Annotated in this window: 212 protein-coding genes and 2 tRNA genes; 105 read left to right on the top strand and 109 right to left on the bottom strand. The window is 59.9% G+C overall.

Features of this window, described 5'->3' with window-relative positions; all coding sequences use genetic code 11:
• Nucleotides 1-106: 106 nt before the first annotated feature.
• A complete protein-coding gene (fabA, locus tag AN476_RS02585) occupies nucleotides 107-616 on the top strand; it encodes a bifunctional 3-hydroxydecanoyl-ACP dehydratase/trans-2-decenoyl-ACP isomerase (RefSeq protein ID WP_054459294.1) in 510 nt (169 codons plus the stop codon).
• A gap of 83 nt (nucleotides 617-699) precedes the next feature.
• On the opposite strand, the gene AN476_RS02580 is transcribed toward fabA, so the two are convergent.
• On the bottom strand, nucleotides 700-1308 hold the full coding sequence (locus tag AN476_RS02580; protein WP_054459291.1) for a dimethylsulfonioproprionate lyase family protein: 609 nt from the start codon (nucleotides 1306-1308) through the stop codon (nucleotides 700-702).
• Nucleotides 1309-1542: 234 nt separating this feature from the next.
• On the opposite strand from AN476_RS02580, the gene fabB reads away from it, so the two are divergent.
• Nucleotides 1543-2772 carry a beta-ketoacyl-ACP synthase I gene (gene fabB, locus AN476_RS02575; RefSeq protein WP_054459289.1) on the top strand — a complete coding sequence of 410 codons (1230 nt, stop codon included), beginning with the start codon at nucleotides 1543-1545 and terminating at the stop codon, nucleotides 2770-2772.
• A gap of 7 nt (nucleotides 2773-2779) precedes the next feature.
• Nucleotides 2780-3571, top strand: a complete 792-nt coding sequence (locus tag AN476_RS02570; RefSeq protein WP_054459286.1) for an enoyl-ACP reductase — start codon at nucleotides 2780-2782, stop codon at nucleotides 3569-3571.
• Between the two features lie 74 nt (nucleotides 3572-3645).
• On the opposite strand, the gene AN476_RS02565 is transcribed toward AN476_RS02570, so the two are convergent.
• Together AN476_RS02565 and AN476_RS02560 are read right to left on the bottom strand one after the other, a co-directional pair.
• The gene (locus AN476_RS02565) at nucleotides 3646-4713 is read right to left on the bottom strand and encodes a nitronate monooxygenase family protein (protein WP_054459285.1); all 1068 of its coding nucleotides are present in this window, start codon (nucleotides 4711-4713) and stop codon (nucleotides 3646-3648) included.
• A gap of 116 nt (nucleotides 4714-4829) precedes the next feature.
• Nucleotides 4830-5258 carry a peptidylprolyl isomerase gene (locus tag AN476_RS02560; RefSeq protein WP_054459282.1) on the bottom strand — a complete coding sequence of 143 codons (429 nt, stop codon included), beginning with the start codon at nucleotides 5256-5258 and terminating at the stop codon, nucleotides 4830-4832.
• 216 nt (nucleotides 5259-5474) lie between these two features.
• On the opposite strand from AN476_RS02560, the gene AN476_RS02555 reads away from it, so the two are divergent.
• The 12 genes from AN476_RS02555 to AN476_RS02500 all read left to right on the top strand — a co-directional run bounded on the left by AN476_RS02555 (nucleotide 5475) and on the right by AN476_RS02500 (nucleotide 16678).
• The gene (locus AN476_RS02555) at nucleotides 5475-6161 is read left to right on the top strand and encodes a haloacid dehalogenase type II (RefSeq protein WP_054459280.1); all 687 of its coding nucleotides are present in this window, start codon (nucleotides 5475-5477) and stop codon (nucleotides 6159-6161) included.
• Nucleotides 6162-6173: 12 nt separating this feature from the next.
• Complete coding sequence (locus tag AN476_RS02550; RefSeq protein WP_054459278.1) at nucleotides 6174-7007, top strand: alpha/beta fold hydrolase; 834 nt, start codon at nucleotides 6174-6176, stop codon at nucleotides 7005-7007.
• Nucleotides 7007-7984, top strand: a complete 978-nt coding sequence (locus AN476_RS02545) for a threonine/serine dehydratase (RefSeq protein ID WP_009811050.1) — start codon at nucleotides 7007-7009, stop codon at nucleotides 7982-7984. The genes AN476_RS02550 and AN476_RS02545 overlap by 1 nt, the downstream gene beginning before the upstream one ends.
• 36 nt (nucleotides 7985-8020) lie before the next feature.
• On the top strand, nucleotides 8021-9232 hold the full coding sequence (locus AN476_RS02540; RefSeq protein ID WP_054459276.1) for an endonuclease/exonuclease/phosphatase family protein: 1212 nt from the start codon (nucleotides 8021-8023) through the stop codon (nucleotides 9230-9232).
• Between the two features lie 79 nt (nucleotides 9233-9311).
• Nucleotides 9312-10103, top strand: coding sequence for a 3-oxoadipate enol-lactonase (gene pcaD, locus AN476_RS02535; RefSeq protein ID WP_054459274.1), 792 nt, complete (start codon nucleotides 9312-9314; stop codon nucleotides 10101-10103).
• On the top strand, nucleotides 10096-10806 hold the full coding sequence (locus AN476_RS02530) for an alpha/beta fold hydrolase (RefSeq protein WP_054459272.1): 711 nt from the start codon (nucleotides 10096-10098) through the stop codon (nucleotides 10804-10806). The genes pcaD and AN476_RS02530 overlap by 8 nt, the downstream gene beginning before the upstream one ends.
• Nucleotides 10807-12144: a lyase family protein gene (locus tag AN476_RS02525; RefSeq protein ID WP_054459271.1), complete on the top strand. Its 1338-nt coding sequence runs from the start codon at nucleotides 10807-10809 to the stop codon at nucleotides 12142-12144.
• Between the two features lie 76 nt (nucleotides 12145-12220).
• The gene (locus AN476_RS02520) at nucleotides 12221-13420 is read left to right on the top strand and encodes a TCR/Tet family MFS transporter (protein WP_054459268.1); all 1200 of its coding nucleotides are present in this window, start codon (nucleotides 12221-12223) and stop codon (nucleotides 13418-13420) included.
• Between the two features lie 81 nt (nucleotides 13421-13501).
• Nucleotides 13502-14602, top strand: coding sequence for a Zn-dependent alcohol dehydrogenase (locus AN476_RS02515; protein ID WP_054459265.1), 1101 nt, complete (start codon nucleotides 13502-13504; stop codon nucleotides 14600-14602).
• A 16-nt stretch (nucleotides 14603-14618) separates the two neighbouring features.
• On the top strand, nucleotides 14619-14975 hold the full coding sequence (locus AN476_RS02510) for a hypothetical protein (protein WP_054459263.1): 357 nt from the start codon (nucleotides 14619-14621) through the stop codon (nucleotides 14973-14975).
• Between the two features lie 16 nt (nucleotides 14976-14991).
• Nucleotides 14992-16224 carry a mandelate racemase/muconate lactonizing enzyme family protein gene (locus AN476_RS02505; protein ID WP_054459261.1) on the top strand — a complete coding sequence of 411 codons (1233 nt, stop codon included), beginning with the start codon at nucleotides 14992-14994 and terminating at the stop codon, nucleotides 16222-16224.
• 88 nt (nucleotides 16225-16312) lie between these two features.
• Complete coding sequence (locus tag AN476_RS02500; RefSeq protein WP_371257275.1) at nucleotides 16313-16678, top strand: ArsR/SmtB family transcription factor; 366 nt, start codon at nucleotides 16313-16315, stop codon at nucleotides 16676-16678.
• 136 nt (nucleotides 16679-16814) lie between these two features.
• On the opposite strand, the gene AN476_RS02495 is transcribed toward AN476_RS02500, so the two are convergent.
• Complete coding sequence (locus AN476_RS02495; RefSeq protein WP_253279824.1) at nucleotides 16815-19766, bottom strand: ABC transporter transmembrane domain-containing protein; 2952 nt, start codon at nucleotides 19764-19766, stop codon at nucleotides 16815-16817.
• A 245-nt stretch (nucleotides 19767-20011) separates the two neighbouring features.
• Between AN476_RS02495 and AN476_RS02490 the strand changes: the two genes are divergently transcribed.
• Nucleotides 20012-20410, top strand: a complete 399-nt coding sequence (locus tag AN476_RS02490; protein WP_054459257.1) for a DUF3307 domain-containing protein — start codon at nucleotides 20012-20014, stop codon at nucleotides 20408-20410.
• A 52-nt stretch (nucleotides 20411-20462) separates the two neighbouring features.
• Here the strand turns inward: AN476_RS02490 and AN476_RS02485 are convergent, their stop codons facing one another.
• Nucleotides 20463-20930 (bottom strand): Lrp/AsnC family transcriptional regulator, encoded by a 468-nt coding sequence (locus tag AN476_RS02485; RefSeq protein ID WP_054459255.1) that lies wholly within the window; start codon nucleotides 20928-20930, stop codon nucleotides 20463-20465.
• Nucleotides 20931-21095: 165 nt separating this feature from the next.
• On the opposite strand from AN476_RS02485, the gene AN476_RS02480 reads away from it, so the two are divergent.
• A complete protein-coding gene (locus tag AN476_RS02480) occupies nucleotides 21096-24518 on the top strand; it encodes an indolepyruvate ferredoxin oxidoreductase family protein (RefSeq protein ID WP_054459253.1) in 3423 nt (1140 codons plus the stop codon).
• Between the two features lie 52 nt (nucleotides 24519-24570).
• On the opposite strand, the gene AN476_RS02475 is transcribed toward AN476_RS02480, so the two are convergent.
• The 3 genes from AN476_RS02475 to AN476_RS02465 all read right to left on the bottom strand — a co-directional run bounded on the left by AN476_RS02475 (nucleotide 24571) and on the right by AN476_RS02465 (nucleotide 26551).
• Entirely contained in the window at nucleotides 24571-25236 is a 666-nt protein-coding gene (locus tag AN476_RS02475; RefSeq protein WP_054459251.1) for a TetR/AcrR family transcriptional regulator, read from the bottom strand.
• Nucleotides 25237-25328: 92 nt separating this feature from the next.
• Nucleotides 25329-25958 (bottom strand): glutathione S-transferase family protein, encoded by a 630-nt coding sequence (locus AN476_RS02470; RefSeq protein ID WP_054459249.1) that lies wholly within the window; start codon nucleotides 25956-25958, stop codon nucleotides 25329-25331.
• 98 nt (nucleotides 25959-26056) lie between these two features.
• Complete coding sequence (locus AN476_RS02465) at nucleotides 26057-26551, bottom strand: class I SAM-dependent methyltransferase (protein ID WP_083464200.1); 495 nt, start codon at nucleotides 26549-26551, stop codon at nucleotides 26057-26059.
• 301 nt (nucleotides 26552-26852) lie between these two features.
• Here AN476_RS02465 and AN476_RS02460 point away from each other — a divergent pair, with 301 nt between their 5' ends.
• From AN476_RS02460 to AN476_RS02440, 5 genes are read left to right on the top strand one after another with little or no spacing between them, the layout of a single operon-like run.
• A complete protein-coding gene (locus AN476_RS02460) occupies nucleotides 26853-28625 on the top strand; it encodes an ABC transporter ATP-binding protein (RefSeq protein WP_054459247.1) in 1773 nt (590 codons plus the stop codon).
• Nucleotides 28618-30552: an ABC transporter substrate-binding protein gene (locus AN476_RS02455; RefSeq protein WP_054459245.1), complete on the top strand. Its 1935-nt coding sequence runs from the start codon at nucleotides 28618-28620 to the stop codon at nucleotides 30550-30552. The genes AN476_RS02460 and AN476_RS02455 overlap by 8 nt, the downstream gene beginning before the upstream one ends.
• Nucleotides 30552-31580 (top strand): ABC transporter permease, encoded by a 1029-nt coding sequence (locus AN476_RS02450; protein WP_054459244.1) that lies wholly within the window; start codon nucleotides 30552-30554, stop codon nucleotides 31578-31580. Before AN476_RS02455 ends, AN476_RS02450 begins: the two co-directional genes overlap by 1 nt.
• Nucleotides 31577-32731: an ABC transporter permease gene (locus AN476_RS02445; protein ID WP_054459242.1), complete on the top strand. Its 1155-nt coding sequence runs from the start codon at nucleotides 31577-31579 to the stop codon at nucleotides 32729-32731. Before AN476_RS02450 ends, AN476_RS02445 begins: the two co-directional genes overlap by 4 nt.
• Nucleotides 32728-34077, top strand: a complete 1350-nt coding sequence (locus tag AN476_RS02440; RefSeq protein ID WP_054459240.1) for a CoA transferase — start codon at nucleotides 32728-32730, stop codon at nucleotides 34075-34077. Before AN476_RS02445 ends, AN476_RS02440 begins: the two co-directional genes overlap by 4 nt.
• Before the next feature lie 184 nt (nucleotides 34078-34261).
• On the opposite strand, the gene AN476_RS02435 is transcribed toward AN476_RS02440, so the two are convergent.
• The gene (locus AN476_RS02435; protein WP_054459238.1) at nucleotides 34262-36616 is read right to left on the bottom strand and encodes a mechanosensitive ion channel family protein; all 2355 of its coding nucleotides are present in this window, start codon (nucleotides 36614-36616) and stop codon (nucleotides 34262-34264) included.
• Between the two features lie 365 nt (nucleotides 36617-36981).
• Here AN476_RS02435 and AN476_RS02430 point away from each other — a divergent pair, with 365 nt between their 5' ends.
• The 7 genes from AN476_RS02430 to AN476_RS02400 are packed head-to-tail and all read left to right on the top strand — an operon-like array spanning nucleotide 36982 to nucleotide 43494.
• Nucleotides 36982-38208, top strand: a complete 1227-nt coding sequence (locus tag AN476_RS02430) for a glycosyltransferase family protein (protein ID WP_371257274.1) — start codon at nucleotides 36982-36984, stop codon at nucleotides 38206-38208.
• Nucleotides 38205-39446 carry a glycosyltransferase family 4 protein gene (locus AN476_RS02425; protein WP_054459235.1) on the top strand — a complete coding sequence of 414 codons (1242 nt, stop codon included), beginning with the start codon at nucleotides 38205-38207 and terminating at the stop codon, nucleotides 39444-39446. The genes AN476_RS02430 and AN476_RS02425 overlap by 4 nt, the downstream gene beginning before the upstream one ends.
• Nucleotides 39443-40531 carry a glycosyltransferase family 4 protein gene (locus AN476_RS02420; protein ID WP_054459233.1) on the top strand — a complete coding sequence of 363 codons (1089 nt, stop codon included), beginning with the start codon at nucleotides 39443-39445 and terminating at the stop codon, nucleotides 40529-40531. Before AN476_RS02425 ends, AN476_RS02420 begins: the two co-directional genes overlap by 4 nt.
• A complete protein-coding gene (locus tag AN476_RS02415; RefSeq protein ID WP_054459231.1) occupies nucleotides 40528-41115 on the top strand; it encodes a histidine phosphatase family protein in 588 nt (195 codons plus the stop codon). The genes AN476_RS02420 and AN476_RS02415 overlap by 4 nt, the downstream gene beginning before the upstream one ends.
• A complete protein-coding gene (locus AN476_RS02410; protein WP_054459229.1) occupies nucleotides 41112-42242 on the top strand; it encodes a glycosyltransferase family protein in 1131 nt (376 codons plus the stop codon). The genes AN476_RS02415 and AN476_RS02410 overlap by 4 nt, the downstream gene beginning before the upstream one ends.
• Before the next feature lie 14 nt (nucleotides 42243-42256).
• Nucleotides 42257-43021, top strand: coding sequence for a polysaccharide deacetylase family protein (locus AN476_RS02405; RefSeq protein WP_054459455.1), 765 nt, complete (start codon nucleotides 42257-42259; stop codon nucleotides 43019-43021).
• Complete coding sequence (locus tag AN476_RS02400) at nucleotides 43018-43494, top strand: class I SAM-dependent methyltransferase (RefSeq protein WP_054459226.1); 477 nt, start codon at nucleotides 43018-43020, stop codon at nucleotides 43492-43494. The genes AN476_RS02405 and AN476_RS02400 overlap by 4 nt, the downstream gene beginning before the upstream one ends.
• 140 nt (nucleotides 43495-43634) lie before the next feature.
• Here the strand turns inward: AN476_RS02400 and AN476_RS02395 are convergent, their stop codons facing one another.
• The gene (locus tag AN476_RS02395) at nucleotides 43635-44777 is read right to left on the bottom strand and encodes an alpha-D-ribose 1-methylphosphonate 5-triphosphate diphosphatase (protein ID WP_054459224.1); all 1143 of its coding nucleotides are present in this window, start codon (nucleotides 44775-44777) and stop codon (nucleotides 43635-43637) included.
• Between the two features lie 52 nt (nucleotides 44778-44829).
• Here AN476_RS02395 and AN476_RS02390 point away from each other — a divergent pair, with 52 nt between their 5' ends.
• Complete coding sequence (locus tag AN476_RS02390; RefSeq protein ID WP_054459222.1) at nucleotides 44830-45525, top strand: DUF1045 domain-containing protein; 696 nt, start codon at nucleotides 44830-44832, stop codon at nucleotides 45523-45525.
• Here the strand turns inward: AN476_RS02390 and phnN are convergent.
• Genes phnN through AN476_RS02370 form a run of 4 tightly spaced genes read right to left on the bottom strand, consistent with a single transcriptional unit; the run spans nucleotide 45495 to nucleotide 48435 of the window.
• The gene (phnN, locus tag AN476_RS02385) at nucleotides 45495-46079 is read right to left on the bottom strand and encodes a phosphonate metabolism protein/1,5-bisphosphokinase (PRPP-forming) PhnN (protein ID WP_054459219.1); all 585 of its coding nucleotides are present in this window, start codon (nucleotides 46077-46079) and stop codon (nucleotides 45495-45497) included. The genes AN476_RS02390 and phnN overlap by 31 nt on opposite strands.
• The gene (gene phnL / locus AN476_RS02380) at nucleotides 46076-46759 is read right to left on the bottom strand and encodes a phosphonate C-P lyase system protein PhnL (protein WP_054459215.1); all 684 of its coding nucleotides are present in this window, start codon (nucleotides 46757-46759) and stop codon (nucleotides 46076-46078) included. The genes phnN and phnL overlap by 4 nt, the downstream gene beginning before the upstream one ends.
• A gap of 12 nt (nucleotides 46760-46771) precedes the next feature.
• Nucleotides 46772-47542 (bottom strand): phosphonate C-P lyase system protein PhnK, encoded by a 771-nt coding sequence (gene phnK, locus AN476_RS02375; RefSeq protein WP_054459453.1) that lies wholly within the window; start codon nucleotides 47540-47542, stop codon nucleotides 46772-46774.
• A gap of 26 nt (nucleotides 47543-47568) precedes the next feature.
• Entirely contained in the window at nucleotides 47569-48435 is an 867-nt protein-coding gene (locus AN476_RS02370; RefSeq protein WP_054459213.1) for an alpha-D-ribose 1-methylphosphonate 5-phosphate C-P-lyase PhnJ, read from the bottom strand.
• Between the two features lie 46 nt (nucleotides 48436-48481).
• Here AN476_RS02370 and AN476_RS02365 point away from each other — a divergent pair, with 46 nt between their 5' ends.
• Nucleotides 48482-48661 carry a hypothetical protein gene (locus tag AN476_RS02365; RefSeq protein ID WP_054459210.1) on the top strand — a complete coding sequence of 60 codons (180 nt, stop codon included), beginning with the start codon at nucleotides 48482-48484 and terminating at the stop codon, nucleotides 48659-48661.
• 2 nt (nucleotides 48662-48663) lie between these two features.
• Here AN476_RS02365 and AN476_RS02360 read toward each other — a convergent pair whose 3' ends face one another.
• From AN476_RS02360 to phnG, 3 genes are read right to left on the bottom strand one after another with little or no spacing between them, the layout of a single operon-like run.
• A complete protein-coding gene (locus AN476_RS02360) occupies nucleotides 48664-49764 on the bottom strand; it encodes a carbon-phosphorus lyase complex subunit PhnI (protein ID WP_054459209.1) in 1101 nt (366 codons plus the stop codon).
• A 4-nt stretch (nucleotides 49765-49768) separates the two neighbouring features.
• Nucleotides 49769-50353, bottom strand: a complete 585-nt coding sequence (gene phnH, locus AN476_RS02355) for a phosphonate C-P lyase system protein PhnH (protein WP_054459207.1) — start codon at nucleotides 50351-50353, stop codon at nucleotides 49769-49771.
• Nucleotides 50353-50805 carry a phosphonate C-P lyase system protein PhnG gene (phnG, locus tag AN476_RS02350; RefSeq protein ID WP_054459205.1) on the bottom strand — a complete coding sequence of 151 codons (453 nt, stop codon included), beginning with the start codon at nucleotides 50803-50805 and terminating at the stop codon, nucleotides 50353-50355. Before phnG ends, phnH begins: the two co-directional genes overlap by 1 nt.
• A gap of 107 nt (nucleotides 50806-50912) precedes the next feature.
• Here phnG and phnF point away from each other — a divergent pair, with 107 nt between their 5' ends.
• Complete coding sequence (phnF, locus tag AN476_RS02345; RefSeq protein ID WP_054459203.1) at nucleotides 50913-51662, top strand: phosphonate metabolism transcriptional regulator PhnF; 750 nt, start codon at nucleotides 50913-50915, stop codon at nucleotides 51660-51662.
• 75 nt (nucleotides 51663-51737) lie between these two features.
• On the opposite strand, the gene AN476_RS02340 is transcribed toward phnF, so the two are convergent.
• The 4 genes from AN476_RS02340 to AN476_RS02325 all read right to left on the bottom strand — a co-directional run bounded on the left by AN476_RS02340 (nucleotide 51738) and on the right by AN476_RS02325 (nucleotide 54368).
• Nucleotides 51738-52538, bottom strand: a complete 801-nt coding sequence (locus AN476_RS02340) for a substrate-binding domain-containing protein (protein WP_054459200.1) — start codon at nucleotides 52536-52538, stop codon at nucleotides 51738-51740.
• Nucleotides 52535-53251 (bottom strand): ATP-binding cassette domain-containing protein, encoded by a 717-nt coding sequence (locus tag AN476_RS02335; protein WP_054459198.1) that lies wholly within the window; start codon nucleotides 53249-53251, stop codon nucleotides 52535-52537. Before AN476_RS02335 ends, AN476_RS02340 begins: the two co-directional genes overlap by 4 nt.
• Nucleotides 53251-53955, bottom strand: a complete 705-nt coding sequence (locus tag AN476_RS02330; protein WP_054459196.1) for an ABC transporter permease — start codon at nucleotides 53953-53955, stop codon at nucleotides 53251-53253. Before AN476_RS02330 ends, AN476_RS02335 begins: the two co-directional genes overlap by 1 nt.
• Nucleotides 53956-54029: 74 nt before the next feature.
• Nucleotides 54030-54368 carry a hypothetical protein gene (locus AN476_RS02325; protein WP_054459194.1) on the bottom strand — a complete coding sequence of 113 codons (339 nt, stop codon included), beginning with the start codon at nucleotides 54366-54368 and terminating at the stop codon, nucleotides 54030-54032.
• A gap of 26 nt (nucleotides 54369-54394) precedes the next feature.
• On the opposite strand from AN476_RS02325, the gene nadA reads away from it, so the two are divergent.
• The 3 genes from nadA (at nucleotide 54395) to nadC (ending at nucleotide 57949) form a co-directional block, all read left to right on the top strand.
• A complete protein-coding gene (gene nadA, locus AN476_RS02320; RefSeq protein WP_054459192.1) occupies nucleotides 54395-55447 on the top strand; it encodes a quinolinate synthase NadA in 1053 nt (350 codons plus the stop codon).
• A gap of 70 nt (nucleotides 55448-55517) precedes the next feature.
• Nucleotides 55518-57086: an L-aspartate oxidase gene (locus AN476_RS02315; protein WP_054459189.1), complete on the top strand. Its 1569-nt coding sequence runs from the start codon at nucleotides 55518-55520 to the stop codon at nucleotides 57084-57086.
• Between the two features lie 11 nt (nucleotides 57087-57097).
• On the top strand, nucleotides 57098-57949 hold the full coding sequence (gene nadC / locus AN476_RS02310) for a carboxylating nicotinate-nucleotide diphosphorylase (RefSeq protein ID WP_054459187.1): 852 nt from the start codon (nucleotides 57098-57100) through the stop codon (nucleotides 57947-57949).
• Nucleotides 57950-58010: 61 nt separating this feature from the next.
• Here the strand turns inward: nadC and AN476_RS02305 are convergent, their stop codons facing one another.
• Entirely contained in the window at nucleotides 58011-59996 is a 1986-nt protein-coding gene (locus AN476_RS02305; protein ID WP_054459185.1) for a CocE/NonD family hydrolase, read from the bottom strand.
• Nucleotides 59997-60128: 132 nt separating this feature from the next.
• On the opposite strand from AN476_RS02305, the gene AN476_RS02300 reads away from it, so the two are divergent.
• Nucleotides 60129-60920: a helix-turn-helix transcriptional regulator gene (locus AN476_RS02300; protein WP_054459183.1), complete on the top strand. Its 792-nt coding sequence runs from the start codon at nucleotides 60129-60131 to the stop codon at nucleotides 60918-60920.
• Nucleotides 60921-60933: 13 nt separating this feature from the next.
• Here the strand turns inward: AN476_RS02300 and AN476_RS02295 are convergent, their stop codons facing one another.
• From AN476_RS02295 to AN476_RS02265, 7 genes are all read right to left on the bottom strand, one after another.
• Nucleotides 60934-62037: a CaiB/BaiF CoA-transferase family protein gene (locus AN476_RS02295; RefSeq protein ID WP_054459182.1), complete on the bottom strand. Its 1104-nt coding sequence runs from the start codon at nucleotides 62035-62037 to the stop codon at nucleotides 60934-60936.
• Nucleotides 62038-62156: 119 nt separating this feature from the next.
• Nucleotides 62157-63245, bottom strand: coding sequence for an energy transducer TonB (locus AN476_RS02290; protein WP_083464199.1), 1089 nt, complete (start codon nucleotides 63243-63245; stop codon nucleotides 62157-62159).
• A 2-nt stretch (nucleotides 63246-63247) separates the two neighbouring features.
• Nucleotides 63248-63634 carry a biopolymer transporter ExbD gene (locus AN476_RS02285; RefSeq protein ID WP_054459178.1) on the bottom strand — a complete coding sequence of 129 codons (387 nt, stop codon included), beginning with the start codon at nucleotides 63632-63634 and terminating at the stop codon, nucleotides 63248-63250.
• Nucleotides 63634-64017, bottom strand: coding sequence for a biopolymer transporter ExbD (locus AN476_RS02280; RefSeq protein WP_253279819.1), 384 nt, complete (start codon nucleotides 64015-64017; stop codon nucleotides 63634-63636). The genes AN476_RS02285 and AN476_RS02280 overlap by 1 nt, the downstream gene beginning before the upstream one ends.
• Nucleotides 64007-64672, bottom strand: a complete 666-nt coding sequence (locus tag AN476_RS02275; protein ID WP_054459174.1) for a MotA/TolQ/ExbB proton channel family protein — start codon at nucleotides 64670-64672, stop codon at nucleotides 64007-64009. Before AN476_RS02275 ends, AN476_RS02280 begins: the two co-directional genes overlap by 11 nt.
• Nucleotides 64669-65139, bottom strand: coding sequence for a hypothetical protein (locus AN476_RS02270; RefSeq protein WP_083464197.1), 471 nt, complete (start codon nucleotides 65137-65139; stop codon nucleotides 64669-64671). Before AN476_RS02270 ends, AN476_RS02275 begins: the two co-directional genes overlap by 4 nt.
• 26 nt (nucleotides 65140-65165) lie before the next feature.
• Nucleotides 65166-67091: a TonB-dependent receptor domain-containing protein gene (locus AN476_RS02265; protein ID WP_253279818.1), complete on the bottom strand. Its 1926-nt coding sequence runs from the start codon at nucleotides 67089-67091 to the stop codon at nucleotides 65166-65168.
• 327 nt (nucleotides 67092-67418) lie between these two features.
• Here AN476_RS02265 and AN476_RS02260 point away from each other — a divergent pair, with 327 nt between their 5' ends.
• The 4 genes from AN476_RS02260 to AN476_RS02245 are packed head-to-tail and all read left to right on the top strand — an operon-like array spanning nucleotide 67419 to nucleotide 71279.
• Complete coding sequence (locus tag AN476_RS02260) at nucleotides 67419-68507, top strand: hemin-degrading factor (protein WP_054459172.1); 1089 nt, start codon at nucleotides 67419-67421, stop codon at nucleotides 68505-68507.
• Nucleotides 68504-69385: a hemin ABC transporter substrate-binding protein gene (locus AN476_RS02255; protein WP_054459170.1), complete on the top strand. Its 882-nt coding sequence runs from the start codon at nucleotides 68504-68506 to the stop codon at nucleotides 69383-69385. Before AN476_RS02260 ends, AN476_RS02255 begins: the two co-directional genes overlap by 4 nt.
• The gene (locus AN476_RS02250; protein ID WP_083464196.1) at nucleotides 69382-70476 is read left to right on the top strand and encodes an iron ABC transporter permease; all 1095 of its coding nucleotides are present in this window, start codon (nucleotides 69382-69384) and stop codon (nucleotides 70474-70476) included. The genes AN476_RS02255 and AN476_RS02250 overlap by 4 nt, the downstream gene beginning before the upstream one ends.
• Before the next feature lie 2 nt (nucleotides 70477-70478).
• Nucleotides 70479-71279 (top strand): heme ABC transporter ATP-binding protein, encoded by an 801-nt coding sequence (locus AN476_RS02245; protein ID WP_054459445.1) that lies wholly within the window; start codon nucleotides 70479-70481, stop codon nucleotides 71277-71279.
• A gap of 65 nt (nucleotides 71280-71344) precedes the next feature.
• On the opposite strand, the gene AN476_RS02240 is transcribed toward AN476_RS02245, so the two are convergent.
• The 5 genes from AN476_RS02240 to AN476_RS02220 are packed head-to-tail and all read right to left on the bottom strand — an operon-like array spanning nucleotide 71345 to nucleotide 75259.
• The gene (locus AN476_RS02240) at nucleotides 71345-72934 is read right to left on the bottom strand and encodes a polyamine aminopropyltransferase (RefSeq protein ID WP_054459443.1); all 1590 of its coding nucleotides are present in this window, start codon (nucleotides 72932-72934) and stop codon (nucleotides 71345-71347) included.
• A 10-nt stretch (nucleotides 72935-72944) separates the two neighbouring features.
• On the bottom strand, nucleotides 72945-73169 hold the full coding sequence (locus tag AN476_RS02235; protein ID WP_054459168.1) for a DUF350 domain-containing protein: 225 nt from the start codon (nucleotides 73167-73169) through the stop codon (nucleotides 72945-72947).
• Between the two features lie 11 nt (nucleotides 73170-73180).
• Nucleotides 73181-73339: a hypothetical protein gene (locus tag AN476_RS23025; RefSeq protein WP_054459166.1), complete on the bottom strand. Its 159-nt coding sequence runs from the start codon at nucleotides 73337-73339 to the stop codon at nucleotides 73181-73183.
• A 1-nt stretch (nucleotide 73340) separates the two neighbouring features.
• The gene (locus AN476_RS02225) at nucleotides 73341-74651 is read right to left on the bottom strand and encodes a DUF4178 domain-containing protein (RefSeq protein ID WP_054459165.1); all 1311 of its coding nucleotides are present in this window, start codon (nucleotides 74649-74651) and stop codon (nucleotides 73341-73343) included.
• The gene (locus tag AN476_RS02220) at nucleotides 74648-75259 is read right to left on the bottom strand and encodes a DUF4178 domain-containing protein (RefSeq protein WP_054459164.1); all 612 of its coding nucleotides are present in this window, start codon (nucleotides 75257-75259) and stop codon (nucleotides 74648-74650) included. The genes AN476_RS02225 and AN476_RS02220 overlap by 4 nt, the downstream gene beginning before the upstream one ends.
• A 274-nt stretch (nucleotides 75260-75533) precedes the next feature.
• Between AN476_RS02220 and AN476_RS02215 the strand changes: the two genes are divergently transcribed.
• Nucleotides 75534-75935: a lysozyme inhibitor LprI family protein gene (locus AN476_RS02215; RefSeq protein WP_054459163.1), complete on the top strand. Its 402-nt coding sequence runs from the start codon at nucleotides 75534-75536 to the stop codon at nucleotides 75933-75935.
• A gap of 181 nt (nucleotides 75936-76116) precedes the next feature.
• Nucleotides 76117-76344 (top strand): hypothetical protein, encoded by a 228-nt coding sequence (locus AN476_RS02210; RefSeq protein WP_054459159.1) that lies wholly within the window; start codon nucleotides 76117-76119, stop codon nucleotides 76342-76344.
• A gap of 167 nt (nucleotides 76345-76511) precedes the next feature.
• On the opposite strand, the gene AN476_RS02205 is transcribed toward AN476_RS02210, so the two are convergent.
• The 8 genes from AN476_RS02205 to AN476_RS02170 form a co-directional block, all read right to left on the bottom strand.
• Nucleotides 76512-78401, bottom strand: a complete 1890-nt coding sequence (locus tag AN476_RS02205) for a methyl-accepting chemotaxis protein (RefSeq protein ID WP_253279817.1) — start codon at nucleotides 78399-78401, stop codon at nucleotides 76512-76514.
• 292 nt (nucleotides 78402-78693) lie between these two features.
• A complete protein-coding gene (locus AN476_RS02200; protein ID WP_054459158.1) occupies nucleotides 78694-79374 on the bottom strand; it encodes a FadR/GntR family transcriptional regulator in 681 nt (226 codons plus the stop codon).
• A 6-nt stretch (nucleotides 79375-79380) separates the two neighbouring features.
• Nucleotides 79381-80205, bottom strand: a complete 825-nt coding sequence (locus AN476_RS02195; protein WP_054459157.1) for a sulfite exporter TauE/SafE family protein — start codon at nucleotides 80203-80205, stop codon at nucleotides 79381-79383.
• Nucleotides 80206-80262: 57 nt separating this feature from the next.
• A complete protein-coding gene (locus tag AN476_RS02190; protein WP_054459152.1) occupies nucleotides 80263-82053 on the bottom strand; it encodes a gamma-glutamyltransferase family protein in 1791 nt (596 codons plus the stop codon).
• Between the two features lie 190 nt (nucleotides 82054-82243).
• Nucleotides 82244-84082: a phosphogluconate dehydratase gene (gene edd, locus AN476_RS02185; RefSeq protein WP_054459150.1), complete on the bottom strand. Its 1839-nt coding sequence runs from the start codon at nucleotides 84080-84082 to the stop codon at nucleotides 82244-82246.
• A 68-nt stretch (nucleotides 84083-84150) separates the two neighbouring features.
• Nucleotides 84151-85611 (bottom strand): glucose-6-phosphate dehydrogenase, encoded by a 1461-nt coding sequence (gene zwf, locus AN476_RS02180; RefSeq protein ID WP_054459149.1) that lies wholly within the window; start codon nucleotides 85609-85611, stop codon nucleotides 84151-84153.
• Nucleotides 85612-85655: 44 nt separating this feature from the next.
• Complete coding sequence (gene pgi / locus AN476_RS02175; RefSeq protein WP_054459148.1) at nucleotides 85656-87281, bottom strand: glucose-6-phosphate isomerase; 1626 nt, start codon at nucleotides 87279-87281, stop codon at nucleotides 85656-85658.
• Between the two features lie 278 nt (nucleotides 87282-87559).
• The gene (locus tag AN476_RS02170; protein WP_054459147.1) at nucleotides 87560-88597 is read right to left on the bottom strand and encodes an AraC family transcriptional regulator; all 1038 of its coding nucleotides are present in this window, start codon (nucleotides 88595-88597) and stop codon (nucleotides 87560-87562) included.
• Between the two features lie 253 nt (nucleotides 88598-88850).
• On the opposite strand from AN476_RS02170, the gene AN476_RS22780 reads away from it, so the two are divergent.
• The gene (locus tag AN476_RS22780) at nucleotides 88851-89027 is read left to right on the top strand and encodes a hypothetical protein (protein WP_157063662.1); all 177 of its coding nucleotides are present in this window, start codon (nucleotides 88851-88853) and stop codon (nucleotides 89025-89027) included.
• Between the two features lie 45 nt (nucleotides 89028-89072).
• On the opposite strand, the gene AN476_RS02165 is transcribed toward AN476_RS22780, so the two are convergent.
• The 5 genes from AN476_RS02165 to AN476_RS02145 all read right to left on the bottom strand — a co-directional run bounded on the left by AN476_RS02165 (nucleotide 89073) and on the right by AN476_RS02145 (nucleotide 95415).
• The gene (locus tag AN476_RS02165) at nucleotides 89073-89720 is read right to left on the bottom strand and encodes a class I SAM-dependent methyltransferase (protein ID WP_054459438.1); all 648 of its coding nucleotides are present in this window, start codon (nucleotides 89718-89720) and stop codon (nucleotides 89073-89075) included.
• A 4-nt stretch (nucleotides 89721-89724) separates the two neighbouring features.
• Nucleotides 89725-90942 (bottom strand): DUF3419 family protein, encoded by a 1218-nt coding sequence (locus tag AN476_RS02160; RefSeq protein ID WP_054459146.1) that lies wholly within the window; start codon nucleotides 90940-90942, stop codon nucleotides 89725-89727.
• Between the two features lie 11 nt (nucleotides 90943-90953).
• Nucleotides 90954-91751, bottom strand: coding sequence for a UDP-2,3-diacylglucosamine diphosphatase (locus AN476_RS02155; protein ID WP_054459144.1), 798 nt, complete (start codon nucleotides 91749-91751; stop codon nucleotides 90954-90956).
• 234 nt (nucleotides 91752-91985) lie between these two features.
• Complete coding sequence (locus AN476_RS02150; RefSeq protein ID WP_054459142.1) at nucleotides 91986-94079, bottom strand: ATP-binding protein; 2094 nt, start codon at nucleotides 94077-94079, stop codon at nucleotides 91986-91988.
• 73 nt (nucleotides 94080-94152) lie between these two features.
• On the bottom strand, nucleotides 94153-95415 hold the full coding sequence (locus AN476_RS02145; RefSeq protein WP_054459141.1) for an ABC transporter substrate-binding protein: 1263 nt from the start codon (nucleotides 95413-95415) through the stop codon (nucleotides 94153-94155).
• A gap of 288 nt (nucleotides 95416-95703) precedes the next feature.
• On the opposite strand from AN476_RS02145, the gene AN476_RS02140 reads away from it, so the two are divergent.
• The gene (locus tag AN476_RS02140; protein ID WP_054459140.1) at nucleotides 95704-96318 is read left to right on the top strand and encodes a TetR/AcrR family transcriptional regulator; all 615 of its coding nucleotides are present in this window, start codon (nucleotides 95704-95706) and stop codon (nucleotides 96316-96318) included.
• A gap of 11 nt (nucleotides 96319-96329) precedes the next feature.
• Complete coding sequence (locus AN476_RS02135; RefSeq protein ID WP_054459138.1) at nucleotides 96330-97985, top strand: acyl-CoA dehydrogenase family protein; 1656 nt, start codon at nucleotides 96330-96332, stop codon at nucleotides 97983-97985.
• 78 nt (nucleotides 97986-98063) lie between these two features.
• Here AN476_RS02135 and AN476_RS02130 read toward each other — a convergent pair whose 3' ends face one another.
• The 4 genes from AN476_RS02130 to AN476_RS22775 all read right to left on the bottom strand — a co-directional run bounded on the left by AN476_RS02130 (nucleotide 98064) and on the right by AN476_RS22775 (nucleotide 100646).
• Nucleotides 98064-98429 (bottom strand): DUF5368 domain-containing protein, encoded by a 366-nt coding sequence (locus AN476_RS02130; RefSeq protein WP_054459135.1) that lies wholly within the window; start codon nucleotides 98427-98429, stop codon nucleotides 98064-98066.
• A 12-nt stretch (nucleotides 98430-98441) separates the two neighbouring features.
• Nucleotides 98442-99746, bottom strand: a complete 1305-nt coding sequence (locus AN476_RS02125; RefSeq protein ID WP_054459132.1) for an FAD/NAD(P)-binding oxidoreductase — start codon at nucleotides 99744-99746, stop codon at nucleotides 98442-98444.
• 94 nt (nucleotides 99747-99840) lie between these two features.
• Nucleotides 99841-100278 carry a hypothetical protein gene (locus tag AN476_RS02120; protein WP_157063661.1) on the bottom strand — a complete coding sequence of 146 codons (438 nt, stop codon included), beginning with the start codon at nucleotides 100276-100278 and terminating at the stop codon, nucleotides 99841-99843.
• A gap of 221 nt (nucleotides 100279-100499) precedes the next feature.
• On the bottom strand, nucleotides 100500-100646 hold the full coding sequence (locus AN476_RS22775; protein WP_157063660.1) for a hypothetical protein: 147 nt from the start codon (nucleotides 100644-100646) through the stop codon (nucleotides 100500-100502).
• Nucleotides 100647-100714: 68 nt separating this feature from the next.
• On the opposite strand from AN476_RS22775, the gene AN476_RS02115 reads away from it, so the two are divergent.
• The gene (locus tag AN476_RS02115) at nucleotides 100715-101197 is read left to right on the top strand and encodes an Rrf2 family transcriptional regulator (RefSeq protein WP_054459128.1); all 483 of its coding nucleotides are present in this window, start codon (nucleotides 100715-100717) and stop codon (nucleotides 101195-101197) included.
• Here the strand turns inward: AN476_RS02115 and AN476_RS02110 are convergent, their stop codons facing one another.
• Nucleotides 101198-102235: a zinc-dependent alcohol dehydrogenase family protein gene (locus tag AN476_RS02110; protein WP_054459125.1), complete on the bottom strand. Its 1038-nt coding sequence runs from the start codon at nucleotides 102233-102235 to the stop codon at nucleotides 101198-101200.
• 174 nt (nucleotides 102236-102409) lie between these two features.
• Between AN476_RS02110 and AN476_RS02105 the strand changes: the two genes are divergently transcribed.
• Together AN476_RS02105 and AN476_RS02100 are read left to right on the top strand one after the other, a co-directional pair.
• On the top strand, nucleotides 102410-102952 hold the full coding sequence (locus tag AN476_RS02105) for a rhomboid family intramembrane serine protease (protein ID WP_054459122.1): 543 nt from the start codon (nucleotides 102410-102412) through the stop codon (nucleotides 102950-102952).
• 278 nt (nucleotides 102953-103230) lie between these two features.
• Complete coding sequence (locus AN476_RS02100; RefSeq protein WP_054459121.1) at nucleotides 103231-103836, top strand: hypothetical protein; 606 nt, start codon at nucleotides 103231-103233, stop codon at nucleotides 103834-103836.
• A gap of 91 nt (nucleotides 103837-103927) precedes the next feature.
• Here the strand turns inward: AN476_RS02100 and AN476_RS02095 are convergent, their stop codons facing one another.
• Nucleotides 103928-104338: a universal stress protein gene (locus tag AN476_RS02095; protein ID WP_054459117.1), complete on the bottom strand. Its 411-nt coding sequence runs from the start codon at nucleotides 104336-104338 to the stop codon at nucleotides 103928-103930.
• Between the two features lie 107 nt (nucleotides 104339-104445).
• Complete coding sequence (locus tag AN476_RS02090; RefSeq protein ID WP_054459114.1) at nucleotides 104446-104772, bottom strand: antibiotic biosynthesis monooxygenase; 327 nt, start codon at nucleotides 104770-104772, stop codon at nucleotides 104446-104448.
• Nucleotides 104773-104889: 117 nt separating this feature from the next.
• Between AN476_RS02090 and AN476_RS02085 the strand changes: the two genes are divergently transcribed.
• Together AN476_RS02085 and AN476_RS02080 are read left to right on the top strand one after the other, a co-directional pair.
• Nucleotides 104890-105621 carry a hypothetical protein gene (locus AN476_RS02085; RefSeq protein WP_054459110.1) on the top strand — a complete coding sequence of 244 codons (732 nt, stop codon included), beginning with the start codon at nucleotides 104890-104892 and terminating at the stop codon, nucleotides 105619-105621.
• A gap of 67 nt (nucleotides 105622-105688) precedes the next feature.
• On the top strand, nucleotides 105689-106204 hold the full coding sequence (locus AN476_RS02080) for a HugZ family protein (RefSeq protein ID WP_054459109.1): 516 nt from the start codon (nucleotides 105689-105691) through the stop codon (nucleotides 106202-106204).
• A gap of 10 nt (nucleotides 106205-106214) precedes the next feature.
• On the opposite strand, the gene AN476_RS02075 is transcribed toward AN476_RS02080, so the two are convergent.
• From AN476_RS02075 to AN476_RS02065, 3 genes are all read right to left on the bottom strand, one after another.
• Complete coding sequence (locus AN476_RS02075) at nucleotides 106215-108500, bottom strand: glycosyl hydrolase family 28-related protein (protein WP_054459103.1); 2286 nt, start codon at nucleotides 108498-108500, stop codon at nucleotides 106215-106217.
• A gap of 385 nt (nucleotides 108501-108885) precedes the next feature.
• Nucleotides 108886-110520 carry a lysine--tRNA ligase gene (locus tag AN476_RS02070; RefSeq protein ID WP_054459101.1) on the bottom strand — a complete coding sequence of 545 codons (1635 nt, stop codon included), beginning with the start codon at nucleotides 110518-110520 and terminating at the stop codon, nucleotides 108886-108888.
• A gap of 127 nt (nucleotides 110521-110647) precedes the next feature.
• Complete coding sequence (locus AN476_RS02065; RefSeq protein ID WP_054459100.1) at nucleotides 110648-111541, bottom strand: LysR family transcriptional regulator; 894 nt, start codon at nucleotides 111539-111541, stop codon at nucleotides 110648-110650.
• 127 nt (nucleotides 111542-111668) lie between these two features.
• Here AN476_RS02065 and AN476_RS02060 point away from each other — a divergent pair, with 127 nt between their 5' ends.
• Both AN476_RS02060 and AN476_RS02055 read left to right on the top strand, forming a co-directional pair.
• Complete coding sequence (locus AN476_RS02060) at nucleotides 111669-112175, top strand: cupin domain-containing protein (RefSeq protein ID WP_054459098.1); 507 nt, start codon at nucleotides 111669-111671, stop codon at nucleotides 112173-112175.
• 140 nt (nucleotides 112176-112315) lie between these two features.
• Nucleotides 112316-112738, top strand: a complete 423-nt coding sequence (locus AN476_RS02055) for a tellurite resistance TerB family protein (RefSeq protein WP_009809459.1) — start codon at nucleotides 112316-112318, stop codon at nucleotides 112736-112738.
• Between the two features lie 23 nt (nucleotides 112739-112761).
• On the opposite strand, the gene AN476_RS02050 is transcribed toward AN476_RS02055, so the two are convergent.
• Complete coding sequence (locus tag AN476_RS02050) at nucleotides 112762-113241, bottom strand: GFA family protein (protein WP_054459097.1); 480 nt, start codon at nucleotides 113239-113241, stop codon at nucleotides 112762-112764.
• A 163-nt stretch (nucleotides 113242-113404) separates the two neighbouring features.
• On the opposite strand from AN476_RS02050, the gene AN476_RS02045 reads away from it, so the two are divergent.
• Nucleotides 113405-115456 carry a molybdopterin-dependent oxidoreductase gene (locus AN476_RS02045; protein ID WP_054459093.1) on the top strand — a complete coding sequence of 684 codons (2052 nt, stop codon included), beginning with the start codon at nucleotides 113405-113407 and terminating at the stop codon, nucleotides 115454-115456.
• Between the two features lie 44 nt (nucleotides 115457-115500).
• Here AN476_RS02045 and dacB read toward each other — a convergent pair whose 3' ends face one another.
• Both dacB and AN476_RS02035 read right to left on the bottom strand, forming a co-directional pair.
• Entirely contained in the window at nucleotides 115501-117003 is a 1503-nt protein-coding gene (gene dacB / locus AN476_RS02040; protein ID WP_054459092.1) for a D-alanyl-D-alanine carboxypeptidase/D-alanyl-D-alanine-endopeptidase, read from the bottom strand.
• Between the two features lie 224 nt (nucleotides 117004-117227).
• Nucleotides 117228-117863 (bottom strand): nicotinate-nucleotide adenylyltransferase, encoded by a 636-nt coding sequence (locus tag AN476_RS02035; RefSeq protein ID WP_054459091.1) that lies wholly within the window; start codon nucleotides 117861-117863, stop codon nucleotides 117228-117230.
• 482 nt (nucleotides 117864-118345) lie between these two features.
• On the opposite strand from AN476_RS02035, the gene ettA reads away from it, so the two are divergent.
• The 3 genes from ettA to AN476_RS02020 all read left to right on the top strand — a co-directional run bounded on the left by ettA (nucleotide 118346) and on the right by AN476_RS02020 (nucleotide 121177).
• The gene (ettA, locus tag AN476_RS02030) at nucleotides 118346-120013 is read left to right on the top strand and encodes an energy-dependent translational throttle protein EttA (RefSeq protein ID WP_054459090.1); all 1668 of its coding nucleotides are present in this window, start codon (nucleotides 118346-118348) and stop codon (nucleotides 120011-120013) included.
• Nucleotides 120014-120431: 418 nt separating this feature from the next.
• Nucleotides 120432-120803 (top strand): DUF4157 domain-containing protein, encoded by a 372-nt coding sequence (locus AN476_RS02025; protein ID WP_054459089.1) that lies wholly within the window; start codon nucleotides 120432-120434, stop codon nucleotides 120801-120803.
• A 158-nt stretch (nucleotides 120804-120961) separates the two neighbouring features.
• The gene (locus AN476_RS02020; RefSeq protein WP_157063659.1) at nucleotides 120962-121177 is read left to right on the top strand and encodes a hypothetical protein; all 216 of its coding nucleotides are present in this window, start codon (nucleotides 120962-120964) and stop codon (nucleotides 121175-121177) included.
• Between the two features lie 105 nt (nucleotides 121178-121282).
• Here the strand turns inward: AN476_RS02020 and trxA are convergent, their stop codons facing one another.
• Nucleotides 121283-121723, bottom strand: coding sequence for a thioredoxin (gene trxA, locus AN476_RS02015; protein ID WP_054459087.1), 441 nt, complete (start codon nucleotides 121721-121723; stop codon nucleotides 121283-121285).
• Between the two features lie 153 nt (nucleotides 121724-121876).
• Between trxA and AN476_RS02010 the strand changes: the two genes are divergently transcribed.
• The gene (locus AN476_RS02010) at nucleotides 121877-122458 is read left to right on the top strand and encodes a L,D-transpeptidase (protein WP_054459086.1); all 582 of its coding nucleotides are present in this window, start codon (nucleotides 121877-121879) and stop codon (nucleotides 122456-122458) included.
• Between the two features lie 287 nt (nucleotides 122459-122745).
• A complete protein-coding gene (locus AN476_RS02005; protein ID WP_054459085.1) occupies nucleotides 122746-122952 on the top strand; it encodes a cold-shock protein in 207 nt (68 codons plus the stop codon).
• A gap of 60 nt (nucleotides 122953-123012) precedes the next feature.
• On the opposite strand, the gene AN476_RS02000 is transcribed toward AN476_RS02005, so the two are convergent.
• On the bottom strand, nucleotides 123013-123678 hold the full coding sequence (locus AN476_RS02000; RefSeq protein WP_054459436.1) for an arylesterase: 666 nt from the start codon (nucleotides 123676-123678) through the stop codon (nucleotides 123013-123015).
• 50 nt (nucleotides 123679-123728) lie between these two features.
• On the opposite strand from AN476_RS02000, the gene AN476_RS01995 reads away from it, so the two are divergent.
• Together AN476_RS01995 and AN476_RS01990 are read left to right on the top strand one after the other, a co-directional pair.
• Nucleotides 123729-124448, top strand: coding sequence for an ABC transporter ATP-binding protein (locus AN476_RS01995; protein ID WP_054459083.1), 720 nt, complete (start codon nucleotides 123729-123731; stop codon nucleotides 124446-124448).
• Entirely contained in the window at nucleotides 124445-126991 is a 2547-nt protein-coding gene (locus AN476_RS01990; RefSeq protein ID WP_371257270.1) for an ABC transporter permease, read from the top strand. The genes AN476_RS01995 and AN476_RS01990 overlap by 4 nt, the downstream gene beginning before the upstream one ends.
• 136 nt (nucleotides 126992-127127) lie before the next feature.
• On the opposite strand, the gene AN476_RS01985 is transcribed toward AN476_RS01990, so the two are convergent.
• Nucleotides 127128-127595, bottom strand: a complete 468-nt coding sequence (locus tag AN476_RS01985; protein WP_054459081.1) for an Rrf2 family transcriptional regulator — start codon at nucleotides 127593-127595, stop codon at nucleotides 127128-127130.
• 107 nt (nucleotides 127596-127702) lie between these two features.
• Here AN476_RS01985 and AN476_RS01980 point away from each other — a divergent pair, with 107 nt between their 5' ends.
• Complete coding sequence (locus AN476_RS01980) at nucleotides 127703-128272, top strand: gamma-glutamylcyclotransferase family protein (RefSeq protein WP_054459080.1); 570 nt, start codon at nucleotides 127703-127705, stop codon at nucleotides 128270-128272.
• 207 nt (nucleotides 128273-128479) lie between these two features.
• Here AN476_RS01980 and gltX read toward each other — a convergent pair whose 3' ends face one another.
• Nucleotides 128480-129805 (bottom strand): glutamate--tRNA ligase, encoded by a 1326-nt coding sequence (gltX, locus tag AN476_RS01975; protein WP_054459079.1) that lies wholly within the window; start codon nucleotides 129803-129805, stop codon nucleotides 128480-128482.
• Between the two features lie 227 nt (nucleotides 129806-130032).
• Here gltX and AN476_RS01970 point away from each other — a divergent pair, with 227 nt between their 5' ends.
• Complete coding sequence (locus AN476_RS01970) at nucleotides 130033-130974, top strand: MBL fold metallo-hydrolase (protein ID WP_054459078.1); 942 nt, start codon at nucleotides 130033-130035, stop codon at nucleotides 130972-130974.
• Nucleotides 130975-131091: 117 nt separating this feature from the next.
• Here the strand turns inward: AN476_RS01970 and AN476_RS01965 are convergent, their stop codons facing one another.
• Both AN476_RS01965 and AN476_RS01960 read right to left on the bottom strand, forming a co-directional pair.
• Entirely contained in the window at nucleotides 131092-132402 is a 1311-nt protein-coding gene (locus tag AN476_RS01965) for an FAD-binding oxidoreductase (RefSeq protein WP_054459074.1), read from the bottom strand.
• Nucleotides 132403-132597: 195 nt separating this feature from the next.
• Nucleotides 132598-134259: an NAD+ synthase gene (locus AN476_RS01960; RefSeq protein WP_054459072.1), complete on the bottom strand. Its 1662-nt coding sequence runs from the start codon at nucleotides 134257-134259 to the stop codon at nucleotides 132598-132600.
• 193 nt (nucleotides 134260-134452) lie between these two features.
• Between AN476_RS01960 and AN476_RS01955 the strand changes: the two genes are divergently transcribed.
• From AN476_RS01955 to AN476_RS01945, 4 genes are all read left to right on the top strand, one after another.
• Nucleotides 134453-135928, top strand: coding sequence for a 2-isopropylmalate synthase (locus AN476_RS01955; RefSeq protein WP_054459432.1), 1476 nt, complete (start codon nucleotides 134453-134455; stop codon nucleotides 135926-135928).
• 129 nt (nucleotides 135929-136057) lie between these two features.
• Nucleotides 136058-136225 (top strand): cupin domain-containing protein, encoded by a 168-nt coding sequence (locus AN476_RS22770; RefSeq protein WP_371257268.1) that lies wholly within the window; start codon nucleotides 136058-136060, stop codon nucleotides 136223-136225.
• Between the two features lie 244 nt (nucleotides 136226-136469).
• Entirely contained in the window at nucleotides 136470-138044 is a 1575-nt protein-coding gene (locus AN476_RS01950) for a 2-isopropylmalate synthase (RefSeq protein ID WP_054459070.1), read from the top strand.
• 170 nt (nucleotides 138045-138214) lie between these two features.
• Nucleotides 138215-139675: a sulfotransferase gene (locus AN476_RS01945; RefSeq protein ID WP_054459068.1), complete on the top strand. Its 1461-nt coding sequence runs from the start codon at nucleotides 138215-138217 to the stop codon at nucleotides 139673-139675.
• Nucleotides 139676-139713: 38 nt separating this feature from the next.
• Here AN476_RS01945 and AN476_RS01940 read toward each other — a convergent pair whose 3' ends face one another.
• On the bottom strand, nucleotides 139714-140502 hold the full coding sequence (locus AN476_RS01940; RefSeq protein ID WP_054459067.1) for a 23S rRNA (adenine(2030)-N(6))-methyltransferase RlmJ: 789 nt from the start codon (nucleotides 140500-140502) through the stop codon (nucleotides 139714-139716).
• A 281-nt stretch (nucleotides 140503-140783) separates the two neighbouring features.
• On the opposite strand from AN476_RS01940, the gene AN476_RS01930 reads away from it, so the two are divergent.
• From AN476_RS01930 to rodA, 5 genes are read left to right on the top strand one after another with little or no spacing between them, the layout of a single operon-like run.
• Complete coding sequence (locus tag AN476_RS01930; protein ID WP_054459064.1) at nucleotides 140784-141833, top strand: rod shape-determining protein; 1050 nt, start codon at nucleotides 140784-140786, stop codon at nucleotides 141831-141833.
• A gap of 60 nt (nucleotides 141834-141893) precedes the next feature.
• The gene (gene mreC / locus AN476_RS01925) at nucleotides 141894-142838 is read left to right on the top strand and encodes a rod shape-determining protein MreC (protein ID WP_054459063.1); all 945 of its coding nucleotides are present in this window, start codon (nucleotides 141894-141896) and stop codon (nucleotides 142836-142838) included.
• On the top strand, nucleotides 142831-143370 hold the full coding sequence (locus AN476_RS01920) for a hypothetical protein (protein ID WP_054459061.1): 540 nt from the start codon (nucleotides 142831-142833) through the stop codon (nucleotides 143368-143370). Before mreC ends, AN476_RS01920 begins: the two co-directional genes overlap by 8 nt.
• Nucleotides 143367-145313, top strand: coding sequence for a penicillin-binding protein 2 (gene mrdA / locus AN476_RS01915; protein WP_054459059.1), 1947 nt, complete (start codon nucleotides 143367-143369; stop codon nucleotides 145311-145313). Before AN476_RS01920 ends, mrdA begins: the two co-directional genes overlap by 4 nt.
• Nucleotides 145310-146449, top strand: coding sequence for a rod shape-determining protein RodA (gene rodA, locus AN476_RS01910; protein WP_054459057.1), 1140 nt, complete (start codon nucleotides 145310-145312; stop codon nucleotides 146447-146449). Before mrdA ends, rodA begins: the two co-directional genes overlap by 4 nt.
• On the opposite strand, the gene AN476_RS01905 is transcribed toward rodA, so the two are convergent.
• Nucleotides 146434-147318 (bottom strand): LysR family transcriptional regulator, encoded by an 885-nt coding sequence (locus tag AN476_RS01905; RefSeq protein ID WP_054459056.1) that lies wholly within the window; start codon nucleotides 147316-147318, stop codon nucleotides 146434-146436. The two genes, rodA and AN476_RS01905, sit on opposite strands and share 16 nt — an antisense overlap.
• A 91-nt stretch (nucleotides 147319-147409) precedes the next feature.
• Between AN476_RS01905 and AN476_RS01900 the strand changes: the two genes are divergently transcribed.
• Together AN476_RS01900 and AN476_RS01895 are read left to right on the top strand one after the other, a co-directional pair.
• Complete coding sequence (locus AN476_RS01900; RefSeq protein ID WP_054459054.1) at nucleotides 147410-147820, top strand: VOC family protein; 411 nt, start codon at nucleotides 147410-147412, stop codon at nucleotides 147818-147820.
• Entirely contained in the window at nucleotides 147817-148743 is a 927-nt protein-coding gene (locus AN476_RS01895; RefSeq protein WP_054459053.1) for a glyoxylate/hydroxypyruvate reductase A, read from the top strand. Before AN476_RS01900 ends, AN476_RS01895 begins: the two co-directional genes overlap by 4 nt.
• Before the next feature lie 99 nt (nucleotides 148744-148842).
• Here the strand turns inward: AN476_RS01895 and AN476_RS01890 are convergent, their stop codons facing one another.
• The 6 genes from AN476_RS01890 to AN476_RS01865 form a co-directional block, all read right to left on the bottom strand.
• Nucleotides 148843-150858 (bottom strand): M3 family metallopeptidase, encoded by a 2016-nt coding sequence (locus AN476_RS01890; protein ID WP_054459052.1) that lies wholly within the window; start codon nucleotides 150856-150858, stop codon nucleotides 148843-148845.
• A 279-nt stretch (nucleotides 150859-151137) separates the two neighbouring features.
• A complete protein-coding gene (locus tag AN476_RS01885; RefSeq protein ID WP_054459050.1) occupies nucleotides 151138-152178 on the bottom strand; it encodes a HesA/MoeB/ThiF family protein in 1041 nt (346 codons plus the stop codon).
• The gene (gene dut / locus AN476_RS01880; protein WP_054459049.1) at nucleotides 152178-152633 is read right to left on the bottom strand and encodes a dUTP diphosphatase; all 456 of its coding nucleotides are present in this window, start codon (nucleotides 152631-152633) and stop codon (nucleotides 152178-152180) included. The genes AN476_RS01885 and dut overlap by 1 nt, the downstream gene beginning before the upstream one ends.
• Nucleotides 152634-152706: 73 nt before the next feature.
• Entirely contained in the window at nucleotides 152707-153936 is a 1230-nt protein-coding gene (gene coaBC / locus AN476_RS01875) for a bifunctional phosphopantothenoylcysteine decarboxylase/phosphopantothenate--cysteine ligase CoaBC (protein ID WP_054459048.1), read from the bottom strand.
• 121 nt (nucleotides 153937-154057) lie between these two features.
• Nucleotides 154058-154894, bottom strand: a complete 837-nt coding sequence (locus AN476_RS01870; RefSeq protein WP_253279816.1) for a ChaN family lipoprotein — start codon at nucleotides 154892-154894, stop codon at nucleotides 154058-154060.
• 62 nt (nucleotides 154895-154956) lie between these two features.
• Nucleotides 154957-155835 (bottom strand): RNA polymerase factor sigma-32, encoded by an 879-nt coding sequence (locus tag AN476_RS01865; RefSeq protein WP_054459044.1) that lies wholly within the window; start codon nucleotides 155833-155835, stop codon nucleotides 154957-154959.
• 268 nt (nucleotides 155836-156103) lie between these two features.
• On the opposite strand from AN476_RS01865, the gene cobU reads away from it, so the two are divergent.
• From cobU to AN476_RS01845, 4 genes are all read left to right on the top strand, one after another.
• A complete protein-coding gene (gene cobU, locus AN476_RS01860) occupies nucleotides 156104-156622 on the top strand; it encodes a bifunctional adenosylcobinamide kinase/adenosylcobinamide-phosphate guanylyltransferase (RefSeq protein WP_054459042.1) in 519 nt (172 codons plus the stop codon).
• Nucleotides 156619-157200, top strand: coding sequence for a histidine phosphatase family protein (locus AN476_RS01855; RefSeq protein WP_054459040.1), 582 nt, complete (start codon nucleotides 156619-156621; stop codon nucleotides 157198-157200). The genes cobU and AN476_RS01855 overlap by 4 nt, the downstream gene beginning before the upstream one ends.
• Before the next feature lie 82 nt (nucleotides 157201-157282).
• Complete coding sequence (locus AN476_RS01850) at nucleotides 157283-157966, top strand: glutathione S-transferase (RefSeq protein ID WP_054459039.1); 684 nt, start codon at nucleotides 157283-157285, stop codon at nucleotides 157964-157966.
• Nucleotides 157967-158137: 171 nt separating this feature from the next.
• Nucleotides 158138-159652 (top strand): YifB family Mg chelatase-like AAA ATPase, encoded by a 1515-nt coding sequence (locus AN476_RS01845; RefSeq protein WP_054459430.1) that lies wholly within the window; start codon nucleotides 158138-158140, stop codon nucleotides 159650-159652.
• On the opposite strand, the gene AN476_RS01840 is transcribed toward AN476_RS01845, so the two are convergent.
• From AN476_RS01840 to rsmI, 4 genes are all read right to left on the bottom strand, one after another.
• Nucleotides 159622-160533: an alpha/beta hydrolase gene (locus AN476_RS01840; RefSeq protein WP_054459038.1), complete on the bottom strand. Its 912-nt coding sequence runs from the start codon at nucleotides 160531-160533 to the stop codon at nucleotides 159622-159624. The two genes, AN476_RS01845 and AN476_RS01840, sit on opposite strands and share 31 nt — an antisense overlap.
• On the bottom strand, nucleotides 160530-161465 hold the full coding sequence (gene gshB / locus AN476_RS01835; protein ID WP_054459036.1) for a glutathione synthase: 936 nt from the start codon (nucleotides 161463-161465) through the stop codon (nucleotides 160530-160532). The genes AN476_RS01840 and gshB overlap by 4 nt, the downstream gene beginning before the upstream one ends.
• Nucleotides 161466-161549: 84 nt before the next feature.
• Nucleotides 161550-161924: a YraN family protein gene (locus tag AN476_RS01830; RefSeq protein ID WP_054459032.1), complete on the bottom strand. Its 375-nt coding sequence runs from the start codon at nucleotides 161922-161924 to the stop codon at nucleotides 161550-161552.
• A gap of 1 nt (nucleotide 161925) precedes the next feature.
• The gene (gene rsmI, locus AN476_RS01825) at nucleotides 161926-162783 is read right to left on the bottom strand and encodes a 16S rRNA (cytidine(1402)-2'-O)-methyltransferase (protein ID WP_054459031.1); all 858 of its coding nucleotides are present in this window, start codon (nucleotides 162781-162783) and stop codon (nucleotides 161926-161928) included.
• An 86-nt stretch (nucleotides 162784-162869) separates the two neighbouring features.
• Here rsmI and AN476_RS01820 point away from each other — a divergent pair, with 86 nt between their 5' ends.
• Genes AN476_RS01820 through murJ form a run of 3 tightly spaced genes read left to right on the top strand, consistent with a single transcriptional unit; the run spans nucleotide 162870 to nucleotide 168419 of the window.
• The gene (locus AN476_RS01820) at nucleotides 162870-164039 is read left to right on the top strand and encodes a penicillin-binding protein activator (protein ID WP_054459029.1); all 1170 of its coding nucleotides are present in this window, start codon (nucleotides 162870-162872) and stop codon (nucleotides 164037-164039) included.
• Nucleotides 163999-166833: a [protein-PII] uridylyltransferase gene (locus tag AN476_RS01815; RefSeq protein ID WP_054459026.1), complete on the top strand. Its 2835-nt coding sequence runs from the start codon at nucleotides 163999-164001 to the stop codon at nucleotides 166831-166833. Before AN476_RS01820 ends, AN476_RS01815 begins: the two co-directional genes overlap by 41 nt.
• Nucleotides 166830-168419 carry a murein biosynthesis integral membrane protein MurJ gene (murJ, locus tag AN476_RS01810; RefSeq protein ID WP_054459025.1) on the top strand — a complete coding sequence of 530 codons (1590 nt, stop codon included), beginning with the start codon at nucleotides 166830-166832 and terminating at the stop codon, nucleotides 168417-168419. Before AN476_RS01815 ends, murJ begins: the two co-directional genes overlap by 4 nt.
• A 126-nt stretch (nucleotides 168420-168545) precedes the next feature.
• Here the strand turns inward: murJ and AN476_RS01805 are convergent, their stop codons facing one another.
• Nucleotides 168546-169232, bottom strand: a complete 687-nt coding sequence (locus tag AN476_RS01805; protein WP_054459024.1) for a rhomboid family intramembrane serine protease — start codon at nucleotides 169230-169232, stop codon at nucleotides 168546-168548.
• A gap of 137 nt (nucleotides 169233-169369) precedes the next feature.
• Between AN476_RS01805 and trpS the strand changes: the two genes are divergently transcribed.
• On the top strand, nucleotides 169370-170398 hold the full coding sequence (gene trpS / locus AN476_RS01800) for a tryptophan--tRNA ligase (RefSeq protein WP_054459023.1): 1029 nt from the start codon (nucleotides 169370-169372) through the stop codon (nucleotides 170396-170398).
• A 185-nt stretch (nucleotides 170399-170583) separates the two neighbouring features.
• On the opposite strand, the gene AN476_RS01795 is transcribed toward trpS, so the two are convergent.
• The gene (locus AN476_RS01795; protein ID WP_054459019.1) at nucleotides 170584-171186 is read right to left on the bottom strand and encodes an HD domain-containing protein; all 603 of its coding nucleotides are present in this window, start codon (nucleotides 171184-171186) and stop codon (nucleotides 170584-170586) included.
• Between the two features lie 12 nt (nucleotides 171187-171198).
• On the bottom strand, nucleotides 171199-172323 hold the full coding sequence (locus AN476_RS01790) for a TauD/TfdA family dioxygenase (RefSeq protein WP_054459018.1): 1125 nt from the start codon (nucleotides 172321-172323) through the stop codon (nucleotides 171199-171201).
• Between the two features lie 101 nt (nucleotides 172324-172424).
• Here AN476_RS01790 and AN476_RS01785 point away from each other — a divergent pair, with 101 nt between their 5' ends.
• Nucleotides 172425-173282 carry a LysR family transcriptional regulator gene (locus tag AN476_RS01785; RefSeq protein ID WP_054459017.1) on the top strand — a complete coding sequence of 286 codons (858 nt, stop codon included), beginning with the start codon at nucleotides 172425-172427 and terminating at the stop codon, nucleotides 173280-173282.
• Between the two features lie 300 nt (nucleotides 173283-173582).
• Here AN476_RS01785 and AN476_RS01780 read toward each other — a convergent pair whose 3' ends face one another.
• From AN476_RS01780 to paaG, 5 genes are all read right to left on the bottom strand, one after another.
• Entirely contained in the window at nucleotides 173583-173816 is a 234-nt protein-coding gene (locus tag AN476_RS01780) for a hypothetical protein (protein ID WP_054459016.1), read from the bottom strand.
• 139 nt (nucleotides 173817-173955) lie between these two features.
• The gene (locus AN476_RS01775) at nucleotides 173956-174552 is read right to left on the bottom strand and encodes a TetR/AcrR family transcriptional regulator (protein ID WP_054459012.1); all 597 of its coding nucleotides are present in this window, start codon (nucleotides 174550-174552) and stop codon (nucleotides 173956-173958) included.
• Nucleotides 174553-174572: 20 nt separating this feature from the next.
• Nucleotides 174573-175883, bottom strand: a complete 1311-nt coding sequence (paaK, locus tag AN476_RS01770; RefSeq protein ID WP_054459009.1) for a phenylacetate--CoA ligase PaaK — start codon at nucleotides 175881-175883, stop codon at nucleotides 174573-174575.
• Between the two features lie 14 nt (nucleotides 175884-175897).
• Nucleotides 175898-176341, bottom strand: coding sequence for a hydroxyphenylacetyl-CoA thioesterase PaaI (gene paaI / locus AN476_RS01765; protein ID WP_083464190.1), 444 nt, complete (start codon nucleotides 176339-176341; stop codon nucleotides 175898-175900).
• Complete coding sequence (gene paaG, locus AN476_RS01760) at nucleotides 176338-177123, bottom strand: 2-(1,2-epoxy-1,2-dihydrophenyl)acetyl-CoA isomerase PaaG (protein ID WP_054459005.1); 786 nt, start codon at nucleotides 177121-177123, stop codon at nucleotides 176338-176340. The genes paaI and paaG overlap by 4 nt, the downstream gene beginning before the upstream one ends.
• 200 nt (nucleotides 177124-177323) lie before the next feature.
• Between paaG and paaZ the strand changes: the two genes are divergently transcribed.
• The 6 genes from paaZ (at nucleotide 177324) to nagA (ending at nucleotide 183636) form a co-directional block, all read left to right on the top strand.
• Entirely contained in the window at nucleotides 177324-179354 is a 2031-nt protein-coding gene (gene paaZ / locus AN476_RS01755) for a phenylacetic acid degradation bifunctional protein PaaZ (protein ID WP_054459003.1), read from the top strand.
• A 70-nt stretch (nucleotides 179355-179424) separates the two neighbouring features.
• Nucleotides 179425-180228 carry a PaaX family transcriptional regulator C-terminal domain-containing protein gene (locus AN476_RS01750; protein WP_054459001.1) on the top strand — a complete coding sequence of 268 codons (804 nt, stop codon included), beginning with the start codon at nucleotides 179425-179427 and terminating at the stop codon, nucleotides 180226-180228.
• A gap of 33 nt (nucleotides 180229-180261) precedes the next feature.
• Nucleotides 180262-181257: an alpha/beta fold hydrolase gene (locus AN476_RS01745; protein WP_054458999.1), complete on the top strand. Its 996-nt coding sequence runs from the start codon at nucleotides 180262-180264 to the stop codon at nucleotides 181255-181257.
• A 94-nt stretch (nucleotides 181258-181351) separates the two neighbouring features.
• Nucleotides 181352-181428, top strand: a tRNA-Met gene (locus tag AN476_RS01740).
• Nucleotides 181429-181565: 137 nt separating this feature from the next.
• A complete protein-coding gene (locus AN476_RS01735) occupies nucleotides 181566-182477 on the top strand; it encodes a BadF/BadG/BcrA/BcrD ATPase family protein (RefSeq protein ID WP_054458997.1) in 912 nt (303 codons plus the stop codon).
• Complete coding sequence (nagA, locus tag AN476_RS01730) at nucleotides 182470-183636, top strand: N-acetylglucosamine-6-phosphate deacetylase (protein ID WP_054458995.1); 1167 nt, start codon at nucleotides 182470-182472, stop codon at nucleotides 183634-183636. Before AN476_RS01735 ends, nagA begins: the two co-directional genes overlap by 8 nt.
• Before the next feature lie 9 nt (nucleotides 183637-183645).
• Here nagA and AN476_RS01725 read toward each other — a convergent pair whose 3' ends face one another.
• Nucleotides 183646-184554 carry a LysR family transcriptional regulator gene (locus tag AN476_RS01725; RefSeq protein WP_054458993.1) on the bottom strand — a complete coding sequence of 303 codons (909 nt, stop codon included), beginning with the start codon at nucleotides 184552-184554 and terminating at the stop codon, nucleotides 183646-183648.
• A gap of 191 nt (nucleotides 184555-184745) precedes the next feature.
• On the opposite strand from AN476_RS01725, the gene AN476_RS01720 reads away from it, so the two are divergent.
• The 3 genes from AN476_RS01720 to AN476_RS01710 all read left to right on the top strand — a co-directional run bounded on the left by AN476_RS01720 (nucleotide 184746) and on the right by AN476_RS01710 (nucleotide 188105).
• Entirely contained in the window at nucleotides 184746-185372 is a 627-nt protein-coding gene (locus AN476_RS01720; RefSeq protein ID WP_054458991.1) for a glutathione S-transferase family protein, read from the top strand.
• 106 nt (nucleotides 185373-185478) lie between these two features.
• Nucleotides 185479-187599 carry a pyridoxamine 5'-phosphate oxidase family protein gene (locus tag AN476_RS01715; protein ID WP_054458989.1) on the top strand — a complete coding sequence of 707 codons (2121 nt, stop codon included), beginning with the start codon at nucleotides 185479-185481 and terminating at the stop codon, nucleotides 187597-187599.
• 38 nt (nucleotides 187600-187637) lie between these two features.
• The gene (locus AN476_RS01710; protein WP_054458987.1) at nucleotides 187638-188105 is read left to right on the top strand and encodes a nuclear transport factor 2 family protein; all 468 of its coding nucleotides are present in this window, start codon (nucleotides 187638-187640) and stop codon (nucleotides 188103-188105) included.
• A gap of 72 nt (nucleotides 188106-188177) precedes the next feature.
• Here AN476_RS01710 and AN476_RS01705 read toward each other — a convergent pair whose 3' ends face one another.
• Nucleotides 188178-191282, bottom strand: coding sequence for an efflux RND transporter permease subunit (locus AN476_RS01705; protein WP_054458985.1), 3105 nt, complete (start codon nucleotides 191280-191282; stop codon nucleotides 188178-188180).
• 1 nt (nucleotide 191283) lies between these two features.
• Nucleotides 191284-192570: an efflux RND transporter periplasmic adaptor subunit gene (locus AN476_RS01700; protein WP_054458984.1), complete on the bottom strand. Its 1287-nt coding sequence runs from the start codon at nucleotides 192568-192570 to the stop codon at nucleotides 191284-191286.
• Nucleotides 192571-193004: 434 nt separating this feature from the next.
• Here AN476_RS01700 and AN476_RS01695 point away from each other — a divergent pair, with 434 nt between their 5' ends.
• A complete protein-coding gene (locus AN476_RS01695) occupies nucleotides 193005-193577 on the top strand; it encodes an FAD:protein FMN transferase (RefSeq protein WP_054458982.1) in 573 nt (190 codons plus the stop codon).
• A 231-nt stretch (nucleotides 193578-193808) separates the two neighbouring features.
• Here AN476_RS01695 and AN476_RS01690 read toward each other — a convergent pair whose 3' ends face one another.
• From AN476_RS01690 to AN476_RS01665, 6 genes are all read right to left on the bottom strand, one after another.
• A complete protein-coding gene (locus AN476_RS01690) occupies nucleotides 193809-194816 on the bottom strand; it encodes an Ldh family oxidoreductase (protein WP_054458980.1) in 1008 nt (335 codons plus the stop codon).
• Between the two features lie 60 nt (nucleotides 194817-194876).
• Nucleotides 194877-195524: a DUF3726 domain-containing protein gene (locus AN476_RS01685; protein ID WP_054458978.1), complete on the bottom strand. Its 648-nt coding sequence runs from the start codon at nucleotides 195522-195524 to the stop codon at nucleotides 194877-194879.
• Nucleotides 195525-195528: 4 nt separating this feature from the next.
• Nucleotides 195529-197226: a hypothetical protein gene (locus AN476_RS01680; protein WP_054458976.1), complete on the bottom strand. Its 1698-nt coding sequence runs from the start codon at nucleotides 197224-197226 to the stop codon at nucleotides 195529-195531.
• A gap of 106 nt (nucleotides 197227-197332) precedes the next feature.
• Nucleotides 197333-198877: a BCCT family transporter gene (locus tag AN476_RS01675; protein ID WP_054458975.1), complete on the bottom strand. Its 1545-nt coding sequence runs from the start codon at nucleotides 198875-198877 to the stop codon at nucleotides 197333-197335.
• Nucleotides 198878-198930: 53 nt separating this feature from the next.
• Nucleotides 198931-199911, bottom strand: a complete 981-nt coding sequence (locus AN476_RS01670) for a membrane dipeptidase (RefSeq protein WP_054458973.1) — start codon at nucleotides 199909-199911, stop codon at nucleotides 198931-198933.
• The gene (locus tag AN476_RS01665) at nucleotides 199911-201362 is read right to left on the bottom strand and encodes an aldehyde dehydrogenase family protein (protein ID WP_054459428.1); all 1452 of its coding nucleotides are present in this window, start codon (nucleotides 201360-201362) and stop codon (nucleotides 199911-199913) included. Before AN476_RS01665 ends, AN476_RS01670 begins: the two co-directional genes overlap by 1 nt.
• Nucleotides 201363-201471: 109 nt before the next feature.
• Between AN476_RS01665 and AN476_RS01660 the strand changes: the two genes are divergently transcribed.
• Both AN476_RS01660 and AN476_RS01655 read left to right on the top strand, forming a co-directional pair.
• A complete protein-coding gene (locus tag AN476_RS01660) occupies nucleotides 201472-202398 on the top strand; it encodes a LysR family transcriptional regulator (RefSeq protein WP_083464185.1) in 927 nt (308 codons plus the stop codon).
• Entirely contained in the window at nucleotides 202395-203423 is a 1029-nt protein-coding gene (locus tag AN476_RS01655) for a GlxA family transcriptional regulator (RefSeq protein WP_054458971.1), read from the top strand. The genes AN476_RS01660 and AN476_RS01655 overlap by 4 nt, the downstream gene beginning before the upstream one ends.
• Before the next feature lie 15 nt (nucleotides 203424-203438).
• On the opposite strand, the gene AN476_RS01650 is transcribed toward AN476_RS01655, so the two are convergent.
• The 4 genes from AN476_RS01650 to AN476_RS01635 are packed head-to-tail and all read right to left on the bottom strand — an operon-like array spanning nucleotide 203439 to nucleotide 208513.
• Nucleotides 203439-204005, bottom strand: a complete 567-nt coding sequence (locus AN476_RS01650) for a sarcosine oxidase subunit gamma (protein ID WP_054458969.1) — start codon at nucleotides 204003-204005, stop codon at nucleotides 203439-203441.
• Entirely contained in the window at nucleotides 203998-206955 is a 2958-nt protein-coding gene (locus tag AN476_RS01645; RefSeq protein ID WP_054458967.1) for a sarcosine oxidase subunit alpha family protein, read from the bottom strand. Before AN476_RS01645 ends, AN476_RS01650 begins: the two co-directional genes overlap by 8 nt.
• Nucleotides 206952-207239, bottom strand: coding sequence for a sarcosine oxidase subunit delta (locus AN476_RS01640; RefSeq protein WP_054458965.1), 288 nt, complete (start codon nucleotides 207237-207239; stop codon nucleotides 206952-206954). The genes AN476_RS01645 and AN476_RS01640 overlap by 4 nt, the downstream gene beginning before the upstream one ends.
• A gap of 23 nt (nucleotides 207240-207262) precedes the next feature.
• Nucleotides 207263-208513 carry a sarcosine oxidase subunit beta family protein gene (locus AN476_RS01635; RefSeq protein WP_054459423.1) on the bottom strand — a complete coding sequence of 417 codons (1251 nt, stop codon included), beginning with the start codon at nucleotides 208511-208513 and terminating at the stop codon, nucleotides 207263-207265.
• Between the two features lie 298 nt (nucleotides 208514-208811).
• On the opposite strand from AN476_RS01635, the gene AN476_RS01630 reads away from it, so the two are divergent.
• Genes AN476_RS01630 through AN476_RS01610 form a run of 5 tightly spaced genes read left to right on the top strand, consistent with a single transcriptional unit; the run spans nucleotide 208812 to nucleotide 214656 of the window.
• On the top strand, nucleotides 208812-209837 hold the full coding sequence (locus tag AN476_RS01630; protein ID WP_054458963.1) for a BMP family protein: 1026 nt from the start codon (nucleotides 208812-208814) through the stop codon (nucleotides 209835-209837).
• A 15-nt stretch (nucleotides 209838-209852) separates the two neighbouring features.
• Complete coding sequence (locus AN476_RS01625) at nucleotides 209853-211397, top strand: ABC transporter ATP-binding protein (RefSeq protein ID WP_054458961.1); 1545 nt, start codon at nucleotides 209853-209855, stop codon at nucleotides 211395-211397.
• Nucleotides 211387-212436, top strand: coding sequence for an ABC transporter permease (locus AN476_RS01620; RefSeq protein WP_054458960.1), 1050 nt, complete (start codon nucleotides 211387-211389; stop codon nucleotides 212434-212436). The genes AN476_RS01625 and AN476_RS01620 overlap by 11 nt, the downstream gene beginning before the upstream one ends.
• Nucleotide 212437: 1 nt before the next feature.
• On the top strand, nucleotides 212438-213382 hold the full coding sequence (locus tag AN476_RS01615) for an ABC transporter permease (RefSeq protein WP_054458958.1): 945 nt from the start codon (nucleotides 212438-212440) through the stop codon (nucleotides 213380-213382).
• Nucleotides 213382-214656, top strand: coding sequence for an amidohydrolase family protein (locus AN476_RS01610; protein ID WP_054458956.1), 1275 nt, complete (start codon nucleotides 213382-213384; stop codon nucleotides 214654-214656). The genes AN476_RS01615 and AN476_RS01610 overlap by 1 nt, the downstream gene beginning before the upstream one ends.
• Nucleotides 214657-214740: 84 nt before the next feature.
• On the opposite strand, the gene AN476_RS01605 is transcribed toward AN476_RS01610, so the two are convergent.
• The 7 genes from AN476_RS01605 to AN476_RS01575 form a co-directional block, all read right to left on the bottom strand.
• Complete coding sequence (locus AN476_RS01605; RefSeq protein ID WP_054458954.1) at nucleotides 214741-215388, bottom strand: glutathione S-transferase family protein; 648 nt, start codon at nucleotides 215386-215388, stop codon at nucleotides 214741-214743.
• Nucleotides 215389-215651: 263 nt separating this feature from the next.
• Entirely contained in the window at nucleotides 215652-216341 is a 690-nt protein-coding gene (locus AN476_RS01600; RefSeq protein ID WP_054458952.1) for an ABC transporter ATP-binding protein, read from the bottom strand.
• Nucleotides 216338-217093 carry an ABC transporter ATP-binding protein gene (locus AN476_RS01595; RefSeq protein WP_054458950.1) on the bottom strand — a complete coding sequence of 252 codons (756 nt, stop codon included), beginning with the start codon at nucleotides 217091-217093 and terminating at the stop codon, nucleotides 216338-216340. Before AN476_RS01595 ends, AN476_RS01600 begins: the two co-directional genes overlap by 4 nt.
• Nucleotides 217086-218069 (bottom strand): branched-chain amino acid ABC transporter permease, encoded by a 984-nt coding sequence (locus AN476_RS01590; RefSeq protein ID WP_054458948.1) that lies wholly within the window; start codon nucleotides 218067-218069, stop codon nucleotides 217086-217088. The genes AN476_RS01595 and AN476_RS01590 overlap by 8 nt, the downstream gene beginning before the upstream one ends.
• A gap of 1 nt (nucleotide 218070) precedes the next feature.
• Nucleotides 218071-218991: a branched-chain amino acid ABC transporter permease gene (locus AN476_RS01585; RefSeq protein WP_054459421.1), complete on the bottom strand. Its 921-nt coding sequence runs from the start codon at nucleotides 218989-218991 to the stop codon at nucleotides 218071-218073.
• A gap of 61 nt (nucleotides 218992-219052) precedes the next feature.
• The gene (locus AN476_RS01580; RefSeq protein ID WP_054458945.1) at nucleotides 219053-220189 is read right to left on the bottom strand and encodes an ABC transporter substrate-binding protein; all 1137 of its coding nucleotides are present in this window, start codon (nucleotides 220187-220189) and stop codon (nucleotides 219053-219055) included.
• Nucleotides 220190-220573: 384 nt separating this feature from the next.
• On the bottom strand, nucleotides 220574-221791 hold the full coding sequence (locus tag AN476_RS01575) for an NnrS family protein (RefSeq protein ID WP_054458943.1): 1218 nt from the start codon (nucleotides 221789-221791) through the stop codon (nucleotides 220574-220576).
• Between the two features lie 204 nt (nucleotides 221792-221995).
• Between AN476_RS01575 and AN476_RS01570 the strand changes: the two genes are divergently transcribed.
• A complete protein-coding gene (locus tag AN476_RS01570) occupies nucleotides 221996-222691 on the top strand; it encodes a Crp/Fnr family transcriptional regulator (protein WP_054458940.1) in 696 nt (231 codons plus the stop codon).
• Between the two features lie 28 nt (nucleotides 222692-222719).
• Nucleotides 222720-223409, top strand: a complete 690-nt coding sequence (locus AN476_RS01565) for an NnrU family protein (protein WP_054458938.1) — start codon at nucleotides 222720-222722, stop codon at nucleotides 223407-223409.
• On the opposite strand, the gene AN476_RS01560 is transcribed toward AN476_RS01565, so the two are convergent.
• From AN476_RS01560 to AN476_RS01550, 3 genes are read right to left on the bottom strand one after another with little or no spacing between them, the layout of a single operon-like run.
• Nucleotides 223406-224104, bottom strand: a complete 699-nt coding sequence (locus AN476_RS01560; protein WP_054458936.1) for a GntR family transcriptional regulator — start codon at nucleotides 224102-224104, stop codon at nucleotides 223406-223408. The genes AN476_RS01565 and AN476_RS01560 overlap by 4 nt on opposite strands.
• Nucleotides 224105-225259: an acetylornithine deacetylase gene (gene argE / locus AN476_RS01555; RefSeq protein ID WP_054458934.1), complete on the bottom strand. Its 1155-nt coding sequence runs from the start codon at nucleotides 225257-225259 to the stop codon at nucleotides 224105-224107.
• Nucleotides 225260-225263: 4 nt separating this feature from the next.
• The gene (locus tag AN476_RS01550; protein ID WP_054458932.1) at nucleotides 225264-226448 is read right to left on the bottom strand and encodes a M24 family metallopeptidase; all 1185 of its coding nucleotides are present in this window, start codon (nucleotides 226446-226448) and stop codon (nucleotides 225264-225266) included.
• Between the two features lie 163 nt (nucleotides 226449-226611).
• Here AN476_RS01550 and AN476_RS01545 point away from each other — a divergent pair, with 163 nt between their 5' ends.
• From AN476_RS01545 to AN476_RS23205, 4 genes are all read left to right on the top strand, one after another.
• Entirely contained in the window at nucleotides 226612-227988 is a 1377-nt protein-coding gene (locus AN476_RS01545; protein ID WP_054458929.1) for an aspartate aminotransferase family protein, read from the top strand.
• 190 nt (nucleotides 227989-228178) lie between these two features.
• A tRNA-Ser gene (locus tag AN476_RS01540) sits at nucleotides 228179-228268 on the top strand.
• 174 nt (nucleotides 228269-228442) lie between these two features.
• A complete protein-coding gene (locus AN476_RS22765; RefSeq protein ID WP_157063656.1) occupies nucleotides 228443-228634 on the top strand; it encodes a hypothetical protein in 192 nt (63 codons plus the stop codon).
• Nucleotides 228635-228976: hypothetical protein (locus tag AN476_RS23205; RefSeq protein ID WP_216598368.1), on the top strand; the 342-nt coding region annotated here is incomplete at its 3' end.

Raw genomic sequence — 228976 nt, 5'->3', positions numbered from 1 at the left:
TCACCCTCGCCCAGTGCAACAAGGCTCACTGCTCTTGCAGGACCCTTGAGCCGGGTGCTACAGGAAGGAAAAGACATGACACACAATAGGCAGGAGACGCGCCAGCATGGCCGATTACCCCAGCAGCTTTGACAAAGACGATCTGTTGAAATGTGCCCGCGGAGAGCTGTTTGGCCCCGGCAATGCCCAGCTCCCTGCGCCACCCATGTTGATGATGGACCGCATCACCGAGGTCAGCGCCGATGGTGGTGCCCACGGCAAGGGCCATATCCTGGCAGAGTTCGACATCAACCCGGAGCTGTGGTTCTTTGAGTGTCATTTCCCCGGCAACCCCATCATGCCCGGCTGCCTGGGCCTGGATGGTCTGTGGCAGCTGACTGGGTTCAACCTCGGTTGGCGTGGCTGGAAAGGCCGCGGCATGGCCGTTGGCGTTGGTGAGGTCAAACTCACCGGCATGGTCCGCCCTGAGCGCAAGATGCTGACCTATAAGATCGACTTCAAAAAGGCGATCCAGACTCGCCGCCTGACCATGGGCGTGGCAGACGGCATCGTCGAGGCCGATGGCGAGATGATTTATGACGTCAAGGACATGAAGGTCGTTCTCTCCGAGGCGTGATCGCTATTGGATAAGAAAACGCAACAGAGGCCCTTGGGGCCTCTTTTTTATTGCCACAAGCCGATGTCAGCCCAGGCCCAGATCTATGCACTCGCAAGGCTGGGCTCGCGGGTCAGCTCTGGCGGCGCGTGGAAACTGTCACGCCAGGCGACGAGACATAGAATCGGGTCGTCCCTCGTCTCCATTGCATGAGATTGATTGCTTGTATGAAAAGACGTCTGCCCTTCTGACAGGATCTCATCTGGACAGCCTTTGCGTTTGAAAACGGCACTCCCGGACACCACCATGTACATCTCTTCCGCCGGATGATGGTGCCAAGGGTAGTAAAGGCCCGCTGGCATATAGACCATCCAAAGCCGTAACGAATGGGAGAAAAAGGGAGCCTCCTCACCAATGATACAATAGCAGCCGAATCGATCCATGAAGTCGTCACTGATTTCGGTGCCCTTATAGGTTTCGCGCCAATGCGCTACGTCACCCGCCGCAAGAATGGCATCTTGCAGATCGGCATATCTATTCGAATTCAGCTTGCTGTCGCCTTGGAACACGTCTCTGCAATTGCAGTGATGTGGCATTACGCGTTGCTGCGCGACGTCGCTCGGAAAGCCTGCAAAGGCTTGCATCTGGAGGTTTGCACGATAGGCATTTTGCGTGGCCTGCAGCAAATTCTGGAAGATATCATCTTTTGTCATGGCCCGAGATTGAGCAGCTGCAGCGCATTTTCTCTTTCGGAAACGACGCCGAGGTCGGTTTTCAAAGATCTCTGCGACAAATTGCGATGCTCCCAAGCCGCACTATCGCGGTGCCGTCCACAGGACTGCAGGGCGTGGCAGAACCATCGACCCGCCCTGGCCTTGGCGCCATGCCATCTTGCACCTCTGCTTCGCAATGCATACTAAGACATAAGCAATTAAGGGAGTGCACGTATGCGTCGTGTCGTCGTCACCGGTCTGGGGATCGTCTCCTCCATCGGAAACAACACCGAAGAAGTCATCGCCGCGTTGAAGGCGGGGAAATCCGGCATCGTTGCCAGCCCGGAAATGACCGAGCATGGCTTTCGCAGCCAGGTCGCCGGCACGCTGAAGATCGACATCAAGGAACATGTCGACAAACGCGCACTGCGCTTCATGGGGCCAGGTGCCGCCTATGCCCATATCGCCATGAGCCAGGCGATTGCTGATGCGGGCCTCTCTGAGGATCAACTCGTCAATGAGCGCACGGGTCTGGTGGCAGGTTCCGGTGGCCCCTCCACCTCCGCCATGCTGACCGCGCATCAGGTCGTTGCCAAAACTGGCGCCACCAAGCGTATTGGCCCCTTTGCGGTGCCAAAATGCATGTCCTCGACGATTTCGGCCAACCTCGCAACCGCCTTCAAGATCAAGGGCATCAACTATTCCATCACCTCGGCCTGCTCCACCTCGCTGCATTGTATCGGCAATGCCGCCGAGCAGATCATGATGGGCAAGCAGGACGTGATGTTTGCCGGTGGTGGCGAAGAGCTGGACTGGACCCTGTCCTGCCTGTTTGACGCCATGGGTGCGATGTCTTCCAAGAAAAACGACGACCCAGCGGCGGCCAGCCGTGCCTTTGATCAGGACCGCGATGGTTTTGTCATCTCGGGTGGTGGCGGTATTGTGGTGCTGGAAGACCTAGATCACGCGCTGGCGCGCGGTGCCAAGATCTATGCCGAAGTGGTCGGCTATGCCGCCACATCTGATGGTCACGATATGGTTGCCCCATCCGGCGAAGGTGGTGAGCGCGCCATGCGTCTGGCGCTGTCGACCCTGCCCGAGGGCCGGAAAGTCAGCTATATCAACGCCCACGGCACCTCGACCCCGGTTGGCGATGTCGGTGAGGTAGAGGCTGTGCGCCGGGTCTTTGGCGAAGGCCAGACCCCGCCGATCTCTTCGACAAAATCCATGACCGGTCATGCCCAGGGCGCAGCCGGGGCGCTGGAGGCAATCTTTTGCCTGCTGATGCTGGACAATGATTTCATCACCCCTTCGATCAATGTGGACACCCTGGCTGAGGGTATTTTGCCCGGCGAGATTGCCACAGACCTCGTGGAAAACGCAGACCTCGACTGTGTCATGACCAACAGCTTTGGCTTTGGCGGCACCAATGGATCGATGGTTTTGAGCAAATACAAAGGATAACCCGACAATGTCAGGAATTTTGACGGGCAAACGCGGATTGATCATGGGCGTTGCCAATGATCGCTCCATCGCCTGGGGCATTGCTAAGGCCATGGCCGAGGCCGGCGCCGAACTGGCCTTCACCTATCAAGGTGACGCCTTTGGCAAACGCCTGGAACCCCTAGCGCAGAGCGTCGGCAGCGATTTCATGGTGGATGTGGATGTCACCGATGATGCCTCGCTTGATGCGGCCTTTGCGCAATTGAGCGAACGCTGGGACAGCATTGACTTTGTTGTCCACGCCATCGCCTATTCGGACAAATCCGAGCTGACCGGGCGTTTCCTGGACACCAGCCGCGCCAACTTCAAGAACTCGATGGATATCTCGGCCTATTCCTTTATCGAGGTGGCTCGACGGGCCCATCCGATGATGGTCGAAAACGGTGGCACCCTGCTGACCCTGACCTATCAGGGCTCCAACCGCGTGGTGCCCAACTACAATGTCATGGGCGTGGCCAAGGCCGCGCTGGAGAGCGCCACTCGCTACCTGGCCAATGATCTCGGCCCCGAAGGGATCCGCGTCAATGCGATCTCCCCCGGCCCAATGAAGACACTGGCTGGCGCTGCCATTGGCGGCGCGCGCAAGACCTTCAAGCACACGGCACAAAACGCGCCGATGCGCGACAATGCAACGCTTGAGGCCGTTGGCGGCACCGCCGTCTATCTGGCCTCGGATGCAGGCGCCTGCACCAGTGGCGAGATCATTCGCGTCGATGGCGGCTTTCATGTGCTGGGCATGCCCCAGCCGGATCACCTGTAAAACCGCTGCCGCAAGATATCTAAAAAAGGCGCTCCTTCGGGGCGCCTTTTTTGCTCTCCAGGGCTCGCTTAGCCTTACGCCTGTGCCGCCTGCATCTCCTGCACCAGGAGCCGCAGCATATCTCCGCTGGCCATCGGTCGGGAGCGCGCCGCGCCCGTGCCAGCCCATTGCGCACCAAACCCGGCTTCGCCCGCCGATTTGGCAGCCGCGTTCAAGGCTTTGCCCGCATCATAAGCAATAGGATAGTCCGGAATCTGTGCCACGCCCTGCTGCTCGGCCCAGGAGGTAAAATCATTTTTCAGACACCGCGCCGCCCGCCCCGAAATCGCTGCGGTCATGCGGGTTCCCTCCTCTGCAGCTGCAGCCAAGGCCCGCCGATACCCCTGGTCCGCTGCGGTTTCATCACATCCAACAAAAGCGGTGCCCAATTGCGCGGCACTGGCCCCCAATTGCAGCGCTCGCGCGACATCCGCCCCCGTCATCAGCCCACCCGCGGCCACCACCGGGGTTTTTAGACCACAAACCAGGGCAGCGAGCAGTTCAAAAGTTCCGAGCTGCTCATCCGGTGCCGCGGGGTCGAACACGCCGCGATGTCCACCTGCCTCCCAGCCCTGAGCCACCACCGCGTCAACGCCTGCCGCCTCTAGCACCAAACCTTCGGCCAAAGAGGTCGCGGTAGCCATCAAAACTACCCCCTTGGCCTGTAACGCCTGGATCAGATCCAGATCAGGCAGGCCAAAATGGAAACTCACCACGGGCGGCGCTTCCTCCAGCAGCATCTCTTGGGCCGCAGGATCCACACAGAAACTCGTGTAGATCTCCGTCAGAGCCTGAGGCGGTGCCGTATCAAAGCGCGCAAATAGGGGCGCAAGCCGAGCAAGCCATGCCTGCTCTACCGCCGGATCCGCCTGTGCGGGCCGGTGGCAAAACAGATTTACGTTGAAAGGTCTGTCAGTCAGCGCGCGGGTCGCCCGGATCATCTCGCGGGCCTGCGCGGGCGCGGCGGCACCGAGGCCCAGCGCCCCCAGACCTCCGGCCTCGCTGACAGCCGCAGCCATCGCAGGCGTGCTAACCCCAGCCATAGGGGCCTGAAAAATTGGCCAGTCCAGACCAATGCGCCCTGTGATACCCTGCCCCTGCATGATCTGCCCTCCTGCTGTCACTGCCCCCAACAGATCCGCAAGCCAGCCTCAAAGGCAAGACAAAGAAAAAGGGCCAGTGTTTCTACTGACCCTTTCCCAATTCACCAGGTCTCTGATCAGTTGATCAAGACCAGCTCAATATCAAAATTCAGATCCTTGCCCGCCAGTGGATGGTTGGCGTCCAGGGTCACAGTGGCGTCGGTCACTTCGACCACGGTCACCGGCAACACATGGCCTTCGGGGCTTTGCATTTGCAGCTGTGTGCCCAGCTCCAGTGGGATATCATCAGGGATGCCCTCCCGCGGGATCGCCTGACGAGCCTCAGGGTTCAGCGGTCCATAGGCATCCGCTGATGGGATTTCGAGCCGTTTCTTGTCTCCAACAACCATGCCCGGCAGACCAGCGTCCATGCCTGCAATGACCTGACCAGAGCCCACGGTGAACTCCAGCGGATCCCGCCCTTCGGAGCTGTCAAAGACAGACCCATCTGTCAGAGTACCCGTGTAGTGAATGCGGACGGTATCGCCGTTTTTTACCTCGGTCATGTGACCTCCAGTCTATGTATAGGTTACAGTGGCCGGCACCCTACAGATCCAAGGCGCGAAGTAAAGGCACAGGTGCCTTTTGGCCCCGCCTGACCCCGGCAAATAAGGGTCCCGCCCTGTGGGTCTCTGAGATCTGAGCCAGAATTGTACCAATCACAAGTTCGCGCTTTGCGCCCGCCCCAAGCCCGTGACAGGATGCCCCAAAGGGAGACTGCAATGCCGATCACCACCTGTGTTTTTGACGCCTATGGCACGTTGTTTGATGTTGCCGCCGCCGCCCGTCAGGCCGCTGCCGAGCCCGAGTTTCCGCATCTGCAGGACAATTGGGCGGTCTTGGCCAACCATTGGCGCTTAAAGCAGCTGCAATATACATGGCTGCGCGCCATCACCGATGCGCACTGCGGTTTCTGGCAGGTCACCCAGGACGGGCTGGACTGGGCGCTGGAGGCCACGGGACTTGCCGGAGACCCCAAGCTGCGCCAAAGACTGTTGGATTTATACTGGGAGCTTCAGGCCTATCCAGAAGTCCCCGCTATGCTGAGCGCTCTAAAAGACGCCGGGATGAACTTGGCGATCCTGTCCAATGGCTCTCCCGACATGCTGGATGGAGCGGTACAATCCGCCGGGATTGGATCGCTTTTGAACGATGTTTTGTCAGTCGAAAGCGTTGGCATCTTCAAGCCCGACCACAGGGTCTATGACCTGGTGGGTCAACGGTTCAACTGCCAAAAGGACGAGGTGCTCTTTGTCTCCTCCAACGGCTGGGATGCGGCAGGGGCGGCGGGCTATGGGTTCACCACCGCCTGGGTCAATCGCGCTGCCGAGCCCGTTGATCGCCTGCCCTGGGTTCCGGACCATATTCTGTCGGACCTCACCTCCATCCCTGACCTTGCCAAAGCCTGAGACACCATAGACATGAGCCATTTCACCACTTCGGACGGGCTGTCGCTGTTTTACCACGAAAGCGGCAACCCAACAGGCAGGCCGCTGATTTGCCTGGCAGGCCTCACGCGGGAAAGCCGGGATTTTCGCTATTTCCTCCCCCATGCCCGGCAGTATCGCGTGATTGCGCTGGACGCACGCGGGCGCGGAGAATCCGACCGCGACCCAGAGTTCAGCAACTACAACGTGCCGCGCGAGGCCCAGGACGTGCTGGAGCTGATGGATCATCTCTCCCTTCCCAAGGCCGCGTTCCTTGGCACCTCGCGCGGGGGGATGGTGGCCATGATGCTGGCCGCCAGCGCCAAGTCGCGCCTTTTGGCGGTGATCCTCAACGATGTCGGCCCGGTCATTCCAACCGATGGCATCGACCGCATTATGCAATATGTCGGCCGCCGCCCCGCCGCCAAAACCCATGCACAGGCCGCCGAAACCTTGATGGCGCTGATGGGACCTGCCTTTGGCGATGTGCCCGCCCAACGCTGGCGTGAAGAGGTCGAAACCTTCTATGACGCCAGTGATGACGGCCTGCAGCTGCGCTATGATCCCCAGCTTCGCGATGCATTGCTGGCGCAGGCAGATGCGGGACCAGTGCCGGATCTCTGGCCCTTGTTCATGGCATTGGAGGGTCTGCCCTGCGGTGTCATCCGGGGCGTCAATTCGGATGTGCTGAGCCAAGAGACCTATCAGGAAATGCAAGAGCGCCTACCAACGATCCAGGCCATGGAGCTCGCCAATCGCGGCCATGTTCCCTTCCTCGATGAACCCCAATCCCTTTCCCTTATTCATTCCGTTTTGGAGTCTCTTTGATGTCATCCTTTGAAATGATCCAGGCCGCTGCTAAGCGGTTGCAGGGCCATGCCCGCCTCACACCGATGCTTTCCTCTCCCTTTCTGGATGAGATCGCCGGACGTCGCCTTTTGGTCAAGGCTGAGTGCCTGCAACACACAGGTTCCTTTAAGTTTCGCGGCGGTTGGGCGGCAATCTCGGCCCTTTCCGACGCCGAGAAATCACGCGGTGTTCTGGCCTATTCCAGTGGCAACCACGCCCAGGGCGTTGCCGCTGCGGCCAAGGCCCACGAGGTCACGGCAGTGATCCTGATGCCCGCCGATGCGCCGAGCCTCAAGATCGAAAACACCCGCGCACTAGGCGCCGAAGTCGTGCTCTATGATCGCGTCGGAGGAGAGGACCGCAGCGCCATCGGTCGAGACCTGGCACAGAAACGTGGCCTCACCCTGATCAAACCCTATGACGAGCCGCAGGTGATCGCCGGTCAGGGCAGCGTTGGCCTGGAAATCGCCGAACAAGCCAGAGCCGAAGGCGTTTGCGAAGCCGACGTGCTGATCTGTTGTGGCGGCGGCGGCCTCACCAGTGGTGTGGCACTGGCACTGGAGGGCACAGCCCCCGGATTGCGCGTGCGCCCAGCTGAGCCAGAACGATTTGATGATGTCACCCGTTCCTTGGCCAGTGGGCAGATCGAAAGCAATGCAGAAATCTCTGGATCAATCTGCGACGCGATCCTCACCCCCTCCCCTGGGGAAGTCACTTTTCCTGTGCTCAAACGCCTTTGTGGTCCCGGGGTGGTCGTCACCGAAGAAGATGCCCTACGCGCCATGGCCTTGGCCTTTCTACGGCTCAAGATCGTGCTGGAACCTGGCGGTGCAGTTGCTCTCGCCGCTGCTCTGTTCCACTCGGATAACATCAAAGGCGATGCGGTGATTGCCGTGGCAACCGGCGGAAATGTTGATGCCGCTCTGTTCCAACAGGCTCTCAGCCGCTATGCTTGACCCCAGAAGGCCTCTATTCATCTGACGGAGTTCGTCATGAGCCGCTTTACTATCGCCTCCTTCAACGTCAAAAACTTGATCGGGCCGGATCAGGAGTACTACCGCTTCCAAAGCTACACCCCAGAGGAATATGCTTGGAAGTCAGACTGGATGGCCGACCAGATCCTGACCCTGGACGCAGACATTGTCGGCTTTCAGGAGATTTTTGAGGAAGAGCCCTTGCGGGAAGTGATCGCGGAGGCTGATGCCCGTGGCATTCAGGCCAACGCAGCCACGGTGCCGGACCGCTCCAAACGTTACCACCGCAAGGCCATTTTTCGAAAACTTGCCTATGGTCCTTATGGCGATGCGGGTCTCGCCTTTGCCCCGAATGTAAATGACAGCGGAAAACCGGGTCAGCGCCGCCCCGGCCTGGCCATCCTGTCACGCTTTGGCTTTGTCGGCACGCCCGAGGTGATCCAGGAGCTGGACCCGCCGTTGGACATCCCCATGTCCCACCTGGGCGGCGAGGACGAAGCAGGCCACTACACCCTGCGCTGCCTGTCGCGCCCGATCCTCAAGGCGCGCATTCCCATCAACGGTCAGATTGTCACCGTCTTCAACTGCCATCTGAAATCAAAACTGGGCGAATTCATCACACCGCCTGGCGCAGCCCAGCCCCCCGAAACCGTGCTGACCGCCTATGATCCGGCAGGGCGCGCGCTCGGGGCGCTGCGCGCGGCCCTGCGGCGCATGGGTGAGGCCTGGGTTCTGCGCCGCGCTATTTTGGACGAACTGGAACAGGACCGCCCCGTGCTGGTGCTGGGAGATTTCAACGACGGCGAACATGCAGTCAGCAGCGAAATCATCTCGGGCGAGGTGCCTTTTCGGAATTACTCCTGGATGCTGCGCCACGACGCGAAACATGGCAGCGACCGCTATAGCCGCCAAGAAAACGCAGCAATCCAAGAGGCCGTCGACAAAGTCCGCCTGCGTTCGGCGGAGAAGATCTTCCTCAAACGCTCCCTGCGGGATGTGGTCTATACAACCGCCTTTGGTGGCGTGCATGAAAGCATCGACCAGATCTACATGTCGCGCCACTTTGACCCCGCCTGGAAAGAGGCCACCGGAAAAATGCACTACTTCAGTGTGTTCAACGATCATCTAACCGATGGCAGCCACCCCGAGGCGCCCTATAACAAGCTTGCATCGGATCACGGCCAGATCATGGCCCATATGGAGCTTGCAACCGAGCGATCTCCGGAGTGAGCAAGGGCTGGCTCTGAGCGGGCTTTACCCTGCCGAGGCAGCCCCTTAGATTGCGCCAAAGATCTACCGGAGAGACCACATGCAGATCGCAGATCTGGGCGATGCCCAGCTTCACTACCGTATTGACGGTGACCCCGAGGGCGCGCCTATTGTCTTTGCCAACTCTTTGGGCACCGATTTGCGTGTCTGGGACGCGGTGGTGGAGCGTCTGCCTGCGGGACTGAAAATAATCCGCTATGACAAACGCGGCCATGGGCTGTCCTCTTGCCCGCCTGCGCCCTATTCTATGGGCGCACTGGTGCGAGACGCCGAACGCCTGCTGGATCATCTGGAGGTGCGGGATTGCGTCTTTGTCGGACTGTCGATTGGCGGCATGATTGCACAGGGGCTCGCCGTCAAACGGCTGGATATGGTGCGGGCGCTGGTCTTGTCCAACACCGCCGCCAAGATGGGCACCGCCGAGATGTGGCAGGCACGGGTCAAGACCGTCACTAAAGAGGGTATTGAACCTTTGGCGGATAGTGTGATGGAACGCTGGTTTGGCCGCGATTTCCGCGCTACACCCGAGCTGCAGCTCTGGCGCAATATGCTGGTACAACAATCCCGCATCGGCTACGCCGGGTGCTGCGCAGCCATTGCAGGCACGGATTTCTACACCCCGACCAGCGGGCTGCGGCTGCCCTGCCTTGGCATCGCCGGTTCCGAGGATGGCGCCTCGCCGCCGGATCTGGTGCGCGAAACTGTTGATCTGATCCCCGGCAACCAGTTCCACCTGATCCGCCGCGCCGGTCATATTCCCTGTGTTGAGAAACCGGACGAATATGCCGAGCGCCTGACCCAATTCCTGCAAGAGACCGGACATATTGGCTGATTTCCTCCTGATCCACGGATCCTGCCACGGGGCCTGGTGCTGGCGTGACGTGATCCCCGCCCTTGAAGCCCTAGGCCATAGCGCCCGCGCCATTGATCTGCCCGGTCATGGCGATCACCGCGCCCCCGCCACCGTCACTTTGCAGCAAACCGCGGAGGCCATTGCTGCAGCCTCCACCCCTGAAACCATCGTGCTTGGGCACTCCTGGGCGGGTTTTCCCATTTCCGCCGCCGCAGAGATTGCTCCTGGCACCATGCGGGGGCTGATCTACCTCTGTGCCTATGTTCCCCTCTCTGGTCAGTCGCTGATCGAGATGCGCAAGGCGGGTCCACGGCAGACCATCGGCACGGCGGCCATCAAGGCTCAGGATGGCCACAGCTACAGAATTGACCCGGCCGAGGCCCCACGCCTGTTCTATCAGGACTGCCCTCCCGAAGCCGTAGAATATGCCCTGCCGCGGCTCTGCGCCCAACCCATCCTGCCGCAGGACACGCCCCTGCAGCTGGGCCAGACTTGGCAGGACACTCCCAAAGCCTATATCCGCTGCACCAAGGACCAGACCATCCCGCCCGAGTATCAGGCGCAGATGGTGGCGGATTGGCCGCGCAACACTGTACACGAGATGCACTGCTCTCATTCGCCCTTTTTCGCCGACCCAAAGGGTCTGGCGGATCTCATTGGGCAAATCGCAAAGGACTTCTGAATGGCGGGATCCGTCTTTGACAGCCAGATCTATGGCGACCTCTTCACTTCGGGCGACGTCGGTCGCCTGTTCACGGATACCGCAGAGGCCCGCGCCATGTTGCTGGTCGAAGGGGCCCTGGCCCGCGCCCAGGGGGCGGCCGGTGTGATCCCGCAAGACAGCGCCGCCGCCATCGGCCGCGCGGTGATGGAAGTGGCTCTGGACCCCGGCAGCCTGCGCAAGCCCACAGGGCAAAACGGCGTGCCAGTGCCAGGGCTGATCGCCGCTTTTCGCGCCGAGATGAACGCGCCGGAACATGCGCAATATGTACATTGGGGAGCCACATCGCAGGACATCATGGACAGCGCCCTGATGCTGCGTCTGCGTCAGGCCCTGGCCCTGATCGAAGACGACCTGAAGCTGGTGCTCGCCGCCCTGGCAAAACTGGCGGAGAGCCACGCCAGCCTGCCCATGCCCGCGCGCACCTATGGCCAACACGCGACCCCCACCAGCTTTGGCGCTATTGCCGCCTCTTGGGGAATGCCGCTTTTGGCTCTGGTCGGTGAATTGGAAGAGCTGCGCAGCGCTTGCCTTTTGATGTCTCTCTCCGGCGCGGCTGGCACTTCGGGTGCTTTGGGCCCCAAAGGCGGGACAGTGCGCGCCGAGATGGCCAAGGCACTGGGGCTGAGCGACCCTGAGCGCAGCTGGCATACGGACCGCTCCCCCGTCCTGCGCCTGATGGACTGGATGGTACGGGTCAACCTGGCACTGGGCAAATTGGGCGAAGACTGTATCGCTCTGGTGCAAACCGGCATTGGAGAGATCTCGCTGGGCGGAGCTGGGGCCTCTTCGACCATGCCGCAGAAACAAAACCCTGTGGCCCCCTCTGCCCTGGTAGCGCTGGCGCGCCAGGGCTCCGGGTTGCTGGCGATCCTGCATGGCAGCGCCCTGCATCAACATCAGCGCGATGGCGCCGCCTGGTTCAGCGAATGGCTTTGCCTGCCGCAGATTGTGCTGGGCGCTGCCAGTGCCGCCCGCACCGCCCGCGATCTTTGTGCCGGGATCAGCCCCAATGCCCCGGCAATAGCGGCGGCACTGGCCTCTGGGCTCGATATGATCCATGCCGAAGCGTTGAGCTTTGCCCTGGCGGGCGAAATGCCCCGCCCCGAAGCTCAGGCCGCTGTCAAGCTGCTGTGCCGCGAAGCCGGGGACAGCAATACACCCCTCGGTCAATTGGTGGCGCGGGACTATCCGCAGCTCGATGTCGCCGCCCTGTTTGATCCGCTGTCTCAGATGGGGAATGCCCCAGCGGAAGCCTTGCGTTTCAGCAAGAAAGTGGCGGAACTGGCGGCCAGTTAACCAAGCCCTCCTGATGGCGCAGCGCAGCACCATGCCTGCGCCATCAGGGGATACCGCCCCAAGGAAAACGACACCCATGCGCCTGCCATTGTTCTTTGTTCTGGCCACAGTGATGATTGATGCCATGGGGATCGGTCTGATCATGCCGATCATGCCCAACCTTCTGCTCGAAGTGCAGGGGGGCAGCCTGGCGGATGCGGCGATCTGGGGGGGCATTCTCAGCACCGCCTTTGCCGTGATGCAGTTCCTGTTTAGCCCGGTTCTTGGCTCGCTCTCGGATGCGCTGGGTCGGCGGCCAGTCTTGCTGATTTCGCTCCTGGTGATGACGCTGGACTATCTGGTCATGGCGCTGGCAGGCTCGCTTTGGCTGTTGCTGGTGGGGCGCATTGTCGGCGGCATCACCGCCGCCACCCATGCCACTGCTGGTGCCTATATTGCCGATATCTCCAAACCGGCAGAGAAAGCCGCCAATTTTGGCCTGCTGGGCGCCGCCTTTGGCGCAGGCTTTGTGCTCGGACCACTACTGGGCGGCGTTCTTGGAGAGCTGGGCACCCGCGCGCCGTTCTATGCCGCAGCGATTTTGGCAGGGCTGAACTTCACCCTCGGCTGGTTCGTCATGCGCGAGACTGTCACCGATGAAACCCGCCGTGCCTTTGACTGGCGGCGTGCCAACCCGTTGGGGGCCTTTCGCGCCATGGCCCGCATTCCAGGCATTACCGGTTTGCTTTGGGTCTATTTCCTCTATTCGGTTGCGATCTATGTCTATCCCGCGATCTGGGCCTATTTCACCGCTGAGCAGTTTGGCTGGCAACCCCGGATGATCGGGATATCGCTCGCCGTATATGGCATCTGTATGGCTGTGGTTCAGGGCGGATTGCTGCGGTACTTGGTCCGCTGGATTGGGGAGCGTCGCACGGTGCTCTGGGGACAGATTTTCGACTTTGGCGCCTTTGGAATCCTGGCAGTGATCAGCAGCGGCTCATTGGCCCTTTTGCTGATCCCGATTTCGGCTTTGGGCGCGGTCGTGCAACCTGCTTTGCAGGGGCTGATGTCACGCGCCGTCGCGGATAACCAACAGGGGGAGCTGCAGGGGGTGATGACAGCCGTACATGCCCTGGCCATGGTAATTTCACCGCTGATGATGACAACCACCTTTGCATTGTTTTCCGATCCGGAGACCGCCTATTTCCTGCCCGGCGCGCCCTTTGTTCTGGCGCTGATTTTGATGGGAATCGGGGCTTTGGTGTTCTTACGCAGCCGCTCTTCCGTGACGTAAAACAACTGCTCTCTAGCTGTTTCCGCCTTGCGACGGAGGGCCTCGCGGGCCACCGTGAAGTCAAACAGCCGGGAGAACACCATGCAAACCATCAAAGCCGCCGTCTGCCATGCCTATGGCGAACCCCTTGTCATTGAAGAGGTGCAATTGGCTGATCCCCGCATGGGAGAAGTCGAAGTCTCGCTGGATGCCGTTGCCATTTGCCACAGCGACATTTCCTTTGCTGAAGGCGCCTGGGGCGGCCATCTGCCTGCCGTCTATGGCCATGAGGCCGCCGGGGTCATCAGTAAGCTTGGCGCAGGGGTCAGCGACTTTGCGATTGGCGACAGCGTTGTGGTCACCCTCATCCGCTCCTGTGGCAGCTGTCCCAGCTGCGCCGGGGGCAAGCCCACCATCTGCGAAACCCCCTATGACACGGTCAAAGCCGGGCCGCTCAAAACCGCCGAAGGCGCCCCTTTGATGCAGGCCATGGCCTGTGGGGCCTTTGCGGAAAAGGTGGTGGTGGACCAGCGCCAAATCGTGAAAATTCCCGACAGCCTCAGCAAGGAAGCGGCGGCGCTGATCTCTTGTGGGGTCATTACCGGCGTCGGCGCGGCGGTGAATGCCGCCGGGCTGCGTGCGGGCCAGGACGTTGTGGTGATTGGCGCAGGCGGTGTTGGCCTGAACGCCATCCAGGGCGCGCGCATTGCCGGTGCCCGCCGTATCGTTGCCGTCGACATGACCGAAGAAAAGCTGGAGATCGCCAAGGAATTTGGCGCCACGGATGGGGTGCTGGGGAATTTGAAAGCCCCCTGGAAAGCCGCCTTCAAAGCGCTGGGGGGAAAGGGCGCCGATGTGGTGCTGGTCACTGTTGGCGCCATACCCGCCTATGAACAGGCGCTGCGCTACCTGGGCTATGGCGGCAAGGCGGTTATGATCGGCATGCCACATTCCGGCCAAAAGGCCAGCTATGAGCCGGTGATCATGGCGGCTGTGGGCCAGGGCATGATCGGGTCCAAGATGGGCGATGTGGTCATTCAACGCGACATCCCCTGGATGGTGGATCTCTATGAGCAGGGCCGCCTGAAACTGGATGAGCTGATCTCGGGGCGCTGGAGTCTGGAGCAGATCAACGAGGCGATTGCCGATACAAAGACTGGTAGTGCCAAGCGGAATGTGATTCTGTTCAACCGAACCGAATAATCACGGAGCGTTCCTGGTGCTGCACTTTCTGATCAGCCTGTTCAAACCCAAACCCGCCGAGGCCCCGCCGATCAGCTCAGAAACCTCGATGAATTTTGACGGCGCCGAGGTCGCGCCCTTTCTGAACAGGCTGGCAGAGAATCCGCGTTTTACCCTGCCACGGGGTTTTGCTGCAGCCATCACCCAGGCGCTACCGGATCTGGCAATAGATGAAACCCGGCGTTGGCGCATTGACGGCGACTTTGATGGCGGAGCCATGCGGCTGGAGATCCAGATCTTCATGGATGACATTGACGCCCCCGACATCAGCTTCTTCAGCTCTGCCGAAGTGGTGGCTGAAATCGACATGGCTCTGAGACAACTCGACGGTTGAGACAAGGACGGATCACATGAAACTGCAGGACCTCGAGATCATCGTAACTGCCCCGCCTGCGCCCGGCTGGGGTGGGCGCTACTGGATCCTGGTCAAAGTGACCACGGACAGCGGCATTACGGGCTGGGGCGAATGCTATGCTTCCTCCATTGGGCCCGAAGCCATGAAAGTGGTGATCGAGGATGTTTTTCAGCGCCACATGGCAGGCGAAAACCCCGAAAACATCGAATTGATGTTTCGTCGGGTCTATTCCTCTGGCTTTACCCAGCGCCCCGATCTGACAGTCATGGGGGCCTTTTCAGGGCTCGAGATCGCCTGCTGGGATATTCTGGGCAAGGACCGCGATCGACCAGTCCATGCGCTCATCGGCGGGCGCATGAATGACCGCATTCGCGCCTATACCTACCTCTACCCCCTGCCCCATCACGACATGGTTGAATTCTGGATCTCGCCAGAGCTGGCCGCTGAATCTGCCGCTGAAATGGTCCGCCAGGGCTATACCGCCATCAAATTCGACCCGGCAGGCCCCTATACAATGCGCGGCGGCCATATGCCTGCCATGCGTGACATCACCCTGTCAGTGGCGTTTTGCAAGGCCATCCGTGGGGCTGTGGGGGACAGGGCGGATCTGCTGTTTGGCACCCATGGGCAGTTCAACACCGCAGGCGCAATCCGTCTGGGCCAGGCGCTGGAACCCTATGCACCGCTCTGGTTCGAAGAGCCGACCCCGCCAGACAACATCGAAGACATGGCTCGCGTTGCCCGAAACGTGCGCATCCCTGTCGCCATGGGGGAACGCATGACCACAAAGTCGGAATTTGCCGCCGTGCTGCGCGCCGGGGCGGCCGAAATTTTGCAACCTGCCCTGGGCCGTGCCGGTGGCATCTGGGAGATGAAAAAGGTCGCCGCTCTGGCTGAGGTGTTTAACGCGCAACTGGCACCGCATCTTTATGCGGGACCAGTGGAATGGGCGGCCAACATCCAGCTGGCGGCCTCAATTCCCAATATCCTGATGGCAGAATGTATCGAGACCCCCTTTCACGACGCGTTGATCCGGAGCAGCCTGCGTGTAGAAGAGGGCTTTATCACCGTGCCCGACACAGCGGGACTAGGTATTGAAGTCGATGAAGCCCTTGCCCGCGCGCATCCCTTTACTGGCGCCGATCTGCACTTGAACATGCGCGAGGAAGCCTGCGATTACCAACAAGGCAACCATTTTGCCGGTGGTGCACCACCGCTTGAAGCCTGACCCTGTAAGGAACCGCGCACAGGGGGGTGACTTTCCTGCGGGAAATGAGGCAATATGGTCCGATGACCCACCGCAGGATGTTGGATACGTGACCCTTCAGACCCCAGAGACCACTGCTACGGCAACAGAGGCAACAGAGACTGGCTTCCACCCGGAAACACCTCTCGACATGGCCGAACGCGCCGCCGAAGCTGCCGCTTTTCTCAAAACGTTGGCCCATGAGGGTCGGCTGATGATTCTGTGCCATCTGGGGGCCGGGGAGAAATCGGTGGGCGCGCTGGAAGCTCTGCTGGATATGCGTCAGGCCGCTGTCAGTCAGATGCTGGCGCGACTGCGGGACGAGGGGCTGGTGCAGACGCGCCGCGAGGGGAAGACCATTTATTACTCGCTGAAGGACCGCAACACGCAAGAGCTCATCGCTCTGCTTTATCGTCAGTTCTGCGACCCAAGCTAGACCACCAACCTCTTCCAGTCAGGCTCCTCCGGCGTCAGACCCGCGAGCGCATCTGGCGATGATGCGCGTCGTTAAACTTATGGCTCTGCGGCAGGCACTGCCAAGGCATGCCTTGATCTGTGGCCGCGGGCGCGGATCAGTTCCCGACGTAGCCGGACACCACCTGCAGCAGCTTAAAGGCCGTATTTGCATCATTTTCGACCACGGCCAGGAACTCCTCCTCACCAATCCGCAGGCAGGTCAATTCGCTCTCAGCGATCATGCTCAACGCCCGTGGCTCCTTGCGGATGAGCCCCAGCTCACCCACCAGCTTGCCCGGTCCAACCGAAGTGATTCTGCGATCCTCCCGACCGTCTTGCGGCAAGAACAGCCCGGCCTCGCCCTCGAGGATCATATAGACACCATCGCTGGCAACATCATCCTTGAGAAACACCGCATCCCCGGCCTGGGCCGAATACCAGCGCGCCCCAAAGGCCAGCAGCCGCAGCTGCCGTCGGTTCAAGCCGGAAAACAGTTCGGTCTGCTCCAAGGCCCGCAGCTTACGGGCCAGATCCTGGCTTGCGGCGCTGTCTTCGGCCACTGTTTCATGGGGATCATCACTGACCAGCCTGCCCTGGCGCAGCTCGTAAAAGGCGTCAAAAACATCTGCCCGCTCGAAAGTCGCCTCCAGATAGACCAGCGTGGTCTCGGGCAAGAGGCGGCGCAGGTTCTTGTGCACTGCGATCCGTGTCTCCAGATCATAGCTGGAGAAAGCCGAATCCAAGAGCAGGATATCGGGGCGCTTGATCGTCGCACGGGCAAAAGCCAGTGGCTCGGCATAGCTGGCAGGCAAGCCCTGCCCCCCCAAAGCAATCGGCAGATCAAAGATCAGCTCGACCACCATGTCCCGGGCGCCATTGTCGATCAAAACCTGCGACACCAAGCGCCGCAGTTCATCCCCACGCGCGCCGGAGCTGTCCGAAATCTTGCCGAACAACGCGTTTTCCAACACGGTCAACCCGGGGGCGAATTCTGCTTCATCCAGCCTGACAAAAACATCCGACAGGGTGCCCAATAGCTCATCTGCATGGCTCTTGCGGAAGGCGAGAATACGCGCTTTCATCTCATCCGTGAAAGCCGGGCCAATCTGTTCGGCCGAGATGCTGAAGGGCACTACCATCAATTGCGCCAGCTCATCGTGCTCCAGAACCTCAGCCCCCTTGCTCCGCGTCTTGTCGACCAGCGCGGAGGCGCGCTCATAGGCTTTGGGGTCAAGGCCCAGCTTGCGAAAAAGCGGATGATCCGTGCCATCCATGCCAAAAATCTGCCGCAGGATATCCACCACGTCCTGCGTCAAGGTCACCAAATCGTCAACCAGTTTCAGCTCGCGCAAGCGGTCCAGAAAATCCACATGTTCGCGCAGCATATCCTCGGAGACCGGGGCGCGAAGCGTTGCATAGAGCAGGTTTTCCGCCACAGGCAGGGCCGGGTTATATTCATCCCGAGCCAAGCCGTGGACCTGGCTGCCCAGATCCGCATCAATCACAGCGGCGCGCACTTTGGGACGTAGATCTACCAGGCTTTGCGCCAGGCGCGGATGCTGCATGCTGTCAAAGCTCTGCTCCATGCCCCGCCGGAACAAGGCACTGTCGGTGCCGATCCCGGCCAGCAACTGCACCCACCAATCGCGCAGATCGTGCTCGCTGGCAAACCCCGCAAGCGCCGGGTCCAGCCAGGGCGCATCATAGGGGTCCGAGCTGTTGCCGGCCTGCTGCGCCGCCAGAAAGCGCGCCGCGTCTTGGGCGCTGCCCTTGGGGCGATGACGCATCGGCATCATCACGTTGTCGCCAAAAGATCCCTGAAACAGCACCGGGCGCGAGGTCACATGGCCAATCCGCAGCGCCAGAACCGCCTGATGCAGATCGCGCAGATCCTGACCGGAGATCGTTACCTGCCCGGCCGAGGGCAGAACCTCACGTGTCAGTAGCTCCGCCATCGCACGCCTGTCTTCTTCAGAGGGCGCAGCAATGCCAATGACCTGCCCCGCAGGCAGGTTTGCATTCAGATCTTCCAGCACCAGATTACCATCTGCATCCCGCACATTGACCGATTTGAGCGTCACATCGCCCTTTAGATGCACCAGCTCTTCTGGTTCGCCAGACATCAGCTCTTCACGGACCATGCCTGTGGGGGCAAAGCGCTCGAGGATCACATCCCAGCGCAGGGCCATATCCTGGGTTTGATTGTAGTAGGCCAGCAGTTCTTTCCAGGGTGAGGCAAGATCTTTGTAGGCGGCCAGTGCCGCCACCAGCGCCCCAAGCGAGACTTCTCCCTGAAGCACCAGATAGCCGCCAACGGCATAAAAGAAAAAGGGCGTTAGATTGGTGATGAAGTTGTTGAGGAACTTCATGAAGAACTTTTTCTGGTAGATCTGAAACCGGATATCGTAAAGCCGCCCCAGCCTGTCCGTGATCACCGCCATCCGGTAGCGCCAGCCGCCATTGATGCGCAGGGTCGCAGCGCCCGCAGCGCTTTCACCGATCTCTGAAGCAAGCGCCCGCACTTGATGAATGCGGGTCTTGTTCAACAGGTTTATCTGGCGCTGCAACATCGGGATCAACCAGCCCTGCAAAGGGATCAACGCCACCGCAGCCAACCCAAACCAGGGGCTTTGGGTAAAGAGGAAAAACAGGATAGTCAGCATCTGTCCGGCTTGCAGCACCGGCTGGCTGACCGCATCCCCCATCAAGCCTCCCATCGGCTCGCTCTCAGAGGTGATCATCGAGACCAGCTCCCCCTGGCTGACCCGCTCGAAATAGGGCTGCGGAAAGCGCAAAACCCGCGCGATCATCTGATAGCGAAAGCGCCGCAACATGCGCTCGGCCAGCACCCCCTTCATGGTATTGATACGCATCTTCAGCAGGCCATGCGCCAGAACTGCAACCAGAAAACCAGCACAAAGAATCCACAGGTAATCAAGCTTTTCGACTGAGTAGCCAAATAGTTCAATACGATCACTCTGCGCCCCAATGGCGTCATTGATGATCCGTTTGGGCAATTCCAACGTCAGATACAGCAGTGGGAACAGACAGGCAGTGACCAACAGCAGAACAACTTGGTCGCGTTTGGAATATTTCCAGATAAAACGAAACAGAGAAGGTTCTATGGGAGAGCTCCAACTTTGGCTGCAGCAAAACAGATGCCCTATGCCTAGCGCGGTTTGCACCTGACAGGCAATGGCTGAACACCTGCCCGCATGTGATGAAGTTCACTGTCCCGTTACGGCATCCCTGCTACACAGTATTTGCCAGCCAGAGAAAAACCCGTATGGTTTCGGGTATTGATATCAGGGGAATGCCTTTGCCAGGACTTGTCGGATCCGTGTTGATTTTGCTCTGCCTTTTGCAGATCAAACATCTTTTTGCCGACTTCTTTTTGCAGACCCCCAAAATGCTGTCAGGCCGGGACGAATACCTGCACGCCGGGCGCGCGCAACACGCCGGTGTTCACGCGCTGTTTTCCGTTGTGGTCTTCGTCCTGATGGGGGCCTCGGTCGGCTTTATTCTGCTGATCTGCTTCCTGGAGTGGGTGGTGCATTTCCATATTGATTACGGCAAGGCGCATTACTCCGAAAAGAAAGATCTCAACCCGCAGCAAGCCTCCTTTTGGCGCGCCATGGGAACCGATCAATGCCTGCATCAGCTCAGCTATATCGCCATGACTGCCGCCTGGGTTAAGTGCTTCGCCTGCTAACCCCGCTCTCAAGACCTCCCCTGACAGGGGCCTGCCTATGCGGCCCGTCAGGTCAGCCTGACAGTACCACGGGTTGATCACGTTTGATCGTGCGCAGAACAACATTGGTTTGCGCGCTGGCAACCGCAGGCAGGCGAAACAGGAATTCTTCCAGAAACCGGTTATAGGCTTCCAGATCCGGGGCAAGCACGCGCAATTGATAGTCAGACTGCCCGGTCGTGGCATAACACTCCTGCACCAACGGACTCAGTTCAACTGCCCGGATGAACTCGGTCAGTTTTTCCGGGTCATGGCGGGTGAGCTGCACATGCACGATGGCCTGAAACCCCAGCCCCATGGCCGGTGCATTGACCACTGCGCCATAGCGCTCGATCACCCCGGTCTCCTCCAATGCGCGCACCCGGCGCCACAGCGCCGAAGGCGACATGCCCACCCTGTCGGAAAGCTCGGCATTCGAGATGCGAGAATCTTCCTGCAATAGTCGCAAAATATTGCGGTCGCGGTCGTCCAGAGGCTGCATTTCTGTAAATTTATCCTAAACCAGCATTGATGATGGTCAATATATCCAAATCAGATCTCAAAACCAGCAATTCAGACAGATCTTTTCACCTCAAGCGAAATATTATGCCTGAACCCTGCGCCCTCCCCGCGCGTCCCAGCATTCCCACCCGCAAGGACCACCAGAATGACCGAGCTGAGCCATGACTTTCGCAGCTACAAACTAGACGACCGCTACGAGCAGACCAAAGGCCGCGTGTTTCTCACCGGCACCCAGGCGCTGGCTCGGGTGATGCTGGATCAGGCCCGGCGGGATCGGTTGGCTGGGATGAACACGGCCGGTTTTGTTTCCGGCTATCGCGGCTCGCCGCTGGGGGCCGTCGATCTGGAGTTCTGGCGCTCGCGGCAACGGATGGAAGACAACCGGGTCACCTTCATGCCTGCAGTGAACGAAGATCTCGGCGCCACCGCAGTGCTGGGGGCGCAGCAGGCCATTCTGGACCCCCATTGCGAGGTCGAAGGCGTCTTTTCCATGTGGTACGGCAAAGGCCCCGGCGTGGACCGGTCTGGCGATGCACTGAAACACGGCAACGCCTATGGCTCCTCTGCTAAGGGCGGCGTCCTGGTGGTTGCCGGTGATGACCACGGCTGTGTCAGCTCTTCGATGCCACACCAGTCTGACGTCGCCTTTATGTCCTGGTTCATGCCGGTACTGAACCCCGCGGATGTCTCGGAGTTTCTGACCTACGGCGAGTATGGCTTTGCCCTGTCGCGCTACTCCGGCACCTGGGTTGGCTTCAAGGCGGTTTCCGAGACCGTTGAAAGCGCGCGTTCGGTGGAACTGCAGACGGATCGTGATTTCATCTACCCTGAGCTACCCGATTACCCCGGCGGGCTGCATATCCGCCGCGCCGATCTGCCCTCGCCGGAGATCGAGACCCGTATCCGCGCCAAGATCAAGGCGGTGCGCGCCTTTGCCGAGGCCAATCCAATCGACCGCCGCATCTACGATATTGACGCGGCCAGTTTTGGCTTTGTCACCACCGGCAAAGGCCATCTGGACCTGATGGAGGCGCTGCGCCTTCTGGGCCTGGACGAGGAAGCCTGCCGCCGTCTTGGCATCGACATCTACAAGGTTGGCATGGTCTGGCCCCTGGCCCGCCCAGAAGCGCTGCGCTTTGTGCGCGGCAAAGAAGAAGTACTGGTTGTCGAGGAAAAACGCGGTATTATCGAGAGCCAGTTCAAGGAGTATTTCTACGACTGGCCCGGTGACAAGCCCAATAAGATGGTGGGCAAATACGACAGCCAGGGCGAACCACTGGTGCCCTGGACCGGTGAGCTGAGTCCGCTGATGCTGGCTCCCATCGTGGCCGCACGTCTGGACACATTCTTCCCCGGCGAAGGCCTCCCCGCCAAGGCCGCCGCGCTGTTGGCCGAGCCGCCCAAACTGGTCAATGTGCCCGGCGCAAATCGCACCCCCTATTTCTGCTCGGGCTGCCCGCACAACACCTCAACCAAACTGCCCGAGGGCAGCGAGGCCAAATCCGGCATTGGCTGCCACGTCATGGCCAGCTGGATGGACCGCGACACCTCGGGCTATGCGCAGATGGGCGGCGAAGGCGTCACTTGGACTGCGGCCTCGCAGTACAATGGCGGCAAACATATCTTCCAGAACCTTGGCGAAGGCACCTGGTATCATTCGGGCTCGCTCGCCATCCGCCAGGCGGTCGCGGCGCGCACCAATATCACCTATAAGATCCTGTATAACGATGCGGTTGCGATGACCGGAGGCCAGCCGGTGGACGGCCCAGTCAGCGTTTTGGGCATCGCCCAGACCTGCCGCGCCGAAGGGGTGCAGCGCATCGCGTTGGTCTCGGACAATATCGACAAATTCAACCGGGGTGACTTTCCGGCAGGGACCACATTCCATGACCGGGCCGATATGGACCTTGTCCAGCGCGAGCTGCGCGAGGTCAAAGGTGTGTCTTGCCTGATCTACGAGCAGACCTGCGCAACCGAAAAGCGCCGCCGCCGCAAGCGTGGCACCATGGAAGACCCCAAGAAGTTTGCCTTCATCAACGATCTGGTCTGCGAAGGCTGCGGGGATTGCTCGATCGAGAGCAACTGCCTGAGCGTCGAACCCAAAGAGACCGCCTTTGGCCGCAAACGCAAGATCAACCTCTCTAGCTGCAACAAAGACTTCTCTTGCCTGAACGGCTTCTGCCCCAGCTTTGTCACCGTTAAAGGCGGTCAGCGGCGCAAGAAACTGCCTGCGGGTCTGGACCGCGACGCTCTGGCGGCAAAGCTACCTGCGCCTGAACTGCCCGCGCTGGACAAACCCTTTGACCTGTTGGTCACAGGCGTAGGCGGCACTGGCGTTGTCACCGTTGGCGCATTGATCACCATGGCGGCACATCTTGAGGGCAAAGGCTCCAGCGTGTTGGACTTTACCGGCTTTGCGCAGAAATTTGGCACCGTGCTCAGCTATATCCGCCTCTCTGCCAGCCCCGACAGCCTGAACCAGGTACGCATTGACCAGGCCGCCGCTGATGCGGTGATTGGCTGTGATCTGGTGGTCAGTTCAGCGCCTAAAGCCTCGGCGCATTACCGCGCAGGTACCCGAATCGTGCTGAACCGCGCCGAGATGCCCACCGGGGATCTGGTGCTGCGCCGTGACGCGGATCTGATGGCCGGGGTGCGCGAGAAGCAAATCGAAGCTGCTGTTGGTCCCGAAAACCTTGATGGTTTCAACGCCAATGAGGCCGCCGAAGCCCTTTTGGGGGATGCGGTTTTGGCCAATGTGATGATGCTTGGCTTTGCTTGGCAGCGAGGGCTGGTTCCGGTCAGCCAGGCGGCGCTCGAACAAGCGATCGAGCTGAATGGCGTGGCCATCGACAAGAACCACCTCGCCTTTACCATTGGTCGCGCCATGGCGGTGAACCCGGAATTGGTGTCGCAGTTCTATTCAGAACAGGCCCAGGAAGAAGACGGCCTGCAAGAGATCATCGACCGTCGCGCGAAGTTCCTTGTAGACTACCAGGACCCCGCCTATGCCCAGCGTTACACGGACATTCTGGAGGGCTTTCGCAGCCTGCTGCCCGATCATGCCAAGGATGAGCTCACCGAGGCCGCGGCACGCTCCCTGTTCAAACTGATGGCCTATAAGGATGAATTCGAAGTTGCCCGCCTGATGACCGGCGCAGGGTTCAAAGAGCAGATCGCGCAAGAATTTGAAGGCGAGTACAGCGTCAACTATCACATGGCGCCGCCCCTGCTGAGCCGAAAGAAGGATGCGCGCGGCCGCCCGGTCAAAAAGCGCTTTGGTCCATGGATGCGTCCTGCGCTGTCGCTGCTGACCCGCGCCAAAGCCCTGCGTGGCAGCCGGTTCAACCCCTTTGGCTATCACGAAGAAGCCCGCCTGCATCGCAGTCTTCTGGCCTGGTATGAGGCCGCGATGCGCTCTGTCACTTCGCAATACAACAGCGAAAAGCATCGCGACTGCCTCAGCATTCTGGAGGCGCCGATGGAAATACGGGGATACGGTCCAGTACGCCTGGAAGCAGCGCACAAGCATCGTGCCAGCGCTGAACGACTGCTGAAAACTCTATAAGATCCTGAAATTGGCCCCTTTGCGGGGCCAATTTTCTGAGATCCGCACCGGGCTAGAGATCCCAATGCTTTTTGGTAAAGACGGCAAATTCGTCCAGTTCCGCAGCACTGGGTTCCTGCCCGGTGAACACTTTCAGATAGTGCGGCGTCATCTCCAACCGGTGGGCATAGCTCTCGTTTGGCTCCGCCATGTCATAGCCCAGCTGCATATAATACAGCACCTTGGCGCGGGTCATGGCTTCTGGCGCGCTGTAGTCATAGCGGATGAACATCTGGGTCAGGGCCTCAACCCGGCGGGCATCAGACCGATCCAGAAGGCTACGCACCTTGCCCGAGCGGCGCGCCCAGTCGCGCACCGCGAAATCCAGAGCTGTGTTGAACAGCGATGGATTGGCGATGCAGTGGAAGATGTTCAAAACCGCGCCTGTGATCGCCTCAGCCGGGGCTTCGGCCCGTTCCACCATGGCGGCGGTATTGGTCTGTTCCCAGGTCTTCAGCAGGGCGTCCAGCAAGTCCTGTCGCGATTTAAAGTACCAATAGAAGGACGAGCGGGACACATTCATCCGCTCGGCCAGGGCCAGTACCTTGACCTGTTCAACCCCATCCGTGATCAGCACGTCCATCGCGACATTGAGCCAGTCTTCCCGCGTGACTTTGACATTGCCGACCAGTGGTTCGGCGCTGGGGTTGTCACGATGTAAGAGCGGCTTAGGGGGCATGGCGGGTTTCTTGCGTTCTGACAGAGTTGCTGCATCCTGCGTACCATAAGGCGGCTTGTCCAGCCTGCAGGTCGATCGGCGGCATGTGTCTCCTAGAGTTGGGCGCTGGGGCGGGATTTGATCGCCTTATACCAGGCCAGGCTCGCGACATTGTCTTCGGGGATGCGCTGCTTGATCACTCGGGCGAACTCAACAAACACAAAGGCCGAGATATCCGCCAGGGTGAAGTCTTCTCCGGCCAGATAGGGGCTCTCGCTCAGGCGTTCCTCGAGCAGTTCAAAGAAACGCTGGGTGCGGGCCAGCCCCCGTACCGCCAACTGCGGCAACTGCGCATAGTTATCGGGGCCGGGAATGGCGCGGTTTTCAAAGGCCGGGTGAGTGTTGCGCAGCGCCTCGGCGATGGGCATGCCGCCCTGTTGCTCAACAATCGAATTCCACATCAGGACCAGGCCCTTTTCATCCGCCGAGCGCCCCATCAGCGCCGGTTCAGGCGTATGGGCCTCCAGATAGGCTGCAATGCCGAGGTTCTCGGTCAGAACGCTGCCTTCGTCGGTGACCAATACCGGAATGGTCGCCCGCGGATTGACCGCCAAAAACGCCGGGTTCAGCTGCTCGCCCTTGGCAATCGAAACATCATGGCTTTCGGGGGTCAGACCCTTTTCTGCCAGAAACATCCGCGCCCGGCGTGGATTGGGTGCGGTGGAACAATCATAAAAAATCATCGGCTGGCCTCCCTGCTCATCGTTTGGTCGCTATCCAGCCTAGGGGCCATCAGCCAGGCTCGGCCAGCGTGACCTGACGTCCCACCCGGTTTGCAGGCTTAACCCTCGCGGCGATAGATAAAGCAGCGTCCCTCAACGGCCTCTGGAGGCAAGGGCATTTCGGTAAGCCCCTCAAAATACATCCGGTCAGAGGAAACCATCAGCCCGCCAACTGCCAGCAGTGGCTCGACCAGAGGTGAAATCAGCCGGGCAAAGGCATCGTTCTTGGCCCGGTTGTGGCCGCCAAGATCCGCATGGATCAGGCTCGCAGTGGCACCAAAGCGCCCCAGCGCGGCTGGCAAGGTCTCGCGCACATCACCCAGAATGGTCAACTCCTCGGGCGGAGTGCTGTCTGGATGCGAGGCCACGGCCCGTTCAAATACATAGAGATCGCGTCCGATGACATTGTGTTTCATGTGGTGATAGGTGCGGCCATTGCCCAGCCCCAGCTCGAACACTGGCCCCGACATCCCTGCGGTCTGGGCGATGCCAAAATCCAGGCAAGCGCGCTGCGACACCATACGGTCGATAAATAGGTCCAATCGCGTGATCATGTCAGCTCTCCTTTGGCATGCCTGCAAAATGGCTGGCGATGCTACAAAGCCAAGGCGCCGGCCTCTTGCTCTGCTTTGTCAGATCCTGCAACAAATGTGTAGTCTTTGCCGTCTATCAGCGGATTGCGGGGGTAAATTGTGGCGCAGCAGTGCCGTTTTATCATTTTTCCTGCAGCTGGACCCCACCGGGACAAATGGGGTTTGACTAGAGCACAGGCCCCGCGCGAAGGTGTGGGCAAAAAAGATCAGGGAAAGACGGGACATTATGACCGGATCACGACATCAACCGGAGCAGCGCTGAATGGCGCCTCTGCTCTCGGTAAAAGACCTCAGCATCGGCTTTGGCAAGGATGACTCCGTCGTGCGCGATGTCAGTTTTGATGTGGCCGCCGGAGAGACATTGGCCTTGGTTGGCGAAAGTGGATCCGGAAAAACCATTTCCTGCCGCGCGGTCCTGCGTATTCTGCCCAAAGCGGCACAGATTCGCACCGGCTCGATCCAGTTTCAGGATGGGGCAAGCTGCAAAGAACTGGTGCATCTCCCAGAGGGTGAGATGCGTGATCTGCGCGGCAACCAAATTGCCATGATCTTCCAAGAGCCGATGCGCTCGTTGTCGCCTCTGCACCGGATTGGCAATCAGGTGTCAGAAGTGCTCTGGTTGCATGGGCGCAAGAGCGAGGCGGAAGCCAAGAAAGAGGTTCTGGCCTGTTTTGAACGCGTTGGATTTCCAGACCCCGAGCGCACCTACAGCTCGTACCCGTTTGAACTGTCAGGTGGCATGCGCCAGCGCGCCATGATCGCCATGGCCATGGTGGCCAAGCCCAAGCTGCTGATCGCAGATGAACCAACCACGGCTCTGGACGTAACCACCCAGGCCCAGGTGCTGGGGCTGATGAAGGAGCTGCAGCGCGATACCGGCATGGCAATGATCCTGGTCACTCATGACCTGGGCGTGGTTGCCAATATGGCCGAACAGGTGGTGGTGATGCATAAGGGCCGCGTGATGGAGGCCGGAGCTGCCGAGCCTCTGCTGTCGGCCCCCGCGCATCCCTATACCCAGGCCCTGATTCAGGCCGCCCCAAAAATTCCCGCTGCCGCGGCCCCCAAAGCGTTGCCCGCAAAAAAGGATCTGATCCTCGAGCTCAAGTCGGTGTCCAAGACCTATAGCATGCGCGCAGGCAAGGGCTGGAAAGCCCCCAGCTTGATCTACGCCTGTCGCGGCATTGATCTGGAACTGCCCCGGGGCAAAACCCTGGCCATCGTCGGCGAAAGCGGTTCGGGCAAGACCACTGCCGCCCGCATCGCCCTAGGAGCAGAACCCCCGGATGAGGGCGGCGAGGTACTGTTTCGCCCCCAACCCGACATGCCCCCTATCGAGGTCCACAGGATGGATCGTGCCGCCCGCACCGCCTTTCAGCGCGAGGCACAAATGGTGTTCCAGGATCCCTATTCCTCGCTCAGCCCGCGGATGCGCATTCTCGATACCATGGTTGAGCCGCTGGAGATCCACCGGATCGGCAACCGCTCAGAACAACGGATCAAAGCAGCGGAAATGTTGCAAATGGTGGGATTGGGGCGCGATATGCTGCAGCGCTACCCCCATGCCTTTTCCGGCGGCCAGCGCCAAAGGCTGTCGATTGCCCGGGCCCTGATGCTCGACCCATCTCTGATCGTCTGCGACGAGCCCACCTCGGCGTTGGATGTTTCGGTACAGGAGCAGATCCTGAACCTTTTGGAAGAGATCCGGGATCAAAGACAACTCTCTTATCTATTCATCAGTCACGACCTGGCCGTGGTGGCCCGGATTGCCGACGAGGTCGCGGTGATGCGGCGCGGGTTAGTGGTCGAACAGGCCAGCCCCGAGACCCTGTTTCACAATCCCCAGCACCCCTACACCAAAGCCCTGATCGCGGCCCAGCCAGAGCCGGACATCCACCGCCCGATCAATCTGGAACTGGTGGCCCAGGGCGCCGGTCGTCCCGAAAATTGGCCTGAACAATTCAGGTTCTCCGGATATGAAGCGCCGCCTCTCACGCCGCTTGCGCCCGGACACAAGGTACGCTGCCATGTTTAAAGCCACCAAAACCGCCCTGGCCCGCTTCTCTCCCCTGCTGCTGGCCTCGGCCCTGATACTGCCCCTACCCGCAGGGGCGGGGCCCAGTTTTGTCGAAAGCAGCTTTTGGCAATCAGAAGTCGACGCCGGCAATCTCCCTGCGATATCTGAGCGTCTGCCAGAGTTGCCGCTGGTGGTGGATCTGGCGGCCAAGGGGCGTGACTTTGGCCTGCAGGGCGGCACGCTCAACACCATGGTCACCCGCTCCAAGGACATCCGGCAGATGGTGGTCTATGGATATGCCCGACTTGTGGGCTATGACGAAGACTACCAACTACAGCCCGATATCCTGCTGGGCTATGAAAACGAAGACAACCGGCGCTACACTCTGAACCTGCGCACCGGCCATCACTGGTCCAATGGTGATCCCTTCACCTCCGCCGATTTTGAATACTGGTGGAAGGACATCGCCAACAATCCAATGCTGAGCCCCGCCGGGCCGCCGGATTTCCTCTATTCCGAAGGGGAGTTACCGAAAGTCAGCTTTCCGGATGCGACCACCGTTGTCTTTGAATGGCAAACCCCGCATCCGCAGTTCCTGCAGAACCTGGCCCAGGCCCGCCCCCCTTTCATCTACCGACCCTCGGCCTATCTCAAACAGTTTCATGCGGATTATGCCGAGGCCGAAACCCTGGCCGAAGAGGTGGATTACGCCCGCGTCAAAAGCTGGGCGGCGCTGCACAATAAATACGACAATATGTACAAATTCGACAATCACGAGCTGCCCACGCTGCAGCCCTGGATCAATGCCACCGCAGGCAAGCGGATCCGGCATCAATTTGTACGCAACCCCTATTACCATCGCGTCGACAGCCGCGGCGTGCAGCTGCCCTATATCGACACGGTCGAGATGGAGATCGTGGCCGGTGGACTGGTCGCCGCCAAATCCAATGCCGGGCAGGCGGATCTTCAGGCCCGTGGTCTTGGCTTTCGCGACATCCCGATCCTGCGCAAAGGCGAAAACGATGGCGGCAATTACCAGACCTACCTTTGGGGCACCGGCGCGGCCTCGCAGATCGCGATTTACCCCAACCTGAATGTCTCGGACCCGGTCTGGCGGAAAGTGCTGCGCGATGTCCGGGTGCGCCGGGCCCTGTCCCTGGCCATCAACCGGGCCGCCATCAACCGGGCACTCTACTTCAAGCTGGCAAAGGCCGGTGCCATGTCGGTGCTGGAGCAAAGCCCCTTCTTTGAGCCTGAATTCCGCGCCGCCTGGGCCTCTTTTGATCCAGAGCTGGCCAATCGCTTGCTGGATCAGGCCGGGCTCACCGAAAAGGATGGCTATGGCATTCGCTATCTGCCTGATGGCCGCCGGATGGAGCTGGTGGTGGAAACCGCTGGTGAACGCCAAGAGGTGGAAAATGCCCTGCAAATCATTACCGATGACTGGAATGACGTCGGCGTCAAACTGATCATGCGCCCGCTGGACCGTGATATTCTGCGCAACCGGGTGTTTTCCGGCACCACCATGGCCTCGGTCTGGTTTGGCTGGGACAATGGACTGCCGCAAGAACACACCTCTCCCGCCTATCTGGCGCCAACGGACCAGGTGTTTCTGGCCTGGCCCAAATGGGGGCAGTATTACCAGACCGGAGGCGCTGCAGGCGAAGCGCCGGATCTGGAGCCCGCCCAGCGCCTGATGGAGCTGTTTCACGCCTGGGAGACCGCCTCAGAGGATGAGACGCGCGCCGCGATCTGGCACGAGATGCTGTCGATCCATGCCGAGCAGGTCTATGGCATCGGCATTGTAGCTGGCGCGCCGCAGCCCGTGGTGGTGTCAAACCGGTTGCGCAATGTGCCAGAGCAGGCCATCTGGGCTTGGGATCCTGGCGCCCATTTTGGCATCTATCGCCCGGATGAATTCTTCTTTCAGGATGGGGATGGCTAATGGAGATTCTACGCTACGCCCTCTACCGCTTTGGCACCATGCTACTGACCCTCTGGGTGGTCTCTATCCTGGTCTTTGTGATCATCAACCTACCACCCGGCGACTACCTGTCGAACCAGATTGCAGAACTGCGCGCCAGTGGCCAGTCCGCCGGGGTGGCCAAGGCCGAATTCCTGCGCAGTGAGTATGCCCTAGATAAACCCCTGTGGCAGCAGTATTTTATCTGGGTTGGTTTCATGCCCGGCCCACATGGTTTTTCCGGTCTGGTGCAGGGCAACTTTGGCTGGTCGTTTGAGTTTGACCGCCCCGTCGCGGAAATCGTCGGCGACAGCCTGTGGCTGACCGTTCTTGTCAATCTGGCAGCCGTTCTGTTTGTCTATGTGGTGGCCTTGCCGCTGGGGGTTCTGGCGGCCGCACGGGCACGCAGCTGGGTGGATTATACCTCTGCATTTGTGGGTTATCTTGGCCTCGCCACGCCAAACTTCTTGCTCGCGCTGATCCTGTTCTACTATGGGCATCGTTGGTTCAACCTGCCCATTGGCGGCCTAATGGACCCCGCCTTTGAGGGCGAGCCTATGGGCTGGGAAAAGGTCAAATCTATTCTCATCCACCTCATCGTGCCGACCTTTGTCATTGGCACCTCCGGGGCTTCGGCCATGATGCAAAGATTGCGCGCCAATATGCTGGATGAGCTGGGCAAACCCTATGTGGAAACTGCGGTGGCCAAGGGCATGTCGCCCTCGCGGATGCTAGCAAAATACCCACTCCGGGTGGCCTTTAACCCCTTTGTCGCCGATATTGGCAACCTACTGCCGGCGATGATTTCCGGCTCAGTTCTGGTTTCGGTCGTGCTGGGGCTGCAGACCATCGGCCCCACTCTGCTCACCGCGCTCAAGACCCAAGACATGTTTCTCTCCGGCTTTGTGCTGATGTTTGTCGCACTGCTGACGCTGATTGGAACGATGATTTCCGATGTGCTGCTGGTCCTGCTGGATCCCCGCATTCGCTATGAGGGGCGTGACGCATGACCCAACTACCCGACGGTCGCTTTGTCGATGATGCGCCCTATGATCCGCAGGCCTCGGTGCTGGAGCTGGAGCGCAAGGATCTGGATGCCCCCAACTGGGTGCTGATCTGGCGCAAGTTCAAAACCCATAAGCTGGGGTTGGTCTCCGGAGCTTTCCTGCTGATCTGCTACCTTCTGCTGCCAGTGGTAGGCTTCATCGCGCCTTATGGCCCCAACCAGCGGATGAGCGAACATCTCTATTCGCCACCACAATCCATCAACCTGTTCCACGAGGGGGAGTTCCTCGGCCCCTTCATCTATCCGATGACCTCCGAGGCGGATCTCGAGACCTTTCAGTGGGTTTTTGAACCCGACTATAACAACCCGATGAAGCTCGATTTCTTCTGCGAGGGCAAGGGCTACAATATCGCCGGGCTGATCCCCTCTGACACCCATCTGTTCTGCGCCCCAGAAGGTGCAACCGTATTTCTATGGGGATCTGACAGATTGGGCCGCGATATCTTCAGCCGCATTCTTTTTGGGGCTCAGCTGTCACTCACGGTTGGCCTGATTGGCATTTCGGTTTCCTTTGTGCTTGGCATCTTCTTTGGTTCGGTTGCGGGGTATTTCGGCGGCAAGATCGACTGGGTCATCAACCGGGTGATCGAAGTCCTGCGCTCCCTGCCGGAGCTGCCGCTCTGGCTGGCGCTGTCGGCGGCGGTGCCCTCCAACTGGTCGCCGGTGGCGGTGTTCTTCATCATCTCGGTGATCCTTGGCATCCTAGACTGGCCCGGACTGGCGCGATCGGTACGGGCCAAGTTCCTGTCCCTGCGTGAAGAAGAATACGTGCGCGCAGCTGAAATGATGGGAGCCTCCTCTGGCCGGGTCATACGCAAACACCTGATCCCCAATTTCATGTCGCATCTGATTGCCTCGGCTACCCTGTCGATCCCGGCAATGATCCTGGGGGAAACGGCACTGTCCTTCCTCGGGCTAGGCCTGCGTGCGCCGGCGGTGAGTTGGGGGGTGATGCTCAATGATGCGCAGAACCTCGCCTCGATCGAGATCTACCCCTGGACCGCGATCCCCATGTTGCCGATTGTGGTGATCGTCTTGGCCTTCAACTTCTTTGGCGATGGGCTCCGGGACAGTCTGGACCCCTATCAGCAATGACCCTTTTGCAAGAATTCCCCAGCCCTGAGAGCTATGAGGTCACGGGCCAAGGGCGCTATGACAGTGCTTTTGCGGTAAGTGAGCTGGCCAATGACAGTTTCGCGGCCGTAGGCCAGCAGCTGGCGCGGTTTATGCAGGCGATGAGACTGAGTGACGAGCGGCCCCCTGTTAGCGTAGACCAGCGCCTTGCTTCGCTTTGGTTTGGCTACAGCTTTGCAGCGCAGGGCTGGAAACTGCCCAGCCTTTGGGATCCGATTGCCGGGAACTACCGATGCAAAGACGGCTGGATACGGCTGCACACCAACCTGCCCCACCATCGCGCAGCCGCGCTGTCAGTTCTGGGCTGCGCCGAAGATCGTGATGCGGTGACTTTGGCGGTCGCATCCTGGGAAGGCGAAGCGCTAGAAACGGATGTAGTAGCCGAGGGTGGAGTTGCCGCCTTTATGCGCAGCCGCGCGCAATGGCTGGCCCACCCACAGGGGCAGGCAGTGGCCGCAGAGCCTCTGGTGCACTGGGGCAGCCTGCGCCCCGTGTCGCTTCGGGATCGCCCCCAGGCCACAGGCACCCGCCCCCTCGCAGGGTTGCGGGTACTGGATCTGACCCGCGTGTTGGCAGGCCCTATCGCGACGCGGACCCTCGCCGGTTTTGGGGCCGAGGTGCTACGGATTGATCCGCCCGGCTGGGATGAGCCCGGCGTCATCCAGGACATTTCCTTGGGCAAATCCATGGCCTGTCTCGATCTGCGCGACGATGCTGGGCTGGCGCGTTTCAAGGACCTTCTGGCCGAGGCCGATGTTCTGGTGCATGGCTACCGCCCCGGTGCTCTGGAGGGGCTTGGGTTGGGTTTGGCCACGCGGGATCTGATTGCCCCCAACCGTATCGAGGTCTGCCTCAATGCCTATGGCTGGACTGGCCCATGGGCCAAGCGACGCGGCTTTGACAGTCTGGTACAGATGAGCGCCGGGATCGCAGATACAGGCGCCAAATGGGCCGGGGCTGATACACCAACTCCGCTCCCCGTTCAGGCGCTGGATCATGCGACGGGCTACATGATGGCTGCCGCTGTCCTAAACGCTCTGACCGCCGCAGCTACAAGTCAACGCGCCGCCAGCGCCCGGCTGTCCCTCGCGCGCATGGCAGAGCAACTGGCTCAGATGCCACAGCGGTTCACCGGCCCAAAGATTGAGGGCAGCAGGCCAGAAGACTTTGGATCTCATATCGAGACCAGCAGTTGGGGCCCCGCTTTGCGGCTGCGCCCTGCTCTGGAAGTCGGCACCACCCAGATGCACTGGGATAGCCCCGCGCAGGCCTGCGGCAGCGCGCCCGCCCGCTGGTCAGACGCCTAGGGACAGTTGCGCAAAGCTCACCGCTCTTCAACGAAGCCTACACTTCTCTCCCCGCGCTCGCCGGGCCGCAGGCCCGGCGCCCGGCCCAACGCCAATCGATGCGCGTTAGCGGATCGCCTTGGGGGCGGGAGCTCTCCCTTTGCCTGAACACACCAGCTACACGACAGCATAAAGCCCCTTTGAGTTACCGGTCGTCACCGCCCCCCTCATTGACGTCCAGCATATCCTCGTCGATCGCAGCCTGCACCGCACCCGTAAGAGCTTCTCTCTGTTTAGGCGGCAAATCATCCGCCTGATCTTCAGCAAGACGCACAGTAACTTCGCGATGGGCGAACTTGATCCCTTCGCGGGCAAAGAGTTCGCGGATTTCATGGTAGACCTTCTTGCGCACCAGCCATTGATCGCCAGGCTTGGTCATGAATTTGACCCGGATGATCATCGCAGAATCCTGCATCTCGATCACACCCTGCGACTTCAAAGGCTGCATAAAGCTCTCGCCTATCACTGGATCGCTCAGCAGGCTCTGGCCCAGTTTCTTGATCAGCTTGCGGACCTTTTCGACATCGGTATCATAGGTCACCCGCAGTGGCAGTTTCATCATCACCCAATCACGCGAATAATTGGTCAGCACCTTGATTTCACCAAAGGGAATGGTGTGCAGCGCGCCCAGATGATGGCGCAGCTGAAAGGAACGCACCGAGATCTTTTCAACTGTGCCTTTGACGTCGCCAATGTCGATGTATTCCCCTTTGCGAAAGGCATCATCCAACAGAAAAAACGCACCAGAAAAGATATCGCGCACCAGGGTTTGCGATCCAAATCCTACCGCCAGGCCAACAACACCAGCACCGGCAAACAGCGGGCTGACATTCACCCCCAGTTCCAGCAGCACAATGAGCACAATCGACACCAACACCACGGCCAGAATGACACCGCGAAACAGTGGCAACAGGGTGGCAAGTCGGCTCGCCCCGCCATGGCCCCCTTCATCCCCCAGTTCGGCCTCCGGCAGATCCCCGACTTCCTCGTCTATCTTGCTGTCGATCCAAATTCGCGAAGTGTGATAGACGATGTAGCCCAGGAACAGGATGACAACCACATCAATGCCGCGCTCGGCAGCTGTGGTCTCCATCCAGTTGGCCTCGGGCGTCCAGACAATGACCAGAGCGTAGGCGCCAACCAGAAAGGCGAGAATCCCGGCAACCCGACGCGCCAGATCCTCAAAAGTGGCGATCCTGTATCCCTGGTTCTGGGACATGGTCTTGATCTCATCCTCCGAGATCTCTGCCATGGCCCCATCCTCGCCGGGCTCCCCCGCGCCTACGCTCGGAACCGGATCCAGGATTTCTGGTCGGCGGCGACGATAGCTAAAGGCCTCAATGCCGTAGTTAATAACTCCGTAGACCACCAGGATCGAGGTCAGCACCATATAGGTTCCCGCCATCAGCGGCACCGACATGTCGCGTTCTAAAACCAGATCAAAGGCCAGCTCCAGCCAGCCAAAGACGATATAGACCGCCACCGTCGGCGCCCAGACCATGGAGAGGACTTTGAGCAGCCAGGAGCAGTCTTCCTTGGGGCGTCCCGCCCGAATGGCATGGGTGATGGCCCGCGCATTGAGCGCCAGCAAAACCAGGCTACCCAACGCCCCAACCAAGGCCAGCAGCCCATAGACCAGCGCATAGACATTGTAGTTCAGCCCAAAATCACCCACCCAGGTGGCGAAGATCAGAGAGAAGATATCATAGGTCGCCAACAAAGAGGCCGAGTAGTAAAGCCGCTTGGCGTCACGGTCCGAAAATACCGGCATACGATACTGGCTGAGATAGGGAGACAAAACCATCCGCCACAGGTCTGAGACCACGCTTGCCACAAAGAAGGCCGTGTAGATCGCAGTCACGGTAAACTCGATGGAGCTATCGTTTGATGCACCAAAAATTAGATAGGAAATCAGCAGCGCAAAGACCATCGCAAAGATGGTTCCCAAGACCCCCATAAAGAAGCGGTAAACCAGGAAAGGCATCTTCTCATAGTAACCTTCCGGGTCCGCCTTGATCCGGGCCACCACATAGCGTTTGGCGATCCGTTTGCCATAGATCTCAACCGAGAGCCAACGCCCGATCAATAGGAACAACAGACTCCAACCCAGGACTTCGACATAGGTCATGATCCGCCCGTCCGGGCTGGTTTGCCGCAGGACATAATTCATTTCGAAAATCGAATAAGGCAATGCTTCCAGACGGCTTCTCAACTCCTGGCGAAAGGACTGGAACTCCGACTGCGCCTTCATCAGCGAGGAATGCCCATCCATCGGCGATGAGTCAGCGCGCGGCGGCGTGGCGGCTGCCCCCGTGACAGAGCCGCTGCCATCGACAATGATCACCCCCAACCCGCTTTCGGCTGCCAATTCCACTGCGCGGGCTACCGGGTCACTCGCAGCTTCCTCAGTCTCCTGGGCACTCCCGGTCTCTGGGATCACCATGCTGGTGAAAAGCAATACAAGACCCAAACAGAGTGTCTGAAGAAAACGATGAATCATAACTGAAAGGCTCCGAACAAAGATTGCTTCACGGTAACGATAAGCCCCCGTATTCGCAATTAAACAGATAATTAAACAGATAAGGTGAAACCCAGCGGGGGTTTGTTGCCAGAAACTGGGGCCCCCGAACGCCACATCAGGCGCCCGTTTTGTCATCAATGCTGTGCCCATCCTTGCCAAAAGGCGGCTTCAGTGTGCTCGAGTTTCAAGTCAGGCCAGAGCGGCGAGAAAGCGCCATCCATAGGGGCAGATCCGCCTCAGACCTGCCATTTCCCTCAAATTCGGGTGTTTGAAAGGTTAACCCTCTTGATTTCAGCACTTTCCTATTGCACCACCCAATCTGTAGTACAGCTGCAGGCTAGCCCATGACATCGACCACAGATCTCTCTCGCGAGCGGAACCAAAATCAACGCGGCCCCAGGGTAATGCTGTACAGTCATGACACATTCGGGCTGGGTCACCTGCGTCGCTCTCGTGCTCTGGCAGGTGCGATCACCGCCGCGGACCCTTCGGCTTCAGCCTTGATTCTGACCGGCTCGCCTGTGGCGGGGCGTTTTGCCTTTCCCACCCGGGTTGACCATATGCGCCTGCCCGGCGTGATCAAGCGTTCCGACGGCAGCTATGCCTCGCGCACCATGGGCATGAGCATTGAGGAAACCACCGAATTGCGCAGTGGCCTGATCCGCTCAATGGCCGAGCAATATGACCCCGATGTACTGATCGTCGACAAAGAGCCAACCGGGTTTCGCGGGGAGCTGCTACCAACGCTGAAACTGCTGACAGAAGAAGGGCGCACCAAACTGGTTCTGGGGCTACGCGATGTGCTGGACGAGCCCGAGGTGCTTGCGGCGGAATGGAACCGCAAAGAAGCGATCCAGGCCACCGAGAATTACTATGACGAGATCTGGGTCTATGGGCTGGCATCAATCTATGATCCGACCCAGGGGCTCAACCTCAGCAAGGCCACCCAGAACCGCATGTATTGGACTGGCTATCTGCGGCGCGATCTTGGCGCCTGGGATGATCCGCCCGAGCAGCCCTATGTGCTGATCACCCCCGGCGGAGGCGGCGATGGCGCCATGATGGTGGATCTGGTGCTCTCGGCCTATGAGCAGGATCCAAACCTGTCGCCCCGCGCCGTTCTGGTCTATGGCCCTTTCCTATCGGGCGAAACCCGTGAAGCTTTTGAAACCCGCGTCGCGGCGTTGAATGGGCGTGTCACCGCCGTCGGCTTTGAATCCCGTATCGAGACCCTGTTTTCAGGGGCACAGGGCGTTGTCTGCATGGGCGGCTACAATACCTTCTGCGAGGTGCTCTCCTTTGACAAACCCGCCGTCATCGTGCCCCGCACCACGCCGCGCCTGGAACAATGGATCCGCGCCAGCCGCGCCGAAGAGCTGGGTCTGGTTTCCATGCTGGACGAGCAACGCGATGGTTGGACCCCCCAGGCCATGACCAAAGCGATCCGCGCTCTGGCCGAACAAAAGCCCCCCTCAGCGGCCTTCTCCGAAGGCCTGCTCGACGGGCTCGACTGCGTCACGCGCCGCGTTGCCTCCCTGTTGCAGGACCTGCCAAGAAAGGCCGCCGAATGAGCCAAGACCATCCTAACCTTGCGGTATTGGTCAAAGGCTGGCCCCGGCTCTCCGAGACCTTTATCGCGCAGGAGCTGGTCGCCCTAGAAGAGGCCGGTCAGAGTTTCGAGATCTGGTCGCTGCGCCATCCCACCGATGTGAAACGCCATCCGCTGCATGACAGGTTGCAGGCCAAGGTGCGCTACCTGCCGGAATATCTGTATCAGGAACCTGACCGTGTCTGGGCAGCGCGCGCTGCGGCGCAGGCCCTGCCTGGCTACGCTGAGGCCTATCGTATCTGGCGCGCCGATCTGGCGCGTGATCCCAGCCGCAACCGCATTCGCCGCTTTGGCCAGGCCTGCGTGCTGGCCGCCGAAGCCCCCGCCGAAGTGCTGGGGTTTTATGCGCATTTCCTGCACACACCCTCGTCCGTGGCCCGCTATGCGGCAATCATGCGCGGGCTGCCCTGGAGCTTTTCCGCTCATGCCAAGGACATCTGGACGTCCCCAGAATGGGAGCTGCGCGAAAAACTCTCGGCGGCGCATTTTGGCGCAAATTTTGGCGCAACCTGCACAGGTTTTGGTGCCAAACACCTGCAGGATCTTGCCAAAGGCACCCCGGTTGACCTGATCTATCACGGCTTGGATCTGGCCCGTTTCCCCGAACCACCCTCTCGAAGCTGGCGGCAGGCAAAGGATCCTCTCAAACTGATGTCCGTTGGCCGCTTGGTTGAGAAAAAAGGTTTTGACCGGCTGATCGCCGCCTTGGCCCTGTTGCCGCAGGATCTTGACTGGCACTGGACCCATATTGGCGGCGGCGGATTAAATGATCTACTGCAGGACATGGCTGAGGACGCAGGCGTCGCCCAACGCATCACTTGGCGCGGTGCCTGTGATCAGCCTGAGGTCATTGAAGCCATGCGCGCCTCTGATCTCTTTGTCCTGCCCAGCCGGATCGCAAAGGATGGCGATCGTGACGGCCTGCCCAATGTGCTGATGGAGGCGGCTTCGCAATTGCTGCCGATCCTGTCGACGCCGGTCTCTGCCATCCCTGAGTTCATCGACAGTGGCACCCATGGGTTGCTCAGTAAAGATGACCCGCAGGCGCTGGCGAATGCGATCCTGTCCCTGGCGCGCAACCCCAACATGGCGCAGGAGATGGCCGAGGCCGCTCTGGAGCGTCTGCGGCGCGATTTCGGCATGGATCCCGGCATTGCGCAGCTGGTGATCCGACTGGATGCCATGCTGCAGGGCTCATGAGCAGCAAGGCCCCCAAAAGGATCGCCTTTTATGCGCCGATGAAATCGCCGCGCCATCCGGTGCCCTCGGGCGATCGGGAAATGGCCCGCAACCTGATCGCGCTGCTTGCAACAGGTGGCGCCGAGGTCGATCTGGTGACCGAGCTGAAGATATTCGACAAGACAGGCGATGCCGCGCTCCAGTCACGGCTGCGGGACAAGGCCGACCAGGAAGTGCGTCGACTGACCGCAGACATGCCGCCCGTGGATCTCTGGGTGACCTATCACAATTACTACAAAGCACCGGATCTGATCGGCCCCCAGGTGGCACGCGCCCGTGGTATCCCTTATGTGCAGATCGAAAGCACTCGGGCTTCGCGTCGTCTGATTGGCCCCTGGGCTGGCTTTGCTCAATCCGCCCATGACGCAGCTGATACGGCCTCGGTGATTTTCTATCTTACGGCCAATGATCTCATCACGCTGGAACGCGACAAGCACACAGACCAAACCCTGGTCAGCCTGCCTCCCTTTCTGCCGCTGGACACCATGCCGCGGGCCAGCACTCTGGATGGCCCCATGTTAAGCGTCGGTATGATGCGCCAAGGGGATAAACTGGCCTCCTATCAGATCATCGCCGATAGCCTGCAAGGGCTGCAAGGCGACTGGCACTTGCAGATCGCCGGGGACGGCCCGGCCCGAGCGGAGGTCGAGGCCTTGATGATCCCCTATGGCCAGCACGTCACCTTTCTGGGGCAATTGTCGCGCGCGGAACTAACCAAAGCCTATGAAAGCGCTAGTCTGTTCTTCTGGCCCGGCGTCAACGAAGCTTTTGGCATGGTCTATCTGGAAGCCCAAAGCCACGGGCTGCCCGTGGTGGCCCAGGACCGCCCCGGCATGCGAGATGTTCTGGCACCAGGGCAATACCCCGCAGTGACCCAGGGCGCAGAGGCTCTCTCAGAGCGGCTGAACCGGCTGCTTTCAGCCCCTGATCTGCGACAAAAACTAGGCACCGAAGCCCGTGACCGGGTTGCCAGTCGTCACCTCGCCCCAGCCGCCAGCGCGCGTTTTTGGTCCGCTGTCACCCCCTTGCTCGAGGACAGCCGATGATCCGCCTTGCTCTTTTGCGCCACGGCCATACCGCCTGGAACCGCGCCGGTCAGATCCAGGGCCGCAGCGATATCCCACTCGATGACGCCGCCCGTGCAGAGCTGGCACAGTTTGCCCTGCCCAGGCCCTGGGATCAGGCCGCGCTCTGGTCCAGCCCGCTGTCACGCGCTGTAGAGACCGCTGAACTGGTTGCAGGCCAGCCTCCTAAAACCGCGCCAAACCTCACAGAGATGTTCTGGGGCGATTGGGAGGGCAAAAAGGGCCTGGAGCTGAAAGGCACCCCCAACAGCGGCTTTCGCGATATCGAACAGTGGGGCTGGGACTACCGCCCGCCTGGGGGTGAAACCCCGGCAGAGGTCTGGGCGCGGATCAAACCCTGGATCGCCAGTCTGGAGCATGACACCATTGCGGTCTGCCATATCGGCATCATGCGAATGATCCTGGCTCGGGCCTATCACTGGAATTTTGACGGACCCGCGCCGTTCCGCATCAAACGCAACCGTCTGTTTGTCGTCGAAATCGACGGCGATAGCCTTACTCCCTGGACCGAGCCCCTGCGCCTGTTGAAAAGAGACATGCCATGAAGGTCATGATTGTCGTCACGCATCTGCTGGGCACCGGGCATCTGTCGCGGGCACTGACCCTAGGGCGCGCTTTTCAACAGGCTGGTGACCAGGTGCAGATTCTGTCCGGCGGCTTCCCGGCCCCACAGCTCGACACCACCGGACTTGACCTGCTGCAGCTGCCGCCGCTGCGCTCGGATGGGGTGAATTTCACCCAGCTTTTGGATGAAAAGGGCGCATTGACCACTGACAGCTATCTCCAGCAACGCCAGGCCATGCTGTGCCAGGCCCTAGAGCAGCTGGTCCCCGATGTGCTGATCACCGAGCTCTACCCCTTTGGCCGCCGCATGCTGCGCCATGAGTTTCTCGCCCTTTTGCGCGCGGCCAAGGCGCAGCCCAAACCGCCCAAGATATTGGCCTCTATCCGCGACATTCTGGCGCCGCCCTCCAAGCCGGAAAAGGTGGAAAAAGCGGATCGGGTGATCGCGGAATTCTATGACGGCGTGCTGGTTCATTCCGACCCACAGGCCACCCGGCTTGAGCTCAGTTGGCCCGTCTCTGAGATGCTCGCGGCAAAGCTGCATTACACCGGCTTTGTTGCCCCCGCGGCGGCCGGACCACACCCCCTTTCCGAAGGGCACGGTGAGATCCTTGTCAGCGCCGGGGGCGGCAGTGTCGGGGATGAAATCTACCTCTGTGCGCTGGCCGCCGCCCGGCAGATGCCTGGTCGCAACTGGCGCCTGTTGGTGGGCGGCAGCGATGCCAGGGCTCGAATTGCGCAGCTGTCCCAAGTCGACTCTCCTGCCCGGCTCGAAGCCACACGTCCCGATTTTCGCCAGATGCTCACCCATGTTGCCGCCTCGGTCAGCATGTGCGGCTATAACACCGCGCTGGACCTGCTGCAGGCGGAAACCCCGGCGGTGCTGATCCCCTTTGATGCCGGCAAAGAGGTCGAGCAAGGCCTGCGCGCCAAAAGCCTGGCGCCGCTGGCAGGCTTTGAAACCCTCCGCACCGCTGAGCTCACCCCGGAAGGGATGATTGACGCAGTCGAAAAAGTGCTCGCCGCTCCGCGCCGCAGCGCCGACCGCTTTCAGTTTGACGGCGCGCGGCGGGCGGTTGAAATTGCCCATGATCTGGCAGGAGCATAGAGATGAGCACAGGCATGGCCCCCGATTGGGCACCGCTTGAGGCGGAACTGGCAAAATGGCAGTCAGCAGATCTGCGCCTGCCGCTGTGGTGGCGCGATGACGATGCCGTTGAACCCACGCCGCAGCTGGAACGTCTTTGCTCGCTGGCACGCGACTTGGGAGTGCCGGTGCATTTGGCCGTGATCCCTGCCGCAGTTCAGACGGAGCTGGCGAGCTATGTGGCACAACATGCTGAGCTGATCCCAGTGGTGCACGGCTGGGCACACCTCAATCACGCCTCCAAGGGCGAGAAAAAATGCGAGTTCCCCGCTCAGCGCCCCAGGCAGGTCTCCTTGGAGGACATGCAGCGAGGGCTTAGCCGCCTTCAGCAAGTCTTCGGAACGCGACTGGGGGCGATGTTTGTTCCCCCCTGGAACCGCATTGCGTCAGACCTGGTGCCCGCGCTTGCCGATCTCGGCTTTGCCGCCCTGTCCACCTTTACACCACGCCAGGCCGCCTTTGCCGCGCCGGGTCTGGCACAGATCAACACACATCTCGACCCCATCGACTGGAAAGGCAGCCGCTCGCTGGTGGCACCAGAGCACTTGATTGCGCAGGTCTGCGGTCAGCTGCGCGACCGCCGCAAGGGCACCGCAGACAATACCGAGCCCTATGGTATTCTCACCCATCACCTGGTGCATGATGACGCCATCTGGGGCTTTACCGAAGCCCTGATCAGCCGGCTGATGCAGGGGCCGGGGCGGGTTTGGAACTTTGACACAAAGGACGATTTGACATGAGCCGATTGGATTCGATGCTGCGCCGCTTTACCGCCCAACGCGATGGGTTGAACTGGGCCGCAGCCGAAATCGCCGGGGTGTCCGGCGATGTGCTGGACATGGGGCTGGGCAATGGCCGCACCTATGATCACCTGCGTGAGATCCTGCCAGAGCGCCGCGTTTGGGTCATTGACCGGGTGTTGCAATGTCACCCCTCCTGCGTCCCACCCGAGGAGGATTTCCTGCAGGGGGAGGCGGAACCTATGCTGAATCGCCTGGCAGCGGAGGGGCACAAAATTGTGCTGGCCCACTATGATTTTGGCTTTGGCGTCAAAGAACAGGATGTGGCCGAGGCCGCAGCCATGTCGCCGGTGATCGCATCCGTTATGGCCAAAGGCGGAATCGTTGTTTCGGGGCAGCCTCTGGTAGGGTTTGAAGAACTCAAAGGTCCGGAAGGCATCCCAGAGGGTCGCTATCTTTTCTATCGAGCCTGATCCTTTTGGTTTCAAAGTCGAGAAAGCCCCCCGGACCAGGGTCCAGGGGGCTACCAGGATCCAGAGGGCTTTCGTTTCAGAAACAACTGAAGGCGGCCCCGCTTTCAAGCAGTAGAAATCAGGCTGGGATCAATCCAGGATCAGGCCACACGCTGCCCGCGCGCCCAGGTGCTGCGCAGCGCAGGCGTACCCTCGATCAGTTTGAAGCGGATCAGATCAGCGCGTTTCCCGACCTGCAGGCGGCCGCGATCTGACAGTTCAACAGCATCTGCCGGCGCCAGAGTAACCGTGGACAAGCCGCGGGCCAAATCCCCCCAGATCTCGCCCAGTTTGACCGCAGACATCAGCAGCGCTGCCGGCACGTAGTCGGAGGAGACAATGTCCAACAGTTCCAGCTCTGCGAGCTCTTGTGCTGCAACATTGCCAGAATGCGACCCCCCCCGGATCAGGTTCGGCGCCCCCATCATCACCTTGATATTATGGGCATGGCAGGCGCGTGCCGCCTCGACTGTGGTGGGGAATTCCGCCAGGTGAATCCCATGATTGGCAGAGGTCGCGACTTGTTCGGCCGTGGTATCATCATGGCTCGCCAAGACAGCACCAAAGCGTTTTGCCGCTTTGACCGCCTCGACCTCATGCAGATCGCCATGGGCTTCGCGCAGGGATTTCAAATGTGCAACATGGTCCTGAAACTCCGCGTCATTAAAGCCATGCTTGCCTTTGACATAGGCTTCCAGCTTGGAAATGTCGCGGAACTGGCGCTGTCCTGGCGTGTGGTCCATCAAAGACACGAGCCCTACGCGGTCCTCTTCCCCAAAGGCGTTCAGCTCCTCAACCAGCGTATCCGAGCAGACTTCAGCCCGCAGATGCAGGAAGTGCGAAATCTTCAGCGCATCCGAGGCCCGCAGCTCCAACAGTTCGCTTGCCAGCCCGCGCGCATAAGAGCCATAGCGGCTTTCCTTACGGCTGACAGAGCCAACCCGCATGGCATCAAAAACGGTTGTAATGCCGGTGCCAGCCAGTTCGGCGTCATGCGCCATGATGGCCGCCGCATGGGGCCAGTCCACCGAGGGGCGTGGCTGAATATGACGTTCGAGATTATCGGTGTGCAACTCGACCAGACCTGGGCTCAGATAGTCCCCCTCCAGATCCAGCGCCCCGGTGGGCACCGAAGATCCGCTGGCAATTTCGGCAATCTCGCCATCAACAAGTTTCACGCTGCCACGCAGGGTTTCGCCGGGCAGAACCAGGGTGGCATTGGCAAGGATCAATTCATCTGTCATCTGAGCTTCACAACTTTCGAGCTATAGGAACGGCCACGTATAGGAGGCCAATGTGACATTCACGCGATACGCGATTTATTTTGCCCCCCCGGCAGATGCCGAGTGGAGCCAGTTTGCGACCCAATGGCTGGGCTGGGATATGGAGCGTGGTCGCCCCGTCACCCAGCCGGAAATGCCGGATCTGGACATGGCAGCGATCACCCAGGTGCCGCGCAAATACGGGCTGCATGCGACGATAAAGCCGCCGATGCGTCTGGCGCCGGGCACAGATCTGGAGGCCCTGCAGGAGGCCTGTGCCGCTTTGGCAAAGCGCCAGGCTCCCGTGAGCCTGGAGGGCCTGCATCTGGCCCGGCTGGGCCGGTTTCTGGCGCTGCGTGTCACCGGAGACGAGAGTGCGCTCAACGCCCTGGCCAGTACCTGCGTGCGGGATCTCGACCCCTTTCGCGCTCCTGCCAGCCAGGCCGAGCTCGAGAGGCGCCGGGCCGCGCGTCTGACCGAGGGGCAAGAGGCCAACCTGACACTTTGGGGATACCCCTATGTGATGGCGGATTTCCGGTTTCACATCACCTTGAGCGGCAAGTTGCCAAAACAGGATCTGCCCGCCGTGGAAGCCGCACTGGAAACGCATCTGGTTCCGCGGTTGCCGCATCCCTTCGAGATCCGTGATCTGGCTCTGGTCGGCGAGGACAGCGACGGGCGTTTCCACATGATCCACCGCTATGCCCTCACCGGATCAGCCAGCGCATAAATTGCTGCTCTGGCCGCTGTGACCGCATCCGCCAGGTCTCGCGAGTTATCGATCTGGTACAGGCGACGGAGCCCCGCAGGCAGGGGCTTTGAGGCGCGGGCAAGGCGACGCTGCACCTCAGCAGCGTCCTCGCGCCCGCGCCCGGTCAACCGCTCTGCCAGAACCTGCGGGCTGGCAGTGACCGACAGTACGATGAAATCCCCAAAGATCTCCTGTGCCTGCAACAAAACCGCACGGGAGAGATTAACCAGAACCCCCTGCCCTGCGGCCCGTAGATCCTCGATGCTGCGGGGGATACCGTACTGCAGCCCATGGGCCGGCCAGTGCAGCGCAAACTGTCCGGCCGCCGCTCTTTGGGCAAAATCCTCCTCGCTGACGGCATCATAGTCCTCTCCGCCGGCCTCGGGCGGGCGGGTCACCACCCGGCGCATCAGACAAAGCTTGGGATCCATCGCTGCCAGGGCCTCCATCAGACTGTCCTTGCCGACGCCCGAGGGGCCGACCACGGCAATGACTGGCCCTTTGTCTGACTTTATGTTTGCGCTGGCGCTCATGCTGCCACCTGAGGCGAAAAGGCCGAGACATCCACAAAACTGTCGCAGACCTGATCGCGCGCTGCCTCGTCGTGGAAAATGCCGATAATGGCAGCCCCGCGCGCCTTGGCGCCCTCGATGAGGCGCAGCACCGTGGCGCGGTTCTGCGCATCCAGACTGGCGGTTGGCTCATCCAGCAAAAGCGCCGGATAATCATATGCAAAGCCACGGGCGATATTCACCCGCTGCTGCTCGCCGCCAGAAAAGGTCGTCGGGCTCAGGCTCCAGAGCCGCTCTGGGATATTCAGCTCGGCCAGAAGGCTGGCGGCCTTGTCCCGCGCCTGGTCCTGTGGTGTTCCAACCGCCAGAAGCGGCTCGGCAACCACATCCAGCGCAGGCACCCGGGGCACTACCCGCAGGAATTGGCTGACATAGCCAAGGGTCTCGCGGCGCAGCGCAATAATCTGGCGCGGCTCAGCCTGGGCCACATCCAGATCGCCCACCATGACCCGACCAGAGGCGGCCAGGTAGTTGCCATAGATCAGCCGCATCAAGGTGGATTTCCCCGCGCCCGAAGCACCAACCAAGCCGACGCATTCCCCGGCATTGACCCGCAGATTAACCCGCTCCATCACCGGGATCACCGCACTGCCTTGGTTGTGCAGGGTGAAACTCTTGCTCACGTTTTCAAGTTCAATCATCTTCTTTGTCCTTCAGACCTGCAGCACCGAGGAAACCAAGAGCTGGGTATAGGCATGTTGCGGATCATCCAGCACCTGATCGGTGAGGCCGCTTTCGACCACATGGCCGTCCTTCATCACCATCAACCGGTCCGCCAACAGGCGCACAACGGCCAGGTCATGGGTCACAATGATGGCACTGAGACCCATTTCACGCACCAGACTGCGCAGCAGATCCAGCAGACGCGCCTGCACCGAGACATCCAGCCCGCCGGTAGGTTCATCCATAAAGACCAGACGCGGGCCGGTAACCAGATTGCGGGCGATCTGCAGACGCTGCTGCATGCCGCCGGAAAAGGCCGAGGGGCGGTCATCAATGCGGGTGTCAGAGATCTCCACCCGGCCCAGCCAATCGGCCGCCTGTTCGCGGATCTCGCCATAATGGCGCCCGCCCACGGCCATCAGCCGCTCGCCGATATTGCCCCCTGCGGACACGGACATACGCAGCCCATCGCGCGCATGCTGATGCACAAAGGCCCAATCCGTGCGCCCCAGCATCCGCCGTTCTGGCTCTGACATTTTCAACGTGTCCACCGGCCCATCGGCGCGGGTGTCAAAGACCACCTCGCCGCGATCCGGCGCATGGTGTCCGGCCATGGCATTCAGCAGCGTCGATTTACCGGATCCGCTTTCGCCAACGATGCCCATGACCTCACCAGGGTAGAGATCAAAACTCACATCCTTGCAGCCAATGCGGGGGCCGTACATTTTCGTCAGAGCATTCACCTGCAACAGCGGTGCCATATCCTGTTCTTTCACTTGAGCCCCCATCACGCGGCCTCCCCTTCGCTGTCGCCTAGTCGACCCACATGGCCCTCGGCCCGCCGCGTGCGGCAATAATCAGTGTCAGAGCAGACAAACATCCGGTTGCCTGCATCATCCAGGATCACCTCATCCAGATAGCTGTGCTCAGAGCCGCAGAGATCGCAGGGATGATCGGCCTTGGTGGCCTCAAACGGGTAGTCTTCAAAATCGAGGCTGACGACTTTAGTGTAAGGCGGCACTGCATAGATGCGCTGTTCACGCCCAGCGCCAAACAGCTGAATCGCTGCCATCTCCAGCTTTGGGTTATCGAATTTCGGGATCGGCGAGGGATCCATCACATAGCGATCCTCCACCTTGACCGGATAGGCATAGGAGGTGGCGATATCGCCGTGTTGGCTGATGTCCTCATAGAGCTTCACATGCATGAGGCCATATTCCTCAAGGCTGTGCATCTTGCGGGTTTCGGTCTCGCGTGGCTCGAGAAAGCGCAGGGGCTCCGGGATTGGCACCTGATAGACCAGGATCTGATCCTCCGTCAGCTCTGCCTCGGGAATCCGGTGACGGGTCTGAATGACGCTGGCCTTTGTGGTTTCCTCGGTGGTGGCAACCCCTGCAGTGCGTTCAAAGAACTTACGAATGGACACCGCATTGGTGGTGTCATCCGCGCCCTGGTCAATCACCTTCAGCGTATCATCCGGCGTTAGCGTCGCCGCCGAGACCTGCACGCCGCCGGTACCCCAGCCATAGGGCATCGGCATCTCGCGGCTGGCAAAGGGCACCTGATAGCCCGGCACCGCCAGACCTTTCAGGATCGCGCGGCGGATCATCCGCTTGGTTTGTTCGTCCAAATAGGCAAAGTTATAGTCAGACATAATATGCCCTTTCCCCAGCTGATTTTTCCCAAAGGAGATTTGAGAGATGAATTCCGACGAATTGCTTGGCACCGTTTTGGGAATCGCCATTGTTGTGGTGGTTATTGGTGTGATCCTGGGGGCCATGTTCTACCGCCCGAAACCCCATAAGAAACTGCGGAGCAGATCCACCTTTACCCATGGCATTGATGATGCTTCCGTCGATGGTGACGGAGGAGGAGACTAAGCTCATTCTGCAGCCTCCCGTGCGGCCATTTCCTCAGCCAACTCCTGTGCTTCGCGGCGCAGTTTGCGCACCAGTTCCAGCTCTGACTGGAAATCCACGTAATGGGGCAGTTTGATATGCTCTAGGAACCCCGTCGCCTGAATATTGTCGGAATGGCTGAGCACGAATTCCTCATCCTGAGCGGCAGCGCCAAGGTTATCCTCTCCCAGTTCCTCCCAACGCAGGGCGCGGTCGACCAATGCCATAGCGATGGACTTGCGCTCTGACTGGCCAAAGACCAGGCCATAACCACGGGTGAACTGCGGTGGCACGGTTTTTGAGCCCTTGAACTGGTTCACCGTTTCACATTCGGTGAGCTCCACCTCGCCAATCTCGATGGCAAAGCCCAGCTCAGGGATTTCCATCTCCACCGGCACCTTGCCGATACGCAGCTCGCCGACAAAGGCATGGTTGCGCGCATAACCACGCTGAGTGGAATAGGCCATGCCGAGGATAAAGCCCTCATCGCCGCGCGCCAGCGATTGCAACCGCACCGCACGTCCGGCCGGAAAGCTCATCGGCTCACGGGTCAGATCGCCGGGCACCGCTTCTGAGCTGGGCTCGCGCTCGATGATGTCCTCCCCCTGCAGAAATTCGGTGATATGCGGCGTTACCTCCAGGCGGGGATCGGCAACCGGAGCCTCTGGCGCCTCGCCATCTGCCGCCAGTTTGAAATCCAGTAGACGATGGGTGTAGTCAAAGGTCGGTCCAAGCACCTGCCCGCCGGGGGCATCCTTGAAGGTGGCAGAGATCCGCCGGTCACAGGCCATATCGCCGGTATTGACGGCTTCACTATAGCCAAAGCGTGGCAGGGTGGTGCGATAGGCGCGGATCAGAAAGATCGCCTCGATCAGATCGCCCCGCGACTGCTTGATCGCCAGCGCGGCCAGGTCAGGATCATAGAGCGAGCCCTCGGCCATAACGCGGTTTACGGCCAGGCTCATCTGTTCGCGGATCTGCGCCAGGCTGAGTTCCGCCACGCCAGTATCACCGCGCCGTTCTTCGGCGAGCCAGGCATGGGCATTGTCGATGGCGCGTTCGCCACCCTTTACGGCTACATACATGCGATCAGTCCTTTGCCAGAATGGTGGTTGAACGTGGCAGGGCCGCCAACTGCCCCCCAGAGGTAAAGAAGAAATCCACCCCCAGCGGGAACTGCGCTGCATTGCCCTGACAGGCGCCCAGATCCGGCAGTGCAAAGGAAGTCCTGTCTTTGATGCCCGGCCCCGTAAGGCTTGCATTGGCAGCGGCAAATTCTGTCAGCTCGACAATCAAAGTGGTTGAGCGATCTGGGTACTCCGATGTGCCAGTCCTGTACTGGCCAAGCGGCATCAGCGCCTGCCAGCTGCCCAGGGCAAAATCGGCCTTGTCGGCTGCAACAAAAGGCGCGCCAGTGTGAAAGGCCAACCAGGAGCGCAGCGCAGGGCTGTCCACATCCGGCGCCAGATAGACACCGGTTTCAGGGTCACAGAGCGTCAGCAACAGGCAGCCGGCTGCGGCGGAAATGCCAGCAGGTGGCTCAGCCCCGGTGATGTCATGAACACTGCCGGGACGGGCCATCGCGTTCATCGCCGCACGAAAGGCATTGGCGGCATCCACAGGTGGCGTGGCAAAGCCACCACCATAGCTGTTGGTTTCCATATCTAGGGACATCAATCCTCTCCCCGAACCATTGTGAAGAATTCAACCTTGGTCGCAGCCGCCCTGGCGGCGCGTGCTTCCTTGCGGGCCTGCTGTACTTGCTGCAGCGGCTCCAGCACCGCCTGGCGCAGGTTCTGCGCGGCCTCGGTCTGCATCAAAGCATCCACCTTGGCGGCAATCTCGGCCTTGGGTTTTGAGCGCCCCTGCACATAGGCATGACCCACGGTGCCATCCGCCAGTGTCAGCGCACAGCGCGTCACGGTCATTTCGCCCAGATTAAAGGGCGCGCCACTGCCGCCCATGCGGCCGCGCACCATGACACCACCTGCCTCTGGCGGGCGCAACCAATCGAAGTCGGGACTATGATTAAAAGCGTGCCACAACCGGCTGAGCTCTGCCTCGTCTGCCTGCGCCAAAAGGCTCATCCAGGCCTTGCGTGCAGGAGCGGAAATTTCTGTTTTCATCTGTAAGAGCCTCTTGGCCAGCTTGTCTACATGTTCTATACAACTAGACAAATCATAGCGATTCCTGAAACCAAAACGCAATCGAAACCTTGTGAAAGTTTAGTGACATGACCCAGAGCGGCGCCACTCCCGCAAAGCCAGGAACCCGTACAGCTGTTTGGAAATCCATCACAATTTCGCTCACGGATGACATCGCGCAGGGGCGGTATAACAGCGGAGACAAACTTCCCTCCGAGGCACAATTGGCCGCTCGCTTTGGAGTGAATCGACATACGGTCCGGCGCGCCCTGGCCGCGATGGCGGAACAGGGGCTGGTGCATGCCCGGCGTGGATCAGGCGTCTTTGTCGCGGCGGCGCCGACGGATTATCCGATCGGCAAACGGGTGCGGTTTCACCAGAATATCACCCGTGGCGGCCAGATCCCCGCCAAGCGCATTCTAGCGCTGGAAACCCGCGCTGCCGACAGCACCGAAGCCGCCGCTCTGCAGTTGGAGGCCGGAGAAATGGTCCATGTCTATGACGGGCTCTCCCTGGCAGATGATCAACCCATCGCACTGTTTCAAAGCGTCTTTCCTGCCCTTGTTTTGCCCGAAATGCTCACCTCGCTAGAAGAGATGCAATCGGTGACGGCAGCGCTCAAAGCTTGCGGCATTGCCGATTACACCCGACAGGAAACCCGCATTACCGCCAAGCTGGCCACCGCCACCCAGGCCCTGCATCTGAGAATAACAGAAGGGTCACCGATTCTGCGCACCACCGGAGTCAACATCGATCCGGATGGTCGCCCGGTTGAATTTGGCCGCACCTGGTTCGCCGGCGATCGGGTCACCCTGACCATTGACGGGCAAGAACCCTAGCCCCAAAACAGTGGCGATCATAGAAAAGGCCCCCACCGAATGTCAGGGGCCCTTCAATCTGGCATCAGCACGTTACTATTTGGCGTTAAAGACAAACAGGGTCTCGCCGTTGATTTTATAGGCGTTGATCAGCTCTTTGGCCCGGTCCGAGGTCAGCCAGGCCTCCAGCTTCATTGCCAGATCATTTTTGACATGCGCATGCTTTTCCGGGTTCACCGGCAGATAGGCATATTGGTTGAACAACACCGGATCGCCTGCAAACAGCAGTTCCAATGCGCCCTTGTTGCCAAAGTTCAGCCAACTGGCGCGATCCGCCATGATATAGGCCTCCATGCCCGAGGCCGTGTTCAGGGCCGCCCCCATGCCGGCCCCAACCGCGCGGTACCAGCCGTCAAACCCGGCTGGATCCAGATCCGCTGCACTCCAGAGGCTCAGCTCCTTTTTGTGGGTGCCACTGTCATCGCCCCGGCTGACAAAGGGCGCCTGAGCCTCAGCAATCAATTGCAGAGCCTTGGCCGCATTATCAGCGGCCTGGAGCCCTGCGACATCTGTGTTGGGACCAATAAAGACAAAATCATTGTACATGATCTCGCGGCGATGAGTGCCATTGCCTCCGGCCAGAAACTTCTCTTCGGCCTTTTGCGAATGCACCAGGATGGCATCCACATCTCCGGCCTCGCCCAGACGAATGGCCTGACCGGTGCCAACCACCAGAAGCTGGACATCCAGATCCAAGTCAGCCTTAATCTGCGGCAGCAGAATTTCCGCCAGTCCTGAATTATGAAACGATGTGGTGACCGCCAGCTTCATCTCGTCGGCCAGGGCCGCAGTGGTCAACAAAAGGCTGGTTACAGCGCCGAAAAATACATTTTTCATTCTACAATATCTCCTCTGAGAAACGCACCTGCTTGGGGGGTTTGGGGCCCTTCAAAAAACGTCTTGGCCAATGAAAACTCGTGAATACGTCCATGCAAAACAAACAAGACCTCATCGGCCAGGCGCTGCGCCTGCCCCATGTTATGGGTCGACATGATCAGCCGCGTGCCCGTCGCCGCAGCCCGCTGCAGGATCTCTTCGATCTCGCGGGTGGCCCGTCCATCCAAAGAGGCGCAGGGCTCATCCAGAAACAACACATCAGGTTCGCGGATCAAAGCGCGGGCCAGGGCCAGTTTCTGCCGCTCGCCGCCGGACAACAACAGGGCCGAGCGTTCCAGAGCGTCGCCCAGGTTGATCTGCTCAGCCCAATGCGCCGCCCGGGCCCGCGCTTCACGGCGCGCGACACCGGTCAATTGCAATGGGTAGGCGAGGTTATCCACCACGGATCGGCGCATCATGATCGGGGTCTGAAACACAAAGGCCTGTCGGCGCTGCGCCTCATCTGTGGCGCAGGCCCAGTCTAAAGTACCGCCGTTCATCCGCTCGATACCGTGCAGCATCTTCAACAGGGTTGTCTTCCCGGCACCATTGGGCCCGACCACGATGGTGGTTCCCTGGCCTTCCAGTGTCAGATCAACGGGGCCGACCAGCACCTTGCCGCGACGCCGCACCAGAGCCTGTTTGGCAACCAGTGGGAACAAAGAGTTTTGCATCACCACCGCCCCTCTGTTTCCGTGTGGCCTAGCCAGTGGATCGCTAGGTTTACCAGGATCGCCATGGCGATCAGCACAAAGCCAAGCCCCAGCGCCATGGCAAAATCTCCCTTGCCGGTCTCTAGCGCGATTGCAGTGGTTAAGACCCGCGTTGCGTGGTCGATATTGCCACCCACTACCATGATGGCGCCAACCTCGCCAATGGCCCGACCAAATCCGGCCAGCGCCGCCGTCAGCAAGGCCCGCCGCCCATCCCAAAGCAGCGCCTGAACACGCTGCCGCTGGCTGGCATTCATCGAAATCAGCAGATCGTGGTAATCGCTCCACAATTCACGCAGCGACTGATGCGCGATCGAAGCGATAAGCGGCACAATGATGATGACCTGGGCAATGATCATCGCAGTCGGCGTGAACAATAGGCCCAACACCCCCAGCGGCCCAGACCGCGACAGGAAAACATAGACAATCAGGCCAACCACCACAGGCGGCAGCCCCATTAGCGCGTTCAGGACTGCGATGGTCAGACGCCGCATCCGAAAGCGCCGCACCACCAGCAGCGCTGCCATCGGCAGGGCAATCGCGGAGGCAATGACCAGAGCGGACAAAGTGACCCGCAGGGACCGCAGGGTAATCTCTACCAGATCAGAATCCAGGGTCACCACCAGCAAAAAGGCCTGTAGTATTCCATCCAACAGATCAGCCATTGCGTCTGGTTTTCTCCTCTTTGGGTGGGAGGATAGCTGCCTCCTGCCTGATCATCGCCTGAACTTCATCTGGTTCAAAACCACAGCTCATGCGTCAAAAACAGGGATAATTTACCAAGGGCAGAAAATCGGACAATTTGTCTACCCACGGCAACCACCCTCTGAACAAACGGGTCAAATTCGCCTGCCTTTCCTATCGAAACTTTAGCCCAATCGACGACCAGATCAGACTGGAAGACGCAGTAATGCGACACCAAGCGGGCAAATCTGGTTTCCTTTTGCGGCCACAATGCTTCAATAGACCCCAAGATCGGGTTTTCTTCGCGCCATATTAGCGCACAAACCTCGGTATTCCCGGCGCATCCCTTGCGCGTGGATTTTGAACGTGAAACAAGCCTGACCCAAAGTTTCATCCTGAACACCACTTTAAGGATTAGCCATGTTTGATCTGCAAACTATGCGCGATCAGCTCGCCGCTCACTACGATCTGGCGCCAAACCCCGCTTTGGCACAGGAAATGTCCGAAGAATATGCGCGCATGAAACGCGTAGTTTCGCCAATGGACTGGGCGCTCCATGCGCCCTATGTGGCGGCGATCAACGCTTTGAAGAAAGAGCGCAACGCGGTGATCCTGGCGCATAACTACATGACGCCCGAAATCTATCACGGAGTTGCGGATGTGGTGGGCGACAGCCTGCAGTTGGCCATTGAGGCCACCCGCGTCGAGGCCGATGTCATCGTGCAATGCGGCGTGCATTTCATGGCCGAAACTTCCAAGATCCTGAGCCCCGACAAGATCGTCTTGATGCCTGACATGGAGGCGGGCTGTTCCCTGGCGGAATCCATCACCGCCGAGGGTGTCGAAGAGATGCGCCGCCGTTACCCCGGTGCGCCGGTTGTCACCTATGTGAACACCACCGCCGAGGTCAAAGCGGCTTCGGATATCTGCTGTACCTCTTCCAATGCCGCACAGATCGTGGGCGCCATGGAAAGCGACACGGTGATCATGACCCCCGACCAGTATCTAGCGCAGAACGTGGCCCAGGATGTGCCGCATAAAAACGTCGTTTGGTGGGAAGGCTCCTGCATCGTACACGAGCAATATAGCGCCAAGGATCTGCGTGAGTTCCGCGAATGGAACCCCGGCACCCGGCTGATAGCCCACCCCGAATGCCCCCCGGATGTGGTTGCCGAGGCGGATTTTTCCGGCTCTACCAGTGGCATCATCAAATATGTCACTGATGAGAAGCCTGAAAAGGCGCTGCTGATCACCGAATGTTCGATGGCCTCCAACATCTCTGACAGCCTGCCCGAGGTGGATTTTGTCGGCCCCTGCAACATGTGCCCCTATATGAAGATGATCACGCTGGAGAAAATCCTCTGGTCGCTGCATACTATGTCAGAGCCAATCGAGGTTGACGCCTCAGTGGCAGAAGGCGCGCGACAGGCGGTGCAGAAGATGATCGATCTGTCCCAGAAACTCGGAATATAACGACAGGATAGCCAAGGCCCGGTGCGGTCTGAGCCCAAACCACTTTGGCTGACCGCCGGGAGCCCCTCGCATGTCCCCAGTCCTGAATACTGATCGTGTCGTCATTGTTGGCGCGGGTCTTGCGGCGCTTTATGCGGCGCTTGAATTGGCACCACATCCCGTTCTGATGATCTCGCCCGAGCCGCTGGGGTTGGGCGCCAGTTCCGCCTGGGCCCAGGGCGGGGTGGCGGCGGCCATGGCCAAAAGCGACAGCGCCGAGGCCCATGCCAGCGACACGCTAAAGGCCGGCGATGGTACCGTCGACGCTGAAGTGGCCGCCATGGTCACCCGTCTAGCCCGCGACCATATCCTGGACCTGACTGAGCTGGGCGCCCCCTTTGATCGCGATGCGGAGGGCAACTATGTGATGAGCCGCGAGGCCGCCCATTCTGCAGCACGGGTGGTGCGGGTCAAGGGCGATCAGGCGGGCCGACAAATCATGGAAACCCTGATCGAAGAGGTCCGCGCCACCACCTCGATCCAGGTGATCGAGGGCACCGAAGCCCTGCGGCTGGAGACCCGTGATGATGCCGTGACAGGTGTCTGGATCCGACGTTCTGACCAGCTTTCACAGCCGATCCTGATCGCCTGCCCTGGCGTCCTGCTGGCAGGTGGCGGCTCTGGTGGACTGTTTGCGCATACGACCAACCCGCCGCGCATTCGCGGCCAGGTGATTGGCCTCGCCGCCCGCGCCGGAGCACAGATCTCGGATGCCGAGTTTGTCCAGTTCCACCCGACGGCGGTCGATTGCGGCGAAGACCCGGCTCCCCTGGCTACCGAAGCCCTGCGCGGCGAAGGCGCCACCCTGATCAATGCTGACGGCCACCGGTTCATGCTGGATCAACACCCAGACGCCGAACTGGCGCCGCGCGATGTTGTGGCTCGTGGCATCTTTGCGGAAACCCAGGCCGGGCGCCACCCGATGCTGGACACCCGCGTCGCGCTAGGGCCCGAGGTTCTGACCCGCTTTCCCGCCTTAGCGGAAACCTGTGCCCGCGCCGGGATTGACCCGGTGGCAGATCCGATCCCGGTCGCCGTGGCCGCCCATTACCACATGGGGGGAATTGAAACCGACATGCGGGGCCGCGCCTCTTTGGGGCGGCTCTGGGTCAGTGGCGAAGCCGCCGCCACCGGGTTGCATGGGGCCAACCGACTGGCCTCGAACGGCCTGCTCGAAGCCCTGGTCTACGCCCGCCGCGCTGCCGGAGATATTGCCAAGACCTTTGCAATGCCAAAGGGCGCGGTTGCCGAACTGCATCCCGCGTTTGAACCCAGCGCACAGGGAATGAATGGCGCGGCCGTCCAAGAACTGCGCCAGACCATGACCACCCATGTTGGAATGCGCCGCAACGCCAAAGGGCTGCGCCAGGCGCTGGCCACCCTGGCCGAGCTGGAGGCCGCCCAGCCCCAGGATGAGGGTTTTCTCAACATGTGCGCTACTGCCACCCTGATTGCCACCTGCGCGCTGGAACGCCGCGAAAGCCGGGGCGGTCATTTCCGCACCGATTTCCCACAGGCAGATCCTGCCTTCGCCCAACGCAGCCAGACCACCCTCGCCGCCGCCCATGCGCTGCGCGATGAGGTATTGAACAGCCTTTGAAAGGACATGCCATGATCCGCCAAGCTCCCCTCCCCGACCTGTTGCTGGAACCAATGGTGCGCGCTGCCCTTTTTGAGGATCTGGGCCAGAACGGTGACATCACCACCCGCACCGTGATCCCGGCCGAGGCCCGCTACACGGCGCGGCTGAATGCCCGCGATACCGGTGTTGTCTCCGGCATGCAGATTGCCCGCATCGCCTTCCATCTGGTGGATCCCACGCTTCAGGTTGAAACCCTGATCGCGGATAGCACCCCCTGCCGCGCCGGTGACACCTTGATGACCATTGAAGGCTCTGCGGCTGCAATACTGTCGGGGGAGCGCGTGGCGCTGAACTTTGCCGGACGTATGACCGGCATTGCCAGTCTGACCTCCGGGTTTGTTGCCGAAACCAAGGGCACCCAGACCCGTATCACCTGCACCCGCAAGACCACGCCGGGTCTGCGCATGGTGGAAAAACAGGCCGTGATCCACGGCGGCGGCTCCAACCACCGCTTTGGCCTGTCGGATGCCATCCTGATCAAGGACAACCACATTGCAGCTGCCGGCGGGATCGAAGCAGTGCTCAGCGCGGCAAAGGCCGGCGTCAGCCATATGATGAAGGTGGAGATCGAAGTCGACACCCTGGATCAGCTGGCCCAGGTGCTGGAGACCGGTGGCGCAGATGTGGTGCTTCTCGACAATATGAGCACCCCCGATCTGATCCGCGCAGTTGCAATGGCCAAGGGTCGTGTCACGACCGAGGCCTCGGGCAATATGAAGCTGGAGCGCATCGCTGAGGTCGCAGCGACGGGCGTCGATTACATCTCCTCAGGGGCGCTCACCCATTCAGCCAGCACATTGGATCTGGGCCTGGATTTTTAGAGCAAGACAGCAGCTGTGGTCAGGCGAAAAACGCCTGACCTAGGATTTTTCTCTCTGCATTTTACTGAAAGCCACGTGGGATGGTTTCTTGCCATTCCTTGACCAGCACCTCTGCGCTCTCTGCTCCCTCGCGGGCCGTCACCCGGCGCCATAGGTAAAAGTTCTCCACATCACAAGTCATCTTATTTTCAGTGTCGATGGAGACCTGCCAGCCGTCCTGTTCAAAGGTGAAGTTCCAATCGCTTGCAAAAACGGCTGAGGCTGGGTCGTCGGGGTGGATCGCATAGTGCATGGAGACATGACTGCCCACAGTCAGCCCATGATAGGGATCCACGGCCTTGCCGTAGTCGTCAAAGGTATCGAGCGTCAGGGTGCCGTCGGCCTGTGTCTTGGTCTCTGAGGTGCCGCTGGCCTCTCGCAGCACCTGCGCCTGCAGGCTGGGGTAGTCCCGCGGAGCACCGGGGTTCTGCGGGGCGATTTCCTCAGCCACGCGTCGCTCCGGCAGAGTGAGAGAACAGCCCGCAAGGTGTAGTGTCACCTCTGCCGCCTCGGGTGCGGGCCAGACGATGGGCCAGTAGGAGGTCGACAGCGCCAGTCGCAGCTGGTGCCCGGCCCGCAGATGATGGGCACATTCATTCAGGGCAATCTCAGCCTCATAGACCTGCCCCGGCACCAGATGCTCTGGGCTCTCATGGCTGTTATGATGCGTCATATTCAGGGGTCGAAAAGTGATGCGCTGTGACACCCCTTCAGGCGAGACATCACAGAGCCGCGCCACCAGCTGCGCCACAGGCCGATCAACGCTGAAGGAGACCCGCAGGCGCGCGCGGCCCATGATTTCCAGAGGTTCCGCCAGCGCCGCTGTATCAAAGCAGGTCGCCATAGCGTCATCTGCCGCCTGATCCCCCGGCAGTTCGTTTTCAAACCGCATGCCAGCGCAGAAATAGCCGCCTGCCTGTCCCAGGGTTGCCGGATTGCGGACAACCCGCTGCCCGGAGCCCGCCGCATCCGCCAGGCCCTCCGTTCCCAGATACATCACCCGCTCGCGTATATTTGGCGAGGGCCATTGCGCTTCGGCCACCCAGCGCCCTTGGCGGGGTTTGTTCTGCATGGTCGGGTTGAAATGTTCCTGCATATAGGTGCGATAGTCCGGCAGGAACGCCACACCGCGGTCCTTCCCGCGCAGATATTGGTCAAACCAAGCCAGCACTTCACCATGGAAATCCGCCGGGTCCAGTTTGGCGATATGGGCGTAGCGATGCTCCCAGGGACCAACAAGCGCTTTTGCTGGTGCGGTAAGATTGGCCGCCAGGGCGGATGGCGTGTTCACATAGGCGTCTGCCCAACCTGTAATCGCCAGCACTGGGGCGGTGATCGCCGACCAATCCTCGCAGACGGAGCCATGTTTCCATTGCTCGTCCCGGGTGGGATGGCGCAGCCAATCAGCGGCCATAAAGGGCATCTCTTCGATCCGCTTGATCCAATCCGCGCGCCAATCGGATCGGTTTTTTGGATTCGCCGGGCGCGACTGATAGGCAAACATCTGACTGCCCCAATTGGCATTATCACTGAGCAGACAGCCGCCCATGAAATGGATGTCATCGGCATAACGATCGGCTGTTGAGGCGACTGAAACCACTGCCTTAAGCGCCTCTGGACGGCGATAGGCCAGCTGCAAGCCGTTGAAACCGCCCCAGGAAATACCGATCATGCCGATATTTCCATCGCACCAGTCCTGCGCCGCGATCCAGGCCAGAACCGCCTCGCCGTCGCTTAACTCCTGTTCGGAGTATTCGTCATCAAAGACGCCTTCGCTGTCCCCGGTCCCGGCAATATCAACGCGGATACAGGCATAGCCCTCGCTGGCAAAAACGGTATGCGTGGTCTCATCCCGTGGCGCGGTGCCATCGCCCTGGCGGTAAGGCAGATATTCCAGAATCGCCGGCACTGGCTCTTGCAGCCGAGGCAACCACATGCGGGCGGCCAGGCGACGCCCATCAGGCAGGTCAATCCAGGTGGTGTCGATCAGATCATAGGCATTTGGCATCCGGCGGTCTCTTTTTGGCTGACTGTTTTGCCAGACTTTCACCCAAGTGGCCGCTTTTCCATATTGCGCAATTGTGAGCAAAGTGACGCTAATGTAAGCAGCTTAAAGATCACAGATCAGTAGGAAGCCAAGATGCCCTCTCCCTTTTCACAAAACCTGCGCTGGCTTTGCGCCGAGGCCGGCCCCATTGCCCAGACCTGTCGCGGCATCGGCATCAATCGCCAGCAGTTCAACCGCTATCTGAATGGCGGCGGGATACCCTCGGCCCACAATCTGCGACGTATTGAGAAGTATTTTGCCCTGACAGAGGATGCGCTCTTTGCCCCCCATGCGGAGTTCCGCTCTGGCCAGGCGGCACAGCCGACGCAAAGCGCAAGAGCGCCACTGCAACCGTTCAGCCAGCTGTTTCAAAACCAAGCCCGCCCGTTGCGGCGTTTTCTGGGCGTCTACCACGCCTATTATCGCACCCCGACCTGGCCCGGACAAATCATACGTAGTCTGATCCAGTTGAGGGCCGAAGACGGGCTGGTTGTTACACATACCTATGAACGCGCCAGTTCCGAGGATGGCAGCATTCACCAACGCGGGCGCTACCACGGATTGGCCAGTTTTCAGGGCAATCGGCTCTGCATGTATGAGACGCCCCGGCGCAGCGGGGGGTTTTTGTCGGAAACGGTCCTGATGCCCGAGCACCCACAACAGACCAGCTACCTCCAGGGGTTGACGCTCGGAGTCGCCGCCCGCCCCGATCAACAGCCCTTTTCCACCCGCACTGTCTGGGTGCGCATTGCCGAGCGCACTTCAGCGCGCGAGGCTCTGGCCCTGACCGGGGCCTATCCCAGCACCAGTGCCCGGCTGGACCCAAAGGTACGGCGCCTGCTGGGGGATCAGCCCCCCATCAGCATCAACAGTCAAACCCGTTAAAGCAGCGGCCCGCCTATTTAGGCAGTTTCGGCGCAGATTTCTCCAGCGCCAGTTCAGCGTCAGAAAACCGCCACGGGCCACGCACGCCGGGGATGCCTTCGGGTGCGATCTGCATGCCGCGATGCTGGATCTGCGGGTCTTCAAAGGCCTGGCCAATGGTGTTGATCGGCCCAGCCGGGACTGTCGCCCCCTCCAGCGCCGCCAACAATTCAGCCTGGCGCCAGCCGGCCACCACGGTTTCAAGCAGGGTGGTCAAGACCACTCGGTTGGCCACTCGCAACTGATTGGTGCTGAAACGCGTATCCGTTTTGACTCCGGCAAGGCCCAGCACATCACAGAGCCGCTGGAATTGGCCGTCATTGCCAACCGCCAGAATGATATGCCCATCCTGCACTGCCATGACCTGATAGGGCGCGATATTGGGATGCGCATTTCCCAACCGTGTCGGGCTATCCCCCGTCACCAGATAGTTCATTGCCTGATTGGCCAGGACAGCCGTGGCACAGTCCAGCAAAGACATATCAATGTGCTGGCCGCGACCGGTGCTGTGGCGTTGCTCGACAGCTGCCAGAATGCCAATGGTGCCATAGAGCCCGGTCACCACATCGGTGATCGCCACGCCCACCTTCTGCGGCTGACCTTCGGGATCACCGGTGATCGACATCAGCCCGGACATCCCCTGTAGCAAAAAGTCATAGCCCGCGCGTTTGGCATAGGGGCCATCCTGACCAAAACCGGTGACCGAGCAATAGATCAGCCGCGGATTCACCTTGGCCAGGCTGTCATAATCGAGCCCATATTTGGCCAGCCCGCCGACCTTGAAGTTCTCGATCAGGATATCGGCTTCCTGGATCAGCTCCAGCACCTGCGCGCGGCCCGCCTCGGTGCGAAAATCGGCAACCACACAGTCCTTGCCACGATTGGCTGCATAATAGTAAGCAGCAGTCTTGTCGCCTTCGCGCTCCACAAACGGAGGGCCCCAGGTGCGGGTATCGTCCCCGTCCGGGCTTTCCACCTTGATCACCTCAGCGCCCAAATCCGCCAGCGACTGACCAATCCAGGGGCCTGCGAGAATACGCGCCAATTCGACAACCTTGAGGCCAGAAAGAGGGGTCATGAGGCATATCCTATCCGGGGTCGAACCCCTTACGTTCCAAATCCTGAAGGCTACCTACCCTATCGCGCCTTTCCCGCGCAAGAATTTGATCAAAAATTTAAGCGCGCCGTGCTGCCGCCTCAGTTGCCCTTGATGCGAACCGTAAAGCTGGTACGGGCTCCGGCGGGGGGCGGCGGAAAGGGCGCCGCACGGCGGACCTGCGCCAAAGCAATCCCGTCCAGCTTAGCCGAGCCCGAGCTGCGCGCGATGCTGAGCCCCGTCAAACCACCGCCTGCTGTCACCCTGAAACGCACCACAGCCACGCCCCGCACATTGGCCCGACGTTTGGCGCGCTGGATGCGACGCATCACTTGTCCGGGATAATTGCTCACGGCTGCATTGCCCTGCACCGTAGCTGTGCCCCCGGATCTGGTCGCCTGGCCTCCGGGCGCATTGCGGGTGGACTGCACCTCTCCACGGGTTGCACTGGCCTGCCCATTCCCGCGCGGCTGTGCAGTTGGCACTGGTTGCGCGGCTGGTTTTTCAATCCGGCGTTGGGACGGCTCAGATTCTGGCCGCACCACAGGGTCAACAGGGCGTTCCGGCGGCCTTAGGGACAGTGTGACAGCAGGACTTTGCGGCTCTGGGGGCTGGACCTCATCCGGCTCAACCCGCTCTACAAGATCTTGCAGGGGGCTGGGATGGATTGGATTTGCTTCTTTTGGCGCAACCGGTACGGCTGGGCGCATTTGCTCGACCGGCGGATCAGGAGACTCAGCCTGTTTGACCGGCTGCGAGACCTCCACCAAGGCGACGGGAGTTGCGGGTACAGGCAGGGGCTCAGGCTCGGGCGCGGGGGCAATCACAGGCACCCCGCCTTGAACGGTTTCAATCTGCGGCGAGGGCTGCATCACATCTGGCTCGGGCTGCGCGGCAGGCGGTGCCACAGGCGGAGAGGTCTCGGGCGGCACCAGGGGGGGGACGGGTTCAGTCTGCACCTGGGTTTCGGGAGCGTCTGCCGCAACCGGGGTCTCGACTCCGGCAGCCATATTGACAAAACTGTTGCCCTGCGCCGCCAGAGCCGTCTGCCCTCCGGCCTGCTCCACCAGGGAGGCTTGGTCTTGTAGGACAAAAATGGCATGCAGCCCCAGAGCCAGCCCCAGAGCAGACAAGGCAACCAGCATTGACTGCGGCACCGGGTCGAGCGCGTCCTTCCTATGCGCAGCCATGGCTACAGCGCCCTTTCAGAGATCAAAACCACCCGCTGTGCTCCGGCTGCACGCAGCGCATTGCCAAGGCGCACCAGATCCTTGGCTGGCAAGGCTTGGTCCGGCACGATTTTCACCAGCTTGCGGGCCTCTGGCGACAGGCTGGACAAATAGCTGATGGCATCAACCACCGGCTGCCCCCGCAGCGACAGCCGCCCATCCGCATGGGCCACCAGCGTATCCGGAGGCTCACGCCCTTCCAGATCCGCCGTCTTGACCAAGGATAGATCCTTGTCGATCGGTGGGGCGAGAGTGCCCGCGATCATAAAGAAGATCAGCATCAGAAACACGATGTTGATCAGCGCGATGGTCGGCTCTTTTGGGGCCTGTGCCGGAGATTTCAACTGCATCAGCCCAGCACCACCGTTTGCAGGTTTTCCACTTTGCGCAGCGCGGCCAGCAGATCGACCAGCCGCTGCGAAGAAGCCGCCTCGTCGGGGCTGATAAGCACCAGATGCCCCTGCCCGTCCTGCGGCTGACTGCGCACCAGATCTGCAATCCGCTCCAGATCAACAGGCTGACCATTCAGCGTCACCTGTTCCTGCCCCAAGGTGACAAACAACCTTTGACGCTCCTGCGAGGCAGTCGCGCGGCCTGCTGCCATCAGCTCCACCTCGCCATATTTGGAAAAGGTCGAAGTGAGCATGAAAAACAGCAGCAACAGGAAAATCACGTCGATCAGCGAGGTCATCGACATACGTCCGCGTTTGGGAGGGGTGAGCTTAACCGGCATGTGCCAAGGACCCCAAGGGCTGGAGCGCCTCGGCCTGGAGCGCGGTCTGAGGCGCAAAGACCACCCGCAGCGCCTGATTGGCAAAGACCCGTTCGCGCTGCATGCGCGCGGTCAGCCAGCTCAGCACCAGTGAGGTTGGCATTGCCACTGCCAGGCCTGCGGCCGTGGTCAGCAGCGCCACCCAGATGCCGCCAGCCAGCAACGAGGGATCCACCGAAGAGCCCGCCGATTGCAGTTTCTGAAAGGCTTCGATCATGCCGATCACTGTGCCAAACAGCCCCATCAAAGGGGCCAGCTGCGCCACCATATCCAGCGCACCAAGCCCGCGTTCGAGCTGGGCAAAGCGGCTTTCGGCCTCGGCATCGACACGCGCCGACAATTCAGACGTTGGCGTGGAACTGATCGCCATGCGCAGCACCGGGCTCAGGTAGGACCGGCTTTGCCCCAGCGCCTGCAAGGCCGCCGCCGGGTCCCCCAGATCCCAGGCGGCGACAGCTGTTGCCAGCTGCCGGTGGCGCCCCACCCGCGCCGCCTGGTATTGCCACAGCTTGTACAGCACCAGCGCCGCCGTCAGCACTGAAACACACAAGAGCAGCAAGACAACGGGACCACCCAGATCCAGAATATGCAGAATGGCATCTTGAATCAGGGTCATCCCAGTAGCTCCATATTCGTACGACTAGAGAGCATGAGCCCCCGGGTGCAGCCTCCCGCATCCAGCCCCGTAGCTGAGCAGGTCTGTGCACCGTTGATCAGCACCCGGCTGATATCGGCACAGGCCTGGGGGAATTGAAACTGCCGCACGCGCAGGCGCCCGGCAGGAAGGTCTTGGAAATCCAGTAGTGTCAGCCTGGACACCTGGCCCGCCCCGTCAAACAGCACGGTCTCAAAAACGGCCTGCGCGATGTCTTTGTGGTGACCATTGGTCACCACAAAGGACAGTTTACAAGCCTCCCCGATATCTTCAGCCACGCTCAGCTCGATAGAAATACCTGCAGCCGAGGTGGGAAGCGGAGCCGAGGTCTGCGCCAGATTTTCTGCCCAGGCCAGGCCTGCTGCACCTGCCCATCCTGACAGCGTGAGCGCTGCCAGGGTAAGTGTTCTTTGAGCCAGATATCCCATGGTTTTCCTCTCGATTTGCGATTGGATCAGAAGGTTTTTGAAACGCTCAGCTTGATGTTGCGACCTGCGGCAAGCTGAGTTGCAAGGTTCGGCTGATAGGCGCGATCAAAGGCGTTTTCGATCCCGAGACGCAACTCAGCCCCAGCCAGCATGCCATTCTGCAGACGATAGGTGGCCCGCAGGTTGCTAATGCCATAGCCGCCATAGTTGTTGTTGCCGTTCTCGGCCACGACTTGTTCCCAGCTCAGATCCCAAGCCTCGTTGATCCGCTTACCGACGGTCAAACGTGCCGAATTTGCAGGCGCATTGCTCCAAGGGTTTGAGCCGTTGGCCTCATAGTCCCCATAGGCCGCGTTCAGATCGACATAGAGCCCATTGTCCATGGCATAGGTCAGCTCCAGCTCGGCACCTTGGCTATCAACCGTGTTGATGCCCGAGTAGGAAGTGATATCCCAAAGATCTGTTGCAAAGAGGTTGGCCTTGACCTGCAGGCTGTCGCCATCGGCAAAGACATCCCCCGCCACATAAGAGGCTCCCAGCTCAAAAGTCTGGGACTTCTCAGGCTGGGTCATACGGCTGGCGACGCTCAGGTCATCCAGAATTGGTAGGTTTTCAGTATAGGCGGCGCTGGCAAACAGAGCCAGACCGGAGTCGAACTCATAGCGTGCCGAGATGCCGCCCATCAGAGCCGAATTGTCGTAGCGATCCCCCGCATAGGTATCCGAGCCCGTGATCTTCTGATCTTCCCACCGCAGTGCTGGGGTGATCGTCCAATTGCTACCCAACCCGATTTCATCAATAAGGAACAAAGCGACCCGCTCATCCTTGCCGCCGGGGACGGACACGCTGCCAGAGGTTGGGCTGACCTGGCTTTCAAGCCGGTCCTTGCTGATCAATTCAACCCCAAAGCGCAGATCGTGCGAGACGGCCCCGGTCTGGAAGTACATGGCGTTTTTGACGGTCAGCTTGTCGATGGAATAATCGTGATCGCCATCCAGCAGGTAGTCAGCAAAACCACCGGGATTGGTCGGTTCACTTTCGATGTAGATATCCGAATAGGAATACTGGACGGTCAGGTCGACCAGGTCATTGCCAACTGGGTTATATTCATACTTCAGGGTCGCGACCTTGGACTCGGTACTGCGGTTCACATTGCCAAAGTTGACTTGGTTAAACTGGTCATAGGGCGAGTCGAATTCGTCCGAATAGGTTTTCTGATAGGCAAAGGTCAGGCCATGCTCGTTTGCATCCCCAAAGGTGTATCGGATCTTTGCCAGACCAGAATAGGGCTCAGTCGAGGTATTGCTGACCAGATTGCCATCGCCATCCTTGTAGGAATCGGTGTCGCGCTTGGTATAGTTCAGAAGAACCTCGAGGTTCTCCATCGGCTGCCAGGCAATGATGGAAGAGCTATGATAGCCCTCGCCATTGGACGTATAGCCAAGCAGCTGATGCAAGCGCAGACCAATTTCGCCGCCAGTGAAGTCAGAAGCATCCTTGGTATCCAGTTTCACAACTCCGCCGACGATACCAGACCCCCACTCATAACTGCCAACCGTGCCACGGATCACCGAAACGCTTTTGTACAGGGCTGGGTCAGTAAACAGCTGTGTGCCGATGCGATAGATCTCTTCTGATCCAGTGGTGGCGCCATCAATGACAATGGCAACCTTCTGGTCGGTCCCATAGGTGCCGTTGGCGCCAAAGCCCCGAATGTTAATCCCCGAGCCTTCAGGACGCGAACCATTCACCAGGGAAACACCCGGAACCGAATCGATCAGCTCGGCAATCGTGCCAGCCTGACGGTCATCGATTTCTTCCTGGTTGATCACCGTAATGGGAACCGCAGTGCCAACCTGCACTTCCCGCTTGCCCTGCGCCAGTTCCACCGTGCCCAGGAACTCTTCCCCCTGAACCTCCGGCGGCAGCTCCTCTAACAGATCCTGCGCCATAGCGCCCGATCCGAGCGTTAAGCCCAATACTGAAACGGTCCCCAGCAAATGCTGCGTCAGCCGAAATTTCCCCATCACATGTCCCTTTGCGTCTTGGTCTTTGAACCGAAGCTTGCAGTAGGGGCTGGCGCGGTAGTTTGTTGTGTTTCTTATGGAATCGTTGATTTCCACTTGAGGCTGATAGTAAAGCTGATAAAAACAGTCAACATAAATAAATGCCTGCCACTCGGCAACCGCCAGCCCCAAGGCTTGCCCCGTCACATCGGGGTCACAGCGCCGGAGCCAGCCCTTTCCCGCAAAAACTTGCTACTATGAAAGGGCCCAAACATGAGCCTTCCCCAGTCGCTGGACCCGCTGGCCATTCGCCAGTTGCGCCAAGAAAACCCTAAGATGCGCGATCGTGATTTCGCCGCGCAGCACAAGATCAGTGAAGCTCAGTTGGTGGCGGCCTATCAGGGCGAAGGCGTCACGCGGATCAGCGCCGAGATCGCAGAGGTCTTTCCCCGGCTTGCCGCTCTGGGAGAAGTCATGGCGCTGACCCGCAACGATTCTTGCGTGATTGAAAAGGTCGGCACCTACAGCGATTTCCGCCCTGGCAAACATGCCTCCATGGTGCTCACCGCCGAAATCGATCTGCGCCTGTTCCCGCGCCATTTTGCAATCGCCTTTGCGGTAGAGCGCAGTTCGGACACAGGCACCCGCCGCTCGCTTCAGTTCTTTGATTCCGCTGGCGACGCGGTGCACAAGGTTCACCTACGAGACGCCTCAAACCTTCAGGCTTGGGAAGACCTGGTGCGCGATCTGGACTTGCCGGATCAGGAGGCAGTCCTGGAAGTCAGCCCCCGACAAGCGCCAGAAGCCGCCAAATCCGCTCCTAGCAAGGTCGACGCTCTGCGCACGGAATGGGCCAAGATGACGGATACCCATCAGTTCCGGCAACTGACTTCGAAATTAAAAATGAACCGGCTGGGGGCCTATCGCATCGCGGGGGAGCCTCTGGCGCGTGAGCTTGACCCGGGGGCTGTAGACACCATGCTGCACGCGGTCCGCGATGCGGGCATCGAGGTGATGATTTTTGTCGGCAACCCCGGCTGCATTCAGATCCATTCCGGCCCAGTGAAGACCCTGCGCAGCATGGGGCCCTGGCAAAACATTCTGGACCCTGGCTTTGACCTGCACCTGCGTTTGGATCACCTGACCGAAGTCTGGGCAGTGAACAAACCCACCCAACGTGGCCCAGCCATTTCGGTCGAAGCCTTTGATTCCGAAGGTCAGATCATCCTTCAAGTCTTTGGCCGCCGGGACGGCGATCTGGATCACAGGCCAGAATGGGGCAAGATCGTTGCCGCCCTGCCCACGCGGTCAGCTGCCGCGATCCCCCAACACGCCAACCAGACAATCGAGGCCGCAGAATGACCCTGTTTTCCACTTTGATCTCGCCCCTCAGAACCGGGCTGCACCTGGGGCTTCTTGCCCTCCTTCCAGCACATGCCGTCCAGGCAGCCCCCCCCGAGCGCATTGTGTCAATCGGCGGGGCGGTGACTGAAATCGTCTATGCGCTGGAGCAGGAAAGCCGCCTAGTGGCGCGCGATACCACCTCAAGTTTCCCCATCACTGCCGCGGACCTGCCCAATGTGGGCTATGCACGGGCCCTGTCGCCCGAAGGCGTATTATCCGTGGACCCCGATCTGATCCTTGCCATCGAAGGCGCAGGCCCGCCCGAGACACTGGAGGTCTTGAAACAGGCCAATGTTGGCTATGTCGAAGTGCCGGAAGTGTTTTCGGCTGACGGGGTGATCAGCAAGATCAAAATCGTCGGCGAAACCCTGGGGCAGGAAGAGGCCGCAGCCAGATTGATCGAATCGGTCAGCGCCGATCTGGAAGAGGCCCAAAGGTTGGCCAGCGAGAGTGCAGGAGATAGCCCAAAACGCGTCCTGTTTGTCCTGTCAACAGCCGGAGGGCGCATCACAGCTGCGGGTCAGAACACCGGCGCGGATGGCATCATCACCATGGCAGGTGCGGTAAATGCCATTACCGAGTTTTCCGGCTACAAACAATTGAGTGACGAAGCCATCGCAGCTGCTGCCCCCGACGTGATTCTGGCCATGGACCGTGGCGACGATCATGGGCTGACCACGGAAACCTTGCAAATCCTCCCGGCCTTGAAACTGACCCCGGCCGCGCAGGATGGCGCATTGATCCGCATGGATGGCGCCCTGTTGTTGCAGTTTGGCCCCCGTGCAGCCAGCGCTGTAAAAGACCTGTCTCTGGCCCTCTATGGAGCCGCCAAGTGAGCGCCCTGTCGACAAATATCGCTGATGTGGACCCCGCATCAGCAGCCGCCCCGGTGATAGACCGTAGACTTCGCGCGCGGCGGCTCACTCTTGTGCTATTTGCCCTGCTGCTGATTGTTTCGGTCCTATCGCTGACCACTGGGGCCTCTGGGGCATCGCTCTGGAATGCCCTATCGGATCTGACTGCGGGGCGCACGCTCTCCACCATGGATCGTGTGGTGCTTTTGGACATCCGCCTGCCGCGTCTTTGCATGGGTGTTCTCGTTGGCGCCTCGCTTGCCGTGTCCGGCGCTGTGATGCAGGGGTTGTTCCGCAACCCGCTGGCGGACCCCGGTATCGTCGGCGTCAGCGCCGGGGCCGGGCTGGCCGCCATCACCGCCATTGTTCTGGGCGGCCTGTTGCCTCTTGCGATACAGCAATTCCTGGGTTCCTGGATCGTACCGGTTGCCGCATTCTTTGGCGGCTGGGGCTCGACCCTGCTGCTCTACCGTGTTTCGACACATGGCGGTCACACCTCGGTTGCCACCATGCTCCTGGCCGGTATTGCCCTGGGCGCACTGGCCGGAGCAGCCTCGGGGGTGCTGGTCTATTACAGCGATGACAACCAGCTGCGTGCCCTCACCTTCTGGGGCATGGGTTCGCTGGCCGGAGCCACCTGGACCAAGGTTCTGGCCGCCCTGCCTATCATCGGGCTCGCCCTGGCCGCTGCGCCCTTTCTGGCGCGAGGTCTCAACGGCATGGCGCTGGGAGAGGCCGCAGCGGGGCATATTGGCATCGCCGTTCAGCGAGTAAAAAACATCGCTATCCTATCGGTTGCTGGTGCCACAGGCGCTGCGGTCGCGGTCTCGGGTGGCATCGGCTTCATTGGCATTGTCGTGCCACATCTGTTGCGGCTTGCGACCGGACCAGATCACCACAGCCTGCTGCCCAATGCCGCGTTGCTGGGCGCCGCGCTCTTGCTGGCGGCTGACATGATCGCACGGGTGGTCGTGGCGCCGGCGGAACTGCCAATCGGCATCATCACTGCCATCCTGGGCGCGCCGGTTTTCCTGTGGATTCTGTTGAAACGACGCGGAGATTTGGGAATATGACCATGACCCTGGAAGCCCGCAACATTGGCGTCAAACTCGGGTCCAACGAGGTGCTGCACGGGGTTGATTTCACCGCTCGCTCGGGCAGGGTCACAGCAATTGTTGGCCCAAATGGATCGGGTAAAACAACCCTGCTGCGTGCCATGACCGGAGAGGTAGCCCATGACGGACAGGTGCGCATCAACGGTGCGGACGTGGCCAGCCTGCATCCCTGGCAGCTGGCGGCAATTCGGGCCGTTCAGCCGCAAAGCAGCTCCATCGCCTTTCCTTTTACGGTCCTGGAAATCGTCCGGCTTGGCCTGAGCGCAGGTCTGTCGGCCGCCGAGAGTTCCGTGCCACTCAAGGCGTTGGCCTCCGTGGGGCTGGCGGGCTTTGCCGGACGTATGTATCAGGATCTGTCCGGTGGCGAGCAGCAGCGTGTGCAGCTGGCGCGGGTGATTACTCAGGTCTGGGAGCCCCTTGTGGACGGCACACCGCGCTGGCTGATCCTGGATGAACCCGTTGCCAGTCTCGACATCGGGCACCAGTTCACCGTGATGGATCTGGCCCGGGACTATGCCGCGCGCGGCGGCGGTGTTGTTGCTGTGATGCATGATCTGAACCTGACCGCCATGTTTGCCGATCAGGTGATTCTGATGGAAGGCGGACAGGTGGCCGCAACCGGATCACCGGCCGAGGTTCTGACAGACGAGACCCTGGCACGCACCTATGGTTGCCCAATTCCGGTCAACACCACGCCGCCTGCCGAGGTCCCCTTCTTGCTGCCACAGGCCCGCGTGACCCTGTCGGTTCAGGCCGGGTAGCACCAGCCCCCCTCTCGAGCCCGCCGCCACAGGCGGGCTCGCATGACCTGGGAGCCCCCAGAAGACTATTCGAACCAGCGCGCCCAACCGTCCAGATAGTATCCCACCAGAACATGAGATTGCAGCCGATTGACCTCGACGGGTAACGGGCCGTTTTGGGGATCAAACACCTGTGCCGCCTGCCAGACCTCGGGTGTCAGGAACTTTAGCTCAGCGGCCAGATCCTGCGGCAGATCAAACCGCGTTTCTGCAGGCCGACGCAGGCTGGCCAGCACGAACCCCCAATCGCCAAAGCTGGGCAGATAGGCGTGATAGGGCTGCGTCGCCAGCCCCGCGCCCGGTCGCTGCGGGTTACGGCTGGACTGCAGGGTGGCATTGATTGACCAGAAGGCCTCGCGGGCAAAGAGCGGCGACCCCGCCTGGGTCACTATCAGCCCTTGCGCATTCAGCCGCTCAACCAAAGCGCCGTAGAACTGACGGCTGTACAGCTTGGACAGGGCCAGGTTCTTGGGATCTGGAAGGTCGATGATAATCACGTCATAGCGGGCACTGGTCTCTTCGACAAAGCGCCAAGCATCCTCATTCCTGATCTCCACACGCGCGTCCGACAAAGCACCATCATTGAGCACTGACAGATCCGGATGATCACGAAACAGCTCGGTGACCCGCGGGTCCAGATCGACCAGAGTGACCCCTTCGACCTCTGGCCAGCGCAGCACTTCACGCACCGCCATGCCATCGCCGCCGCCTAGGATCAGCACAGTGTTGCGCCTCGGAGCCTGGGCCATGGCTGGATGCACCAGACTTTCATGATAGCGGTGCTCATCCAGACTGTCGAACTGGATGGAGTAGTCCAGAAACAGCCGGGTACGCTCGCGGTAGCGGGTCACGGTGATCTGCTGGTAGGGCGTGGCTTCGCTGAGGATGATATCATCCTCGAACAGGCTGGTTTCGGTGACCGAGACAAGCCGCTCTGCCTGCCAGAGTCCAACCAGCGTCAGGGTCAGCGCAATGGCCCAAACCCCTCCCTGCACTCGGCTGCTGTCACGGCGAAAAATCCACAATGACAGCCCGGCCACGCCCAGGTTCAGCGCCCCAAAAGCCAGGCTCGCCGCCATCAGCCCCAGATGAGGGATAATCAGCAAGGGAAAGGCCAATGAGGCCACAAGCGCGCCGATGTAATCGACGCTCAAAACATTTTCAAAGCGAAACTCCGGCGCGCCGATCTCCTTGAGCACCCGGGCGATCAGCGGGATTTCCATCCCCGACAGGACACCGACGGTGATCAGCAGCCCAAACAGCGGCAGGGTGACGCTCTCCATCCAGGCAAAGGCAAAAAACACCGCAGGCGCCATAAAGCCGCCGGCGATGCCCAGCAGGATCTGCACCCAGACAAAGCCAGACATGGCGCGCGCAACATAGCGCGACAGCCAGGCCCCCAGCCCCATGGAGGACAGGAACACCCCGATAACATAGGAAAACTGGCGTACGGAATCGCCCAGCAGATAGCTCGACAAAGTGGCGGCTATGAGCTCGTAGATGAGCCCCGCCACAGCCACCAGCAAGGTTGCCACCAAGAGCCAGATCTCGCGCAGGCGCAGCGCAAGCTCCGCCGCAGCCGGATCAGCTGATGCGCCTGCCTGCTTTGCCTGCATCAGGTCGGGATCAGGAGACAATGACAGCGGCAATGATGATCGAAATCGACACAAACAACATGCCAATCAGAACCGCCAGGGCCATGTTCTGGTCCTGCTCAATCTCTTTTAGGATCGGAAAAGGCGTCAGCCAGTCAATCACTTTCCAGACCGCCCCCATGAGTGCAACCCCCAAGAAGGTATAGACAATGGTGCTGATCATTTCAGCCAGCTGAACTGCGGCAAAATACTCCATGAGAGTCCTCTCTATTTAATACTTCCATTCAATCCCCGCCCAGCGCTGACGGCGCGGATAGAGCGATCCAAATCCCGGCTTTCGCCGCCATGGCCCAGATAGGCGACATAGGTGGTTCCGGCAATTGCCGCAGCCGAGAGGAGGACAAAGATCAGGCGAAACAAAATCATCTTAGTCGTCGTCCTCATCAACCCAGTCGCTGTCGCGCCACCGGGCCTTGTTGTGCAGATAGCGGCGCAGCAAGGGGAGCCCCCCGATGCAGCCAAACCCAAGTCCCAGCAGAACCAGCCAGAAGCCGCTGGAAACGCCATTGCGAATTTGCAGCCCCACCTGCGTCATCTGACGTTGCTGCGAGGCGCTGCGATTCACATTTGGCGCCCAAAACCCGCTCTCTTCCAGATCCAGCGTTACCGAATAGCGGCCTGCTATGGGTGGGAAAAAGGCCAGGCTGGCGCTGTTACTGCCCTCGCTCCAAGTGCCATCCTTGTCACGTCCGCTGTAGTATTCCACCGTGCGGCCAGATTCAAACAACACCTCCCCTTCCGGGTCTTCCAGCTCTACCGCCAGATAGTTCCAGCTGTTGCGACCATTGCCTTGCAGGTCTATGCGCGTCAAACGCCCCGGATCGGTCACCTCAAAGGCAATGTTCACCGGCAATTCCGCCACAGAAAACTGCAGCCGCGTCTCCGCCAGCTTGCCGTTTTGCAAGCCCATTGCCATCCCCAGAAACAGGCAAAGCACCATGCTCGCCAGCCCTGTCTTCATCACGAAACCCGCGTTGGCACCCGTCTTCATCCTCTTGAGCGCATGCACGCCGCCTGGCCTGCGTCCAGCGGGCAAGCCAAAACCGGTGATCTGCCCGGGCTCCAGATAGACCGTATGATAGATCTCGCGTTCGCGGTTGGTGGTGGAAAAGCTCAACATCGCCGTGTCGGACATCGCCGTGACCGTGGTTGTCTTGGCCCCCTTGCGCGGTGCCCAGGTGAATTCACCCTCGGCATAGATCACCGAGCTGGTCGTTGTATCGTAATACTTGAACCACTCAGAGCCAGCCCGCACCCTGGGGCGGCTCTCGGCCTTGTTGACCATAGCCTCCGACAGCCAGCCTACCGGCTTGCGGTAGCGGCGCGAAAAGGTCAGATGCCCGTCCTCAAACGTCACCCAGGTATAGCCATGGGTCGGTGAAAAAACCTGGTGATCCACCCATTTCCAACTGCGTCCGCGCCAGACCTCTTCGTGCTCCAAAAGGCCAATAACAGTGAAATCAATCCCAAAGATCTGCCCAGCCGCACCGATCCTGAGCGGTGTCTCAGGGCGGTCCAACAGATTGAACTTCACCAGAACCTTATAGCTGTCCAAAGCATCCAGCGCGGTGCCGCAGTAGCTACAGATATGGGTGGTCACCCGGCCACCGCCCAGGATGTCCAGCCCAGCCCCACAGGCGGTGCAATTGATCGACTTCAGCTCGGGATTAAGGCTCATGTGGGTTTCACCTCGACCTCAAAAGGATCAACCCAGCTGCCAATGAACCATTCATGATCTGTTCCGACGATCTCAGCCGAAAGCACCGTGCCATTCTCGCCCTGCAGATTGAGAAAACGATAGGTTTCTCCCACAGTCAGCGGATGACCAAAGCTGCCTTTCAGCCCGACGCAGGTTCCGGTGCCATCCTCATCCACCCGAAAGCCCTCGGCCTGGTAACGCAGAGTGCGGCCCAGGCGCAGCGCACCGCGATATTGGGGCCAGGCGGCCTGCGGCACCTCCCGTTGCAGGATCAGATCGCCCTCATCAACTGAGATCCAGACCGGATCTCCGGATTCATCGACCGCCCAGAATTCATCCCAGGTGCCGCGCCCATAGGAAAAGCGGGCATGACCAAGTATGTGATACCGCCCCGCGCCGATCCTCAGCTCATCGCCCAGTTTGCAGATCAGAGGTACATCATGCAGCACCCCTTGTTCGCCTGCCAGACGTAGCCCCGCATCATCAAGCAACAGGGTCGTCGTACAGGCATCACAGGTCACCATCTTGGCACTCTTGATCGCCGGGGCAACCAGATTGCCACAATTGGGACAGTTCAAATCACTCATGTCAAATCACTCATGGGCCAAGTGTTACCAGCGTTGCAAGCTGCGAAAACGGGAAAAACAGCCAAAATCCGTCATGCTTGTGATTACAGCAGACTACCGCTCCTTGCGAAACCCCAGAAGAGGGTCCAGGCCTGCCAGATCTCACCACAGCGCGGCCCCGCGCCTGACGGCCTGCTCCTGCTGGCTTGACCCGTTTCGGGCCACATGCCCTATTGTTTCAGAGGGTTTCTACCCCGCAAGGTTTTGCGCGAGTCAGTATTGAAGGGACATTTCCATGCCTGGGTTTTCTTTGCGGGTTATCGCTGTTTTGCCAGCTCTGTATTTGCTGCCCCAAACTGCTCTGGCCGCCTGCAGCGATCCGCAGACCACACATGAAATGCGCCACTGTGCGGCGCAGGAATATGACCAAGCGGATGCAGATCTCAATGCTGCCTATAAGGCTGCACAGCGCAGCATGCGCGCCTTGGATCAGCACCTGCCTGAAGATCTAAAGGGGGCCAGCGCCGCCCTGGTGCAGGCGCAACGGGCCTGGATCCCCTTTCGCGATGCGGCTTGTAGGGCTGAGGGGTTTCAATTTCGCGGTGGCACCCTTGAACCACTGATGGTTTTAACCTGTAAGACGCATCTGACACGGCAACGCAGCGATCAATTGTTGCAACTTGTTGAGCCCAACTAACCGGGCTTCCCTACAGACAGCGCAAAAAACACTCAAAACCAGGCCGCTCGCCTGATGTTTAAGCGCTTTCCCTTCCCGATACCAAACGCATAGCGGCTATGATGTCTCCAGAGCTAGCGGCACCTCCCTGCGCGGCCTATGTAACTGCCATGGGAGATGTTTTTAATAGGAGTGACCTGAAATGGCACATACCGCACTCAACACTGTCCCAACCGTCTTTGGGGTCCTAAATCTCTTGGCAAAACCCTTCAGCGCTCTGGGCAAAGGCCTGGTCGCACTCGCTGAGGCCGACACCCGCTACAAGAAGCTAAATAGCCTGATGGCAATGAGCGATGCAGAACTGGCCGAACGTGGATTGAAACGTGACGAACTGGTGCATCACACCTTTTCTGACAGTTACTACATCTAGTTCGACGAAACAGGCGGCCCGCAGATGCGGTCGGTTTGATCCTGCCTTTGCCGTCTCCGGAAAACCGGATTGGCTCCTGACAGGTCAATCACCGGAGGCTTTTGAGGTCTGCGCGCCGCCTATTTTCTTTGCCCGATGCAATCTGCCGAGCAGCGGTTTCCGGGCGCTCAGGCCGAGCGAGACAGAGGCTCCTCGTCAAAGCTGAAGTCTTCGGCAGCGGGCTCTTCTTCAAAGTCGACCTTTGCGTCTTCACGAACCTCTTCGGGGGCAAACGCTGCATCAGCCACATCGTCCGACCACAGGGGGTCTTCTGCCACTAGGGATGTCCCTGCTGAAAGTGGCGCGCTCTGATCAGTTGCGTCTCGCAAGACAAATTGACCAACAAGCTGGTTGAGCCCCAGCATTTCGCTGTTCAAGGACTGGATGGCAGAATTCGATTCATCCACCATAGAGGCGTTCTTCTGGGTCACCTCGTCCAACTGCGCCATGCCGATATTGACCTCATTAATGCCGGTTGCCTGATTGCTGGACACTGCCGAGATACCGGTCACCAGCTCGGATATCTGCGCCACTTGCTGAACCACAGATTCCAGCGCTTTGCCGGCCCCATCAACCTGCTGCACCCCATCCTGCACATGCGCAGTGCTGGTGCCGATCAGGATCTTGATTTCCTTGGCCGCTTCAGAAGAGCGCTGCGCCAATCCGCGGACCTCGGAGGCAACAACCGCAAAACCACGTCCCACTTCACCCGCACGTGCGGCCTCGACACCGGCATTCAGTGCCAACAAATTGGTCTGAAAGGCGATGTCATCAATAACGCCGATGATCTGCGAAATCCGGCTGGAAGAGCTTTCGATTTCTGTCATTGCCGCAATAGCCCCCTCTACAACGCGTCCACTGTGTTCAACATCGGCACGGGCTGTCACCACGGCCTGCTCAACCTCATGAGTATTCTTGGCAGCGGTATTGACGCTCATCGCCATCTGCTCCAGCGCAGCGGCTGTTTCCTCCAGCGTGGCGGCCTGGCTGGCGGTACGCGTCGACAGCTCCTCTGAGGCGTCCTGAATTTCGCCGGAGCGCCCCTGAATGCCCTTGCTGGCCAAAACCACCTTGGAAATCAAGTCATTGAGGTTATCAACCGTCTCATTGTAATCGACCCGCAGGGGTTCGTATTCTTCATCAAAGGTTTCCGAAATACGGCTACTGAAGTTCCCTGTGGACAGCGCCCGCAGACCATTCCCAAGCCGCGAAATTACCCGCTCACCTTCGGTGCGTCTCGCCTCCTGCTCGGCCAGGGTTTTTACAACGCGTTCAGAAATCATATCAATGTCCTGGGCGATTTCACCAAAATCATCCGCGCGCATGCGAGTCGAAATTCTGAGCTCAAAATCCCCCTTGGCGACATCTTTGAGCGCAAGGCGCAGGCGTTCAATTGGTCGGGTAATCGTCAATGTAGTTTTGCGGGCATTGTAGAGCACCACCAGAATGGTCAGTCCAGAAATGGCCAGCAACCAATAGAGCATATTCATATCATGGGCGCGCGCCGCCACCGCCGTTTCCCGGGCCAGCTTCTCGATACCCCGTCCTAGGGGATAAAGCGCCTGTTCTAGAGGTGTGAATTCTTTCAGGAAAGACGGCAACTGTGCAATGGCGTTGGCATTATCGCTGAACCCCTGCGCCTGCAGCGCCTGGCTGGAATCCACAAAGGCCTGTGCCAGAGGCAAGGCGGTTTGAATGAGAGCGGAAATTTCGGGATCAGTTTGAGTTTTTTCCAGCTCTTTCAGAGAATTAAGGAAAATCCCGGCCTGCTCTTTCAGGCGTGACTTTGCCTCTGTCTGTTCTGATTGGGAAAGCGCAGTGCCCTGAAGCAGGCTATAAATGACAAGCCCTTCTACGGCTTCATGCTTCAAATCCGCAGTCAACTCCTGACGCACGGCCTCTGTTGCTGCGATTTGCCGCTCCAGTTCCAGTTCACTTTGCCATAGGCTGTAAACGGCAGAAACCGCCAAAACCAATATGGAGGCCACCGCCGTAATGCCGGAAATGAGCAATCTCAAGTTAATTGAAATACTTCTAAACACCACTTTACTCCATACAGCTGAATCCTCAAACAACTCTCACGAAAAACATTTAAAAAATCATATCTCAATCGAAAAACTACAGTAAAATCTAGAAATGAACTTGAATTGAAAGTATATATGCCCAAGGTTGTTTAAGGGTAATGACTCCAAGGTTGAAAAAGAAGGTTTCCAGTTCCTTTGTGATGCAAGCCGAAAACCTCTGAACTCAGGTGACGAAGCGAATTGCCGCCCCTGCAAATCTCGTCACTTTGGCCCGCCGACCTGGCGGCTAGGGGAGCCCGCCCTGTGAAAGCGTTTCTGCCACGCAGCGCAAATGCGCCTGCATGGCCTGCGTGGCCGCAGCACTGTCGCGCCTGAGGATGGCCGCCGCCAGGATTTGATGCTGCTGCCCCAAAACCTCTGTTACCTCGGGAGAATAGGTTTCAGCCCGCCGGTTGGCCCAACCAGCCTGAGCCCGCACCGATCTGATCGATTCATAGACGGTTAGAAACAGCGGGTTTTGCGCCATCTGCGCGATCTTATAGTGAAAGACATCATCCGCAGCATCATAGCTCTGCTGATCCCTCGCCTCCAGCGTCGCCTGTGTCGCCTGGGCAAAGAGCTCGCGCATTGCTGCGTCAGCGTTTTGCGCGGCCAATCCAGCCAGGGCGGGCTCCACCACCAGACGGACCTCCATCACCTCCTGCGGGCTGACCCGCTGTGCCAGGCTTTTGAACCGGGCCGCATCCCGCGCCGGCGGGGGCTGTACAAAGGTGCCCTGGCCACGACGCCGAAACAGCGCCCCTTCGGTCTCGAGCTGATCCAGGGCCTGGCGCAGCCTGCCTCGGCTCACCCCCAATCGCTGCGCCATCTCACGCTCAGGCAGCAGGCGGTCGCCGCGCAGGACCTCTCCTGTTGCAACCCGGTTTCGCAACTCAGCCACAAGCGCATCCTGCGGATGATCCGTCATCTGCGGCTACAGTCCTGCAAGATCGCTAAACATGCGGAGCGAGGTCAGCATGAGAAACAGGCCAAAGGCCAGGCGTAGGGCTCGGCGCGGGATGCTATGGGCCAGCTTCACCCCAACCCGCGCAAAACTGGTGCTCAACGGAATGATCACCGCCGCCAGGAACAGGTTCACATAGCCAAAGGAAAACGGCGGCAGCCCCTCGGCTCCAAAACCGGTTGCCATATAGACCAGCGCTCCGGGCACGCCGATAACAAACCCGATGGCCGCCGAAGTGCCAACGGCCTTTCGAATGTCATAGCCAAGGAAATTCAAGAGCGGCACACAGACGGTTCCACCACCGATCCCCATCATCGCTGAAATCGCTCCGGCCACCACGCCCAGTGCGGCCCAGACGGGCTTGGCAAAGCTGCGCGGCTCGGATCCGGTGCCGCCATCGCGCAACACCATATCCAGGGCGACCAGGGCCGCGACGGTGGCAAAGACTGCTATCAATACCTTGCCGGACACCAGCCCACCCAGGATACCACCGATAACCACTCCCACCAGGATCGAAGGCGCCCAGAGCCGGAGCAACCCCATGTCGATGGCGCCTTTGCGATAGTGGCCATAGCCCGACGACAAAGAGGTGAACACGATTGTCGCCAGGGATGTGCCAACAGCCACCTGCATGGTCAGGGCGCTGTCCATCCCCGTAAGCGAAAGCGCCAGGTAAAGCGCGGGGACAATAACAATGCCACCACCAACCCCCAAAAGGCCGGCCAGCACACCGCCGACAACGCCGGCTCCGGCGGCCACAGCGGCCAAGGTCAAAAGGGTTTCGAATTCAAACATGGTCTTGTGTCCTGTTCCTGCCTAAGTCCTGCACTGATAGGGGCTGTCGCTGGCCCATCAGCGGCCCACCGCATAGGCCTGCATCAATCGGGGCGTGGCTGCCGCCTGCAGGCTGCCATCTTCATGGCGCAGGGCTGCGGTCAAACGACCCACAGTCCATTCCTCGGCCACTGTCACGATATGGCCGCGGTGGCGCAGATCCGCGATCACCGCCGCGCCGACACTGGCCTCGATCATCATTTCCCCGGGCAGCGCCTGGCGCGGGTAAAAGCTGCCCTGAAAATGCAGCGAATGAAACAGCGGCGCATCCATGCCCGCTTGTAGATCCAGCCCGTGATGCACAAAACGCAGGAACCAGATCAATTGCCACTGATCCTGTTGATCCCCTCCGGGTGTGCCAAAGACCAATCGCGTGCCGTCTTTTTCCGCCAGGCTGGGCGTCAGAGTGGTGCGGGGCCGCCGTCCTGGTGCGAGGGAGGTCGGCAGCCCCTCCTCGAGCCAAAACATCTGAGCGCGGCTGTTCAGCGGGAACCCCAGCCCTGGGATCACCGGGCTCGACTGCAGCCACCCACCCGAGGGCGTTGCAGAGACCATATTGCCCCAGCGATCAATCACGTCCAGATGTACGGTATCGCCGCGCTTTTCCGTCAGATGCGCCATGGTTGGTTCCTGCGGCGCGGCCTCCGCAACGCCAAAATCCTGCGCAGCTCGGGCAATATAGGAATCGGCCTGATGTTCAAACCCCGGCACCCTCCCGGGGCGCTGCTGCAGAGAGGCCTGATCACTGATCAGCGCGGCACGCGCCGCATTGTAGTCCTCCGATAACAGCACCTCCATCGGCACAGCGCTGTGATCCGGATCGCCATAGTAAGCCTCCCGGTCGGCATAGGCGAGTTTCATCGCCTCGATCACCACATGGGTAAACTCCGCACCCAAAGGATCCATGGAAGCAAGGTCAACGTGTTTGAGGATCGCCAGGCTTTGCAGCAGCACAGGGCCCTGCGACCAGGCCTGGGTCTTGTGCACCGTCCAGCCATGGTAATCATAGCTCAGCGTCTCTTCATAGCCCGCCCGCCAGTCAGCCAGATCCGCAGCGCTCAGCACGGCGCTGTTCTTTTGTTCGGAAACGTCATGCACCTTTGCAGTTTTTAGATAGTCGGTGATCGCCTCCGCCACAAAGCCTTCAGCCCAGGCATTGCGCGCCGTGTCGATCTGCTGCGCGCGATCTCCTCCATTGACCTCGGCCAGGTCCACCAGGCGCTGGTAGGTCCGGGCAAGGTCTGGATTCTTGAAATTGCTATTGGGCGCGGGAGCCGCGCCTTTGGGGCACCAAACCGCATAGGACGAGGGCCATTCACTGGCAAAATACTCGGCCAAACCTGCAATAGTATGGGCGACCCTTGGCAAGACCGGATGGCCGTCGCGCGCATAGGAAATGGCCGGTTCCATCACTTGCGCCAGAGACAGGCTCCCATGATCGCGCAGCATCAGCATCCAGCCGTCAAAGGCCCCGGGAACAACCGTCGCCAGCAACCCCGAGCCAGGGATGAGTTCCAGCCCCTGCGCGCGGTAGTGCGCGATGGTCGCCGCCGCCGGGGCTGATCCCTGAGCCGCCAGGACTTCCGTTTTGCCGCTTATCGCCGAATGAAAAATGGCCGGCAGGTCACCGGCCGGGCCGTTCAGATGAGGCTCGACCACCTGCAAAACCAACCCCGACGCAACCGCCGCATCAAAGGCATTGCCGCCGCGCTCCAAAATTCCAAAGCCCACCGCCGAGGCAATCCAATGGGTTGAGGTTGCTACGCCAAAGGTGCCGCGAATTTCCGGCCTGGTGGTGAATCCCTGCATCTGTCCTGCGCCCCTGTTTCCCGGCCCTGTTTTGCCATGCTGCTCGATCAATCGAACCAATTCCGCATTGGTTCAACACCAAGCCCCAAGGGCCACAGAGTGTCAACCCTACCCACAGGGCAAATCCCACAGGCCGCAAGAGACCGAACCGCGGGCGGAGCGACAGAAACTCAAATTTTCGGATCGCGGATCACCCCTGAGGCGATGGGTCCGCAGTTGGCAGATCAAAGACGCTGGCTCCGCTGTCGGCCGAGGTCACCGTGCGGCGGAACATGCCAAACATCTCGCGCCCTGTGCCATGCTGATAGCTGCTGAGGTCCGCCTCAGCGCAGGGGCGTTGCAACACGCCGGGGGTCAGGATCTCGAGCTTGCCGTTGGTGGCGTCAAGGCGGACCACATCCCCATCGCAGAGCTTGGCAATGGGGCCACCGTCCAGCGCCTCGGGCACAACGTGAATGGCGGCGGGCACCTTTCCCGATGCCCCCGACATACGCCCATCCGTGACCAGAGCCACCCGATGCCCCTGCCCCTGCAGGATTGCCAACATCGGAGTGAGGCTATGCAGTTCCGGCATGCCATTGGCCTTTGGCCCCTGGAAGCGGACCACGACAATGGTATCGCCGGAGAACTCCCCCGCCTTAAAAGCCGCCTTGGCCTCTTCCTGGTCCTGAAAAACCCGCACCGGCGCTTCGATGACATGATGCTTTGCATCCACGGCAGAGACCTTGATCACCGCAGTGCCCAGCGATCCGGTCAACCGTTTGAGTCCCCCTGTGACCTGAAAGGGATCGGACGCCGGGCGCACAATCGCCTCATTGAGGCTGATCTTGGGACCGGGGCGGAAGGTCAGCCCCTCTTCCTCGGACAAAAACGGCTCCTGCGTATATTGCGCCAGCCCCTGGCCTGCTACGGTCTTGGTATCCCCATGCAGGAACCCGGCCTCCAGCAGCTCGCCGATCATATAGCCCAGACCACCTGCCGCATGAAAATGGTTCACATCGGCCAACCCATTGGGATAGACCCGCGCCAAGAGCGGCACGACTTCCGACAGATCCGAAAAATCCTGCCAGTCCAGAATGATTCCCCCAGCCCGCGCCATGGCGATGAGATGGATCAGCAGGTTGGTTGACCCGCCTGTGGCCATGAGACCCACAATACCGTTGGCATAGGTCTTTTCATCCAGGATCTGACAGACCGGCGTATAGCTGTTGCCCAGCGCTGAAAGCGACAGGGCCCGCTTGGCGCCTTCAACCGTCAAGGCCTCGCGCAGGGTAGTGCCGGGATTGACAAAGCTGGAGCCAGGCAGGTGCAGCCCCATGAACTCCATCAGCATCTGATTGGTATTGGCCGTGCCGTAAAAGGTGCAGGTGCCAGGGCCGTGATAGGCCGCCATCTCGGCCTTCAGAAGCTCTTCCCTGCTCACCTCTCCGGCGGCGAATTTTTGCCGGATTTGGGCCTTTTCATCATTGGCCAGCCCACTGGTCATGGGGCCTGCAGGCAGAAACACCGCCGGGATATGGCCAAAGGCCTGGGCACCAATCACCAAGCCTGGCACGATCTTGTCGCAGACCCCCAGATAGACCGCCGCATCAAAAACATTGTGGCTCAGCGCGATGCCTGTCGCCATGGCAATGGTATCGCGGGAAAACAGGCTCAGCTCCATGCCCGCCTCCCCCTGGGTGACGCCATCACACATGGCTGGTACTCCGCCCGCCACCTGGGCCGTGCCGCCAACGCCACGCAGCGCATCGCGGATCAAGGCTGGGTAGGTCTCAAAGGGCTGATGCGCCGACAACATGTCATTGTAGGCGGTGACGATGCCCAGATGCCCGGCACTTGCCTTCGCCAGGGCCGCCTGATCCGCACCCGCTGCCGCATAGGCATGGGCCTGCCCCGAACAGCTGAGATGCGCCCGTGCCGGCCCCTTGCCTGCGGCCGCTTCCATCCGCTCCAGATAGGCTGTGCGGCTGTCGGCACTACGAGCAATGATCCGGTCTGTTACCTCGGCGAGAGTTTTATTGAGTCGCATGTTTGAGGCCTTTCGGGTGTCTGACTGGGGCTGGCGGAAAACTGGCAAGGAAAGGGTAGAGCGTCAGGTCAGGACCCAATCGTTCGCCACCGGCGATTGTCGCGATGCATCAGCAACAACGAATCCTCGGGGCAGGAACTGCCGCGATCATAGGGTTGCGGGGCAGCGCCGGACTGGCTCCAGCCCGCAATGATGGGATCTGCCCAGGCCCAAGCGGCCTCCACCTCATCGCCGCGCATAAACAGGGTCTGGTTGCCGCGAATGACATCCATGATCAGCCGCTCATAGGCATCTTGAGGGCGCCCGGCTTCGGGCAGGGAGTCGGCAAAGGTCATATCAAGATTGGCGCCAGTGAGCCGCATGCCACCCGGCCCCGGATCCTTGATCGTGGTGCGCAAAATGATGCCCTCGTCGGGCTGCAATCGGACCACGAGCACATTGCCATGCACGCCCTCAGCGCCTTCAAAGATATTATGCGGCGGATCACGAAAATAGACGGCGATTTCGCTTTCTCGGGCGCGCAGGCATTTGCCGGTCCGCAGATAGAAAGGTGTCCCCGCCCAGCGCCAGTTCGCAACCTGCACCTTCATCGCAATAAAGCTCTCGGTGCGGCTGTTTGGATTGCCAGCATGATCGAGATAGCTGTCCGGATCAGAGCTGGCCGGGTTGGCGCGATACTGCCCCCGTGCCAAGTTTTCCTGTGACACAGGCTCAAGCGCTTCGATCACCTTGACCTTCTCATCGCGCACCGCATTGGGGGTGAACCGCGAAGGGGGCTCCATCGCAATGAGGCACAACAGCTGCATCAGGTGGTTTTGCACCATATCGCGCATCGCGCCAGAGCGGTCGTAGTATTCACCCCGCCCCGAAACACCGATGCTTTCGGCGACAGTGATCTGCACATGGTCGATATGGGTAGAGTTCCACAGCGGCTCGAACAGGGAATTGGCAAAGCGCAGGGCCATCAGGTTTTGCACGGTTTCCTTGCCCAGATAGTGATCAATCCGGTAAATCTGGCTTTCGTCAAAGTGATCGCGCAACGCGGCATTCAGTGCCTGCGCCGAAGCCAGATCATGGCCAAAGGGTTTTTCCAAAACAATCCGGCTTGCCGGTGTAGCAATACCGCAGGCGCTGAGCCGGCTGGCGATCTCCGGAAACAGGCTGGGCCCCACCGAGAGATAAAACACCCGGGTGACATCCGCCCGCAATTGCTGCTTCAGTTCCTGCCAGCCCATGTCACCGGTGGCATCCACCGGTACATAGTCGAGCAGTTCGACAAAGGCCTGGATATCCTCTTCGCCGGTCTCGCCCTCCTGGCCAAATTCGCGGATCGCTGCGGCGACCATCTCCTGAAACCCCGCGCGATCCAACGCACTGCGCGACGAACCGATGATACGGCTTTGCGGGCAAAACTGGGAGATCTGAAAACGGTGAAACAGGCTAGGCAGAATTTTCCGTCGCGCCAGGTCGCCTGTGGCTCCAAAGAGCACCAGATCAAAGGGATCAACGGGAATGACGCGAGAAACCATGGTGTATCAGTTCCAGATTTGTGTGGTGCCGCCCTGGCGGCCTCTCAGGTTTCGGGATTGGGGGCTGTGAGTTTGGCCACCAGCCCCAGGGTAGAGCCATCCTTGCTGCTGTCCGTGCCTCCCTGGATCAGCGGCAGCAGATCAACAGCCAGCTCTTTGCCCAGCTCTACACCCCATTGATCAAAGGAATTGATGCCCCAGATGGTTCCTTCGGTGAAGACACGATGCTCATAGAGCGCAATGATCTGGCCCAACACAAAGGGCGTAAGACGTGGGTAAGCAAGCGTAACCGACGGACGGTTACCGGGAAAGGTAAGATGCGCAGTCATCCGGTCAAGGTCTGCATCGGCAATGCCCCGGCTCACCGCCAATTCCCGGGCCTGCTCTGCGGAACGGCCGCGCATCAGGGCCTCGGACTGGGCCAGGCAATTGGCCTTGAGCAGGTCATGCTGATGCGACAGTTCGGGCTCATGCCCCTCAGCGCCAATGAGGAATTCGGCAGGCACCACCTGCGTGCCCTGATGTAGCAATTGATAAAAGGCATGTTGGCCATTGGTGCCGGGCTCTCCCCAGACAATGGGGCCAGAGGTGCGGCTGACCCGGTGCCCCTCCAGGGTCACCCCCTTGCCGTTGCTTTCCATATCGAGCTGCTGCAGATAGGCCGGCAGGCGTGCCAACCGTTGCTCATAGGGGAGAATTGCGCGGGTGGCATAGCCACAGATATTGCTGTGCCAAATGCCGACCAGTGCCAGCAGAATCGGCAGGTTATGACGCAGGTCCGCAGTTTTGAAATGCTGATCCATGGCTGCAGCACCGCCAAGCATGGCACGAAAGTTGTCTCGGCCAACCGCAATCAGGATCGGCAGTCCCACCGGCCCCCACAGCGAATAGCGCCCGCCAACCCAATCGGCAAAACCAAAGACCCGCTCTTGCGGGATGCCCATTTCGGCGGTTTTGTCCAAGGCGGTGGATACGGCCACCAGATGCTGGTTTGCCCCCTCGCCAAGGGCCGTGTGCAGCCAGGAGAGCGCCGTGGCCGCATTGGTCATGGTTTCGGTGGTGGTAAAGGATTTTGAGGCAATGATGATCAGCGTGGTCTCAGGGTTCAAACCCGCCAGGCTTGCGGTGATATCCGCCCCATCCACATTGGAGACAAAATGGCAGCGCGGCCCATCGCAATAGGGAGCAAGCGCCAAGGTTGCCATCACCGGACCAAGATCAGAGCCCCCGATGCCGATATTCACCACATCCGTAAACTGCGCGCCTGTGCTGCCTGAGACTTCGCCACGACGCAGGGCTTGAGCGAATTGCTCCATGCGTTGCAGGGTCTCATGGATCTGCGGCATGATGTCTTCATCATCCACCCGGACCTCCGCCTCTTCAGGCGCACGCAGGGCTGTATGCAGCACGGCCCGTCCCTCGGTTACATTGATCGCCTCGCCCCGGAACATCTCCTGAATGCGCGCGCCAAGACCTGCCTGTTCAGCCAGTTCAACCAGCGCATTTAGCCCGGTCTCATCCAGAGCGGTTTTGGAGAAATCCAGCAGCAGGCCATCAGCCTCGCAGGAAAAGGTCTGAAACCGGCTAGGGTCCGTCTGGAACAAATCCGCAATTGTCGTCGCCAAGCTGCGCCTGCGATGTTCAACCAGCCCTGACCAAATTTTGTCCATTTTTCAAAAACCCTTAAAAGCCATTCAGCCGAATCATACCTCCTGCTCTTATGCAACACAGTTAGCGCTAACGGTTAGAGAGGTGAAGCCTTCATTCGCATTTGTTTCCCCCCTGTACAGCTTCGTGGCAAATGGCACATACTCCAGCCCCCGCTCTGACCTCCTAGACAGTTCAAATTCGATCAAAGCCCAATGGGCGATTTCCGCCGCATCAAAAGTCCCAAGATCGGTGAACCCTTGCAGATCCGTTTCCAGATCAACAGCAGCCTCCGGGTGCCTTATTCGGCAGGACTGGCCTCGATGCCGTGCCCCTCCCGCAAGGACCCGCGATAGGCCTTGGGGGTTTGGCCGGACCACCGTTTAAAGGCCCGAGAAAAGGCGCTTTGCTCTGAAAACCCCGTCAGAAAGGCAATCTCCGAGAAGGAATAGCTCGAACTGCCTATGAGCTGCTGGGCCAGCTTTCGCCGCGCCTCATCGGTAAGAGACTGAAAACTATGACCCCTTTCGCTAAGACGGCGCTGAAAGGTGCGCGCGCCCAATCCTAGGTTCTTAGAGACCTCAGACAGCTGTGGCACCCCGCCACTCAGCAGCTTTGCAATCTCTTCGACCACCCGCTCTTCAAAGCTGCTTTCCGGATCCGGTTCATCCTCAATGGATTGATCCAGGTGAGTGATCAAAAATTCCCAAACACCCGCGTCCCCAATGGTCGAAGGCCGGTCAAAATCAGCGATATCAAAATGCAAAGCATCAGATTGCGCGCCAAATTCGGGCACACAGCCAAAATGCGCAACCAGCGCATCAATAGACCCCGGTCTTTCATGCATGAACTGGACATGACAGGGACGCAGATCCTGCGTGGTTGTTTCGCGGCACAGTGTCAGCGTCGTGCCCATGGCGGCTTCGCTGGACAGAAAGCTCCCCATCCGGTTGATATTGGGACCTTTCATTGACCAGCGGAACTGATCTCCAACCTCTTCGGCCGCAAATGTGGCGACGCGGTTGTGCAGACGCACATAGCGCCAGATCCGCTGAAAGCCATGGCGCAAAGTGGGCGCAGATTTAACCGCCAAACCAAAAGCACCAAACTCGTCACAGCGCATGCTCTGACAGGTTTTCATGTGAAAGGTCAGATCGGGAAACTCGCTGTCCGCAATGGCTTCCATCAGATCAAAGTAGGCGGCTACCGGCACCATAACGGTGGGATCAGCGAGCTGTTCCGCGCTCATTCCAATCAGATCATAGAGCGGTGCTTTGTCAGCGATCTTCTCAGCATGTTCGATCTGTTTTCTGGCGTAGATTGTCGAAACGGAGGTCAATTCTCTACTCCAGATAAAGGCACTCAGCAGGGATTAGAACGGCCTGTGATGTGATAAAACCGCAATAACAAAGACGTTACCAAGGGTTCAGCCTTTGGCATTTGCTGTCAAGTCTTTGGCACGTCCAGTCAATATTTCGGCACCCAATGTCAGCTACTCCTTGTGCCATCCAAGGGGGAACGGAACCGTCAATTCCCCGACCCGCCCCAGCAATGCCTCATGGCACAGCCATTTTGACACAAGGAATAGATCCATGCACAACGCCCTCTTACCCCTGCTGAAATTTATCGCTCTTGCCCTGCTTGGCGGCAGCGCCACGCTGACGGCGGCGACACTTGTTCTGGGCCTTGGCGCGCCATTGGCGCGAGCCGATACCCCGCCCGGACAGGCGCCAACTGTGCTGGCTGGGTTTCAGCGTCCTCATTCTTGAAAGCAGCGCTCTCGGGGCACCTGACCGTCGGGATGCATCGGGGCATCACCCGTTTTTATGCAAAACACCGTATTGCGCGTAGCCTCTATAGAGCTGCCGAAACTTTGCCCGCCCCCCCATATCCGCAGCGACCTGGCCCAGCATCTCTTGCAGCTGCAACCGTGGCGTCACATGGAATTTATGCAACCAGCGATGCAGCATGGTACGGCTCCAGCGGGGCCATCCCGCGAGCCCAGAGAAATCCACCACATGCAGACTGCCCCCTGGCGCAAGATGTCCAAAAGCCTGACGCAGCGCCTGTTCCCAATCCGGGATCATGGAAATCCCATAGGATATAAAGATGCGATCAAACTCTGCGCGATCAAAGAGCTGGCCGCCATCAAAGCTGCAGGCATCCGCCTGGGCCAACCGCACAGTGCTGCCCAGCTTCTTTTGCGCAGAGACTAACATCTCTGACGAAATATCCAGACCGTAGAAATGGCATTCAGGGTACCGCCCGCCTGCCAGCTGTAGGTTCCGGCCGGTCCCGCAGGCGACCTCCAGCACATGAGCATGGCGGCCGGGACGCAGATCAACAAGCAGCTCGTCGCGACCAAAGAGATAGTATTTCCGGGTCAGATCATAGATCAAACGCTGATGCCGATAGGTCTGATCCATCAAGGAAGCATGGGTGTTCTGGCTTGCATTCTCCATCAGATCACCCCTGGAACCGGTACAGATGAAAGGCACCATAGATGGCAGAGCGATCCTGCCTGGTGCCGCGTTCCGAGGCCTCCGCGTCATAGGACCAACGTTGCAGGATATCCGCAGCCACCCGTCCGGGCAGGATATCCTTACTCCCGCCTGTGCGAAAAATGACCCTTGCCCCCGGTGTCGCCGTACGGGTGATTTCCTGCCACAGCTCATTCAACTGGCTGTCGTTCATCCAGTCCTGCGCATCCAACAAGACATAGCCCTGCTTGGAGCCCTGCGGCTCCTGCTGCAATTGATCCGTGAAGGACCGGTTCACGATCCGCCCCCGTTCGGCATAGTCCTGCAGAGCCTGAAAATTGCCCTGTTGCAAATAGGGCGGAAGCGCTCCGTCCGGGGCCGGGTCATAGCCACGCGCAAAGGCCTGCCAGGCAAAATAGTTCTCCCGTATCGGGAAGTCACACATCAGCTTGCGCACCCGTTCCCGTAGCACCGGCAAGACCGCGCCATTCCCATCAGCTGCCAGTTTGTCATACTGCGCCGGGGGAATGCCCAGGCCAAACAATACAGCCCGAAACCCTGCCAGTTTTTTTACCAGCCACATGTCGAACAGGGGCGCGATGTACTGGTCAAAGAACGCCTCTTGCTCCTGCAGGCTGCGCGCCGCCAGCAGGGGGGCAAAACTGACCCGCCCCAGCCGGGCGACCATATGCACGGCCCCCAGAAACCGCCCCAGCAGCCCGTAGCGATAGAACCCTTTTTGGAACAACGAAATCCGGCGGCTGATCGGCTGCCGTGCCTCCCAGTACTCCCGCGCGTGCGGCGGTAATTTTGCCCGGATATAGCGATCATAAAGGGCGGCATTGCTGGCCATGTCGGCCCGGCCAAAGAACTGATAGAAAGCGGCATAGTCCGGCAGGTTCCGGGCCCCTGTCAGCTTTAGCTCCCCCAGGGCCACATGGGCTGGGGATAGATCAACCGCGGTGACCGAGGCAGGCCCCGCCGTCAGGTAGGACAACAGATTGCAGCTGCCTGAGGCAATACAAACCAGATTGTCTGTCGAAGTGATCTGCAGCGCCGCCATATCGACCTCCGGGTCTTCCCAGATCTGCGGATAGACCAGCCCCAGAAACAGGCGCGAGAACAGGCGTTCCAACCTGCCGGTGGCGGCATCGCCGTCCTGCAGAACGGCAGCATCCAATTGGGCCTGGGCGGAAGAATTCATCGGGGTATCCCCTATACATTTTCTAGAGTTTTTTCTTTGCGCTGCGCCCGGCGCGCGCGATGACGGGAGCGCCGCGCAGAGCGTTCCCAATCGATCAGGGCGAGGCTGCCATCAGCGCGTTCAACAACGGCTGTGCAGCTTTCAACCCAGTCGCCGGTGTTCACATAAGCCACCCCATCCATGTCCCGAATGGCCGCGCTGTGGATATGGCCGCAGATCACCCCGTCATACCCGCCCCGGCGCGCCTCGGCGGTCAGCACGTTTTCATATTCACTGATGAAATTGACCGCCTGCTTGACCTGATGCTTGGCCCATTTTGATAGCGACCAGTATTGCCCCCCCCAAAGGTGACGCAGCCGGTTGAGCCGGGTGTTCAGCCAGAGCATGAACTCATAGGCCTGGTCGCCCAGATGAGCCAGCCATTTGGCATTTGTCACAACTGCATCAAACTGATCGCCGTGGGTCACCAAATATCGCTTGCCATCTCCTGCCGTAAACGTCGCAGAGGCAACCACCTCGATGCCACCAAAATGGGTGCCATAGTAAGAGCGCAGGAATTCATCATGGTTGCCGGGAATAAAGTAGATCCGCGCGCCCCCATGCGCCTTGGCCAAAAGGGTTTGCACCACATCATTATGGGCCTGAGGCCAAAGAAAGCCTTTTCGCCGGATCCGCCAGGCATCCACAATATCGCCAACCAGATAATAGGTTTCGGCCTCATGGCTTTTAAGGAAATCCAACAAAAGGTCGGCCTGACATCCCGGAGTTCCGAGATGGATATCGGACAAAAAGATGGTTCGGTACTTCATGCGCGCCGCCCGCTGCCACTTAGATTGCGCAAGGAGGTACTGCATCGATTTAACAAACGCGTGACAGTGAATATCCTTACCCCACACAGGCACAAAGAAAAATCAACAGGGAATTACATTTTAATTCAATATATTATGAGGTTTCGCAGCCAGAAGACGCCAGGCCTGATTGCCCTGTCCGCTCCGACGGGGACAGACCTGACAGGGCCTGGTGCCAATGATCAAGCGCAGCCTTCAGCTGTCCAGAAGGCTGCGAATCTTTGAGATCAGGCGCGGGCCGGAAACCGGCTTGCTCAAGAGAAGGCAGTTTGGCAATTCGGCCAGACTGCCAAGCGCATCAGGTCCATAGCCCGTCAACACAACGGTAGGACGGGCACCTGTTTTCTCTCGGAGGCGCTGCACCAGCTCCACCCCCTGCAAGGCTCCAGGCATCGTCAGGTCGGTCACCACCAGGTCGAAATCATCGGGTGCCTTGATCTTCTCCAGTGCCGCCGCACCGTCGCAGGCCTGCGTCACCAAAAATCCAGAAGCAGACAACCTCTGGCTCAATACAGTGCGAACATCCTCATCGTCTTCGACCAACAGGATCCTTTCATCCCCCAACAGGCCTGTAGATACTTTGCTGTCGCCGATCTGCTCTGGCACCCCTTGTGTCACCGGGAAGCTCAGCTCTACCGTTGTGCCCTGCCCCCAGACACTGCGAATGCTGATCTTGCCGCCAGACTGGGTCACAAAGCCATGGACCATGGCCAGCCCCATGCCCGACCCCTTGTCGACCTCCTTGGTTGTGTAGAAGGGTTCAAACACCTTCGTCAGCGCGTCTTCCTTGATACCCAAACCGGTGTCGATCACGGTCACAATAACACGATCCGGCGAAGCGCTACCGCCTGTTTCCCTGCCGTGGTCGGCAACCGTGATTGTCAGCCGCCCGCCCTCTGGCATGGCGTCGCGCGCGTTGACCACCAGGTTCAAGACTGCATTTTCCAGCTGCCCCTGATCCAAAAGCACGGCTTTCAAATGCGGGGAATAGGAGAACTCCAACGCGATGTTCTCTGGCAGCGTTCGGCGCAGCATCTCTTCAATTCCGCGCAGGACGAGATCTATTCGCAGCACCTGCGGGACCAATTGGGCACGGCGACCAAAAGACAAGAGATCATAGGTCAGTTTGGCTCCGCGTTTGGTTGCCATCAACGCCTGATCCGCGAATTTCTGCGAACTCGCATCAAGCTCCTTTTGCTCTTTCAAGAGCTCCAAATTCCCCATGATCACGGACAGCAGGTTGTTGAAGTCATGGGCAACGCCCCCAACCAACCGCCCGATAGCGTCGAACTTTTGGGTCTCCAGGGCAAATTTCTCTGCCTTTTTGCGCAGATCGATCTCGCTGCTCAGTGCTTCGACCGTTCTGGCAAGATCTGCTGTGCGAGCCCGCACAACACGGCGCAGGATAAAAATCAGCGCCGAGGCAACGAAGAGCACAGCCCCTGCAAACAGACAGGCCGTCACCAGCCAGGGCGGCAGCGGTGCCTGGTGAAAGGAAATCCATTCATACTCAGCGGAATGAAACGCCGAACCAAAGGTCATCTGCTGACGGTAGCTTTCCAGGTTCAGCGCCTGAACAAAGTTGCGCGGGGCGTCGGGTGGGACAATAAAATGATAGGAGTTCACCTGGAAGGGCAACTCGGGGATATAGAGCCCCTCTTGTTCTGCCATGCGCACCGCAAAAAACGTGTTGGTGATTGCCAGATCCGCATCGCCAACCATGACCGCATCAACCGCGCCCTGCACCGAAGAGGTCCAGATCAGTTTGCTCTTGAGCCCTTCCTCCCGCAAGAACCGGCTGAGGTCGCGTTCCTGAATGCTGTTGGCAAGGACGGCAATGCGCTTGCCCTCAAAATCGGCCAGTGTTTTGATCTCGACCCCTTCAGCGGCGACGATGGTCGACCAAGAGTAGATGAGCGCCTCATTGATGTATTGGAACTGCTTTTCCCGCTCCTCGGAGAAGGCAACATCAGGCATCAGATCCAGCTGTCCCTGCCTCACCATCTGTAGGCAGGCTTCCCATTCACATTCGATATATTCAAATTCATATCCCAGGTTGGACAATATGGCCTCTGTCACCTGCGGCCAAAAACCTGTGGGCTGCCCCTCCGCATCTCGAAAGATCTTAGGCGGGTTTTCATAGAAACCCACACGCAGGGGTTCAGCTGTCAATCGTGTGGGCAAGACGACAAGAAGGGCCAGCCCCAACAGGGCGCAGAGCCCCCTCGTGGCGCAGTGAAACCTTGGCGGGATCTGCTTTAACACAAAAAATTCCTTTTTATACAGCATGTTAAATCCAGACTCCGACCCTGGGTCAGGGTCAGGGTCAGATCAGAAGATGCCAAATTTCCAAGAAAAATAGTTACTCGTTAGCATAGCCAGCATTGCGCAGAATATCGCGATCAATGTCCCAGACCGCCTCGTCCAGCACCTGTTTCACGTCTGCTCCCTCTGCAATCTCAACCAGAGCTCTTTCAAACACTTTTGCAATGACAACATAGCTGGGAGAGACGGGTCGCACCAAGGCCTGTTTGCGCGACAAATCGACAAAGCCCGACAAAGCCCCGTCCGGGCCATAGTTCACTGACCGCCGGGCCGCAGAAAGCGTCGGCGGGATCAATCCCAGTTCATTTGCAACTGCGGTCAGATAGCGGTCCTGTATGGCAAAGGCGACAAAAGCACTGGCCCCTGCCACATGTTTGGAGGTGGCCGAAACGCCAAACTGCCAGCTGCCGGCGCCAATCACGCTGCCCTTGCCAAAATCAGGGGCTGGCAGGAACAGGGCGTCCTCACCATGGGCCGCAATAAAATCCAATACGGTCCAATTGCCATTCCAGGCCATGGCATATGTGCCATCAATCAACCCCATGGTCCGGTCCGGTTGCGGCGCGTCCATGCCAGGGACCAACCCGCGGTCAAATAGGGATTGCCACCACTGGCCAAAATCCAACGCCTCTGCGCCATTCAGCACGCCCTTGGCCGACAGATAGGTAGAGCGGTCCACCAGATCACCACCAAAGCTTTGCAAGAATGGACTCAAGGCATAGGGGAACCATTCGCCCGCTCGCGCAGTGCCTAGATCAAGAGGATAGTCGAACTCTCCTCCGGCCTTGATCTTGACCAGCGCCTCTTCGAATTCTGCGGCACTCCAGGGCTGCGCCAAATCGGGCAAACGAATACCATGTCTTGCCAAAGTCGATCTGCGTGTCAGGATCGCAACGGCAGCCTCCCATAGGCCGACAGAATAGATCTCGCCCTTCCAGCGTCCAACGGTAGAGGGCAAAAAATCCGCCACCAGGCTTTGGTCAATGTTCAGCGGTTGCAAATATCCCTGCCAGGCCCAATTCGCCACGACAGGGGCATCGACATCAATGATATCCGGCAGGTTCCCGGTCTGAGCAGCCCGCACAACGGCGTCATTGTAGCTGCCTTCCGGAAAGCTCTTCAGGGTGACTTTCCAATCCTGCTGGCTGGCATTGAAATCCTCAACGATGCCCAAAATCAGAGCGCGCTCAGTTTCATTCTGCGACCCATGATACCACATGCTCAGCTCTGTCTGTGCCCGCGCCCAAGTTCCAAACATCATGGTCACAACAACAAGTGTGAGAAGTCCAAACCGTGTCATCGCTACTGATCTTCTTTCCCAATGCTGGCCCAGCCTGCCCCCTCACGGGAACTCCAGGCGCATCCATACAATCCTTGGGCTAACCTAGTCGCAGTTTCGCCCCTCAGGCCAGCCCCATTTGTGTCACCGCACAGCCCTGAGCAAGAGCGCCGCCGTGCCGCCCGGCCCGCTCCTGGCAAGTGCCCCCTTTTTAACTGACGTTGCGTTTGCCTGCCTAAATGGTGGTCAAGCTTGACACAATAAAGTGAATCACGGTTCAGTATTTCAAAATGAATCCGGATTCACATCATGGCCTATCGCGCAACCGAAAAGACCCGAAAGCACAAGGAAGAGGTGCAGCATAAGATTCTTAGCGTAGCGCGCCAAACCGTCGCCGAGGGTGGCTTTGCCGCCGTTCACATGTCGTCGATTGCGGCGGCTGCGGGACTGGCAACCGGCACGCTCTACCGCCACTTTCCCTCCAAGGCCGATCTGATGGCCGAGGTGTTTCGGCGGGTCACCCAGCGCGAAGTCCTGGTCATGTCCGAGATTGCAGCCTCTGGCGGTGCTGCCGCTCCGCGCCTAACCGACGCGTTAGAGGTTTTTGCCCGCCGTGCGCTCCAATCCCCAGTGCTGGCCTATGCCCTGATTTTTGAGCCGGTAGACACCTTGGTCGACAGGGAACGCCTGGTGTTTCGCAGATCCTATGCCGAGGTTCTGGGCCTGATTGTCGAGGACGGAATCGCCAGCGGCGAATTCCCGGCGCAAAACACAGCAGTGGTCGCCAATTGCATGGTTGGCGCCCTGGCCGAGTCTCTGATCGGACCACTTGCCGATGAGCCAACGACCACCACCGGCGATAGAAGCGCCGACATCCAGGCCATCGTCAGCTTTTGCCTGAACGCCGTCACCGGACACCCATAGGGAGCAATCACATGAGCTATCGCAATCCAACTGCCGTTCTTCCGACCCATGAAGTCACCAATATGCCACCGCATATGGGGGATCAGGATCTCTGGAGCTCGGATCTGGCGCTGCGCGAAGGAATCGCGCGGGAGGGCGCCGCCTGGGCGGAGCCGCAGCTGGCAGATTTTGGTCAGGTTGCGGGCCGCGAAGAGGTGCTGGAGCTGGCCAATCAAGCCAACCGCTTTGACCCCGAGCTGAAACCTTTTGACCGCTACGGGATGCGGATCAATCAGGTCAGTTTTCATCCGGCCTATCACGCGCTGCAAGATCTGGCCGTGGCGCATGGGCTACCGAATTTCGCCTGGAACAACGGCGGTGCGGGCGCGCATGTGGCCCATGCGGCCTTGAACTATATGCTCAACCAAATCGAGGGTGGTGTTCTCTGCCCCATGGCCATGACCTATGCGGCCATTCCGACCCTCAAGGCCAGCCCAGAGATTGCCAAGGAGTGGCTGCCAAAACTGCTCTCGACCACCTATGACAAACGCGACATCCCTGTTGGGGAAAAGACCAGCGCCCAGATGGGCATGTTCATGACCGAAAAACAGGGGGGATCGGATGTACGGGCCAATAGCACGCGCGCGGTCCGTGACGGCGAAGGCTATCGTCTGACCGGGCACAAATTCTTTTGCTCAGCGCCGATGTCGGATGCCTTTCTGACCCTCGCCTATGCCGAAGAAGGACTCTCCTGCTTTCTGGTCCCGCGCTTTCAGCCAGATGGCCAGCGCAATGGGCTGTTCCTGCAAAGGCTCAAGGACAAGCTCGGCAACAAATCAAATGCCTCCAGCGAGATGGAGCTCCAGAACACCTGGGGGCTGCTGGTTGGCCCCGAAGGTAAGGGGATCAAGACCATCATCGAGATGGTGCAGGGCACCCGCTTCTACTGCGCCTTTGGTTCGTCGGCGCTGATGCGGCAGGGGCTGGTGCAGGCGCTGCATCACACCGCGCACCGCTCGGCCTTTCAGAAGCTGCTGATCGATCAACCCCTGATGCAGAATGTGCTGGCGGATCTTGCCCTGGAATCTGAGGCCGCAACCACGCTGAGCCTGCGTCTGGGCCGTGCCATTGATGAAGGCGAAGCTGGCAACCAAGAGGCCGCAGCTCTGGCCCGGATCGGCACAGCGATTGGCAAATATTGGATCTGCAAACGCGCCCCAAACCACACCTATGAGGCCATGGAATGCCATGGCGGGCCAGGGTATGTCGAAGAAAGCATCTTGCCGCGTCTGTATCGCGAGGCGCCAGTGAACTCGATCTGGGAGGGTTCGGGCAATGTGATCTGCCTGGATGTACTGCGTGCGCTGCAGCGCGACGCAGAGGCAGGCCCCGCCTTCCTGCGCGAGGTGGAAAGCGCCAGAGGCGGCAATGGGCATCTGGACAAGGCCCTCGACGATCTAAAAGAGGCCCTGGCGGATCACAGCGACATCGAGCTGCGCGCCCGGCGCCTGACCGAACAGATGGCGCTTGTCTGGCAGGCGGCGCTGCTGGTGAAATCCGCGCCGGCTGCTGTATCGGACGCCTTTTGTGCCTCGCGCCTGGGCGCAGCCTGGTCCGGCAGCTATGGCACCCTGCCCAGGGGCGCAGATTGCAACGCCATTGTGCAACGCGCCAGGGGCCTTGGCTAAAGGGAAAGCCGCAAGCAAAAAAGTGGCCAGTCCCCGGCTGGCCATTGTCGTTCTGCGCAAGATCGACCCACAACAGGTTCAGCTCTTGTCGCCCAGGCGTCGGGGGTCTGAAAACAGCGATTGCACAGTATAGACCAGAATCGCCATCCCGATGGCCCCGCCAAGTGCCACGCCTAGAAAGACGATCAGATCAATCGGCCCGCCCAGATTGGCCAATCTGGAATTGGTCACCACCATGACGAACCAGACCGCTGCAATCGCGCCAATCGGCATCGACAATTGCGCCAGCAGGAACTTTTGCCAGCTGATGGCCCGATCGCGGATCAGCACATAAAAATAGGTCAGGGTCACCAGCAGGGCGACAAACACCATCGCCCAGAACACCCCCCGCCCAAAGATCTCTTCGAATACGGCGATCAGGGTTCCAAATGTCATATCTTTCATCTTTTGCCCTCCTCAGGCCCGGCCACGCAGCATGGCGTTATAGGTGGCCTTCAGCGCCACTTCCTTCATCAACCAGCTGATCCAAAGCTCCTCGAGCGGGGCAATGATCCCGGGAAAAGAGGGCACCAGATTGTTCTGATAATCAAACTCGACCAGCATGGCGCGCCCCACCCGGGTGATCATCGGGCAAGAGGTATAGCCATTGTAGGTCTCGCGTGGCTCAGTCCCGGCAATGGCCGAAACCAACCCGTCTTCGACCACCGGCACCTGCCATTTCACGCTGGCTGCGGTCTTGCCCTTGGGCACCCCTGCCACATCGCCCAGCGCCCAGATCTCGGGGTAGCGCAGATGGCGCAGCGTGGCCTTGTCACATTCGACCCAGCCCTGATCCGTCCATTTGTCGGCCCAGCTGAGACCCGATTGCCGGATCACATCGGGCGCGCGCTGTGGCGGGACCACATGCAGATAGTCATATCCCATTTCCACCTCACCCTCGGGCGTGGCAAAGCGCGCACGTTTGGCCCCGGCATCAATGGATTTAAGGGTGTGCCTCAAATGGCTGTCGATGCCGCGATCTCCAAACAGCATCCGGACTTTCTCGGCCACGATAGGCACCCCAAACAGCGCGCCCTGCGGCGCGGCATACTGCACGTCGATCTTGCCGCCATTGCCTGCGCGCTTGGCGATGTCATCAATCAGAAAGGTATGTTTGAGCGGCGCACCGGCGCATTTCATCTCGGTCTCGGGGCGGGTAAACAGGCCAACACCGCCCTCTTCGGTAAGTTTGGAGGCCGCTTGCCAGGTCTTGGCGGCATAATCCGGCCCGGCGTAGAGCGCACCAATGCCGTTCTGCCCCACCATATCCAGCGAAAAGCCTTCAATAGCATCGTGATCCAGCACCAGCCCTGGCGCCACCACCAAAAAATCATAGCCCAGAGCCTTGCCGCTGTCGGTGGCCACAGTCTTGGCTTCGGGGTCGATGGCGGCCGCCCGTTCCGGGATCAGCGTCACGCCGCTAGGCAGCCAGTCCGCAGTCAGGCTGGTGACATAGTCGGCGGGTTTCAAACCTGCCGCCACCAGCGAAAGCCCCGGTTGATACAGATGCTGAACCCTGGGGTCCAACAGGGTAATCTCTGCCCCGTCCAATCTTTTCATCAGGCGGTTCGCCAAAGCGGTCCCACCCGCCCCGGCGCCTATAATGACGATGCGGGCCTTTGTGGCGACCTGCGCCTGCAGATCTTGTGGCACCGTCAGGGCAGCGGCTCCTCCAGCTGCAAGTCCGAAAAACTGCCGACGCGTGGCGTTCAGTTTTGTCATGACGTCCTCCTCAGGAAAGTTGTTTGATAGATGCCAAACACAGCACATCGCGTTGCCCCTCCGCATCCAGAGGCAGAGGGGCAACGCGATCTCGTCAGTAGGACGTCACCCGGGCATTTGGGGCGATCAAGGCCGCTGCCATCTCTTTGGGATTGGCGACCCCTACGCCTTGCATCAGAATGGAGGCATCGGCGCCTTTTGACGGCAGGTAGATGGCGCAGACCTCGACCTTGGCCCCTGGCAGGGCGGCAATCTTGCTCATCAAGCCACGGGGGCTCATATCGCGCGGGGGCTGCGGTGCCGTAGCCGTTTCCGGCGCCTCTTTGAGCGCGATATCTGCGGCTGGACCACAGAGCAAAATATGGGGAGCTGCCCCCTGTTTTGCCGCCTGCATGGCCAGAACCATCGCCATCAGTTGCGTTTGAGGTTCCGGCGCCGTCAGGACCGTCACCAGCGTCTCGGGGGTCTCCTGCGCCAGAGCAGGTCCGGTCAGGGAGAGGGCTGCAAGGGTAGCCAAGGCAAGTTTCTTCATCACGTTTTCCTTTATTGCATTAGGCTGCATCGTTAGTGCGGGCCAAACTCGTGACGCCAAAGGGCCAGGCCAAGACGTCAGGCCATTCCTGCCAAAGCCACAGAAAGCAGCCCAAAACCGCCCTGCGGATCCCCTTTGCACGAGTCCCTTTGGCCTCTTTTCCCACATCAAAAATGCGTATTAAGAGTATTCATATTCCATTTTAACAATGTTAAATTGATCTACATCAACTTCTCATCTAAAATATGGAATATATCTATTGCAGCCGCTGCACTGGCTGGGACATCTGGATCAATCGGTGCCGCTTTGCGCACTGCGCTGCCCTGATCCTTAGGGATTGCCGCCTGCGATTGGTCGATCTGCGCCATTCTTGATGTAGCTCAAGGCCATTCAGGTATTTCCATTGCAGAAATAGTCCACCGCGAGAGGAGCCAAAATGCGATTGACCACCAGAACCAATCTTGCTGCGCGCATATTGATGGCCTGCGCCAATACGCAGGATCGTCTGCTCAAGACTGCGGATATCGCAGCGCTGTGCAACTCTTCGACAAACCATACCGCCCATGTGGTACAGCGGCTGCAGAGCGAAGGCTATATCAGCACCATGCGGGGCCGCACCGGAGGCATTCGCTTGGCGCGACCAATGGATCAAGTCTCGATCGGCGAGATGTTCAGACTGTTTGAATCCGAAATTCCAGTGGCAGAGTGTTTTGAACCTGACACAAACAGCTGTCCGCTGACCGATGTCTGCCGCCTGCGCAACTATATCCACAAGGCACTGGATGCCTTCTATCACGAGCTGGACATGGTGACGCTCCAGGATCTGGTCCAGGGCAATTGTGGGCTGACTCAGCTGCTGGCACAGCACCCCGCCGGAGCGTCGCTCTGTGATCGCCCTGGAGAGGCCACTGTCGCCTGATCAGAACCGGGTGATGACCGTGGCGCCGAGGGACTGGAACTGATCCATGTTCATCAAAGCCTGAGGCGCCTCAGCCAGGCTGATCTGATCTCCCACCAAAAGCGCCGGGTTCAGCTTACCGCTGCGCACCATATCCAGCATTGCGCCATAGCGATGCGCCTGCATCCCGTGAGACCCCAAAAGCTCGATCTCCTGGCCGACGATCTTGGACATGGGAACCGCAGGGAGCGCGTGCTCCCCCAGCATCAACCCGACCTGAATATGCTTGCCGCGCGGTCGCAGACACAGAATGGAATTGGTCATGGTGACGGGATGGCCCAGAGCGTCCAGCGACACATGGGCGCCCCCACGGGTGAGATCCCGGATAGCGGCAGGCACATCTGCCTCCCCCCCGTTGACAGTGGCCACTGCCCCCAAGCTCTGGGCCAGCGCCAGTTTGGCGGGATCCAGATCGACGCCAATCACATTGGCACCAGCAGCGCTGGCAATCATCACAGCCGAGAGCCCGACGCCGCCACAGCCATGCACCGCCACCCATTGCCCGGCAGAAACCCGCCCCTGGTCCACCACCGCCCGAAAGGAGGTGGCAAAACGACACCCAAGACTGGCAGCCGTTGCGAACTCCATATCCGAAGGCAAAGCCACCAGATTTAGATCCGCCTGATGGATGCCAACATATTCCGCAAATGAGCCCCAGTGGGTGAACCCGGGCTGCTCCTGATGCAGGCACACCTGCTGTTGGCCCGCGTGACATTCCGAACAGGACCCGCAGCCGCAGATAAAGGGCACCGTCACCCGGTCTCCCGGCTTCCAATTGGTCACCTCCCTGCCCGTCGCGACGACAATCCCGGCAAGCTCATGACCGGGAATATGCGGCAGGTCGATGTCGGCGTCATGCCCCATCCAGCCATGCCAATCACTGCGACACACCCCCGTAGCCTCGACCTTCAACACAACCCCGTGCGGCTCCGGGCTGGGATCATCAACCCTGGTGAGTTTGGGGGCCTCTTGGAACTTTTCAAACAGGACGGCTTTCATGGCAGTGTCTTTCGCGGCAGGGCTCAATAGCGTGGCATTCTCCGCTGCCACGTTATGCGCGCGCCAGGCGCTCCTCCAGGGACAAAATGCAAAACCACGCCCGTCAATCGACCCATCATTTCGCCACCTGACCCTTCGTGCTAATCCTGTTCACAGAAAACAGTGTCAGAGGTGATGAATTTGGAACGGTTTTACTGGCTTGCCATACTCATAGCTGTGATCTGGGCGGTGCAGGGGGTAAACCTGATCTCGGGCTATGCGCTAAACGATTGGTTCGGCTTGATCCCGCGTTCCATCGGCGGGCTGGACGGGGTTGTGATGATGCCATTTCTGCACGGTTCCTTGAGCCACATCGCGTCAAATACCGTGCCGCTGGTTGTGCTGGGCGGCTTGCTGACCCTCACCGCGCCCAGGCTGATCCTGCAGGCCTCGGCCATTGTCGTTGTGTTTGGAGGTCTAGGCCTCTGGCTTTTTGGGGCCAGCGCAATCCATGTGGGGGCCTCGGGGCTAATCTTTGGCTGGTTTGGGTTTCTGGTGACCCGAGGCCTGATCGAAAAACGCCCCCTGCCCCTGCTGGTCGCCATTGGCGTTGCTTTCTTTTACGGCACCATGATCTGGGGTCTCTTGCCCGGACAGCCAGGAGTAAGCTGGGAGGCTCATCTCTTTGGCTGCTTGGCAGGGGTTTTTGCAGGCTATGCCCTGCGCAGCCGCGCCTGATGACCAGACTAGGGAGCAACTGCTAGCAAGAACCTGTGGTCACAACAAAGATGGCTTCGGCACCAAGAGCGTCCCCGGCCAATTGCCGATGGCGATGCTGAACATCCGATCAAAGGTCCTTTGGTCCTTTGCCTCCAGTGGGCCTAAAGCGACTGACCAGGATCGACGCCCTGGGTTTTGCCAGACTTGGTTCAACTGGGGCCAAGAATGCCAAGCCTCGGGTGGCTTGCTTCATGCTTCCTTCATGCTACCCTGCCCTGGTAATGAGGAGAGTTTTTATGAATATTATTAAACGAATTGCAGCCTCTGTTCCTTTGATTGCGCTCTTTGCCCTGACGCAAAGCCCAAACCCAGCGCAGGCGGGCGGAGATGCGGGCGGCGGTGGCGCCGCCTCTTATGGCTTAAGCAACGCAACAACCAGATCCGTGGTAAAGACGCTGACACGGGGCGGCGACCGTTGTAGCAATCAGCCGCCAGCGTATCGATGTGATTGCTATCGTTGGGTTTATCGGCGCGCCGCAAGCCAACTGGAAGGAAATGGCGCCTATTCCGAGGCCAAAGAAGCCCTGCAACAGGTTGAACGCCGACTAGAAGCAGTGGTTGCGCAGAACCGCGACACCACCCAGCCCAAACGCCGACGTGCCCTTGAAACCTATACTCCAGTAAAGCCGGCCTCCATCCCACGGGTGAACCGCGCCGCCGTGCAGGCAATGGCCCAGGCAGAAACCGTCCTGCTGCGCTCTGCAGCAAACAAGCAGGAACACTATACACGCATTGCTGCTGCAGTGAATTCCAACAAGATTCTGCTGCGATCCGCGCTCTTGCCCGGTGGCATGATCCGCCTGGCCAAAACCCTGATCACCGGATTTCTGCGCCACGCCTAAAGACATGAAGACGACCGAGCCCTAGGGCCTGGCCGCCTTCGCTGAACCTTCCGGCTGAAAAACCACTGTGGCCCCATGGGGCCGCAGGGATCTACCGCACCACATGCACGGCGCAGGCCGCATGACGCACCACCTGGCTGGCGGTCGATCCCAGCAGCAGATCCTGCATGCCTGGACGGTGAGATGAGATGATCACCAGATCGGGTTTGTTGACCTCCGCCCAGTCAAGGATCGACCGCCCCGAGTGCCCTTCGATCACAAGGCTGTTGGCAGTGTTTGGCAGCGTCTTGGCCAGGGCCGCCAGCTCAGATTCCAACGCTTTGCGTGTGTCGGCCAGATAGTCTGCAGACATGTAGGAGATCGCATAGGCCGGCACCTGTTCAACCACATGAAGCAGCGTAATCTTAGCCTCTGGTGTGGCTAAGAGCTGCGCAAGTTTGAGCGGCGCCGATACATCCCGATCCGGGTCAAAGGAAATTGGCACGAGAATATTGTGGTACATGAAAGCCTCCTTGGCTACTCGCCTAAGGGGAGCATGGACCCAGATCATCCTACGGACCTTGATTCAAATCAGGGACTTTGCCCTTTGTGACCTCACCTCTTGTGCGATCAGGACGCCTCGAATGTGGCAGAGACCTCATACATCACCGGTTCAAAACTGCGACAGAGCTCGTTGATTTTTCGGTTGCGTGCCCGCATCTCATCAGAGCGCAGCATCGCCATAAAATCTTCGCGGCTGCGCCATTGTGAATAATTTGCAATCCGCGTCTGTGCATCATTCACATGCAGCCCCGCCGCCACAAATCCTGGCTGTTTCGAGATAAAGGCACCATAGGCATCCTGCAGCGCATCCAGCAGATCCTGACAGGTCCCTGGTGTCATTTCAAAGGTCGTAATGACCGTTTGGATCTCCGCACCATCGGTAATTTTTGGCATAGGCTTCTCCCTGGCTGTTTGGCTAAGTGTGACCAGCCTACGATGGTTGCGCCAATAATATGACTCGTTTTTTCCCCACGGGCTTGTCAGCAGCGGTAGCGCACGTATGGATTGCATATGTTCGATCTCCCCTCCCCTCAACCACGCACGTCTCGTCCTGGTGTTTTTGTTCTGGCGCTCTGCCTTGCTGCCTTTCCCTTGATGGCCAAAGCAGGCGCCTGGAAGCGCCCGGTTGATACCGGCTTCTCCGCAACCAGTGTAACGCTGCGAAAATCCGAGCAGGGGCTGGTCAGCGAGTTTGGCTACTATCGTGACTTTGGGCTTTCACCCCGGTTTGATCTTGGAATTGATCTGAACCAGCAGGACAACCAATCCGGCCATGCGCTGGTCTTTGCGCGGCTGCCTCTGCGCCAAGGCCCGCGCAGAACCCAAGTCGCGGTCGAGCTGGCTCTGGGAGGTAATCACACAGCATTCGCCTGGCACCCGATGTATCGCCTCACCCTGTCCGCCGGACGCAACTGGGCGACCCGACAGGGGCTTTTCTGGGGCAGCGTGGATCTGGCCTACGAGCAGCGTGGCGATGCCGATTATCCGCTTTGGAAACTGGACGGGAGTTTTGGACTAGAAAGCAATCGCCGGGTCTCACCGCTGTTGCGGATCGAAACATCTCTGAGCCGAGGCAACGATTTCACCTATGCAATTACACCTTCCCTGCGCATCAAGCTCGCCAATCTGTCCTTGGCTGACAAACTGGGCTTTGAGCCCCGTGACCTGACCATCGGGCTTGAATACCGGCGCGCAAAAACGCAAAGTCTGGGCCTAAAGGTCGCACTGTGGCATCGCTTCTAACGCGGCGCTCTAGCCAGAACCTTCCGCTGCTCCCCTGATCAAACAACTGGCTCAGAGACCTATCCCAATGACACAGCCCCCCTCGCAACCAGCCCCCAAACCTTCCCCGATCCGACCCACCGATGACGCCGCCCGCACCCTCGCACAAAGCCTGATGGAGACGGCCCGCTTTGCTGCTCTGGCGACGCTGGACAGCACAGGCTGCCCGCTTGTCACCCGGGTTGCCTTTGGGCTTTGCCCGCTAGGTCAGCCCATCAGCCTGATCTCCAGCCTTGCCCTGCATGGCCAGTATCTGCGCGCCAATCCAGCCTGCTCCCTGCTGGTCGGCGAACCCGGCCCCAAGGGGGATCCGCTCACCCATCCGCGCTTGAGCCTGGTCGGCACGGCAAGGTTCGTTGACAATCAAAGCAGCCAACACACGGAATTGGCCGCGCATTACCTGCGCGGCCATCCCAAATCCAAACTCTATATCGGGTTTGCCGATTTCTCTTTTGTGCGCTTTGACCTGCGCCTGGGCAATTTGAACGGCGGCTTTGGCAAGGCTTTCACTCTCAGCCCTGACGATATGGCCCAGCCCGGCTAGGGCCGCCGGCCTATTTGTCGACCCGCACTACCACCTGCACTTCGCCGCGCAGGCTTTCCCCCCAGTTCAACCGGATCTCATCCTTGTTGCTGCCCTGTTCCAGCTGCACCCAGGGGCGCGGATATCTATAGGTGCCGCTGGAGTTGCGCATTGGACCAATGGCCACCACCGCATCCACCGCCCGCGCGCGTCCCAGAAACGGCATCGCACCGGCGGTCGAAACCGTCCAGCTACTGGCAACCGTTGCCTGTTCATGGCGAATCCGCATAGGGCTGGCAACCGGAGTGGTGATCCCATGAAAGGTATTGCCTTCAAAGAACACCGATTTGCTGCGGCTAAAGTCCAGGTCAGAGAAACTTGTATCCACCCGATCCGCCCGGTCGATATTGCCATTGATCGAACGGAACTTGTTGCCTGAAATGCTGACCCCATTTAGGAAATGCCCATTGCCATAGGGCTTAATCACCACATAGCTGAACCAGGGGGCGACATCGCTGGACAAGAACACATTGTCGGTAATTGACAGCGCCGAAAACGAAAACCCGGTGGTGAAATTCGGGGTTGGATCCTGCTCATTGGTCCACTCAATAAAGCAATTATCAACATAGTTGTCCGAGATCGTCGAAGCACAATAGGTCGAGGCCATGACCAGCCCTGCCGTCCGCACCCCGTCGGCCACCCCATCTCCTTGGAAAAAGTGATTACCGGTGATCGTATTGTTGGCCCCGGCCAGCAGGGCAAAATGGCGGAACTTGGTCACCCGGTTATTGCGCAGCTTGGCATCATTGGCATTGACGTTGATCCCAACGCTGCTGCGGTTGGGCACGGTTTCGGCCTCCTCCGCCGACAGGAACTGGCAATTGTCCACCAGAATGCCCTGACACCCCGAACCGATCGAAGTGATCCCGCGATCCTTGGGGCGCGAGACGAAACAATGGTCCAGACTGAACACCGTCCCCGCCGAAGGCAGCCGTAGAGCTGAGCAATGCGAGTTGCACTGGATCTCGACCTCGGTCATGCCAAATTTGCTCAACGCGCTAAAGCCACTGAAATCCAGCAGATATTTAAAATCCTTGAAGGTAAACACCTGGGTGCCAGACGCATCATAGAGCGGCGCATTCAGGGTCAGCTCACCGGCGCCGGTATTCTTGCTGCGGACATAGATCTCGCGCCCAACGCCGCTGCCCTCGACCAAGGCCCCAACGGGGATATTGGCGATATTGCTGACCGCCTTCAACTTGCGCGGATCATTGGGATCATAGGTGGCCTGCTCGCTCCAGACCTGCGTATCCCAGGCCGCCCCGCCCGAGGCCGAAAACTGCCCGTTGCGGATCACCCGCCGTGTCGAATAGGAGCTGCGATTGGGCACCGCTGCCTGCATGTCGATCGGCGAAGTCACCGTCACCATGCGCCCTCCCAGATCCAGGGATTCGTGATCCGATGAATTCAACAGCGCCTGAAAGGCTTTCTTGAACCCTGCCTCTTCATTGCCAAAGGCAGCGGCGTAGGTCGCGAAATCAAAGTTTTTGCGCAGCAAGAGCATCCGGTCCACCGGCATCCGCAGGCTGCCCTGAAAATGCACCGGATTGTTCAATGAAACCGTCTGCGCCAAAAAGAACTGCCCGGCAGGCACCAGGATCTGTCGCCCCGCAGCCGCCGCATCCGCCGCTTCAAAGGCAGCAGTGTTATCGGTGACATTATCCCCGACAGCACCAAAATCCACGACATCCACAACCGAAACCATGTCCCGCAGAAAGGCGCTGGTCAGATCCGTGATCTCAATATCGTCAATCCGAACCACCCCCCCATTGGGGCCAATCAGGTCCAGTCCAAAATGACCATATCGCGCCGCCAAGCCCCAGGCCATGTCCACACCCGTTCGATCGCCAATGCCAATGATGGCGCTGACCTCGACCACAGATCCATAGGAGGTCAGCGTCGTACTGCTCCCCACCTCGGTGACCCCTGAAAGATGAGACTCACTGCTATCCCCGGCCCAGGCCGCGATCCGCACTGTCGGCAGGGCGCCGCTCACCGCCTTGATCCGGGCCTTCACCTGCAGATAACACCCCGGCAAAAGCGGCGTCTTCCCCATGTAGCGCAGCCGCTGGGTCGCCTCCAGCTTCTGCAGTTCCAGACAGCCCGCAAAATCTGCATCCGCCACCACGATGGCCGCATTGGCCGCGCCGTCATATGTGTCGGACCCAGGCGTGCCATCTCCGCTCGACCAGACATCCAGCCCCGCCTCGAACTCTGGTGGCATCAACTCCAGACCCGCCGTAATCACCTTGTTCATCCCAAAACCCTTTCCAACAGCGCCCATGCACAACGCCGCCAAGAGCTAGAGGCCCGAGCTGAAAACTTTCCCAGTAGGGCGCGCGCCGCCCCCGCACCCCCCCCTATCGGCTTTGCTTTGGAGCCTGCCCCTCGCCTGAGGACCGCCCGGCAGGGAAAGGCAGCGGCCCAAATCAAATCACCGAGGGGCCCCGCCCTCAGGGTGGGGATGCGGCGATTTTGTTTGGAAAGCCGCAGCCGCCCCCTGCCAGGACCTCAGATCAGGCGAGGGGTCTAGGTCTTCAAAGCTTTGCTTTGGTGGGATCCTGAGCGGAAAACGCCTTCACAAAAAAAGAGAGAGCGCCCAAAGGGCGCTCCCAATTCATTAAACCTGCCGGGGTTCTCGGTCAGTCCGCCAGAGCTTTCTCGATCAGGTCAATCGTCTCGCTGACGCCATACAGCGCGATAAAGCCACCAAAACGCGGGCCTTGTGAGGCGCCCAATAGGACTTCGTAGATCGCGGTGAACCAATCGCGCAGCGGCTCGAAACCATGGATCTTGCCAATGGCAAAGACCACCGATTGCAGGAATTCCTCATCGGCGAAATCCGCCGCTGGCAGCGCATCATCCTTGCCGACAATGTCATTCTTCTTGGCAATCGCCGCCAGGGCCGCATCCGCAGATTTCAACGCATCGGCCAGATCCTGCAGCGCCACACGCTCTTGGTCACTGGGCGCACGGAAGACCTTGGTTGGTTTTACCTTGTCGTTGAAATAGGCCACCGCAAAACCTGCGGCCTGATCCATGCCGGGGTGGGTTTCGGGCGTGGCATCAGGGGCATATTTATTGATAAAGCCCCACATGGTTTGCTTGTCTTCAGCGCTGGAGGCCGAGGCCAGATTGAGCAGCATCGAGAAAGAGACCACCATATCCGACTGCGGCACATCGCCTGCATGGATATGCCAGACCGGGTTGTTGAGCTGCGCCTTCTGGTCCTGGGTTGCATAGGCCCGCAGCTGCTGGTGGTACTCATCCACCGCCTTGGGGATCACGTCAAAATGCATCCGCTTGGCGGTCTTGGGCTTTTGATACATGAAATAGGACAGGCTTTCGGCGCTGGCATAGCTCAACCACTCGTCAATCGAAATGCCGTTCCCAGAGGTTTTGGAGATCTTCTGCCCATTGGCATCCAGGAACAATTCATAGGTGAAATGCTCCGGCGCCCGCTGGCCCAGCACCCGGCAGATGCCATCATAGATCGGCGTATTGGTGCTATGATCCTTGCCGTACATCTCAAAATCAACGCCCAGCGCCGCCCACCGGGCGCCAAAGTCCGGCTTCCACTGCAGCTTCACATTGCCGCCGGTGACGGGCAGGGTCCATTCCTTGCCGTCTTCGTCGTCAAAAGTCACCGTATAGGTTTCGGCGCAGACCTTTTTCATCGGCACATAGAGCACCCGGCCGGTTTCCGGGTGGATCGGCAAAAAGATCGAATAGGTCTGGCGGCGCTCTTCGCGCAGAGACTTCAGCATGATCGCCATGACATCATCGTATTTATCAACGGCGCGTTTCAGCACCTCGTCAAACGCGCCGCTCTCATAGAATTCCTTGGCTGAGTAAAAATCATACTCGAAGCCAAAGGTATCGAGGAACCGGCGCAGCATGGCGTTGTTGTGATGGCCAAAGCTCTCGTGGGTGCCAAAGGGATCCGGCACCGAGGTCAGCGGCTTTTGCAGATGGGGCGTCAGGCTATCGGCATCGGGCACATTGCCCGGCACCTTGCGCATCCCATCCAGATCATCGGAAAAACAGATGAGCTTGGTCGGGATATCGCTGATCACCTCAAAGGCATTTTTGATCATGGTGGTGCGGGCCACCTCACCAAAGGTGCCGATATGAGGCAGGCCTGAGGGTCCGTAGCCGGTCTCGAACAGCACATAGCCCTTCTCCGGCGCGCCCTTGGCATAACGTTTGAGCACCCGACGGGCTTCTTCAAACGGCCAGGCCTTGCTCGTGAGAGCGGTGTCGCGCAAATCAGACATTGCTGTTCTCCAATAGCGGCCCCGGTGGCCGCCTCATTCCTGTCCCACTGCCCCATGCAGCAGGTCGGCCCGGTCTATTGCGCAGATGCAGCATGAGTCAATGAAGAGAGCCCCCCACACAGAGGTTTCAGCCGGGAAAATGCGCCTTTTCGACGATCCAGTCCAGAATCTGGCGGACATCCTGGTGGGCAGCCGCCCCGTCTCTCAGCCCAGCAAAGTAGCCCCGCGCCGATGTTGTGGTTGGCGCCTGCAGCCGCAACAGGGCCCCGGTTTCGATGAAACTGTCCAGAATCCCGCCCCAGGCCAGAAAAATCCCCTGCCCTGCCAGGCCAGCATTCACCAGCATCGCATAGGAATTGAAATCCAGCACCCGCGCGCCCTGCGGCATCACCTGATGGGCGGATTTGAACCAGCTGGGCCAATCATGCCACTGGCTGCGGGCGGCCTCCATCGTCAGCAGGGTCATACGGGAAAAATCATAGTCCTGCGCCGTCATCCCCAAGCGCGTCAGATAGAGCGGGCTGGCGGCGACATAGACCTCATCGCTCAGCAGTCGGGTCTCGGTCTCGCCCCCCCCACCGGGCAGGCCAAAGCGGATCACCAGATCTCCAGGGCGCACTGCCTCTCCATACTCTTGGCTTATGATCCGAATCGTCATCTCCGGAAAGCTCTGCTCCAGCTCTCCCAGTCGGGGGATGAGCCAGAATCCGACGAACCCAGAGGGGGCCGTCACCGTCACAATCCGCGTTTGAGCCGCTTTTCTGATTTGCGACACCGCGTCTTCGATTTGGCCAAAGCCACTGTGTAAAGCCTGCAATAGATCCTTACCTGCTTGGGTCATCCGGGCAGGCTTGTGGCTGCGATCAAACAAATTACAGCCCAGATCTGCCTCCAGAGTCGCGATCCGACGGGAAACTGCCGGTTGCGAAACATTCAGCTCTTCGGCGGCCGCCGTCAGTGTACCATGGCGTGCCGCCGCATAGAAGGCTGTGAGCCCCGAAAAGCTAGGAAGACGCTCCATGTAACATAACCTCATCGTATATTAGGATGCAGTTTTAGCGCATTGAGCGAAACACAAAAAGCCCCTTATCTGAGATTGAGCCGCAGCCCCGCGATCCACTCACACCGACCTCAAGGAGGCCCAGACCATGCAGCAGGAAACAACCCTGGATTTTGCACCCGATATGACAACACTTGCCACTGATCTTGGCGAGACAGAGCAGTTTCACCAGGCTTCCAACCTGCCGCACGCCCCCCAGGACACCCTGCTGGTGGTGGATGCAGCGCAGGTTCCGCTGTCAGGTGGCACTGATGCCGCCTATGGCGAAGTGCGCTGGCGCACCCTGATCAACAGCTGCTCGGAAAAGTCGCGCGATATGGTGCTGGGCATTGCCGAGTTCGAACCCCATGGTCGTCTGCTGCCCCACCGCCACGATCCGCCGGAATTCTATCTTGGCCTCGAAGGCTCGGGCGTGGTCACCATTGATGGCACCCCGCATGAAATCCGTCCGGGCGTCGCGATCTATGTCCCCGCCAATGCAGAACATGGCACCCAGGCCGGCCCTGATGGGCTGCGGTTCACCTATGGCTTTGCTGAGGCCAGTTTCGAGCAGATCACCTATCGCTTTACCGCCGCTGAAGAGGCCCAGGGCTAAAAGCCTCGAGAACTGGCTGTTTCCCGCCGCTCAGCGCAAGTTTGTGCCGGTTTCCCAACGATGGGCCAGAGGCAGCAGTTGAACCCTGCCCTGGCCATGCCTATCCTTGGGCTTGAAAAATCGTGCAAAAAGGATCTCACATGCCCGAGCAAAACGCCCAATCCATGTCCCAGCAGGACTGCCTTGTGGCCCTGATGGTGGCGGTCTCTGCCTCGGACGAAAACATCCGCACCGCCGAGCTGATCAAGATTCAATCCGCCGTCAACATGCTGCCAGTCTTTGCCGATTACGACATCGACCGCATGACGCGGATTTCCAACACGGTGCTGGACCTGTTTGAGCAGGAAGACGGGCTGGAAGCCCTGTTTGGCCTGATCCGCGATGATCTGCCAGAGCGCCTGTATGAAACCGCCTATGCCCTGGCCTGCGACGTGGCCGCTGCCGATGGCAAACTGGCTGAAACCGAGCTCGAGTTCCTCGCCGAGGTGCGCTATGAGCTCAACATCGACCGCCTGCATGCTGCCGCTATTGAGCGCGGCGCCCGGGCTCGTCACATGGTCTAATGCGCCCTCGGAGCCTGCCCCCTTTAGTCTTTTGGCTGGACAGGCTCCGACCAGCCCTTGGAATAGCTCTCCATCAATCCCCTTAGCTCATCGGCGCCCTCAGGAAACCGAGAATAGCTGTAGGCGGCAGAAACCTCAGCCCAGTCCTGTTTTTCATCTGTCATCACCTCAACATAGGGCGGCAGCGCAGCGGCATCCTCGAGTACGGGAATCCGCAGGTTCACCCGCTCATCTGCTCCAGTGATACGGGAATAGACAAAGGTCAGACAGGAGCGGCAGTAGTGGTGTTCTCGACCTTTGCTGCGCAGCCCACCTCTCATCAGGTCTCCAGTGACAGAAAAACTGTCCGCCGGGAACATTGCGGTCAGGGAATAGGCGCTGGCGCATAGTTTTTGGCAATCACGACAGTGACAGGCCAAAGTCAAAAGAGGCAAGGCAGACAGACTGACATGCACCGAACCACAAAGGCAGGACCCCTTTAGTGGAAGTCTGGGAAGTTTCATTGGGAATTCCTCATTGGGGTTGCCGGGAGTGCGCCACAGCTGAATTGAGCATGACCAACGCTACCGCGACCAATTGGTCTGGTCAATTTCCCTATTTTTGGCACTTAATGGCATGACCTTCTGGGCGATAGACTGGCATCAACATCGCCTTTGGAGCCAGATCATGAACCAGCCCCTCGACATAACCACCCTCCCCTCAGTCTGCCCATTGGACTGCCCTGACACCTGCAGCCTCAGCGTCAAGGTACAGGGCGGCACGGTGCTAGAGGTCAAAGGCTCCACTGCCAATCCCTATACGGCCAATGTCATCTGCAACAAGGTGGCACGCTATTATCCGGAGTTTGTACATGGCAAGGCCCGCCTGACCCATCCGCTCAAACGGGTCGGCCCGCGCGGTTCTGGCCAGTTTGAACAGATCAGCTGGGACGATGCTTTGGACATGGTCCACGCGGGCTTCACCCAGGCGATTGAGTCCCACGGCCCCCAATCCGTGTTGCCCTTCAACTATGCCGGCCCCCATGGGGAGCTGGCTGGGGGCTCAATGGATCGGCGGTTCTTTTACCAGATGGGAGCCAGCATGCTCGACCGCGGCCCCCTCTGCGGCGGGGTGCGGGGTGGTGCCTATGCCAGTCTGTTTGGCGCCGCCCCCGGCATGCCGCCAGCGCAGCTCGAATACTCCGATCTGGCGCTGATCTGGGGCAATAATGTCACCGTCTCCAACCTGCATCTGGCGCCGCTGCTGAAAAAGCTGCGGGCGCGTGGGGGCAAATTGGTGGTGGTAGACCCCAAGCGGATCAAGATTGCCGAGCAATGCGACCTGTACCTGCAGATCAAACCTGGCACCGATGTGGTGCTGGCCATGGGATTGGCAGCCGAGCTGGAGCGCCGGGGCGCGCTGGATGAGGGCTTCATCGCGCAGTGGGTCGCGGGCTTTGAGCCCTATATGGAACAGGCCCGGCACTATGGGCTGGATCAGGTTGTCGAGACCTGCGGGGTTTCAGCTGCCGATTTTCACGCCCTCGCCGATATGATGATCGCCGCCAAGAACATGACCTGCGCCTTTGGCAACGGGATTGAGCGCGGACGCTCCGGCGGCTCGGCGCTGCGGGCCGGCATGGCGCTGCCAGCTCTGTTGGGTCACCACGGGCGTCTGGGCGCTGGTGTCATGGCAAAATCCGGCGGCGCAACACCAAAAACCCAAGCCCGCCTGCAGGGCGATCACCTGATCAAGCCCGGCACCCGGACCTTCAACATCGTCGATCTGGCCAATGTGCTGCAGGATGATAGCCTGGAGATCCCAATCAAGGCCACGATGATTTACAACCACAACCCCGTGGCCACGCATCCGGATCAGGCCAATCTGATGCGGGCGCTGATGCGCGATGATCTGTTCATCGCCGGCTGCGATGTGGTGATGACCGACAGCATGGCCTATTGCGACGTGATCCTGCCGGCAGCCTCGCATTTTGAGTTCGACGATATCTACGGCGCCTACGGTCAGAACTACCTGCAACGGGCGGCCCCGGTGATCCCTCATGTCGGCGAAAGCCTGCCCAATACCGAGATCTTCCGCCGTCTTGCAGCCCGCTTTGGCTATACGGATCCGCTGTTTCGGGCCAGCGATGCCCAGCTGATGGATGAGGCCATTGACGCCAGCCATCCGCAGCTGGCAGGCAAACGCCCCAGCCAGATCCCGCTGGACAGCGCCATCGAAATGATGGCCCCGGATGGCGAACCGCTGGTCATGTGCAAGAACATCCGCCCCGCCACAGCTTCGGGACGGATCGAACTGTTCAGCGCGGCGTATGAGAGGCGCTATGGCTTTGGCGTACCACGCTATGATCCGGTGTCGCCGGACCTACCTCTGACGTTGATCACCCCCAGCTCCGCCAAACGGACCAATGCCACCTTTGGCAGCGATCCAGCCTCTGCCGGGCCAGAAGTGCTGGAAATGCACCCCAAGGATGCCCAGGATCGCGGCCTGACGGAGGGCTGCCTCGTCTCGGTCTGGAATGCGCGCGGCGCGGTCACGTTAGAGCTGAAGATCACCCAGGCCACCCGCCCCGGCGTGCTCTACTCGCCCAAGGGCACCTGGCGCGGCAGCTCGCAAACGGGATATACCGTCAATGCGCTGATCCCAGCGGATATTCGCACCGATATCGAGGATGGCGCCTGCTACCACGAGACCTTTGTCGAGGTGAGACCCGCGACCTGAGGTTCGCCCTCAGGGCCCTGCCGTGCATCACCTTGCGGCTGGGCTCAGGTGCCGTAGCTCTGGCCCCAGCGCTCGATCAGTTGCTGCTGTAAGCGCTTGGCCTTTTTGTTCCAGCTCTTGGCGCCCTTGGGGCGTTCGCGTTCTGCCCGGCTGATGCGCGATCGCGCCTTGGTATCGGCGGCAAAGATCGCAAAGGCCAGAACCGTGCCGCTGGAGGTGGTCAAAAAGCCCCCGAGCCCCGATACAAAATTCAGGGTCCCGGTTTTGGCAGCCACCTTGATCGGGTGGTTTTTGTTCACCCGCCCATTGGCGTCGCGCATTGGAAAGCTCTTGAGCAGCGGTTTCAGCCGACCGGCCTTATAGGCCGCGACCAAAACCTTGAGCATCGCATTTGGAGCAACCCGGGAGGCCTCTCCCAGGCCCGAATGATCCACCATCCGGATCGCTGTCACCCCATATTTGGCACGGACCCAGCGCGACATCTCGGCAGCGGAATCCTTCAACCCCTTGGGGGTCTTGCCGCGTTTGGCCGTGGCCATCATGCCGATCATTTCCGCCATCAGATTGTTGGAATATTTCAACATCGCCTTGAGCATCATATCCAGCGGTGGACTGTGGTGCTGCGCCAGCAAAGTGGCCGTCGGCAAGGAGGAGATCCGCTTGGCGGACTTAAGCTTGATGCCATGCGCCCGGACCATGGTGCGAAACACATCGGCGGCATATTCCGCCGGGCGACGCACCGGCAACCAGCGCGACCCACCCTTGCCCAGCGCCTGCGAGGCAACGGTCCAGCTGTCCACCCCGTTGCGATCCGCATAGGTATAGACAGGCAGTGCGCGGCGGGCGACCTTCATCCGCGCCATGCTGACCTCGGGGCGGTATTTTTCCGTGCGGGCATCCATGCTGACGTTCCAGCTGCTCCCCGCCCGCTTCCATTCAAAATGCACCCGGTTGAAATTGAGCGCTATACCCGCGACTGCGGGGCTGTACCCCACATGATCCGGTTGCCCGGCATCAATTGAACGCACCCGCGGAAGCGCACCATCCCAGACTTTGAAGGCGCCGCGCACCTCGCGGATGCCTGCCTTTTTCAGAGCAGAGGCCAGTTGCGCCAGGTGATCAGAGTTCAGCATCGGGTCTCCGCCCCCCGCCAGAATCAGATCCCCCTTCAGCACCCCACCCGTCACTGTTCCCGTCGCCAGAACCCGGGTGGCAAATCGGTGATTGGCTCCCAATGTGTCCAGCGCATAAAGCGCCGTCAACGCCTTGGCGACACTTGCAGGCGGCAAGGCTTCTTCACCCGAATGGGCTTCCAACTCGTTGCCGGTTTGCACTTCAGCTACGGCGCAGGCGACCTGACCGGACAAGCCGGAACGGGCCAATAGCGCCTTGAGGCTGGAACTCGCCCCCGCCTGAGGCACAGCTGTGACAGATCCGGCGGCGGCGCGGGCCTGAGGCCGCAGAGAGGTTTTGGGCGCATTTGCCAAGGCTGCCGGCGCGGCCAGGGCCGCTGCCGCGGCTGAAAGGAAAAAGCGTCTCGAATACATGTCAGTCAATATCTAATAAAATTGCTACTAAACGGCAAATGAAGACCATACCTACTGTTTGCGCCATAGCTCATACCCTATCTGCACCAAAATCGCCTGAAAAAACGTCCCTCCCATAAGGCCCCAGCGACAAAAGACCCCACAGGTACAGGCAGTGTGACCCGGCAAAGGGTCGTGAAAAAGGCAGCAATGGGCTCTTTTCAGGTCAGCCTAGCTCCGAGAGGTCAATCCCGGCTTTGATCTGGATCTTGCTCAGGCATCGCGGACCATTTCCCTGCTGCCCGGATCTTGGTTGAGCTGGCGGAAATCATCGGAACATTGACAAAGCACCAGGCCGGGGCTGCGGAGCGCGCCAGAGCTTGGCTTTGGTCATCCTTGAGCATCCGACTTCGGTAGATTTTTGCAGCAGGCGAAAGCCGCGCAGAAATCCGGTCTCCAGGGCGAGCCAGCACCCCCACCGGAACGGTTTCGATGATTTGCTGCCAATCCTTCCAGAGATGGAAATGCGCCAGATTATCTGCCCCCATCAACCAGGTGAACCGCACATGCGGATAGATGCGCCGCAGGCCCCGCAGGGTTTCAGCCGTGTAGCGCGTGCCCAGGCGAGCCTCGATATCGCTGATCCGCACCCTCGGATGATCCATCAACCTTTGCGCCGCCGCAATGCGCCGCTCCATACTGGCGGGCGCGCGACTTTTCAGCGGATTGCCCGGCGAGACCAGCCACCAAAGGCAATCCAGGTTGAACCGCTGCAAGGCAGCCCGGCTGATCTGGACATGGCCCAGATGCGCCGGATCAAACGATCCGCCCAAAAGTCCCACGGTCATACCGGGACGCAGATATGGAAACCCTTGCTTCATCCAACGGTTGATGCACATAAATCAACGGGATGCCAAGCCCCAAGCCCAGGTCGATGCCTCACCCAGGGCTCACATCGGCGCGGCCAGCGACTTTATACAGCCCTCCCCCTTGTAAGCTGCGCGATTTTTTGGTGTATCGGAGGCGACATCTGCGCCTGTGGGAAGCAAAGCCACAAATGGATGCTCAGCGACCTGAAATCCCAAGTCGTAGTTAAATCCCCCCCTGGTGTCTCCGCTTATTGCCCTGACACCTTTGTTCTTCCGAATTATTTTTGAGATTTGGCGCCTGCGCCTTCATCACGTCGCGACGCCATTGCCGGTGCATTCATCGGGGCGGATACAGTCCAAAGTACGCCGGGCCGTGCAGGAGCGATGCATATGGGCGAACACGCCCTAGCTGCCAGCGCATCCCGCATTGCCCCTTTGCCTTCCATCCGCTATCACACCAGCCAGCAGAAATTCCCCCATCATGGAGCAGTCACATGGCCGCCTATCAATACGTCTACCACATGCAGGGTGTCTCCAAGACCTACCCCGGTGGCAAGAAATGCTTTGAAAACATTCACCTGTCCTTCCTGCCTGGCGTGAAAATCGGTGTCGTCGGCGTCAACGGTGCCGGTAAATCCACCCTGATGAAGATCATGGCTGGCCTCGATAAGGACTTCACCGGCGAGGCCTGGTCCGCCGAGGGCGCCAAAGTTGGCTATCTGCCGCAGGAACCCAAGCTCGACGATAGCCTTACTGTGCGCGAAAACGTCATGCTTGGCGTCAAGGAAAAGAAGGGCAAGGTTGATCGCTTCAATCAGATCGCGGTCGAGATGGCCGAGAACTACACTGACGAGCTGATGGAAGAGATGACCGCGTTGCAAGACGCCATCGACGCGGAAAACCTTTGGGATCTGGACAGCCAGATCGACATCTCGATGGAGGCCCTGCGCTGCCCGCCTGATGATGCGGAAATCGCCAATCTCTCGGGCGGTGAAAAGCGCCGCGTGGCCCTGTGCAAGCTGCTGCTCGAAGCCCCTGACATGTTGCTGCTCGATGAGCCGACCAACCACCTGGATGCGGAAACCATCGCCTGGCTGCAACAGCACCTGATCGACTACAAAGGCACCATCCTCTGCGTCACCCACGACCGCTATTTCCTGGATGACATCACCGGCTGGATCCTCGAGCTCGACCGTGGCAAGGGCATCCCCTATGAGGGCAACTACTCCGCCTGGCTGGAGCAAAAGGCCAAGCGCCTGGAGCAGGAAGCCCGCGAAGACAAGTCCAAGCAGCAGACCCTGCAGCGCGAGCTGGAGTGGATGCGCCAGGGCGCCAAGGCCCGTCAGGCCAAAAGCAAGGCCCGGATCAACGCCTATAACGATCTGGCCGCCCAGTCCGAACGCGAAAAGCTCACCCGGGCGCAGATCGTCATCCCCAATGGCCCGCGTCTGGGCAACAAGGTGATCGAGGTCGAAGGCATCTCGAAACATTATGGCGACAAGCAGCTGGTCGAAGGTCTGTCCTTTGATCTGCCCCCCGGCGGCATTGTTGGCGTCATCGGCCCCAACGGCGCCGGCAAATCGACCCTGTTCAAGATGCTGACCGGTCAGGAACAGCCCGATGAAGGCAGCGTTTCCTACGGGGACACGGTCAAGCTCTCCTATGTCGATCAGTCCCGTGATGACCTGAAGGACAACGAGACCGTCTGGGAGGCGATTTCGGGTGGCGCTGAAATCATCGAGCTGGGCGACGCCCAGGTGAACTCCCGCGCCTATTGCTCCTCGTTCAACTTCAAGGGCGGCGATCAGCAAAAGCCGCTGAACCTGCTGTCGGGTGGGGAGCGCAACCGCGTGCATATGGCGCGTCTGTTGAAAGAGGGCGGCAATGTTCTCTTGCTTGATGAACCAACCAACGATCTGGACGTGGAAACCCTGCGGGCGCTCGAAGACGCGCTGGTCGATTTTGCCGGCTGCGCCGTGGTAATCTCGCACGATCGCTTCTTCCTCGACCGGATCTGTACCCATATCCTGGCCTTTGAGGGCGACGCCCATGTGGAGTGGTTTGAGGGCAACTTTGAAGACTACGAGGAAGACAAGAAGCGCCGCCTCGGTGCCGACGCGCTGGAGCCCAAGCGCCTGAAGCACAAGAAGTTTGTGCGGTGACTTTGTTGATCTAGGATTACGTTGGGCGGCCCTTGGCCGCCCTTCCTACATTTTGGGGTCAGTTGCTCAAACCCTAGGAGCTGAGCCTGACCTAGAGGAGAGACGAAGCGCCTTCCCGGGGAGTAGGTCAGGCGCGGGCCTAGCGGCTACGTCCAAAATTCAACATGATCTTAACAGGGCCTTCTGCAACTGCACTCGCACGACGCATCATCGCCCTACGCGGGTGAACACATTGGCGAAGGCACGAGGCGACCCGCCTTTCACCTTTCCCAAAATATTCTCGCCGAAGGCAAAGCAGGATGGCGCGCGCTCTCTCCCCCCACTTTCCCCGTGCATTTTGCCTTTTTGCCGCACTGCGCTAGGTTGGCTGGGCCTCACACCTGTTGTTTCCGTGCCAATTGTTAGAAAGGGGTTTTCCATGCCGATCTCACCCGAAGAAATCACCGCCAAGATTGAGGCCACCAAGGGCCGCAAGGCCAAGCGCCGCAAATTCACCACCGAGCCAGAGGGCACCAAGGGCAAGAAACTGCCCAGCGATCTGCGCAAGGGGCTGGAGGCGCATTTTGGCAGCAAGCTCTCTAAGGTAAAGGTGCATATCGGTGGCAATGCCAAAGACCTGTGCAAGGAGCTGCGGGCCAAGGCCTTTACCATCGGCAATGATGTCTATTTTGCCCGCCCCGCCAGCGCCAAGAACACCGACCTTTTGGTGCATGAGCTCGCCCATGTGCTGCAACAGGGGCGAGGCAAGATGCCAAAACCGCGCGCGGGTCAGGCGCTGGTTTCAAAGTGACCCTGCCAAAGCCCCCGGGACGCGCAGCTGTCAAGCAAAACCAGCGCGTTTGCCATCCTGTGCACACAGTTTAAACAAAATCTTAACTATTTGCTTCTGTATTGGGATGACCGAGCTGCGCTAGGATCTTTATGCGATCTCGATCAGGGAGAAATCTTATGGCTTTAGTGAGTGTCATGTTTGGATCAGTCTTTGGACTGTTGTCTGCCATTACTGGCTTTGCATTGTTCGATTTGCACATCTGGCAAAGCCTGCTGCTTTATACCGGTTCCGGCATTCTGATCTCCGCCCTGTCTCTCACCCTGCTGTTTGTGCGCGGGGGCTTCGCCACCCAGTCGCTGACCATGGACAAGCACCCCACAGCCAGCGCATAACTGCTACCGCGTTATGCACGATTGACCCTACACCGGTTTGCCGACAGCAAAAAACTGCACCGGATCACCCGCTTCTAGTGAGCAACTCTTTAGGGAGAGAGCTGGCTAGCCCGCCTTGACCCAGCTGACAATCTGGCCTTCGCGCAGCGCGCCGGACTGGCGCTTTTTCTCCTTGCCCCGCTCAAAAGCCACCAGGGTTGGGATACCTTTGATCCGATAGCGCCCGCCCGTCGATTGATGACGTTGGGTGTCGAGCTTAACCAGACGCGCCTGCCCTGCCAGCTTTTTTGACGCTTTGGCAAATTCCGGCCCCATCATCTTGCAGGGCCCGCACCAGGGCGCCCAGAAGTCCACCACCAAAGGCAGATCGTCATTCTGTGCCGCCTTTTGCAGCACGGCCGGGTCAACATCCACCGGCTGTTTTGGCACCAGAGCCGCACTACAACTGCCACATTTTGCGCCAGCCATCAGTTTGGCTTCCGGCACGCGGTTCAACTGCCCACAGGCAAGGCAGGTGAGTGTTTTCATGGCTTTCTGATCTGCCATCACAGGTGCTCCAGTGCGTTTCTCAGTCCGGTATCGCCACCAGATATAGGCCCTGATCTGCAGTCTACAAGTCGATCTCGCGCTCTGCAGGCTTGACCCGGCCAAAGGCGAAACGCAGACTGGCTGCAACCTGTTCCAAAATCTGAGGCCCAAATGGTTTCTCGCCGCAGCTTTACCAGTTCCGCTCTGGCAGCTTTTTCCGCTGCTTCCCTCGCCAATCTGGCCCTGCCCAGCCCTGCCCTCGCCAAAGAGCCGCCCGTCTATGATCCAACCCCACAGTTTGTGCGGATCAAAAAGCAGTTTCTGCCCGGTGAGATCCTGATCCTGACCCGCTCCTATTATCTGTACTTCGTCACCGAACAGCGTAAGGCCATCCGCTACGGCGTTGGAGTGGGCAAGGCCGGCTTGGAGTTCACCGGCAGCGCCATCATCCAGCGCAAGGCAGAATGGCCCAGCTGGCGCCCAACCCCAGAGATGATCGAACGCAGCCCCCGCAGCTATGCGCGTTTTGCCGGCAACAGCTATGTGCAGCCCGGCGGTCCAGACAACCCGTTAGGTGCGCGGGCGCTCTATCTCTATCAGAATGGGGTGGATACCTATTTCCGCATCCATGGCACCACCCAGCCCGAAACAATTGGCTCATCGGCCTCCAATGGCTGCATCCGGATGCTGAACGAACATGTCAGCGATCTGTATAACCGCGTACCCATCGGCACCAAAGTCACAGTCCTCTAGCCTGATTGGAGCGATCTGCCCCACCAACGCCCCTTGCGGTTGTCGATCTCGCAGACCGGCCCAGCCCATATGGGCGGAATGCGCACAATTGATGCAGGGCCGACATCTTGCCCCTACGAGGGCTCGAATTTTTCTTGCGCGGGCGCTGCTTCTGTCCAATGCTGTCATCGCGAGGTCATAAAAGGGGTGCAATTGACCCCTGATGGGTGAATTTTCCCCAGAATGAGCGAGCCATACTGCCGCATGCTGCGGGCAGTGCGCGTGAGAAGAAACTAGGAGAAGAGACGATGGCAACTGGCACCGTCAAATGGTTCAACACCACCAAAGGCTACGGCTTTATCGCCCCCGATAATGGCGGCAGCGATGTATTTGTTCACATTTCTGCGGTGGAGCGGTCCGGTCTGACTGGCCTCGCTGACAATCAGAAAGTCAGCTACGAGATGCAGCCTGGCCGGGACGGTCGTGAATCTGCTGTTGATCTCGCGCTGCTCTAAGCCACCCAGGCAAACCCATTTTTGCGGCCCCTGCCTCGGGGCCGCTGTTCTATCCGGCCCCTAGCTATCCGCTGCGGAGGCCTCAATGCGTTTTGCCAATTCCTGCACCACTGGCCCCAAAGCGGCGACATTCAGCGCGACGCCTTGGGCGTTGGGATGAATATTGTCGCTCTGCATATAGTCCTGCGCTGCCGCCGGATCAGCACCGACCACGGCCCGAATGCCGGCAAAGGCATCCGGGTGCAGCAGGGCGTCGAACTCCTGCGCCAGATCCGCATAGATGCTGTCAAAGCTTGCCTTGTATTCGGGACCAAAATTTCCCGGTGCCTGCATGCCAATCAGGAGCACCTCAACCCGGCTGGCCTGCGCCGCCTGCAGGATCTGGCGCAGATTGGCCCGGGCCTGCTTGGGCGACAGCCCGCGCAGCAGATCATTCCCTCCCAACAGCACAATCAGCCCCTGTGGCTGATCGGCCAGGGTCCAGTCGATCCGCGCGGCGCCACCAGCGGTGGTATCCCCCGACACACCGGCATTGCTCAGACGAACCGCAACACCTTGTTCTTGCAACCAATGTTGCAACTGCGGCACCAGTCCCTCGCCCTGGGTCAGCCCGTAGCCCTGCACCAGACTGTCGCCAAAGGCAGTGATCCGCAGCTCTTCTGCCCGCCCGCCAGAGGCAAGGGAGGCAAAAATAATAATCCCAAACAGGGCCAAAACCTTGCGCATCGTGGCAAATGCTCCATATCCGATACAATCCATTTAACAGGCGCAGCTTCATGACAGAAACAGACAGACCCGTTCTTCACCTTAAAGATGCGTCATTAACGCTGAATGGCAATACCGGACCGGTGCGAATTCTGCAGGATATTTCTCTGGATGTCACAAAGGGAGAGACCCTGGGCCTGATCGGCCCCTCCGGGTCGGGTAAGTCCTCGCTGCTGATGTTGATGGGCGGGCTCGAACTGGCCACAGGCGGACATATTTCGGCCCTCGGGCAGGATCTCACCGCCATGGATGAAGACGCCCTGGCTCGGTTTCGCCGCAACCACATGGGGGTGGTGTTCCAAAGCTTCCATTTGATCCCCACCATGACGGCGCTGGAAAATGTCGCCACTCCGCTGGAGCTGGCCGGACGCCGCGATGCCTTTGAGGTCGCTCAGGCCGAGCTGGAAGCCGTGGGTCTGGGGCATCGTGCGGGTCATTTCCCGGCGCAGCTATCCGGTGGTGAACAACAGCGTGTGGCGCTGGCCCGCGCCCTGGCCCCGCGCCCGGAAATCCTACTGGCGGATGAGCCCACCGGCAATTTGGACGAGGCCAATGGCGCGGCGGTGATGGACCTGCTCTTTGGTCTGCGCGACCGCTCGGGCGCCACGCTCATCATGGTCACCCATGCACCCGAGCTGGCCGCTCGCTGTGACCGGGTGATCCGTCTCCGCGACGGCCGTCTGGCCGAGACCGAGGGCAGAACCGCTGCGGCGCCTGAGGCTGCGGAATGACGGCCATGACCCCAAGCGGTCCCGCCTCATCCATATCTCTGGCCTGGCGCTTTGCCCTGCGGGAGCTGCGCAGCGGCGTCAAAGGCTTTCGTATCTTTCTGGCCTGTCTTGCGCTTGGCGTTGCCGTGATCGCCGCCATTGGCTCTATCCGAGCCTCAATCGAAGCCGGGTTGACCCAGGAAGGCGCCAGCCTCTTGGGCGGCGATGCCGAGATGACCTTCACCTATCGTTTTGCCAATGACGAAGAACGCGCCTGGATGGCCGAACAAGCCCAGGCTGTCTCGGAAGTGGTCGAGTTCCGCTCGATGGCGACACTCGGCGACGAACGCGCGCTGACCCAGGTCAAGGCGGTTGATACCGCCTATCCGTTGGCTGGGACCCTGAGGTTGCAGCCAGATATCCCCTTGGAGAACGCGCTTGCGGGCGACGGAGATCTGCCCGGTGTCGCCATGATGCCGGTTCTGGCCGATCGTTTGGGGCTAAAGCCCGGCGACCCGGTGCGCTTTGGCACCCGTGACTTTGTGCTCATGGCCACCATCAAGGCCGAGCCAGACGCCGCCGCCTCCGGCTTTGCCCTGGGGCCGCGCACGCTGGTCTCCCTGCCCGCGCTGGAAGGGTCCGGCCTTTTGGCTCCCGGCTCGTTGTTTTCCACAAAATACCGCCTGACCTTGCCGCCCGAGACCGATCTGGACGCGCTTCAGGCAGAGGCCCGGGCCCAGTTCGAAGACAATGGCATGCGCTGGCGTGATGCCCGCAATGGCGCTCCCGGCATTGCCACCTTTGTGGAACGCTTGGGCGGCTTCCTGGTGTTGGTGGGGCTTTCGGGCCTCGCGGTGGGGGGCGTGGGTGTCTCTGCCGCTGTGCGCGCTTACCTGGCCACCAAGACCGAAACCATCGCCACCCTGCGCACGCTTGGGGCTGAACGGCAGGTGATCTTTCTCACTTATTTCTTGCAGATTGGCGCGCTGACCCTACTGGGGGTCAGCATTGGCTTGCTCCTGGGCGGGCTTGGGCCGATCCTGCTGGGGCCGATGATTGCAGCGCAATTGCCCTTCCCGGCCTTGTTCGCCATCTATCCCGCCACTTTGGTGGAGGCCGCGCTCTATGGCTTTCTCACCGCCTTTATCTTTGCCCTCTGGCCTCTGGCGCGGGCCGAGCGTATCCGCGCCGCCTCGTTGTTTCGTGGCGCTTTGGGTGAAGTCAGTCGCCTGCCCGCCCTGCGCTACATTCTGGCCACGGCTCTGGCCCTGGCTCTGCTTGTGGGCTCTGCCGCCTGGTTCTCGGGCGCGGCTGAGCTGACACTCTGGACGGCTGGCGGGTTGATGGGGGCGCTCTTGGTGTTGCTGATTGCCGCGCTTGGTCTTGGCTGGCTGGCACGGCGCGGATCCCACATCACCCGCGGGCGCCCCGCATTGCGGTGGGCCTTGGCTACCATTGGCACCTCGCGCGATGGGGCCGTGCCTGCGGTTCTGGCGCTGGGGCTGGGGCTCACGGTTCTCGCTGCAATTGGTCAGATCGACGGCAATATGCGCCGCGCAATCGCGGGCAATCTGCCGGATGTTGCGCCCTCCTATTTCTTTGTCGATATCCAACGTGATCAGATGCCCGCCTTTCTGGAGCGCGTCGACGGGGATCCGGCGGTCAGCAAGGTCGAAAGCGCTCCAATGCTGCGCGCCGTGATTACCAAAATCAACAACGTGCCGGCACAAGAGGTAGCCGGCGATCACTGGGTCGTGCGCGGTGATCGTGGCGTCACCTATGCCGCGGCCCAGCCAAAAGGCACCGAGGTCGTGGCTGGCAGCTGGTGGCCCGATGATTATACCGGCCCGCCCCAGGTCAGCTTTGCCGCCGAAGAGGCCGACGAGCTGGGACTGAGCCTTGGCGACACCATCACGCTCAACGTTCTGGGGCGCGATATCCAGGCTGAGATCACCAGCTTTCGCAATGTCGACTTCTCCACTGCGGGCATGGGGTTTGTGCTGACCCTCAACGAGGCCGCCCTGGCCGGTGCGCCCCATAGCTTTATCGCCACGGTCTACGCCGAAGCCAGCTCAGAAGCGCAGATCCTGAGGGATTTAGCGCAGGCGATGCCCAATATCACCGCCATCCGGGTCCGCGATGCCATTGACCGGGTCTCGGATATTCTGCGCCAACTGGCCGCGGCCACCAGCTATGGCGCGGCGGCCACGCTGCTGACCGGTTTTCTGGTGTTGCTTGGAACAGCCGCCGCCGGAGAGCCCGCACGGCGCTACGAGGCCGCCCTGCTGAAAACCCTTGGCGCTACCCGCGCAAAAATCCTGCTAAGCTTCGCGCTACGCTCGATCATTCTGGGTGCCGGAGCGGGCGGTGTTGCGCTCCTGGCCGGGATTGCGGGCGCCTGGGCGGTGAATGTCTTTGTCTTTGAGACCGCCTATGTAGTGATCTGGCCCAATGCCCTGGCAGTGATCACCGGCGGCATTGCAACCACTTTGCTGGCGGGATTGATCTTTGCCTGGCGCCCGCTGGCGGCCCGCCCGGCCCGAATCCTGCGCGCCCGTGAATAGGCTCAACAGCTGATAACAGGTCTTGCCTCACAGCACAGAACAACCAAACCCCAGGCCGGAGCGGACCTGGGGTTTAGTTTGCAATCTCTTCTCTACAGATCGGCCTGCAGTCAGCGCGCAAAAGGGCCTGCCGAACTCAGCTTGCCTCCGCCGTCGCAGCTCCAGCACAGGCCACCGGTTGCAGAATGCGCATTAGATCGTGATTGTCACAGATCAGCGCTTCCAAAGTGATATCATCCAGCGAGGCATAAAACGCCTGCGCGGCTTCTGAAAGCGCCACCTTCAGGCGGCAGGCATTGGAGAGCGGGCAGGTGTTATCCGCATCGGCAAAACACTCCACCATCGGCAATGCACCTTCGACGTCACGAAAGACATTGCCAATCTGGATCGCTTCTGGTTGCCGCCCCAGGGCCATGCCCCCATTGCGCCCACGTTGGGTATGCAGATAGCCCAGCTGGCTCAGCTGGTTGATCACCTGCGCCAAATGGTTCTCCGAGATATTGCAGCATTCGGCAATTTCAGCCTTGGTCACCAGACGATCCGCATTTGCAGCGCAATACATCAACAGCCGGACGGCAATGTTGGTCCTTTTTGTGATGCGCATCTTCCTGGCTCCCGCTACTTTAGGCTCTGGCTATATTGCACGGCCCGGCAAAAAGCGGTTTGACATACATCAATTGACCCGGTCTCAAAAAACGGAACAACGATCAAATGACGCCTCTTCCCCCCTATTTCTTCGGCTATGGCAGCCTGGTGAACACAGCCACTCATGATTATCTTGACGCCCAGCCAGCGCAGCTCATGGGGTGGCGCCGCCGCTGGTGCCACACGGCTCTGCGGGATGTGGCATTCCTGACGGTGGAGCCTGCCCCGCAGGTCCAGATCGACGGGCTTATCGCTGCGGTGCCCGGAGCCGATTGGCAGGCTCTGGACGCGCGCGAATTCGCCTACGATCGCCTGACCGCAGAGCAACAGATCCGTCACGGGCTGCCGGATCAGACCGAGATTTCATTCTATGCTGTGCCCGCCAAAGCGCAGAACCAGGGCAGTCGGCTTCACCCCATCCTGCTCAGCTATCTTGATGTGGTGGTGCAGGGCCATCTTCAGGTCTTTGGCGAAGCCGGGGTTGCCGATTTTTTTGCCAGCACCCGGGGCTGGGACGCCCCAATCCTGAATGACCGCCAAGCCCCCCGCTACCCCCGTCACCAAATCCTGTCAGCGGCAGAGCAGCAACTGGTTGACCACCATCTGAACCAGCTCAAAGCGCAAATTCTGAGCTAGCCGCAATCGCCCGGCTCAGAGGGTAAAGATGTGGCCTGCCCCGCGCTCGCGCCGGGCCTCGCCCGGCGCCCGGCCCAACTGTGTCGTCCCATTCTGCGAATGGGGCTGAGCAGGCGGGAGCCCCCCCCGTTACCAACACTGCGCTTAAACCACAAAAGGCGGCCCCTTTCAGGACCGCCCTTATTGTCTTCGGATGTGATCCGTCCGCTAGCCGCGCGCTTGCACCACGGACATCAGTGCCAAAAGCGCGCTCATATCGGGCCCGCGTTCGCGCCCCGTGACGGCCTTGCGCAGCGGCATGAACAATCCCTTGCCCTTGCGGCCTGTGGCCTCCTTGACCGCAGTGGTCCAGCTCTTCCAGCTGTCGCTATCATAGGGGCCTTCGGGCAGCAGTTTCATCGCCTCAGCAATGAACTCCGCGTCCTCATCGGCAATCAGCGGCGCAGCGCCATTCTGGCACAGATCCCACCACCCCTGCAGATCCTTCAGCGTGGTGATGTTTTCTTTCGCCATGGCCCAAAAGGCCTCCTGTTTGTCCGCAGGCACGCCAAGGGCCTCCACATGGGGCTTCACCTCTTCCAGAGTCAGCGATTGCAGGTAGCGTGCTGTCAGCGGATAAAGATCCTCAACGTCAAACTTGGTTGGCGCCGCGCCAAAACGGTTGATGTCAAACCCCTCGATCAGCTCCGCCATCTCGCTGCGCACTTCCACCGGATCAGAAGACCCCAAACGCGCCATCAGGCTCAGCAGCGCCATGGGCTGTACGCCAGCTTCGCGCAGATCGCGCAGCGCCAGGGTGCCCAGCCGCTTTGACAGGGCTTCGCCCTGCGGGCCGGTCAGCAGTGAGTGATGGGCAAATTCCGGCACCGTGCCGCCCAGCGCCTTGATGATCTGGATCTGGGTCGCGGTATTGGTCACATGGTCAGAGCCCCGCACCACATGGGTGACGCCCATCTCGGTGTCATCCACCACAGAGGCCAGCGTATAAAGAAACTGCCCATCACCACGGATCAGCACCGGGTCAGAGACCGAAGCCGCATCAATCGAGATATCGCCCAGCACGCCATCTTTCCACTCGATGCGCTCTTGATCCAGCTTGAACCGCCAGACACCATCGCCGCGCTCGGCGCGCAGGGCAGCTTTTTCATCCTCCGACAGGGCCAGAGCTGCACGGTCATAGACCGGTGGCTTGCCCATATTGAGCTGTTTCTTGCGTTTGAGATCCAGCTCCGTCGGAGTTTCAAAGGCCTCGTAGAACCGGTCAATGCGGCGCAGTTCATCGGCAGCAGCAACATAGCGCTCCAACCGGCTTGACTGGCGCTCAACCCGGTCCCAGGTCAGGCCTAGCCAGTCCAGATCCTGTTTGATCGCATCGACATATTCTTCTTTCGAGCGCTCAGGGTCGGTGTCATCAATGCGCAGAATAAATTCACCGCCTGCCTTGCGGGCGATCAAGAAGTTCATCAGCGCGGTGCGCAGGTTGCCGACATGGATATATCCAGTGGGCGACGGGGCAAAACGAGTGGTTGTCATCAGATATCTCCTGTTGCCTTGCCCATCTCACATGACGCCGACTTTGTCCAGTTTTAGCCACCCGCGTCCTACCGCCGACACCCCCGCACACAGTTGCGTGAGGGCCATGCCCTAGGCAGCCGCTTTGTGTCATGCTGGAACGACTTCCAGCAGATTCCCCCAGGCCCAATCGATTTCGGCACCCAAAACCGGACCCCATGCCGGTCACCCTGCAAAGAGGACCCTTCATGACTGCTACATTCTCCCGTCGTTCCGCCCTCGCCGCCGCTGCAGCCCTGCCCCTGGCGGCGACTGCCCGCAGCGCCAGCGCAACAACGCAAACCGCCCCGCCTCGCCCGGCCCCCGCCGCGTATACACGACAGTTCAAACTTGGCGATTTTACGGTAACCACGCTCCTCGATGGCAGTCGGCCCGTTGGCGATGCCAAGGCCATATTTGGCGGTGGCGCCAGTGACGACGACTTTGCTGCGACCTCGGCTGCGAATTTTATCCCCGCTGATATGGCGCAGTTTTTCTTTACCCCCACACTTGTTGACACGGGCCAAGAGAAAATCCTGTTTGACACGGGCCTGGGCAAGGGAGGCATTCAGATGGCCCTGGCAGAGGTTGGGCTGACGCCGCAGGATATCGATGTGGTCGTGCTCACCCATATGCACCCAGACCACATCGGCGGCCTGACAACCGAAGGGGCTGAAACCTTTTCCAAGGCCCGCTATGTCACAGGTCGTCTGGAATATGATTTCTGGTCCGCCCAGGACAAGAGCGGTGGAATTGGCGCGCTGATGGCCCAAAAGCTGACTCCCTTTGCCGAAAAGCTCGCGTTTCTGGAGGATGGCGGATCGGTTGCTTCAGGTATCAGCGCCGCTGCCAGCTTTGGCCATACCCCCGGTCACATGGGCTATCTGCTCGACAGTGGCGGGCAGCAGCTGATGCTGACCGCGGATCTGGCCAATCACTATGTCTGGTCCTTTGCCCATCCGGATTGGGAGGTCAAATTCGACATGAACAAAGAGGCCGCCACCGCCGCGCGGCGGGCCACGCTCGACATGTTGGCCAGCACCCGCACGCCGATGATTGGCTATCACATGCCCTTCCCGGCGGCTGGCTATGTGGAAACACGTGGGTCCGGCTTTCGTTTTGTCCCGGTCAGCTATCAAATGATGGGCTAAAGAGCGCAGCACTGTGCAGTCAGGTCGACTTGACTGCACGACATATTGGCAGCTGCCCAGCAACGCGGGACCTGTCCCCCCTGCACCTAGAGTCTGGGGGCTGGTCTGTCTGGCGGGTTACTTTTTCCAGAACCGCGACAGGCGGAATTCATGGGGATCCACCACAGGTGTGTCACCCGTCACCAGATCCGCTGTCAGACGGCCTGCCGCCGGACCGATGCCAAAGCCATGCCCGCTGAAACCGGTAGAAACAAACAGCCCCGGCAGATCATCCACCTGCGAGATCACTGGCACCCCGTCCGGGGTAACATCAATCATCCCCCCCCAGCTCTGCACCACGTCGGCGCCTTGCAGCACCGGGAAGGCCTTTTGCGCGGCCTCCCAACCCTGTTTGATCGCCTTTTGCGAGGGCGCGGGGTCCAGCACCCGGGTGTTTTCAAACGGGGTGGTCTGCTGTGGCACCCAACGACGGGCCTGTGCAGCTTCTTCCCGCCACCGACCCGACCCAGTGAGACGCAGTTGCAATGAACGCCACTCCTGCAAGTAGCTGGGCAGAAACTTCAGCCCCAGCCGCAGGGTGTCAGGCACGATATCGACCAGGTTTTCGGTTCCGTTGGCGATGGTATAGCCACCATCCAGACGTTTGCGCAGCGAGAAATTTCCGCTCCAAAGAGCGACCTCTGGCCCGTCCTGAACTGCGGATGTACGCAGCACCGAGTTCAGCACTTTGAGCTGAGGCAGTGCAACCCCCGCATTGCCCAGGAACAGCCGCGACCAGGCGCCCCCCGCAACCACCACGGCCGAGCAGGCCACGCGGCCACGTTCCGTCATCACGCTGCTCACCCGCCCGGCTTCGGTTTCAACCGAACGTACCGCGCATTCTGTCATCACTTTGGCGCCCGCCGCCTGTGCGGCCCAGGCGATGGCATGTGTCGCCAGTTGCGGTTCCGCCCGTCCGTCCAATGGCGTGTAATAGCCGGAAATCACCTTACCCTGGAAACCAGGCATCAGCTGTTGCAACAGCTCACCACGCAGCATCTGCCCCGGCATGTCCATCGCCGCCAGATGCGGCGCCCAGGTTTCGAGCTTGGCCTCTTCGCGGCCGCGTTCGGCGGTATAAAGAATGCCAGAGCGCTGATAGCCTGTGGGATGACCAGTGCGCGCCTCCAGCCCCTGCCAGAGTTTCATCGCCTCGGCCATCAGCGGCAGCTCACGGGGGTCACGCTGCGAAATCCGCACCCAGCCCCAATTGCGCGAGCTTTGCTCGCCCGCGATCTGGCCCTTTTCGCACAACAGGACAGAGAACCCGCGCTCGGCAAGTTCAAGGGCCGTCGAGGCACCAATGATCCCGCCGCCAACAACAACCGCATCGACACGTTTGGGCAGGGCAAGATCGGCTTGGAAATGGGGCAGCTTAGGTCCAGGCATGATGAGGTCTATGCCGCGCTGTTGGCTTTGGGTCTAGGGGACAAAATAGCCCTTTTGCCCAGTGGGAACAAAATGTGATTTTTCGGACGCATCGCCGGGTCTCTCAGCACGGAATTTACCACATAAATCATTGCAAACAGGTGGCATTTATGAACCCAAAGCCAGACTGGCCGGTTTTCGGTCTCAATTTAATAGTCAAGATGAGTCACGAAAACGATTGACAATAGGGTAGCGACGATCAAGCCAGAATGCCCGCGGTGACAGCCGCGCACCGGGGGCGGATTGAAAGCGTTTGTATTCGCTGATGTAGATCAGATGCTCCACCCGTTTGGCTGTTTCGCGCGCGAAACCTTTTGCCACGCAATCGGCAATCGAGCCGTCCTGATCGACCAAGATCTCCAGAATCGCATCCAGCTCCGGGTAATCCGGCAGGCTGTCGCTGTCTTTTTGATCATCTCGCAGTTCTGCCGTGGGCGGCTTGTCGATGACATTGGGGCGAATGACCTCTCCGGCCGGCCCCATCATCCAGGAGGGGCGATGGTTTGCATTGCGCCAGCGGCAGGTCTCGAACACCCGTGTCTTATAGAGATCCTTGATCGGGTTGTAGCCGCCATTCATGTCGCCATAGATCGTCGCATATCCCACAGCCACTTCGGATTTATTGCCGGTGGTCAGCAGCATCTCGCCAAATTTGTTCGACATTGCCATTAGCAACAGCCCGCGCAGGCGGGACTGGATGTTTTCCTCAGTAAGGTCCTCGTCGCGCCCGGCAAACAGCGGTGCCAGGGTATTGGTGATGGCATCACGGCCTTCGGCAATTGGCACATAGTCGTAATGCACGCCCAGCGCCTCGGCCACGGCTTCGGCATCGTCCAGCGATTCCCGGCTGGTGTATTCCGAAGGCAGCATGACACAGCGCACATTCTCGGCCCCGATGGCATCGACGGCGATGGCCGCAACAATGGCTGAATCCACCCCACCGGATAGCCCTAGCAGCACCTTTTTGAATCCCGTCTTGCCCATATAGTCGCGCAGGGATTCGACCATGGTCCGGTAGTCCTGCTCCCATTCATCCGGCAGATGCGCCTTGTCGCCCTCAACAGCGCGCCAGCCTTCGGGAGTGCGCTCCAGATCCAACTGGGCAAGCGCCTCATCAAAGACCGGCATCTGCAGCGCCAAGGCGCCATTGGGGTTCAACACAAAGGTGCCGCCATCAAAGACCTGATCGTCCTGACCACCCACCAGGTTGAGATAGATCACCGGCAGGCCGGTCTCCACCGCACGGGACACCATGTGATTCTGCCGCACTTCCATCTTGTTGCGATAATAGGGCGAGCCATTGGGAATCAGCAGGAATTCGGCACCGGTTTCTTCCAGGGTTTCAGCCACATCCTCGTGCCAGCCATCTTCGCAAATGGGCGAGCCAATACGGGTATCGCCCACCGCATAGGGACCACCCAGAGGCCCCACATCAAAGATGCGCACCTCATCAAAGACGGTTTCATTAGGCAGATGGTGTTTCAGACAGCGCGAGGCGATCTTGCCGTCCTTGAGGATCAGATAGGCATTGTAGAGCTTGCCGCCTTCGACCCAAGGACAGCCGATTGCGAGCGTCGGCCCATCGGCGCAGTCCTGCGCCAATTGCTCAGCCGCGGCCATTGCAGCCTGCTGAAACACCGGCTTCATCACCAGATCCTGAGTATTGTAGCCCGTCAGGAACATCTCTGGCAGCGCCACCAGATCCGCGTTTGCGGCGCGGCCTTCGGCCCAGGCCGCGCGGGCCTTTGCAGCATTGCCCGCAATATCCCCGACGGTGGGGTTCAATTGCGCCAGTGTCACCCGAAAACGATCAGCCATCTTGCACAAGCCCTTTGCAAAACATGTTGCTAGTCGTTTATCAGATCAGCAGCCAAGGAAAAGGGGCGAGCGCAAAAGACATTGCGACAAGCTGTTTGCTCGCTTAGTTTCCCAGCAAGTCGCCCGAAGTAACCCATTGGCAAAAGCAATTCCTGCGCGGGCTCAGACCAGCACGGGTAAGACAGAGGTTTTTATGACCGGTTTCAGCAGAACGCTTGCGATACTCTCTCTCCTGACCCTGGCCGCCACCGCCGCAGGCCAAGCCCAGGCCCAGGCCCAGGACGGCACGATCATCACCAGCCAAGATGAAATCGGAGGTGTCTATGAGGGCACCTTTAAAGGGGGGCTGCAACATGGCACCGGCACCTATCGCCTGCCCAATGGGTATGAATACTCCGGCCAATGGGTCGAGGGCGAAATCCTGGGTCGTGGCGTGGCGCGTTTTCCCAATGGCTCGGTCTATGAGGGCGAGTTCGTCAAGGGCAAACCCGAGGGCCTGGGGAAAATCACTCTCTCGGATGGGGGCACCTATGAGGGCGAATGGATGGCGGGCGTCATCAATGGCCAGGGGGTTGCCGTCTATGCCAATGGGGTACGCTACGAGGGCAGTTTTGTTCAGGGCCAGCACCAGGGTAAAGGCGTGCTACAGATTCCCGGCGGCTATGAATATAATGGCGATTGGGTCGAGGGCCGCAAGGAGGGCGCGGCCACAATCACCTACCCGGATGGCGACATCTATCAGGGCGACATTGCCGATGGGCTGCTCCATGGCAAAGGCACGCTGCAGATGTCGGACGGGGTTCATTACGAAGGGGACTGGGCCAACAACCAGATGCATGGCATCGGCACGCTGACCCAGCCCAACGGCGATGTCTACAGCGGCCCTCTGGACCAGGGACGTCGCCAGGGGATCGGCACGCAGATCTACGCCAATGGCGACCGATATGAAGGCATGTTTGAGGATGACCTGCGCCATGGCACCGGCACCTTTACCGAGACCGATGGCTATACATATACTGGTGATTGGCTGGCGGGCCAGATCGAGGGCAACGGCCGCGTGACCTACCCGGATGGGTCAGTCTATGTGGGCCAGTTTCAGGATGATCTCTCCCATGGCACCGGCAAGATCACCTATAGTGATGGTTCCACCTATGAGGGCGATTGGATCGCTGGGGTGATCGAGGGCACAGGCACCGCCACCTATACCAATAATGTGACCTATACTGGCAGTTTTCTCAACGCCCAAATCCACGGTCAGGGCGTGATGAGCGACACCAATGGCTATCGCTACGACGGGGGCTGGCAGAACGGAAAACGCCACGGCGAGGCCCGCGTGACCTATGCGGATGGTTCGGTCTACACGGGCAGCTTTGTCAACGGTCAGCGCCACGGACAGGGCAGGCTCGAAGTGCCCAACGGCTTCACCTATGAAGGCGATTGGACCGAAGGAAAGATCACTGGTGCAGGCACCGCCACCTATCACAATGGCGACATCTATGTCGGCAGCTTTTTGAACGGCAAACGCCAGGGCCCCGGCACCATGACCTATAGCGGTGGTGAGGAGGTCAGCGGCGAGTGGACCAATGGGGCGCCACCCGGCTCAGAAGAAGCTGCCACGCAAAGTAACAGTGACAGCCCCGCAGAAGAGACCAGTAGCGCAGACAACTAACGTAATAGGTGCCACCGCAAGCCCCGGCCAGGCAGCCTCGGGGCTGGCTGAAGTTCTTCAGGCCATCTCTATCTAGGTGAGCTGTCGCCGCAGTAGCGGCTCCAGAATGTAGCAAACCCGCAACACCCATTGCCCCTGCGTAGCGCAGGACAGTTGGAAGTGACCATCAAGGATCAAGTGTTTTTGTCGGGTGTAGGCGACACAATCCAATTCGCTTCGGATCAGCCCCACGGCTATCGCAACCCCGGTCCCGGCCTGACCCGGCTGCTCTCGGCTGTCACCCCACCGCACTATTGAGTGCTAAAACCTCACCGCGCGCCGCGAAATTCCCTCTTTCCATTCGTATTTTGCTCTGTATAAATCGGCCTATGACAGTTTGCGCAGATATCCCCATGATCGACACCGCCCTTCGCGGTGCGTCACTGCGCGCCCTACTGCTCCTAGCCCGCCTCTGAGCGTGCCATTCGGCGCGTCCGCTCAGAGGATTTTGGCTTGCGCGCCACGAGAATGCACCTAGGACAGACTTCAGAAAGCTACAGATATGACCAACTCGATTGACAAAGATCGCGTATTGATCTTCGACACCACCCTGCGCGACGGCGAGCAAAGCCCCGGCGCCACCATGACCCATGACGAAAAGCTCGAGATTGCCGAGCTCTTGGACGACATGGGCGTCGACATTATCGAAGCCGGTTTCCCAATCGCCTCCGAGGGCGATTTCAAGGCGGTCAGCGAGATTGCCGAGCGTTCCAAGAATTCGGTGATCTGTGGTCTGGCCCGCGCCAATTTCAAAGATATCGACCGCTGCGCCGAGGCCGTGCGCAAATCGGCCCGCCCTCGCATCCACACCTTTATCGGCACCTCGCCGCTGCACCGCGCCATTCCCAATCTCTCGATGGATGAGATGGCCGACAAGATCCACGAGACCGTGACCCATGCCCGCAATCTGGTGGACAATGTGCAATGGTCGCCGATGGATGCCACCCGCACCGAATGGGAGTATCTGTGCCGGGTGATCGAAATCGCCATCAAGGCTGGCGCGACCACCATCAACATCCCCGATACAGTCGGCTACACCGCCCCGGTTGAGAGCGCCGATCTGATCAAACGCCTGATCGAGACCGTCCCCGGTGCCGATGAGGTGATCTTTGCCACCCATTGCCACAATGACCTCGGGATGGCGACGGCAAACTCGCTGGCGGCTGTGGCTGGCGGGGCGCGTCAGATCGAATGCACCATCAATGGTTTGGGCGAACGGGCCGGTAATACCGCGCTCGAAGAGGTTGTCATGGCGCTGAAGGTGCGCAATGATATCATGCCCTGGAAGACCGGCATCGACACTCAGAAGATCATGCATATCTCCCGCCGGGTCTCGACCGTTTCCGGCTTCTCGGTGCAGCCCAACAAGGCCATCGTCGGCAAAAACGCCTTTGCTCATGAAAGCGGCATCCACCAGGATGGCATGCTCAAGAACAAAGAAACCTTTGAGATCATGCGCCCCGAAGACGTGGGCCTGTCCGGCACCTCGCTGCCCCTGGGCAAACACTCGGGCCGCGCCGCACTGCGCGACAAGCTCACCACCCTGGGTTTTGAGGTTGGCGACAACCAGCTCAAAGATCTCTTTGTGCGCTTCAAGGAGCTGGCCGACCGCAAGAAAGAGGTCTTTGATGACGACATCCTCGCCCTGATGCGTTCGGGCGAGGATGCCGAAAACGATCATCTGCAGCTGGTTTCGATGAAGGTTGTCTGCGGCACCGGCGGCCCGGCTGAGGCCACCGTTGAAATGGAGATCGACGGCGAAGACCTGACGGCGGTGGAGAACGGCGACGGCCCCGTGGATGCCACCTTCAAGGCGATCCGCAAGCTCTATCCAAACACCGCCCGTCTGCAGCTCTATCAGGTGAATGCTGTGACCGAAGGCACCGATGCTCAGGCCACGGTTTCTGTACGGCTCGAAGAAGATGGCATCATTGCCACCGGCGAAAGCGCCAATACCGATACGGTTGTGGCCTCGGCCAAGGCCTATATCAACGCGCTGAACCGAGTGATTGTGCGGCGCGACCGGGTTGGTGAAGGCGCTGATACCCGCGAGATCTCGTATAAAGACGTGACCTGACCCAGAAATCTCAGCGAGCTCTTCCCCTTTCCTGACCAGCGAATAAAGGGGGGGGATAAGCTCGCTGATTTGAGAAGGCAAAATTTTGATGCGTGGTTGCGTTCAAATTATCAATCACGAAAGGAAATGTCGCTAAAACTGTGTTCTATCTTTAGGTAAAAGGCAGTTGCATGACTGAACAGGCAATCATCAAACCGGCGGCGTCGGGGTTTGATCCCCGTCCCTACCTGCAGTTGATGCAGCAGGGTCAGTTTCAAAACGTTCTCACGATCCTACACCCCCAGGTCGCAGCAGGTCTCGCTGACTGCGCAATGCTGGATCTGATTTCCCAATGCTATTTTGGACTTGAAAGGCCTGAACGCGGCATTGAAGTCCTCGAGGCCATCGTCACAACCTGGCCGGATAATATCTCTGCCTGGGGTAAGTTGGGGGCAAGGCGCCTGCAAAACGGCAATATAGCTGAAGCCGCTGAAGCCTTTGAACAGATACTTTCTTTCCAACCCAACTCAGTCATGGCCCTGACCGCACTTTACGTCGCATCACCATACGACTGGAATAGCCGCTACGCCAAACGGCTACGTAAGTTGCTCGCGAAGGGCAGAGTTTCACAATCTGAAAAGAGAAATATTTTCAGTGCTTTAGGAAAAATTTCCTCTACGGAAGGCCGGACTAACATCGCCTTTTCCTATTTCAAAGCCGCCAAGGACGAGACCCCCGGCAGATACAATGCTGAGGCCGTAACTGCGTCTGTGACTGGCCAGCGCCAACACTTTGATCCCAGCCATCTGCCCCATTTAGAATGTGACATCAACACCGCAAAACCAGTGTTTATCGTCGGACCACCCCGCTCGGGGACCACCCTGATAGAAAACATGCTGAATGCGCATCAGGGGGTCGGTACAATTGGCGAAAGTCCGGCCTTAATGCAGGTTCGTTTTATTTTAACAGACCATCGTTCACAAGAAATCACGCAGCACCAAGACGAGGCGCTCCCTTTTGGCCAGCATCAGGAAAAGGACTGGCACTGGTGTCGAAACACATCCCCAGAACAGGCCATGGCCGGTCGCAAGGCTTATCTGGCACATCACCCGCTTCAGAACGGTACGTCCAAGCCTGAGATCATTATCAACAAATTACCTCAAAACCATTTTGAGATGGGCTTTGCGCGGATGATCCTCCCCGACGCGCGGTTTATCTTTATGATGCGCCATCCGCTGGATGTTGGCCTCTCATTGTTTTGCACTAACTTCCACGCAGGGCATTTCTATTCCAAGAAGCTGGCCTGGATCGGCCATTACATCCGTGCCAGCTATGAATCTTTGGATGACTACATTCCCAAACTGGGCAGTCGCTTGCACCTGCAATCCTATCGTCAACTGGTAGAAGCCCCCGAACCGCAGATGAAGGCGTTGCTGAAGCATGTCGGACTTGAGTGGGATCCAAACTGCCTGACACCGCAAAACAGCAAGGGCTTGGTCAAAACAGCTTCATTGCGGCAAGTGCGCGCAGGTCTCAACACGTCTGGCCTGGGCAAATGGAAGCAATTTGAAACCCAGCTAGAGCCACTGATCGAGTCCCTGGGAGGTTGGGACTGGATCAAAAAGTGGGAAGCCCGCGATGCCGCTCTTTGAGGCCAGACTTTCCGTGGCTTCCCAAGGTCTGCAGCGGGTCAAATTAATGTGGCAAAATTCTTATCTAACCGCGCGCATTCTGCCTCGGTGCCAAAGGGTGTATTGATCACAAACATGCCGGACCCAATCATCCGATGACCTTCGCGCGCGGGCGGAAACCGCACCTCATGGCGCAGCGCACCGGGGAGGTTCTGGTTTTCAAGCGCCCGCAGCATTGAGCCGTGGGCACCATCCTTGAGGATCGGATACCATAGGGCAATCACGCCGACGTTCCATTTGCGATGCAGATTGGCGATGATGCCGGGAATGCGGCCATAGTCGCTTTTGACTTCATAGCTCGGGTCAATCAGCAACACCCCGCGCCGCGGTGTTGGCGGCGCCAGCGATTGCGCCAGCTCGAACCCATCCTGCAAATGCACCTTGGCCCGCCCCCGTGGCAGTGCCTGCCGCAGCCCCTCATGTTCGCCAGGGTGCAACTCGGCAAAATGCAGGCTGTCCTGGGGCCGCAGCAGGGTCGAGGCAATCAACGGCGAGCCCGGATAGGCGGCCTCCCCATGCGCGGCCTGACAGGCAGCAAGCGCCTGCCGCAGGGGGTGCTGCTCGGGCAGCATGTCCTCGCTCAGAACCCGATCAATCCCTGCGGCGGCTTCACCGGTTTTCACCGCTTCCGGCGCGTCCAGATGATAGAGCCCGCGCCCGGCATGGGTCTCGATATAGCTGACCGGTTTATCCTTACGGGTGAGGTAGGACAGAATCACTGCCAACAGCGCATGTTTCTGCACATCGGCCAGATTTCCGGCGTGATAGATATGTTGATAGGAAAGCATGTCACTGGCTTTAGCGCGAATTGGCCCTGCACGGAACCCAAAGAAATCACGTCGAAACCAGCCTTGCTTGTGCCCAGCCCATCGCGCCTGCCTTTAGCGATCACCTGACGGTGCGACAGCGAAAGTACAACCCGTCTGCCCAGATTTTCGCCCTCGCCGGCGAAAAGGCGCTAGTTGAGCCGAAAACGCCCTTTCGCGGCAGCGCTTCGCTGGTATAAGACCTTGGTCTGCGACCCTCGCGGAGTCGCCCCTCGCTGCAGTTCAATAGGATCACATTTTATATGGCGCTTTTCGGAAATCTTGGCGGTTTGTTGACAACGGACATGGCCATCGACCTCGGCACCGCAAATACACTGGTCTATGTCAAAGGCCGGGGCGTGATCCTCTCGGAACCTTCGGTGGTTGCCTATCATATCAAGGACGGTGTCAAGAAAGTGCTGGCGGTTGGCGAAGACGCCAAGCTGATGCTGGGCCGCACCCCCGGCAGCATTCAGGCCATCCGCCCCATGCGCGAAGGTGTGATCGCCGATTTTGACACTGCCGAAGAGATGATCAAACATTTCATCCGAAAAGTGCACAAACGCTCGCCTTTTTCGCGCAAACCAAAGATCATCGTCTGTGTGCCCCATGGTGCCACCCCAGTTGAAAAACGCGCGATTCGCACCTCCGTGCTCTCGGCGGGCGCCGGACGCGCGGGCCTGATCGCGGAACCCATCGCAGCCGCCATCGGTGCTGGCATGCCGATCACCGACCCCACCGGCAATATGGTTGTCGACATCGGCGGCGGCACCACCGAGGTGGCGGTTCTGTCCCTGGGGGATATCGTCTATGCGCGTTCGGTGCGTGTTGGTGGTGACCGTATGGATGAGGCGATCATTTCCTACCTGCGTCGCCAGCAGAACCTGCTGATCGGTGAGGCTACCGCCGAACGTATCAAGACCTCCATCGGCACCGCCCGGATGCCCGACGACGGCCGCGGCCAGTCGATGCAAATTCGTGGCCGTGACCTGCTGAACGGCGTCCCCAAAGAAATCGAAATCAGCCAAGCCCAGGTGGCTGAGGCTCTGGCAGAACCGGTGCAGCAGATCTGCGAAGCGGTGATGACCGCGCTGGAAACCACGCCCCCGGATCTGGCAGCAGACATCGTCGATCGCGGTGTGATGCTCACCGGTGGTGGCGCGCTGTTGGGCGATCTGGATCTGGCCCTGCGTGAGCAGACTGGCCTGGCCGTCTCGATTGCTGATGAATGCCTGAACTGCGTGGCACTGGGCACCGGCAAGGCGCTGGAGTTTGAAAAGCAGCTGCGCCACGCCATCGACTACGATAGCTAAGCCTGCCAGGCCGCCCTGCCTTTGCAAAGGCGGCTTTGACTGGCGTCGGAAAGGAGCCCCTTGGCCAAAGACCGCTCCCAGCGCGAAGACTATGCAACGCCACTGCGCCGCCTTCTGGTGGTCGTGGCCTGTCTTTGTTTGGCTGCGCTGTTTCTGGTCTGGCGGATCGACAGCCCCCGGGTGGAACGATTTCGCGCTCAGCTGATCGACGCGGTGGTCCCCAATATGGACTGGGCCATGGTCCCCGTGACCGGTGTGGTCAATCTGTTTCGAGACTTCCAAAGTTACCAACGTCTGGCCGAGCAAAACCGCGAACTGCGGTCCGAGCTGCGCCAGATGCGCGCCTGGAAAGAGGCCGCCCTGCAGTTGGAACAGGAAAACGCCCGGTTGTTGGACCTCAACAACGTGCGGCTGGACCCCAAGCTCACCTTTATCACTGGCGTGGTCATGGCCGACAGCGGCTCGCCCTTTCGTCAATCGGTCATCCTGAACGTCGGCGCCCGCGATGGCATTCAGGATGGATGGGCCACCATGGATGGCATTGGGCTGGTCGGCCGCATCTCTGGCACCGGTCGCAATACCGCCCGCGTGGTGCTGCTGACCGATGCCGCCAGCGCGGTTCCGGTGACCATCCAGCCCTCGGGCCAGACGGCACTGGTGACCGGCGACAACAGTACCGTGCCGCTGCTCACCTTTTTGGAAAACGCCGATCTGGTGCGCCCTGGCGACCGCGTGGTGACCTCGGGGGATGGCGATGTCTTTCCGGCCGGACTACTGGTGGGACAGGCGACCCAGGATCGCAGCGGCCGCATGCGGGTGCGCCTGTCGGCAGACTATGAACGCCTCGAGTTTTTGAGGGTGCTGCGCCATCATGGCACCCAAGTGATCCAAGACCCCGGTGGGCTGATCGTGCCTGCGCCCGGCGCCAATACCCCCAGATCCCGCCCGGCCAATGGCGCCGCCGGATCCGCGGGGGCCGACAGTGGCGGAGCTGGAAATGGCTGAGGTCACCCCCGGCAAAATCCAACTCATGCGGCTCACTTTTGCGGCGCTGACCTTTCTGGTGATCTTTTTTCATCTGCTGCCTTTGGATACGCAGGCGCGCACCTGGGCCCCGCCGGATCTGATCATCTGCCTGGCCATGGCCTGGTCGCTGCGCCGACCGGACTATGTGCCTGTGCTGCTGTTGATCGCGGTCATGCTGATGGCCGATCTGCTGTTTCATCGCCCGCCCGGTCTGCTCACGCTGCTGGTGGTGCTGGGTTGTGAATTCCTGCGCGCCCGCACCCAGCCACAGCACGAAACAACCTTTGCTGCCGAATGGCTATCGGTTGCTCTGGTGATCCTCATCATCGCCATCTTGAACCGCTTCACCCTCTCCATCCTTGCAATCCCCCGCGCGCCCTTGAGCTTGTCGATGGTCGAGATCTTTGCAACTATTGCCGCCTACCCCCTGGTGGCGCTGTTCAGCCAAAGCCTTTTGGGCGTCCGCAAACTCACAGCTGCCGAAGCCGAAATTCTGGAAGCCCGCAAATGAGCCGATCCCCCAAAGATCTGGAAGGTGCCCACCGCAAGCTGAGCCGCCGTGCTTTGCTATTGGGGGGCTTGCAACTGGGGTTTGTCGGGGGGCTTGCCGCGCGCATGCGCTATTTGCAGATTGATCAGGCGGATCAGTTTCGCCTGCTGGCCGAAGAAAACCGCATCAATATCCGCCTGCTGGCCCCGGCCCGCGGCGAGATCTTTGATCGCAATGGCCGCACCCTGGCGCATAACTCGCCCTCCTACCGGATCATTCTGGTCCCCGAGGATGCCGGGGATGTGGAGCAAGTAATCGCCAAGCTGTCAGAGTTGATCCCCCTGCCGCCCGAAGATATTGAGCGCGCCCGCACTGAGATCAGCCGCAACCGGCCCTTTCTGCCTATCACCCTGGCGGATCAGCTGAACTGGGAGGATATCTCGAAGGTGGCGGTCAATGCCCCGGCCCTGCCGGGCATCACCCCCGAAGTCGGCCTGACCCGAATCTATCCGCAGCTGGATGATTTTGCCCATGTGGTTGGCTATGTCGGTCCGGTGTCGGACTACGACCTGAGCAAGCTGGAGGCACCGGATCCGATCCTGCGCATCCCGCGCTTTCAGATTGGCAAGGTTGGCTTTGAGGCCAAGCGCGAAGATACCCTGCGCGGCACCGCCGGGGCCAAACGGATCGAAGTCAACGCCGGCGGGCGCGTTATGCGCGAGCTGGACCGCAAGGAAGGTCAGGCGGGCGCCGATATGCAGCTTGCTGTCGATGCCGATCTGCAAAACTACGCTCAGGCCAGGCTAGGTGGCGAAAGCGCCGCCGTGGTGGTGATGGACTGCGAAAATGGTGATTTGCGAGCGATTGCCTCGGCGCCGAGCTTTGACCCCAACCAATTTGTACGGGGCATCTCTGTCGCAGACTACCGGATGCTGACCGAAGACCCCTATCGTCCGCTCGCCAACAAAACCGTTCAAGGCACCTACCCCCCCGGTTCCACCTTCAAGATGGTCGCCTCCCTCGCAGCCCTCGAAGAGGGGCTGATCGGGCCCGAAGATACGGTCTATTGCCCAGGCCACCTGGAGGTTTCGGGCCGCAAATTTCACTGCTGGAAACGCGGCGGCCACGGCCATGTCGATCTCAACACCTCTCTCAAACAATCCTGCGATGTCTATTATTACGACCTCGCCATCAAGGTAGGCATCGACAAGATCTCTGCCATGGCCAAGCGGCTGGGACTGGGCATTCGCCACGATCTGCCAATGTCTGCGGTGGCCAGTGGCTTGGCCCCCAACCGCGAATGGAAGTCCCGGGTGAAAGGGCAGGATTGGCTGGTTGGCGATACCGTCAATGCCTCGATCGGACAGGGGTTCATGCTGGCCTCCCCACTGCAACTGGCTGTGATGACCGCCAGACTGGCCACCGGACGGGACCTGTCCCCGCGTCTGATCAAATCCATCGACGGGGTGGAACAGCCCTCTGGTGCCGGTGAAATGCTGGGGTTGAATGAGAACAATCTGCGCATGATCCGGCGCGGCATGTATTCGGTCAGCAATGACCGCCGCGGCACCGGCTATCGCTCGCGCATCATCGCCGAAGGCATGCGCATGGCTGGCAAAAGCGGCACCAGCCAGGTGCGCAACATCACCGCCGCCGAACGCGCCGCCGGGGTGATCAGCAACAAGGACCTGCCCTGGGAGCGCCGCGATCATGCGCTCTATGTCTGTTTTGCCCCCTTTGACGACCCCAAATTTGCGATCTCGGTAATTGTCGAACATGGTGGTGGCGGCTCCAAGGCTGCCGCGCCGATTGCCCGCGATGTCATGCTGCAGGCGCTCTACAATGGCACCCCGCCGCTGGAAGCCTACCCCAAAGGCGACCGCAGCCGTATCAAGGCACAGCAGGAGCGGCTGGAACGAGAGCGGCTCAAACGTGCTGAAAACCCGGACAGTGACCGCGCATGAGCTATCTTGAGTATAACGCCAAATCGACTCCCACGGGCCTGCGCAAGATCCTCTATCTGAACTGGCCCCTGACCCTCCTGCTGGCCTCGGTGGCGGCAGTTGGGTTTTTGATGCTCTATTCGGTTGCGGGCGGATCCTTCTCCCCCTGGGCGGAACCTCAATTCAAACGCTTTCTGCTTGGCATGGGCGTGATGTTGGTGGTGGCGCTGATCCCGATCTGGTTCTGGCGCAACATGTCTATTCTGGCCTATCTGGTCTCCGTCGTCCTGCTTTTGGCCGTTGAGTTCTTTGGCACCGTCGGCATGGGTGCCCAGCGCTGGATCGACCTTGGCTTTATGCGCCTGCAGCCTTCCGAGCTGATGAAAATCACCTCGGTGATGCTGCTGGCCGCCTATTACGACTGGTTGCCGCCTGAGCGCAGCTCGCGCCCGATCTGGGTCTTTATCCCGGTGATGATGATCCTGCTGCCAACCTTTCTGGTGCTGCGCCAACCTGATCTCGGCACCTCGATCCTGCTGATGGCAGCAGGTGGCGGCGTGATGTTTTTGGCCGGGGTTCACTGGGCCTATTTTGCTGCCGTCATTGCCTCGGGCCTGGGCCTGGTGGCCGCCGTCTTTCAAAGCCGAGGCACCGAATGGCAACTGCTAAAGAACTACCAGTATCTGCGTATTGATACCTTCCTTGACCCCTCGCAAGACCCCCTAGGTGCAGGCTATCACATCACCCAGTCGAAAATCGCACTGGGATCCGGTGGCTGGTCCGGGCGCGGCTACATGCAGGGCACACAATCCCGGCTGAACTTTCTGCCGGAAAAACACACCGATTTCATCTTTACCACCCTGGCCGAGGAGTTCGGATTCATCGGCGGGCTTACCCTGCTCAGCCTCTATGTGCTGATCATCGTATTCTGCGTTGTCACCGCGCTGGCGGCTAAGGATCGCTTTTCCTCTTTGGTTAGCCTCGGCGTGGCCATCACCTTCTTTTTGTTCTTTGCCGTGAACATGTCGATGGTCATGGGGCTTGCCCCCGTGGTCGGCGTGCCCCTGCCATTGGTTTCTTATGGCGGCTCTGCGATGCTGGTGCTCTTGGCCGCCTTTGGCCTGGTCCAAAGCGCCAATATTCATCGCCCGCGATGATCCGACCCTGGATCTGACCTGCTGCTGCCTTGTAGGATCTCCAGCAGTAACTTGAGCACTGGCCTGCTGCGATCCCGGCTCCAGCTCAGCAGGCCAAATTCGCGGTAGAGCCCGGCAATTGGCACAAATCGCGCGTTTGGAGCATAGCGATCAAGCGTGGCCCACCTGGGCAGAACCGACCGGCCCAACCCATCCTGCACCAACATTGCAATACTCTCTAGCGCGTCCATCTCCGCCAGAACCTTGGGGCTGCTCTCCTGCACCTGCAGGGCCTGCCAGCAGGCAACACCGCCCCAGGCCTCGCGACTATAAAGAATGCAAGGCAACTCCCCTTCCGGCACAGCGCCCCCTCCGGCTTCGGGCAGCAGCCAACCGATCTGTTGTCGTGATATCGGCGTAAACTGCATGGTCTTGGGCAGCGTAAACTCCGGCTGTACGATCAATGCTGCGTCCAAACCTTCTGCTTCGAACTCAGCAAACAGGGCACTGGACGCCCCCGGGATCAATTGTAGCTCGACCTGTGGCGCCGCGCTCCGCAGCCCGGCAACCAGATCCTTGGCATGATCGCTGATCACCGTGGAAATGGCTCCCAATCGCAACTGACCTTGCAGCCCGTCGGCCTGCAACAGCCCCTTTAGCGCCGCCTCGTCGCGCAGCAATTGCCGCAACCCCGGCAACAGGCGGCGGCACTCGGGCGTCGGCTGCATCACCCGCCCCGCACGCACCAATAGCGACACCCCCAACAGGGCTTCCAATGTGGCAATCCGCTGCGCCACCGCCGAAGGCGTGATACCTCCCATCCGGGCTGCCGCCGCCAAAGAGCCCGCGTCGATAACCAAAATGAGGCTGCTGACAAATCTTAGATCCATGAGAAAAACTTATGTCTGAACACAGCAAAGCAAGCTAGGGCTTTCTTTTGTCTTCGCGTAAATCAAGGGCACACAAACAGGAGAACGCGACATGAGCATCTTTCACCTCGCTTACCATGTAGATGACCTGGACAAGGCCCGCGCCTTTTACGGCGGCCTGTTGGGCTGCACGGAGGGGCGCAGCACCGAGACCTGGGTCGACTTCAACTTTTTTGGCCACCAGATCTCCCTGCACCTGGGACCGGTCTTTGCCACCGCCAAGACCGGCAAGGTCGGTGATCATCTGGTTCCCATGCCCCATCTCGGGGTGATCCTACCGCAGGAGGAGTGGCAATTGCTCGCCGACCAGCTGACCGCTGCCGGTCTTGACTTCACCCTGGCGCCAGTGACACGTTTTGCCAATGAGCCCGGTGAGCAAAGCACCATGTTTTTCCATGACCCCGCCGGCAACCCAATTGAAATCAAAGGCTTCAAAGACATGTCCGGAGTATTTGCCACATGATCAAGGTTCAGTTTGCCGCCCGCCCCGAGCGCTGGGACACCTACCAGGCCCCGCTGCGGGAAGCCTTTGCCAAGGCTGGGCTCCAGGTAGATCTGCGCCAGGACCACGCTCCGGCAGAGGTGGATTATGTGATCTATGCGCCCAATTCCGACCTGCAGGATTTTACGGGCTATACGGCCTGCAAAGCGGTCCTCAGCCTCTGGGCCGGGGTGGAGAAAATCACCGGCAATACGACCCTCACTCAACCACTGTGTCGAATGGTGGATCCCGGTCTGACCGCGGGCATGGTGGAATGGGTCACGGGCCATGTCCTGCGCTATCACCTGGACATTGACCGCAGCCTCAAAACCCAGGACCGCTGGGATCCGGTCGTGCCTCCCCTTGCTCAGGAACGCCCTGTCACCGTGCTGGGGCTCGGCGCTCTGGGCGCTGCCTGCGCCACCGCCCTGGCACAGCTTGGCTTCCCGGTCACCGGCTGGTCCCGCTCCGCCAAATGCATCCCCGGCATCACCTGCGAATACGGTGACGCGGGCTTTGCACGAGCCCTGCAACAGGCCCAAATCCTGATCCTGCTGCTGCCGGACACCCCGGCTACACATAACACTCTTGATGCCAAAACCCTGTCCCTGCTGCCCAAAGGGGCCCGCATCATCAATCCCGGCCGCGGCCCTTTGATAGAGGACGCGGCCCTATTGGCAGCCCTGGACAGCAGCCATCTCGCCCATGCCACCCTGGATGTCTTCCGCCAGGAACCACTGCCACAAGAGCATCCCTTCTGGGCACACCCGCAGATCACAGTGACACCACATATCGCCGCCGAAACCCGGCCGCTGACAGCATCACAGATGATTGTCCAAAACATTCAGCGCGGCGAAACAGGCTTGCCCCTACTCAATCAAGTCAACCGGGATCTCGGGTACTGACCCCCAATTCCCCAGCTACTCTTTATCATCTTTCCAAAAATATTCCGGGGGAGGTCACAGACCGGGGGCAGCGCCCCTCCCCCGGTGCTGTTCGAGACCCTATTCAGCAGCCAATCCGCGCCCTTTCAACAGGGCCTCAACCCCCGGCAAACGCCCCCGGAACGCCGTGTAGAGCTCTGCAGGATCCTTTGAGCCACCGGTGGACAGAATATGCGCCTCCAGCGCTTTGGCCCGTTCTGGATCAAAGGCGCCTCCCGCCTCTTCAAAGGCGGCAAAGGCATCTGCATCCATAACTTCAGACCACATGTAGCTATAGTAACCTGAAGAATAGCCATCGCCCGAGAACACATGGGCAAACTGCGGCGTCGCATGGCGCATGACAATCGCCTGCGGCATGCCGATCTCGGCCAGAACCTCAGCCTGTTTTGCCATCACATCCGTCGGCGCCGAACCTTCGTGAAAGGCGAGATCCACCAAAGCCGAGGCGACATATTCCACTGTCTGAAAGCCCATATCAAAGGTTGCGGCTCCCAGCACCTTTTTCAACAGATCCGCAGGCATCGGCGCGCCAGTTTCCGCATGGATGGCAAATTCGCTCAAAACTTCAGGCACTTCCAACCAATGCTCATAAAGCTGGCTTGGCAGTTCCACAAAATCCCGCGCCACGGAGGTGCCTGAGATGCTCTCGTAGCTGACATTTGACAGCATCTGGTGCAGCGCATGGCCAAATTCATGGAACAGAGTGCGGGCATCATCCCAGGACAGGAGTGCCGGATCGCTCTTGGCAAAATTGCAGACATTGATCACCACCGGGCTGGTTGGTTTGGGGAAATTGGCCTGTGACCGCATCGCCGAACACCAGGCGCCTGAGCGTTTGGAGCCACGGGCAAAGTAATCGCCGATAAAAACGGCCAGATGCTTACCCGCGCGGGTCACCTCCCAGGCGCGGCAATCCGCATGATAAAGCGGCACATCCAGCGGTTTGAACTCCAGCCCAAACAAGCGATTGGCGCAGGCAAAGCTGGCCTCGATCATGCGGTCCAGCTGCAGATAGGGCTTCAGCTCGGCCTCATCGAGATCATGTTCCGCCTTGCGGCGTTTTTCCGCGTAGTAGCGCCAGTCCCAAGGTTCGAGATCGCCGTTGATACCCTCCTCATGCATCATCTGTGCCAGGTGTTCCGCATCACGGTTGGCCTGGGCCACGGCTGGCTGCCAGACCTCCATCAACAGCGCACGCACCGCCGCCGGGGTCTTGGCCATCTCGGTTTCCAGCTTGTAATCGGCAAAGCTGTCATAGCCCAACAGCGCCGCCCGTTCGGCCCGCAAGGCCAGGATCTCAGCGGCAATCTCCCGGTTGTCACTGGCACCACCATTGGCGCCGCGCGCCGCAAAGGCGGCAAAGGCTTTCTGACGCAGATCCCGGCGCGGAGAAAACTGCAGGAAAGGCGTGATCAGAGACCGCGACAGAGTCACCACCGGGCCGGCGCTGCCTTTTTCCACCCCGGCGGCGCGGGCGGCATCAATCACAAACTCCGGCAATCCCTCGAGATCTTTTTCCGCCAGTTCCATGTACCAATCGCGCTCATCCGCCAACAGATTCTGGGTAAAATCGGTGCCCAGAACTGCCAGACGCCCTTTGATCTCCTGCATCCGGAGATCGGCCTCGCCCTCCAGGGCTGCGCCACCGCGTACAAAGCCCCGGTGGGTCAGCATCAAAACCCGAGCCTGCTCCTCTGTCAGATCCAGACTATCGCGTTGATCCCAGACGGCTTTGACCCGGGCGTAAAGCGCCTTATTGGCGGTGATGGTCGAAAAATGTGCCGCCAGTTTTGGGGAGAACTCACGCTGCAAAGCCTCGCGCGCCGGATTACTGTCGGCGCCGGCTACGGTAAAGAACACTGACAGCACCTGCTCAAGCGCAGGAACCGGCGTTTCCAGCGCTTCGATCACATTGGCAAAATCTGCCGGTTCCTGATTTTGCGCGATCTGTGCAATCCAGGCCTGATGCTGCGCCAGCGCATGATCGAGGGCGGGCGCAAAATCGTCATCCTTGATCTGATCAAAAGGGGCAATTTCAAAAGCGGTGTCCCAGCGGGCCAAGAGGGGGTTTGTCATCACAGTGGTCTCCTTTGAGGAAAGGGTAGCGGTGATGCGCAGCAGCCGCAATCAGACAACACCCCGGCTCTGCGCTGCACCAGCCTTTTAAGCACAGGTCGTTTCTCTGAAAAAAGAGGGGGGGCTCCCGCCAGCGCCAGCGGCATCCAGAGATGCCACCTTGCTGTTGGGCCCGGCCGCGCGCCTTTGGCGCGCGGCGGTCGCCGCCCTATGGCGCGGCCTCAATTGCGCCGACAGGGCAAGGACCCTCCGGATCAGAAGGTGCAGCGGGCCAAAGGGTCAGCCTGCGCCGCAGATCGGACAATCCTTTCGTGAGGATAGGCGGATCTTGCGGCTTTCGCCATAAAGCGCGTCGTAGATCAGCATCTCGCCCTGCAGGGTCGTGCCAGCTCCAGTGATTTGCTTCACCGCCTCCACCGCCATCATCGTGCCGACAACGCCGGGCAAGGGGCCGATCACCCCGGCCTCGGAACAAGAGGGCGCCAGGCCCGCAGCTGGCGCCTCGGGGAAAATGCATTGATAGCAGGGTCCACCGGATTTGGGGTGAAACAGGCTCAGCTGGCCCTCCCATTGCGACAGAGCGCCCGAAATCAACGGCTTGCCCAGAGCAACCGCCGTTTCATTCACCAGATAGCGGGTGTCAAAATTGTCGGTCCCATCCAGGATCAGATCATAGTCTGCAAACAGTTCCTGCGCCATCTCCTGGGTCAGGCGCCGCTGGTAGGGGCGCACCTCGACATAGGGGTTTTGCGCCCGCATCGCGGCCTCCGCAGAGAAGACTTTTGGCATGCCGATATCCTGGTCGCGGTGGATCACCTGGCGCTGCAGATTGGCATTTTCGACCGCGTCGTCATCAATCACCCCAATGGTGCCAACCCCAGCCGCCGCCAGATATTGCAGCACCGGCGCGCCCAGCCCACCTGCGCCAACGACCAGAACCTTGGCCTGCTTGAGCTTCTTTTGCCCTGGCCCGCCCAATTCGCGCAGGACGATATGGCGGGCGTATCGGTTTAACTCGGTGTCGGTAAACAGGGCCGGAGGTTGTGACATGGGGCTGCCTTGGGCTTGAGCGCGGGACTTGAGCCGAGAGATAATCCAGCCATAGCCCGTCGCCAAGAGGCCAAAACCGCCAAGCATCAGCCAGAACGCCGGCGAGCCGCCGGTGGCCTCGCGCAAGCCATGACCCTCAGGCAGGGTCAGATGCAGGGTTAGAACCGCCAGAAACAAAAGCCCCAGGAGCACCAAACGCAGGGATCGTGGCAGCTGGACAAAGCGCCCCCCCCACCAGATGAGCCCAGCGATGAACAGAACCCGAAGCATCAGCCAACCCCGGTGGAGCCAAAGCCGCCGTCACCACGATCAGAACCAGACAGGGCGTCGACCAAAGTGAACTGCGCCTGCAGCACCGGAGCCACCACCATCTGCGCGATCCGGTCGCCATGGGTAATGGTAAAATCAACCTCTCCGGCATTCATCACGATCACCCCAAGCGGACCGCGGTAATCGCTGTCGATAGTGCCGGGGCTGTTTGGCAGGGTGATCCCGTGTTTCAATGCCAGTCCGGAGCGTGGGCGGATCTGCACCTCATAGCCCTCTGGGATCTCCAACCGCAGCCCCGTTGGCACCAGGGCGCGCGTTCCAGGCGCCAGGGTCAGAGCGCCGCGATCCGGCAGATTGGCCCGCAGATCTGCTCCGGCAGCCCCGGCGGTTTCATAGGCTGGCAAGGGCAGGCTTGGGTCTGCGCCCGCATCTTGGATCATTCTGATCTCAACCATAGGTGCTTCTTTCTTTGCATTGGAATTTTGTGGATCGCAGCGCGCCGCCCCGGGTCGCAGGCCGGCCCTGCGCTCAGTCTGGCTGCGTGTCGCTCTTACCCTGCAGGTCCTGGGCGATACGGATCGCAAGCCGGGTGGCAACCTCTGCCTTGTCCATACGCGGCCATTCTTCAGCGCCGTGATCCGAAATCAGGATCACCGCATTCTCCTGCCCGCCCATGATGCCGGTTGCGGGCGAGACATCATTGGCAACGATCCAGTCGCAGCCCTTGCGCAAACGTTTGGCCGTGGCGTTTTCCACCACATCATTGGTCTCGGCCGCAAAGCCGACCACCAGGGGGGGACGCCCCTCCACCATTCGAGACACGGTTTTCAGGATATCCGGGTTTTCGGCAAACTCCAGCACAGGCAGCCCATCTTTAGATTTCTTCAACTTACGGTCCGAGGCGCTGGCAACCCGCCAATCGGCCACCGCCGCCGCAAAGACACCGGCATCCACCGGCAAGGAGGCCTGCACCGCCGCCTCCATCTCAAGCGCGCTTTGCACCGCAACGACCTCCACCCCCTCGGGGGGGCGGACCTCTGCCGGGCCCGTGATGAACACCACCTCCGCTCCCTGATCGCGCAGAGCACGGGCCAGCGCCGTCCCCTGTGCCCCGGACGAACGATTGGCGATATAGCGGACAGGGTCTATAGGCTCATGCGTCGGGCCAGAGGTAACCAGAATACGCCGCCCAGCCAGACGCCCCGCTTCGGGCTGCTGGCTCAGCTCAGCCGTGATCGCCGCCAGGATCTCTGCCGGTTCAGCCAAACGTCCGGGGCCAAATTCACCACAGGCCATGCCGCCCTCATTGGGGCCAACAAACCCCACGCCATCTCCGCGCAAGGCCTTTATATTGCGCTGGGTTGCCGGGTGTTCCCACATGCGCACATTCATCGCAGGCGCCAGCAGCACCTTTGTATCCGTAGCCAATAGCAGGGTTGAGGCCAGGTCATTGGCCAGTCCCTGCGCCATCTTGGCCATCAAATCGGCGGTCGCCGGGGCCACAACCACCAAATCCGCGCTGCGCGACAGCTGAATATGGCCCATTTCGGCCTCCGCCGTCAGATCAAACAGGTCCCGGTGCACCGCCGCACCCGCCAGCGCCGAGACCGACAGGGGCGTGACAAATTCTTCACCCGCGCGGGACAGGACCGGCGTGACAGAGGCCCCCTGGTCCTGCAATCGGCGGATCAGCTCCAACGATTTATAGGCCGCGATACCGCCGCCAATGATCAGAAGAATTTTCTTTCCTGCCAGCATCTCGCCTGCCCTTTGTTTGCCACGGGCTTGGCCACAAGCCCCCGGCAACACTAGCTCTTGATCCGCAAAGAGGGAAACGGTTTTGCCCTATCCCCGTGATGCCTCAGGGAAGAGCAAAGCCCTAGTCGGGTTTGGCAAAGGCCAGACAGGGATCGGGGCGCGAGACGGAGGGGGTCGAAAGCACAAGGTCAAATGTCCCCCCTGTGGCATCACCTTCCATCTGCCCAAGCGCCAGGATTTTGATCGTCGGCAGGGCACGTTGCAGATAGATGGCAAGCCCACGATCCAGCCGGGCGTGCCCATTGCCGGTGATCACCACAACCGGCCCCCCTGTCTGTAACCAAGCCCGCTCCACCGCTGCCGCCAAGCTGGCATCGCGCAGCCGCTGGACATCCACCAGCATAGGCAGGATATGATCCGGCAAGGCATTGCAATGATTGATCATCTGCTCTGCTTCGCGAATCTGCTGCTCCGCCTCCGGTAGGGGGTGATCCAGCCCGAACCGCTGAGCGTCAGCGCCAAAATAGCTGGCGACACCGGATTTCAGCGCCGCCTGCGATTCAGAACGCGGCACATGGGCGCCAAACTGAGCCATGCCCTGCCCCGCTGCAAACACCGGCGCATACAGAGAAAATGCGGGCCAGCCTGAGGCCTCCCAGTCCAAGATACGGGCCGTCTCGCCCGGGTTCTGCAGGATCTGGGGGGTCAACAGCTCAGCCTGTGGCTGGGTGACCATTTCCCAGACCAAAGCGCTAGGCTGAAGCGCGGTGACCAGCTCCGCCTGCACTTGGTGATGGCGAAAATTGTCATGCACCTCTCCCAAGATGATCACATCCGCCTCGGACAGAACCACTGCCGCCTCCGCAACGGTTTGCGCCTGCGGCGGTGTATCAAGGCCATCGGCCCTGGATTCTACAACTGTCCCGGTGAACAGAACTGCGACCGCACCCAGGACCACAAAGGGTCTTTTAGGTTCAAAAATCGCGCTTAGAATATATCTGACTAAAAAACTATGCTTTTTCATGAAAGCAGTTTGTGCACTTCCCGAGACCTTGTATCAAGCGTTTTTCTCATTTTCTGAAAGGCCCCGGCCTCCAGCTGACGCACCCGCTCCTTCGACAGGCTCAACTCGCGGCCCAGATCCTCCAGCGTGCGCGGCGGGGTTTTCAATTTGCGCGCCACCACGATCCTTTGTTCGCGACCGCTCAAACTCTGCATGGCCTCAACCAGCCAGCCGCGGAGTTTGCGCCGATCATGGCTGCCCTCGACCAGTTCCGCCGCCTGGGCACTGTCATCTTCCAGAATATCGATCCATTCCCGCCCCTCCTCTTCGCTGCTCTGCACCGCATTCAGCGAAAAATCCGCGCCAGAGAGCCGCCCATCCATCATTTCGACATCACGCAAGGGCACCCCGATTTCAGAGGCAATTTTTTGTAGGAGCTGGTGCCTGTCCAGTTGCTGCCCCTCGGCGGCAGCCTCGCGCTCAAGCTGGGCCTGAACACGGCGCATATTGAAGAACAGAGATTTCTGCGCCGAGGTCGACCCCGTGCGCACCATGGACCAGTTGCGCATCACATAGTCCTGCACCGAGGCCTTGATCCACCAGATCGCATAGGTGGAAAATCGCACTCCCCGATCCGGGTCAAATTTATCGGCAGCCTTCATCAATCCCAACCCAGCCTCCTGGATCAGGTCATTCATCGGGGCGCCGTAGCGTTTGAATTTTACCGCCATGGAGATCGCCAGCCGCATATAGGCATTGGTCAGCCGGTGCAGCGCCGCCACATCCCGGTGGTCACGCCAGGCATAGGCCAGCATTTTCTCTGTTTCTGCATCCAGCAGCTCTGCTTTCATCGCCGTCTTGGGCAATGGGTTATGGGTTCTATCGTCGCGCGCCATTCTACCTCCCACAGTCAGATCGTCTTGCAACGGGACAGTTCGGCGAAGTTCTATTTGGGGTCGTCAGGGCGGGCCGGCTGTCCAAATCCCCGCAGCGCGATGCCACGGCACAGTCTCGGGATAATATGCTTCTGATCTATCGTCAGAACTCTGGCCCATACTTGTTGCAGCAGACCAGCATTGCGGACGGTGCTGTCTTCGCCCTTGTTTTGGGCCGCTCCAGCAGGTACGCAAAACGCGAAACCGTTCATTTCCAAGGGTAAAGAACTTGTCGGCACCTGTCACATTCATTCTGGGCGGCGCGGCTTCGGGCAAGTCCAAATTTGCGGAAGATTTGTGCTTTAAATCTGCAAAGCCAAAGAGTTACCTCGCCACATCACAAGTATTTGATGACGAAATGAAAACCAAGGTCGCGACCCATTTACGGCAGCGCGGCTCGGACTGGACAACCTATGAAGAGCCTTTGGCAGCGGCGGCTGTATTACGCCAACTGCCCCCAGAGCAGATCTGCCTGCTGGACTGCGCAACCATGTGGTTGACCAATCACCTGCTGGCCGAACATGATCTGCAGGCCGCACAGGCTGAGCTCTTGGCCGCTATCACCACCTGCCCGGCCGAGCTGGTGGTGGTCTCCAATGAGGTAGGCCAGGGCATTGTACCGGAAAATGCGCTGGCCCGACGGTTTCGGGAGGCGCAGGGGCGGCTCAACATCGCATTGGCGGCCAGCGCGGATACCGTGGTCAAGGTCACCGCCGGGCTGCCCCTGGTTTTGAAAGGTCAGCTATGAACGCACGTCTGTTTTTGGTTCGCCACGGCCCGACCCATGCCAAAACTATGGTGGGCTGGTCCGATTTGCCCGCCGATCTGTCGGACGTAGCGGCGCTGACCCGGCTTGAGGCCGCCTTGCCACCCGAAGCCCTGGTCGTCTCTTCCGATCTGATCCGCGCGGTGGAGACTGCGACGGCGATTCAGGGCGGCCGCCAACGTCTGCCCCATATGCCTGCCCTGCGTGAAATCCACTTTGGCGACTGGGAGTTGCGCAGCTGGAAAGAAATCGACGCCGAAGACCCCACCCGCATTCGCGCCTATTGGGAGACCCCTGGTGACACCACGCCGCCAGGCGGCGAAAGCTGGAATCAGGTCTGCGCCCGTGTCAATGACGCGGTGGATAAGCTGCTCACCACCCATGCCGGGCGCGATCTGGTGATTGTCGGTCACTTTGGCCAAATCCTGACCCAGATCCAGCGGGCTCAGGGGCTCAGCCCGGAGGTGGCTTTTTCGCACCGGATTGACAACCTGTCGCTTACTGAGCTGTTCTACGGACCAGAGGGCTGGCGCAGCGGAGCGCTTAATCAGCTAATCTAAGTCGGAAATAATCAAAATATGTGATGAATTACCGCACAAATATTCGATTTAAGAATGAATTTTCTGCTGCTAGCCTTCCCCCATGGCTTATGAACTTTATATTGGTGATCGCATGTATTCCAGTTGGTCGTTGCGCGGCTGGCTCATGCTCGAAAAATTCGCAATCCCGCATGACACCCATCTGGTAGGGCTCTATTCCGGCTCGATGGCACAGGACATGGCCCATTTGGCCCCGGCACGGCTTGTGCCTGCGCTCCGGACCGAACAGGGTTTGGTGATCGGCGAAAGCCTGGCCATGGCCGAGACACTTGCCGAGGATTTTCCCACGGCCGGGCTCTGGCCAAAAGCAGCGGATCAGCGCGCCACGGCCCGCTGGCTGGTGACGGAAATGGTCGCTGGTTTTTCCGCCCTGCGCGGCGATTGCCCGATGCAACTGTCCCATGTCTGGCAGGGGTTTATCCCGTCAGAAGCGGTGCTCACCGATCTCGCCCGGATCGAGACACTCTTTGCCCATGCCCGTAAAATCTCTGGCAGCAGCGATGGCTATCTCTTTGGTCACTATTCGCTGGCAGAGGTGTTTTACACACCGGTGGCGGCACGGATCATTGGCTATGATCTGCCAGTCTCGGAGGCGACGCGCAGCTACTGCGAGCTGCTGCTCTCTGACCCTGCGGTGCAGAGGTGGCAGAGCCAGGCGCGCACGGTCACCTATGACCCCGAGCCCTACCTCCTGGATCTCGATCGTGCGCCCTGGCCCTTCGGCTAGGAAGACAAACAGCCCCCGCTGGCCTCCTGCCTGGTTTCACCCCAGGAGGCCAAAAGCTGCCGGCCTGCGGGAAATCAGCGCAAAAAAGCGCTGTCGCCAGCCAACTCCCTGCTGACTCCAATACCACGGTGCCTATGGTTTTTCGGTGTTGGATCAAGGGAATGAATGGACATGATCAGCCGTGCACAGACTGTGGCCTTTCACGGCATTGACGCGCGCCTTGTCGAGGTGCAGTGCTCGCTTGTCGCGGGGCTGCCTGCCTTTGCCATTGTTGGCCTGCCGGACAAGTCCGTGTCAGAAGCGCGCGAGCGGGTGCGCGCGGCCTTTGCCTCTATGTCGATTGCCCTGCCGGCAAAGCGGATCACCGTCAATCTCTCGCCCGCGGATCTGCCAAAGGAAGGCAGCCATTTCGACCTACCCATTGCTTTGGCCCTGCTGGCCGCCATTGGGCTCATCCCGCCGGATGCGGTTGAACAAACCGTTGCGCTGGGAGAGCTATCGCTGGATGGGCTGCTGATGCCCGTCACCGGCGCCCTGCCTGCAGCCATGGGGGCCGCCGCCACCGAGCGGCAGCTTCTGTGCCCCAAGGCCTCTGCCGCCGAAGCCGCCTGGGCAGGGGATGCCTTGGTTATTGGCGCGTCCAGCCTGACCGAAGTGGTGCGCCATTTCACCGGTGAAATGCCCCTTGCCCCCGCCCGCCCTGGCGAAATGCGCAGCGATTCAGTTCAACGGGATCTACGCGACATCAAAGGCCAGGAACAGGCCAAACGCGCCCTAGAGATCGCCGCCGCCGGGCGTCATCACCTGCTGCTGGTTGGCCCACCCGGCTCGGGCAAATCGATGCTAGCGGCGCGCCTGCCCTCGATCCTGCCAACGCTCACCCCGGCAGAGGCGCTGGAAACCGCAATGATTCAGTCGCTATGCGGCCTCATCGACCAGGGCGGCATCGACCGCAACCGCCCCTTTCGCGAGCCCCATCACACGGCCTCGATGGCGGCCATTGTTGGCGGCGGCAGGCGGGCGCAGCCCGGCGAAATCAGCCTGGCCCATAACGGGGTGTTGTTCCTGGATGAGCTGCCCGAATTCAATCGCGCGGTGCTGGAAACCCTGCGCCAGCCGCTGGAGGCCGGCGAAGTGATGATAGCGCGCGCCAATGCCCATATCCGCTACCCCAGCCGGTTTATGTTGGTGGCGGCGGCCAACCCCTGCAAATGCGGCTACCTCGCCGATGCCGCCCGCGCCTGTTCTCGTGCCCCAAATTGTGGCGAGGATTATCTGGGGCGCATTTCCGGCCCGATGCTGGATCGGTTTGACCTACGGATCGAAGTACCGCCCGTCGCCTATAAGGACCTGGACCTGCCCGCCGCCAGTGAAGGCTCTACGGAAGTGGCGCAACGGGTCGCGATCGCCCGCGAGATCCAGACCGCGCGCTATGGCGATCTCCCGCAGGTCTGGCAAAATGCAGATGCCGAAGGCGCGGTGCTGGAACAGGCTACAGCGCTAAAACCTCAGAGCCGCGAATTTTTGCAGCGCGCAGCGGAGCAGTTTGGCCTCTCGGCGCGGGGCTATCACCGGGTGATGCGGGTGGCGCGTACGATTGCAGACCTCGACCGTTCAGAATATGTGCTCAAACCCCATGTCGCCGAAGCGGTCAGCTACCGGGTCCCTGCCCTGGTCCCAGCCTGAACCCCGATCCAGGCAGCCAAGCTGTTCAGCGTTGAACGCGCCTCGGGCAAGATGTTGTGGAACAGGGGCCAAACATGCGGCAAATCAACTTCTTCGACATAGGTGACATCAACGCCCTGCGCCTGCATCCGATCCACGATGCGGCGGCTGTCACCCAACAGAATTTCGGTATCCCCAGCTGTGATCCACACAGGCGGGCCGCCTGTGAAGTCGGCAAACAAGGGGCTGGCCGACGGGGTCATTGGATCCTCTCCGTTCAGATACATCTGAACCATGTCTTGCGCCCGTTCGGCAGGCAGAACGACTTCAGCTTCAGCGTTCTCACGAATACTCATGCCGGAGAAAGTCAGGTCCGTGAGCGGAGAAAACGCAAAAACAGCCTCTGGGAGCGGCTCGCCCCTGGCCAACAAATGGCCAAGCAACGCAAGTGCAAGCCCGCCACCGGCGCTGTCGCCTCCGATGATCACCTGACCGCCCTGCTCCCGACAGGCACGATAGGCCGCGAGCGCGTGATCAAACGCCGCTGGAAACGGATGTTCCGGTGCCAATGGGTAGCGCGGCAAAACTGCCCCTACGCCGGCGCGTTTAGCGAGGGAGGAAACCATGGCAGCATGGGTCTGGGGCGACCCAAAAACATATCCTCCCCCGTGAAAGTACAAGAGCGTCACCTGCGGCTCGGGGCCTTTTCGCGGTGATATCCAAACGGCCTCACGTCCTGCCAACGCGCCAGGCTGCAGACGCATCGACAACGGCCCATGAAACAGCAGGCGCGCCTTGGTTTCGATGCTCCGGCGCAGGGCCTCTGGCCCCTTCGCATTCTTCAAGAACCGCTTTTCAGTCAGGCGAAGATATGTATTCAGTAATGGGCGCAGAACGCTCATCCAAGCTTAGCCTCGATTGCCGCCCAGATCTTTTCAGCGATATTCACCCCGTCAAACCGCTCCAGCTCTTGAATACCGGTGGGCGAGGTCACGTTGATTTCGGTCAGGTAGTCGCCGATCACGTCGATGCCGACAAAGATCTGGCCCTTTTCCTTCAGCAAAGGCCCGATGGCGGCGCAGATCTCCAGATCGCGCTCTGTCAGGCCGACCTTTTCAGGGCGTCCGCCAACATGCATGTTCGAGCGAGTCTCGCCCGCTGCGGGCACCCGGTTGATCGCCCCGACTGGTTCACCGTCCACCAGGATCACCCGCTTGTCACCATTGCTCACATCCGGCAGGAACTTCTGCACGATCAGTGGCTCGCGGCTGAAACCGGTGAACAGCTCATGCAGGGAGGTCAGGTTACGATCATTGGCGTCCAGGCGGAACACCCCGGCGCCACCATTGCCATAAAGCGGCTTAAGGATGATATCACCATGCTTGGCCTTGAAGGCCTTGATCGTGTCCAGATCGCGGGCAATGGCCGTGGGTGGAGTCAGGTCGGGGAAGTCCAGAACCAGCAATTTTTCCGGATAGTTACGCACCCAGAACGGGTCGTTCACCACCAGGCAGTCATCCTTCAACCGGTCCAGCAGATGGGTGGAGGTGATGTAATGCATATCAAAGGGCGGATCCTGACGCAGCCAGATCACATCAAAATCGGCCAGATCGACTTCGCGAATCTCCCCCAGGATGGCCGGGGTTCCCGCCACCCGCTGGACGGTCATGTCCTGGCCACGCGCAGTGATGCGTCCCTCCTGATAGGCCAGCTGATCGGGCAGGTAGAAAAACAGCTCATGGCCGCGCGCCTGCGCTTCTTCTGCCAGGCGAAAGCTGCTGTCAGCGTTGATGTCCACACCCATGATCGGGTCCATCTGGAAGGCAATTTTCATGGCAGGTTCCCTTTTGCTTTGGCAATAGATGGCGCAGGCAGCAGTCAGGTTCAATATGCCTTGTTCAAATTGCCGTGGTCAGAGCTAGCCCTGACCATAGGCGTTCTCGATAATCTCGACCTCGCCTGTGCTAAAAACCAGCACCACATCTATACGCGCCTCGCTCAAAGTCCCCTCTGGTTGCTGCTCCAGAAACAGGGCGGCAGAGGCCTGAACCCGGCCCATTTGACGCGGGTTGATCCGCGCAATTGCCGCCTCATAGCTGGGGCCGGTCTTGACCTCGGCAAAGACCAGCAGCGTACCTTTGCGCAGGATCAGGTCGATCTCTCCGGCTGCCCCGCGCCAGCGCTGCTCCACCAGCTCATAGCCCTGCGCCGCATAAGCCCTAGCCGCCTGCTCCTCAGCCGCGGCCCCCGCAAGATGCGCGCGCAACCCGGTTGAGGCAGGGGGCTTGGCCATCTTAGCCCTCTTTCGCCAGCTTCAGCGCCATCTGGTAGACTTTGCGGCGCGGCATTTCATGGGCCTCCGAGACGATTGCGGCAGCATCCTTGACCGAGTTGTCGATCAGCGCTGCGCGCAGATCGCTCTCAATATCTCCATCACTTGCTGTCGCTTCTGAGACACGATCCACTAGAACGACGATCTCGCCTTTCACCGGGTTCTCTTCCAGACTGGTGGCCAGCTCAGACAGCGGCAGGCGGCGGACCTCTTCGAATTTCTTAGTCAGCTCACGGCAGAGCGCCGCCGGGCGATTGCCCAACACTGCGGCCATATCGGCCACCGAAGCGGCAATCCGTTTGGGGGATTCGTAAAAGGCCAGGGTGCCGGGAATCGCCGCGACCTCTTCCAGCCGTTTGCGCCGTGCACCGCTCGCATTGGGCAAAAAACCCGCAAAAAAGAACGCATCCGTTGGCAACCCAGCCAGCGCCAGCGCCGTGGTCACCGCCGTGGCACCGGGCGCAGAAGTCACCAGATACCCAGCTTCAGAAGCGGCTTTGGACAAGCCATAGCCGGGATCCGCGATCAATGGCATCCCCGCCTCGGAAGCATAGGCAACAGATTTCCCAGCCTCCAAGGCTGAGAGCAATTTGCCGCGCGCACCCACTCCGCTATGGTCATGATAAGCAATCACCTGCCGCTCGCCCAGCGGAACACCGTGGATTTCCATCAGGCGACGCAGCGACCGGGTGTCTTCGGCGGCAATGAGATCTGCCGAGGCCAGCACATCCAGCGCCCGCAGCGTGATGTCGCGCGCCGTGCCCAGAGGTGTTGCCACAAAATACAGTCCGGGCAACAAATTGACGATCTGATGATTCACGCTGGACCCGCCTTTTTGGTCGTTTATGATTGCCCCAGAACCAACACGGCGCACAAGCGCCGGACAAGGGGAGTTACAAGTCCATTATGTTTGCTGTTTTCAAGCGGGCCCGCAAGGCAACATTGTCTGCCGTGGCCGCGATTTCCACATTTGCACTGGCCGCCTGTGATCCGATTGCGATTGGCGGGGGCCCCACCATCAATACCTCCAAGCCCGTTCCCGTAGCGCTGCTGGTGCCACGTGGCTCGGCGCAATCCGGCGACGCTGTCCTGGCGCAGAGCCTGGAAAACGCCGCGCGTCTCGCAATTGCTGATCTGCAGGGCGTGCAGATTGATCTGCGCATCTATGATACCGCAGGCGACCCCACCCGCGCCGCAGCCGCCGCAACCGAAGCCGTAAACGCTGGCGCACGGATCATTCTGGGCCCGGTATATGCCGAAGCCGCCAATGCCGCCGGTATTGCCGCCGCGCAAAAGGGCGTCAATGTTCTGTCCTTTTCCAACACCACCTCGATTGCCGGGGGCAATGTCTTTATCCTGGGGCCAACTTTTGACAACACGGCCCGCCGCCTGACCGCCTATGCAAGATCCCAGGGCAAGACCAACATTCTGATTGCCGGCGGCAACAATTCCGCTGGTCAGGCTGGTCAGGCTGCCATCCGCAATGCGGCCTCTCAGACCGGTGTGAACATTGCGGGCAGCGTCGGCTATGAATTGTCTCAAAAGGGCGTGATCAACGCCATTCCACAAATTCGTTCGGCCACCAGTGGCGGCGCAGATGCGCTGTTCCTGACAGCCACCACTGCGGGCGCTCTGCCCCTGTTGACTCAGCTGCTGCCCGAAGCCGGTGTCAAACCTGAAGACATTCAGTACATTGGCCTCACCCGTTGGGATGTGCCCGCCCAAACCCTGGCCCTGCCCGGCGTCCAAGGCAGCTGGTTTGCCATGCCCGACCCCGGCAAGGCCCGCGGCTTCCGGGATCGCTATGAAGCAACCTATGGCAACGCGCCGCATTCCATTGGTGGGCTGGCCTATGATGGTATCGCCGCAATTGGCGCTCTGGTCGGCGCAGGTAAGTCAGATGCTCTGACGGCAGCTGCTCTGACCCAGGGGGCAGGTTTCCAGGGCACCAGCGGCATCTTCCGTCTGCGCGCGGATGGCACCAACGACCGTGGCCTGGCCATTGCAACGATCCAAGAACAGAAGGTAGTCATCCTTGACGCAGCCCCCAGCAGCTTCTCCGGCGCAGGATTCTGATCCGGCCCGGACAGCCTCCTCTGATCAGCTCGGCCCCCTTCCGGCTGCCGAGCTGATCTGTGATGGTCTGGCCATCTTTGACCTCTCAGAAATGCAGGCCAGGATTGCCACCCTGGCCGAAGAGCTAGAGCCCGATGCCCTGCGTGCGCAGACCGTGGCTTTGTTGCGCGATGCCAACAAGCAGGGGCGCGACGCCATCGCCGCGGTCTATGCACAGGCCCCTTTTTCAGCCCGCGCCCTGACCAAATCCTACAGTTTCCTGACCGATGGTCTGGTGTTGACAGCCTATCATGTGGCGACGACTTATTTGCATCCGGTTGGCACACCGACCTCTGGAGAGCGGATCGCTCTGATCGCGGTTGGCGGCTATGGCCGTGGCGAGATGGCGCCGTTTTCAGACGTCGATCTGATGTTCCTCACCCCTTACAAGATCACCGCTTGGGCCGAGAGCGTCATTGAATCGATGCTCTATATCCTGTGGGATCTGCGGCTCAAGGTGGGCCATTCCAGCCGCACCATCAAGGATTGCATCAGGCTGGGCGCCGAGGATTACACCATCCGTACCGCCATGCTGGAGCAGCGGTTTCTGACCGGTGATCTAGAGCTCGCAGAGGAGCTGGAAGACCGGCTGCGCGCTGAGCTGTTTTCGCGGGATGCCCATGATTTCATCGAAGCCAAACTGGCCGAACGCGATGAGCGTCATCTTAAGCAGGGTCAGCGCTACATGGTTGAGCCCAACGTCAAAGAAGGCAAGGGCGGGCTGCGTGATCTGCAATCGCTCTATTGGATCGCCAAATATGTCTATCAGGTGCAGGACGTGGCCGATCTGGTCCCGATCGGGCTGTTCTCGCCAGAGGAGCTGGACACCTTTTCCACCGCCGCCAATTTTCTCTGGGCGGTACGCGCCCACCTGCATCTGGCCACCCGGCGCGCCACCGAGCAGCTCAGCTTTGATCTGCAGGTCGAGGTGGCCAGCCGCATGGGTTACAAGGACCGCTCCGGGCGGCGCGGCGTCGAAATCTTCATGCAGGAATATTTCCGCCATGCCACAACCGTTGGCGATCTCACCCGGATCCTGCTGACAAAGCTGGAGGCAAGCCAGCAAAAAGGCGCCCCCCTGCTTGAGCGCATCTTCCGGCGCCGCCCCCGGGTAAAGCCCGGCTACAAAGTCATTCACAACCGCCTGGATGTGGCCGACCCCGAGGCATTTCTCGACAATAAGCTTAATCTGCTCAAAATCTTTGAAGAGGCGCTGCGTACCGGCATGTTGATCCATCCGGATGCCATGCGCCTGGTCACGGCCAATCTGGATCTGATCGACGATGAGATGCGGGGCGATAAGGAAGCCCGGCGAATTTTCCTCGACCTGCTGTTAAAACATGGCAACCCGGAACGCGCCCTGCGCCGGATGAACGAGCTGGGCGTGCTCTCGGCCTTTATCCCTGAGTTTGAGCCAATCGTAGCGATGATGCAGTTCAACATGTATCACTCCTACACCGTGGACGAGCACACCATTCAGGTGATCTCCAACCTCACCGCCATCGAGAAGGGCGAGCTGGAAGACGAACTGCCCCTGTCGTCGGAAGTGATCCGCAAGGGGATCAACCGCAAGGTTTTGCTGGTTGCCATGTTGTTGCATGACATCGGCAAGGGCCGCGAGTTGGATCATTCCATCCTGGGTGCCCAGATCGCCCGCAAGGTGGCGCCGCGTCTGGGGCTCAACAAATCCGATAGCGAAACCGTCGAATGGCTGGTGCGCAACCATTTGCTGATGTCGGACATGGCGCAAAAGCGCGATATTGCTGATCCGCGCACTGTGCGGGGCTTTGCCAAGGCAGTGCAATCTGTCAAACGGCTGGATTTGCTTTTGGTCCTGACCGTCTGCGATATTCGCGGCGTAGGGCCAGATACCTGGAACAATTGGAAGGCGGCCCTTTTGCGGGCGCTCTATAACCAAACCCGCGAGGCGCTGGACAACGGCATGGAGGCGCTCAACCGCGAGCACCGCGGGGCCGCCGGTAAAAAAGCGTTGCGTGCCGCCCTGCCCGATTGGTCCAAATCCGATCTCAAACGCGAGACCGGGCGGCATTACGATCCCTACTGGCAGGGCCTGCACGTCACCGCCCACGTCGATTTTGCCGAGATGTTGAAAGAGCTTGAGGCTAAGAACGACGATGCAGGAATTGTCATCCGGCTCTACCCGGATGATGACCGCGATGCGACGCGTGCCTGTTTTGTCATGGCCGATCACCCTGGCATCTTTGCCCGCGTCTCTGGAGCACTGGCCCTGGTTGGTGCCAATGTGGTCGATGCCCGCAGCTACACCACCAAGGATGGCTATGTGACGGATGCCTTCTGGATTCAGGATGCCGATGGCCACCCGTTTGAGGCCTCACGGCTGCCGAGGTTGAACCAGATGATCCTCAAGACCCTCAATGGCGAGGTGATCACCGGGGAGGCGCTGGAAACCCGCGACAAATTCAAAAAGCGCGAAAAGGCCTTTAAGGTGCCCACCCATATCACCTTTGATAACGAAGGCTCTGAGATCTACACAATCATCGAGGTCGACACCCGCGATCGCACCGGGTTGCTCTATGATCTGGCCCGCACCCTGGCCGGCGCCAATGTCTATATCGCCAATGCGGTGATTGCGACCTATGGCGAACAGGTGGTCGATACCTTCTACGTCAAGGATATGTTCGGCTTGAAGTACCATGCAAAATCAAAACAGGACTTTCTGGAGCGGAAACTGCGTGACGCCATCTCCGAAGGGTCAAAACGGGCCCGTTCATGAAACCGGTAAAATTGCTATCGGGTTTTATGACCGTCGGGTTCTGGACCCTGGCCAGCCGTATCTTGGGCTTTGCCCGCGATATCATGATCGCCAGTTTTCTGGGCACCGGGCCAGTGGCCGAGGCCTTTCTCGTGGCCTTCAGCCTGCCCAACATGTTCCGCCGTTTCTTTGCCGAGGGTGCCTTTAACACCGCCTTTGTGCCGCTGTTCTCCAAAAAGCTGCAAAAGGACGACGACCCCGTCGGTTTTGCCCGTGACGCCCTTACCGGCCTGGCAACGGTGCTGATCGTCTTTACGCTGCTGGCGCAGCTGGTGATGCCCTGGCTGGTTCTGGCCATGGCCAGCGGTTTTCGCGCCGATGCGCGTTTTGATCTGACCGTGGATTTTGGCCGCATCACCTTTGCCTATATTCTGTTCATCTCGCTGGCGGCGCTGCTCTCTGGCGTGCTCAATGCCTCGGGGCGCTTTGCGGCGGCTGCCGCCGCGCCGGTTTTGCTCAATATCATCCTCGTTGGCGCGTTGTTACTCGGCGAAAGCGGTCTGCTGGATGCCTATCTTCCCGCTGACAAGGCAGAGCTGCCTGGGTTGTCGCAGGGGACCTTGTTGGTCTGGGCGACACTCCTGGCCGGGGTGGCGCAGATGGCGCTGGTCTGGGTTGCCGCCAGTCGGGCGGGCTATCGCCTGACGCCGCGTCGACCACGCCTCACCCCGGATCTCAAACGCCTTGCAGTGATTGCCGCTCCGGCCATGCTGGCGGGCGGGGTTGTGCAGATCAATCTGCTGGTCGGGCGTCAGGTCGCCAGCTTCTTTGACGGGGCGATTGCCTGGCTCAGCTATGCCGACCGCCTCTATCAGCTGCCCCTGGGCGTGGTTGGCATCGCGGTCGGCATCGTCTTGCTTCCGGATCTGTCGCGGCGTCTGGCCGCCGCAGATGGGGCGGGCGCGCAACATGCCTTCAGCCGCGCCGGGGAGATTTCACTGGCGCTGACCATCCCGTCGGCCGTCGCCCTGGTGGCCATCCCCCTGCCGTTGGTTTCGGTGCTGTTTGAACGCGGAGCCTTTGCTTTCAGCGACAGCCAAGCCACCGCACTGGCCGTAGCCATATACGGGCTGGGCCTGCCCGCCTTTGTGCTGCAAAAAGTCCTGCAACCGCTGTATTTTGCCCGCGAAGACACCCGCACGCCGTTTCGTTTTGCGCTGAACGCCATGGTGGTCAACGCGGTGGTCGCCATCGCAGGGGCTGCGCTTCTTGGCTTTATCGGGGCCGCCATAGGCACCACCATTGCCGGCTGGGCTATGGTCTGGCAGCTGGCGCGTGGCACCGGTGGGATGGGGCAAAGCGCCCGCTTTGACGCCCGGTTCAAACAGCGGATCTGGCGTATTCTCATCGCTGCCCTGCTGATGGGAGCCCTGCTTTGGAGCGCCGCCTGGATGCTGGAGCCCTGGCTCTATAGCGCCAGCATCCGCTATCCAGTGCTGGCCCTGCTGGTCGCGATTGGCATCATCAGCTATTTTGCAATTGGCACCGGGATCGGCGCCTTCCGGCTATCGGATTTCCAAGCCGGCCTGCGTCGCAGCAAAGGCTAAATCAGCGCCTCAGTAGCGTCACGCGCAGCCGCGCCGCGCGACAGCGCGGCGCCTGGCCCAACGGGACAAGGCCTTGTCAAAGGCCGCAGGACGGGCGGGAGCCCCCCCCTTTTTGCGACATCTCTGCTAGTCGCGACGGATATTGCTGCGAATACGCGCCCAGCCCCCAGGCGCCAAAAAGAACGACAGGCCAAAGCCGGTGGCAAAGCCACATAGGTCAGCCACCCAGTCCTGAGCGCCGCCAAAGAGCAGCCCAAACAGCAGTTGTATTCCCATCAGAAAGGCAATCAGCGAAAAGGCCCGGCTTTGCTGTGCGCCCACCAGCGAGAGCTGTCGCCACAGAATATAGGTAAAGGCCCCGATCAAGCCGTAGACCGCCGGAAAGCCCCCGATCAACGGCACCGCCCCATTGATCAACACGGCGTATCCCACCGCCCCCCCAATGGCCGATGCCATGAAGATGATGACCATCACCAGATCGCCCATCACCTCACCTACCATCTTGCCCATGGCCAACACAAAAACGCAGACAAACAGCGCATGGGTAAAGGCTCCATGCACAAAGGTGTAAGACAGAAACCGGATCAAATGTTCCGCTGGCCACTGCCCGGTTTCCTGCATCCACCAAAAGATCTCTGAAGAAAAGGCATAGGACTGAAAGGCCTCCAGCCGCCAGCCAATGGCCTCGGGGCCACCAATGATGCCCCGCATCCCCAAAGAGAACGCCGCTTCAATCCCCATGATCACCAGCACCAGCGCCACCACGGCAGGAGGCAGCGGGTTGACGGGCGAGATATTTGGATCGTCACTCATAGTTTATCGTACTCCTTGACCTGATGCGGTCGATTTACGGCCTGCGCAGCCTGCCTGCAGGTGCTGCCCTGTTGACCCTGCGCTGGCCCATGGGTAAGCGACTAAGGACCATAATTCCAGACGGGAGTTTCGCACCCATGAGCGATACGACATTTACGCCGCGCGTCTTCTCCGGCATTCAGCCTTCCGGCAACCTGCACCTGGGCAACTACCTGGGCGCCCTGAAGCGCTTTGTCGATTGGCAGGCCAAGGACACGGAGACCATCTATTGCATGGTGGACCTGCATGCGATCACCGTCTGGCAAGACCCCAAAGACCTGCAGAAATCCACCCGCGAGCTCTGCGCCGGGTTTATTGCCGCCGGTCTGGACCCGGAGAAATCCATCCTGATCAACCAAAGCCAGGTGCCCGAGCACGCACAGCTGGCCTGGATCTTTAACTGCGTCGCCCGCATGGGCTGGATGCAGCGCATGACCCAGTGGAAGGACAAGGCGGGCAAGAACGCCCAGAACGCCTCGCTCGGTCTCTTTGCCTATCCGGCGCTGATGGCCGCCGATATTCTGGTCTATCACGCCACCCATGTGCCGGTTGGCGAGGATCAGAAACAGCATCTGGAGCTGGCCCGCGACATCGCCGCCAAGTTCAATCATGACTATGGCGTCGACTTCTTCCCGCTGACAGAGCCGGTGATCGAAGGCGCCGGCACCCGGGTGATGTCTTTGCGCGATGGCACCAAAAAGATGTCGAAATCCGATGTCTCAGACGCCAGCCGCATCAACCTGACCGATGACGCCGATACCATCGCCAAGAAGATCCGCAAGGCCAAGACCGACCCCGATGCCCTGCCCTCTGAGGCCGAGGGGCTGGAAGAGCGTCCCGAAGCGCGCAATCTGGTCAATATCTATGCGGCGATGAACAGCCAGACGGTGGATCAGGTGCTGGCCGATGTCGGCGGCAAGCAGTTCTCGGAATTCAAGCCGATGCTGGCGGAACTGGCGGTCGAGAAGATGTCTCCGATCACCACCGAGATGTCCCGCCTGATGCAGAACCAGGATGAGATCGACAAGATCCTTACCCGTGGGTCCGAGCGCGCCCGCGCCATCACCGCACCGATCCTGCGTAAAACCTATGACATTGTCGGCATGGTATCCCCGGTCGAGCTCTGATCAGATCCAACCTTCGGAAACTAAGCAGGCCCTCCAATTTGATTTGGAGGGCTTGTCTTTTCTGGTTCGCCCGAAACCTTAGGGCAGCGCCTGACCCTGGGTGGGTGCGCAAGCGCCCTCCCGTGGGGAGGGTCGGGCGCTGCCTGGCCTGTCGGCCAGGTATTCAACGGCAATAATCGTGAAGCTTAACCCGCCTCGCAGCTGCCGCAATGACGATCCACCATACGCTGCACCATGGGGGCAAAGTGCCAATAGTCTGGCGTCTCCATCCCGGCGCGTTTGCCCGCCTCATCGAGATAGCGCACCGCGATGATCTCTTTCAGGTTGGGATTGGCCTCAAACTCGGTAACCTCTTCGGCATTCATCGGCCCGCCCTGTAGTTCAAGCGTATGCACCGAGGCCGGGCTGAGCCGTTTGAAATACTCGGGCTTGGTGGCGCAGAGATAGCGCTTGGCCGCAACGTGATAGCGGCAGCAATCGGTGATCACGCTGGGAAAGAACTGCTCCAGCACCTCGGCGCCCGCGTCTTCGTGATGACGGTCTTCGGTGTCATCCGGGTGATAGGTGCCAAACTCCGAAGTGAAGTGACCAATGTCATGCAGTAGCGCGCCCACGATGATCTCTTCCGCCTGGCCGTTCTGCTCGGCAATGGTGGCGCCTTGTAGCATATGCTCGCCCATGGTGACGGGCTCGCCCAGGTATTCTTCGCCACCACGACGTTCAAAGATCGAACCGAGGAAATCAACGATATTGCTGTGGTTCAGGCTGGCGATATCCGGCTTGCTCATCTCATCCCCTCCTTACGTCGCCGACAGGGCGGCATATTTCGAGCGCAGCCCATCCTTGTCGGCGTAGCAACCCTGCAGCCAACGGGTCCCCGCGCCGCTGTAGGCTTTGCGCGCATGCAAAACCCGGGTGTTGTCGACGACAAAGCTCTCACCGGGCTCCAGACGGAAGGTCACCTCCATTGCCTCGTCATCAATGATCTCACCCAGACGACGGTAGGCAGCATAATAGGTGCCCATGTCTTCAAAGGGCACATCCTGCACCGCCGCCAAGGAGCGGTTGTTGAAACGCACGCCGATCAGCTCCCCGTCGGGGGCTAGCTCGATCATCGGGCGGCGAGACTGCAGGCAGGTATCGGCATCGCCGGCATATTCGAACCGGGCGCAGTACTTGGCGAGCACTTCGAAATACTCTGGGTTTTCGGCGCGTAGACACAGGGCGGCGGCGAAGCCGTCGACCACCATGTTCTCGCCCCCCGCTGCCGAGCTCTCAAGGCAGTAAAGCACCTGGATCGAAGGTACAGGGTCGCGGTAAGGGTTGTCGGTATGGGCCTGCAGCCCCAATCCGGTAAAGGCCAGATTGGTTGGGTTCACCTCGGTGCGGACCTCAAAATGGCGGCCATAATTGGTCTCGCGTACATAGCCAAACAGATCGACCACCTTGAACAGCGATCCATCCTCGGTCGGACCATTCTCAATCTTGCCAAAGCCGTAACGCGTGACCTGCCCCAGCCAGTCGCGCAGCGCATCACCACCCCCGCTCAGGGCCTGAAAATCACCTGTAGGCACATAGGACATCAGGCTGCTGTTCCAGGGTTCAACCCCCGCGTCCAGCCAGCCGCTCTCGATCGGAGCGGGTTTGTCGTAGGCACTGGCAGCCAGCCAGTTGAGGTCGAACTCCACGCTTTTATCCTCGGGGGCAAAACTCACCTTCAAGGTATTCTCTGCAATCTCGGCCGCCACCAGTTTGGTCTCGGCAGGGATGTCCCGCAGGGCCAGCAGGCGCTGGCCATTGCCCGGTGCGCGGGTCTCTGGATCCTGGGCATTGTCGCGCAGCCAAATGGCATGGAAACGGCGCGAATGACCCTCCAGGTCTAGGGTCAGGAAATCGCCATTGGCGGAGAGAGATACGGTGGTCATCGCTTGAAAGGTCCTAGCTGATCTGTTCACGGGTGACAGTCTCCTCCTTCGCCCCTATAAAATCAAATCAGCAAAAACCCACATGAGACTCAGATTTGCTTATGAGCGATTCCAAATTCGACAGCATCCCACTGGAATGGGTGCGCGCCTTTGAAACCACCGCGCGGCTGGGCAGTTTCACCGCTGCGGCGCGCGAAACCGGCCTCACGCAGCCTGCCATCAGCCAGCGCATCGGCAATCTGGAGCACCAGCTCGGCGCCCAGCTCTTTGTACGCAAAACCCGCGCCATCCATCTGACCACCGAAGGTGAGGCCTGGCTGCCGCATGTGCAGGCTTCGCTGAACGCGCTACGCGACAGTTCAGAGGCGCTGTTTGGGGTGGGGCGCAACAAGATCGTGATCTCGGCCAGCTCCTCCATCGTGCAGCAATGGATCACCCCCCGCCTGCCTGCTTTGCTGGCCGCTAGTGGCGCTGAAATCACCATCAACACCATGGTGCTGGCCGGCGATGCGGCCGAGGACGACGGCACCGTCAAGATCCGTTATGGTGCCGGCGACTGGTCTGGGCTCTACAAGGCGCCGCTATATGAAGAGCGCATCGCGCCCTTGGCCTCCCCCGCTCTGCTAAAAACCACTGAAGACTGGCGCGAGCTGCCGCGCCTGTCCGTGTCCGGGCCCCGCCCCAGCTGGCGCAATTGGCGTGAGTTCAGCGGCCAGGTCACCACCTCGCCAACCGCCTTGCGCTACGACACTTTTGCCTCGGCCCTGGCGGCGGCCCGCGCCGGGCTGGGGGTCTTGCTCGGCTCGCTGCCGCTCTGTCAGGCCGATCTGGACAGTGGCGCATTGGTGCAGGTGAGCTGCGAAGCAATGCCACATCACGAGAGCTACTGGCTACTGGCCTCCAAAGAGCGCATCTCGCGGCGACAATGGGAGGTACTGCGCGCATCTTTGACGAGATAGCCCCTCTAAGCGCTCCCTAAGGCACCTAAACTGGGTAACAACAAATCAGGCCTTTGCCAAAGCCACTATGCGAACTGAGCTGCCTTCAAACACTTTTCAAAAAATCCCCGCGTCCGAACCGAGGGGCGGGAAGCAAAGCGCCCGCCCCGTGGGGGCGGTTCAGGCGCTGCCAAAGCGGCGCTTTGACAATTGGCGAAACAGTATATTGCAACGGCCCATGAAGGGCCGCTATGCGGACAAAGTGACCGTTGTCCACCGCTGCAGCAGTCATTCGTCGGAACGTTTTCTTAGCGCCGTAACCTATGCTTGACGAAGCGCACGCAGTCTTCGCTTTTTCCGCAAAACGTATACCGGCGGCGCAACCAAAGCGCTTAACATCAAAGCAAGAATACCGAATTTCAAAGTGGTATTGGTTATGCCAAACAGGATGACCGGCACCGACAAAATCAAAACAAAATAGTAATATACCAGCGATCGGCCCAACCCAGAAGCTGGCACATGGTTCGCCGCGTGCAGATCTATTTCGTTGGTCATCAAACTACCTCCAAGAAAAACAGCTCCAGTAAGATTAGCCATTGCTGCATTTAGCTTTTCATCCCCCCTATTACCATAGTCTGAGCCCACAAGTTGGTGGAGAGCTTCTGGTCAAGAAGGGCTCGAAGCAGGCATTGCTCTACAACCCCCGCACCCCGTTCAGGGTCAGGTTGGCGACGAGCTCGGCATAGTCTTCACGCGCCTGGGGACCGGCGCCGGAGTTCCACATGTAGTACCAGTTCAGCATGCCAAAGACCGACATGGTGGCGGAGCGCAGCTTCTCGGCGTTGCCTTCAAAGACTTCGGGCGCCACGGCCTGCAATGTGTCGCTGAGGAACTGCACCATTTCACGCTGATAGGCGCGCAGCAGTTTTTGTTGCTCTTCCGGCAAAGCACCCATGGCGCCGGACTGCACCTTATGCTCGTAATCCGCGCCCTGATAGGCGAGCAGCACTTCCGCCACCACCTGACGCAGGGCCTCATCCGGGGCAAGATCCGCGACCTCGACCCCGCAGACGCGGTCGCGCAGATCACACAGATAGGTATCAAGGAGGCCGAAAAGCACGGCATCCTTGCTGTCATAGTAGTGATAAATATTGGCCTTGGAGATCCCGCATTCGCGCGCCAATTGGGTCATTGAGGCACGATCATAGCCCGCCTCGGCAAAGACCTTGGCGGCAGATTTCAAAATCTGCGCGCGCTTTTCGTCATGATCTTTTGCAATGGTGCGGGCCATGAGGTCAGCTCTCTCCTTGGTTAGTCAGCGTCGCGGTTGTCGACAACGCGCTTGGCCTTGCCCTGGCTGCGCTCGACCTCGCCGGGCTCTCCTACGATGATCTCGGTGGAGACACCAACCATATCCTTGATGCGTTTGGTCAGCATCCGCGCTGCTGCGGTCTTGGACAGCTCATCGGTGGCATCTGGGTTGGCCTCAACATAGACCCGCATCGCATCCATGCGACCGGCTTTGTACAGTTCAATCTGGTAATGCGGCGCCAAACCACCGGTGGCCATCAGCTGCTCTTCGATCTGGCTGGGGAAGACATTGACGCCCCGCAGAATGATCATGTCATCCGAACGACCAGTGATCTTTTCCATCCGCCGCATCGAGCGCGCGGTGCCGGGCAACAGGCGCGTCAGGTCGCGGGTGCGGTAGCGCACCATCGGCAGGCCCTCTTTGGTGAGGGTGGTAAAGACCAGCTCGCCCATTTCGCCATCAGGCAGCACTTCGCCAGTTACGGGATCAATGATCTCGGGCAGGAAGTGATCTTCCCAGATCACCGGTCCGTCCTTGGTCTCGACGCATTCGCTGGCCACACCCGGCCCCATGATTTCAGACAGACCATAAATATCAACCGCATGCATATCAAAGGCGGCTTCGACCTCGCGACGCATGGCATCAGTCCAGGGCTCAGCCCCAAAAATACCCACCTGAAGCGAGCTTTCGCGCGGGTCCATGCCAACCTTATGATATTGCTCAAGGATATTGAGCATATATGAGGGCGTCACCATAATGCCATCGGGCTGGAAATCGGTGATCAACCCGACCTGCTTTTCGGTCTGCCCGCCAGACATGGGCACCACGGTCGCGCCCAGACGTTCGATACCGTAATGCGCCCCCAGACCGCCGGTGAACAGCCCATACCCATAGGCATTATGCACCATATTGCCCTTGCGCAGACCCGCAGCCCGCAAAGAGCGCGCCACCAGATCGGCCCAGTTGGAGATGTCATTGGCGGTATAGCCCACAACAGTCGGCTTGCCTGTCGTACCGGAGGAGGCATGCAGACGGATGATTTCTTCGCGTGGCACCGCAAAAAGACCAAAGGGATAATTGTCGCGCAAATCGTTTTTGTAGGTAAACGGGAACTTCGACAGATCCGACAGCTGCTGCAGATCATCCGGGTGCACGCCAGCCGCGTCAAAGCGCTCTTTATACATCGGCACGTTGTCATAGGCGTGACGCAGCGACCACTTCAGGCGCTCCAACTGAACCGCGCGGATTTCATCAATCGAGGCAATCTCGATCGCGTCGAGGTCGGCCTTATTCGGGGTCAGGTCTTTCATGGCGTTCTCCTCACTTATTCTTCAAACAATTGACCTTTGATCGCACGGGAAAGCCCACGAAAGGCTGCGATCATCTGGCCGGATTGGTTTTCAACTGTCACGTCATAAATGCCGCTGCGCCCGGTGAGGGATACCTCAATGGCGCAGGCGATCAGGCGCTCGCCCAGCTTGCCGGGGGCGGTAAATGTGATGCTGTTGCTCTGCGCCACCGTTGATTGGTTGCGGCTGTTGCAGGCAAAGGCAAAGGCGCTGTCGGCCAGCATGAAGGTCACGCCCCCATGGCAGATACCATGGCCATTGCAGTGATGCGCCTCGACCGTCAATTCCAGCGTAGCGGAGCCTTCGTCAATCGCGGAGATCTCCATCCCCGCCCATTTTGAGGCATTGTCGCTGGCCCACATGGCCTCTGCGGATTTTTCAGCACGCTGTTTAGGCGTGAGTTCTGCGGTCATGCTCATTTCCCCTGAAACTTGGGCGCGCGTTTTTCCAGAAAGGAGGCAACACCTTCAGCATAATCGGCGCTTTCGCCGCAGGTCTTCATCGCGTCGGCCTCCTGCTCCAGATGATCCTGCAGGGTGGCAACGGCGGCATCCTGAATGCAATGTTTGCTGAGGCCCAGACCCAGGGTGGGCCCATTGCCCAGCTGCGCGGCCATGGCGCGGGTGGTCTCCATCAGATCGGCATCCGGAACGGCCTTCCAGATCAGCCCCCAGTCTTCGGCCTGTTTGGCGGGCAAGGGCTGCGCGGTAAAGGCCAGGCCCTTGGCGCGGGCTTCGCCAAGCAGGCGTGGCAGATGCCAGCTGCCGCCGGTGTCCGGGATCAACCCGACCTTGGAGAAAGACTGGATGAACTTGGCGCTTTCCGCTGCAAAGACCATGTCACAGGCCAGCGCGATATTGGCACCAGCCCCAGCAGCGACGCCATTGACCGCACAGATCACCGGAAACTCAAGCGAGCGGATCAAATTGACCAGCGGCGCATAGAAGGTACGCACGGTATTGCCCAGATCCGGCGGGCCATCCATCTTGCGCGGGTCGCGGTCGCCCAGATCCTGGCCCGCGCAGAAACCCCGGCCAGCACCGGTCAGCAGGATGGCGCGGGCGCCACCATCACGCGCGGCCTCGATGGCGCTGCGCAGGGCATAGTGCATTTCATCGTTGAAACTGTTGAGCCGATCCGGCCGGTTCAGGGTGATCTCCACCCAAGTGCCGTGATCCGCGACCAGAATAGAATCGCTCATGTCTTTTTCCCTCCTGCAGCCCCGTCTCGCTGGATCTGACCAGTCGAAACAGGCGCGATGCAAAACTCCGTTGACAAATTTCTTGCATAAACCGACCAGTCGGTCAATATATCATTGAATGCGAATTTGAGCCCTTGGCGCGGCGAGTCGTCTCACGACCAGCAACAGGGGATCGGCCACAGGAATGAAAAGGACAGAGCATGAGCCTTCTAGACGTATCGAGTTTTGCCGCTGGTGAATGGATCGCCCCAGGCGCCGGCGCCCGCAACATCGCCAGCGCCGTCACCGGCGCCCCGCTGGCGCAGGCCGGCAATGACGCGCTGGATGTGCAGGCGATGCTGTCTTACGCCCGCGACGTGGGTGGCCCTGCCCTGCGGGCGCTCACCTTCCATGACCGCGCACGGATGCTCAAGGCGCTGTCGGCGCATCTGAATGAGCACAAACAGGCGCTTTATGATCTCAGCTTTGAGACCGGCGCCACCCAGGCGGACCACATGATCGACATCGACGGCGGCATCGGCACCATGTTTGTCTTTGCCTCCAAAGGTCGCCGCGAGATGCCCGACGCCAAGGTCTATCTGGATGGCGAGGTCGAGCAGCTGTCGCGCCACGGCACCTTCCTCGGTCAGCATATCTGCACACCTTTGCAAGGGGTTGCGGTCCATATCAACGCCTTCAACTTCCCCGTCTGGGGCATGTTGGAAAAGCTCGCCCCCACCCTGCTGGCGGGTGTGCCTGCCATCGTAAAACCTGCGACTGCCACCTGCTACGTGACCGAACTCGCCGTGCGCCTGATGCTCGACAGCGGCATCCTGCCTGCCGGTGCGCTGCAGCTGGTTTCGGGCGGTCTGGGCGATATGCTCAACCATCTGACCATGCAGGATGTGGTCAGCTTTACCGGCTCGGCCCAGACCGCGCTGAAACTGCGCCAGAATCCAGTGATCCTGGAAAACTCCATCCGCTTTGTGGCGGAACAGGACAGCCTGAACGCTTCGATCCTAGGGCCAGATGCCACACCCGGCACGCCAGAATTTGATCTGTTCATCAAAGAAGTCAGCCGCGAGATGACCACCAAGGCGGGGCAGAAATGTACCGCCGTGCGCCGCATCATCACCCCTGCATCGCAATCCGAGGCCGTGATTGAGGCCCTGTCTGCCCGCCTGGCCAAGACCACAATTGGTGACCCACGTCTGGAAAGCACCCGCATGGGCGCACTGGTGTCCAATGGCCAGAAACGCGACGTGCTGGAGAAGGCGGGGATTCTGGCGACTGAGGCCACCCGCGTCTACGGCAACCCCGATGATTTTGCGGTTGAGGGCGCCGATGCTGAAAAAGGTGCCTTTGTGCCGCCGATGCTGTTCCACTGTGAAGACCCCGATGCTGCCCAGCGCGTACATGACACCGAAGCCTTTGGCCCGGTTTCCACCGTCATGGGCTACCGCGATCTGGACCATGCTGTAGCACTGGCCAACCGTGGCGAGGGCTCGCTGGTGGCCTCCTGCATCACCAATGATCCCGAAGTCGCCCGCGAGGTAGCGCTGGGATCGGGCGCCTATCACGGGCGGATCTATTTCAACAACCGCACCTCGATGAAGGAAAGCACCGGCCATGGCTCGCCCCTGCCGCATATGGTGCATGGTGGCCCCGGTCGTGCCGGTGGTGGCGAAGAGCTGGGCGGCGTGCGCGGTGTGAAACACTACATGCAGCGTACCGCCATTCAGGGCAGCCCCGACATTCTGGCCGCGATTGGTCAGCAGTGGGTGCCCGGCGGCACCGAAGTCGAGGCCCCGGCGCATCCCTTCACCCGCAAATTTGGCGAGCTGGCCATCGGTGAGACGCTCAACAGCCCCTCGCGCAAGGTGACGCTGGACGATATCGAGCATTTTGCCACCTTCACCGGCGATACCTTCTACGCCCATATGGATGACGCGGCCGCCAAGCGGAACCCCTTCTTCCCCGGTCGCGTCGCGCATGGCTATCTGCTGCTCTCCTTTGCCGCAGGCCTGTTTGTCGAGCCCAATGAAGGGCCTGTTCTGGCCAACACCGGTCTCGATAACCTGCGTTTCATGAAGCCGGTTTCGGCGGGGGACAGCATCAAAGTGCGTCTGAGCGTGAAGAAAAAGACCCCTCGGAACGAGGAATACGGCGAGGTCCGCTGGCATGTCACCCTGACCAACCAGGATGATGAAAAGGTCGCGGAATACGAGCTGCTGACCATGAACGCTTTCTGAGGCGTCAAAACAGGTGACGCCTTTACGCTCCGGGCTGGCCTAACCGGCCCGGAGCGCTTATCCTGCTGTCATGACAGCACTATCCCCTCAGACCTTTGAGCTGAGCATTGCCCAGCTCACCGACCTGCAGAACCTGCGGGTCTGGTCGATCATTGTCTCGCTGTTTGGCGATCTGGCACAGAGGCCCGGCGATCAGATCAGCGGCACCACTCTGACCCAGATCATCACCCCCATGGGGATCAAGCCCGAAGCCATCCGCGTGGCCCTGCACCGGCTGCGCAAAGATGGCTGGATCGAGAGCACCCGGTCTGGACGAGCCTCAGTGCACTATCTGACCGAATTTGGCCGGAATCAATCCGCCGCCGTGACCCCGCGAATCTATGCCCGCGCACCACAGCCGCCCCAAAGCTGGCATCTTCTGATCGCCGAAGACGGCAATAGCCTTACCACGCTGGAAGAAACCCTGCTGCTGCCGCAATATACCCAGGTCAACCGCCGCACGGCCTTGGGATATGGGCCAGCCCCCGCAGGGCTGGATGATCTGTTTGTGGCAACCCTGTCTGATCTGTCTGTCCCCGGCTGGTTGCAGGCCCGCCTGTTCCCGCAGGATTTGATCGAGGCCTGCCAATCCCTGCACAACGCCCTGGCCAAAATTCCACCGCCCGAGGTCGATCTGACCCCAGTGCAGGTGGCAACGCTACGCACGTTAATCGTGCACCACTGGCGTAGAATTGCCCTGCGTCACCCGGTTCTGCCCCAGGGGTTTTCCCCAGAAACCTGGGCCGGAGAGGCCTGTCGCACCCGTGTCTTTGATCTCCTGGACAGGTTACCGCAACCACAGCTTCCGGCGCTGGAAGGCAGAGCCCCGGCCTAAGCGCCCCTAAATGTTTTTCTTCGGAGAGTATTGATGTCCGCACTTAGCAGCCTTGCCCTGATCGCTCTTGCCGCCCCTGCAGCCCTCCTGGGCGCGTCGCATCTAAAAACTCGCAAGCTGGCCCGAGAGGCCCGCGCCCTAGTGCCTCCGATCGGCCAATTCTGCAACACGGCACGGGGCAGGATCCACTATATCGACATCGGCCCGCGGCATGCGCAACCACTGGTTCTAATCCACGGGCTCAGCGGTCAGTTGCAGCATTTCACCTATGCTCTTGCCGAAAGGCTGGCTCAGGATTATCGGGTCATCGCCCTGGACCGGCCCGGATGTGGATACTCCACCCGCGCCAGCGATGCCCTGGCTCGCCTGCCGGAACAGGCAAAGACCCTGTGCGGCGTTCTTGATCAGCTTGGGATCGACCAGCCCGTTCTAGTCGGGCATTCCTTGGGGGGCGCCGTGTCGCTGGCCATGGCCCTGCTCGCACCCGATAAAATTCGCGGCCTGGCCCTGTTGGCCCCATTGACCCACCCCTCCCCACAGGGAGCTGAAGCCTTTAAGGGCTTGATCGTCCACACCAGTGTCATGCGGCATTTGATGGCGCAGACGGTTGCTGTCCCAACCGCCGAGCGCACTGCCGCGCCGGTCCTCGACCAGATCTTTGCCCCCGAGGCCTGTCCGGATGACTTCCTGACCAAGGCAGGCGGCGCATTGGGGCTGCGCCCTGAGAGCTTTGTCGCGGCCTCGGCGGATGCCTCCTTCCTATACCCTGCAATCGAGATCCAGGCCACCCGCTACACCAAAGAGCTAAAGACCCCCGGGGCGATTCTTTTTGGGGCCGAAGATGCGATTCTCGCCCCAAAAACCCAGGGCCAAGCCATGGAAAGCTACGGGTTAAATTGCCAAATAGCCCCCGATCACGGCCATATGCTGCCCATTACGGCACCGGATCTATGCGATCTTTTTATTCGCGCCACCCTGCAGGCCCTGCCCAGTCGCACGCAAAGGGCTAAAAACCAAGAAAACAGCTGAAGCGGGCAAAAAAACATCTCCGAATAGGCCATTCTCCTGCATTTGCGCCTTGACCCCAGGGGCGCCATTCCGTAAATCGCCCCTCACAGAAGATGGCGCGGTAGCTCAGTTGGTTAGAGCGATCGACTCATAATCGATAGGTCGGGAGTTCAAGTCTCCCCCACGCCACCATTTCTCTCCTGCAAAACAGTACCATATGCTTTGGACACAGACGCGATCCTTGCGAGTTGCGACCTGCAAGCCGCGGCTTCCCGGCTGGCAACAATCTGGGCTGGCTCCCTTCTTGTCAGGCACTTATACCTGTCTCCATGACACAGAGCCCCCTACCTGCACTCCTTGCCATTGACGGCGGCGGCACCCGCTGTCGGCTTGCGCTTGAATGGGCAGGCCGGGTGTTTAGAGTGGAAAGCGGGCCAGCCAATGCTTCCAGCGACTTTAACGGTGCCCTGGAGCAGATTCGCCTGGGGCTCGCGCAGCTGGGCAAGGCAGCCGGGCTGACACTGGCGCAACTCGGCGAAGTGCCTGCCTTTCTTGGCTTGGCCGGGGTTGTCAGCCCCAAGATTGCCGAGCGCCTAGAGCAGGCGCTTCCCTTTGTGCGGGTCCGCATCGCAGACGACAGACCTGCAGCCCTGCGCGGGGCACTTGGGGCAGGTGACGGGGCCATTGCGCATTGCGGCACCGGATCGTTTCTGGCCAGCCAGATCCAGGGCAGAGACCGCATCATTGGCGGCTGGGGCCAGCACCTGGGCGATGAGGCTTCGGCGCAGTGGCTGGGCCGCCTGGCTCTGGCACGCACTCTGAATGTGTGCGACGGGCTGGAGCCCGGCACCGGCCTAAGCACGCGCCTGTTGACTCAGTTTTCCAGCCCGGCCGCGATTGTCGCGTTTGCAGCCCAAGCCAGCCCGTTGGAATTTGGCGCGCTGGCCCGCACGGTTACCAGCCAGGCAAAAACTGGCGATGCTCTCGCTGAGGGTCTGATGCGCCAGGGCGCTAGCTACCTCGCCGACACCCTGCCCCGGATTGGCTGGGCACCCGGTCACGCGCTCTGTTTGACGGGGGGGCTCGCGCCTGAATACCGCAACTATCTGCCCCGCCAGATGCAACAGGCCCTGCAGGAGCCCCTGGGCGACCCTCTGTCCGGAGCGCTGGCTCTGGCACGGCAGTTCGCCATCCAGCCCCTTCCCCCAAGCTCTCCCGCGTCAGGACAACAGGATGACTAGCACCCCCACGTATTTCGGCGGCGGGCCGATCTTTGATGGCCAAAGCCTGAAACAGGGTCTGACCGCCCGCTTTGAGGGCGGTCAACTGGTCGCCCTGCTGCCGGATTATGCGCCCGAAACCCAGGGCCGGTATGTGGATCTTGGCGGCGATATCCTCAGCCCCGGCTATCTTGATCTGCAGGTAAATGGCGGCGATGGCATCATGCTAAACGCAGAGCCCAGCTGCGCCGGGCTGGCGCGCATCGCCAAAGCTCACAGAAGGCTGGGTGCCGTGCAGATCCTGCCGACGCTGATCACCGACACAGCCGAAAAAACGGCACAAGTCATCGCAGCCGCAGCACAGGCAATCAAGGCTGGTGTGCCCGGTATCGCCGGGCTGCATCTGGAAGGCCCCCATCTGGCCCAAAGCCGCAAAGGCGCCCATGACGCAGCACTGATCCGGGAAATGACCCTGTCGGATCTGGAGCTGCTGATTGCCGCCGCCGAAGCCCTCCCCGTGCTGATGGTGACCCTCGCTCCGGAAAGCGTCAGCCTGGATCAGATCAAGACCCTGCGGGATGCCGGTGTCCTGCTGTCGCTGGGGCATAGCGACGCCTCCTATGAGCAGACCTTGGAATACGCCGAGGCGGGTGTCTGCTGTGTTACCCATCTGTTCAACGCCATGAGCCCGCTGAACCATCGCGCGCCCGGCCTGGTTGGCGCCGCGCTGAGTTCCCCTGCGCTGCACGCCGGTCTGATTGCCGATGGCATTCATGTACATCCTGCGGCGATGCGTGCCGCCTGGGCTGCTAAAATGGGTCGTCCCAGCCCCGAAGGCAAAATCTACCTGGTGAGCGATGCAATGGCCCCGGCTGGCAGCGACATTTCCGCGTTCAAACTGGAGGGCCGCCAGATCCTGCGCCAAAACGGGCGTCTCACGTTGGAGGACGGCACCCTAGCGGGCGCTGATCTGGATCTCACGACGGCCCTGCGTGTACTGGTCTCACAATGCGGCATCCCCCTCGAAGAAGCCCTGACGGCGGCCGTCACCGTGCCTCGACAGGTGATTGGTCAATGGTCAACAGACAGCTGCGCACTTGGCCTCGGCGAAGATGAGTTCATCCGTATCCAAAGCGATCTTGGCGCCGCGACCCCAATCAATGAGACCGCTGGCCTGTAGGCGCTCCAGTTAAGGCGCCCATAGATTTTGCCCCCCCGATTGAAACCAAGTCGCCAGATGTTCGATCAAAGCGCGAATCCGTGCCGTCAAATGGCGACTGGGGGGATAAACCACATAGAGCGGCAATGGCGCATCCTCGCACTCAGCAAAGAGCAGCTGCAGTTGTCCGGACTCAACAAAGGGTTTCACCGTGTAGTAAGGGCAGCGGGCGATGCCCTGCCCCCCTGCCGCCATATGGGCAACAGCACGTGGGGAGTTGGCGCGAAAACTGCCATTTACCGCCACCGAAGTCACCTCCCCTGCCTCGCGAAAGCGCCAGATATCCGGCTGCGCCGAAGATTGCAGTAACAGGCAGTTATGGGTGGCCAGCGCCTTGGGGTGACCCGGCTCCCCATTGCGCTGCAGATAGTCAGGTGCGGCGGCCACCACCAAACGCATGTCACAGAGTTTGCGCGCCACCAGGGTGGAATCCTGCAGCTTGCCAAACCGCACCGCCAAGTCGATGCCTTCTTCGACGATGGGCGCGTGATAGTCTGACAGCAGCATCTCGATCTGCACCTTTGGATGCGCCTGCTGAAACGGCGTCACGGCCTGCACCAGTTCGCGGCTGCCAAAGCCAGTAGGCGCGGTGATCCGGATCCCCCCCGCCAATTCAGATTGGCGCTCCTGTATGACGCCTTCCATCTCGTCGATTTGATCCAGAAGAGGCAGGCAACGCTCCAGATAGGCCTGGCCGGTATCGGTCAGGGTGACGGATCGCGTGGTGCGGTGAAAGAGCTGCGCGCCCAGGCGTTCTTCTAGCCGGGCCACATATTTGCTGGCAAGTTTGGTGCTAATGCCGATCTGGCGTGCCCCGGCCGTAAAGGAATGCTGCGCCGCAACCGCAACAAAGGTCCGCATGCAATCCAATGTGTCCATTCCCTTAGCCCTCTGCTCTGGTCAGGTGCAGGCAGCCTAGTTCATTATCGCCGTTTCGTACATACTTACTCCACAGATAGATATATTATCACCCAAGTGTTCTGAATGTATCTCTACCTCATCGAACCGCAGCTCTTAACCAGTTGCTTTCACCCGGGCCGCAGTCGCGGCAAAACCTTGAGGTACAGACTATGTCCAATACGATTCGCATTCACAGCTTCCCGCTCTCCGGTCACGCTCATCGTGTCGAACTCTTTGCCAGCCTGGCAGGCATCGCCCATGAGGTAATCAACGTCGATCTCGCCAGCGGCGAACAAAAGGGCGAGGCCTTTTTGGCGCTGAACCCTGCCGGTCAGGTGCCGGTGATTGAGGACGGCGATACCGTGATCACCGACGCCAATGCCATTCTGGTCTATCTGGCGCGCAAATACGCCCCAGCCTATCTGCCCAGCGATCCAGTGGCCGAGGCCGAGGTACAGAAGTTCCTGACCCTGGCTGCGGGTGAGGTTGCCTTTGGCCCGGCCGCCGCACGTCTGATCAATGTCTTCAACGCAGCCTTGGATGCAGAGTTCTGTAAAACTGTCGCCGAGCGGGTGCTGGGCAAACTGGAGGCCCACCTGGAGGGGCGCGACTTCCTGGTTGGTTCGGCCCCCACCATCGCGGATGTGGCGATCTATTCCTATGTGGCCCATGCCCCCGAAGGCGGCATCTCGCTGGAGACCTATGCCAATGTGCGCCGCCTGCTCGCCAATATCGAAGGGTTGAAAGGCTTCAAGCCTATGCCCGTCACCCCCGTCGGCCTGCGCGCCGCGGCTTGATTTTGCCCACTCACGACAAAGCCCGGGGCGGCAAGCCCGCCCCGGACATTGCCCTGTTGCCTTCTTGTCCCATTTCCATTTAGCCCCAGCCGTAACGAGGTCCGCCATGTCCCCTGCCCTCCCCGCCCAGCCTGATGACAGCCAGACTGCCTCACCCTTCCATGCCGGAGAGCAGCAATTGCAAAGCGAAAACGGCAGCCGCGAGATGATGGAGAAATTTGGTCGCAGGGTGATCCGCCCCTTTATGCCGGATCAACACCGGGCGTTTTTTGCCCAGCTGCCCTTTGTGGTGGTGGGGGCTGTAGACGCCGAGGGTTGGCCCTGGGCCAGTCTGTTTCCAGGTGCCCCCGGTTTCGCGAACAGCCCGGACAACCGTCATCTGGACATCGCTTTGAACGCCGCACAGACCGATCCAGTGCGCAGCGCCCTGCGCCCCGAGGCGCCGATAGGGCTGCTTGGGATTGAGCCGCACAGTCGCCGTCGCAACCGGATGAATGGCCGTGTCGCAACGCTGGGGGAGGCCCAGGTTCAACTGCGTGTGGACCAGTCCTTTGGCAATTGCCCGCAGTATATCCAGCACCGCGACATCACCTTTCTGCGCGATCCCGCCGACAGCACCCCGGCGCAGGCTGCGCCGTGCTTTACCCAATTGGACGCAGAGGCCCGCAGGAAGATCGGATCGGCGGATGTCTTCTTTGTCGCCAGCGCAGTCGAAGCGCGTGACAATCCCACCAATGAAGGGGTCGATGTCTCGCATCGGGGTGGGCGGCCCGGTTTTGTACAGATCGATGGCAACAGCCTGATCATTCCCGATTTCCCCGGCAACAACCACTTCAACACATTCGGAAATTTCCTGCTCAACCCCAAGGCCGGGTTGGTGTTTCCAGATTTTGAAACCGGGACATTGTTGATGCTCACCGGGACCACCGAGCTGCTGTCAAAGGATGCACCGGAAATTCGCGGCTTCCACGGCGCCGACCGGGGGTGGCGCTTTACCCTGGACCATGGGCTTTGGCTGCGCGATGCCCTGCCGTTTCGCGCCAAACTCGGCGCCTTTTCCCCGCATTCACTCATGGCAGATACCTGGGCAGAGCGCAGCGCACGCGCCAAACAGGAAGAGGGCCGCAACGCCTGGCGCCGTTTCCGGGTCGCTCGGGTGGAGCAGGAAAGCGCGGCCATTCGCTCCTTTTATCTGGAGCCTGCTGATGGCGCGCCGCTTCTGCCCTTTGAAGCCGGTCAGTTTCTCACCCTGCGCGCCAGATCCAAAACACCGCCCGCTGGGCAGGCGGTCGCGAAAGTGCTGAGCCGAAGCTATACCGTCTCTTCTGCCCCCGGCGAGCCCTATTACCGGATCTCGGTCAAACGCGAAGAACAGGGCGAGATGTCGCGACTGCTGCATGACCAGGTCACACCGGGCGATGTTCTGGAGGCGAAAGCGCCGCGCGGTTCATTCTATATTGATCCTACGGAGACCCGCCCTGCGGTTCTGCTGGCGGGGGGCGTCGGCGTCACACCGATGATCTCCATGGCCAGCCATGTGATGCGCGAAGGGCTGCGCACCCGTCATCTGCGTCCGCTCACGGTGGTGCATGCCAGCCGTGACAGCGCCCAGCGCGCTTTTGCGGATGCCTTTCGCGCCCTGCAGCAGGCAACCGAGGGACAGATCCGTTACCTGTCCATCCTCAGCAACGCGGCTGAGGGTGAAAAACCCGGCGAAGACTATAACGGCACCGGGCATATCACCGATGACACCCTGCGGCAGGTGCTGGCTCTGGATGACTATGATTTTTTCCTCTGCGGCCCGCCCCCCTTCATGCAGGGGGTTTATGACAGCCTGCTCCGCCTCGGTGTGCGGGACGCCCGGATCTATGCCGAGAGTTTTGGCCCCGCCGCCCTGACCCGCACCGCCGACACCTCCGCCTCCTCGCAGGCGATGGATCACCCCGCCAAAGATGAAGCCGAGGCCGCCGAGGTCCGCTTTGCCAGCCTTGATGCCGCTGCCCAGTGGAGCGCCGAAGACGGCTCCTTGCTGGAGCTGGCAGAGGCCCAGGGGTTGACGCCCAATTTTAGTTGCCGGTCGGGGTCCTGTGGCAGTTGCGCGACCAAACTATCCCAAGGCCGCGTCAGCTATCGCAGCCCTCCCGAAGCCGAGGTGGAGGCGGGTGAAGCCCTGCTGTGCTGCGCCCGCCCCGCCAAAGACAGTGCCCCCTTAATTCTCGACCTCTAATCCCTCCCCCTTCTCGTTTGACCAAAAGGAGCCTCCCTATGGAAACCCGCCCGCCTCTGCCGCCCTTTACCCGTGACAGCGCCATCCAAAAGGTACGCCTGGCCGAAGACGGCTGGAACAGCCGCGATGCCGCCAAGGTGGCGCTCGCCTATACGCCGGACACCAAATGGCGCAACCGCGCAACCTTTGTCAGCAACCGCGCCGAAGCCCAGGCCTTTCTTGAAGCCAAATGGATCCGCGAGCTGGACTACCGCCTGATCAAGGAGCTCTGGGCCTTTACCGAGAACCGCATTGCCGTGCGCTATGCCTATGAATGGCACGACGACAGCGGCAACTGGTATCGCTCGTATGGCAATGAAAACTGGGAGTTTGCCGAAAACGGCCTGATGCAGAACCGCTTTGCCTGCATCAATGATCTGCCGATCCAGGAAGCAGAGCGCAAGTTTCACTGGCCGCTGGGGCGGCGCCCCGATGATCACCCCGGCCTGTCAGATCTGGGGCTTTGACCCCACCTAGGTCCGCAGTAAACAGGGGCGGTCTGCGCATAGGCAGCCGCCCCTTGTGCTGTGTCGCGAAGGTCAGAGAACATTCTCGCTGCGCTGGAACTGATCCACCCATTTGCGCACATTCACCATGTCAAAATAGACCGAGATCAGCGCCGGAAAGACCAAGAGAACCAGAACCATCGAGGCCAAAAGACCAAAGGCCACCGAAACCACGACCGGCACCAGGGTCTGCACCTGCGGGCTGGTCTCGAACAGGATCGGCACCAGGCCCGCAATGGTGGTGGAGGTCGACAACAGGATGGGCCGGAACCGGGCGCGCACGGCATCCAGCGAGGCCGCCAGATAGTCATCGCCCTTTAGGTGCGTCTGAAAAAAGGTCAGGAACAGGATCGCGTTGTTCACAACAATCCCCGCCAGCGAGGCAAAGCCAATGAGGCTGGGCATCGAGATATCCATGCCCATCCCCCAATGCCCCAGAATGGTTCCAATCAAGGCAAAGGGGATAGAAAGCATCACCACAAAGGGCAGCGTGTAAGAACGGAACTGGAAGGCCAGAACCATGAAGATGCCCACAAGCCCCAGCAGGAGCAGCTTCATCAAGGAAGACTGCGACTCCGCCTGTTCAGCGCTGGCGCCCGAAATGCCGATCTCTACTCCCGGAAAGCTCTGTTGCAGCTCTGGTTCCAACTCATTGCTGATCACTGCGGCAAGCTGCGTTGAGGTCACGGCCTCGGTGTCGATCTTACCGCGAATGCGCGCCAGAGCCTTGCCGCTTTTGCGGGTGATCGTCGGATAGCCCTGCGACAGGGTCATCTCGGCAACCGTCGACAGAGCCACCAGCTTGCCTTCTCCTACCAGGATCGGAAAGCGCTCCAGTTCGATCAGATTGGCCACCGTGTCATCCAGTTTGACTCGCACCGTCATATCGGACTGATTGGAGCGGAAACTATCGGTCTCAGTGCCTTGAAAGGCGCTGCGCAGCTGGTCCGAGAGCGCCTGTGGCGTCAGGCCAACCAGGTAGCCATATTCATTGAGCGTCAACCGCACCTCTTGGCGCCCTCCATAGAAGTCCTGAAAGGCCTCGACCACATCCGGGCGCTTCAACAGCTCGGTGCGCAGCGCGGCCGAGGCCGCCTCCAGCTCGGCAAGGTCATAGCCTGTGAGCTCCACATCCAGATCAAAACCACCTGGCCCGACTTCGGACTGCGAGAAGGAAGCCTGGATCAGGTCCGGAATAGGACCCGCCGCCAGCCTCCATGCCTCAAGCACCGCATCGGCGCTGACGTTTCGTTGAGCACTGCTCAGCAGATCCACCGTGATCGTGGCAGTGTTGGACCCATTGTCATAGACTTCCGAGTTGACCGCATAGCGGACCAGAACCCGCTCCACCAAGGGAGCACCGCCTTCTGTCTTGGGCGTCAGCTCGGCATCCACCTGGTGCAGCCCCTCCAGCAATTGGTCAACCGTCGCAACGGTGCGTTCCCGGCTGATCCCCGAGGTCAGAGAAAAGCGGATGGTCAGGGTATCGCTTTCGGTGGTGGGAAAGCCGATCATTTTGACCGAGCCGGAAGCAATCAAACCAACCGACAAGATCAGGGCGGCAAAGACCGATCCCAAGGTCAGATAGCGCAGGGAGACCAAGCGCGCGGCAATCGGCAAGACGCAGCGCTCTTTGACCCACTCCAGAGCACGTTCCGCCAAGCGGGGCTTATGAAGCTCTGGTTTGCCTGGTTTTCCATGGCTCAGATGGTGCGGCAGAATGAAAAAGCCCTCAAACAGCGAAATTGCCAGGGTAATCAGCAGAACCATCGGAATAAACCGCAGGATCTGCCCCATATCACCCGCCAGGAACAACAATGGACAAAAAACGCAGGCGGTTGTCAGGAAAGAGGAGGTCACTCCAGGCAAGACCTCCAGTGCCCCGCGAGAGGCGGCCTCAGCCGGGCCAACGCGGGTCCGCCATTTGTCGATGTTTTCGGCAATCACGATGGAATCATCCATGATCAGACCCACCGCCATCAAAAGAGCCACAAGAGTGATCATGTTGATGGTGATGCCGAGCACGCTCATCACAAACAATGTGCCCAGAAAGGACACCGGCAGAGCGGCAGAGATCCACAGAGCCTCTTTTAGAGAAAAGAACAGCCACATGGTGAAAAACACCAAAACCAAACCAACCGCGATGTTTTCGACAATCAGCTGCAAACGCTCTTCGACCAGCTCGGTCATGTTATTGGTCACAGTGATGCGGAAAGGGTCAGGATAGGCGGCGCGTTCCGCGCTCAGGACCTGGTCGACGGCCTCGAATACTCGGATACTGTCAGCGGTCTTGGATTTGGACACCGAAATGATCGCCGCCTGATCGCCATCAATATAGGAGGCGATGTTCTCATCGGTATCCCTCAACTGGACCTCGGCCAGATCACGCAGCCGAACAAAGCTGCCGGACTGGTTTTGCAGTACGATCAAATCCTCAAGATCGGCAACCGAACGGCGGGTATCGGCATAGCGCAGCACCAGGCTGTTTTCATCCAGATCCGCATTGCCCAGCGGCTGACTCAGGCTGCGGGCTTGGATGGCATCGACAATATTGCGCGGTGAAAGGCCAAAGCGGTGCAGCGCATCCTGATCAAAGACCACCTGCAGTTCGCGATCCGTGATGCCGGCCACTGAGATCTCGGCAACACCGGGCAAGACGCGCAGGCGTTCGGCCAGCTCATCGGAATATTCGATCAGCCCCTGTTTTCCAGAAATGCCCGAGACCGCGACAAGAGCAACAAGATCGCTGCGGGCCTGAATTTCCACCGTGGGGCTCTCCGCATCCGCCGGAAAATCATTGATGCTGGACACTGCCGAAAAGACATCGTTGAAAAACAGCGTCAGATCCCCACCTTCTTCCAGCTCTGCGGTGGCAGTTGCACGGCCATCAACTGACAGACAGGTCAGTTCGGTCATCCCGGATGTACCGGTCAAAGCGGTTTCCAGCGCGGTGCAGATCTCTTCATCCACATCCCGCGCCGAAGCCCCGGGGTAGACAACCGAAGCCGCCACGGTCGAGGCGGTGAATTCGGGGAAGGTCTCGCGCTCCAGGTTGCTCAGCACCCCAATGCCCAGGATGCAAAACAGCAGCATCATCAGATTGGAGGCAACCGGGTGGCGCACAAAAAAGGAAATCATATCAGTTGCCTTCCGCCGCCGAGGAAACCGGCACCAATGCCAGTTTTAGACCTGCAACGGGCGGGCTGGGTAGCCCCAGAACCAGGGTCTCACCATCAGACAGACCAGACTGGATGAGCACCTCTCCACCAATGACCTGCCCCGGCACAACCTCGCGAAGGGCAAGCCGCTCCTCTTTGTCTGCCAGATAGACAAAGGGGCTGCCCGTATCGCTCATGTGCAGCGCATGGCGCGGAATTGCGATGCTATCCGGCCGAGCCTGACTGGAGAAGACCACCCGGACAAAGCTGCCTGTATGCAGCGGCGGGCGTCGCAGCCCCTGCTGCGCCACCAGCGGATCTGTCACCCTGACCACAATTCCCATCGTGCCGGTATCTGCATCCATGGTGCCGCGCAGCCGCACGATCTCGGCAGGCCAGGCATCGAAGTTTTCCGATGTCGACAGCTCTACCCGGGCCGTGACACCTGCGCGGGTTAGGGCTTTGGTGAATTGGCTGGTATCAAAACTGCCATTTTGCAACAACACGTTCTGCGATCCGGCAAACACAACCGGGCCAAAACTGCTGGGCTGAACCTCGGCCGTGACCTCTGCCGCGGCAGTACTGTCCAGCGCCATCAATGTATCCCCGGTCCGGACAAACTGCCCGACCTCGATCGATTTGCTGGCCACCCGACCCCGAAACGGCGCGGTGATGACAGATTTTTCCAGAGCCCGCTCGGCCTCGGTCAATTCGGCCTGACGCACCGCCTGCGTTGCCTGCAACGCATCCCGCTGGGCCGGGAACAGCGACAGGGTATTGGTCAGATTGGTCACCGAGGTCTGCTGCGCCAGATAGGTTTTTTCCGCGGTATCGACAGTGGCCTGGGTCCCTGCCCCGCGATCCAGCAGCGACTGCACCCGCGCCAGCTCGGCCTCAGCCACCTTGAGAATGCGTTGCTCGACCAACAACAGCCGCTGCGCGTTTTCCTCCTCGCGAGTCAGCTCTGCGAGATCCGCCTCCACCGCCGCAATATTGGCCAGAGTCTTTTGCCGCGACAGCTCATTATCCGTCTTGTCGATGGCCACCAAAACCGTACCCTTTTCAACGATACTGCCCGTGTCCAGCCCTGCGGCAATGCTCAGGACCCGCCCCTCAACCTCGGAGATCGCGGTCCAGCTGTGTTCTGCCTCAACCCGGCCAAACCCCTCAGCACTGGCGGTGATTTCCCGGCTCACCACCGGCAGGACACGCACCGCCAATTCCGCTTCCTGGCGCACGCTGACCTCAGGGGCCGGACGAGAGGTCATCCAGACAAAGCCCAGGACCCCTAACGCAAGTGGGGGAAGTACAAGAAGAGGGCGCAGGTTCATGGGGGCTACCTTTGTGTCAGGGGCAATCGTGGGTCCAATGCAGAGCCAGAAAACATAAACGTTTTTCCACGGACATTCCGTCGCCAGCAGTCTCACTATTATTGGGACAGAATCCACCTGATTTGCCCGCATGGATCGTGACCGCGTGGCGAGAAGTTTCATCAACACAGGCCGATTTAGCCCCAAATCCGCGTAACATTTTGTAAACGCTGCCTTTGTGGGGCTCAGGGCGGGGAAAATTCCGATAAATTCCACAACACGAATATCACACCAAAAATGTGCCAACCGCAATGTCCTTTGTTACAGTACAAACTTGCCAAATCCACGGCCAGCTCGGGTCAACAAAGTTCTCGCAACCACCCTGGCGACCAATGGCTCTTAATTTCCAGCATATCTTCCTGTTCAGCGGCGGACTGTTCCGCCGCCTTGCAGGCTGTGGCTTTGTGGTGATGCTGGTGCTTCAAATGCTGTTTCCGAGCCTGGGCAAGGCGGCAGGCTCAGGCCGGTGGATCGAAATCTGCAGCGAGTTTGGCGCCGTTGAAGTGCAGATCCCGCTTGAGGATCAGAACAGTCAAGACCGGGAGTGCCCTGGCTGCGACAGTTGCCTGATCTGCCTTGCTGAAAACGGGCAAACAAGATCCACCCAGGTTGCCTCCTTCACGTTGGTCAGTGCGTGCTACAAACGACTCGCCCATCCTGCGCCCATGCCCGGGGGCCGCAACTCCGGCGCAGTTCTGGGCCAGCGCCCAGATGGCACTGCCTGGCATGTTAGCGTAGCCGCCCCAGAGGGAGAGCTACGTGCAAAAGTTTCCCTGTCCGATCGCGCCCTGGCGACATCGGCAGCGGCAGGAACCCTGGGTGGCAAGGGATCAAGCCATATTCTTGACCCTCGGACAGGATACGGAGCGGCAAAAACGGGCCTGATCTCAGAAAAACGGGCCTGATCTCAGTAAGTGCACCTCGGGCAGCATTGCCGGATGGGCTCTCCACCGCTCTCTGCCTCCTGCCTGATGCGGCGGCGCCTGCTGTCACTGGTCAGTTTACCGGGGCAAAGCTGGAATACCTCGCCTGACCCAACCTATGTTTGAGACAAAAACGCCCCACAAACCCTCTGTTCTGCGGGGCGTTTTTTCAGGTCATGACGCAACCCGGTCAGGCTAAAGCAGTGCCTGGCTTTACAGAAGCGCGCGCACCTTTTCCAAGGTTGCGCAGTTCACAGCGACGCCTTCGGTTGCAGCGCGAGCGCGGGCCTTGGCACGGCCATCGCCGGGCAGACGCCCGCCATCCTGATCGCGGATCGAAGCCACCAGTGTCGAGATACGCTCAGCAAAGCTGCCAGCAGAAGTGGCGCCGGGATCAATCGCGATAAAGAATTGACCCGTCTTGGGTGGACCACCCACAGGACCCGAAAAGGGACTGGCCTCAGTCCCGAGGGAGGCCCCGGTCATGGCTGCCGCCATCATTTCGACCATCAGCGCAATGCCAACGCCCTTGTAGCCACCCGAAGGCACCATCGAGCCTTTGAGGCCAGCATCCGGATCGGTGGTGGGGTTGCCATCCACGTCCAACACCCAGCCTTCCGGCACCGCTTTGCCTTCGCGGGAGTGCTTCATCACTTCGCTTTTGGCAATGGTGCTGGCGGATTGGTCAATCAGCACCAGGGCTTCGCCATCGACACCGGGTGCAGCGATGGAGATCGGGTTGGTGCCCAGAACGGGCTTGGCCCCGCCCGAAGGCGCGATGGAGGCTGGGGCATTGGTGAAACCAAAGCCCAAGAGACCCGCCTGCGCCAGACGCTGAGTATGCACCCCCAACACGCCGCAGTTATAGGAGTTCTTCACCGCCAGAACCGCAACGCCCTGTTCAAGCGCCAGCGGGATCAGGGTCTCAAACCCCTTGTCGATGGCAGCATGAGCAAAACCGGTGGCGGCATCCACGGCCACCACGCCGGGGCGCGGCTGGCTCAGCACCGGCTCTGCCTTGCCATCCACCTTGCCACAGTCCACATGGCCCGCGTAGATCGGCACATAGGCGAGCCCGTGCGAGGCAACGCCATCGGCTTCGGTCATGGCGGTTGCCACCGCCAGAGGCCGGGAGTTTTCAGGCGAGGTGCCCGCCGCCACCAGGGCGTCATAGGCGAGGGTTTCGATGTCACTCAGGCTCAGAGTTTCGGTGGCAGTCATCCGGAGGTTTCCTCTTCTTTCAGTTTTGGAACCAGGGCGCAGGACGCGCCCCCTTTCGCATCAGTCGTTGTCGCTAAGACCAGAACCGGCCCCCAGCAGGCGAGAGCTTTCAGTGGCAGGCGCATAGGTGCGATGGGCAAATTCACCCAGCTTGGCCCAGGCTGCTTCATCCACATCAGCGCGCATGACTGGCTCGCTCTGGCCGGTCATCGCCGCCGGGGCCGCACAGCTGAGCTGAGTTGCATGCATGGTGAGAATGGCATCACGCGCCCCCTGCACACAGAGACGCTGACCGTCGGTGGTGAGCTTGACGCCTTCCCAGGAGACGGAGACGGGTACGCCAAGGCGCAGCGCTGCACCGCCCGCAAACGGCACCACCAGCAACGGAAATGAGACGTTTTCCATCTCGATCACCTGGCCAGCCTCCATGCGGATGGCGCAGTCGCTCATCGCGGCACCAGCAATCAGCGGGCTCATGCGGCCAGCAGGGGCCGACCATCGACCAGTCAGAGTCGCGGGGGAAAAATCCACCGCAGGCAGGCGATCATTCAAGGCAAGAAGTCCGGCCAGCATTTCGGTGCCGGGAAAGCTGAAGGCCGAGAGCCAGCGCGTACCCTTGGCGGCCTCTTCAGCAAGGCCCCAGGCCAGACCAGCGCCGCGGGCGGCGCGTTTGCTCATGGCTTCGATTTCGTTCAATGAATGGCTCATCACTTTAGCCCTCCTTCGCAACTGACTGGGCATCTGGATAGACCCAGAAATCACCGTCACGCGTCGACAGCTCTTCTGGATAGGGCGCGTTTCCATACATGCAGATGCGGACCCAGCGGTCCGAACGGGGGTCGAAATGCATCGCCCCAAAGAATGCCAACTTGCAGCGCAGCATATCGATTGGCAGCACATCCTCGGAGATCGTGTTGTCACGGATCTCGGCATAGGGGGCGCGATTGGCAATCTGAGCCCGGCGCACCGAATGGCGGTGCTCGGGGTGGCGCAGCAGGAATTCGGCGACGGGGGTCTCCTCCGGCCAATGGGCCAAGGCGGCAAAGAGCTGGGTGGCATCGCGCCCCGGCGCCAAGGGCTGCTCATATTCCTCGATGGGCTCTTCAAAGCGTTCACCCAGACGCGGCTCCAGCTTTTCTTCAGAGACGTACCAGGCGCGGGCCTTGTTGGCCGCAAGGCTCCAATCGGTCTTGAGCGCCCAGCCGTAAACATCCTGCAAGACTTCACGCAGACGGGCGACGGTCATGGCGCCGGCAATACGGAAAGTGGCGGTGTTATCCGCCGACATTTCATCCGCCAGATCATCCACCAGATCGCCATAGGGCTCCAGCATCAGGGAGACCAGCCATTCCTGACCCTCAACAGTCAGCGACTGCGTGCTCCACTGATAGAGGCTCTCCCAGGGGGAGCTCTGCGCCAGGCCTTCATCTTCCAGTTTGGCGCTGATCAGATCAACGTCAGCCTGTAGGGCCGCCAGCTTCTCCAGCTGAACCGGGTGTTCGGAATGCCAGTTGGCGACCGATTGTTTGTTACGGGCAAAGATATCGTTGAAAACAGCGATCTCATCGGCGGTGGCTGAGGCAACCCCGCGCACACGCTGCAGCGCGGTTTCACGAACCTGGACCCAGTTGCTGAACAGCACCGGGTGATTCAACAGGAACGGCGCCATGCCGAGGCCGGTGGAATTGCCAATGCCCATGCTGCGCGCCAGATCGGGGTCCAGCTTGGCTGCACTGGCCCCCAGTGCCTTAGCGCGGGTATCTGCCATATATTGCACCAAATCACGCACGAACCAGCGGGTCAGATAGACCGAAAGCATCTCGACCTGGAACGGCACGCGGAATTCGGGGCGGTCTGCGATCATCTCGCGATCTGCTGCCCCCAGTTTGCCCGAGCCATAGACGGCGGTGGTGCGCATCAGATAGCCGACGGCATCAATTTGAGCCGCATCGGGTTGCTCGCCTGCGGCCAGCTTGCTGACAACATGTTCCCAGAGGCGCACCGAGCGGTTGGCCCGCGAGACCGAAAGCTCAGTGCCTTTGACGCGGCCAGCTTCCTGTACCGGGATGTTCTGCGACAAACGTTCGATATCGGCGCCTGTGGGAATGCCATCAAACAGGGTAAACGTCGCATCCCAGGCTTCGGCAATCACCCGATCCGAGCGCTTTTCGGCGGGCAGGTCATGAGCATAGGCGATCAGAGAATAGGCGCGTTCCGGACCATGGGCAGTGTAAACCGCATGACCAACACCTTGGTCGTTGATCTCAAAAGCGGTCTGTTCAAAACGCCATCCCTCGCGCGCCATACGGCGGGTCAGGATGCGCATAAAGGACAGGCGCGATTGGTGGATGGAACCAAGGCGGGCAAGGCGCATCACCAAATTGGGGTCGCGGCAAGAGACTTCGGTCATACTAGAGAGCCTTTACAATCTGGGTGTTCGCGCGTTTCCATTTCCTGCCGATGCAGGCAACGGATGGGCACCAGTTAGTGCCCACCCGGAGTTTTCAAGTCTGGCTTCAGCCTTCCTTGCCTTTTGCCAGGGTAATACGCAGGGCATCCCAAAGCGAGGGCAGCAGGATCAGCGAAACAGGCACTGCGGTCACCACGATGAAGCTTTGCAGCTTGGAGACACCGCCGGAACCGACCGAGATCAGGATCACCGCCATGACGCCCATTGCAATTCCCCAGAAGACACGTACGGCTGTCGGAGGATTGTCACCTTCGCTCATGGTAGCGGAAATCACGTAGCTCATCGAATCCCCTGTGGTGGCCACAAAGATGGTGGTCAGGATCAGGAACAGGATGGAGATGATAAAGCCCATGGGCAGGTTGTTGGTGATCGCCAGCAGCGCTGCGGGCAGGTTGAAGCCCTCGAATGCTTTGGAGATGGTGCCGGGTTCGGTCAGTTCCATCGAGATGCCGGTACCGCCGATGATGGTGAACCAGAAGTTGGTCACGATGGGGGCAATGATCGACAGCATGATGATGATAGAGCGGATCGAGCGGCCGCGGGACACGCGGGCGATGAACATCGCCATCAGCGGACCATAGCCCATGAACCAGCCCCAGAAGAACACGGTCCACCAGCCCAGCCAGCCGGGCTCGCCAAACACACCTGCATCACCGCGGAACAGCGCCATCTGGAAGAAGTTGCCCAGATAGGTGGCAAAACCCTCAAAGAAGGCGCTGAAGATAAAGCCGGTTGGGCCAGCAAGCAGCACGAAGAGCAGCAGGGCAGCGGCCAGGATCACGTTGACCTTGGACAACAGCTGAATGCCTTTGGACAGACCTGTCATTGCCGAAATCGTGTAGAGCGCAGCCAGACCAGCAATCACCAGCAACTGCGTGACAAAGACATCGGGAATGCCAAACAGATCGTTGAGACCATAGCTCACCTGCAAACCGAGGAAGCCGATGGGTCCCACGGTGCCGGCAACCACAGCGATGATCGAAGAGGCATCGGCAATCAAGCCGATGGGGCCGTTGATCGCCTTGTCGCCAAACACCGGGTACAGCAGGGTACGTGGCGCCAGTGGCAGGCCTTTTTCATAGTGGTAATGCATCAGCATAACGGTGCTGAGCGAGCCCAGGATGGCCCAGGCCAGGAAGCCCCAGTGCATGAAGCTTTGGGCAATCGCCGGATTCACAGCTGCCTCGGTCCCACCCTCGGCACCATAAAGCGGTGGCGAATAGAGGAAGTGGGCAATCGGCTCACCCGCCGCCCAGAACACGCCGCCACCTGCAAGCAGGGTACACATGATCATCGAGCCCCACTGGAACAGGGTGAATTCAGGCGCGGCCAAGCCACCCATGATGGCGCGGCCACCGGGCAGAACGCAGAGCACCAGACCAATCAAGAAGGTGGCCAGCAGCAGCACCTGCCAATAGAGGCCAAAATAGGTGGCGGCAAAGTTAAAGCCCCAGTCCACCATGGCCGAAAGCCCATCCAGGTTGACCAGCGCGGCCACGCAGAACAGGGCAATAAAGCCCCCCGAGATCAGGAAAAGCGGCTTGTTGACAGCCCCTTCCTGCCCCTTGGTTTCGTTAGTTGTATCAGACATAGTTTTCCCTCCCCGGGAAACGGGTCGCGCGTTCCCGTCACTCACATTTGCAGCTACTGATCCGCAGCTGCGACGAAATTTTCCTTGAAGAAGCGGTACCAATTGCCGCCCATGATCCCGGCGACCTCCGCATCGCTGAGACCGGTGGCCTTGAGACCCGCTTTGATGTTGCCAAAGTCACGGTTGTCCTTGAACCAGCTGGGCATCTCCGGGAAACCGGGGGCGGCGGCAGAGCCTTCGCCATAGTCGATTTCCTTGCTCCAACGTCCAACGCGCATCCATTCCACGATGCTGTCGGGTTGGTCCTGACACAGATCGGTGCCAATCCCGAGGTGCTCGGCACCATATTTCCCAGCCGTATCGGCGATCATCTGGCAAAAGCTCTCGAGCGTGCAGTCGCCCTTGCCTTTGAGGTGATGCGGATAGACCGAAAAGCCCAGCATGCCGCCAGCTTCAGTCACGGCGCGGATGACATCATCCTTCTTGTTACGCAGCGCTGGCGACCAGTCATAGGGGTTGGCATGGGTGATCGCGATGGGGCGCTCAGAGATATCCGCCGCCTCGATGGTGGAGCGATCGCCGGAATGGCTCATATCGACCACCAGACCAACCCGGTTCATCTCTTTGATGACCTGTTTGCCCATGCGGGTGATACCGCTGTCGTAGGATTCATAACAGCCGGTCGCCAGCAACGACTGGTTGTTGTAGGTGAGCTGCATGAAACGAGCACCCAGCGTGTGCAGGATTTCCACCAGACCAATGTCATCTTCCATCGGGCTGGGGTTCTGGAACCCAAAGAACACTGCGGTGCGGCCCGTTGCGCGGGCCACATCGATATCAGAGGCCCACTGCCCCTTCATAATCAGATCCGGGTACTGCTCAAACCAGCGGTTCCACTGCTCGAAGTTCAGCACCGTTTCGCGAAAATTCTCGTGATAGGCGATGGTGACGTGGATCGCATCCACGCCCCCTTCTCGCAGCTGGCGGAAAATCTTTTCCGACCAGTTGGCATATTGCAGACAGTCGATCAGCATCAGACAGGCTTTCCGGCGCTGATATAGGCGGTTTTGACTGTGGTGTAGAATTCGGCCGCGTTCTTACCCTGTTCACGTGGACCATAAGAGCTGTCGCCACGGCCACCAAAGGGTACGTGATAGTCAGTGCCTGCGGTGGGCAGGTTAACGGTAACAACACCCGTGCGCGCATTGCGACGGAAATGGGTGGCGCGCGCCAGGCTCTGGGTGACGATGCCAGAGGTCAGGCCAAAGTTGGTGTCATTCACCACGCTCAGGGCTTCCTCATAGCTGCCAACCTTGATCACAGAGGTCAACGGCGCAAACATTTCTTCCCGGTTGATCGCCATATCATTGGAGGTGTTGAGGAACACGCCGGGGGACATATAGAAGCCCTCGGTGGGCATCTCCAGGCGGGCGCCACCACAGGCCAGTTCCGCGCCTTCGGATTTGCCCAAATCCACATAGGACAGGTTCTCGCTCAGCTGCTGCTCGCTGACCACGGGGCCCATCTGTACGCCGGCTTCCAGCGCGTGGCCGACCTTCATCGCCTGGGTGCCAGCAACCAGCTTTTCAACAAAGGCATCATGCACCGATGCATGCACAACCAGACGCGATGAGGCAGTACATTTCTGACCAGTGCCGCCAAAAGCGCCACCCAGGGCAAGGGTCACAGCCAGATCGAGATCAGCGTCATCCATCACCGCCAGGGCGTTCTTGGAGCCCATTTCCATTTGAACCTTGGTCAGGTTCTGGATTGCAGCGGTGGCAATGCCTTTGCCAACTGGAACGGAACCGGTGAAGGAAATTGCGTCGATCTTGGGGCTTTCGACAAGACGCTGACCAATGGTGCGACCGGCGCCCATCACCAAGGAGAACAAACCTTTGGGAATGTCCTGACGCTCGATGATTTCCGCCAGAGCCACAGCCGAAGCAGGGGTCACATTGGCAGGTTTCCAAACAACCGCGTTGCCATAGCACAGAGCCGGGGCGATTTTCCACGACGCCGTCGCGGTGGGGAAGTTCCAGGGGCTGATGATGGCCACAGTGCCAATAGGCTCGCGGCGCACATCGATTTCAACGCCGTCCCGAACGGAATCTGCATTCTCGCCCAGCTGACGCAGGCATTCAGCCGCGTAATAGGTAAAGAACTGACCAGCGCGGTAGACTTCGCCTTTGCCTTCGGCCAGCGGCTTGCCCTCTTCGCGCGACAGCAATGTGCCCAGCTCTTCGGCGCGGGCCATCATTTCATTGCCGATGGCGTTCAACACAGCCTGTTTGCGCTCCAGACCATAGGCAGCCCATTCGGCCTGTGCCACGCGGGCCTGATCCAAAGTGGCTTCCAGCTGGTCCGCCGTTGCCTGTGCATAGACGCCAACCAGATCCGACAGATCCGAAGGGTTGCGGTTCTCGATCTCGCTTTCGCCAGCCAGCCATTCGCCAGCAATCAGGTTTTTGTGAAGTTCGCTCATGAGATAGGTCCCCGTATCAGTCAGCATGCAATTGCGTTCACTGCTTATGGACTCCGAGCATGAGTTCATTCAAACTCAAACTAGTGAAGTTAATTTCAGGAAAACTGAAATGTCTATTAAGATTGAAATGCTCCGCTGCTTTGCCATCGTGGCCCGACGCGGCAAACTAAGCGAAGCGGCCGAGCAGCTGGGGCGCACGCCTTCAGCCGTTTCAATGATGCTCAAACAATTGGAAGGTCATCTGGGAGAGCCTCTGTTCGAGACTGACCGCAAGAATAAGTTGAGTGCCCTGGGGGAATTTGTCCTGGAACAGGCCGAGCATGAGCTGCGCCAGTTCGACAACACCATTCAGGCGATAGAAGGTTTTGCCAAGGCGCGTCAGGGTCAGGTGCGCATCGCGGCTGTGCCCTCGGTCGCCGGGACGATTCTGCCGCAGGCAATCCTGAGCTATTCCAGAGACTTCCCCGAAGTGAAGATCGAGCTGCGCGATATGGACTCGGCCTCGGTTCTGCGGGAATTGGCCCGCGAAAGGGTCGATATAGGGCTGGCTACTGCCACGCTGTCCGGGGGCAGTCTGCATCGTCAGGAATTGCTTTCGGATGCCTTTGGCCTGGTGTGCGCAGCGTCTCATCCCCTGGCGGCTCTGGATCGACCGATCAACTGGAAGGATCTGGCTCCGCATCGCTTCATCGCCAATGCGCTTTCTGCACAGATCCCGACGGAGGCCTCGCAACGGTTACACGAAAACTCCCTACTCAAAGTGCACAATATGACGTCGCTTTTGGCCATGGTTCAGGCGGAACTTGGGGTTACGATTCTACCTGAAATGACCGCAAAACTGGCCGAATCATCTGGGCTTGTGTTCTGCCCGCTGGTTGATGCCAGCGCGCGGCGCCAAATCCACCTACTGCGCAAAGCAGGAAATCCGGTGTCGCCGGCCGCGCGCGAATTGGAGCGTCAGATCATCAGAACTGTCACTGCGATGCAGCCCCCAATCCCGTCACAGCACCCCGTCGGACACAGGAGGCCTAGATGAACGACGTCTCTCCCCCGCCGCGCGCACCCCATAAGCCTATTACCCTGGGCTTTCTGATCTTTCCCGGCTTTCCCATGGCCTGTCTCACTTCGGCGATCGAACCGCTACGCGCCGCCAATGAAATCTCGGGGGAACAGGCCTTTTGCTGGCAAATCCTCGCCGAAACAGACGGGCCCATTGCCTCCTCTGCTGGGGTCAGTTTTGCCCCGGATTTGCGTCTGTCCGAGGCCAATGACCTGGACCATCTGTTTTTTGTCGCCAGTCCCGATGGCAATTTCAATGATCCTGGCAAGGCCAATGCCGCCCTGCAACGACACCTGCGCCGAGGCGGCAAGGTCGGCGCCTTTAGCGGCGGTATCTTCCCCTTGGCCCGCAGCGGCTTGATGGCAGATCAGCCGATGTCGGTGCATTGGTGCTACGAGGCGGCGTTTCAGGCAGAATTCCCACAGATTGAAATCCTGCAAACCGTGATGAGCGATGAAGGCAGCTGCCAGACTGCCTCGGGGGCGGCCGCCGTGTTCGACCTGATGCTCAACCATATCGAGGCCCGTCTTGGTGCTGCCATCACCACGGAAACCGCCTGCTGGTTCCAGCATCCCTTTGTGCGTGGTGCCTCGGTTCAGCAGAAACTTCCGGCCCTCGGCAATGCTGTCAGCAACGACATGCTGCCCGCCAAGGTGGCCCAAGCGATCGAAATCTTTGCTCAGAACATTGAAACCCCGATCCAGATCAGCGCCGTGGCCGAGGCCATCCATATGTCGTCGCGCAGTCTGGAGCGCAGTTTCAAACGCGCCACCGGGCAAAGCCCACTGAAATACTATAGGCAAATGCGCATGAAAGAGGCCCGGCAGCTGGTGCTCTATGGTCAGGATGCCGTGACCAGCATTGCCTATATGGTCGGCTATAGTTCCCCTGCAGCCTTTCAGCGCCATTACCGCGAAATCTTTGGCACCAGTCCGCAAAAGGAACGTCAAGCCAAGACCTCGCTAAGGATCACCGACGACAGCGTACTGCCGTCGATGTAGGTCCCGAACTTCGGTTCACAGTGCCGATTTTGCCGCCCCAACCAGCGCATGATGCAATGAGGCCGCCGAAGAGCGCGGACCAAGGATCGCAACCGATTGGCTGGGCTCCAGGCACCAGATGAAGCAGCCCAGATGCTCCAGCCGCACGCGGCGGGCCTCTCCGGCAGCCATGCTGGCCAGATCCGCATTGCAGAGCCGTTCCAACACCGCCTGAAGGCCCGCGCCCGAGAGGTCGAAACGGCACCAGCCATCCGTCTGTTCACTGACCGAGGCGCTCTCGCCAAGCGCCTGTTTCAAGTGGCTGGCAAGATCCTCATGTCTGTCGTGTGGTGCCGCAATCATCCACTGATCCGGCCCCATCCAAAAGGCCGAGAACGGCGCGGCCAGGCTGCCCTGTCCTGGTTGTGGCAAAGCAAAGCCCAGATAGGCTTGTGCCTTGGTCGCGCAGAGCACCTCTTCGCCCTGCCGGGCCGCGAGGCTGGCGAGGGCAAAATCGGCGCGTTCGGCGATCTCCAACCCGTCGAAGCTGTCCACCTGAGGGACCTCTGCGCCAAGGGCGGTGATGGGTTTGAGATTAAGCACGAAGACGCTCCCCTTCTGGGTCAATGAAATGCGCCGAGACCACTTCGACCTCGACAGTGCTGCCCTCTAGCGGGTTCGCCGCGCGGAGCTTTTCGCCCATGCGATTGGCGCCGTCTTTCAGGAAGCCGATGCCAATCGAACAACCCAAGTTGGGTGAGAAACAGGCAGAGGTGATATAGCCTTGATCCGTGTCGGCGCTGATTTCGCCGCTGGCACGCATCAAATGCGCCCCGGCTGTCACCGGATCCTGCGCCTTGACAGGTCTAAAGCCCACCAGTCGCAATCCTGCCGCGTCGCTTAGACCTTTGCGTTCGCTTAAGGTATTGCCGATGCAGTCTTTTTTCTTGCTGACCATCCGCCCCAACCCTAGGTTCAGCGCCGTGGTGGTGCCGTTTAGTTCATTGCCGGCGGCATGGCCTTTCTCAATCCGCATTACGCCCAGCGCTTCGGTGCCATAGGGGGTGACATCAAATTCCTCTCCCGCCTCCATTAGGGCGCGCACAAGGGCATCGCCATAACGCGTAGGCACCGCGACCTCATAGGCCAGCTCACCCGAGAAAGAGATGCGGAACAGACGCGCTCGCAATCCGCCACAGAGGGTGATTTCACCGCAGGCCATGAAGGGGAAGCCCTCGTTGGAGATGTCCACATCCGCGTCAACGATTTTTTTCAACAGCTTTCGGGCATTGGGGCCGGCCACGGCATATTGCGCCCAGGCCTCGGTGGTGGAGATCAGCTGCACATCCAGATCCGGCCAGAGACACTGACGGGCGAATTCCATATTGCGATAGGCCAGCACCGCATTGGCGGTGGTGGTGGTGACGACAAAATGATCCTCAGCCAGACGCGCGGCGGTGCCATCGTCATAGGCAATGCCATCTTCGCGCAGCATCAGGCCATAGCGCACCTTGCCCACCGGCAATTTGGCAAAGGCATTGGCATAGACCTTATTCAGGAAGGTCGCGGCATCTTTGCCCTGCACGTCGATCTTGCCCAGGGTGGTCACATCGCAGACACCCACAGATTTGCGGGTCTGCAGCACTTCGCGATCCACCGACTGGCGCCAATGAGTCTCTCCCTGTCGGGGGAACCACTGCGCCCGCAGCCAGTCGCCCACTTCGGTAAAGACCGCGCCCTGTTCCTCGGCCCAGTGGTGCGAAGGCGTTTTGCGGGTCGGGTGAAAGTGTTTGCCAGTGGCGCGTCCCGCCATGGTGCCCATGGGCACAGGTGTGTAGGGCGGACGGAAAATGGTGGTGCCGGTTTCCGGGATAGATTTGCCGGTGAGCTCGGCCATCACCGCAAGCCCCAGCATATTGGAGGTCTTGCCCTGATCGGTGGCCATGCCCAGGGTGGTATAGCGTTTCAGGTGCTCGACGGAGACAAAGTTTTCTTGATGCGCCAGCTTCACGTCCTTGACGGTGACATCGTTCTGCAGATCGACCCAGGCGCGCGACTTGCCACCCTGCACATGCCAGAAAGGCTTCAGTGCAATCGGCGCATCCTCGGTCTGTGGCAGATCAATGGCTTTGGCTGTGGTCCCCAAGTCCCCGAGTGCAGCAACGGCTCCGCTGGCGCCGCCCGCAAGGGCCTGCGCGGTGGAGAGCTGACCATTGGCGGCGCCTGCAACCGTCATACCGCTTGGCAGCTCGGGTCCGGGCACAAAAGCCGCGAGCTCGGCATTCCAATGCGGGCGTCCACGCTGATGGCAGGTCAGATGCACATTGGGATTCCAGCCACCAGACACGGCCAGGGAACCGCATTTGATCTTGCGGGTCTGACCATTGGCGAGGCGCACGGTGACGGATGTGAGTCCCAGACGCCCCTCTGTGCCGATGACCTCGGCCCCAGCGAGCAGCTCGGCCCCGGCAACCGCAGGCGCATCCGCGCGCACATCGATGACAGCGGGCACTTTGACGCCCTTGGCAATCAGATCCGCAGCGGTACGATGGCCATCGTCATTATTGGTGAAAATCACAATCTCCTGCGCCGGCGCGGCAGCCCAACGGTTCACATAGGACCGTACTGCCGAGGCCAACATCACCCCCGGGCGATCGTTGTCGGCAAAGGCAATCGGGCGTTCCATTGCACCTGCACAAAGCATCGCCCTACGCGAATAGATCCGCCAGAGGATCTGGCGTGGCTTGTCGGCCTGGGCCTGCGGCAGGTGATCCTGCACGCGCTCAACCGCGCCGTAGATCCCATGATCAAAGGCCCCGATGACAGTTGTGCGGGTCATCAGACGCACGTTGTCGAGGCTGGCCAGTTCCGCTATGGCCTCGGCCGCCCAGTCAGAACCGGATGCATCGCCCAGCGCCAAGGTCTCAGCGTTGAGGCGTCCACCCATGCGGAAATCTTCATCCGCAAGGATCACGCGTGCACCACAACGACCGGCGGTCAATGCGGCTGCCAAACCTGTAGGGCCAGCGCCAATAATCAGCAGATCGCAGTGCAGGAAACCTTTGTCGTAGAGATCCGGATCGTCCTCGAAAGAGATTGAGCCCAGACCAGCAGCCTTGCGGATGATCGGCTCATAGACCTTTTCCCAGAAGGGTTTTGGCCACATGAAGGTCTTGTAATAGAACCCCGCTGTCAGGAAATTGCTGATGCGGTCGTTCACCGCCATGGCGTCAAACCGCAGCGAGGGCCAGGCGTTTTGAGCCTTGGCCTCCAGCCCCTCGAACAGCTCGGCCACGGTAGCGCGGGTGTTGGGCTCTTGCCGGTTGCCCTGACGCAGCTCGACCAGCGCGTTGGGCTCTTCTGATCCTGCCGTCAGCACGCCGCGCGGGCGGTGATATTTGAAGGAGCGCCCCATCAGGCGCTCACCATTGGCCAGCAGAGCCGAGGCAAGCGTATCGCCCTCAAACCCCTTGAAGCTGCGGCCATCAAAGCGGAAGTTAAGTTCCTTGGCGCGGTTGATCTGGCCGCCAGTCAGTCGGTTAACCTGGTTCATTTGCTGCGCCCTCGCGCTCGGGCCACATCACGGGCCAGTTCCACCTTAGTGATCTCATGGGTCAGAGTATTGCGGGTCACCACCAGCCAGGAGCGATCCCCAGTCTCGTGGAACCACAATTCGCGGTGCGCACCTGCCGGGTTGTCGCGCAGATAGAGGTAGTCGTGAAACGCGTCTTGGGCGTCCTCGGCCTGCCAGTCGGGGCGGTCGATCAGGCTGGCATCGCCGAGATAGGTGAATTCCTGTGCGTCACGCAGACCCAACAGGGGATGGTCGATCATCATCGCTCAAAATCCTTCTTTGCGGGTCAATGCAGGTTGGGCTGGGCGCCCTGGCCCTTTTCATCGATCATGTGGCCGCTGCGGAACCGATCCAGACGATAGGCCTGCGCCACCTCATGCGGGGTATCCGTTGCCATCAGATGGGCAAAACACAGGCCCGAAGCCGGCGTTGCCTTAAAGCCGCCGTAGCACCAGCCGCCATTGAAATAGAGGCCGTCGATGGGGGTGCGGTCGATAAAGGGAGAGCCATCCATCGACATATCCATGATGCCGCCCCAGCTGCGCAGCAGGCGCACCCGGCCCAACGCCGGGATCAGAGAGATGCCGCTTTCCAGCACGTCCTCGACCACTGGCAGATTGCCGCGCTGGGCGTAGGTGTTGTACATGTCAATATCGCCGCCAAAGACCAGCCCGCCCTTGTCCGACTGACTGCAATAGAAATGCCCGGCGCCATAGGTGATGACACCGGGAATGACAGGCTTCAGCCCTTCGGAGACAAAGGCCTGCAACACGTGGCTTTCGATTGGCAGGCGCAGCCCGGCCATCTGCATCACCCGACTGGAAGAACCGGCAACGGCAACGCCGACCTTACCCGCGCCGATAAAACCGCGGGTGGTTTCCACCCCCAGGCATGTGCCATTTTCAACCTTAAAGCCGGTGACTTCGCAGTTCTGAATGATATCGACACCGCGCCGGTCAGCGCCGCGCGCATAGCCCCAGGCCACCGCATCATGGCGCACGGTGCCGCCGCGACGGTGCAGCAGGCCGCCCTTGATCGGGAAACGGGCGTTTTCAAAGTTGAGGAAGGGATAAAGCGCACGCACCCCATCTGTATCGAGCAGTTCGGCGTCATCCCCGGCCAGGATCATCGCATTGCCGCGCCGCCGCGCCGCATCACGTTGCGCATCCGTGTGCACCAGGTTCAGAATGCCGCGTTGCGAGACCATGGCGTTGTAGTTCAGATCCTGTTCCAGATCCTCCCACATGCGCAGGCTAAGATTGTAGAAGGCCTGGTTGCCATCCAGCAGATAGTTGGAGCGCACGATGGTGGTGTTGCGCCCCACATTGCCGCCGCCGATCCAGCCTTTTTCCAGCACCGCCACCCGAGCTGTCTGATAGCGCGAGGCCAGGTAATAGGCCGTTGCCAGCCCATGTCCGCCGCCACCAACGATAACAATATCATAGTGCGCCTTAGGCTCTGGATCGCGCCAGGCTGGCTTCCAGCCCCTATGCCCGCTCAGGGCTTCCTTGATGATTCTCAGTCCGGAATAGGCCATAGCACCCTCATAAATAGCGCCCCCAAAGGAGCAGCTATGCCCGGCAAGAACCGCGCCGCTTTTGGACAAAAACACCACCAAAACCGACAGGCTGCCGAAACAGGCTACCAAGCCACAAAGCACGACAGAGTTGGATAAACGCACAACTTTCCAAAACACAGCCCGCGGCGCATAATATTTAAACAAATATCCCAATAGCTTGTGAGAAACAGGAAAGTATTCTTGCCATGGCCGGTGGATATTTTTACCCTTTGGTCAGGATCCGCAAAGGATCGGCTTTTCCACAGGGGGACTTTCAATGACCAAATCCGTTTTGGGCGCGCCGACGCGCCGTCAATTCCTTGGAACCAGCGCCGCCGCTGCTCTGACCGTGGGTCTGGGCCTGTCCCCTGCGCGCGTGATAGCAGCCGAGCCGATCAAAGTTGCCGGCATCTATACAGTTCCGGTCGAGCAGCAATGGGTCAGCCGTATCCATGTCGCTGCTCTGGCGGCGCAGGATCGGGGCGATATCAGCTACACCTATTCCGAGAATACCTCCAATTCGGACTATTCCCGCGTCATGCGTGAATATGCCGAAAGCGGTTACAAGATGATCATCGGTGAGATCTTTGGCGTCGAAGCCGAAGCCCGCGAAGTCATGGCAGACTATCCCGATGTCGCCTTCCTGATGGGCTCCTCTTTCAAGGAAGACGCCGCAGTCCCGAACCTGTCGGTCTTTGACAACTACATCCAGGATGCCGCCTACCTGTCCGGCATCATTGCCGGTGCCATGTCAAAAACCGGCAACATCGGTATGGTCGGTGGCTTCCCCATCCCCGAGGTCAACCGCCTGATGCATGCCTTCATGGCTGGTGCTAAAGAGATGAACCCGGACATGAAGTTCCAGGTCTCCTTTATCGGCTCCTGGTTTGACCCCCCCAAGGCCAAGGAAACCGCCTTTGCCATGGCTGAGAACGGCGCCGATATTCTCTATGCCGAACGTTTTGGCGTCTCGGATGCGGCCAAGGAAAAGGGTCTTCTGGCTATCGGCAATGTGATCGACACCCAATCTGACTACCCCGAAACGGTTGTGGCCTCGGCGATCTGGCATTTTGAACCCACCCTGGACGCCGCCATTGCTGCCGTGCAGGCCGGGAGTTTCGCCGCCAAGGACTACGGCACCTATTCCTTCATGAAGGAGGGCGGCTGTTCGCTCGCCCCCTATGGCACCTTTGAGGGTAAGATCCCGCAGGCGGCGCTTGATCTGGTGGCCCAGCGCACCGCAGCGATCAAGGATGGCTCCTACACGGTTGCCATCAACGACGAAGAGCCCAAATCCTCTTGATCCGGGCCTGATCGCATGAGCACAACAACAGAGGCGCAGGTTGTCCTGCGCCTTCAGGGCATCACCAAACGCTTTGGTCCGGTCACGGCCAATGAGGAGGTGAGCTTTGACCTGCACCGAGGCGAAGTCATCGCGCTATTGGGCGAAAATGGTGCGGGTAAGACCACGCTAATGAATATCCTCTTTGGCCAATATACCGCCGATGCCGGAGAGGTTGAGCTGTTTGGCCAGCCGCTGCCGCCCGGCGCGCCCCGCGCTGCACTGGATGCAGGCGTTGGCATGGTGCATCAGCATTTCACCCTGGCCGACAATCTGACGGTCTGGGAAAATATCGTTCTGGGCGTTGATGATCTCTCAGGACTATCGCTAAAGCCCAGAGAGGTGAAATCCCGCATACGCGCCCTGTCGGAGCGGTTCCATCTCAAGGTCGACCCAAGCGCCAAGGTTGGTCGTCTGACGGTGGGCGAGCGCCAGCGGGTCGAGATCCTCAAGGCGCTGTATCGTGACGCCAAAATCCTGATTCTGGATGAGCCCACTGCGGTGCTCACCCCGCAAGAGGCCGAGGCGCTGTTTGCCACCCTGGAGGAAGCCATCGCCACCGGGCTGTCGGTGATTTTCATCAGCCATAAACTGCACGAGGTCATGGCGATTTCGCACCGGGTTTTGGTGCTGCGCCATGGCCAACTGGTGGCTGAACGCGCCACAGACAGCACCAATCGCGAGGAACTGGCGGCGCTGATGGTTGGCGCCGAAGTCGCCGCCCCCAGTATTGAGAGCGCAGCGCCCGGCGCCCCTTTGCTGTCGTTGCGCGAGGTCAGCACCCCGGATCATGGTGCAGCACCGGGGTTGAAATCCCTCAACCTCACCTTAGCAGCAGGCCAGATCACCGGGCTTGCCGGGGTCTCTGGTAATGGGCAGGCCGCGCTGTCCGATCTGCTCTCCGGTCTGATCACCCCGGCAAGTGGCGAGATGATGCTGGCCGGGCAATCGATAAAAAACTGGTCTGCCCGCAGTGCCATCGCCCAGGGCATCGCCCGCATTCCCGAAGACCGGCACAAGACCGGCACCATCGCCGATTTTGACCTGACCGAGAACGCCATTCTGGAAACCTATGCCAGCCGCTTCAGCCGCCGCGGCTGGATGGACTGGGCCCGTGCCCGTGCCTTTACCAAGGATCTGATCCAGACCTATGATGTACGCTGCCCCGGCCCTGATATCCGCATTCGCCTGCTCTCGGGCGGGAATATGCAAAAACTGATCCTGGGCCGGGTGTTGGAAGAAGAACCGCAGATCATTCTGGCCAATCAACCCGTTCGGGGCCTGGATATTGGTGCGGTGAACTATGTACACGAACAACTGGCCAAGGCCCGCGATCGCGGTGCGGCTGTTTTGCTCATCTCCGAGGATCTGGATGAAATCATGCAATTGTCGGATGTGATCCATGTGATCTCCGAGGGCCGTCTGAGCCCGGGCTTTGCTCGGGGCAGCATGCGCCCCGAAGAACTGGGCGGTTGGATGGCCGGCCATGGGTTTGACGCGGAGGCCACAGATGCGGCTTGAACCAATTGAGGCCCCCAGCCCGGCACGCCGGATTGTGCCCCCTGCACTGGCCATGGCCGCGACATTTCTGGTAGCCGCCGCTTTGGCGCTGATTGCAGGGGGCAATCCCTTTGCGGTCTTTGGCCTAATCCTGACCGGGGCTTTTGGCTCCAAATTTGCCCTATTGGAGACACTCAACAGCGCCACGCCGTTGATTTTCACCGGGCTGGCCATTGCCGTCGCCTTTCGCGCCAAACTGTGGAACATCGGCGCCGAAGCGCAGCTCTATGCTGGGGCGGTGCTCACCGTGATCCTGGGTACCGGAGCCCTGGGCCTACCCAGCTATCTGATGCTGCCGCTCTGTGGCCTTGCCGCCATGCTGGCCGGCGCATTGTTGTTGCTGGGCCCGGCATTGCTGAAAACCCGTCTGGGCGTGGACGAGGTGGTCACAACCCTGTTGTTCAACTTCATCTTTCTGCTGTTTGTCTCCTATTTGCTTGAAGGTCCGCTGAAGGACCCCATGGGCATGGGATGGCCCAAATCCGCGCGCCTGACATCCGAGGCCCGCCTGCCCCGCATCGTCGAAGGGCTGCGGCTGCACTGGGGCTTTGCCCTGGCGCTGGTCGCCGCCTTGCTGGTCTGGGTGATCAACACCCGCACCACCCTGGGCTACGAGATGCGCGCCGTGGGCCAGAATGCCGAGGCCGCTGGCTTTGCCGGCATTCCCGTCACCCGCGTCATCCTGAAAACCGCACTCCTGTCCGGTGGCCTCGCCGGGCTTGCCGGCTTTTCCGAGGTCTCAGGGCTCAAAGGCGCACTGACGCTCGATCTGTCGCCCGGCTTTGGCTACACTGGCATCGTTGTCGCCATGTTGGCCCTGTTGCATCCCCTGGGTGTGGTGCTGGCAGCGCTGTTTGTCGCTGCCATATTCGTGGGCGCCGACAGTATGAGCCGCGCCGTGGGCGTGCCCAGCTATATCGCCGATATCATGCTGGCCTCGGCCCTGTTGTTTATGGTGCTGGCCATCCTCCTGACCAAATTCCGTGTGCGGAGAGACTGATATGGATCTGTTCGATATTCTCCTCTCTGCCAGTTTCTGGGCCGCCGCCATCCGCATTGCCTCGCCGCTGATTTTTGCCACCCTGGGTGAACTGATCTGCGAACGCGCCGGGGTGCTGAACCTCGGGATTGAGGGCATCATGGTGGCCGGCGCCTTTGCCGGCTGGATTGCGGTCTGGGGCGGCTTGCCGCTCTGGGGCGGTGTCGCCGTGGCGATGATCACCGGCATGATGCTGGGGCTGGTGCATTCCATCCTCAGTGTGCCCTTTGGTCTCTCGCAACATGTGGTAGGCATTGGCCTGACGCTGCTGGCCACCTCGCTCACCTTCTACACCTACCGCGTGGTCCTGCCCGAGGTGTCATCCCCGCCCAAGATCACCGCCTTTCAACCCTATGAGATCCCGCTGCTGTCGGACCTGCCAATTGTTGGTCCTGCGCTGTTTTCGCAAACGCCGCTGACCTATGCTGGGTTCGTCCTGGCGGGGCTGACGGCTGTTGTGCTCTACCGCACCCCCCTGGGCCTTGCCGTGCGCGCCGCCGGAGAGAACCCCGCTGCGGTGGCGGCACAGGGCCTGTCGGTCACCGCCATCCGCATGGGGGCGGTGATTGTTGGATCGGGTTTCATGGCAGTGGGCGGCGCGTTCCTGACGCTCTCGGCCTTTGACAGTTTCTTTTTTGACATGGTGAACGGCCGCGGCTGGATCTGCATTGCGCTGGTGGTCTTTGGGGCCTGGAAACCGGGCAAGGCGGTGCTGGGCGCCGTGCTGTTTGCCGCCTTTGATGCGCTGCAGATCCGCCTGCAACAGACCGGCATTGGTGCCGTGGTGCCCTATCAGGTCTTTTTGATGCTGCCCTATTTCCTATCAATTCTGGCCTTGGTGGTGATGTCCCGCCGCGCCGAAATCCCAGCGGCGCTGATGGTGCCCTTTAACAAGGGAGAGAGATGATGTTTGACCTGCTGATCAAGGGCGGCACCCTGCCCGATGGCAACCAGCGCGATATTGCGATCACCGGAGATCGCATTGCCGCTATCGAGCCAATGATCGAAGCGCAGGCCCGCGAGGTGATCGACGCGACAGGCGATCTGGTTGCGCCGCCCTTTGTCGATCCGCATTTTCACCTGGATGCGACGCTCTCTTACGGCCTGCCACGGGTCAATGGCTCCGGCACTTTGCTCGAGGGCATATCCCTTTGGGGCGAGCTGCGCGACCAGACCACGGTAGACGAGATGGTCGAGCGCGCGCTCACCTATTGTGACTGGGCGGCGAGCCTCGGCCTGCTGACCATCCGCAGCCATGTGGACACCACGCCGGATCACCTCAATACCGTCACCGCCATGCTGGAGGTGCGCGAAAAGGTGAAGGACTACATAGACCTGCAATTGGTCGCCTTTCCGCAGGATGGGCTCTATCGTAGCCCCACGGGACGCGAAAACCTGCTGCGGGCGCTGGATATGGGCGTCGAGGTGGTGGGCGGCATTCCGCATTTTGAACGCACCATGGCGGATGGGGCGGCCTCGGTCCGCGATCTCTGCGAGATCGCAGCCACGCGGGGTCTGATGGTGGATATGCATTGTGATGAGAGCGATGATCCGCATTCCCGCCATATCGAGACCCTCGCCTATGAGACCCAGCGCCTGGGGCTTCAGGGACGGGTTGCGGGCTCGCATCTCACCTCGATGCATTCGATGGACAATTACTATGTCTCCAAACTGCTGCCTCTGATGGCCGAGGCCGGGGTCTCTGCCATTCCCAATCCGCTGATCAATATCGTGCTACAGGGACGTCATGACACCTATCCCAAACGGCGCGGGCTGACGCGGGTGAAAGAGATGCAGGCGCTGGGGATACCGGTCGGCTGGGGTCAGGACTGCGTGCGCGACCCCTGGTATTCGCTTGGCACCGGCGACATGCTGGACGTGGCCTTTATGGGGCTGCATGTAGCGCAGATGACCCATCCCGATGAGATGGCGCGCTGTTTCACCATGGTGACCGAGACCAATGCCCAGATCACCGGGGCCAAGGATTATGGCCTGAAGGTCGGCGCGCAGGCCTCTTTGGTGGTGCAGGACGCCAGCAACCCCACCGAGGCGGTCCGCCTGCGCCCGGCCCGTCTGGCTGTGGTCTCCAAGGGGCGTGTGATTTCCCGGTCTTCCCGTGGAGACGCGGATCTGTCTTTGCCCGGCCGTCCTGCAACCGCGCGCCGAAGGCATGTTGTTTAGTCAAAATATGTATGACCGGTTTGAGCCCTTAGTCCCGAATGCTGCGCGTCGCATGAATGACGGCTTCCGGCATGGCACATTGACTCAGTTGCATGGAAGGCCGGGTTCGGTGGTTTGGAGGCTTTCTCGCTGGGACACGGTTGCCCACCAGTCAGCTAGTCTTTTGTGAGCCTTCAATGCACCAGCGCCCTCCCGTGCTTGCACAAAGTAGGCGATCACCGGCGCTAGGTGGCAGTCTGCGACGGTGAAACTCTGGCCATCCAAAACGCGGCCCTCTTTCGCGATGTTGTTCAGTGCACCTAGTACAGTGTGAGACGCATCGATGCCCGCTGAGACTTCAGCTTCATCTGCGACTTCACCGATAGCGGGCCGAAAAACTCGATGGGCAAAAACCTGTCGGACCATGGTTCGATAACCGTAACTATCGACAATCGAGACTACCTGCGTGACACGTGCCACTGCCTTAGCTTCGGCTGGCATCAATTTCGGCCCCTCAAAAGCCGCATTGACGTACTGAGAAATTGAGGAAGTTTCGAATACATCAAACTCGCCATGGCTTAGGACAGGCACCCGTCCAAATGGATGCCGTCTCAGATAGCCTTCCGGGACATTGGCGGCGAAGGGATCAATCTCTTCAGTTTTGTATGCGACACCCTTCTCGTGCAGCACCACTCGCGCAATACGATTGTAAACACTGTAGCGATAGCCGCGAAGAATGACTGAATATTCCATCCATTCCTCCTACCATAAGAAAGGTCTGTGAAAAAAGCGGCCATAGAAAACAGAAAGCCCAACGGCGGTTCCGTCCCGCACAGCTGACATCCTAGGATTGTAACGATACATCATTCGCGCATTGCCAAAGCGCCCGAACCGCCCCCACGGGGCGGGGGCTTCGCGTCCCGCCCTCCTCGGTTCGAACGCGGTGGCGTCGTGACACAGCTCATAGGCCGCAGGTATCTGTGGCCCGGCGCAAGCCACGCACATTTTGTCCCCGCTCAAACCCCTAAGTAGAGATCCGTCAGATCTGGAGTGAGATCCTGCATCCCGCCAGACCAGACTGTCTCTCCCTTGTTCAGGATGACAGCCTTGTCAGCCACCTGCGCCAGCTCCTTCAGGGTCTTGTCGACCACCAGGATCGCCATGCCGGTTTGCGATTTCAGCGTACCAATGGCGGCCCAGATTTCCTGCCGCACCACCGGGGCCAGACCTTCGGTTGCCTCGTCCAAGATCAACAGGCGCGGATTGGTCATCAAGGCGCGGCCAATGGCCAGCATTTGCTGCTCACCGCCCGAAAGCGACGCGGCCTTTTGGTGACGCCGCTCTGCCAGACGGGGAAACAGCGCGGCCACCTTGGCAAAATCCCACTCCCCCGCACGGGCAGCGGCGGTCAGGTTTTCCTCGACCGTCAGGGGCGCAAAACAGCGCCGCCCCTCGGGCACCAGCCCGACTCCGAGCTGGGCAATGCGATGCGATTGCATCTGCCGCAAATCGCGCCCAGCAAAGTCCAGCCCCCCATCAGAGGCCGCAAGCATGCCGCAGATCACTTTGATCGTAGTGCTCTTGCCCATGCCATTACGGCCCATCAGCGCCAGCACCTCGCCCTCATCCAGAGAGAGGTCGACGCCAAACAGCGCCTGCGATGGACCATAGGAGGCCATGAGCCCCTGAACAGTCAAAAGGCTCATACCAAATCCTCCTCGCCCAGATAAGCGCGGCGCACCTCGAGGTTGTTGCGGATCTCATCCGCCGTGCCAGTGGCGATGACTGCGCCATAGACCAGCACCGAAATACGATCTGCCAGGGCAAACACCGCGTCCATGTCATGTTCGACCAACAGAATCGGCGCCTCGTGGCGCAGGGTGTCCAAAAACCCTGTCAGATCCTTTGACCCGCTGGCGCCAAGTCCCGCCATAGGCTCGTCCATCAGAAACAAACGTGGTTTCAGAGTCAGGGCAACGGCAACCTCCAGCTGGCGGCGCTGGCCATGGGACAGATCCGATGTCCGCTGCTGCGCCGCCTCTTGCAGCCCGACACGTTTCAGGGCCTCCTGCGCGGTGGCCAGCAGGGCTTTGTCCTTCATCACGTTTTGAAACAGCCCATAGGCACGACCGCGCGCGCCCAGCGCCCCCAACACCACATTCTGCAAGACAGAGAACTCCATCGCCAATGAGGAGATCTGGAAGGTGCGCCCCAGCCCCATACGGGCCCGGGCAACTGTATCCAGCGCAGTGACATCCTGGCCCAGCACCTCGACCCGTCCCGCATCGGGACGCAAGCCCCCTGCGATCTGCTTGATCAAGGTCGATTTCCCGGCCCCGTTGGGGCCGATCAACGCGTGGATCTCGCCCGGGCGCAGATCCAGGGAAATGTCATCGCTGGCCTTCAAGGCGCCAAAACTCTTGGATAGGTTTTCTACCTTCAGAACCGGATCAGTCATGCGCCACCTCCCGGCCCAGCAGGGCGCCAATCAGGCCACCCCGGGCAAAGAGCACCATGCCAAGCAGCAGCAGCCCAAGGAAGATTTGCCAGTATTCGCTGATCCCTCCCAAGAGATGCTCGAGCAGGATGTAAACCGCCGCCCCCACAACAGGCCCATAGAGCCGCCCCACACCGCCAAGGATAACAAAGATCATGATCTCGCCGCTGGTGTGCCAGCTCAGCATCGTCGGACTGACAAAGCGGTTGAGATCCGCAAACAACGCCCCGGCAAGTCCGGTGATCGCCCCAGAGATCACAAAGGCCATGAGCCGCAGCTTGAACGGGGCCAATCCAACGGTCTCTACGCGCTCTTCAGACTGCCGCGCGGCTGACAGCGCCAGGCCAAACCCAGATTTGGCCAATCGCGCCGCAAACCACAGGGTCAGAGAAAGCAGCACAAAGGCGACGGCAAAGAACTGGATCGGATCCAGGGTGTTCACCCCCGGCATCTCGTTGCGGACCCAGATCGATAGCCCATCTTCGCCACCATAGGCGGACCAGCTGATCGCGAAGTAGTAAAGCATCTGCCCAAAGGCCAGGGTGATCATGATGAAATAGACACCCGAGGTGCGCAGGGAAAGCGCCCCGATCACCAGCGCTGCTGCAGCACTTGCCAGTACAGCCACCAGCCAGATCAGGGGCATCTGATTGCTGCCTTCAAACAGGAAAGGCCAGGCAAACAGCGGCTCATAGTTCTGCGCATGGGACGCCAGAATACCCATGGCATAGCCACCAATGCCAAAAAATGCCGCGTGTCCCAGGCTGACCAAGCCGCCAAGGCCCAAGGCAATGTTCAGCCCCACGCCAGCCAGAGCCAGGATTGCCACTTTGGTTGCCAGGGTGATGATAAAGGGTTCGTCCATTTGCCAGGCCAGGAGCGGCACGGCCAGCATCACCAGCAATACGGCCGCATTGAATAGTTTCTCGCGCCCCATGTTATGCGCTCCCTCCAAATAGGCCGGATGGGCGCACCAGCAGAACGGCCGCCATCAGGATATAGATCAGCATCGAGGCGAGTGACGCCCCCAGGGAGGCCGCACTTGCGGGCTCCATCAAGAGTGCAAAGAGCCGTGGTAGGAAGACGCCGCCCAATGTGTCGGTCAACCCCACCAACAACGCGCCGACAAGCGCGCCCTTGATCGAACCGATGCCACCTATGACGATGACCACAAAGGCCAGAATCAGCACCGGCTCCCCCATGCCGACCTGCACCGATTGGATCGCACCAACCAGCGCCCCGGCCAGACCAGCCAAGGCCGCGCCCAATGCAAAGACCAGCGTGTAGAGTTTGGAGATATCCACGCCCAGCGCCGCGATCATTTCGCGGTCGGCTTCACCAGCGCGGATCTGAACACCAATTCGGGTGCGGGCGATCAGCCAGAACAAGCCAGCGCCAACCACCAGGCCAATCACGATAATGGCCAGACGGTAGAGCGGATACTGAATGCCTCCCGGCAACATCACCGGCCCGGACAGATAGCTCGGCACGTCCAGAAACAGCGGAAAGGAGCCAAAGAGCCAGCGGGTGCCCTCGGAAAAAATCAGGATCAGCGCAAAGGTCGCCAGCACCTGATCCAGATGGTCGCGATCATACAAGCGGCGAATGACGGTGACTTCAACCAGCGCACCAGCTGCAGCGGCGGCCGCCAGACTGGCCATCAGCGCCAGAACAAAGGATCCGGTCCAGCCCGCCACAGCGGCAGCCGCGAAAGCTCCCACCATATAGAGCGCACCATGGGCGAGGTTGATCAACCCCATGACGCCAAAGACCAGAGTCAGACCAGCAGCCATCAAGAAGAGCATGACCCCGAACTGTAATCCGTTCAGGACCTGCTCAAGAATGAGAATAAGAGACATGGGGGTTCTTTCCTTGGTTAGGGCCACGATCATCATTCGTGGCCCCACCTTTCAAGGTCGCTTACATATTGCACTCAGACGCATAGGCGTCCGCGTGATCAGACAGACCGGTGGCGATGATCTTGTTGGTGAAAACATCACCCTCCTGGATCACTTCGCGCACGTAGATGTTCTGCACCGGGTGGTGGTTGTCGCCAAACTTGAAGTCACCGCGTACCGAGTCAAACTCGGCAGCCTTGAGTGCGGCGCGGAAAGCGTCCTGATCTTTGACCTCGGCCTTGTCCAGCGCGCTGAGGATCAGGTTGGCTGTGTCAAAGCCCTGGCTGGCATAGAGCGAGGGAAGACGGCCATATTTGGCCTGAAAGTCAGCGACAAAGGCCGTATTGGCCGCATTGTCGATATCCTTGTTCCACTGCGAAGTGTTCTTGATACCCAGCGCCGCGGCGCCCACGGCCTGCAGGATGCCCTGATCAAAGCTGAAGGCAGGGCCCACAACTGGCAGGTCAACACCGCTGTCGGCATATTGCTTGAGGAAGGAAATCCCCATACCGCCGGGCAGGAAGAAATAGACCGAATCCGCTCCTGACGCCCGGATCTGTGCGATCTCGGCGGCGTAATCGGTCTGACCCAGCTTGGTGTAGATTTCACCGGCCAGCTCGCCGCCATACATACGTTTGTAGCCGGTTAGCGCATCCTTGCCCGCCGGGTAGTTCGGCGCCAGGATAAAGCTGTTCTTCAGCGCCGCGTCATTGGCATAGGCGCCGGCGGCCTCGTGCAGGTTGTCGTTCTGCCAGGCGACGTTGAAATAGTTCTTGTGGCAGCGCTTGCCGGCCAGAACCGAAGGGCCGGCATTGGGCGAGAGGTAGAACACATCTTGCGCCGTGGCCGCCGGCACCACCGCCATTGCGAGGTTCGACCAGATGATGCCGGTCATGATATCGACTTTTTCCGATTGGATCATGCGATCGGCAATCTGCACGGCGCTTTCGGGTTTGCGCTGATCGTCCTCGATCACCACTTCGATATCGTCGCGCCCTGCGGCCTCGATCGCCAGCATGAAGCCGTCGCGCACATCAACGCCCAGCCCAGCGCCACCGCCAGACAGCGTGGTGATCATGCCAATTTTGGTCTCCGCCTGCGCGGCAAGGGCCAGCGTCGACACAGCTGTCGCCATCGCGAGTGATTTCAAAATCTTCATTGTTCGCATACTCCCTAAGTACTTCAATGTGCGTGCCCCACGTTGGTCGCAGGTGCCATGACGTTACTATCCCCAGATCAGGCAGGGGGCGCCAGTTTTTCTTGCCCAGCTATGGCCCTCTTGAACGGGCCCTGCGTAAAACCAGGCACCCCCAAATACTGTTGGGGGAGATCTTGCTCAAAATTGTAAGCGCCAAATACACTTTATTTCAAGATTAAAATATTCAACCCTAAAATACTGACATCTCCTCCACACTTTTGCCAAGGCGAGAAACAGCATGGCCTGTTAAGAAACCGCAAGGCACTCCCGCCCTTGCCAAGGCGCAGGCAAGGGCGTTAAGCGAAGGGGGATACACTCCCCTACTGCCTCTTATTTTTTCGTTCCCTAAGAAGGGTTTGGGGAGGAATTTGGTTTGCGGCGCGCCAAGTTCCCGCGCAGCAACCAGGGCACCAACCGCAAGCTCAGAAGCGCAAAAGAAAGACTCCAGAACCCGCCGGAAACCTGCACCCAGTCTAACACGGTCATGGGGAAAATAGTGCCCGCCACCCGGACCAAAGCCGCCAATAGTAAGAGCCCAAAACCGAGGCTCAACAGAGGTCCGGCGACCAATGGGCGCCCTGTATGACCTAGCGAAGCCCGCATCATCACGGCCATGGTCATGCCGCCAACCGCCCCGATTCCCAACAGATGGACTGCTGCCACCTGCTCCATCAGCCCAAAGGCGGCGCAGCCCGAAACCATCACCCCGATTGGGACAAAGAAATAGGCCAGATGCAGCATCACCAGCAACGGGGAGGCCAGAACCGCCTGCCCCCGCCAACGGGTAAGCCTGGCCACATGCAAGGCGCCAGCCAGCAGCAAGAGCACACCTGAGACAAAGGACAAAGGCACCAGAACCCAAGCCATCAGCGCGATGGCACCAATCACCAGGCAAAGGCCATCAAAGCGGGAAAAGGCTATAGGCATCGGCCCCTCCCTGCCCCGCTCCCTGGTCAACCAATTGCGGGTAAAGCTGGGAATGATCCGCCCTCCGATCAACATGATCAGAAACACCAACAATGCAATCCCCAAACGCCGCCCATAATCTGAACTGCCGTTCAGCTGAACTTCCAGATGAAACAGGATATTGCCCGCAGCCAGCATCAGAACCGGCACCAGAACCTTGAGATTCCGCCAATTCTGGCCTGCGATAACCTCGCGCGCGATCATTGCCGCGACCAGCAGCAGGAAACTGCCGTCCACGACCAACACCACAATCGGGGAAAGCGCGGGCAGCGGCCCAGCGCCCCAAAGCACCACCCGCCCAAGGATCCAGACCAGGAACAACAGCGCCAGCGGCCAGCCCCTAACCGGCATCCGTCCAGTCCAGTTCGGCACTGCCGTGAACAGAAAACCGGCCAGAACCGCGCTACCATAACCAAAGATCATCTCGTGAATATGCCAATCGACCACCGGGAAATGACCCGAAAACTCAAGACTTCCGTGCCAGATCAGCAGCCAGACCGGCACCACCACCATGGCAAAGACGCTGGCCCCGGCAAAGAAGGGTCGAAAGCCATAGGAAAACAGGGCAGGACCCATGAAAGGTGAGCGGGAAGTCATCGGTAGTTCCTTGTGACTGAGGCCAGGCCTGCTGATCCAATGCCATGAACGCCCGCCCCAAAGCCGCCCTCAATTTACGCGAATTGCCACTGGCCGGGTGTTTTCTGCGCCCCAGCTATGATCTATCTACTGCACAGGTTCTTTGTCGCACCACAAACTCAGGCTCGATTGCGACGCAAATCCAGCTGCCCATCAGGAGATCCCTTGGCCAAACTCGATGAAAGCCTGCTGCGTGATCTGCCCCCCTTTTCGCAGCTGTCCAAAGGGCAAATTCGTGATGTTCTCGATCAGGCCAGCTCAAAGCGCTATGACCCTGAGGCCGAGATCTTTCGCGAAGGATATGAAGCCGATCGCTTCTACCTGCTGCTGGATGGCCATATCCGCGTGGTGCGCACCACCCCTGAGGGCGAGCAGATCATCGCTCTGCATATCCCGCCCGGACAGCTGTTTGGCATTGCCCCGGCCCTGCAACGCGACACCTATCCTGCGACGGCCTTTACCGCCACCGAAACCCTCGCACTGTCCTGGCCAGTTCGCCTCTGGGAACCCTTTGTGCAGACCTATCCTGGCTTTGCCACCGAATCCTACAAGACATTGGGCCTGCGGCTGGACGAGATGCAGACCCGGATCACCGAACTGGCAACCCAGGCTGTAGAGCGCCGGGTCGCTGCCGCCCTGTTGCGGCTGGTGCATCAATCGGGAAGCCAGGTTGAAGACGGTTTGGAAGTCGCCTTTCCCATCACCCGCAAACATATCTCGGAAATGACCGGCACCACGCTGCACACGGTCAGCCGGTTGCTCTCGGCCTGGGAAAAGGTCGGCACAGTGAAATCGGCCCGCAAACGCATTGTGGTCACGAATGCGCACCACCTTTCGACGCTGAGCGGTATCGAGTGCTGATCCCAGAGCCGCCAGGAGTATCTAACTGATGGCCGAATGGCTGGAGTTCACCCTTGCCCTGGCGGCCTTTCTGGGCGGCCATATCCTACCCCGCCTTGGCGGGTTGCGCGAAAGACTCATTGCCCGTGTAGGACGGCGGACCTATTTCTCCCTTTACGGTGGCCTCTCGCTGGTGCTTCTGGGCTGGCTGATCCTTGCGACCGGAGACGCTCCGCGCGTGCAGATCTGGCCACATCACATCTGGATGCGTTGGCTCGTCAACCTGGTGATGCCGTTTGTGTTTGTGCTGGTCCTTTGTGGGATCGGACTGCGCTGCCCAAATACCTTGGGCTCCAAACAGGGGGCAGACTTCACCCCGGCAGATCCCGGCTTTGCCGCCGTCAGCCGCCACCCCCTGCTGCTGGCCCTGATGATCTGGTCGAGCGCACATCTGCTGGCCAACGGCGAGCTGGCCCATGTCATTTTGTTCGCCACCTTTGCCGGCTTCCCGGTCGCTGCCATCTGGGCCTTTGACAGGAAATCCGCGCGGCAGATGGGCGACAGCGCGGATGCTTTGTTTGCTCAGACCGCCTGGCTATCACTGCGGCCCTTGCTGCGCCGGCATTGGTGGCGGCAGAACCTGCGCTTACTCGCGCCGCGTTGCTTGCTGGCTTTGCTGTTCTGGATGGCGGCCCTGCATCTGCACAACGCGGTGATTGGCGCCTGGCCCTTTCCCTAAGCGCACTTGAGCTGCAGACGTTTCAGGCTCATCGAGATATGCGCCCGCTGGATATGGGCCACAGCCTCGACATCGCCAGCGCGCAGAGCCAGTTGAATGGCTTCCAGCTCGTGCTGAAAAATGCGGAACTCTTCTTCCAAATCCAACTGCGCTTCTTCGGCCGCGCGCAGCCAGAGCCGTTTGGTCTGGAAGTAATAGCGTTCAAGCGTCTGACGCAGAGGCAGGTTGGCGGTTAAGCGTAGCAAAACCTTAAACACATCTATGTCAAACTGGGTAAAGGCCCGCGCAGTGCCCCTGGCAATGATATCTTCTCCACGCCGCACCAACGCATCAAATTCCCCCAGGAATCCCGCATCGGGCAGCACAGGATCCAGTCGGGCGGTCAGGGCGATCAGCTCGACCCGCAGATGATAGACCTGCTCTAGCTCGGTCAGATCTGCATCGGTCACAACCGTACCAACCCCATGGATAGACTGTACAAGCCCTTCGTCCTCCAACCGGGCCAGAACCCGGCGGATCGGCGTGCGGCTGGTGCCGAACTCTTCGGCCAAGGCAACTTCCGAGAGGCGCATGCCCGGCAGATAATCCAGCAGACAGATCCGCTGTCGGATCTCGTGGTGCATCAGGGCATGACGATCCCGCACCGACAGCCCTGCATCCTCCAAAGCCTCCTGTGGGGAAGGTTTCACTGTCACCTAAAGATATCTCCCAAGTCGCTGTAGAACCGACAGGCACTGATCCAGCTGGTCCAAAGCAAGATATTCATCCGCTTTATGTGCCTGGGCAATCGAGCCCGGACCACAGACCACCACATCCATGCCAAGTGCCTGGAAAATACCCGCTTCGGTGCCAAAGGCAACCAGATCAGTGCCATTGGCCCCGGTCAGTTCGGCCATGATGCGGCGGGCTTCATTCTGATCCATCGGCTCCAGCCCCGCGACCTCTCCGATGGTTTCCAACGTGATCTCCGCCTCCGGGTAGGTTTGGCGCATCTGTGGCAATAGATGCGTCTCGCACAATTGGCGCAGCGCGGTTTTGACAAAATCAGCATCCCTGGCCGTGACTGGGCGCATTTCCCAGTCGACCTGTGCCTTTGAGGCAATCACATTGTGCGCCACGCCGCCCTGAAGGGCACCGACGTTCACCGTGGTCCAGGGGGGATCAAACCGGCTGCCAGCCGGGGCCATGCCGCGCAGCCGCTGTTTCAGCTGCAGCAGCTCTGCCACATAGCGCACCGCATATTCCACCGCGTTGACGCCCAGATCCGGCGCCGACCCATGGCCCTCTAACCCATGGAAATGGGTACTGTATTCATAGCAGCCCTTGTGACCCTCGATCACTCGCATCTCTGTGGGCTCACCAATGATGGCCACCCCCGGCGTCAGCCCCCGCGCCTGCAAATCGGCTGCCAAGTGCTGGGCGCCAAAACAGCCGATCTCTTCGTCATAGGTAAAGGCAAAATGCATCGGTCGGGTGCTAACCTGTGTCGCATAGGTCGGCGCCATGGCCAGACAGGCCGCAATGAAACCCTTCATGTCGCAGGTGCCACGGCCATACAGCCGCCCGTCCCGCTCTTCCATCACAAAGGGGTCACTGCTCCAGTCCTGATCCGTCACCGGCACCACGTCGCTATGGCCAGACAGCAAGATGCCGCCATCCACCTCTGGCCCCAAGGTGGCAAAGAGGTTGGCCTTGGTCCCACAGGGCGACGAGGAGAGGTCAACCCTGGCGCCGCAATCTTCGAGCAGCCCTGCCGCGTAGGCAATCAAGGCCTGATTGCTGTCGCTGGACAGGGTGGGAAAGGCAATGAGATCGCCCAGGATCTCGCAGGTGCGCGCCCGCAATTCCATCGCCCTAGCCTTTGATGAAGAGCTTGCGCTCCACATCACAGAGGGTTTCTGCCGCGCCATCTTCGGTGATCAGAATAGTCTCGGTGGTCTCTAGCCCCCAGGTGTCCATCCACAGCGCCGGCATAAAGTGGAACACCATGCCTGGCTCCAACACAGTGGTATCTTCGCTGCGGATCGAGGCGCTGCGTTCGCCCCAGTCTGGCGGGTAGCTGAGCCCGATGGGATAGCCACAACGCCCCTCGCGGTGAATGCCATGGCTTTTTAGGACATCAATAAAGGCATTGGCGATATCACAGGTACGATTGCCTGCCCGTGCCGCCTGCAGGCCCGCCTCGATACCCTCCAGTTGCGCCGCTTCGGCCCGCAGCACCTCCTCTGGCGGGGTGCCCAGATAAACCGTCCGGCACAGCGGCGCGTGATAGCGGCGATAGCAGCCGGAAAGCTCAAAGAAGGTCGCCTCGCCTTCGCGCATCGGCGCCCCATCCCAGGTGAGATGCGCCGCAGTGGCATCCAGCCCCGAGGGGGTCAGCGGCACAATCGCCGGGTAATCCCCCCAGTCATCGCCAACGCCGGTGATCCCGGCATGATAGATATCGGCCACCAGGTCGTTCTTGCGCACCCCCGGCGCGGCGCGTTCAATGGCAGTGGCCATGACCTTTTCCGAAATTCGCGCGGCCTTGCGAATAAAACCGATCTCATCCTCGGATTTCACCAGCCGCTGCCAATTGACCAGAGCTGTGGCATCCTGCATCTGCGCCTGCGGCAGTTCGGCCACCAACACCGCATGGGCTTTGGCGGAGTAATAATAATTCTCCATCTCGACACCAATGCACGCACGCTCATACCCTAAAGCTCGAATATGGCCCGCCAAATCCTGCATCGGATGACGCTCAGTTGATTGCACGTAGTGGTCGCCATAGCCATGGATTTGCTTTGTGGACATCCAACAGGTCCGCCCTGCCCCGATACTGTCCATGTAACGCCCCCACCAGATCGGTTCGCCGGTCAGCCCCAGCAGGACGCCCTGATGTACATAGAAGGACCAGCCATCATAGCCGGTCAACCAGGCCTGGTTTGACGGATCCGTCACAAACAGCAGCTCAATCCCTGCCTGCTGCATGGCCACACGGGTCTTAGTGATACGGCGGTCGTATTCAGCGCGGCTGAACGGGGCATTTCCTGGGACCACTGCGTTATCCTTTCTGAGGTATAAGGAGTTGTGATGTGTACAACATCAAAAACATCATGGAGTTTCTTTAAGATTACTGCCAAGTTTCACCACAAAGGCAAGTGATTCATTTGCCGTTGTACACAATTGCGTAAATTCTACGCGACAGCTACGGGAAGAAATAATGCTGAAGAACGATCAACTAGACAGCTGGGACCGCGACAACTTCTTTCACCCCTCCACCCATCTGGCTCAGCATGCCCGTGGTGAAAGCCCCTCGCGGGTGATCAAAACCGCCAGCGGCGTCCATATCGAAGACCGCGACGGCAACCAACTGCTCGATGCCTTTGCCGGGTTGTACTGTGTTAATGTCGGCTATGGCCGCCCCGAGATTGCCGAGGCCATTGCCGCCCAGGCCAAGGAACTGGCCTATTACCACTCCTATGTGGGCCACGGCACCGAAGCCTCGATCACCCTGTCCAAAATGATCCTGGATCGCGCACCCGCCAATATGTCCAAGGTTTACTTTGGCCTCGGCGGCTCTGACGCCAATGAAACCAACGTCAAACTGATCTGGTATTACAACAACATCCTGGGGCGCCCCGAAAAGAAAAAGATCATCTCGCGATGGCGCGGTTATCACGGCTCGGGGTTGGTCACAGGATCGCTCACCGGGTTGGAGCTGTTTCACAAGAAGTTCGACCTGCCACTGGCTCAGGTTATCCACACCGAAGCGCCCTATTACTTCCGCCGCGATGACCTGAACCAGAGCGAAGAGCAGTTTGTCGCCCATTGTGTCGCTGAACTGGAAGCCATGATTGAACGCGAAGGCGCCGATACCATCGCCGCCTTTATTGGCGAGCCGGTGCTGGGGACCGGCGGCATTGTCCCGCCCCCCGCAGGGTACTGGCCTGCTATCCAGGCGGTTCTGAAAAAACACGACATCCTGCTCGTCGCCGATGAGGTTGTTACCGGATTTGGCCGTCTGGGGTCCATGTTTGGCTCTGATCACTATGGCCTGGAGGCCGACATTATCACCATCGCCAAGGGCCTAACCTCGGCCTATGCCCCCCTGTCCGGATCCATCGTCTCTGACAAGGTCTGGAAAGTACTGGAGCAGGGCACCGATGAAAACGGCCCCATCGGCCATGGGTGGACCTATTCCGCACATCCCATTGGCGCCGCAGCCGGGGTGGCCAACCTCAAGCTGATTGATGAGCTGAACCTGATCGAGAACGCCAGCTCAACCGGCGCCTATCTGCAGCAAAGCATGCGTGAGGCCCTGGGTGATCACCCCCATGTCGGCGACATTCGTGGCGAAGGCATGCTCTGTGCAGTTGAATTTGTTCAGGACCGGGACAGCCGCCGCTTTTTTGACGCAGCAGATAAGATCGGCCCGCAGATCTCTGCGGCTCTTCTGGCTCAAGACAGCGTCATCGCCCGCGCCATGCCACAGGGAGACATTCTCGGATTTGCGCCTCCCTTCTGCCTCAGCCGCAGCGAGGCTGACACTGTGGTCGCCGCCACCAAACGCGCGGTAGAGACCGTCCTCCCCGGATAAAACCGCCCACCAAGACACCATATCCCATTGAAAACACGCCAGCCCGCAGAGCGACGGGCTGGCCCGTCAGTATATCAGCTTGCCCCGCTGCAAGGCGAGATATGACTTGGCAAAGCCTTCGGCAAAAAAATAGTGTACCCCTCATTTTTGGGCCTTGTCACCTCCGACTACCAGACATATACGGGTCAACGGAGACGTGGCCGAGTGGTCGAAGGCGCTCCCCTGCTAAGGGAGTAGGCCCGGAAGGGTCTCGAGGGTTCGAATCCCTTCGTCTCCGCCAGAATTTATATAACCCGATGTGTCTCACATCGGGTTTTTTCATGTCTATTCGTTATAAAACAAGCACTTATAACTAAATCCAGCCTGATGACTTGATTTCACCTCCTCAATCCCGCAACATTTCCCCGCAACAAATCCCGCAACATTTGACATCAAACAGTCCGGGAATGTTAACATGGATGGACAAACCAAACAGCAAGGCGGCCAGGTTTCACCCTGTCTTGGCAAGCGCGCATTTTCCGCTGCCATGGCCACTTACCTCACGATTGTTGACGGCTCACTTTGCTTCAGGAAAGCGCATTTTTCATTCTGCGCATCACTGGTGTTATTGAATGAACTCAGGGGAGCGTTTCAGTGGGCATTGTAAATGATCGTGGCCGCTTCTACTGGGTTAAACGGGTGCCAAAGAGGTATTTGGGTCTCGTCCTGGGGGGGCACCGGCAAGCCCGTTTCCCAAGTACGCCAAGCCCTTCACACCAGCGACAGAGCGGAAGCCAAGACCAAAGCAGCCCATGTTGAAGCGGCGCGCTTGAGCGAATGGGAAGCCCTCGCAACTGGCGACCATGATAATGCCCGCGCGAGCTACGAGGCTGCAAAAAGACTCTCTCGATCTCGGGGCTTTTCCTACCAACCCCTAACAGAGTTGGCGGGCACCGATCCCGTTCAACTTGCCCAAAGAATTATCTCCGTTACCGGCGAAAACTACACT

It is taken from the genome of Phaeobacter sp. 11ANDIMAR09 (assembly GCF_001294455.1).
Lineage (GTDB): Bacteria > Pseudomonadota > Alphaproteobacteria > Rhodobacterales > Rhodobacteraceae > Pseudophaeobacter.
This window is presented reverse-complemented; position numbering and strand designations above follow the sequence as displayed.

Coding starts and splice junctions, on each gene's coding strand:
- AN476_RS02155 (WP_054459144.1), bottom strand. CDS start 91,751: ATGAAGTACCGAACCATCTTTTTGTCCGATATCCATCTCGGAACTCCG.
- AN476_RS02090 (WP_054459114.1), bottom strand. CDS start 104,772: ATGCCAAAAATTACCGATGGTGCGGAGATCCAAACGGTCATTACGACC.
- AN476_RS02570 (WP_054459286.1), top strand. CDS start 2,780: ATGTCAGGAATTTTGACGGGCAAACGCGGATTGATCATGGGCGTTGCC.
- nagA (WP_054458995.1), top strand. CDS start 182,470: ATGACTAGCACCCCCACGTATTTCGGCGGCGGGCCGATCTTTGATGGC.
- AN476_RS02160 (WP_054459146.1), bottom strand. CDS start 90,942: ATGAATTCTTCCGCCCAGGCCCAATTGGATGCTGCCGTTCTGCAGGAC.
- AN476_RS22780 (WP_157063662.1), top strand. CDS start 88,851: ATGCACAACGCCCTCTTACCCCTGCTGAAATTTATCGCTCTTGCCCTG.
- AN476_RS01990 (WP_371257270.1), top strand. CDS start 124,445: ATGACGGCCATGACCCCAAGCGGTCCCGCCTCATCCATATCTCTGGCC.
- phnN (WP_054459219.1), bottom strand. CDS start 46,079: ATGAGCGCCAGCGCAAACATAAAGTCAGACAAAGGGCCAGTCATTGCC.
- AN476_RS02055 (WP_009809459.1), top strand. CDS start 112,316: ATGCCCGAGCAAAACGCCCAATCCATGTCCCAGCAGGACTGCCTTGTG.
- AN476_RS02060 (WP_054459098.1), top strand. CDS start 111,669: ATGCAGCAGGAAACAACCCTGGATTTTGCACCCGATATGACAACACTT.
- fabA (WP_054459294.1), top strand. CDS start 107: ATGGCCGATTACCCCAGCAGCTTTGACAAAGACGATCTGTTGAAATGT.
- AN476_RS02580 (WP_054459291.1), bottom strand. CDS start 1,308: ATGACAAAAGATGATATCTTCCAGAATTTGCTGCAGGCCACGCAAAAT.
- phnF (WP_054459203.1), top strand. CDS start 50,913: ATGACCCAGAGCGGCGCCACTCCCGCAAAGCCAGGAACCCGTACAGCT.
- AN476_RS02435 (WP_054459238.1), bottom strand. CDS start 36,616: ATGATTCATCGTTTTCTTCAGACACTCTGTTTGGGTCTTGTATTGCTT.
- AN476_RS02405 (WP_054459455.1), top strand. CDS start 42,257: ATGGCCCCCGATTGGGCACCGCTTGAGGCGGAACTGGCAAAATGGCAG.
- AN476_RS02280 (WP_253279819.1), bottom strand. CDS start 64,017: ATGCCGGTTAAGCTCACCCCTCCCAAACGCGGACGTATGTCGATGACC.
- paaZ (WP_054459003.1), top strand. CDS start 177,324: ATGAGCCTTCTAGACGTATCGAGTTTTGCCGCTGGTGAATGGATCGCC.
- AN476_RS02425 (WP_054459235.1), top strand. CDS start 38,205: ATGAGCCAAGACCATCCTAACCTTGCGGTATTGGTCAAAGGCTGGCCC.
- AN476_RS01655 (WP_054458971.1), top strand. CDS start 202,395: ATGAACGACGTCTCTCCCCCGCCGCGCGCACCCCATAAGCCTATTACC.
- AN476_RS02485 (WP_054459255.1), bottom strand. CDS start 20,930: ATGCAGCCTCTGGACGACCGCGACCGCAATATTTTGCGACTATTGCAG.
- AN476_RS02005 (WP_054459085.1), top strand. CDS start 122,746: ATGGCAACTGGCACCGTCAAATGGTTCAACACCACCAAAGGCTACGGC.
- AN476_RS01705 (WP_054458985.1), bottom strand. CDS start 191,282: ATGATTTCCTTTTTTGTGCGCCACCCGGTTGCCTCCAATCTGATGATG.
- AN476_RS02260 (WP_054459172.1), top strand. CDS start 67,419: ATGAGCCTTCCCCAGTCGCTGGACCCGCTGGCCATTCGCCAGTTGCGC.
- AN476_RS01905 (WP_054459056.1), bottom strand. CDS start 147,318: ATGGATCTAAGATTTGTCAGCAGCCTCATTTTGGTTATCGACGCGGGC.
- AN476_RS23025 (WP_054459166.1), bottom strand. CDS start 73,339: ATGATTTTGTTTCGCCTGATCTTTGTCCTCCTCTCGGCTGCGGCAATT.
- murJ (WP_054459025.1), top strand. CDS start 166,830: ATGAAACCGGTAAAATTGCTATCGGGTTTTATGACCGTCGGGTTCTGG.
- AN476_RS01725 (WP_054458993.1), bottom strand. CDS start 184,554: ATGGACACATTGGATTGCATGCGGACCTTTGTTGCGGTTGCGGCGCAG.
- AN476_RS01610 (WP_054458956.1), top strand. CDS start 213,382: ATGTTTGACCTGCTGATCAAGGGCGGCACCCTGCCCGATGGCAACCAG.
- AN476_RS01645 (WP_054458967.1), bottom strand. CDS start 206,955: ATGAACCAGGTTAACCGACTGACTGGCGGCCAGATCAACCGCGCCAAG.
- AN476_RS01995 (WP_054459083.1), top strand. CDS start 123,729: ATGACAGAAACAGACAGACCCGTTCTTCACCTTAAAGATGCGTCATTA.
- AN476_RS02290 (WP_083464199.1), bottom strand. CDS start 63,245: ATGGCTGCGCATAGGAAGGACGCGCTCGACCCGGTGCCGCAGTCAATG.
- AN476_RS02465 (WP_083464200.1), bottom strand. CDS start 26,551: ATGATCACGCGATTGGACCTATTTATCGACCGTATGGTGTCGCAGCGC.
- pgi (WP_054459148.1), bottom strand. CDS start 87,281: ATGGACAAAATTTGGTCAGGGCTGGTTGAACATCGCAGGCGCAGCTTG.
- AN476_RS01940 (WP_054459067.1), bottom strand. CDS start 140,502: ATGCTTTCCTATCAACATATCTATCACGCCGGAAATCTGGCCGATGTG.
- AN476_RS01820 (WP_054459029.1), top strand. CDS start 162,870: ATGTTTGCTGTTTTCAAGCGGGCCCGCAAGGCAACATTGTCTGCCGTG.
- paaI (WP_083464190.1), bottom strand. CDS start 176,341: ATGAGCATGACCGCAGAACTCACGCCTAAACAGCGTGCTGAAAAATCC.
- AN476_RS02255 (WP_054459170.1), top strand. CDS start 68,504: ATGACCCTGTTTTCCACTTTGATCTCGCCCCTCAGAACCGGGCTGCAC.
- AN476_RS02215 (WP_054459163.1), top strand. CDS start 75,534: ATGCCTGGGTTTTCTTTGCGGGTTATCGCTGTTTTGCCAGCTCTGTAT.
- AN476_RS02410 (WP_054459229.1), top strand. CDS start 41,112: ATGAAGGTCATGATTGTCGTCACGCATCTGCTGGGCACCGGGCATCTG.
- AN476_RS02525 (WP_054459271.1), top strand. CDS start 10,807: ATGGCGGGATCCGTCTTTGACAGCCAGATCTATGGCGACCTCTTCACT.
- AN476_RS01795 (WP_054459019.1), bottom strand. CDS start 171,186: ATGAGCAAGCCGGATATCGCCAGCCTGAACCACAGCAATATCGTTGAT.
- AN476_RS01885 (WP_054459050.1), bottom strand. CDS start 152,178: ATGCTTCGGGTTCTGTTCATCGCTGGGCTCATCTGGTGGGGGGGGCGC.
- AN476_RS02515 (WP_054459265.1), top strand. CDS start 13,502: ATGCAAACCATCAAAGCCGCCGTCTGCCATGCCTATGGCGAACCCCTT.
- AN476_RS01785 (WP_054459017.1), top strand. CDS start 172,425: ATGAGCGATTCCAAATTCGACAGCATCCCACTGGAATGGGTGCGCGCC.
- AN476_RS02075 (WP_054459103.1), bottom strand. CDS start 108,500: ATGAACAAGGTGATTACGGCGGGTCTGGAGTTGATGCCACCAGAGTTC.
- AN476_RS02555 (WP_054459280.1), top strand. CDS start 5,475: ATGCCGATCACCACCTGTGTTTTTGACGCCTATGGCACGTTGTTTGAT.
- AN476_RS02415 (WP_054459231.1), top strand. CDS start 40,528: ATGATCCGCCTTGCTCTTTTGCGCCACGGCCATACCGCCTGGAACCGC.
- AN476_RS02145 (WP_054459141.1), bottom strand. CDS start 95,415: ATGACACGGTTTGGACTTCTCACACTTGTTGTTGTGACCATGATGTTT.
- AN476_RS02565 (WP_054459285.1), bottom strand. CDS start 4,713: ATGCAGGGGCAGGGTATCACAGGGCGCATTGGTCTGGACTGGCCAATT.
- AN476_RS02480 (WP_054459253.1), top strand. CDS start 21,096: ATGACCGAGCTGAGCCATGACTTTCGCAGCTACAAACTAGACGACCGC.
- AN476_RS02295 (WP_054459182.1), bottom strand. CDS start 62,037: ATGACCCCTCTTTCTGGCCTCAAGGTTGTCGAATTGGCGCGTATTCTC.
- AN476_RS02150 (WP_054459142.1), bottom strand. CDS start 94,079: ATGCTGTATAAAAAGGAATTTTTTGTGTTAAAGCAGATCCCGCCAAGG.
- AN476_RS02395 (WP_054459224.1), bottom strand. CDS start 44,777: ATGACAGATGAATTGATCCTTGCCAATGCCACCCTGGTTCTGCCCGGC.
- AN476_RS01665 (WP_054459428.1), bottom strand. CDS start 201,362: ATGAGCGAACTTCACAAAAACCTGATTGCTGGCGAATGGCTGGCTGGC.
- ettA (WP_054459090.1), top strand. CDS start 118,346: ATGGCCGCCTATCAATACGTCTACCACATGCAGGGTGTCTCCAAGACC.
- dacB (WP_054459092.1), bottom strand. CDS start 117,003: ATGTATTCGAGACGCTTTTTCCTTTCAGCCGCGGCAGCGGCCCTGGCC.
- AN476_RS01850 (WP_054459039.1), top strand. CDS start 157,283: ATGGCTTATGAACTTTATATTGGTGATCGCATGTATTCCAGTTGGTCG.
- fabB (WP_054459289.1), top strand. CDS start 1,543: ATGCGTCGTGTCGTCGTCACCGGTCTGGGGATCGTCTCCTCCATCGGA.
- AN476_RS02225 (WP_054459165.1), bottom strand. CDS start 74,651: ATGAGCCTTAATCCCGAGCTGAAGTCGATCAATTGCACCGCCTGTGGG.
- AN476_RS02080 (WP_054459109.1), top strand. CDS start 105,689: ATGACACAGCCCCCCTCGCAACCAGCCCCCAAACCTTCCCCGATCCGA.
- AN476_RS02210 (WP_054459159.1), top strand. CDS start 76,117: ATGGCACATACCGCACTCAACACTGTCCCAACCGTCTTTGGGGTCCTA.
- AN476_RS01805 (WP_054459024.1), bottom strand. CDS start 169,232: ATGAGTGACGATCCAAATATCTCGCCCGTCAACCCGCTGCCTCCTGCC.
- AN476_RS02335 (WP_054459198.1), bottom strand. CDS start 53,251: ATGCAAAACTCTTTGTTCCCACTGGTTGCCAAACAGGCTCTGGTGCGG.
- AN476_RS01700 (WP_054458984.1), bottom strand. CDS start 192,570: ATGACCTCTCGTCCGGCCCCTGAGGTCAGCGTGCGCCAGGAAGCGGAA.
- gltX (WP_054459079.1), bottom strand. CDS start 129,805: ATGACAACCACTCGTTTTGCCCCGTCGCCCACTGGATATATCCATGTC.
- AN476_RS02505 (WP_054459261.1), top strand. CDS start 14,992: ATGAAACTGCAGGACCTCGAGATCATCGTAACTGCCCCGCCTGCGCCC.
- AN476_RS01620 (WP_054458960.1), top strand. CDS start 211,387: ATGCGGCTTGAACCAATTGAGGCCCCCAGCCCGGCACGCCGGATTGTG.
- AN476_RS02095 (WP_054459117.1), bottom strand. CDS start 104,338: ATGTACCACAATATTCTCGTGCCAATTTCCTTTGACCCGGATCGGGAT.
- AN476_RS01965 (WP_054459074.1), bottom strand. CDS start 132,402: ATGCCTGGACCTAAGCTGCCCCATTTCCAAGCCGATCTTGCCCTGCCC.
- AN476_RS01775 (WP_054459012.1), bottom strand. CDS start 174,552: ATGGCCCGCACCATTGCAAAAGATCATGACGAAAAGCGCGCGCAGATT.
- nadA (WP_054459192.1), top strand. CDS start 54,395: ATGTTTGATCTGCAAACTATGCGCGATCAGCTCGCCGCTCACTACGAT.
- AN476_RS02285 (WP_054459178.1), bottom strand. CDS start 63,634: ATGCAGTTGAAATCTCCGGCACAGGCCCCAAAAGAGCCGACCATCGCG.
- dut (WP_054459049.1), bottom strand. CDS start 152,633: ATGGTTGAGATCAGAATGATCCAAGATGCGGGCGCAGACCCAAGCCTG.
- AN476_RS01680 (WP_054458976.1), bottom strand. CDS start 197,226: ATGACCGAAGTCTCTTGCCGCGACCCCAATTTGGTGATGCGCCTTGCC.
- AN476_RS02430 (WP_371257274.1), top strand. CDS start 36,982: ATGACATCGACCACAGATCTCTCTCGCGAGCGGAACCAAAATCAACGC.
- AN476_RS01595 (WP_054458950.1), bottom strand. CDS start 217,093: ATGACTGATCCGGTTCTGAAGGTAGAAAACCTATCCAAGAGTTTTGGC.
- phnK (WP_054459453.1), bottom strand. CDS start 47,542: ATGGCACCGCTGTTGCAGGTGAATGCTCTGACGAAAATGTACGGCCCC.
- argE (WP_054458934.1), bottom strand. CDS start 225,259: ATGGAATTGCGGGCGCGCACCTGCGAGATCCTGGGCGATCTCATTGCC.
- AN476_RS01830 (WP_054459032.1), bottom strand. CDS start 161,924: ATGGCCAAGCCCCCTGCCTCAACCGGGTTGCGCGCGCATCTTGCGGGG.
- AN476_RS02520 (WP_054459268.1), top strand. CDS start 12,221: ATGCGCCTGCCATTGTTCTTTGTTCTGGCCACAGTGATGATTGATGCC.
- AN476_RS02105 (WP_054459122.1), top strand. CDS start 102,410: ATGAATTTGGAACGGTTTTACTGGCTTGCCATACTCATAGCTGTGATC.
- AN476_RS01840 (WP_054459038.1), bottom strand. CDS start 160,533: ATGAGCGTTCTGCGCCCATTACTGAATACATATCTTCGCCTGACTGAA.
- paaG (WP_054459005.1), bottom strand. CDS start 177,123: ATGAGCGATTCTATTCTGGTCGCGGATCACGGCACTTGGGTGGAGATC.
- AN476_RS02400 (WP_054459226.1), top strand. CDS start 43,018: ATGAGCCGATTGGATTCGATGCTGCGCCGCTTTACCGCCCAACGCGAT.
- AN476_RS01720 (WP_054458991.1), top strand. CDS start 184,746: ATGTCCAATACGATTCGCATTCACAGCTTCCCGCTCTCCGGTCACGCT.
- AN476_RS01565 (WP_054458938.1), top strand. CDS start 222,720: ATGGCCGAATGGCTGGAGTTCACCCTTGCCCTGGCGGCCTTTCTGGGC.
- AN476_RS02220 (WP_054459164.1), bottom strand. CDS start 75,259: ATGAGTGATTTGAACTGTCCCAATTGTGGCAATCTGGTTGCCCCGGCG.
- AN476_RS02165 (WP_054459438.1), bottom strand. CDS start 89,720: ATGGAGAATGCAAGCCAGAACACCCATGCTTCCTTGATGGATCAGACC.
- AN476_RS02560 (WP_054459282.1), bottom strand. CDS start 5,258: ATGACCGAGGTAAAAAACGGCGATACCGTCCGCATTCACTACACGGGT.
- AN476_RS01750 (WP_054459001.1), top strand. CDS start 179,425: ATGACAGCACTATCCCCTCAGACCTTTGAGCTGAGCATTGCCCAGCTC.
- AN476_RS02130 (WP_054459135.1), bottom strand. CDS start 98,429: ATGAAAGATATGACATTTGGAACCCTGATCGCCGTATTCGAAGAGATC.
- AN476_RS22765 (WP_157063656.1), top strand. CDS start 228,443: ATGGATGGACAAACCAAACAGCAAGGCGGCCAGGTTTCACCCTGTCTT.
- AN476_RS02190 (WP_054459152.1), bottom strand. CDS start 82,053: ATGCAGGGATTCACCACCAGGCCGGAAATTCGCGGCACCTTTGGCGTA.
- AN476_RS01585 (WP_054459421.1), bottom strand. CDS start 218,991: ATGTCTCTTATTCTCATTCTTGAGCAGGTCCTGAACGGATTACAGTTC.
- AN476_RS01960 (WP_054459072.1), bottom strand. CDS start 134,259: ATGGCTGATCGTTTTCGGGTGACACTGGCGCAATTGAACCCCACCGTC.
- AN476_RS01630 (WP_054458963.1), top strand. CDS start 208,812: ATGACCAAATCCGTTTTGGGCGCGCCGACGCGCCGTCAATTCCTTGGA.
- AN476_RS02300 (WP_054459183.1), top strand. CDS start 60,129: ATGCCCTCTCCCTTTTCACAAAACCTGCGCTGGCTTTGCGCCGAGGCC.
- mrdA (WP_054459059.1), top strand. CDS start 143,367: ATGAGCCGATCCCCCAAAGATCTGGAAGGTGCCCACCGCAAGCTGAGC.
- trxA (WP_054459087.1), bottom strand. CDS start 121,723: ATGGCAGATCAGAAAGCCATGAAAACACTCACCTGCCTTGCCTGTGGG.
- AN476_RS02195 (WP_054459157.1), bottom strand. CDS start 80,205: ATGTTTGAATTCGAAACCCTTTTGACCTTGGCCGCTGTGGCCGCCGGA.
- AN476_RS01640 (WP_054458965.1), bottom strand. CDS start 207,239: ATGATGATCGACCATCCCCTGTTGGGTCTGCGTGACGCACAGGAATTC.
- AN476_RS02245 (WP_054459445.1), top strand. CDS start 70,479: ATGACCCTGGAAGCCCGCAACATTGGCGTCAAACTCGGGTCCAACGAG.
- AN476_RS02010 (WP_054459086.1), top strand. CDS start 121,877: ATGGTTTCTCGCCGCAGCTTTACCAGTTCCGCTCTGGCAGCTTTTTCC.
- pcaD (WP_054459274.1), top strand. CDS start 9,312: ATGCAGATCGCAGATCTGGGCGATGCCCAGCTTCACTACCGTATTGAC.
- AN476_RS01710 (WP_054458987.1), top strand. CDS start 187,638: ATGGAAACCCGCCCGCCTCTGCCGCCCTTTACCCGTGACAGCGCCATC.
- AN476_RS02140 (WP_054459140.1), top strand. CDS start 95,704: ATGGCCTATCGCGCAACCGAAAAGACCCGAAAGCACAAGGAAGAGGTG.
- AN476_RS02050 (WP_054459097.1), bottom strand. CDS start 113,241: ATGAAACTTCCCAGACTTCCACTAAAGGGGTCCTGCCTTTGTGGTTCG.
- AN476_RS01545 (WP_054458929.1), top strand. CDS start 226,612: ATGCTGAAGAACGATCAACTAGACAGCTGGGACCGCGACAACTTCTTT.
- AN476_RS01690 (WP_054458980.1), bottom strand. CDS start 194,816: ATGACTGCCACCGAAACTCTGAGCCTGAGTGACATCGAAACCCTCGCC.
- AN476_RS02325 (WP_054459194.1), bottom strand. CDS start 54,368: ATGAAACTTTGGGTCAGGCTTGTTTCACGTTCAAAATCCACGCGCAAG.
- AN476_RS02550 (WP_054459278.1), top strand. CDS start 6,174: ATGAGCCATTTCACCACTTCGGACGGGCTGTCGCTGTTTTACCACGAA.
- AN476_RS01580 (WP_054458945.1), bottom strand. CDS start 220,189: ATGAAGATTTTGAAATCACTCGCGATGGCGACAGCTGTGTCGACGCTG.
- AN476_RS02115 (WP_054459128.1), top strand. CDS start 100,715: ATGCGATTGACCACCAGAACCAATCTTGCTGCGCGCATATTGATGGCC.
- AN476_RS01735 (WP_054458997.1), top strand. CDS start 181,566: ATGACACAGAGCCCCCTACCTGCACTCCTTGCCATTGACGGCGGCGGC.
- AN476_RS02470 (WP_054459249.1), bottom strand. CDS start 25,958: ATGATTTTTTATGATTGTTCCACCGCACCCAATCCACGCCGGGCGCGG.
- AN476_RS02000 (WP_054459436.1), bottom strand. CDS start 123,678: ATGCGCAAGGTTTTGGCCCTGTTTGGGATTATTATTTTTGCCTCCCTT.
- AN476_RS01670 (WP_054458973.1), bottom strand. CDS start 199,911: ATGCTGATCGACTGTCTGCAATATGCCAACTGGTCGGAAAAGATTTTC.
- AN476_RS01695 (WP_054458982.1), top strand. CDS start 193,005: ATGGCTCTTAATTTCCAGCATATCTTCCTGTTCAGCGGCGGACTGTTC.
- AN476_RS02035 (WP_054459091.1), bottom strand. CDS start 117,863: ATGAAGCAAGGGTTTCCATATCTGCGTCCCGGTATGACCGTGGGACTT.
- AN476_RS02445 (WP_054459242.1), top strand. CDS start 31,577: ATGACCCAACTACCCGACGGTCGCTTTGTCGATGATGCGCCCTATGAT.
- AN476_RS02315 (WP_054459189.1), top strand. CDS start 55,518: ATGTCCCCAGTCCTGAATACTGATCGTGTCGTCATTGTTGGCGCGGGT.
- AN476_RS02200 (WP_054459158.1), bottom strand. CDS start 79,374: ATGACGGATCATCCGCAGGATGCGCTTGTGGCTGAGTTGCGAAACCGG.
- AN476_RS02340 (WP_054459200.1), bottom strand. CDS start 52,538: ATGAAAAATGTATTTTTCGGCGCTGTAACCAGCCTTTTGTTGACCACT.
- AN476_RS02070 (WP_054459101.1), bottom strand. CDS start 110,520: ATGTCTGATTTGCGCGACACCGCTCTCACGAGCAAGGCCTGGCCGTTT.
- AN476_RS01715 (WP_054458989.1), top strand. CDS start 185,479: ATGTCCCCTGCCCTCCCCGCCCAGCCTGATGACAGCCAGACTGCCTCA.
- AN476_RS02135 (WP_054459138.1), top strand. CDS start 96,330: ATGAGCTATCGCAATCCAACTGCCGTTCTTCCGACCCATGAAGTCACC.
- AN476_RS01950 (WP_054459070.1), top strand. CDS start 136,470: ATGACCAACTCGATTGACAAAGATCGCGTATTGATCTTCGACACCACC.
- AN476_RS02330 (WP_054459196.1), bottom strand. CDS start 53,955: ATGGCTGATCTGTTGGATGGAATACTACAGGCCTTTTTGCTGGTGGTG.
- AN476_RS02420 (WP_054459233.1), top strand. CDS start 39,443: ATGAGCAGCAAGGCCCCCAAAAGGATCGCCTTTTATGCGCCGATGAAA.
- AN476_RS01575 (WP_054458943.1), bottom strand. CDS start 221,791: ATGACTTCCCGCTCACCTTTCATGGGTCCTGCCCTGTTTTCCTATGGC.
- AN476_RS02475 (WP_054459251.1), bottom strand. CDS start 25,236: ATGCCCCCTAAGCCGCTCTTACATCGTGACAACCCCAGCGCCGAACCA.
- AN476_RS02440 (WP_054459240.1), top strand. CDS start 32,728: ATGACCCTTTTGCAAGAATTCCCCAGCCCTGAGAGCTATGAGGTCACG.
- AN476_RS02240 (WP_054459443.1), bottom strand. CDS start 72,934: ATGCAGGCAAAGCAGGCAGGCGCATCAGCTGATCCGGCTGCGGCGGAG.
- AN476_RS02265 (WP_253279818.1), bottom strand. CDS start 67,091: ATGGCGCAGGATCTGTTAGAGGAGCTGCCGCCGGAGGTTCAGGGGGAA.
- paaK (WP_054459009.1), bottom strand. CDS start 175,883: ATGAAAGACCTGACCCCGAATAAGGCCGACCTCGACGCGATCGAGATT.
- AN476_RS02545 (WP_009811050.1), top strand. CDS start 7,007: ATGTCATCCTTTGAAATGATCCAGGCCGCTGCTAAGCGGTTGCAGGGC.
- AN476_RS02540 (WP_054459276.1), top strand. CDS start 8,021: ATGAGCCGCTTTACTATCGCCTCCTTCAACGTCAAAAACTTGATCGGG.
- zwf (WP_054459149.1), bottom strand. CDS start 85,611: ATGGTTTCTCGCGTCATTCCCGTTGATCCCTTTGATCTGGTGCTCTTT.
- edd (WP_054459150.1), bottom strand. CDS start 84,082: ATGCGACTCAATAAAACTCTCGCCGAGGTAACAGACCGGATCATTGCT.
- AN476_RS01660 (WP_083464185.1), top strand. CDS start 201,472: ATGTCTATTAAGATTGAAATGCTCCGCTGCTTTGCCATCGTGGCCCGA.
- AN476_RS01780 (WP_054459016.1), bottom strand. CDS start 173,816: ATGACCAACGAAATAGATCTGCACGCGGCGAACCATGTGCCAGCTTCT.
- AN476_RS02460 (WP_054459247.1), top strand. CDS start 26,853: ATGGCGCCTCTGCTCTCGGTAAAAGACCTCAGCATCGGCTTTGGCAAG.
- AN476_RS01895 (WP_054459053.1), top strand. CDS start 147,817: ATGATCAAGGTTCAGTTTGCCGCCCGCCCCGAGCGCTGGGACACCTAC.
- AN476_RS01970 (WP_054459078.1), top strand. CDS start 130,033: ATGACTGCTACATTCTCCCGTCGTTCCGCCCTCGCCGCCGCTGCAGCC.
- AN476_RS02360 (WP_054459209.1), bottom strand. CDS start 49,764: ATGTATGTAGCCGTAAAGGGTGGCGAACGCGCCATCGACAATGCCCAT.
- AN476_RS01920 (WP_054459061.1), top strand. CDS start 142,831: ATGGCTGAGGTCACCCCCGGCAAAATCCAACTCATGCGGCTCACTTTT.
- AN476_RS22775 (WP_157063660.1), bottom strand. CDS start 100,646: ATGGCGCAGATCGACCAATCGCAGGCGGCAATCCCTAAGGATCAGGGC.
- AN476_RS02365 (WP_054459210.1), top strand. CDS start 48,482: ATGAATTCCGACGAATTGCTTGGCACCGTTTTGGGAATCGCCATTGTT.
- AN476_RS02120 (WP_157063661.1), bottom strand. CDS start 100,278: ATGAAGAAACTTGCCTTGGCTACCCTTGCAGCCCTCTCCCTGACCGGA.
- AN476_RS02045 (WP_054459093.1), top strand. CDS start 113,405: ATGAACCAGCCCCTCGACATAACCACCCTCCCCTCAGTCTGCCCATTG.
- AN476_RS01745 (WP_054458999.1), top strand. CDS start 180,262: ATGTCCGCACTTAGCAGCCTTGCCCTGATCGCTCTTGCCGCCCCTGCA.
- AN476_RS02370 (WP_054459213.1), bottom strand. CDS start 48,435: ATGTCTGACTATAACTTTGCCTATTTGGACGAACAAACCAAGCGGATG.
- AN476_RS02270 (WP_083464197.1), bottom strand. CDS start 65,139: ATGGGATATCTGGCTCAAAGAACACTTACCCTGGCAGCGCTCACGCTG.
- AN476_RS01635 (WP_054459423.1), bottom strand. CDS start 208,513: ATGGCCTATTCCGGACTGAGAATCATCAAGGAAGCCCTGAGCGGGCAT.
- AN476_RS02490 (WP_054459257.1), top strand. CDS start 20,012: ATGCCTTTGCCAGGACTTGTCGGATCCGTGTTGATTTTGCTCTGCCTT.
- AN476_RS02025 (WP_054459089.1), top strand. CDS start 120,432: ATGCCGATCTCACCCGAAGAAATCACCGCCAAGATTGAGGCCACCAAG.
- AN476_RS02020 (WP_157063659.1), top strand. CDS start 120,962: ATGGCTTTAGTGAGTGTCATGTTTGGATCAGTCTTTGGACTGTTGTCT.
- AN476_RS01605 (WP_054458954.1), bottom strand. CDS start 215,388: ATGGAATATTCAGTCATTCTTCGCGGCTATCGCTACAGTGTTTACAAT.
- AN476_RS01600 (WP_054458952.1), bottom strand. CDS start 216,341: ATGAGCCTTTTGACTGTTCAGGGGCTCATGGCCTCCTATGGTCCATCG.
- AN476_RS01865 (WP_054459044.1), bottom strand. CDS start 155,835: ATGGCGCGCGACGATAGAACCCATAACCCATTGCCCAAGACGGCGATG.
- AN476_RS01590 (WP_054458948.1), bottom strand. CDS start 218,069: ATGGGGCGCGAGAAACTATTCAATGCGGCCGTATTGCTGGTGATGCTG.
- AN476_RS02450 (WP_054459244.1), top strand. CDS start 30,552: ATGGAGATTCTACGCTACGCCCTCTACCGCTTTGGCACCATGCTACTG.
- AN476_RS02065 (WP_054459100.1), bottom strand. CDS start 111,541: ATGGAGCGTCTTCCTAGCTTTTCGGGGCTCACAGCCTTCTATGCGGCG.
- AN476_RS02110 (WP_054459125.1), bottom strand. CDS start 102,235: ATGAAAGCCGTCCTGTTTGAAAAGTTCCAAGAGGCCCCCAAACTCACC.
- AN476_RS02305 (WP_054459185.1), bottom strand. CDS start 59,996: ATGCCAAATGCCTATGATCTGATCGACACCACCTGGATTGACCTGCCT.
- phnL (WP_054459215.1), bottom strand. CDS start 46,759: ATGATTGAACTTGAAAACGTGAGCAAGAGTTTCACCCTGCACAACCAA.
- phnG (WP_054459205.1), bottom strand. CDS start 50,805: ATGAAAACAGAAATTTCCGCTCCTGCACGCAAGGCCTGGATGAGCCTT.
- AN476_RS02235 (WP_054459168.1), bottom strand. CDS start 73,169: ATGGAGTATTTTGCCGCAGTTCAGCTGGCTGAAATGATCAGCACCATT.
- AN476_RS01845 (WP_054459430.1), top strand. CDS start 158,138: ATGATCAGCCGTGCACAGACTGTGGCCTTTCACGGCATTGACGCGCGC.
- trpS (WP_054459023.1), top strand. CDS start 169,370: ATGAGCGATACGACATTTACGCCGCGCGTCTTCTCCGGCATTCAGCCT.
- gshB (WP_054459036.1), bottom strand. CDS start 161,465: ATGAAAATTGCCTTCCAGATGGACCCGATCATGGGTGTGGACATCAAC.
- AN476_RS01790 (WP_054459018.1), bottom strand. CDS start 172,323: ATGACCACCGTATCTCTCTCCGCCAATGGCGATTTCCTGACCCTAGAC.
- AN476_RS01625 (WP_054458961.1), top strand. CDS start 209,853: ATGAGCACAACAACAGAGGCGCAGGTTGTCCTGCGCCTTCAGGGCATC.
- phnH (WP_054459207.1), bottom strand. CDS start 50,353: ATGTCCCTAGATATGGAAACCAACAGCTATGGTGGTGGCTTTGCCACG.
- AN476_RS01675 (WP_054458975.1), bottom strand. CDS start 198,877: ATGTCTGATACAACTAACGAAACCAAGGGGCAGGAAGGGGCTGTCAAC.
- AN476_RS01945 (WP_054459068.1), top strand. CDS start 138,215: ATGACTGAACAGGCAATCATCAAACCGGCGGCGTCGGGGTTTGATCCC.
- AN476_RS02100 (WP_054459121.1), top strand. CDS start 103,231: ATGAATATTATTAAACGAATTGCAGCCTCTGTTCCTTTGATTGCGCTC.
- AN476_RS02125 (WP_054459132.1), bottom strand. CDS start 99,746: ATGACAAAACTGAACGCCACGCGTCGGCAGTTTTTCGGACTTGCAGCT.
- rodA (WP_054459057.1), top strand. CDS start 145,310: ATGAGCTATCTTGAGTATAACGCCAAATCGACTCCCACGGGCCTGCGC.
- AN476_RS02455 (WP_054459245.1), top strand. CDS start 28,618: ATGTTTAAAGCCACCAAAACCGCCCTGGCCCGCTTCTCTCCCCTGCTG.
- AN476_RS01685 (WP_054458978.1), bottom strand. CDS start 195,524: ATGAGCCATTCATTGAACGAAATCGAAGCCATGAGCAAACGCGCCGCC.
- AN476_RS01955 (WP_054459432.1), top strand. CDS start 134,453: ATGACCGGTTTCAGCAGAACGCTTGCGATACTCTCTCTCCTGACCCTG.
- AN476_RS01615 (WP_054458958.1), top strand. CDS start 212,438: ATGGATCTGTTCGATATTCTCCTCTCTGCCAGTTTCTGGGCCGCCGCC.
- AN476_RS01900 (WP_054459054.1), top strand. CDS start 147,410: ATGAGCATCTTTCACCTCGCTTACCATGTAGATGACCTGGACAAGGCC.
- AN476_RS01855 (WP_054459040.1), top strand. CDS start 156,619: ATGAACGCACGTCTGTTTTTGGTTCGCCACGGCCCGACCCATGCCAAA.
- nadC (WP_054459187.1), top strand. CDS start 57,098: ATGATCCGCCAAGCTCCCCTCCCCGACCTGTTGCTGGAACCAATGGTG.
- AN476_RS02085 (WP_054459110.1), top strand. CDS start 104,890: ATGTTCGATCTCCCCTCCCCTCAACCACGCACGTCTCGTCCTGGTGTT.
- AN476_RS02275 (WP_054459174.1), bottom strand. CDS start 64,672: ATGACCCTGATTCAAGATGCCATTCTGCATATTCTGGATCTGGGTGGT.
- AN476_RS01985 (WP_054459081.1), bottom strand. CDS start 127,595: ATGCGCATCACAAAAAGGACCAACATTGCCGTCCGGCTGTTGATGTAT.
- AN476_RS01930 (WP_054459064.1), top strand. CDS start 140,784: ATGGCGCTTTTCGGAAATCTTGGCGGTTTGTTGACAACGGACATGGCC.
- coaBC (WP_054459048.1), bottom strand. CDS start 153,936: ATGCTGGCAGGAAAGAAAATTCTTCTGATCATTGGCGGCGGTATCGCG.
- AN476_RS01980 (WP_054459080.1), top strand. CDS start 127,703: ATGACGCCTCTTCCCCCCTATTTCTTCGGCTATGGCAGCCTGGTGAAC.
- AN476_RS01890 (WP_054459052.1), bottom strand. CDS start 150,858: ATGACAAACCCCCTCTTGGCCCGCTGGGACACCGCTTTTGAAATTGCC.